This is a genomic window from Salirhabdus sp. Marseille-P4669 (assembly GCF_900240405.1).
Taxonomy (GTDB): Bacteria; Bacillota; Bacilli; order Bacillales; family Alkalibacillaceae; genus OEQK01.
On record NZ_OEQK01000003.1, the window covers coordinates 173,014 to 403,699 of the forward strand.

Annotated in this window: 254 protein-coding genes, 5 pseudogenes and 1 riboswitch (1 of these 260 cut by a window edge); of the genes and pseudogenes, 78 read left to right on the top strand and 181 right to left on the bottom strand. The window is 36.4% G+C overall.

The annotated features are described in order from the left end of the window. Window positions 1-107: 107 nt before the first annotated feature. A complete protein-coding gene (locus tag C1A05_RS07355; RefSeq protein WP_102027557.1) occupies window positions 108-779 on the top strand; it encodes a hypothetical protein in 672 nt (223 codons plus the stop codon). 337 nt (window positions 780-1,116) lie between these two features. Here C1A05_RS07355 and C1A05_RS07360 read toward each other — a convergent pair whose 3' ends face one another. The 5 genes from C1A05_RS07360 to C1A05_RS07380 all read right to left on the bottom strand — a co-directional run bounded on the left by C1A05_RS07360 (window position 1,117) and on the right by C1A05_RS07380 (window position 7,092). Beyond that, window positions 1,117-1,854 carry a hypothetical protein gene (locus tag C1A05_RS07360; RefSeq protein WP_102027558.1) on the bottom strand — a complete coding sequence of 246 codons (738 nt, stop codon included), beginning with the start codon at window positions 1,852-1,854 and terminating at the stop codon, window positions 1,117-1,119. Window positions 1,855-1,899: 45 nt separating this feature from the next. Continuing rightward, on the bottom strand, window positions 1,900-5,577 hold the full coding sequence (locus tag C1A05_RS07365) for a multicopper oxidase domain-containing protein (RefSeq protein WP_102027559.1): 3,678 nt from the start codon (window positions 5,575-5,577) through the stop codon (window positions 1,900-1,902). A 14-nt stretch (window positions 5,578-5,591) separates the two neighbouring features. After that, on the bottom strand, window positions 5,592-5,903 hold the full coding sequence (locus C1A05_RS07370) for a hypothetical protein (protein WP_234998402.1): 312 nt from the start codon (window positions 5,901-5,903) through the stop codon (window positions 5,592-5,594). Between the two features lie 16 nt (window positions 5,904-5,919). Next, window positions 5,920-6,216, bottom strand: a complete 297-nt coding sequence (locus C1A05_RS07375; protein WP_102027560.1) for a hypothetical protein — start codon at window positions 6,214-6,216, stop codon at window positions 5,920-5,922. Window positions 6,217-6,303: 87 nt separating this feature from the next. After that, a complete protein-coding gene (locus tag C1A05_RS07380; RefSeq protein ID WP_102027561.1) occupies window positions 6,304-7,092 on the bottom strand; it encodes a hypothetical protein in 789 nt (262 codons plus the stop codon). Window positions 7,093-7,288: 196 nt separating this feature from the next. Between C1A05_RS07380 and C1A05_RS07385 the strand changes: the two genes are divergently transcribed. Genes C1A05_RS07385 through C1A05_RS07395 form a run of 3 tightly spaced genes read left to right on the top strand, consistent with a single transcriptional unit; the run spans window position 7,289 to window position 9,323 of the window. Then, on the top strand, window positions 7,289-8,407 hold the full coding sequence (locus C1A05_RS07385; protein ID WP_102027562.1) for a hypothetical protein: 1,119 nt from the start codon (window positions 7,289-7,291) through the stop codon (window positions 8,405-8,407). A 19-nt stretch (window positions 8,408-8,426) separates the two neighbouring features. Further along, complete coding sequence (locus C1A05_RS07390) at window positions 8,427-8,846, top strand: hypothetical protein (protein ID WP_102027563.1); 420 nt, start codon at window positions 8,427-8,429, stop codon at window positions 8,844-8,846. Window positions 8,847-8,858: 12 nt separating this feature from the next. Beyond that, complete coding sequence (locus C1A05_RS07395) at window positions 8,859-9,323, top strand: hypothetical protein (RefSeq protein WP_102027564.1); 465 nt, start codon at window positions 8,859-8,861, stop codon at window positions 9,321-9,323. A 34-nt stretch (window positions 9,324-9,357) separates the two neighbouring features. Here C1A05_RS07395 and C1A05_RS07400 read toward each other — a convergent pair whose 3' ends face one another. The 3 genes from C1A05_RS07400 to C1A05_RS07410 form a co-directional block, all read right to left on the bottom strand. Further along, the gene (locus C1A05_RS07400; protein ID WP_102027565.1) at window positions 9,358-10,782 is read right to left on the bottom strand and encodes a hypothetical protein; all 1,425 of its coding nucleotides are present in this window, start codon (window positions 10,780-10,782) and stop codon (window positions 9,358-9,360) included. Between the two features lie 325 nt (window positions 10,783-11,107). Next, window positions 11,108-12,577 carry a peptidoglycan DD-metalloendopeptidase family protein gene (locus C1A05_RS07405; RefSeq protein WP_234998404.1) on the bottom strand — a complete coding sequence of 490 codons (1,470 nt, stop codon included), beginning with the start codon at window positions 12,575-12,577 and terminating at the stop codon, window positions 11,108-11,110. 312 nt (window positions 12,578-12,889) lie between these two features. After that, the gene (locus C1A05_RS07410) at window positions 12,890-14,191 is read right to left on the bottom strand and encodes an O-acetylhomoserine aminocarboxypropyltransferase/cysteine synthase family protein (RefSeq protein ID WP_102027566.1); all 1,302 of its coding nucleotides are present in this window, start codon (window positions 14,189-14,191) and stop codon (window positions 12,890-12,892) included. 122 nt (window positions 14,192-14,313) lie between these two features. After that, window positions 14,314-14,420, bottom strand: a riboswitch (SAM riboswitch). A gap of 198 nt (window positions 14,421-14,618) precedes the next feature. Here C1A05_RS07410 and C1A05_RS07415 point away from each other — a divergent pair. Further along, on the top strand, window positions 14,619-15,386 hold the full coding sequence (locus C1A05_RS07415) for a yteA family sporulation protein (protein ID WP_102027567.1): 768 nt from the start codon (window positions 14,619-14,621) through the stop codon (window positions 15,384-15,386). 23 nt (window positions 15,387-15,409) lie between these two features. On the opposite strand, the gene C1A05_RS07420 is transcribed toward C1A05_RS07415, so the two are convergent. The 4 genes from C1A05_RS07420 to C1A05_RS18165 all read right to left on the bottom strand — a co-directional run bounded on the left by C1A05_RS07420 (window position 15,410) and on the right by C1A05_RS18165 (window position 18,039). Beyond that, window positions 15,410-15,991 carry a class D sortase gene (locus tag C1A05_RS07420; RefSeq protein WP_102027568.1) on the bottom strand — a complete coding sequence of 194 codons (582 nt, stop codon included), beginning with the start codon at window positions 15,989-15,991 and terminating at the stop codon, window positions 15,410-15,412. A gap of 120 nt (window positions 15,992-16,111) precedes the next feature. Further along, the gene (locus C1A05_RS07425) at window positions 16,112-16,870 is read right to left on the bottom strand and encodes a sporulation protein (protein ID WP_102027569.1); all 759 of its coding nucleotides are present in this window, start codon (window positions 16,868-16,870) and stop codon (window positions 16,112-16,114) included. An 83-nt stretch (window positions 16,871-16,953) separates the two neighbouring features. Next, window positions 16,954-17,841, bottom strand: coding sequence for a DUF1028 domain-containing protein (locus tag C1A05_RS07430; protein WP_102027570.1), 888 nt, complete (start codon window positions 17,839-17,841; stop codon window positions 16,954-16,956). A 60-nt stretch (window positions 17,842-17,901) separates the two neighbouring features. Beyond that, entirely contained in the window at window positions 17,902-18,039 is a 138-nt protein-coding gene (locus C1A05_RS18165) for a hypothetical protein (RefSeq protein ID WP_200816479.1), read from the bottom strand. A gap of 154 nt (window positions 18,040-18,193) precedes the next feature. On the opposite strand from C1A05_RS18165, the gene C1A05_RS07435 reads away from it, so the two are divergent. Next, a complete protein-coding gene (locus tag C1A05_RS07435; protein ID WP_102027571.1) occupies window positions 18,194-18,721 on the top strand; it encodes a hypothetical protein in 528 nt (175 codons plus the stop codon). Between the two features lie 142 nt (window positions 18,722-18,863). Here the strand turns inward: C1A05_RS07435 and C1A05_RS07440 are convergent, their stop codons facing one another. After that, a complete protein-coding gene (locus tag C1A05_RS07440) occupies window positions 18,864-19,067 on the bottom strand; it encodes a CDGSH iron-sulfur domain-containing protein (protein WP_102027572.1) in 204 nt (67 codons plus the stop codon). A 405-nt stretch (window positions 19,068-19,472) separates the two neighbouring features. Between C1A05_RS07440 and C1A05_RS07445 the strand changes: the two genes are divergently transcribed. Then, window positions 19,473-20,912 carry a SulP family inorganic anion transporter gene (locus tag C1A05_RS07445; RefSeq protein WP_102027573.1) on the top strand — a complete coding sequence of 480 codons (1,440 nt, stop codon included), beginning with the start codon at window positions 19,473-19,475 and terminating at the stop codon, window positions 20,910-20,912. Between the two features lie 45 nt (window positions 20,913-20,957). On the opposite strand, the gene C1A05_RS17985 is transcribed toward C1A05_RS07445, so the two are convergent. Further along, window positions 20,958-21,122 carry a hypothetical protein gene (locus C1A05_RS17985; protein WP_159462019.1) on the bottom strand — a complete coding sequence of 55 codons (165 nt, stop codon included), beginning with the start codon at window positions 21,120-21,122 and terminating at the stop codon, window positions 20,958-20,960. Window positions 21,123-21,214: 92 nt separating this feature from the next. After that, window positions 21,215-21,745, bottom strand: a complete 531-nt coding sequence (locus C1A05_RS07450) for a D-glycero-alpha-D-manno-heptose-1,7-bisphosphate 7-phosphatase (protein WP_102027870.1) — start codon at window positions 21,743-21,745, stop codon at window positions 21,215-21,217. Window positions 21,746-21,894: 149 nt separating this feature from the next. On the opposite strand from C1A05_RS07450, the gene C1A05_RS07455 reads away from it, so the two are divergent. The 4 genes from C1A05_RS07455 (at window position 21,895) to C1A05_RS07470 (ending at window position 25,580) form a co-directional block, all read left to right on the top strand. After that, window positions 21,895-22,572 (top strand): SIMPL domain-containing protein, encoded by a 678-nt coding sequence (locus tag C1A05_RS07455; RefSeq protein WP_102027574.1) that lies wholly within the window; start codon window positions 21,895-21,897, stop codon window positions 22,570-22,572. 226 nt (window positions 22,573-22,798) lie between these two features. Continuing rightward, the gene (locus tag C1A05_RS07460) at window positions 22,799-23,707 is read left to right on the top strand and encodes a VanW family protein (protein WP_102027575.1); all 909 of its coding nucleotides are present in this window, start codon (window positions 22,799-22,801) and stop codon (window positions 23,705-23,707) included. Window positions 23,708-23,836: 129 nt separating this feature from the next. Beyond that, window positions 23,837-24,421 carry a sigma-70 family RNA polymerase sigma factor gene (locus C1A05_RS07465; RefSeq protein WP_102027576.1) on the top strand — a complete coding sequence of 195 codons (585 nt, stop codon included), beginning with the start codon at window positions 23,837-23,839 and terminating at the stop codon, window positions 24,419-24,421. Continuing rightward, window positions 24,414-25,580 (top strand): hypothetical protein, encoded by a 1,167-nt coding sequence (locus C1A05_RS07470; protein ID WP_102027577.1) that lies wholly within the window; start codon window positions 24,414-24,416, stop codon window positions 25,578-25,580. The genes C1A05_RS07465 and C1A05_RS07470 overlap by 8 nt, the downstream gene beginning before the upstream one ends. 175 nt (window positions 25,581-25,755) lie before the next feature. On the opposite strand, the gene C1A05_RS07475 is transcribed toward C1A05_RS07470, so the two are convergent. Next, window positions 25,756-26,478 carry a ZIP family metal transporter gene (locus C1A05_RS07475; protein ID WP_102027578.1) on the bottom strand — a complete coding sequence of 241 codons (723 nt, stop codon included), beginning with the start codon at window positions 26,476-26,478 and terminating at the stop codon, window positions 25,756-25,758. A 134-nt stretch (window positions 26,479-26,612) separates the two neighbouring features. Between C1A05_RS07475 and msrA the strand changes: the two genes are divergently transcribed. Next, window positions 26,613-27,149, top strand: a complete 537-nt coding sequence (msrA, locus tag C1A05_RS07480; protein WP_145997297.1) for a peptide-methionine (S)-S-oxide reductase MsrA — start codon at window positions 26,613-26,615, stop codon at window positions 27,147-27,149. Window positions 27,150-27,201: 52 nt separating this feature from the next. Here the strand turns inward: msrA and C1A05_RS07485 are convergent, their stop codons facing one another. The 5 genes from C1A05_RS07485 to C1A05_RS07505 all read right to left on the bottom strand — a co-directional run bounded on the left by C1A05_RS07485 (window position 27,202) and on the right by C1A05_RS07505 (window position 32,492). Further along, a complete protein-coding gene (locus C1A05_RS07485) occupies window positions 27,202-27,744 on the bottom strand; it encodes a flavodoxin domain-containing protein (RefSeq protein ID WP_102027579.1) in 543 nt (180 codons plus the stop codon). 66 nt (window positions 27,745-27,810) lie between these two features. Further along, window positions 27,811-28,212: a nucleoside 2-deoxyribosyltransferase gene (locus C1A05_RS07490; protein WP_102027580.1), complete on the bottom strand. Its 402-nt coding sequence runs from the start codon at window positions 28,210-28,212 to the stop codon at window positions 27,811-27,813. Window positions 28,213-28,450: 238 nt separating this feature from the next. Then, a complete protein-coding gene (locus C1A05_RS07495) occupies window positions 28,451-29,326 on the bottom strand; it encodes a manganese catalase family protein (protein ID WP_102027581.1) in 876 nt (291 codons plus the stop codon). A 120-nt stretch (window positions 29,327-29,446) separates the two neighbouring features. Continuing rightward, window positions 29,447-31,480 carry an iron ABC transporter permease gene (locus C1A05_RS07500; RefSeq protein ID WP_102027582.1) on the bottom strand — a complete coding sequence of 678 codons (2,034 nt, stop codon included), beginning with the start codon at window positions 31,478-31,480 and terminating at the stop codon, window positions 29,447-29,449. A 4-nt stretch (window positions 31,481-31,484) separates the two neighbouring features. Continuing rightward, window positions 31,485-32,492: an ABC transporter substrate-binding protein gene (locus tag C1A05_RS07505; protein ID WP_102027583.1), complete on the bottom strand. Its 1,008-nt coding sequence runs from the start codon at window positions 32,490-32,492 to the stop codon at window positions 31,485-31,487. A 345-nt stretch (window positions 32,493-32,837) separates the two neighbouring features. On the opposite strand from C1A05_RS07505, the gene C1A05_RS07510 reads away from it, so the two are divergent. Both C1A05_RS07510 and C1A05_RS07515 read left to right on the top strand, forming a co-directional pair. After that, on the top strand, window positions 32,838-33,677 hold the full coding sequence (locus C1A05_RS07510; RefSeq protein WP_102027584.1) for a transporter substrate-binding domain-containing protein: 840 nt from the start codon (window positions 32,838-32,840) through the stop codon (window positions 33,675-33,677). 9 nt (window positions 33,678-33,686) lie between these two features. After that, entirely contained in the window at window positions 33,687-34,364 is a 678-nt protein-coding gene (locus tag C1A05_RS07515) for an amino acid ABC transporter permease (protein WP_102027585.1), read from the top strand. A 23-nt stretch (window positions 34,365-34,387) separates the two neighbouring features. Here C1A05_RS07515 and C1A05_RS07520 read toward each other — a convergent pair whose 3' ends face one another. Further along, window positions 34,388-35,224, bottom strand: coding sequence for a patatin-like phospholipase family protein (locus C1A05_RS07520; RefSeq protein WP_102027586.1), 837 nt, complete (start codon window positions 35,222-35,224; stop codon window positions 34,388-34,390). Between the two features lie 130 nt (window positions 35,225-35,354). Here C1A05_RS07520 and C1A05_RS07525 point away from each other — a divergent pair, with 130 nt between their 5' ends. After that, window positions 35,355-35,726: a hypothetical protein gene (locus tag C1A05_RS07525; protein ID WP_102027587.1), complete on the top strand. Its 372-nt coding sequence runs from the start codon at window positions 35,355-35,357 to the stop codon at window positions 35,724-35,726. Window positions 35,727-36,172: 446 nt separating this feature from the next. Here the strand turns inward: C1A05_RS07525 and C1A05_RS07530 are convergent, their stop codons facing one another. From C1A05_RS07530 to C1A05_RS07570, 11 genes and pseudogenes are all read right to left on the bottom strand, one after another. After that, window positions 36,173-36,958 carry a Cof-type HAD-IIB family hydrolase gene (locus tag C1A05_RS07530; RefSeq protein WP_102027588.1) on the bottom strand — a complete coding sequence of 262 codons (786 nt, stop codon included), beginning with the start codon at window positions 36,956-36,958 and terminating at the stop codon, window positions 36,173-36,175. Between the two features lie 143 nt (window positions 36,959-37,101). Then, window positions 37,102-37,914, bottom strand: coding sequence for a thermonuclease family protein (locus C1A05_RS07535; protein ID WP_159462020.1), 813 nt, complete (start codon window positions 37,912-37,914; stop codon window positions 37,102-37,104). 64 nt (window positions 37,915-37,978) lie between these two features. Beyond that, entirely contained in the window at window positions 37,979-38,272 is a 294-nt protein-coding gene (locus C1A05_RS07540) for a DUF5658 family protein (RefSeq protein ID WP_102027589.1), read from the bottom strand. Window positions 38,273-38,471: 199 nt separating this feature from the next. Beyond that, on the bottom strand, window positions 38,472-39,332 hold the full coding sequence (locus C1A05_RS07545) for an MBL fold metallo-hydrolase (RefSeq protein ID WP_102027590.1): 861 nt from the start codon (window positions 39,330-39,332) through the stop codon (window positions 38,472-38,474). A gap of 50 nt (window positions 39,333-39,382) precedes the next feature. After that, window positions 39,383-39,529, bottom strand: coding sequence for a peptidoglycan-binding domain-containing protein (locus tag C1A05_RS18415; protein WP_255398296.1), 147 nt, complete (start codon window positions 39,527-39,529; stop codon window positions 39,383-39,385). A gap of 87 nt (window positions 39,530-39,616) precedes the next feature. Next, window positions 39,617-39,997, bottom strand: a pseudogene (locus tag C1A05_RS18265) (M23 family metallopeptidase); the annotation flags it as partial. Between the two features lie 119 nt (window positions 39,998-40,116). Beyond that, a complete protein-coding gene (locus C1A05_RS18420; protein WP_255398292.1) occupies window positions 40,117-40,251 on the bottom strand; it encodes a hypothetical protein in 135 nt (44 codons plus the stop codon). 50 nt (window positions 40,252-40,301) lie between these two features. Next, a complete protein-coding gene (locus C1A05_RS07555; protein WP_102027592.1) occupies window positions 40,302-42,350 on the bottom strand; it encodes a thioredoxin domain-containing protein in 2,049 nt (682 codons plus the stop codon). Window positions 42,351-42,660: 310 nt separating this feature from the next. Continuing rightward, window positions 42,661-43,527, bottom strand: a complete 867-nt coding sequence (locus C1A05_RS07560) for a CheR family methyltransferase (protein WP_102027593.1) — start codon at window positions 43,525-43,527, stop codon at window positions 42,661-42,663. Window positions 43,528-43,545: 18 nt separating this feature from the next. Beyond that, window positions 43,546-46,773, bottom strand: coding sequence for a response regulator (locus tag C1A05_RS07565; RefSeq protein WP_102027594.1), 3,228 nt, complete (start codon window positions 46,771-46,773; stop codon window positions 43,546-43,548). A 34-nt stretch (window positions 46,774-46,807) separates the two neighbouring features. Further along, complete coding sequence (locus C1A05_RS07570; RefSeq protein ID WP_102027595.1) at window positions 46,808-48,892, bottom strand: EAL domain-containing protein; 2,085 nt, start codon at window positions 48,890-48,892, stop codon at window positions 46,808-46,810. Between the two features lie 254 nt (window positions 48,893-49,146). On the opposite strand from C1A05_RS07570, the gene C1A05_RS07575 reads away from it, so the two are divergent. The 3 genes from C1A05_RS07575 to C1A05_RS07585 all read left to right on the top strand — a co-directional run bounded on the left by C1A05_RS07575 (window position 49,147) and on the right by C1A05_RS07585 (window position 51,739). After that, window positions 49,147-49,902 (top strand): acyl-[acyl-carrier-protein] thioesterase, encoded by a 756-nt coding sequence (locus C1A05_RS07575; protein WP_102027596.1) that lies wholly within the window; start codon window positions 49,147-49,149, stop codon window positions 49,900-49,902. 284 nt (window positions 49,903-50,186) lie between these two features. Further along, the gene (locus C1A05_RS07580; RefSeq protein WP_102027597.1) at window positions 50,187-51,251 is read left to right on the top strand and encodes an aromatic acid exporter family protein; all 1,065 of its coding nucleotides are present in this window, start codon (window positions 50,187-50,189) and stop codon (window positions 51,249-51,251) included. Between the two features lie 17 nt (window positions 51,252-51,268). After that, window positions 51,269-51,739 carry an NUDIX hydrolase gene (locus C1A05_RS07585; RefSeq protein WP_102027598.1) on the top strand — a complete coding sequence of 157 codons (471 nt, stop codon included), beginning with the start codon at window positions 51,269-51,271 and terminating at the stop codon, window positions 51,737-51,739. 112 nt (window positions 51,740-51,851) lie between these two features. Here C1A05_RS07585 and C1A05_RS07590 read toward each other — a convergent pair whose 3' ends face one another. Next, window positions 51,852-52,400, bottom strand: a complete 549-nt coding sequence (locus C1A05_RS07590) for a GNAT family N-acetyltransferase (protein ID WP_102027599.1) — start codon at window positions 52,398-52,400, stop codon at window positions 51,852-51,854. Between the two features lie 133 nt (window positions 52,401-52,533). Between C1A05_RS07590 and C1A05_RS07595 the strand changes: the two genes are divergently transcribed. Next, window positions 52,534-52,944, top strand: a complete 411-nt coding sequence (locus tag C1A05_RS07595) for a VOC family protein (RefSeq protein ID WP_102027600.1) — start codon at window positions 52,534-52,536, stop codon at window positions 52,942-52,944. Between the two features lie 22 nt (window positions 52,945-52,966). On the opposite strand, the gene C1A05_RS07600 is transcribed toward C1A05_RS07595, so the two are convergent. Both C1A05_RS07600 and C1A05_RS07605 read right to left on the bottom strand, forming a co-directional pair. Beyond that, window positions 52,967-53,539, bottom strand: a complete 573-nt coding sequence (locus C1A05_RS07600) for a 5' nucleotidase, NT5C type (RefSeq protein ID WP_102027873.1) — start codon at window positions 53,537-53,539, stop codon at window positions 52,967-52,969. A 21-nt stretch (window positions 53,540-53,560) separates the two neighbouring features. Next, window positions 53,561-54,319, bottom strand: a complete 759-nt coding sequence (locus C1A05_RS07605; protein WP_102027601.1) for a GTP cyclohydrolase II — start codon at window positions 54,317-54,319, stop codon at window positions 53,561-53,563. Window positions 54,320-54,476: 157 nt separating this feature from the next. Between C1A05_RS07605 and C1A05_RS07610 the strand changes: the two genes are divergently transcribed. After that, the gene (locus C1A05_RS07610; RefSeq protein WP_102027602.1) at window positions 54,477-55,478 is read left to right on the top strand and encodes a DUF3231 family protein; all 1,002 of its coding nucleotides are present in this window, start codon (window positions 54,477-54,479) and stop codon (window positions 55,476-55,478) included. Between the two features lie 48 nt (window positions 55,479-55,526). Here the strand turns inward: C1A05_RS07610 and C1A05_RS07615 are convergent, their stop codons facing one another. Beyond that, a complete protein-coding gene (locus C1A05_RS07615; RefSeq protein ID WP_234998405.1) occupies window positions 55,527-55,796 on the bottom strand; it encodes a hypothetical protein in 270 nt (89 codons plus the stop codon). A gap of 132 nt (window positions 55,797-55,928) precedes the next feature. On the opposite strand from C1A05_RS07615, the gene C1A05_RS07620 reads away from it, so the two are divergent. Then, the gene (locus tag C1A05_RS07620) at window positions 55,929-56,141 is read left to right on the top strand and encodes a methionine aminopeptidase (RefSeq protein WP_102027603.1); all 213 of its coding nucleotides are present in this window, start codon (window positions 55,929-55,931) and stop codon (window positions 56,139-56,141) included. Between the two features lie 104 nt (window positions 56,142-56,245). On the opposite strand, the gene C1A05_RS07625 is transcribed toward C1A05_RS07620, so the two are convergent. After that, window positions 56,246-56,353 (bottom strand): YjcZ family sporulation protein, encoded by a 108-nt coding sequence (locus C1A05_RS07625; protein ID WP_102027604.1) that lies wholly within the window; start codon window positions 56,351-56,353, stop codon window positions 56,246-56,248. A gap of 251 nt (window positions 56,354-56,604) precedes the next feature. Here C1A05_RS07625 and C1A05_RS07630 point away from each other — a divergent pair, with 251 nt between their 5' ends. Next, on the top strand, window positions 56,605-57,624 hold the full coding sequence (locus C1A05_RS07630; protein WP_102027605.1) for a DUF3231 family protein: 1,020 nt from the start codon (window positions 56,605-56,607) through the stop codon (window positions 57,622-57,624). Between the two features lie 55 nt (window positions 57,625-57,679). Here the strand turns inward: C1A05_RS07630 and C1A05_RS07635 are convergent, their stop codons facing one another. The 3 genes from C1A05_RS07635 to C1A05_RS07645 form a co-directional block, all read right to left on the bottom strand. Continuing rightward, on the bottom strand, window positions 57,680-57,775 hold the full coding sequence (locus C1A05_RS07635; RefSeq protein ID WP_102027606.1) for a YjcZ family sporulation protein: 96 nt from the start codon (window positions 57,773-57,775) through the stop codon (window positions 57,680-57,682). A 251-nt stretch (window positions 57,776-58,026) separates the two neighbouring features. Continuing rightward, complete coding sequence (locus C1A05_RS07640) at window positions 58,027-58,479, bottom strand: DUF2269 family protein (protein ID WP_102027607.1); 453 nt, start codon at window positions 58,477-58,479, stop codon at window positions 58,027-58,029. A gap of 102 nt (window positions 58,480-58,581) precedes the next feature. Further along, entirely contained in the window at window positions 58,582-59,274 is a 693-nt protein-coding gene (locus C1A05_RS07645) for a histidine phosphatase family protein (protein WP_234998406.1), read from the bottom strand. Between the two features lie 65 nt (window positions 59,275-59,339). Here C1A05_RS07645 and C1A05_RS07650 point away from each other — a divergent pair, with 65 nt between their 5' ends. The 4 genes from C1A05_RS07650 to C1A05_RS07670 all read left to right on the top strand — a co-directional run bounded on the left by C1A05_RS07650 (window position 59,340) and on the right by C1A05_RS07670 (window position 63,253). Then, window positions 59,340-59,903 carry an AAA family ATPase gene (locus tag C1A05_RS07650; protein ID WP_102027608.1) on the top strand — a complete coding sequence of 188 codons (564 nt, stop codon included), beginning with the start codon at window positions 59,340-59,342 and terminating at the stop codon, window positions 59,901-59,903. 1,098 nt (window positions 59,904-61,001) lie between these two features. Then, the gene (locus C1A05_RS07660) at window positions 61,002-61,784 is read left to right on the top strand and encodes a transporter substrate-binding domain-containing protein (RefSeq protein ID WP_102027610.1); all 783 of its coding nucleotides are present in this window, start codon (window positions 61,002-61,004) and stop codon (window positions 61,782-61,784) included. Between the two features lie 82 nt (window positions 61,785-61,866). Next, entirely contained in the window at window positions 61,867-62,529 is a 663-nt protein-coding gene (locus tag C1A05_RS07665; protein ID WP_102027611.1) for an amino acid ABC transporter permease, read from the top strand. Window position 62,530: 1 nt separating this feature from the next. Continuing rightward, window positions 62,531-63,253 carry an amino acid ABC transporter ATP-binding protein gene (locus C1A05_RS07670; RefSeq protein ID WP_102027876.1) on the top strand — a complete coding sequence of 241 codons (723 nt, stop codon included), beginning with the start codon at window positions 62,531-62,533 and terminating at the stop codon, window positions 63,251-63,253. Between the two features lie 352 nt (window positions 63,254-63,605). On the opposite strand, the gene C1A05_RS07675 is transcribed toward C1A05_RS07670, so the two are convergent. The 3 genes from C1A05_RS07675 to C1A05_RS07685 all read right to left on the bottom strand — a co-directional run bounded on the left by C1A05_RS07675 (window position 63,606) and on the right by C1A05_RS07685 (window position 68,375). After that, window positions 63,606-64,625 carry a TraB/GumN family protein gene (locus C1A05_RS07675; RefSeq protein WP_159462021.1) on the bottom strand — a complete coding sequence of 340 codons (1,020 nt, stop codon included), beginning with the start codon at window positions 64,623-64,625 and terminating at the stop codon, window positions 63,606-63,608. A 559-nt stretch (window positions 64,626-65,184) separates the two neighbouring features. Further along, window positions 65,185-66,624, bottom strand: a complete 1,440-nt coding sequence (locus C1A05_RS07680) for an amidase (protein WP_102027613.1) — start codon at window positions 66,622-66,624, stop codon at window positions 65,185-65,187. 206 nt (window positions 66,625-66,830) lie between these two features. Next, window positions 66,831-68,375 (bottom strand): DHA2 family efflux MFS transporter permease subunit, encoded by a 1,545-nt coding sequence (locus C1A05_RS07685; protein WP_102027614.1) that lies wholly within the window; start codon window positions 68,373-68,375, stop codon window positions 66,831-66,833. Between the two features lie 200 nt (window positions 68,376-68,575). Here C1A05_RS07685 and C1A05_RS07690 point away from each other — a divergent pair, with 200 nt between their 5' ends. Further along, window positions 68,576-69,514 (top strand): TetR/AcrR family transcriptional regulator, encoded by a 939-nt coding sequence (locus tag C1A05_RS07690; protein ID WP_159462022.1) that lies wholly within the window; start codon window positions 68,576-68,578, stop codon window positions 69,512-69,514. 198 nt (window positions 69,515-69,712) lie between these two features. Here C1A05_RS07690 and C1A05_RS07695 read toward each other — a convergent pair whose 3' ends face one another. The 16 genes from C1A05_RS07695 to C1A05_RS07770 form a co-directional block, all read right to left on the bottom strand. Further along, on the bottom strand, window positions 69,713-70,786 hold the full coding sequence (locus C1A05_RS07695; protein WP_102027616.1) for a Ger(x)C family spore germination protein: 1,074 nt from the start codon (window positions 70,784-70,786) through the stop codon (window positions 69,713-69,715). After that, window positions 70,783-71,874 carry a GerAB/ArcD/ProY family transporter gene (locus C1A05_RS07700; protein ID WP_102027617.1) on the bottom strand — a complete coding sequence of 364 codons (1,092 nt, stop codon included), beginning with the start codon at window positions 71,872-71,874 and terminating at the stop codon, window positions 70,783-70,785. Before C1A05_RS07700 ends, C1A05_RS07695 begins: the two co-directional genes overlap by 4 nt. Window positions 71,875-71,892: 18 nt before the next feature. Then, complete coding sequence (locus C1A05_RS07705) at window positions 71,893-73,416, bottom strand: spore germination protein (RefSeq protein ID WP_102027618.1); 1,524 nt, start codon at window positions 73,414-73,416, stop codon at window positions 71,893-71,895. A 136-nt stretch (window positions 73,417-73,552) separates the two neighbouring features. Beyond that, window positions 73,553-74,080, bottom strand: a complete 528-nt coding sequence (locus C1A05_RS07710; protein ID WP_102027619.1) for an aromatic-ring-hydroxylating dioxygenase subunit beta — start codon at window positions 74,078-74,080, stop codon at window positions 73,553-73,555. Further along, window positions 74,081-75,430, bottom strand: coding sequence for an aromatic ring-hydroxylating oxygenase subunit alpha (locus tag C1A05_RS07715; protein WP_200816480.1), 1,350 nt, complete (start codon window positions 75,428-75,430; stop codon window positions 74,081-74,083). 82 nt (window positions 75,431-75,512) lie between these two features. Further along, complete coding sequence (locus C1A05_RS07720; RefSeq protein ID WP_102027620.1) at window positions 75,513-76,817, bottom strand: TRAP transporter large permease; 1,305 nt, start codon at window positions 76,815-76,817, stop codon at window positions 75,513-75,515. Further along, window positions 76,814-77,368 (bottom strand): TRAP transporter small permease, encoded by a 555-nt coding sequence (locus tag C1A05_RS07725; protein WP_102027621.1) that lies wholly within the window; start codon window positions 77,366-77,368, stop codon window positions 76,814-76,816. Before C1A05_RS07725 ends, C1A05_RS07720 begins: the two co-directional genes overlap by 4 nt. A 29-nt stretch (window positions 77,369-77,397) precedes the next feature. After that, window positions 77,398-78,444, bottom strand: coding sequence for a TRAP transporter substrate-binding protein (locus C1A05_RS07730; protein WP_234998413.1), 1,047 nt, complete (start codon window positions 78,442-78,444; stop codon window positions 77,398-77,400). Window positions 78,445-78,664: 220 nt separating this feature from the next. Then, complete coding sequence (locus tag C1A05_RS07735; protein WP_102027623.1) at window positions 78,665-79,870, bottom strand: 4-hydroxybenzoate 3-monooxygenase; 1,206 nt, start codon at window positions 79,868-79,870, stop codon at window positions 78,665-78,667. A 63-nt stretch (window positions 79,871-79,933) separates the two neighbouring features. Beyond that, window positions 79,934-80,782 carry an extradiol ring-cleavage dioxygenase gene (locus C1A05_RS07740; protein WP_102027624.1) on the bottom strand — a complete coding sequence of 283 codons (849 nt, stop codon included), beginning with the start codon at window positions 80,780-80,782 and terminating at the stop codon, window positions 79,934-79,936. An 87-nt stretch (window positions 80,783-80,869) separates the two neighbouring features. After that, the gene (locus tag C1A05_RS07745) at window positions 80,870-81,055 is read right to left on the bottom strand and encodes a 4-oxalocrotonate tautomerase (RefSeq protein WP_102027625.1); all 186 of its coding nucleotides are present in this window, start codon (window positions 81,053-81,055) and stop codon (window positions 80,870-80,872) included. A 96-nt stretch (window positions 81,056-81,151) separates the two neighbouring features. Further along, window positions 81,152-81,940, bottom strand: a complete 789-nt coding sequence (locus tag C1A05_RS07750; protein WP_102027626.1) for a 2-keto-4-pentenoate hydratase — start codon at window positions 81,938-81,940, stop codon at window positions 81,152-81,154. Between the two features lie 9 nt (window positions 81,941-81,949). Beyond that, window positions 81,950-82,975 carry a 4-hydroxy-2-oxovalerate aldolase gene (gene dmpG / locus C1A05_RS07755; protein WP_102027627.1) on the bottom strand — a complete coding sequence of 342 codons (1,026 nt, stop codon included), beginning with the start codon at window positions 82,973-82,975 and terminating at the stop codon, window positions 81,950-81,952. Window positions 82,976-82,990: 15 nt separating this feature from the next. Continuing rightward, window positions 82,991-83,878, bottom strand: coding sequence for an acetaldehyde dehydrogenase (acetylating) (locus C1A05_RS07760; RefSeq protein ID WP_102027628.1), 888 nt, complete (start codon window positions 83,876-83,878; stop codon window positions 82,991-82,993). A gap of 15 nt (window positions 83,879-83,893) precedes the next feature. Next, complete coding sequence (locus C1A05_RS07765) at window positions 83,894-84,670, bottom strand: 2-keto-4-pentenoate hydratase (protein WP_102027629.1); 777 nt, start codon at window positions 84,668-84,670, stop codon at window positions 83,894-83,896. Window positions 84,671-84,686: 16 nt separating this feature from the next. Beyond that, window positions 84,687-86,150, bottom strand: coding sequence for an aldehyde dehydrogenase (locus C1A05_RS07770; protein ID WP_102027630.1), 1,464 nt, complete (start codon window positions 86,148-86,150; stop codon window positions 84,687-84,689). A 228-nt stretch (window positions 86,151-86,378) separates the two neighbouring features. On the opposite strand from C1A05_RS07770, the gene C1A05_RS07775 reads away from it, so the two are divergent. From C1A05_RS07775 to C1A05_RS07785, 3 genes are all read left to right on the top strand, one after another. Continuing rightward, a complete protein-coding gene (locus C1A05_RS07775) occupies window positions 86,379-87,149 on the top strand; it encodes an IclR family transcriptional regulator (protein WP_102027631.1) in 771 nt (256 codons plus the stop codon). Window positions 87,150-87,185: 36 nt separating this feature from the next. Further along, on the top strand, window positions 87,186-88,121 hold the full coding sequence (locus tag C1A05_RS07780) for an amidohydrolase family protein (protein ID WP_102027632.1): 936 nt from the start codon (window positions 87,186-87,188) through the stop codon (window positions 88,119-88,121). Between the two features lie 148 nt (window positions 88,122-88,269). After that, entirely contained in the window at window positions 88,270-89,739 is a 1,470-nt protein-coding gene (locus C1A05_RS07785; RefSeq protein ID WP_102027633.1) for an aldehyde dehydrogenase family protein, read from the top strand. Between the two features lie 124 nt (window positions 89,740-89,863). On the opposite strand, the gene C1A05_RS07790 is transcribed toward C1A05_RS07785, so the two are convergent. Next, a complete protein-coding gene (locus C1A05_RS07790; RefSeq protein ID WP_102027634.1) occupies window positions 89,864-90,940 on the bottom strand; it encodes a C45 family autoproteolytic acyltransferase/hydolase in 1,077 nt (358 codons plus the stop codon). 110 nt (window positions 90,941-91,050) lie between these two features. Further along, the gene (locus C1A05_RS07795) at window positions 91,051-91,923 is read right to left on the bottom strand and encodes a YitT family protein (RefSeq protein ID WP_102027635.1); all 873 of its coding nucleotides are present in this window, start codon (window positions 91,921-91,923) and stop codon (window positions 91,051-91,053) included. A gap of 243 nt (window positions 91,924-92,166) precedes the next feature. Here C1A05_RS07795 and C1A05_RS07800 point away from each other — a divergent pair, with 243 nt between their 5' ends. From C1A05_RS07800 to C1A05_RS07810, 3 genes are all read left to right on the top strand, one after another. Next, window positions 92,167-92,508, top strand: coding sequence for a PadR family transcriptional regulator (locus C1A05_RS07800; protein ID WP_102027636.1), 342 nt, complete (start codon window positions 92,167-92,169; stop codon window positions 92,506-92,508). Next, window positions 92,489-93,022 carry a DUF2812 domain-containing protein gene (locus tag C1A05_RS07805; RefSeq protein ID WP_159462023.1) on the top strand — a complete coding sequence of 178 codons (534 nt, stop codon included), beginning with the start codon at window positions 92,489-92,491 and terminating at the stop codon, window positions 93,020-93,022. Before C1A05_RS07800 ends, C1A05_RS07805 begins: the two co-directional genes overlap by 20 nt. A 465-nt stretch (window positions 93,023-93,487) precedes the next feature. Then, window positions 93,488-93,781, top strand: a complete 294-nt coding sequence (locus C1A05_RS07810; RefSeq protein WP_102027638.1) for a hypothetical protein — start codon at window positions 93,488-93,490, stop codon at window positions 93,779-93,781. A gap of 114 nt (window positions 93,782-93,895) precedes the next feature. Here the strand turns inward: C1A05_RS07810 and C1A05_RS07815 are convergent, their stop codons facing one another. The 7 genes from C1A05_RS07815 to C1A05_RS07845 all read right to left on the bottom strand — a co-directional run bounded on the left by C1A05_RS07815 (window position 93,896) and on the right by C1A05_RS07845 (window position 100,477). After that, window positions 93,896-94,447, bottom strand: a complete 552-nt coding sequence (locus C1A05_RS07815; RefSeq protein WP_102027639.1) for an NADPH-dependent FMN reductase — start codon at window positions 94,445-94,447, stop codon at window positions 93,896-93,898. 12 nt (window positions 94,448-94,459) lie between these two features. After that, on the bottom strand, window positions 94,460-95,395 hold the full coding sequence (locus C1A05_RS07820; RefSeq protein WP_102027640.1) for an aldo/keto reductase: 936 nt from the start codon (window positions 95,393-95,395) through the stop codon (window positions 94,460-94,462). Window positions 95,396-95,631: 236 nt separating this feature from the next. Beyond that, window positions 95,632-97,377 carry a C40 family peptidase gene (locus tag C1A05_RS07825; protein ID WP_159462024.1) on the bottom strand — a complete coding sequence of 582 codons (1,746 nt, stop codon included), beginning with the start codon at window positions 97,375-97,377 and terminating at the stop codon, window positions 95,632-95,634. 373 nt (window positions 97,378-97,750) lie between these two features. Then, complete coding sequence (locus C1A05_RS07830; RefSeq protein ID WP_102027642.1) at window positions 97,751-98,428, bottom strand: response regulator transcription factor; 678 nt, start codon at window positions 98,426-98,428, stop codon at window positions 97,751-97,753. Between the two features lie 38 nt (window positions 98,429-98,466). Continuing rightward, complete coding sequence (locus C1A05_RS07835) at window positions 98,467-99,063, bottom strand: peroxiredoxin family protein (protein ID WP_102027643.1); 597 nt, start codon at window positions 99,061-99,063, stop codon at window positions 98,467-98,469. Between the two features lie 14 nt (window positions 99,064-99,077). After that, window positions 99,078-99,821: a cytochrome c biogenesis CcdA family protein gene (locus C1A05_RS07840; RefSeq protein ID WP_102027644.1), complete on the bottom strand. Its 744-nt coding sequence runs from the start codon at window positions 99,819-99,821 to the stop codon at window positions 99,078-99,080. Next, entirely contained in the window at window positions 99,782-100,477 is a 696-nt protein-coding gene (locus C1A05_RS07845) for a hypothetical protein (RefSeq protein WP_102027645.1), read from the bottom strand. Before C1A05_RS07845 ends, C1A05_RS07840 begins: the two co-directional genes overlap by 40 nt. A 231-nt stretch (window positions 100,478-100,708) precedes the next feature. Between C1A05_RS07845 and C1A05_RS07850 the strand changes: the two genes are divergently transcribed. Together C1A05_RS07850 and C1A05_RS07855 are read left to right on the top strand one after the other, a co-directional pair. After that, window positions 100,709-101,446, top strand: a complete 738-nt coding sequence (locus C1A05_RS07850) for an ABC transporter ATP-binding protein (RefSeq protein ID WP_102027646.1) — start codon at window positions 100,709-100,711, stop codon at window positions 101,444-101,446. Continuing rightward, entirely contained in the window at window positions 101,443-102,210 is a 768-nt protein-coding gene (locus C1A05_RS07855) for an ABC transporter permease (RefSeq protein ID WP_102027647.1), read from the top strand. Before C1A05_RS07850 ends, C1A05_RS07855 begins: the two co-directional genes overlap by 4 nt. 64 nt (window positions 102,211-102,274) lie before the next feature. On the opposite strand, the gene C1A05_RS07860 is transcribed toward C1A05_RS07855, so the two are convergent. The 11 genes from C1A05_RS07860 to C1A05_RS07910 form a co-directional block, all read right to left on the bottom strand. Beyond that, window positions 102,275-102,661: a DUF302 domain-containing protein gene (locus tag C1A05_RS07860; protein WP_102027648.1), complete on the bottom strand. Its 387-nt coding sequence runs from the start codon at window positions 102,659-102,661 to the stop codon at window positions 102,275-102,277. A gap of 171 nt (window positions 102,662-102,832) precedes the next feature. Further along, window positions 102,833-103,129: a rhodanese-like domain-containing protein gene (locus C1A05_RS07865; RefSeq protein WP_102027649.1), complete on the bottom strand. Its 297-nt coding sequence runs from the start codon at window positions 103,127-103,129 to the stop codon at window positions 102,833-102,835. 53 nt (window positions 103,130-103,182) lie between these two features. Further along, complete coding sequence (locus C1A05_RS07870; RefSeq protein ID WP_102027650.1) at window positions 103,183-103,542, bottom strand: rhodanese-like domain-containing protein; 360 nt, start codon at window positions 103,540-103,542, stop codon at window positions 103,183-103,185. A 25-nt stretch (window positions 103,543-103,567) separates the two neighbouring features. After that, on the bottom strand, window positions 103,568-104,350 hold the full coding sequence (locus C1A05_RS07875) for a sulfite exporter TauE/SafE family protein (RefSeq protein WP_102027651.1): 783 nt from the start codon (window positions 104,348-104,350) through the stop codon (window positions 103,568-103,570). Window positions 104,351-104,399: 49 nt separating this feature from the next. Next, window positions 104,400-104,624, bottom strand: a complete 225-nt coding sequence (locus C1A05_RS07880) for a sulfurtransferase TusA family protein (protein ID WP_102027652.1) — start codon at window positions 104,622-104,624, stop codon at window positions 104,400-104,402. A 14-nt stretch (window positions 104,625-104,638) separates the two neighbouring features. Further along, on the bottom strand, window positions 104,639-105,769 hold the full coding sequence (locus C1A05_RS07885) for an MBL fold metallo-hydrolase (RefSeq protein WP_102027653.1): 1,131 nt from the start codon (window positions 105,767-105,769) through the stop codon (window positions 104,639-104,641). A 13-nt stretch (window positions 105,770-105,782) separates the two neighbouring features. Then, window positions 105,783-106,184, bottom strand: a complete 402-nt coding sequence (locus C1A05_RS07890; RefSeq protein WP_102027654.1) for a DsrE/DsrF/DrsH-like family protein — start codon at window positions 106,182-106,184, stop codon at window positions 105,783-105,785. A 22-nt stretch (window positions 106,185-106,206) separates the two neighbouring features. Beyond that, on the bottom strand, window positions 106,207-106,779 hold the full coding sequence (locus C1A05_RS07895; protein WP_102027655.1) for a sulfurtransferase TusA family protein: 573 nt from the start codon (window positions 106,777-106,779) through the stop codon (window positions 106,207-106,209). Window positions 106,780-106,801: 22 nt separating this feature from the next. Beyond that, on the bottom strand, window positions 106,802-107,098 hold the full coding sequence (locus tag C1A05_RS07900) for a rhodanese-like domain-containing protein (protein ID WP_102027656.1): 297 nt from the start codon (window positions 107,096-107,098) through the stop codon (window positions 106,802-106,804). Window positions 107,099-107,312: 214 nt separating this feature from the next. Beyond that, window positions 107,313-107,567 carry a metal-sensitive transcriptional regulator gene (locus C1A05_RS07905; protein ID WP_102027657.1) on the bottom strand — a complete coding sequence of 85 codons (255 nt, stop codon included), beginning with the start codon at window positions 107,565-107,567 and terminating at the stop codon, window positions 107,313-107,315. 14 nt (window positions 107,568-107,581) lie between these two features. Further along, the gene (locus tag C1A05_RS07910; protein WP_102027658.1) at window positions 107,582-107,935 is read right to left on the bottom strand and encodes a hypothetical protein; all 354 of its coding nucleotides are present in this window, start codon (window positions 107,933-107,935) and stop codon (window positions 107,582-107,584) included. A 208-nt stretch (window positions 107,936-108,143) separates the two neighbouring features. Here C1A05_RS07910 and C1A05_RS07915 point away from each other — a divergent pair, with 208 nt between their 5' ends. From C1A05_RS07915 to C1A05_RS07925, 3 genes are all read left to right on the top strand, one after another. Then, window positions 108,144-109,118 carry a proline dehydrogenase family protein gene (locus tag C1A05_RS07915; RefSeq protein WP_102027659.1) on the top strand — a complete coding sequence of 325 codons (975 nt, stop codon included), beginning with the start codon at window positions 108,144-108,146 and terminating at the stop codon, window positions 109,116-109,118. Window positions 109,119-109,302: 184 nt separating this feature from the next. Continuing rightward, window positions 109,303-109,851, top strand: coding sequence for a hypothetical protein (locus C1A05_RS07920; protein ID WP_102027660.1), 549 nt, complete (start codon window positions 109,303-109,305; stop codon window positions 109,849-109,851). Window positions 109,852-109,924: 73 nt separating this feature from the next. Beyond that, the gene (locus tag C1A05_RS07925) at window positions 109,925-110,335 is read left to right on the top strand and encodes a hypothetical protein (protein ID WP_102027661.1); all 411 of its coding nucleotides are present in this window, start codon (window positions 109,925-109,927) and stop codon (window positions 110,333-110,335) included. Between the two features lie 438 nt (window positions 110,336-110,773). Here C1A05_RS07925 and C1A05_RS07930 read toward each other — a convergent pair whose 3' ends face one another. From C1A05_RS07930 to C1A05_RS07940, 3 genes are read right to left on the bottom strand one after another with little or no spacing between them, the layout of a single operon-like run. Next, entirely contained in the window at window positions 110,774-111,964 is a 1,191-nt protein-coding gene (locus tag C1A05_RS07930; RefSeq protein WP_102027662.1) for a DHH family phosphoesterase, read from the bottom strand. Window positions 111,965-112,022: 58 nt separating this feature from the next. Further along, complete coding sequence (gene splB / locus C1A05_RS07935) at window positions 112,023-113,051, bottom strand: spore photoproduct lyase (RefSeq protein WP_102027663.1); 1,029 nt, start codon at window positions 113,049-113,051, stop codon at window positions 112,023-112,025. Continuing rightward, a complete protein-coding gene (locus C1A05_RS07940; RefSeq protein WP_102027664.1) occupies window positions 113,044-113,298 on the bottom strand; it encodes a transcriptional regulator SplA domain-containing protein in 255 nt (84 codons plus the stop codon). Before C1A05_RS07940 ends, splB begins: the two co-directional genes overlap by 8 nt. A 169-nt stretch (window positions 113,299-113,467) precedes the next feature. Between C1A05_RS07940 and C1A05_RS07945 the strand changes: the two genes are divergently transcribed. Then, window positions 113,468-113,677 (top strand): DUF378 domain-containing protein, encoded by a 210-nt coding sequence (locus C1A05_RS07945; RefSeq protein ID WP_102027665.1) that lies wholly within the window; start codon window positions 113,468-113,470, stop codon window positions 113,675-113,677. A 106-nt stretch (window positions 113,678-113,783) separates the two neighbouring features. On the opposite strand, the gene C1A05_RS07950 is transcribed toward C1A05_RS07945, so the two are convergent. The 3 genes from C1A05_RS07950 to trhA (C1A05_RS07960) all read right to left on the bottom strand — a co-directional run bounded on the left by C1A05_RS07950 (window position 113,784) and on the right by trhA (C1A05_RS07960) (window position 116,269). Next, window positions 113,784-114,926 (bottom strand): glycosyltransferase family 4 protein, encoded by a 1,143-nt coding sequence (locus C1A05_RS07950; protein ID WP_102027666.1) that lies wholly within the window; start codon window positions 114,924-114,926, stop codon window positions 113,784-113,786. Window positions 114,927-114,946: 20 nt separating this feature from the next. Further along, complete coding sequence (locus tag C1A05_RS07955) at window positions 114,947-115,474, bottom strand: phosphatase PAP2 family protein (protein WP_306373253.1); 528 nt, start codon at window positions 115,472-115,474, stop codon at window positions 114,947-114,949. A 147-nt stretch (window positions 115,475-115,621) separates the two neighbouring features. Beyond that, window positions 115,622-116,269: a PAQR family membrane homeostasis protein TrhA gene (trhA, locus tag C1A05_RS07960; RefSeq protein ID WP_102027668.1), complete on the bottom strand. Its 648-nt coding sequence runs from the start codon at window positions 116,267-116,269 to the stop codon at window positions 115,622-115,624. A 143-nt stretch (window positions 116,270-116,412) separates the two neighbouring features. Between trhA (C1A05_RS07960) and C1A05_RS17990 the strand changes: the two genes are divergently transcribed. Further along, on the top strand, window positions 116,413-116,580 hold the full coding sequence (locus C1A05_RS17990; RefSeq protein ID WP_159462025.1) for a hypothetical protein: 168 nt from the start codon (window positions 116,413-116,415) through the stop codon (window positions 116,578-116,580). 185 nt (window positions 116,581-116,765) lie between these two features. Beyond that, complete coding sequence (locus tag C1A05_RS07965) at window positions 116,766-118,193, top strand: alanine/glycine:cation symporter family protein (protein ID WP_102027669.1); 1,428 nt, start codon at window positions 116,766-116,768, stop codon at window positions 118,191-118,193. A gap of 248 nt (window positions 118,194-118,441) precedes the next feature. Here the strand turns inward: C1A05_RS07965 and C1A05_RS17995 are convergent, their stop codons facing one another. Then, on the bottom strand, window positions 118,442-118,597 hold the full coding sequence (locus C1A05_RS17995) for a hypothetical protein (protein ID WP_159462026.1): 156 nt from the start codon (window positions 118,595-118,597) through the stop codon (window positions 118,442-118,444). A gap of 175 nt (window positions 118,598-118,772) precedes the next feature. Here C1A05_RS17995 and C1A05_RS07970 point away from each other — a divergent pair, with 175 nt between their 5' ends. The 5 genes from C1A05_RS07970 to C1A05_RS07990 all read left to right on the top strand — a co-directional run bounded on the left by C1A05_RS07970 (window position 118,773) and on the right by C1A05_RS07990 (window position 124,906). After that, window positions 118,773-119,456 (top strand): response regulator transcription factor, encoded by a 684-nt coding sequence (locus tag C1A05_RS07970; RefSeq protein WP_102027670.1) that lies wholly within the window; start codon window positions 118,773-118,775, stop codon window positions 119,454-119,456. Continuing rightward, window positions 119,457-120,458, top strand: coding sequence for a sensor histidine kinase (locus C1A05_RS07975; protein WP_102027671.1), 1,002 nt, complete (start codon window positions 119,457-119,459; stop codon window positions 120,456-120,458). Between the two features lie 90 nt (window positions 120,459-120,548). Continuing rightward, window positions 120,549-121,232, top strand: coding sequence for an ABC transporter ATP-binding protein (locus C1A05_RS07980; protein ID WP_102027672.1), 684 nt, complete (start codon window positions 120,549-120,551; stop codon window positions 121,230-121,232). Continuing rightward, entirely contained in the window at window positions 121,229-123,853 is a 2,625-nt protein-coding gene (locus C1A05_RS07985; protein ID WP_102027673.1) for an ABC transporter permease, read from the top strand. Before C1A05_RS07980 ends, C1A05_RS07985 begins: the two co-directional genes overlap by 4 nt. A 210-nt stretch (window positions 123,854-124,063) precedes the next feature. Beyond that, a complete protein-coding gene (locus C1A05_RS07990) occupies window positions 124,064-124,906 on the top strand; it encodes a sulfurtransferase (RefSeq protein ID WP_102027674.1) in 843 nt (280 codons plus the stop codon). A 57-nt stretch (window positions 124,907-124,963) separates the two neighbouring features. Here C1A05_RS07990 and C1A05_RS07995 read toward each other — a convergent pair whose 3' ends face one another. From C1A05_RS07995 to C1A05_RS08010, 4 genes are all read right to left on the bottom strand, one after another. Continuing rightward, a complete protein-coding gene (locus C1A05_RS07995; RefSeq protein WP_102027675.1) occupies window positions 124,964-126,136 on the bottom strand; it encodes an anti-sigma-I factor RsgI family protein in 1,173 nt (390 codons plus the stop codon). Next, on the bottom strand, window positions 126,133-126,858 hold the full coding sequence (locus tag C1A05_RS08000) for a sigma factor (RefSeq protein ID WP_159462027.1): 726 nt from the start codon (window positions 126,856-126,858) through the stop codon (window positions 126,133-126,135). Before C1A05_RS08000 ends, C1A05_RS07995 begins: the two co-directional genes overlap by 4 nt. A gap of 128 nt (window positions 126,859-126,986) precedes the next feature. After that, window positions 126,987-127,808: a DUF5667 domain-containing protein gene (locus C1A05_RS08005; protein ID WP_102027677.1), complete on the bottom strand. Its 822-nt coding sequence runs from the start codon at window positions 127,806-127,808 to the stop codon at window positions 126,987-126,989. Between the two features lie 19 nt (window positions 127,809-127,827). Beyond that, a complete protein-coding gene (locus C1A05_RS08010; RefSeq protein ID WP_102027678.1) occupies window positions 127,828-128,325 on the bottom strand; it encodes a hypothetical protein in 498 nt (165 codons plus the stop codon). 285 nt (window positions 128,326-128,610) lie between these two features. Between C1A05_RS08010 and C1A05_RS08015 the strand changes: the two genes are divergently transcribed. Beyond that, the gene (locus tag C1A05_RS08015; RefSeq protein ID WP_102027679.1) at window positions 128,611-129,105 is read left to right on the top strand and encodes a L,D-transpeptidase family protein; all 495 of its coding nucleotides are present in this window, start codon (window positions 128,611-128,613) and stop codon (window positions 129,103-129,105) included. Between the two features lie 6 nt (window positions 129,106-129,111). On the opposite strand, the gene C1A05_RS08020 is transcribed toward C1A05_RS08015, so the two are convergent. From C1A05_RS08020 to C1A05_RS08035, 4 genes are all read right to left on the bottom strand, one after another. Then, complete coding sequence (locus tag C1A05_RS08020) at window positions 129,112-129,609, bottom strand: metallophosphoesterase family protein (protein ID WP_102027680.1); 498 nt, start codon at window positions 129,607-129,609, stop codon at window positions 129,112-129,114. Window positions 129,610-129,776: 167 nt separating this feature from the next. Next, on the bottom strand, window positions 129,777-130,763 hold the full coding sequence (locus tag C1A05_RS08025) for an LLM class flavin-dependent oxidoreductase (protein WP_102027681.1): 987 nt from the start codon (window positions 130,761-130,763) through the stop codon (window positions 129,777-129,779). A 43-nt stretch (window positions 130,764-130,806) separates the two neighbouring features. Continuing rightward, window positions 130,807-131,583, bottom strand: coding sequence for a hypothetical protein (locus C1A05_RS08030; RefSeq protein WP_102027682.1), 777 nt, complete (start codon window positions 131,581-131,583; stop codon window positions 130,807-130,809). 152 nt (window positions 131,584-131,735) lie between these two features. Further along, window positions 131,736-132,740 carry an LLM class flavin-dependent oxidoreductase gene (locus tag C1A05_RS08035; RefSeq protein ID WP_102027683.1) on the bottom strand — a complete coding sequence of 335 codons (1,005 nt, stop codon included), beginning with the start codon at window positions 132,738-132,740 and terminating at the stop codon, window positions 131,736-131,738. Window positions 132,741-133,000: 260 nt separating this feature from the next. Here C1A05_RS08035 and C1A05_RS08040 point away from each other — a divergent pair, with 260 nt between their 5' ends. Continuing rightward, window positions 133,001-133,558: a hypothetical protein gene (locus C1A05_RS08040; protein WP_102027684.1), complete on the top strand. Its 558-nt coding sequence runs from the start codon at window positions 133,001-133,003 to the stop codon at window positions 133,556-133,558. A 33-nt stretch (window positions 133,559-133,591) separates the two neighbouring features. Here C1A05_RS08040 and C1A05_RS08045 read toward each other — a convergent pair whose 3' ends face one another. The 3 genes from C1A05_RS08045 to C1A05_RS08055 all read right to left on the bottom strand — a co-directional run bounded on the left by C1A05_RS08045 (window position 133,592) and on the right by C1A05_RS08055 (window position 135,272). After that, window positions 133,592-134,017 carry a hypothetical protein gene (locus C1A05_RS08045; protein WP_102027685.1) on the bottom strand — a complete coding sequence of 142 codons (426 nt, stop codon included), beginning with the start codon at window positions 134,015-134,017 and terminating at the stop codon, window positions 133,592-133,594. A gap of 84 nt (window positions 134,018-134,101) precedes the next feature. Further along, window positions 134,102-134,605 carry a DNA topology modulation protein gene (locus C1A05_RS08050; RefSeq protein ID WP_102027686.1) on the bottom strand — a complete coding sequence of 168 codons (504 nt, stop codon included), beginning with the start codon at window positions 134,603-134,605 and terminating at the stop codon, window positions 134,102-134,104. Between the two features lie 49 nt (window positions 134,606-134,654). Continuing rightward, window positions 134,655-135,272, bottom strand: coding sequence for an NUDIX hydrolase (locus tag C1A05_RS08055; protein WP_102027687.1), 618 nt, complete (start codon window positions 135,270-135,272; stop codon window positions 134,655-134,657). Between the two features lie 107 nt (window positions 135,273-135,379). Here C1A05_RS08055 and C1A05_RS08060 point away from each other — a divergent pair, with 107 nt between their 5' ends. Further along, the gene (locus C1A05_RS08060; protein WP_102027688.1) at window positions 135,380-136,021 is read left to right on the top strand and encodes a phosphatase PAP2 family protein; all 642 of its coding nucleotides are present in this window, start codon (window positions 135,380-135,382) and stop codon (window positions 136,019-136,021) included. Window positions 136,022-136,025: 4 nt separating this feature from the next. Here C1A05_RS08060 and C1A05_RS08065 read toward each other — a convergent pair whose 3' ends face one another. Continuing rightward, entirely contained in the window at window positions 136,026-136,403 is a 378-nt protein-coding gene (locus C1A05_RS08065) for a hypothetical protein (RefSeq protein ID WP_102027689.1), read from the bottom strand. A gap of 155 nt (window positions 136,404-136,558) precedes the next feature. Between C1A05_RS08065 and C1A05_RS08070 the strand changes: the two genes are divergently transcribed. The 4 genes from C1A05_RS08070 (at window position 136,559) to C1A05_RS08085 (ending at window position 138,895) form a co-directional block, all read left to right on the top strand. Beyond that, the gene (locus C1A05_RS08070; RefSeq protein WP_102027690.1) at window positions 136,559-136,843 is read left to right on the top strand and encodes a hypothetical protein; all 285 of its coding nucleotides are present in this window, start codon (window positions 136,559-136,561) and stop codon (window positions 136,841-136,843) included. A 126-nt stretch (window positions 136,844-136,969) separates the two neighbouring features. After that, the gene (locus C1A05_RS08075) at window positions 136,970-137,161 is read left to right on the top strand and encodes a hypothetical protein (RefSeq protein WP_102027691.1); all 192 of its coding nucleotides are present in this window, start codon (window positions 136,970-136,972) and stop codon (window positions 137,159-137,161) included. A gap of 65 nt (window positions 137,162-137,226) precedes the next feature. Further along, on the top strand, window positions 137,227-137,868 hold the full coding sequence (trhA, locus tag C1A05_RS08080) for a PAQR family membrane homeostasis protein TrhA (protein ID WP_102027692.1): 642 nt from the start codon (window positions 137,227-137,229) through the stop codon (window positions 137,866-137,868). A 175-nt stretch (window positions 137,869-138,043) separates the two neighbouring features. Further along, window positions 138,044-138,895, top strand: a complete 852-nt coding sequence (locus C1A05_RS08085) for a hypothetical protein (RefSeq protein ID WP_102027693.1) — start codon at window positions 138,044-138,046, stop codon at window positions 138,893-138,895. 51 nt (window positions 138,896-138,946) lie between these two features. Here the strand turns inward: C1A05_RS08085 and C1A05_RS08090 are convergent, their stop codons facing one another. Together C1A05_RS08090 and C1A05_RS08095 are read right to left on the bottom strand one after the other, a co-directional pair. Next, window positions 138,947-139,453: a DUF2569 domain-containing protein gene (locus C1A05_RS08090; protein WP_159462028.1), complete on the bottom strand. Its 507-nt coding sequence runs from the start codon at window positions 139,451-139,453 to the stop codon at window positions 138,947-138,949. Then, window positions 139,440-139,796, bottom strand: a complete 357-nt coding sequence (locus tag C1A05_RS08095; RefSeq protein WP_102027695.1) for a hypothetical protein — start codon at window positions 139,794-139,796, stop codon at window positions 139,440-139,442. Before C1A05_RS08095 ends, C1A05_RS08090 begins: the two co-directional genes overlap by 14 nt. A 233-nt stretch (window positions 139,797-140,029) precedes the next feature. On the opposite strand from C1A05_RS08095, the gene C1A05_RS08100 reads away from it, so the two are divergent. The 5 genes and pseudogenes from C1A05_RS08100 (at window position 140,030) to C1A05_RS08120 (ending at window position 143,467) form a co-directional block, all read left to right on the top strand. Then, the gene (locus C1A05_RS08100) at window positions 140,030-140,539 is read left to right on the top strand and encodes a GNAT family N-acetyltransferase (RefSeq protein WP_102027696.1); all 510 of its coding nucleotides are present in this window, start codon (window positions 140,030-140,032) and stop codon (window positions 140,537-140,539) included. Between the two features lie 438 nt (window positions 140,540-140,977). Then, entirely contained in the window at window positions 140,978-141,445 is a 468-nt protein-coding gene (locus tag C1A05_RS08105; RefSeq protein ID WP_102027697.1) for a hypothetical protein, read from the top strand. A gap of 4 nt (window positions 141,446-141,449) precedes the next feature. Continuing rightward, window positions 141,450-141,626 carry a hypothetical protein gene (locus tag C1A05_RS18000; RefSeq protein ID WP_159462029.1) on the top strand — a complete coding sequence of 59 codons (177 nt, stop codon included), beginning with the start codon at window positions 141,450-141,452 and terminating at the stop codon, window positions 141,624-141,626. A 39-nt stretch (window positions 141,627-141,665) separates the two neighbouring features. Continuing rightward, window positions 141,666-141,839 (top strand): antitoxin VbhA family protein, encoded by a 174-nt coding sequence (locus C1A05_RS18005; protein ID WP_159462030.1) that lies wholly within the window; start codon window positions 141,666-141,668, stop codon window positions 141,837-141,839. Window positions 141,840-142,304: 465 nt separating this feature from the next. Continuing rightward, window positions 142,305-143,467 (top strand): annotated as a pseudogene (locus tag C1A05_RS08120) (IS3 family transposase). 121 nt (window positions 143,468-143,588) lie between these two features. Here the strand turns inward: C1A05_RS08120 and C1A05_RS08125 are convergent. Continuing rightward, window positions 143,589-144,362 (bottom strand): DUF6060 domain-containing protein, encoded by a 774-nt coding sequence (locus C1A05_RS08125; RefSeq protein WP_102027700.1) that lies wholly within the window; start codon window positions 144,360-144,362, stop codon window positions 143,589-143,591. Between the two features lie 219 nt (window positions 144,363-144,581). On the opposite strand from C1A05_RS08125, the gene C1A05_RS08130 reads away from it, so the two are divergent. Then, window positions 144,582-144,899, top strand: coding sequence for a DUF1795 domain-containing protein (locus tag C1A05_RS08130; protein ID WP_145997299.1), 318 nt, complete (start codon window positions 144,582-144,584; stop codon window positions 144,897-144,899). A gap of 50 nt (window positions 144,900-144,949) precedes the next feature. On the opposite strand, the gene C1A05_RS08135 is transcribed toward C1A05_RS08130, so the two are convergent. From C1A05_RS08135 to C1A05_RS08180, 9 genes are all read right to left on the bottom strand, one after another. Beyond that, window positions 144,950-145,282, bottom strand: coding sequence for a hypothetical protein (locus C1A05_RS08135; protein ID WP_102027702.1), 333 nt, complete (start codon window positions 145,280-145,282; stop codon window positions 144,950-144,952). Between the two features lie 296 nt (window positions 145,283-145,578). Next, the gene (locus tag C1A05_RS08140) at window positions 145,579-146,442 is read right to left on the bottom strand and encodes an AraC family transcriptional regulator (protein WP_102027703.1); all 864 of its coding nucleotides are present in this window, start codon (window positions 146,440-146,442) and stop codon (window positions 145,579-145,581) included. A gap of 234 nt (window positions 146,443-146,676) precedes the next feature. Continuing rightward, window positions 146,677-146,922, bottom strand: a complete 246-nt coding sequence (locus C1A05_RS08145) for a hypothetical protein (RefSeq protein ID WP_102027704.1) — start codon at window positions 146,920-146,922, stop codon at window positions 146,677-146,679. 392 nt (window positions 146,923-147,314) lie between these two features. After that, window positions 147,315-147,950 (bottom strand): hypothetical protein, encoded by a 636-nt coding sequence (locus C1A05_RS08155; RefSeq protein ID WP_102027706.1) that lies wholly within the window; start codon window positions 147,948-147,950, stop codon window positions 147,315-147,317. Further along, window positions 147,943-148,617 carry a TNT domain-containing protein gene (locus tag C1A05_RS18270; protein WP_159462031.1) on the bottom strand — a complete coding sequence of 225 codons (675 nt, stop codon included), beginning with the start codon at window positions 148,615-148,617 and terminating at the stop codon, window positions 147,943-147,945. The genes C1A05_RS08155 and C1A05_RS18270 overlap by 8 nt, the downstream gene beginning before the upstream one ends. Then, on the bottom strand, window positions 148,590-149,192 hold the full coding sequence (locus tag C1A05_RS08165; protein WP_102027708.1) for a hypothetical protein: 603 nt from the start codon (window positions 149,190-149,192) through the stop codon (window positions 148,590-148,592). Before C1A05_RS08165 ends, C1A05_RS18270 begins: the two co-directional genes overlap by 28 nt. Continuing rightward, window positions 149,189-149,497 carry a hypothetical protein gene (locus C1A05_RS08170; RefSeq protein ID WP_102027709.1) on the bottom strand — a complete coding sequence of 103 codons (309 nt, stop codon included), beginning with the start codon at window positions 149,495-149,497 and terminating at the stop codon, window positions 149,189-149,191. Before C1A05_RS08170 ends, C1A05_RS08165 begins: the two co-directional genes overlap by 4 nt. 27 nt (window positions 149,498-149,524) lie before the next feature. Further along, window positions 149,525-149,749: a hypothetical protein gene (locus tag C1A05_RS08175; protein ID WP_102027710.1), complete on the bottom strand. Its 225-nt coding sequence runs from the start codon at window positions 149,747-149,749 to the stop codon at window positions 149,525-149,527. Then, window positions 149,749-150,450 (bottom strand): DUF4176 domain-containing protein, encoded by a 702-nt coding sequence (locus C1A05_RS08180; RefSeq protein WP_159462032.1) that lies wholly within the window; start codon window positions 150,448-150,450, stop codon window positions 149,749-149,751. The genes C1A05_RS08175 and C1A05_RS08180 overlap by 1 nt, the downstream gene beginning before the upstream one ends. Before the next feature lie 372 nt (window positions 150,451-150,822). Between C1A05_RS08180 and C1A05_RS08185 the strand changes: the two genes are divergently transcribed. Next, complete coding sequence (locus tag C1A05_RS08185) at window positions 150,823-151,479, top strand: type 1 glutamine amidotransferase domain-containing protein (RefSeq protein WP_102027712.1); 657 nt, start codon at window positions 150,823-150,825, stop codon at window positions 151,477-151,479. Window positions 151,480-151,516: 37 nt separating this feature from the next. Here C1A05_RS08185 and C1A05_RS08190 read toward each other — a convergent pair whose 3' ends face one another. The 4 genes from C1A05_RS08190 to map form a co-directional block, all read right to left on the bottom strand. Further along, complete coding sequence (locus C1A05_RS08190; RefSeq protein WP_102027713.1) at window positions 151,517-152,296, bottom strand: tyrosine-protein phosphatase; 780 nt, start codon at window positions 152,294-152,296, stop codon at window positions 151,517-151,519. 126 nt (window positions 152,297-152,422) lie between these two features. After that, window positions 152,423-153,244 (bottom strand): multinuclear nonheme iron-dependent oxidase, encoded by an 822-nt coding sequence (locus C1A05_RS08195; RefSeq protein WP_102027714.1) that lies wholly within the window; start codon window positions 153,242-153,244, stop codon window positions 152,423-152,425. A gap of 37 nt (window positions 153,245-153,281) precedes the next feature. Continuing rightward, window positions 153,282-153,692 carry a flavoprotein gene (locus C1A05_RS08200; protein ID WP_102027715.1) on the bottom strand — a complete coding sequence of 137 codons (411 nt, stop codon included), beginning with the start codon at window positions 153,690-153,692 and terminating at the stop codon, window positions 153,282-153,284. A gap of 133 nt (window positions 153,693-153,825) precedes the next feature. Then, window positions 153,826-154,575, bottom strand: coding sequence for a type I methionyl aminopeptidase (gene map / locus C1A05_RS08205; protein WP_102027716.1), 750 nt, complete (start codon window positions 154,573-154,575; stop codon window positions 153,826-153,828). A gap of 287 nt (window positions 154,576-154,862) precedes the next feature. Here map and C1A05_RS08210 point away from each other — a divergent pair, with 287 nt between their 5' ends. Further along, the gene (locus C1A05_RS08210) at window positions 154,863-155,723 is read left to right on the top strand and encodes a dimethylarginine dimethylaminohydrolase family protein (protein WP_102027717.1); all 861 of its coding nucleotides are present in this window, start codon (window positions 154,863-154,865) and stop codon (window positions 155,721-155,723) included. Between the two features lie 102 nt (window positions 155,724-155,825). Here C1A05_RS08210 and C1A05_RS08215 read toward each other — a convergent pair whose 3' ends face one another. From C1A05_RS08215 to C1A05_RS08255, 9 genes are all read right to left on the bottom strand, one after another. After that, a complete protein-coding gene (locus C1A05_RS08215) occupies window positions 155,826-157,748 on the bottom strand; it encodes an endonuclease MutS2 (RefSeq protein WP_102027718.1) in 1,923 nt (640 codons plus the stop codon). A gap of 412 nt (window positions 157,749-158,160) precedes the next feature. Continuing rightward, window positions 158,161-160,302 (bottom strand): ATP-dependent helicase, encoded by a 2,142-nt coding sequence (locus C1A05_RS08220; protein WP_102027719.1) that lies wholly within the window; start codon window positions 160,300-160,302, stop codon window positions 158,161-158,163. Window positions 160,303-160,486: 184 nt separating this feature from the next. After that, complete coding sequence (locus tag C1A05_RS08225) at window positions 160,487-160,915, bottom strand: DUF2935 domain-containing protein (RefSeq protein ID WP_102027720.1); 429 nt, start codon at window positions 160,913-160,915, stop codon at window positions 160,487-160,489. A gap of 156 nt (window positions 160,916-161,071) precedes the next feature. Next, the gene (locus tag C1A05_RS08230) at window positions 161,072-161,692 is read right to left on the bottom strand and encodes a class I SAM-dependent methyltransferase (protein ID WP_102027721.1); all 621 of its coding nucleotides are present in this window, start codon (window positions 161,690-161,692) and stop codon (window positions 161,072-161,074) included. 161 nt (window positions 161,693-161,853) lie between these two features. Then, window positions 161,854-162,495 (bottom strand): hypothetical protein, encoded by a 642-nt coding sequence (locus tag C1A05_RS08235; protein ID WP_102027722.1) that lies wholly within the window; start codon window positions 162,493-162,495, stop codon window positions 161,854-161,856. A 109-nt stretch (window positions 162,496-162,604) separates the two neighbouring features. Beyond that, a complete protein-coding gene (locus C1A05_RS08240; protein ID WP_102027723.1) occupies window positions 162,605-163,111 on the bottom strand; it encodes a nucleoside deaminase in 507 nt (168 codons plus the stop codon). A gap of 117 nt (window positions 163,112-163,228) precedes the next feature. Continuing rightward, entirely contained in the window at window positions 163,229-163,633 is a 405-nt protein-coding gene (locus tag C1A05_RS08245; RefSeq protein WP_102027724.1) for a hypothetical protein, read from the bottom strand. Between the two features lie 121 nt (window positions 163,634-163,754). Next, the gene (locus C1A05_RS08250; RefSeq protein WP_102027725.1) at window positions 163,755-164,108 is read right to left on the bottom strand and encodes a VOC family protein; all 354 of its coding nucleotides are present in this window, start codon (window positions 164,106-164,108) and stop codon (window positions 163,755-163,757) included. A gap of 164 nt (window positions 164,109-164,272) precedes the next feature. Beyond that, window positions 164,273-164,746: a GNAT family N-acetyltransferase gene (locus tag C1A05_RS08255; protein ID WP_102027726.1), complete on the bottom strand. Its 474-nt coding sequence runs from the start codon at window positions 164,744-164,746 to the stop codon at window positions 164,273-164,275. A 247-nt stretch (window positions 164,747-164,993) separates the two neighbouring features. Between C1A05_RS08255 and C1A05_RS08260 the strand changes: the two genes are divergently transcribed. Continuing rightward, window positions 164,994-165,836, top strand: a complete 843-nt coding sequence (locus C1A05_RS08260) for a hypothetical protein (RefSeq protein ID WP_234998419.1) — start codon at window positions 164,994-164,996, stop codon at window positions 165,834-165,836. A 40-nt stretch (window positions 165,837-165,876) separates the two neighbouring features. Here C1A05_RS08260 and C1A05_RS08265 read toward each other — a convergent pair whose 3' ends face one another. The 6 genes from C1A05_RS08265 to C1A05_RS08290 all read right to left on the bottom strand — a co-directional run bounded on the left by C1A05_RS08265 (window position 165,877) and on the right by C1A05_RS08290 (window position 169,856). Beyond that, the gene (locus C1A05_RS08265; protein WP_102027727.1) at window positions 165,877-166,581 is read right to left on the bottom strand and encodes an SRPBCC domain-containing protein; all 705 of its coding nucleotides are present in this window, start codon (window positions 166,579-166,581) and stop codon (window positions 165,877-165,879) included. Next, window positions 166,562-166,894, bottom strand: coding sequence for an ArsR/SmtB family transcription factor (locus C1A05_RS08270; RefSeq protein ID WP_102027728.1), 333 nt, complete (start codon window positions 166,892-166,894; stop codon window positions 166,562-166,564). The genes C1A05_RS08265 and C1A05_RS08270 overlap by 20 nt, the downstream gene beginning before the upstream one ends. A gap of 325 nt (window positions 166,895-167,219) precedes the next feature. Continuing rightward, entirely contained in the window at window positions 167,220-167,510 is a 291-nt protein-coding gene (locus C1A05_RS08275) for a hypothetical protein (RefSeq protein ID WP_102027729.1), read from the bottom strand. A gap of 27 nt (window positions 167,511-167,537) precedes the next feature. Further along, complete coding sequence (locus C1A05_RS08280) at window positions 167,538-168,020, bottom strand: hypothetical protein (protein WP_102027730.1); 483 nt, start codon at window positions 168,018-168,020, stop codon at window positions 167,538-167,540. Next, on the bottom strand, window positions 168,010-168,531 hold the full coding sequence (locus tag C1A05_RS08285) for an RNA polymerase sigma factor (RefSeq protein WP_159462033.1): 522 nt from the start codon (window positions 168,529-168,531) through the stop codon (window positions 168,010-168,012). Before C1A05_RS08285 ends, C1A05_RS08280 begins: the two co-directional genes overlap by 11 nt. A 200-nt stretch (window positions 168,532-168,731) precedes the next feature. Beyond that, window positions 168,732-169,856 carry a serine hydrolase domain-containing protein gene (locus C1A05_RS08290; RefSeq protein ID WP_102027732.1) on the bottom strand — a complete coding sequence of 375 codons (1,125 nt, stop codon included), beginning with the start codon at window positions 169,854-169,856 and terminating at the stop codon, window positions 168,732-168,734. A 151-nt stretch (window positions 169,857-170,007) separates the two neighbouring features. Between C1A05_RS08290 and C1A05_RS08295 the strand changes: the two genes are divergently transcribed. Beyond that, window positions 170,008-170,892 (top strand): LysR family transcriptional regulator, encoded by an 885-nt coding sequence (locus C1A05_RS08295; protein ID WP_102027733.1) that lies wholly within the window; start codon window positions 170,008-170,010, stop codon window positions 170,890-170,892. 563 nt (window positions 170,893-171,455) lie between these two features. On the opposite strand, the gene C1A05_RS08300 is transcribed toward C1A05_RS08295, so the two are convergent. From C1A05_RS08300 to C1A05_RS08315, 5 genes are all read right to left on the bottom strand, one after another. Next, window positions 171,456-171,644, bottom strand: coding sequence for a hypothetical protein (locus C1A05_RS08300; protein ID WP_102027734.1), 189 nt, complete (start codon window positions 171,642-171,644; stop codon window positions 171,456-171,458). 92 nt (window positions 171,645-171,736) lie between these two features. Beyond that, window positions 171,737-171,907: a hypothetical protein gene (locus C1A05_RS18010; RefSeq protein ID WP_159462034.1), complete on the bottom strand. Its 171-nt coding sequence runs from the start codon at window positions 171,905-171,907 to the stop codon at window positions 171,737-171,739. Between the two features lies 1 nt (window position 171,908). Further along, the gene (locus C1A05_RS08305) at window positions 171,909-172,892 is read right to left on the bottom strand and encodes a hypothetical protein (protein ID WP_102027735.1); all 984 of its coding nucleotides are present in this window, start codon (window positions 172,890-172,892) and stop codon (window positions 171,909-171,911) included. A 515-nt stretch (window positions 172,893-173,407) separates the two neighbouring features. Then, entirely contained in the window at window positions 173,408-174,022 is a 615-nt protein-coding gene (locus C1A05_RS08310) for a hypothetical protein (RefSeq protein WP_102027736.1), read from the bottom strand. A 73-nt stretch (window positions 174,023-174,095) separates the two neighbouring features. Beyond that, complete coding sequence (locus tag C1A05_RS08315; RefSeq protein ID WP_102027737.1) at window positions 174,096-174,398, bottom strand: DUF5316 family protein; 303 nt, start codon at window positions 174,396-174,398, stop codon at window positions 174,096-174,098. A gap of 223 nt (window positions 174,399-174,621) precedes the next feature. Here C1A05_RS08315 and C1A05_RS08320 point away from each other — a divergent pair, with 223 nt between their 5' ends. Further along, window positions 174,622-175,062: a VOC family protein gene (locus C1A05_RS08320; protein ID WP_102027738.1), complete on the top strand. Its 441-nt coding sequence runs from the start codon at window positions 174,622-174,624 to the stop codon at window positions 175,060-175,062. Between the two features lie 150 nt (window positions 175,063-175,212). On the opposite strand, the gene C1A05_RS08325 is transcribed toward C1A05_RS08320, so the two are convergent. From C1A05_RS08325 to lepB, 7 genes are all read right to left on the bottom strand, one after another. After that, window positions 175,213-175,851, bottom strand: a complete 639-nt coding sequence (locus C1A05_RS08325; RefSeq protein WP_102027739.1) for an O-methyltransferase — start codon at window positions 175,849-175,851, stop codon at window positions 175,213-175,215. A gap of 30 nt (window positions 175,852-175,881) precedes the next feature. Next, window positions 175,882-176,628 carry a phosphotransferase family protein gene (locus C1A05_RS08330; RefSeq protein ID WP_102027740.1) on the bottom strand — a complete coding sequence of 249 codons (747 nt, stop codon included), beginning with the start codon at window positions 176,626-176,628 and terminating at the stop codon, window positions 175,882-175,884. A 102-nt stretch (window positions 176,629-176,730) separates the two neighbouring features. Beyond that, a complete protein-coding gene (locus C1A05_RS08335) occupies window positions 176,731-177,162 on the bottom strand; it encodes a VOC family protein (protein ID WP_102027741.1) in 432 nt (143 codons plus the stop codon). Between the two features lie 80 nt (window positions 177,163-177,242). Continuing rightward, window positions 177,243-177,644: a nucleotidyltransferase substrate binding protein gene (locus C1A05_RS08340; protein WP_159462035.1), complete on the bottom strand. Its 402-nt coding sequence runs from the start codon at window positions 177,642-177,644 to the stop codon at window positions 177,243-177,245. Between the two features lie 34 nt (window positions 177,645-177,678). After that, the gene (locus tag C1A05_RS08345; protein WP_102027743.1) at window positions 177,679-178,881 is read right to left on the bottom strand and encodes a YecA family protein; all 1,203 of its coding nucleotides are present in this window, start codon (window positions 178,879-178,881) and stop codon (window positions 177,679-177,681) included. Window positions 178,882-179,125: 244 nt separating this feature from the next. Further along, on the bottom strand, window positions 179,126-179,698 hold the full coding sequence (locus C1A05_RS08350) for a sporulation initiation factor Spo0A C-terminal domain-containing protein (RefSeq protein WP_102027744.1): 573 nt from the start codon (window positions 179,696-179,698) through the stop codon (window positions 179,126-179,128). A 42-nt stretch (window positions 179,699-179,740) separates the two neighbouring features. Beyond that, complete coding sequence (gene lepB / locus C1A05_RS08355; protein ID WP_102027745.1) at window positions 179,741-180,208, bottom strand: signal peptidase I; 468 nt, start codon at window positions 180,206-180,208, stop codon at window positions 179,741-179,743. Between the two features lie 311 nt (window positions 180,209-180,519). Here lepB and C1A05_RS08360 point away from each other — a divergent pair, with 311 nt between their 5' ends. Next, a complete protein-coding gene (locus tag C1A05_RS08360) occupies window positions 180,520-180,975 on the top strand; it encodes a hypothetical protein (RefSeq protein WP_102027746.1) in 456 nt (151 codons plus the stop codon). A 41-nt stretch (window positions 180,976-181,016) separates the two neighbouring features. Here the strand turns inward: C1A05_RS08360 and arr are convergent, their stop codons facing one another. Continuing rightward, window positions 181,017-181,433 (bottom strand): NAD(+)--rifampin ADP-ribosyltransferase, encoded by a 417-nt coding sequence (arr, locus tag C1A05_RS08365; protein ID WP_102027747.1) that lies wholly within the window; start codon window positions 181,431-181,433, stop codon window positions 181,017-181,019. 479 nt (window positions 181,434-181,912) lie between these two features. On the opposite strand from arr, the gene dptF reads away from it, so the two are divergent. From dptF to C1A05_RS08400, 7 genes and pseudogenes are all read left to right on the top strand, one after another. Then, window positions 181,913-184,210 carry a DNA phosphorothioation-dependent restriction protein DptF gene (dptF, locus tag C1A05_RS08370; RefSeq protein WP_102027748.1) on the top strand — a complete coding sequence of 766 codons (2,298 nt, stop codon included), beginning with the start codon at window positions 181,913-181,915 and terminating at the stop codon, window positions 184,208-184,210. A 5-nt stretch (window positions 184,211-184,215) separates the two neighbouring features. Further along, entirely contained in the window at window positions 184,216-185,586 is a 1,371-nt protein-coding gene (dptG, locus tag C1A05_RS08375; protein WP_102027749.1) for a DNA phosphorothioation-dependent restriction protein DptG, read from the top strand. Next, on the top strand, window positions 185,567-190,843 hold the full coding sequence (dptH, locus tag C1A05_RS18275; RefSeq protein ID WP_234998422.1) for a DNA phosphorothioation-dependent restriction protein DptH: 5,277 nt from the start codon (window positions 185,567-185,569) through the stop codon (window positions 190,841-190,843). Before dptG ends, dptH begins: the two co-directional genes overlap by 20 nt. 114 nt (window positions 190,844-190,957) lie before the next feature. Further along, on the top strand, window positions 190,958-191,356 hold the full coding sequence (locus C1A05_RS08385) for a (deoxy)nucleoside triphosphate pyrophosphohydrolase (protein ID WP_102027751.1): 399 nt from the start codon (window positions 190,958-190,960) through the stop codon (window positions 191,354-191,356). Between the two features lie 67 nt (window positions 191,357-191,423). Further along, window positions 191,424-192,179, top strand: coding sequence for a helix-turn-helix domain-containing protein (locus C1A05_RS08390; protein ID WP_102027752.1), 756 nt, complete (start codon window positions 191,424-191,426; stop codon window positions 192,177-192,179). A 23-nt stretch (window positions 192,180-192,202) separates the two neighbouring features. Further along, entirely contained in the window at window positions 192,203-192,520 is a 318-nt protein-coding gene (locus tag C1A05_RS08395; protein ID WP_159462036.1) for an IS3 family transposase, read from the top strand. Between the two features lie 18 nt (window positions 192,521-192,538). Continuing rightward, a pseudogene (locus C1A05_RS08400) lies at window positions 192,539-192,970 on the top strand (transposase); the annotation flags it as partial. A gap of 84 nt (window positions 192,971-193,054) precedes the next feature. Here the strand turns inward: C1A05_RS08400 and C1A05_RS08405 are convergent. From C1A05_RS08405 to C1A05_RS08450, 10 genes are all read right to left on the bottom strand, one after another. Further along, window positions 193,055-195,868, bottom strand: a complete 2,814-nt coding sequence (locus tag C1A05_RS08405; protein ID WP_102027755.1) for a DEAD/DEAH box helicase — start codon at window positions 195,866-195,868, stop codon at window positions 193,055-193,057. Between the two features lie 34 nt (window positions 195,869-195,902). After that, on the bottom strand, window positions 195,903-196,772 hold the full coding sequence (locus tag C1A05_RS08410; protein WP_102027756.1) for a phosphorothioated DNA-binding restriction endonuclease: 870 nt from the start codon (window positions 196,770-196,772) through the stop codon (window positions 195,903-195,905). Window positions 196,773-196,808: 36 nt separating this feature from the next. Then, the gene (locus C1A05_RS08415) at window positions 196,809-197,552 is read right to left on the bottom strand and encodes an NERD domain-containing protein (RefSeq protein ID WP_234998425.1); all 744 of its coding nucleotides are present in this window, start codon (window positions 197,550-197,552) and stop codon (window positions 196,809-196,811) included. 165 nt (window positions 197,553-197,717) lie between these two features. Continuing rightward, window positions 197,718-197,948, bottom strand: a complete 231-nt coding sequence (locus C1A05_RS08420; protein ID WP_102027757.1) for a hypothetical protein — start codon at window positions 197,946-197,948, stop codon at window positions 197,718-197,720. A gap of 16 nt (window positions 197,949-197,964) precedes the next feature. Continuing rightward, window positions 197,965-198,525 carry a DUF1643 domain-containing protein gene (locus tag C1A05_RS08425; protein WP_159462037.1) on the bottom strand — a complete coding sequence of 187 codons (561 nt, stop codon included), beginning with the start codon at window positions 198,523-198,525 and terminating at the stop codon, window positions 197,965-197,967. Between the two features lie 154 nt (window positions 198,526-198,679). After that, complete coding sequence (locus C1A05_RS08430; RefSeq protein ID WP_159462038.1) at window positions 198,680-200,989, bottom strand: HelD family protein; 2,310 nt, start codon at window positions 200,987-200,989, stop codon at window positions 198,680-198,682. Window positions 200,990-201,166: 177 nt separating this feature from the next. Further along, window positions 201,167-201,991, bottom strand: a complete 825-nt coding sequence (locus C1A05_RS08435) for a nuclease-related domain-containing protein (RefSeq protein ID WP_102027760.1) — start codon at window positions 201,989-201,991, stop codon at window positions 201,167-201,169. A 248-nt stretch (window positions 201,992-202,239) separates the two neighbouring features. Continuing rightward, the gene (locus tag C1A05_RS08440) at window positions 202,240-203,676 is read right to left on the bottom strand and encodes a VWA domain-containing protein (RefSeq protein ID WP_102027761.1); all 1,437 of its coding nucleotides are present in this window, start codon (window positions 203,674-203,676) and stop codon (window positions 202,240-202,242) included. A gap of 191 nt (window positions 203,677-203,867) precedes the next feature. Continuing rightward, window positions 203,868-205,271 carry a M20/M25/M40 family metallo-hydrolase gene (locus C1A05_RS08445; protein WP_102027762.1) on the bottom strand — a complete coding sequence of 468 codons (1,404 nt, stop codon included), beginning with the start codon at window positions 205,269-205,271 and terminating at the stop codon, window positions 203,868-203,870. 62 nt (window positions 205,272-205,333) lie between these two features. Continuing rightward, the gene (locus tag C1A05_RS08450; protein ID WP_102027763.1) at window positions 205,334-206,368 is read right to left on the bottom strand and encodes a hypothetical protein; all 1,035 of its coding nucleotides are present in this window, start codon (window positions 206,366-206,368) and stop codon (window positions 205,334-205,336) included. A 256-nt stretch (window positions 206,369-206,624) separates the two neighbouring features. On the opposite strand from C1A05_RS08450, the gene C1A05_RS08455 reads away from it, so the two are divergent. After that, a complete protein-coding gene (locus C1A05_RS08455) occupies window positions 206,625-207,032 on the top strand; it encodes a hypothetical protein (RefSeq protein WP_102027764.1) in 408 nt (135 codons plus the stop codon). A 55-nt stretch (window positions 207,033-207,087) separates the two neighbouring features. Here the strand turns inward: C1A05_RS08455 and C1A05_RS08460 are convergent, their stop codons facing one another. Both C1A05_RS08460 and C1A05_RS08465 read right to left on the bottom strand, forming a co-directional pair. Further along, window positions 207,088-208,086 (bottom strand): HAAS signaling domain-containing protein, encoded by a 999-nt coding sequence (locus C1A05_RS08460; RefSeq protein ID WP_102027765.1) that lies wholly within the window; start codon window positions 208,084-208,086, stop codon window positions 207,088-207,090. Then, entirely contained in the window at window positions 208,073-208,435 is a 363-nt protein-coding gene (locus C1A05_RS08465) for a PadR family transcriptional regulator (protein WP_102027766.1), read from the bottom strand. The genes C1A05_RS08460 and C1A05_RS08465 overlap by 14 nt, the downstream gene beginning before the upstream one ends. Window positions 208,436-208,679: 244 nt before the next feature. Here C1A05_RS08465 and C1A05_RS08470 point away from each other — a divergent pair, with 244 nt between their 5' ends. After that, window positions 208,680-209,309 (top strand): lysozyme inhibitor LprI family protein, encoded by a 630-nt coding sequence (locus tag C1A05_RS08470; RefSeq protein ID WP_102027767.1) that lies wholly within the window; start codon window positions 208,680-208,682, stop codon window positions 209,307-209,309. Window positions 209,310-209,435: 126 nt separating this feature from the next. Here C1A05_RS08470 and C1A05_RS08475 read toward each other — a convergent pair whose 3' ends face one another. Beyond that, window positions 209,436-210,197, bottom strand: a complete 762-nt coding sequence (locus C1A05_RS08475; RefSeq protein ID WP_102027768.1) for an MBL fold metallo-hydrolase — start codon at window positions 210,195-210,197, stop codon at window positions 209,436-209,438. Window positions 210,198-210,327: 130 nt separating this feature from the next. Here C1A05_RS08475 and C1A05_RS08480 point away from each other — a divergent pair, with 130 nt between their 5' ends. After that, the gene (locus tag C1A05_RS08480; RefSeq protein ID WP_102027769.1) at window positions 210,328-210,738 is read left to right on the top strand and encodes an Lrp/AsnC family transcriptional regulator; all 411 of its coding nucleotides are present in this window, start codon (window positions 210,328-210,330) and stop codon (window positions 210,736-210,738) included. A 92-nt stretch (window positions 210,739-210,830) separates the two neighbouring features. Here the strand turns inward: C1A05_RS08480 and C1A05_RS08485 are convergent, their stop codons facing one another. Then, complete coding sequence (locus C1A05_RS08485) at window positions 210,831-211,475, bottom strand: YczE/YyaS/YitT family protein (protein ID WP_102027770.1); 645 nt, start codon at window positions 211,473-211,475, stop codon at window positions 210,831-210,833. A gap of 187 nt (window positions 211,476-211,662) precedes the next feature. Here C1A05_RS08485 and C1A05_RS08490 point away from each other — a divergent pair, with 187 nt between their 5' ends. Beyond that, window positions 211,663-212,535, top strand: coding sequence for a DUF1259 domain-containing protein (locus tag C1A05_RS08490; protein WP_102027771.1), 873 nt, complete (start codon window positions 211,663-211,665; stop codon window positions 212,533-212,535). A gap of 89 nt (window positions 212,536-212,624) precedes the next feature. Here the strand turns inward: C1A05_RS08490 and C1A05_RS08495 are convergent, their stop codons facing one another. The 24 genes and pseudogenes from C1A05_RS08495 to C1A05_RS08605 form a co-directional block, all read right to left on the bottom strand. Next, window positions 212,625-213,671, bottom strand: coding sequence for a flavin-containing monooxygenase (locus C1A05_RS08495; protein WP_102027772.1), 1,047 nt, complete (start codon window positions 213,669-213,671; stop codon window positions 212,625-212,627). A gap of 251 nt (window positions 213,672-213,922) precedes the next feature. Beyond that, window positions 213,923-215,092 (bottom strand): FtsW/RodA/SpoVE family cell cycle protein, encoded by a 1,170-nt coding sequence (locus tag C1A05_RS08500; RefSeq protein WP_102027773.1) that lies wholly within the window; start codon window positions 215,090-215,092, stop codon window positions 213,923-213,925. Between the two features lie 66 nt (window positions 215,093-215,158). Next, window positions 215,159-215,566: a GNAT family N-acetyltransferase gene (locus C1A05_RS08505; RefSeq protein WP_102027774.1), complete on the bottom strand. Its 408-nt coding sequence runs from the start codon at window positions 215,564-215,566 to the stop codon at window positions 215,159-215,161. A gap of 113 nt (window positions 215,567-215,679) precedes the next feature. Then, window positions 215,680-216,426, bottom strand: coding sequence for a hypothetical protein (locus tag C1A05_RS08510; RefSeq protein ID WP_102027775.1), 747 nt, complete (start codon window positions 216,424-216,426; stop codon window positions 215,680-215,682). Between the two features lie 618 nt (window positions 216,427-217,044). Continuing rightward, window positions 217,045-217,689 (bottom strand): hypothetical protein, encoded by a 645-nt coding sequence (locus C1A05_RS08515; protein WP_102027776.1) that lies wholly within the window; start codon window positions 217,687-217,689, stop codon window positions 217,045-217,047. A 143-nt stretch (window positions 217,690-217,832) separates the two neighbouring features. Beyond that, a pseudogene (locus tag C1A05_RS18280) lies at window positions 217,833-217,991 on the bottom strand (cytidine deaminase); the annotation flags it as partial. 67 nt (window positions 217,992-218,058) lie between these two features. Continuing rightward, window positions 218,059-218,355 (bottom strand): hypothetical protein, encoded by a 297-nt coding sequence (locus C1A05_RS08525; protein ID WP_102027777.1) that lies wholly within the window; start codon window positions 218,353-218,355, stop codon window positions 218,059-218,061. Window positions 218,356-218,358: 3 nt separating this feature from the next. After that, entirely contained in the window at window positions 218,359-218,562 is a 204-nt protein-coding gene (locus tag C1A05_RS08530; protein WP_145997301.1) for a helix-turn-helix transcriptional regulator, read from the bottom strand. Window positions 218,563-218,808: 246 nt separating this feature from the next. Then, window positions 218,809-219,528 (bottom strand): dihydropteridine reductase, encoded by a 720-nt coding sequence (locus tag C1A05_RS08535; RefSeq protein ID WP_102027779.1) that lies wholly within the window; start codon window positions 219,526-219,528, stop codon window positions 218,809-218,811. A gap of 183 nt (window positions 219,529-219,711) precedes the next feature. Then, a complete protein-coding gene (locus C1A05_RS08540) occupies window positions 219,712-219,945 on the bottom strand; it encodes a helix-turn-helix domain-containing protein (RefSeq protein ID WP_102027780.1) in 234 nt (77 codons plus the stop codon). A gap of 153 nt (window positions 219,946-220,098) precedes the next feature. After that, a complete protein-coding gene (locus tag C1A05_RS08545; RefSeq protein ID WP_159462039.1) occupies window positions 220,099-221,034 on the bottom strand; it encodes a sigma-70 family RNA polymerase sigma factor in 936 nt (311 codons plus the stop codon). A 310-nt stretch (window positions 221,035-221,344) separates the two neighbouring features. Next, window positions 221,345-221,483: pseudogene (locus C1A05_RS18285) on the bottom strand (GNAT family N-acetyltransferase); the annotation flags it as partial. A gap of 19 nt (window positions 221,484-221,502) precedes the next feature. Further along, on the bottom strand, window positions 221,503-221,658 hold the full coding sequence (locus tag C1A05_RS18020) for a hypothetical protein (RefSeq protein WP_159462040.1): 156 nt from the start codon (window positions 221,656-221,658) through the stop codon (window positions 221,503-221,505). A 440-nt stretch (window positions 221,659-222,098) separates the two neighbouring features. Then, the gene (locus tag C1A05_RS08555) at window positions 222,099-222,512 is read right to left on the bottom strand and encodes a hypothetical protein (RefSeq protein WP_102027782.1); all 414 of its coding nucleotides are present in this window, start codon (window positions 222,510-222,512) and stop codon (window positions 222,099-222,101) included. Window positions 222,513-222,638: 126 nt separating this feature from the next. Next, on the bottom strand, window positions 222,639-222,989 hold the full coding sequence (locus C1A05_RS08560) for a HEAT repeat domain-containing protein (RefSeq protein ID WP_102027783.1): 351 nt from the start codon (window positions 222,987-222,989) through the stop codon (window positions 222,639-222,641). A gap of 48 nt (window positions 222,990-223,037) precedes the next feature. Next, window positions 223,038-223,667 (bottom strand): kinase, encoded by a 630-nt coding sequence (locus C1A05_RS08565; protein ID WP_234998449.1) that lies wholly within the window; start codon window positions 223,665-223,667, stop codon window positions 223,038-223,040. Window positions 223,668-223,723: 56 nt separating this feature from the next. Continuing rightward, the gene (locus tag C1A05_RS08570) at window positions 223,724-224,137 is read right to left on the bottom strand and encodes a YrvL family regulatory protein (RefSeq protein WP_102027784.1); all 414 of its coding nucleotides are present in this window, start codon (window positions 224,135-224,137) and stop codon (window positions 223,724-223,726) included. A gap of 60 nt (window positions 224,138-224,197) precedes the next feature. Continuing rightward, window positions 224,198-224,947 carry a class I SAM-dependent methyltransferase gene (locus C1A05_RS08575; RefSeq protein WP_102027785.1) on the bottom strand — a complete coding sequence of 250 codons (750 nt, stop codon included), beginning with the start codon at window positions 224,945-224,947 and terminating at the stop codon, window positions 224,198-224,200. A 110-nt stretch (window positions 224,948-225,057) separates the two neighbouring features. Then, the gene (locus C1A05_RS08580) at window positions 225,058-225,279 is read right to left on the bottom strand and encodes a hypothetical protein (RefSeq protein ID WP_145997303.1); all 222 of its coding nucleotides are present in this window, start codon (window positions 225,277-225,279) and stop codon (window positions 225,058-225,060) included. 28 nt (window positions 225,280-225,307) lie between these two features. Further along, the gene (locus C1A05_RS08585; protein ID WP_102027787.1) at window positions 225,308-225,508 is read right to left on the bottom strand and encodes a hypothetical protein; all 201 of its coding nucleotides are present in this window, start codon (window positions 225,506-225,508) and stop codon (window positions 225,308-225,310) included. 332 nt (window positions 225,509-225,840) lie between these two features. Then, on the bottom strand, window positions 225,841-226,779 hold the full coding sequence (locus tag C1A05_RS08590; protein WP_102027788.1) for a ring-cleaving dioxygenase: 939 nt from the start codon (window positions 226,777-226,779) through the stop codon (window positions 225,841-225,843). Window positions 226,780-226,811: 32 nt separating this feature from the next. Further along, complete coding sequence (locus C1A05_RS08595) at window positions 226,812-227,432, bottom strand: nitroreductase family protein (protein ID WP_102027789.1); 621 nt, start codon at window positions 227,430-227,432, stop codon at window positions 226,812-226,814. Between the two features lie 115 nt (window positions 227,433-227,547). Continuing rightward, window positions 227,548-228,075 (bottom strand): YceI family protein, encoded by a 528-nt coding sequence (locus C1A05_RS08600; RefSeq protein WP_102027790.1) that lies wholly within the window; start codon window positions 228,073-228,075, stop codon window positions 227,548-227,550. Window positions 228,076-228,328: 253 nt separating this feature from the next. Then, the gene (locus C1A05_RS08605; protein WP_102027881.1) at window positions 228,329-228,997 is read right to left on the bottom strand and encodes an HAD hydrolase-like protein; all 669 of its coding nucleotides are present in this window, start codon (window positions 228,995-228,997) and stop codon (window positions 228,329-228,331) included. 199 nt (window positions 228,998-229,196) lie between these two features. Between C1A05_RS08605 and C1A05_RS08610 the strand changes: the two genes are divergently transcribed. After that, on the top strand, window positions 229,197-230,108 hold the full coding sequence (locus C1A05_RS08610; protein ID WP_102027791.1) for a class I SAM-dependent methyltransferase: 912 nt from the start codon (window positions 229,197-229,199) through the stop codon (window positions 230,106-230,108). Between the two features lie 235 nt (window positions 230,109-230,343). Next, window positions 230,344-230,686: the 5' portion of a beta-propeller domain-containing protein gene (locus C1A05_RS08615; RefSeq protein ID WP_102027792.1), read on the top strand. Its footprint extends 1,598 nt past the window's final position; the window shows 343 of its 1,941 coding nt (coding positions 1-343); it begins with the start codon at window positions 230,344-230,346; its stop codon lies off the right edge, out of view.

The window sequence follows — 230,686 nt, forward strand, 5'->3', positions numbered from 1 at the left end:
CACAAATAAAAAAAGTAGTGCCCCATCCCCCCCATCAAACGTGTGGAAATGAAACGAAGAATATTTTCATTGTTTTATAGTTTTATGATAAAAGGAGGATCTAAATAATGAGCCAAAAGTATTGCTCCAGTTGTGGAAAACCAATTAGAGAACACTTCTACGATGACCACAAATTTGACCGACACCACCACGACCATCACAGTTTTGATGACCATCATGATCATTACCACCATGGATCACCACACTTCCATGATGACTGCATTTGCGAAAAATCCATTTGTGATGATCATTTCAAAGTAAGACTCGGTGGGTTAACACATGGTCTTAATTTTCGCTTAAGACAACTAATCGGATGTAAAGTTAAATTAAACGTGGACTGTGATGGCTGTGAGAAAATCCTAGCAGAAATATGCCATGTAGGTTCGAACTTTGTTGAGGTAAAGGTCTTAAAACATTTAGATGCTAGTGATAGTGAAGACCAGGCGGATGATGTAGCAGAATTAGAAGAAGAACTAGATGCGTTACTCGAAGAAATGGACGAATTAGAAGAGGAAATTGCCGAGTTACAGGAGGAACTGGAAGAATTAGAAGAGGAAGCAGAAGCAGAGGAAGACGAAGAGGAAGTAGAAGAAATGCTTGAGCGGATTCGAAAAAAGAGGAAACAGCTGCATAAACGAAAAAAGAAGAAAAAATTCCACAAGAGCAAGTTCGCTATCTTTCGACTTGACGCGATCAAGTGGTATGAATTAGATGACGACAGTGACTGTGATTGTCACTAATTCGTTCTTCCATTAGTTGAAAATACGCTTCTATTTTTAATCGATTGAAATAGTATTCGTCGTGAGAATCATACAAGCCGGAAACATAGGTTTCCGGCTTGTAGTAAATTTAAGGTCAGATACGGATTAAATAAAACATAAAACATTAATATACTCCTCTGATAGGGCTGATTACTCTCCAGTTCAAAGTTCATTTATAAAGATTGTATTATCGAAAACCGATAATTTTGGAAAACTAACGACAGTCGCCTGGAATTGTTATTATCTTCTCTTACCAATTTAAGACAAATAAAACAATAAAGGTATACAAGATTATAAACTTGTATACCTTCGTTTTTTATACATCTAGATCCTTAAAGATTACATACCAAATGTCTTCTGTAGAAAACGTTTTTTCTTTATCCTCTGTCAGAATCGTTAAGGAATCACGATCGATGCAGTGAATCTCACCGCTTATAACTTCATCATCTAATATAATTTTCACTTTCTTATTTACTAGACTTAGGAGTATTATTTGTAACGTCAATCCGTAGAAGATGTGAATCAAGTGCGGAGAGCTTGAAACAGTTGCTCCAAAGTTATACGTTAAACACCTTTTTAATCCATCATCCAAATCGGATAACGAGCTCTCCTCAAAAGGCTCAGCAAAGCGATTACTAAGCCTAATTTCACAAATACGACCAAAAGGGATTCCTAGTTTTTTCTTTCCTTGCTGAAGAATAACGACATTTCTCCCAGACAATAAAACCCTACCAGTTACAGAGGTGCGGCTTTCCTCATCGCGTATAAAAGCAGTAGTATCACCCTTTGTTTCGGTACCTAATTCTTCTTCCTCTTCATTTAGTGTCACATCAACCCTTTGCCCGATAAGCCCATTGAAAGCATTTCTTAATCCATTAAAAACATGAAGCTCTTGATTCTCATCCAATGCTAGACTTAATAAAAATTGGTTAGCAGCAGCTATTTTTAATTCCACTTCCTCAAGCACCTCTCTTGGTAAACAGCTATTCGGTGATGGAAATTGTTCTCGAGCTTTCTCATCAAAACAGCTACTATACCCCACACCATTTGCCAAATTCTTCACCTCGACTTTCCTAATACGGAGAAGGGAGCGAAACATTTAGTCCCTTTTTCCGTAATTTAGTGGTGGTAAATGCCTTTTCCTTTCAGAGTGAACTCGCATGATTCCCCACATTCCTTGTTCGATATCCCATCGAATATTTCCAGATCGGTATAAATAGTCACCAGGATATTCGTAAAATCCTCCTGCACCATAATGAAGTGGTAAATCTACAGCTTTACCTGCAACCATTTCTCCAACAAAGGATTTGACTTGTGACGTTATTTCGTTTTCATCGATGTTCCAATAATGATTGTGCAAATGGAATGTGTGTGATCTTCTCCGCTCGGATGGGTTGACTAAACGGATGATAATTGGATCCCCTGCGTAGGATTCAAAAACGGGTGTTGATGGGTCTCCATGTGTTTTCGAGCTAAATAGCTTTTCTAAATCAGCATTTTCGTATAGTCGATTGATGAGACGCTCCGTCCGATAATTGAATCCTCTTGAACCAAAGTCGTACGTATCAACTTCCGGATTTTCATCCCCTTCCTCATCTTCACCAGGTAACAAAAAGCCTGCAATTGGATCTACAATTAACTGCTCTTGTTTATCTACTAATCTGGCACCATCATACATAACGATGCCAAACTCTCGAATATCTGGTAGAAAAGGTTGTCGAATGATCACATGATTGCCAGTGGTAACCGGCTTTAACGTATACGGATCTAAAAATGTTGCACCTCTTGGCTCTGCAATAAACATACCGAATGTTCCTAATGAACGATGGTTGCGAATATCCGTCATATCCCATAAACCACAAGCGCCTAAAGGCAAATCAACAAACCATTTGTAATGAACTGTTTCTCCAGGGCCTGCGGATTGGTCAAAATTAAACCCTACCGTTTCCCCTGCGGACGTTTTCACATCATAGGAAATTAGTTGAGAATGAAGAGAAATTCGAACAGATGGCGGATAAAATGCTTGCTCCTTTACAGGCGGATATGGCCAAATACCGTCCTGGAATGGAAATTTCTCAAATTCCAAATAACTAGTTAGGCTTACCTCGACAATATCGCCTCGATTGGCACGGATGATTAATGGTTCAGGATTTTTTCTTCCAGATAGAATATCATCCATATCTTTTCTTAAGGCGAATACGATACCAAAAGGATCATGTTCCCCCCATTTGCTATACGTAATCGGCGTATGAAACGCTACTATATCAAACTTTTTAACGGGTGCATTAGCAGGTGCGTTCAGTGGTGGATTTACGACTTTTGCTTTTTCCGGCGGTTCACCAGTACAATTTGGTAATGGTTTCGTTCTTTTCGGCGGAGCTTCTTTATCTGGTAGTGGAATGAGAAAATCAACCTCTTCATCATAGGCTCGAATTAACCCCCATAGTCCGTTCCATAAATCCTCTTCTGTTTCAAAGGTCCATAAATAATCTCCTGATTGTGGTAAATGCGTTTCCAGTGTAAAAGATTCCGAAATACCAATATGCGTTTGGGATATAAATCTCGATTCGATATCAGGTCTCTGTTCCTTCCATTTTAATCCATGGAGATTAAAACTATGGGATTCTTCATGAGCACCTTGTAGCAGTCTTATACGTAACGTGTCTTCTTCATAGGCATGTAATATTGGGGTAACAGGGTCTCCATTCACATATGAGCTAAATGAATAAGCCGGGTCACAGTCGTGTTCTAGACGAAATTGAAGAGGCTCATTCCGATAATTAACACCAAATAGTCCTGGGTCATCCTCAGAGCCTGGAAATTGTGGGGGATTTAACGGTCTTCCCTCTTTATCATATATAAGCGAAAAGTCTTGAACCATAAGTGTAAAGTCACGATAATCTGGGATAAATGGATGCTGTCCAGTTAACTGGGTACCATGCAATTTTTGCTCCCCTGTTTTGGAATCAAAGAACTTTGAAAACCTGGAATGAATAACTCCAGCTCCAAACACACCATGCTGCTGGTGATAATTGGCAAATAAATGATCATGGAAAAACCATGCTTTTAATTCCGTATCTGCAAAATATTCATAACGAATCGTTTCACCCGGAAGAACACTTGAATCATAATTCCACCCTACATTCGCACCATCATTAACGAGAACATCGAATTTCACATAATGAATGTGCATCCCTACTTCATACGTTCTCGTCACAAGCTGGAATGCATCACCATCAGCGATGCTCGGAAGTCTATTCGTAAAATTAACTCGTAAACAAGAGCCTGCTGGAGCATGAATAACGAGCGGCTCTGGTTCTTTTTTGCCTGAGCAAATATCATCCAAATCTTCATCTAAAACATATATTCGCCCTTTTGGATCATGCCAACCCTGTCGATTGTAAATAATCGGAAGCTCTATCAAGGAAATGTTGTATTCCACAACCGGTGGGTTTTCAACATTACCACAAGGATCCGCAAATACGGCTCCAGGTCTAGGATTCGGAACAGCAGCATTCCGTTCTAGCTCCGTCATATTTCTCCCCCCAATAATTCCAAGGGGAGGCCGAGGTGCTTTAAAGCCTACTTTTCCAGGTATGAAATTGGGATAGCCTGGTTTTTCTTTCGTTGGCTTTGGGGGTACAGGACGATCGCGGAGTGGCTGTAGAGCTTTGATTGGTACCCCATTTGGGTAACATTGACTTCCATCCTGAAAGGTATTAAACACGCGATTAATCCCCCACATTCCAACCGCAAAATGTGGATATAAGTGACAGTGAATAATGGCATCTCCAATAGCACCGTGCAAGCTTCCAAGCCCATATAAAGGCTCCACGTCATACCAGCTTTGTGGGCTAATGGATTGAGAATCGATTATTTCGGATTCGGGGTTCGTATTATCACGGAACCATTGATGAACATGGTAGTGAAAGACATGTGTTTCCTTTACACCACCATGAACAACGCGTATTACAGCTGGGTCCCCAACATAGCCTCGTAGTATTGGTGTTGCTGGGTCTCCAAATACCCAGGAATCGTGGTGAACCTCCTCCCCATCACAATCTGGACAAACAACACCCTCTTCGATAAGTCGGACTCTGTTTTCCACTGGTTCATATCGATAGTTAACGGCATGCGTAGATTCTCCTGGTTGATTCGTTATAGGATTTAAAGGTGGATTTCCTGTTAAATCTAATGTTGGCATTTCATCATGGAAAATCCATGCATATTCCCGTCTATCTGGTAAAAATGGATGGTGAATATCTGCGAAAACTCCACTATTCATAGGCTTACCAGTGACTGGATCGGTCCACCAGGAGCCTCTCGGTTGCACAAATAAACAACCAAAAAGGCCATTTACATTAGAGCCTTTTTCCGTGCTAGATGGGTTCCCTAAATCCCCAAAATGAAAGGCGCCTTGGTGATGTGCTTGAAAACGGTATACTATTTTTTCTCCATAATCTACGAGTGTACTATCATTGAACCCAACATTGGCACCGTCCGAGTCCATTACATCATAATCCACATCTTGAAAATGCATCCCCGTTGCAAATGGGAGTTTATTTTCAAAAAGGATTTCAACTGTATCTCCCTCATTAGCTCGGATTACGAGTGGTTGAACAAGATCTACTGGTGTAAACGGATTTTTTCGGACTAGCTCCTTAACCTTACTTTCATTTTCTTTTAGAACATACATCATTCCATCCGGATTGTAGTTACCAAAGTTATTTAATACAATCCGGATGGGTATGGCGACAACGTGATAGTAGCGCTTCAAGTTTCCTCCCTCCTTTAAAATATTTCATCATTCAGTTCTGGAATTTTCGGTCCCTCCTCTCTTTCAATAAAGAATAGCTCTATATTATGAACGTGGATATACCAGCGTCGGTTTTCTAATTCTTGGTTTGGAACTGTTTCTACATCTACAACGACATGATCCTCAACGACATCTCTTATCTTCCCAATAAAGAAAAATGGGAACGATGGGGTAATTGCTAATAATTTGTGTCCCATTCCCGCTCGAAAATGCTCAATAAGTGCTTCATCATGGATATCGTTTGTCGTTGGAAATAGCATGTTTGGGTAAATCCCTTCATTTTTCACTACAAATACCTCCTTATTAAGTTAATGGGAACCTCGTATTCGGGTCAAAGTTTGGGGTGAAATGGTTTATTTTCTCGAGTGGAATACTTAAAGGGACTGGAAATTTAAAAAATGGTGCATTCACCATTTTAATTGTTATTGGTGATAACGTAAGATGACCATGCTCAACCTCGACAATTTCTCCTGAAAATATTGGCCGAAATGTTTGACCAAATAAATTGAGCTGGTCGGAGTTTGTAACAATTAAAATATTTTCCCCTTTTAAATTCAAAAGTTCACGAAAGAGACGATCCTCCCTTTCTTGTAATTCCATACCTTTCATCCTTTCTACATAAAAGTATTGTGGATACTTCATACTTTTACTCTATTCCAATATTTTGATTATAACTAGATAATATATCTATTTTTTGAAAAATCGGGCGATTCCCTTAATCGTACTTTTCCAAATGGTGAACAGGCGAATGGTTCGCACATATTGTATCGAGCCCATAGGAATTTCCTCCTCCTTTTTGATAGGAGCAAGAATCATGGTTTTGTTTGTTACAGATTTCATCTTCCCTATCTTTTTCTCATTGTTATCTAAGAAAAGCTCTACCCAGGTTTCACACCATGACTGAAGATTTGTATGAAAGGTTTCTTCAAAAAATTGTTGTTTTAATATGTCTCTTTTCGATACGGTTTCCCCGAAATGATAGATCAGTTTGTTTCGATAATTATTATCGTAAATAAAATGCTGATGGGTATTAGAGTAATTTGGTATTCCGAAGGGTATATTTGCTGATTCAATGGCGCGATATGGTATCCAAATTCGTGTTTTTAAATTGGAGAGCATTACGAAGTCCCTTCCAATCGCACTTACTTTACCTTCAGTATAAATTGGTTCCCTTCCCCATTTTGAATACACTTCCACTTGATGATTTCGTTTAAGTCGAAAAAAACGCCGAAGCTTTAAATCTTTTCCAACACTTTCCTTTCTATTGGAAATATTATATAGATTCGATCGATCCATATAATCCATTAATAAGCGTGTATCCTCTGTACTTGTTGCACTCGTTGGGGATGTGAGACCTTCCCCCCTTAGCAGATTCATTTGATTAATGACATCCACTTTTATTTCTTCCTTTTTTCTCTCTTCTAATAGTTTGTCTACATACTGATTAAATCGTACCGTTCTTTTTTCCTTATTCATTCTAATCACCTCCATTTACAACCTTCATTATTTAATAGCTTATGAACATTTCACGCACACGACATATATTTAACTGGAAATAGTTATATACACTAGTTTGATAGGTTTTCGCCTTTTTTGGAGGTAGATAGTACCCATTTTTCCTTCTGCTCATAAAGTAAACTAGGAAATGTTTTAAAGGGAGAGGATTGGGAAAATGGAGTGCATCAGTATATTAGAAGAAGTTCATCACTTTCAAATAAAAGCACAACACCCTCAAGCAATACCTTCCTTGAAAAGAGATAACAATTATTTATTTGCTTTCATTCTTTATAATCGAGACCTCGAACCTATATATCCATTTCGACAATCTCACTTTGATAAACCTCTACCTCTATTAGAACTTGTACACTTTAACAAGGTTGATCATTTTGCTATTTTTAAGCCGTTTGAGTTGTTCATGAACACCAAAGATCATGACTTGGACTCTTGTTTTACACTACATTTAAATTGCGTAAGTGCTTATCAAATCTTTTGTATTGAAAGTAATGTGAAAACGAAACTCATTGAGAAAGAAGCGACATTCCTAGAGGCAAAAAAACGGATGAAAGAGAAAAATGAGGCATTAAAAGCTCAAATGAAAACGTATTTATCCAAAACCTCTTATGATTCGCCATATGATCTTATGTATGAGGAGGAGAGCATCAGTAGTTCCTTAACAGGCACCATTCATAATTCTAATGTAGTGCAAAATCAATCCAAAGAGATAAGCATAAAACCATCACAACACGTTGTAGAGGATGTAGAGGATGTAAATGCATTTAATCGGAGTGCAGAAAATAATACTTCCATTACATCTAACCCTGTTGATTTTGGCAACAACTCTATGTTAGATTCCGATATTAACGATTCGGATCTGTTGCTGGATTGTACCAGTAAGAGTGAAATAAAACCGTCACATGTTGTCGAGGAGGAAAGTTCATCCATCGAGAGTATCGAAGTTCGTTCTTCATTTGAACATAATCCTATGGAGGAGAGTAGTATCAGAAACGTTTCCGATTCGATAATCCAGAGTTCCGATATGTTAACTGACCGCTATGTAAGGAAAAACGAAAGGGTCCAAGATGATGACCTTTATGAAAGTTCCGGAAGTATCTCTAGCGTTGAATGTGTAGAATCAAGTAGTCTACAGGAAAAATTGTTCGAAAGCTCTTCTCAAGAAACGCTAGAAGAACCATCAGCAAATAACGTTTCTGTACCTAAAGAACAAAATTATTATCGACTCATTCCAATGGAACAAATCCTTTCAGTTGAGTGGGATGAAGAAGAAGATTGATGGATCGGTGGGGATTAGAATGATTTCACAACTTATCGGTTACCTTTTATACGGAAATATGCTGCTTATGTTTGTAACCTATTTATTTCTGTATCGGATTCGTAAATTAATCGGTTTTCAATTAGGAATGAATATGTCAATGATTGCTGGAGGGTTTTTGGCCATTGTAACTGGGGTTATTTTAATTTATCAATACCCTTTTCATTTTGCTATAGTTACCATCGTTACTACCGTTATCGGTTTCACAGTAGGTGCCCTATTTGGTGCGTTATTTGATTATCAAACGATGTTAACTGGGTATGCAACTGGATTAATGATGGGAATCATGTCTCCAATGGTTGGTGCAGCAGCAAAAAATAGCATGCTATTTTTGTATTTTATCGAAATCATCTTTATCCTTTCCATAATCATGATGCTCTCCTCTTCCAGAACCAGCTAAGGTGGGATGAAGATGATTGGACTACTATTTAGTCTTTTCCTAGTAAATGTGTGTACTGGTGCAATTGGATTTATGATTTTATTTAGAAGAAGGAAAAACATTCAAGACCGTTTCGCTACTATTTTGGCTCAAACGATGAGTGGTACGATAAGTTTTAACCTGGCCCTAATTGTGTTTTTAATGATGGGAACGAGTCTTGTAACAATCTCTATCATTACGACAATGATAGGCTGTGTAATTGGTATATGTTTTGGGATGCTTGTAAAGTTTCACTCCGTACTCTCCGGTTTAACCCACGGAATTACAGGGGGATTGATGGGAAGTATGCTTGGTGCGGTCATTTTGGATCCAAGCTTATGTAGTTTGCCAGCGGCCTATATAGACAAAATCGCCCATAATACGATACTCTTTTCTTCCTTTGGTACTCTTATTACGTTTATTACAACAGCAATGGTCATCTATGCTTTACGAGTATAAAGAATCGGGACTGCTATAATACAGTCCCGATTCTTTATAACAGAAGTATTGCAATTATAGTTGATAGAAATAAACCAGCCATTACAGGTAAAAAGGTTTTCCGGACAAGCTCCATTACGGATATTCCACAAAATCCTGCTATCGCTATAATGGACGACCAAGCAATAATTGTTCCCCCACCGGTCCAAATGGAGCCCATTTGCCCAATAGCAGCTAAAGTGGATGTATCTAATCCTTGATTAGCAAATGCACCTGCTAGTGAGCCAGTTAGAGGTAGTCCGGAGAATCCAGATCCATCTAATCCAGTGATAATTCCTATAATTAAAATACTAAATGCAATCATGATGGAGTTATCAGGCAAGAAGCTTTGTGTAGCCTCAACTAAGTCAAACAAAAAGGCTGGGGCGCCTTCTTCTATAGATAAAATACTACCCGCAAAGTCAGAACTACCTAGGAAGAAAAAGCCAGCAATTGGGATGACAGGACCCATTGCACGGAATGCAAAGACAAATCCATCTGTAATATGCTCACTTATATGATCCAATGCCTTATGTTTACCAAATGCTAAGGAAGCAAGTAAAAGCAAGATGACTGCAACACCTCCGATAAAGGCTGCACCATCTCCTCCTTCAAGTCCACCCATGCGACCAGAATTTAATTTTGAATAAATCATGTATATCATTACAGCTAGCATAGATAACGGAACCAAAACTGCAAATACTTTACTCCATGTGGAGAGATTCGAAGTCTTGGCCTCTCTTGAACTTTTGTTCAACCCTTGCATAGCGGCAATTTCCAGCTCTATTTCCGGGTCGTTCTTACTACGAAAATACTTCAGACTAAAAACGTACGCTAAGCCAATTGCAGTAAAACCTGTTATTAAAGAGAGAATCATGGCTTTATCAGCAACAGCTGATGCCTGGATACCTGCAGCTTTTGCAGATAATTCAGGGGCAACTTGGATAACATAATCGGAAGAAAGTGCCATCCCTTGACCCGCCAAAGCAATCGCAACAGCCGCTACCATTACTGGTAATCCTGATCGAATTGCTGCAGGAACGAGCAACGCACAAATTAGCGGAACTGCTGGAGTTGGCCAGAAAAATAAAGAAATAATATAGGTCACCACTACTAATAAAAAATAAGATATGTGGCCGTTTGTCATAAACCTTTGAATAGGTTCAATCATACGCCGGTCTGCACCAAGATCTTTTAACGCATGCAGTAATGCAACCATGAAGGTAATAATTAAAAATATATTAAAAAGTTCCTTTGCAGCTACTAGGTTTGCATTAAACACAGCTGTGAACCCACTAACAATGCTTCCCTTATATATCCACGCTACAAGAAAAGTACCAAATAAAGTAGGTAAAACAACTCCCTTACGAAAAACCATCGTAAGAATAATGATGATGGTAATTAAACCATATAAAATATGACTTACTTCTAAGTCTCCCATGTAAACACACCCTTCTAGTCTTATCATCACTTAGAAATTAAAAAGTGATGCGTGTGATGTAATGTACAATATGCAAGAAAGCCTAGATTGGTGATGCAAATTACTGGGAATTATAGGGATGTGAGATAGAAAAACAAGGATTAAAGAGCATAAACGGCTAACAATCTAGATCAAAGGTATCTACTTATTTGTTTGCAGTTTATGTATGCAAGGAGGATTGAAGTATGTTGCGCTCTTTATACTTAGAGGCATACTACAAAAGATATAAGTGGAGCATAAATAGAAAAAAGAGGAAATCTACTAATGCTAGATTTCCTCTTTTCTATTAATAATAGGATGCAGGATTTTGCAATGCACCATTTTTATAAAGTTCAAAGTGTAAATGTACACCTGTTGAATTACCAGTTGACCCCATAACACCAATAACCTGGCCTTGTTGAACCGTTTGTCCAACATGTACATCTATACTAGATAAATGACTATATGTTGTTTTATATCCATTATTGTGGTTGATTACGATGCGATTACCGTAGCCACCATCCCAGCCAGCATAGGTTACGGTACCATTATCTGCTGCATATATAGAGCGATTACCTACTCCAGCAATATCTATTCCTTTATGGTAGGAGCCCCACCTATATCCAACATGGCTTGTAATAAATCCACCAGCTGCTGGCCATCGGAAGCTACCAGTACCACGAGATGGAATAACTTTTGTACCTTCTAAAATAATTTTATTTACTGGTTCTTTTGTTACTTCCGAATCGAGTACTTCACGATCCACAACTTGTCCATTTTTCTTTGTAATTTTATAATGAACTCTCTTTTTCCCTTCTTGACCATTTTGTTTTACACTCGTTTGGCCTTTGAAAAGAGAATCTGTTTGTTCATAAACGATTTCATAATCAATGGTTTCTTCCGTTAATTCTTCTTCTGTTACAACAACATCAACGATTGGTTCAAGCCCTGTAACCGTTACTTCTTGACCAATTTGAATAACAGAATCCTCATTTAAATCTGGATTTAGTGTGAGTAAGTCATCCATCGATAAATCATACTGAGCAGCGACTGTGCTTAACGCTTCACCTTCTTGAATGGTGTGAACTTTATCGGTTAATGCACCTTTTTCTAGCATCTTCAAACCTTGTTCAACCGTAAAAAGCTCATTCATTTTTACTTTTTCTGTTTTAAATGAAACTTCTTCTGATAGTTTTGCGTCTAATATAGTAGATTCACCTACAGAAAGTGGTTGATTGTCTTTTGGTTCACCTGGTTCATCAGATGGATTGATAAACTTTTCCACTTCGTCTTCAGGAAGATATTTTGCCAAATACGTTTTCAACACTTCCTGTGCTGTTTCTTTATTGTTAAAATATCCAATAACAACACCGTCTACTTCTAGTTTAACGGCTTCAACACTATATTGAATCTGCTCTTCCAAATTTTTCAAAACTTGTTCATTATCAAAAACAGGTGCAAATGCAACTTCAGGAACGTACGTAATATCCTGGCTAACTGTTAATTGCACACCATCTAACTGTTCTTCATTCTTTTTTTCTTGTAAAGATGCTTTTTCATCAATAAAGGATTCAATTACATCTTTACTACCAACTGTACCTAAATGTTCACCGTCAATGTATACATGATAGACACGTGGTAAACTATCGTTATTTGTATCAGCAGTAACCGAACCTACTGTAATCCCTAATCCTAAAATAGTTGTAATGACAACCTTAGGCATAAAAGGTTTGTTTCGAACTATCTTAGAATTTGATAAGTTATTGTGTTCCCCCACGTTCTTTCCTCCTACAATCTCTTTCGTTACATTTTATATATCGACATACTTTACTACATTAATCTACCACAAATCTACTAGTTGAATAAACCGATATAGGCATAATGTAACAAACTTGTATAATTACTGTCATATTTTTGAAAATAATGTAGTATTTACTGACGTAAACTTCTACAACCTTTTACATTTTAGTAGATAACTAGAAAAAATTCAAATTATCTTGTTAAAGTTAATGAATAATGGGTAACGATTAAGCATGAGACATAAAAAAAAACAGCATGACATAAAGTCATACTGTTATCTTAAATCATTTTATAAAACCGTTTGCTTTGTTGCAACAGTGATTGCTTCATCTAAAGCTTCAATTAAATCTTTTGTGGATTCTAATCCAACAGATAAACGAATTAATTCTTCTGTTACACCAGTTTGCTTCAGTTCTTCCGCACTTAATTGCTGATGAGTTGTGGAGGCTGGATGGATAATTAGCGATTTCGCATCCCCGACATTTGCTACGTGGGACCAAAGTTTTATGTTATCTACCACTTTTCTTCCATCTTCACGGTCTCCTTTAATTCCAAACACGACGATCGATCCAGCCCCCTTATCAAAATACTTCTTCGCCAAATCATAGGATGGATGACTTTGTAATCCAGGATAAGATACCCAGTCCACTGCATTATGGTTTTCTAAGTAATTTGCAATTTCTACTGCATTTTCATTATGCTTTTTAACTCTTAGGTGTAATGTTTCTAAGCCTTGTAATAAATGAAATGCACTTTCTGGGCTTAAGCATGGACCGAAATCTCGAAGCAACTGTACTCTAAGCTTCGTTCCAAAAGCAGCATTAGGGACATCAATGCCAAAACGAATACCATGGTAACTATCGTCGGGCTCTACAAAGCCTTTAAACTTTTCGTTATTCCAATCAAAGGAGCCACTATCGACAACAATTCCCCCAATCGTTGTACCATGTCCTCCTATCCATTTCGTAGCTGAATGTACAACGATATCCGCTCCCCATTCGATTGGACGACAATTATAAGGTGTTGCAAACGTATTATCAACAATTAATGGGATATGATATTCATGAGCAATTGTTGCAACCGACTCAATATCTAAAACATGTAGGCTAGGATTACCAATAGTCTCAGCAAATATTGCTTTTGTTTTATCCGTAATGGCATTTCTAAAGTTTTCTGGATTTTTCGGATCAACGAAATTTACTTTGATTCCATATTTAGGTAATGTATTTGCAAATAAGTTATATGTTCCACCATAAAGGTCTGTAGCTGCTAATATTTCATCACCTGCTTCAGCCAGGTTTAAGATGGAAAAGGAAATGGCAGCCATTCCAGATGATAAACCAACAGCATTCGTTCCACCTTCAAGCGCTGCTACTCTCTTTTCAAATACATCAACTGTCGGATTCATAATTCGTGAATAAATATTACCTGGCTCTTGTAATGCAAATAAATTTTTAGCATGCTCGGTATCACGAAAAACATAGGATGTTGTTTGATAAATTGGCACCGCTCTTGCACCTGTTGTTGGATCAGGTTCTTGACCTCCATGTAATAATAATGTTTCCCTTTCAAATTTAGCTTGATTACTCATTTCTCCACACTCCTCATTAATTTTATTGGTTTTCCTACCACAAATTACTAAAAGTGTAAGAGGAGTTTTTCGAATAAAAAACCCACTTCATAAGAAGAGGGCTTTGTCTATATCGATTCCTCCCCTTATCTTTCAGACTAATGTCTGCAGGACTTGGCACCTTTTCAAGAAGATTCTTGAAGGTTGCCGGGCTTCATAGGGCCTTTCCCTCCGCCGCTCTGGATAAGAGTTCAACCTATTCAATTATTTTGCACATAACATAATGTATTCAAATTATAAACGAAACCTATATTTTCTGTCAATTCATTTTTTTGCAAATTTTTAGTCAAACCCAACTACTTCCATACCTGTTTTCTTTTCTCACAAATGAAATGATGTCGATTATCAAACAATACACATATAGGATGTTAAGGAAGGAGACAAGATTATGCTCACAGAACAACAACTTAACACCTTCCGTTATCGGCTTGAGAAGGCGAAAAGTGATATCGAAAGAAGATTGAAGAACAATGATCATTTCAATTTAGACAGAGGGCATTATCACGAAGCATCTGGAGAATTATCCAGTTATGATAATCATCCTGGTGATGAAGCAACAGAGTTATATGAACGGGAAAAGGATATTGCATTACATGAACATGTAGAAAAGGAATTAGAAGATATAGAACAAGCATTAAAAGCAATTGAAAATGGCACATACGGGAAATGCGAAACGTGTGGAAAAGAAATTTCGTTTGAGCGTCTCGAAGCTATTCCTACTACAACGCACTGTATGGAACACAGTCCTGACCAAGTCGCATCGATAAATCGTCCTCTAGAAGAAGAGGTTCTACATCCTCCATTTGGACAATTTGAATATGATGATCAGGAAGTAGTTGCGTTTGATGCAGAAGATGCTTGGCAGGAAGTAGCACAATGGGGAACATCCAATACGCCATCTGATTTTGTCGTAGCACCGGATAGCTACAATGAGACTTATATTGAGGCGGATGACAGAGAAGGTTATGTAGAGGATTATGAAAACTTTATTGCCACAGATATTGAAGGAAAAAATATTATGGTTTATCCAAGTCAGCGACATGAACAATATGAAGAAGATTTAGATTCAGAAGGTTTTATGACCGTATTTGGTGACTTGAAGCCATATGAAGAAGAACCATATGTGGAAGAAGATGAACAGAAGGATAAAAAATAAGGTGCATACGAAGCACCTTATTTTTATTTTGCTGGTTTTGCATAAATAATATATCGATCAGGGGCATTGCCTAAATAACTAAACGGATAACAGGTGGAAAGGGTTAACACTTCTTCCGGATAAGTTGATTTTATAACCGAAGTATCATCGGCAGGAACAATCTCTGTGGATTCAATTTCATATGTAAACGTACCATACGGCAGCTCTACAATTAGCTCATCGCCAATTTCCATATCCCCCACACGTCTAAATACGGTATCCCTGTGTCCTGATAACAAAATTTGGTCTTGTTGTCCCGGGTAGACCGTATCACTATAATGCCCCACCCCTTCTTCCAGCTCTTCTTCACTTGTTCCTTCTACAATCGGTAACTCTCCTTCAATGGATGGAAGGTGCAGGATCCCGACTACATCCCCTTTTTCTGGTTTGAAGTCATCTATATTCATTAGCTGTTTTTCCTCGTTATTTTCCTTAGACTTTTCAATAATCTCCTTTGCCTCCACTAAATTCTGCTTTTCGTTGTGGTTCATTTCCCAAATACTATAACCACCGTAAATAAGTAATGCTGCACCAAAAATCATTAAAAGTAAGGATACTTTTTTCATCATATCCTCCCTTCTCTAATTGAATTAGACTATTTTAATTAATGCGAAAACCTAAGAAAAGCCCTAGCTTTCTATACATTTTATGAAAAAGATCTACCGTTTGGGCAGATCTTTCATCGCTCATGCATATTGTCTGATCGTATTTCTCAAAATATCTGCAACATATTGGATACCTTGGTTACAATCATCATTAGATATAGACAACCTTACAAAGCTCTCATCCATGTCTAATGCTTCTGCAAATAAACCACCTAATCCTTTTGCACGACGGTCTACTTGTATTCTTATATCAGCACTAGATGTATTCATAAAAAAGATAACTTCCAATTCATCTAAATCCCTTCTAAATTCACCACCAGGGTAAAATTCAAATTCTTGTACGTATCGATATCTTCGGGAATATTCCATTTCAACTTTTCTCAGCTGAAATCCTAAAACTTTTGTTAAAGCCTCTAAAACCGTATCAGCAATAGGATGCGGATCTACGGTAATGTAATCACGATCTGTTGGATCTATAGCACTTGGAACATCAAGACCTGTTTGTATCCACACCTTCGTTTTCCCTAAGGTTGGTGGCGTATCAATGGGAAGTTCGAATTGAAAATCAATTTCCTTCTCTTCACCAGGCTGTATTATAAAAGAACTTGCAATTTGAAATGAACCTATTGTTACTTTTTCATAGTATTTTTTGTCGTCTCTTTCTCGAACTGCTTCCGTCATGACAAATAAATGGATTCGATCCACTTGTTGTTCAACCTTACCACCTCGAATAACAACTTTACCACTCGTATTTTCTCCAGGAACAAGTCTTGTTTTATCTAACTGTGTATCCACTTTTGCACTTCCAATGCCTACACCTGCTAAAAATTTCTTGAACACTGTATTACCTCCCCTTTTTTCACAAAACTTTATAAGTATGACAATTAGAAATTGTTGATAACTATGAAAAACAATACGTTTTTCTATCCAACTACTTCCTTATTTCTCATAAAATCAAGAACTTCCTTGTCAATTTTACCTCTCTCTAGTTCCCGCTCTTCAAAATTTTCCATATGTAAAAAAGAAGTTAATTGGGTATAAAATATATCGTCATCATTATTTTGATCACTTTTTAAAAAGTTTAATCGATACAGATAGTGTTCGATTTCCTTTCGAATTTCCCCTTCAATCGAAAGAATATTTTCTTCTTTCGTTGTACCAAAATACAATTGATGTAAACGATAAATCCGAATAAGTTCTTGAATCGGGTCTGGATGATCATCGACTCGGAGATCGATATACCGATCGTTAGCACCTAAGTATCCACCTTTTTCCTTTACAATGTAAATCGCCGCTGATTGTCTTCCTCGACTATCTCCACCTGCATTTTGACCAGCATCAAGTGCTTTTAATAATCGCTCTGCTAATGTTCCTTGAGTAGCTTCAAAGGTTTCCGCCATCGCTATTATCGTTTCTTCACTAACCAAAATATTTCCTTGAGCGGCATAATGTTTACCAGCACGACCACCAGCCCAATCCATGCAGTTTTCCCCAGTGAATGTAGCAGAATTACCTTTTGCATCTACAATTCCCACTTGGCGCTCTCTTCGCCCTTCATCATGGGAAGTTAAAAAATCAATCGTCTCTTGAGCACTCTTCCCTTCTTCCATCAATCGAAGTCCATCAGGCCCGTATGCAGGATTCGCAAACGCTTGTGTTGCAACAGCTCCTACTCCGGCTTTTGCCCATGGAACAACGGAACCTACACCAATAAATTTAGATTGAACCGCAACTCCGAGTTCCCCTGTAATCGGATCAAATCCTACTATTGAAAATGTGGCAATTATTTCTTTCGGTATTTTTTGTTTCATCGCATTCTTTTTCTCCCATCCATATAGCCCTATAAAATAATAATACCATTCTTTTACATACTAGTCTTCCTTTTTATCTGAATCTTCTGCGCAATTAAAGCACTTTAGTTTTCCATGTTCATTTACTCCATCCAAAAACCCATCCATACAATACACGGTTTTACCACAAACTTGACAACTACCTACTACTTCTTCCAATTGAATCTCCCTCCTATCCGAAATATTCCATCTGTATAAAAAGAATCCCTTCTACTTCCTACATAAAATAACACCTATTATAAGTCACATGTATGAAATCTGTTATTTATCACAAAATATTCCAAGTAGTTATGGATAGGAAGAGAGGTTTTTTATGAAAACATGGATTACACTGACATTGTGTACTTTTGTATCAATCGCTACACTTTCAACTACTATTGAGGCAAAGGTCATAATCCCAAATAACTATGGATCCAAAGGTGCTCTGAGCGATCCACATATTACGTTAACAGAAGCCTTAACGTATGCTTTACAAGATGAGTGTTTAGCTAATACGCGATACGGTCTTATTCTAGAAAGCTTAGGCTATGACCTGCGTCCCTTTGTGGAAATGAAATATGATAATCGAGAAAATATCCAAAGTCTATATCAACTTTGTAAGAAGAATGGAATCCCTATACTTAAACATAACCATGAAGGGCTCGTTTACCTACATCAGCCGAAAGACGTGAAAACGTCCTTAAAACAGGAAATTAGCTTTGAAAACGAAAACATTAGTATGTATGATAAGCTAATTAACCAAACAAACTTTTCAAATAATGTAAAAAACGTATTTCGTAAATTACAAAAAGATTCCAGAGTTCATTTAAGAAAGCTTCGAACCGAATTTAACCGATACTAAAGACGAATGAACGAGGATGGGACAAAAGTTTTTACTGAAAAGGTAAACTCGAGCTTTGATTAGCGGAGAATACCTCTCCGCTAATTTAGTTCATTATTCACCTTTTGATTCAAACTGTTTCGTTATGTCCCAGCCCTGTATATTATTTAGCCCTTGGTGTACTTTCAAAACCTATCTTTCGGTGTGTTCCATCACAAAAAGGCTTATTTGATGAATGTCCACATCGACACAGAGAAAAACTCGGCTTCGTTTCAAACACATTTCCTGCTGCATCCACTAACTCAACATCACCAGTTACTCTTAAAGAACCATTGTCATTCACTTTAATCGTTACCTTTTCACCCATTCTGTTTTCCTCCTTTTCCTAGTTCCTTAGTTTATGCTATTCCATTATTTATGAAACGATTACTATAGAATCGGTTGCCATAAGGTGGTAACACATTATTCGAAACATGATTTTCGATAAAATTACAATCCCCTTCATTGAAAATTTTTCTACTAGGAATTTGTGACAAAACTGTGTATAATCAATACTTGTGACAAACGGCCCTGATTTTTGTGAGAGTCAAAAATCAATAAACTTTGCAAAAGGCTTTGCATGGTAGCTTCCTCATATTGAGTATGTAAAGATTGCAAAATGTGTACATCCATTTCATACGAAAGTAAGGGATTCCTAGCTTTTGCTTAAGCCCGTAGCGTATTAACGGAAGTGTAAAAGCTTTACGAAATTACAACATGTAGAGGTGAACAAATGACAAATTCATGGTTTGGAAACATTCGAGGTGACATTCTAGCTGGAATTACAGTAGCTTTTGCACTTATTCCTGAAGCGATTGCCTTTGCAATTATTGCTGGTGTCGATCCGATGGTAGGGTTATATGCATCCTTCTGTATTGCTGTTGTGATTGCATTCGTAGGTGGACGACCTGGAATGATTTCTGCTGCAACAGGTGCCATGGCGCTATTAATGGTTACTCTAGTAGCGGATCACGGTGTGGAATACTTATTTGCAGCTACGATTTTAACAGGTATTATTCAATTTATTTTAGGAGTTTTTAAGGTTGGTAGATTTATCACCTTTGTTCCACATTCTGTAATGCTAGGTTTTGTTAATGCCTTAGCAATTCTCATTTTTCTAGCACAGCTCCCACATTTTAAAGGAGCTTCCTGGATTATGTATGCTTTTGTTGCGGGAACATTAGCCATCATTTATCTATTACCTCGCATTACAAAAGCTGTACCATCTGCGCTTGTTGCAATAATAGTAATGACCGCAATCGCAGTATTTGGTGGTTTTACTGGTTTAAAAACAGTTGGTGATATGGGAACCATTACAAGTGAATTACCATTATTCCATATTCCAGATGTATTGTTTACATTTGAAACTTTCATGATTATCTTGCCATATTCGTTTACATTAGCGATTATTGGTCTACTTGAATCATTGCTTACTGCAACAATCGTTGATGAAATGACGGAAACAAAAAGCGATAAAAACCGGGAAGTGAAAGGACAAGGTATTGCAAATGTTGTTACAGGATTTTTTGGCGGTATGGCTGGTTGTGCGATGATTGGTCAATCAGTTATTAACGTTAAATCTGGAGGTAGAGGCCGACTTTCTACTCTTACAGCAGGCGTATTTTTACTGTTCCTTATTCTTGTTGCAGGCGATATTGTAGCAATGATTCCTATGGCAGCACTAGTCGGTGTTATGATTATGGTTTCGATTGGTACATTTGATTGGCAGTCTGTCCGTGAGCTCACAAAGGTTCCACGTAGCGATGCGTTGATTATGATTATAACAGTAGCCATTGTAGTATACACACACGATTTATCAAAAGGTGTACTAGCTGGTGTAGCATTAAGTGCAATCGTATTCGGGTGGAAAATGGCCCGCATTAAAGTATCATCGGATGTCAAAGGTGACACAATTACGTATCACATTTCAGGACAGCTATTTTTTGCCTCCAGTGCATCTTTTATGGATAGTTTTGATTATACAAATACGACTGACCACATTGTTCTCGATTTTACACACTCTCATGTATGGGATCAATCAGGGGTTAACGCAATTGCAAAAGTAAAACAAAAATACGAAAAACAAAATATTGCGGTGTCACTAATAGGATTAAATAAAGAAAGTCATCGAGTTATTGAAAAGATAGGTCTTTCAAATATATCTGGGCATTAAAATGGAAACACCAGTTGATTGATACAATCAACTGGTGTTTCTTTCTTATTGTGTAAACCATCCTACAATAACCATTATAAAATACGTAACTGGGTTCTTCGTCCGATTTTTCTCCATTTTAACCTGTGTACTTAACGTTTCTTTTAATTGTTTGTTTTCTTCCTGTAAGCGATTCATTGCTTGTCTTCTGTATGTAGATTCAAATAACATATCTATCACTCCATTCAACAGCCAGAAAATGAAAACGCTTTCTTAATGCATATATTATATCACTTTAGTAAAGATGGGAAGAGAAGATTTTGTTACAAGTTATATTCCGCTAACCAATTCGCTACAGATAATAAATCCGGGAAATACATATCGGCATCCGCTTCCTCTTCTCGTTTTCCGACTAAAATGGTTCTTGTACCTGCTTCCTTACCTGCAATAATATCTGGCTCTCTATCTCCTACCATAAAACTTTGTTCTAAATCAATTCCATGTTTTTCTGCTAAATCGATAATCATCTTCGGTTTTGGTTTTCGACAAGCACAATTTGCTTTTGGTTTATGAGGACAATAAGCGATTCCATCTATTTTTGCTCCAAATTTCGCTAGCTCATCCAGCATTTTTTTATGTACCTTATCCAGCTGCGTCTCTTTCATATACCCTAATCCAATACCACCTTGATTCGTCACTACAAATACTTTGAATCCTTCCTCATTAAATAGCTTAATTGCCTCTCCTACCCCGTCTAATAAATAGAAATCACTCGGTTTATTCACAAACTTTACACGACTACTTAACACCTCGTTAATAACACCGTCACGGTCTAAAAACATTCCAATATTCACCTTGTTTATCCCTCCAAGCTTGATTCGTTTATCGTCGCCATTCACAACTTCGCCCCTATTCTTATTATTACTAAAAGCAAGACAGTTAAAAAGGAATGGCTAAATAAATTTAAAAGAATACATTGGTAAAAAAGGAAAGGAAGTGTACGATGTATTCAACTTATCAATGGAATCGTTCTATACCAGTCAATCCAATTCGAACGAGTGCAAACATTGTGAAGGTGAGTGGTAAAGGGACGATTTCTGTTCAACCAAATCAAGCCTCCGTAATAGTAGGAGTTGTAACGGAGGGTGTTAACTTATCATCTATACAAAGAGAAAATGCTGAAAAAATGAATAACGTAATAGAAGCATTATTGCAAAATGGTATCCAAAGAGGAAACATTCAAACAAATGATTATCGTATTGAGCTGAATTATGATTATAAAGATGGGCAGCAGCTATTCCGGGGGTACCGAATCACCAATTTGATTCGTGTCGTAATAGAAGATATAAGTCATTTAGGTGAATTCGTTGACCTTGCAGTTGAGAACGGTGCAAATATAATACGAAATATTGAAATGCAAGTGAAAGAGGAACAACAATTTTATAATCAAGCTTTAACAAAGGCAATCGAGGAGGCAACACAAAAAGCTGTAACAATGGGAAACACTATTGGAGTAAATTTGAACCCTATCCCTATCAAGATAAAGGAAATAATAGAACAACAAGAACGGCCACGACAAGTTGTACTCGGTTTATCAACTGATAGCACAGCTGTTCCAACACCGATAGAACCAGGCTTAGTTGACATCACTGCTATTGTGGAGATGCAGTTTTCCTATTAGCAAAAGCGAAAAAGCAAGTTATCCATCCCCGAAAGATGTAAGTTTCTTTTTTTGGAGGAGTCACGTTGGCGTTTCACTTATGTCCTAGGGGTTCCTTTTGAATGAAGTATGGACAATCCCTAATATACGTCTTAGGATGAAATACTAGGTTAACCTCGCGTATAATTCGTTTTTTCCTTACATATTAACAATATATTTACACAAAATACCATTAGGGTGGTGTTTTATGGTACATTTATTCTTTTCACTTTTATTAGTTTGTAGTACTGCTACTTCACCAGAAACAATAGCCATTACCAATGAGGGCAAAATCGTTACCATTATACCGAAAAGTGAATTCCATTCCTCTATATTTGATGAAATCATAGTAGAAGATCAAGCTTATAAAGCCTTCTTAAATAATCTAGAAAATATAATCACAAAACAGCCCAGGAATGCTTACCTGGACAACTATCAAATAAATCCGGGTAAAAATGGATATAAGCTAGATAAATTTGAATTTCAAAGGCAGTTTTTAGCCTATTATTATAAATCTGGTTCGTATCGATTAGAAGCTCCAAAACTTACCCTATATCCAAGAATCGATAGTGAACTACTAGATTCTATACGTCAAAAATCGATTGGCTTATACATAACATATTTCAATTCCCGTAATAATCAACGTTCCCATAATATCCGTTTAGCTGCTGAGGCAATTAACAATCATGTTGTGTTTCCAGGTGAAACATTCTCCTTTAATAACGTAGTTGGAATGCGTACAACGGAAAGAGGATACTTGCCTGCACCAGTAATTGTAAAAGGCGAGCTCACGGAAGGAATTGGTGGAGGGATTTGCCAAGTCTCCTCCACCCTTTTCAATGCTGCAGATCAAGCTGGAATGACGATTGTTCAACGTTATTCCCACAGTAAACAAGTTCCCTATGTACCACCGGGACGGGATGCAACCGTAAGCTGGTATGGACCAGACTTTACCTTTGTTAATCCGTATAATCAGCCTATCCTCATTCAAGCACGTGCCAGTAACGGGAGTATGGTTGTGTCGATTTACTCATCGCCTGAAGTACATGCTAAACCTCGTACAATTCCAGATGCTCCAGAAGAATTACCGAAAGAGATTACTATTGGTTCTAGGTAAATGAATACCTAGAACCATTTTAAGTTCCATTTTTAGTATACTTAAAAAAATACGTAAATTTTGAATCATAAAACAACTTACTTTCGTCTTACTTACTACTGAAACAACATATAAGGAGGTTGTGGCAAAATGGGACATTCTGGAGCAGTTCCCTCACCCTTTGATGAGGAAAGCTTTCGTGTTATTCAATTAGATCGATCAGATGCTTTAGAATATATTATGGATACATATGGAGAAGAAATAAAACGGTTCATCTATACCTATGTCCGTAATTATGCAGATACAGATGATATTACCCAAGAAGTGTTTGTTGCGATACATAATAAAATACATACCTTTCAAGGAAAAGCATCCTTAAGAAGTTGGATTTATTCGATTGCGATAAATAAAAGTAAAGACCATTTAAGACGTTGGCATTCTCGTAATAGTAGATTAAAAGAAAAACTCAAGCGTAATTCCTCTTCCTCTAGCGTTAATGAAATGTCTCCTGAACAGAAACTAATCGACCATAATCAATCGAAGGAATTGTTACAGAAGGTTATGAATTTAACGGTCAAGTATCGGGAAATTATTATTTTATATTATTTTAAAGAGCTTTCCACTATGGAAATAGCAAACGCATTAGAAGTGAATGAAGCAACTGTTCGAACCAGGCTGAAACGAGGTCGAGAAAAATTAAAAGAGCTAGTAGAAAGGAGTGATCGAAATGGATGAGCAACTCAAGGCATTAAAATCAGAATATGAAAAAAGCATCTCTACTACATTTACACAAAAGGAAAAGCAAGATATTTTACAACTTGTAAATAAGAGGAAAACGAATCATTTCTTTATAGCTAATATACCAAGAGTGTTCACTATTTTAGGAACCGTTGCTATTTTTATTATCGGAGTAATGACGATCACGAAACAAATCCCTTTTCTCAACGAGACCGATACTAGTTCATCTTCCGCAAACAAACCAGAAGCAATCGTCACCTATGAAGAAGAGAAATATCATTTTAAAGCAAAAAAAGAATTGGAAAATGAATATAATACTTTTGATCCATTACATGTTCAGGTTGGGGATGTCATCGGTGATATGAAAGTAATCGATGTGGGGCAGTATGACAATCAAACGGTAATAGAATTAGAAGGTAAGCTCACTCTAACTGGGGACATATATAAAGATGGAAGGCTGCAATTTTTACCAAATCAAAGTTCTTCTTTTCGTATACCTATTGCATATGGGGATATCGGAAGAAAAATACACATCCATTTTAATGATAATGAAAAAGCGGAAACCATATTAGGCATTGATGATGGACAGTATCTAAAGGCCGATGTAATTAAAGATACAACCATTGAGGTTCATTCTATCCAATATAAATATTCAAAAGAGGAAACATGGATTGATTTAAGTATTGCTGGGGATTCTGATTCCTCCTCTTTGGATCAATCTTTTCCATCAAAACAATTTGAAACAGACATAGAGTTATCAGAACCCTTACTTGATATTTATGAGCAATATACGATAACTCATGATGATAACCTCCTTACAGATTTACAGCCACTAGATGTATTTCGATTATACTACCATGCACAGCATGTAGACGACCAAGAAACACTGTATGCTCTGTATAAGAAAGGAGAAAATATTGGAATACCAGATAAAGAGACCTTTTTAAATGAACAAGATGAAGTGACGAAAGAAAACGAAAAACAGCTTTACGAGAAATTAAAGGAAGTCAAGCATTTTCGTGAATTATATATATCCAATCACGAAACGGTTATTAATTTTGCATTTTCCAATGAACCAACAAGTGATTTCGGTTTTCGGTTAGTAAAGGATCTTACCACAAATGCATGGAAAGTTGCATGGTTACCGATGCAATAAGACTAGAAAAATACAAGCCGAAAATGAAAGGGAACCCTTCATTTTCGGCTTGTAGTAAATCAATATCTGAAACAGATTCATAAAATTAAGATGAAAACTCTCCATTATTCACATTTGTTTACAACAGGACAGTATTAAGAAATACAACTGTTCGGATTTATCCGAACTCTCCTTCTTAAATAAATGTTAAAACAAGTGACGTTAACAATCCTAATGAAGTAATTAGTCCTACAATTGGACCTCCGTCTTCGTATGCTTCAGGCATCATTGTAGAACTTACCATTGCAACTATTCCACCTGCTGCGAAGGTATTAATAAATGCAAGGATTCTTTCCGATGCTCCGTCTAATAAAACATACCCCAATAAGGAGCACAATGCCGTTAAACCAGATACTATGGTCCAAAGAAATAATATTTTCTTTTTCGAATAATGATCCTGCATTAACCCAATTGTACTAGATAAACCTTCTGGCAAATTACTTATAAAAATTGCAATAACTAAGACGAAGCTTACATTTGCTTCAATCATACTAATCCCAATTACAACTGCTTCCGGTAATGAGTCAATAATGGTTCCGATAAAGATGGCCAATCCAGAATGTCCCTCAGGATTTTGCCTAGAGCGTTTACGTTGACTAGCACCTTTAACCGCTAGCCAAAAGTTAAATAAGGTAAACAGTAATGCTCCACATAAAAAACCAATAGAGGTAGCTTTTAGCCCACCATGTTTTGCAGATTCAAAAAGCATCTCAAAGGTAGCTGCCCCCATTAAAACTCCTGTCCCAAATGACATAACATAAGAAAGAATGTGCTTCTTAATGTTTACGTAGAGACCAAGTATCGCCCCAATAAATAGGGCAGACCCTGCAATTCCACCCCACATTAATGCTAGATGCAATTACTATTCTCCTTTATTTATTTTTTCTTCCTTTTAGGTTTCCTATATATGATTGGAAAAATACAAATTCTTTTTATTGCACTATTTTTAGCACGAATGGTATAATTTTTACACTTCAAAAGAAAGATTGGTGTATGATTGTGAGTTCATTTGAAAAAGCAACATTTGCTGGTGGCTGTTTCTGGTGTATGGTAAAACCATTTGACCAATATGATGGGATTGAAAAGGTAGTATCTGGATATTCTGGAGGTCATGTTGAAAATCCAACGTATGAGCAAGTGAAAACTGGTGAAACAGGTCACTATGAGGTCGTTCAAATCACATTTGATCCAAGCATATTTCCATATGAAAAGTTATTACATATTTTTTGGCAGCAAATTGATCCAACTGACGATGGCGGACAATTTCAGGATCGAGGTAGTCAATATCGTACGGCTGTTTTTTATCATACAGATCAGCAAAAAAGGTTAGCGGAAGAAGCAAGAAAGCATCTTGCAGATAGTGGTAAATTTAAAGATCCTATTGTTACGAAAATACTTCCTGCTGCACCTTTTTACGAAGCAGAAGATTATCATCAAGATTTTTACAAAAAGAGTCCAGAAGAATATCAAGAAGATCGTGCTAAATCTGGGCGAGATGAATTCCTATCCAGCCATTGGAAAACGAAATAACAAGACTCTTAAAAAAGGTAAGCTACAAAAAATAGCTCACCTTTTTTTATGATTAACCATGCAGCTTTATTGCAGTTTCTGCTACTAATTTTCCGTATTCACGTGCGATTTGTAATTCTGATTCCGTTGGTTTATTCATAGGTGCATCTTTCGAAGACTCCACAGGGATGACTGCAGTTGCACCATATGGGTTTCCATACTTTGCACGTTCCTCATTAACAGGTCCAGTATTGGATACAATAATCATTCCATGGTGCTGCATTGGTGTTTGAAGCGAACGAACGATGTTTTCAACACCCCCATGCTGTGTAGAAGTAGTTGCAAATACTCCGCCTACCTTTCCTTGCAGCCCCCCAGTTGCCCATAATTGACCTAACTGAAAAAAGAAATCTGCCATCTTCTTGTTTGGCACACCGAAGACACCAGAACACCCCCAAATGATACCCACTGCATCCTTTAAGTCATCTGGTGCTACATCATCCACTGCCTTATAGACAACCTCTGCATTCTCCACTTGCTTCGCGCCTTCCGCTATTGCACTACCTAGCACTTCGGTATGCCCAAAAATGCTCGCATGTAATACATATATCTTCATAATGGAATCCCTCACTTTTCATGATGTCGAATTTATTTTGTCATGAAAAGTAATGTCTATTCATTTTTAGTGCAGTAATTTACTCTCGTATTTATCAATTTCTAAAATGAAATTCTCAATAAATCCAGCAAATTTATGTACTCCATTTACGTAATAAAAGGTGCATGTATTCGTTATGTCATAAATATCGTGATCTTGCGTATACAGATAGACTCGTTTCCCTAATCCAAGGGCAATACCAAGCTCGACATGACTTCCAACTCCTCCTGGCATTAACATGACAACAAAATCCGCTTCTTTCACACCCTTTATTTCCGCTTCTCCAATCGCCTTTAAATCCTCATAATTTTCCACTCGCTCGTTTTTAGTCCAATCATATGTTAGAACATGACCTTTGTTTTCTAATCGTCGCGCTACGTATCGAACGAGCTCTCGATTTTTTAAACTTGACGCTATATAAAATTTCATCGTCCCATCCGCCTTTTACCAGATTATATTAAACCTTGAACTAATTATCCTTATTCACTGCTACTATTTTTTCTAATTTTATCATATTAGAAAGCTTGTTTAGTACAAATTCTTTAAGTAAAAAAAGGAGTTACCTTAATTAACAATGTTGCTACTTAACATAAATTATCAAGTTTACAATACAAGTTAGCCATATGAAAACCCAACAGTATGAAAACTGTTGGGTTTCTTTCTTACATTATTGTACCGGACCGTCGTTATTCATATTTTGCTTATAATGAGCGTCGTTCGTCCCTGGTGGTAATTGTCCCGGCATTGGTGTTCCATGTATATAGTTTGGTGATGGGTTCAAGCTAGGAATTTGACCCATTGCTTCAGGATTGGATATATACTCAAAGTTCCCTTGACCATCAAAGCTTTCTCCTTTTGCCCATCTTCCCTCCTTACTCTCTTCTCCTTTTGAGAAATTCATAAAGGAATAGGATACTTCTTGCTTCTCTAAATCTTGAGGGAAGGTGCTTGGAACAATTGGTTTCTGCATTTGCTCTAGCTCTTCAATTGCAGCCATCCATTGATTTTGATGCATCGTATCGCGTGCAATTAGGAATGATAACATGTCTTTAACACCTGGGTCATTCGTCTGCTCATACAAACGAACAACTTGAAGACGACCTTGAGACTCCGCGTTTAAATTTGCACGGAAATCTGCTAGTAAATTCCCACTTGAAATTATATACCGAGAATTCCATGGATAGCCCACGCTATCTGTCGGAGTTGCCCCAAGACCCGATACAATTAAATGCTGTGGATTTTGACCACCCAACACTGCTTCAACGAGTGGGTCTTTTGCCGCCTCCTCCTGTTCCTTCGCAGGTGCCCCATCTAATAGCTGTGCAATCATTTCTACATGAGCAATCTCTTCCGTACCAATATCTAATAACATGTCACGATATTTTTGCTCGGCACGACAGTTAAATCCTTGAAATAAGTATTGCATCATGACCGAAATCTCACCAAATTGTCCACCAAGAATTTCTTGCAGTTTTTTAGCATATACAGGATCTGGACGCTCTGGCTTTGCATTATACTGCAATTCTTTTATGTGATAAAACAAGTCATCTTCCTCCTTAATATTATGAATATATATATTTTGCACGAATGATTGATAATTATTCTCAAATAACAACTCGGATTACAATGAAAAAAGCCAATCCCAAAATGGAATTGGCTACGTTTATTTTATTACTTTATTAGTTCGATGCATTAACCATAAAAAGTATGGCGTACCGATTAATGCAACCAAAACACCGGATGGTATCTCTTTTGGAACGAGCAACGTTCTACTCAAAATATCAGCTATCGTTAAAAAGATCGCACCTAAAATCGCTGTTAAAGGTAACAACTGTTTGTTATTCGGACCAATTAACATCCTTGCTAAATGCGGTGCAATTAAACCAACAAATCCTATTGTACCGACTGTTGCAACGGCAGACGCAGCGAGAATTGTGGCCAAAGCAGCGAGTTGAAACCGAGTTCTTTTAATCGTTAAACCTAAACCAGCTGCAGCTTCATCACCTAAAGATAGAACATCTAGCTTTTTAATATGAATATATAATATTGGTAAAATGATAAGTATTGGTACTAGTAAATATTGAAAGAGTTCCGCCCAACCACGTGCATACGTTGAACCAGATAGCCAAGTTAAAGCAGAAGCAACACCTAATTGCGCTTCCACTACAATAATTTGAATAATAGCAGAACCAAAAGCGGATATCCCGATTCCGAGTAACGCTACAATCGAGGGCTGAAAGTTCGAACGTAGTGATAAAAACATAATTATTAAAAAGGAAAGCAAAGCTCCAATAAAGGCACCGATTGGAATAAACAACGCTGGTAAACTGAATAGATATAGGCTTAACATTGCACCTACACCTGCACCAGAAGTAATTCCAATGACAGATGGATCAGCTAATGGATTGCGTAATATTCCTTGTAATACGAGGCCGCTAATTGCTAAAGCTGCACCACTTATGGCTGCTACAAGAATTCTTGGAAGTCGTAGGTCTAAAATTAAATTCTGCATAAATTCGTTTGTATCACCAAGTAATGCAGAAATAGACAGAGATAATTCAATACCATAATTTCCAGTAGAAATACCAAGTAAAATAGTTAAAAGTAAGAGAAGAAAGAGCATTGGAAATAGTACTTTCATCGAAATCGGAAATGCTATTTTTCCTGCTGAAATACCAGAGCTTTTTTCAATACTCGATTTCGCCTGTTTTCTTAAAACTAGTATAATTAACCAAGGTGCACCAATTAGCGCTGTAATAGCACCTACCGGTAATTCCGAGAAAGAATCATCAATAAATCGTGCTAACACATCGGCCCCTACTAACACATTAGCTCCCCATATAAACGCAGCTGGCGTAAGAAGTATATGGGTTTGATAGCCAATTAGCTTCACTAAATGGGGAGCAATTAATCCAACAAATCCGATTGGACCAACGATACTAACTGTAACAGCGGTTAAGAATACTGAACTGAGAAGGGATACGATTTTAACCCGATTGACGTTTTGACCTAACGAGGTAGAAACCTCATCCCCAAGTCGTAAGATATCAAGTTTTTTCGACATAAACAGTAAAATAACCAGACCAACAACAATTAAAGGAAATGCAAATTGCACTCCAGACCAATTGTTTTGCACAAGGGAGCCTGCCCCCCATAAAAACAGCCCACTCGTCTCGTATTCATAAAAAATTTGCAGTACCGAGGTAAAAGAGGAAAACATGATACTCACAACCATACCAGCTAACACCATTTTAACTGGTGTAGAGGATTTTGTTCCCCCTGATATTCCTAACACTAGGAAAGCAGTTATCAAACCGCCAATAAAAGCTACAAATAGACCATTTGCACCTAATGCCTGCGGGAAGAAGACGGTTGCAAAAACCACCGCAAAAAAAGTACCCGAATGAATTCCTAATGTGCTTGCTGAAGCCAGTGGATTTTTCGTGATCGTCTGCAAGATAACCCCCGAAACTGCTAAAGCACCACCAGCTAAAATGCCCATCACCACCCTCGGTAACCTTAAATATCGAACGGTATGGTGTTCTAACGTGTCCTCTGGGGCAAATATGGCATCCACAATTGTCTCAAGCGGAATTGTCACATTCCCTTGGTTAATATGTAATAATATCAAAACAAACAAAAGTGCGGTTCCACCTCCAAAGGTAAGAACCGCTTTTATCCAATTATTAGCTAACAAAAGATCACTTCTCTTCTAATATCACGTCACGAATTTGATTTGCAAACGTTATTGCAGATAATGGACCACCAAAAGTCCAAGTATTACCTGGCAATTGATACAATCGATCGTTTTTAACAAAATCTAAGTTTTCCCATGCTGGATTTCCTTTTAACTGATTTTCAAATACATTATCCTCCTCCTGAACAATGTAAAAGAAATGAGCATCCTGGAAATTCTGCAATGCTTCTATATCTGTTTGTTTATAGCCATATAGCTCCCAATCTGTTTCTTTATAAGCATTAGAGAGCCCTAGCTTTTCCATAATGATGGTTGCCATTCCATTATCCGTAAATAAGCGGATTGTTGGCGTATTTTGACTGCTGTAGGCTTGTGTTAATACGAATGGAATATTTTCCAAACCAGCATCCGCAATCTCAGATGATGAATCTGCAAAAGCGGTTTCCATTTGCGCTAACACTTCCTCTGCTTTATCTTCTTTATCCATTACTTTTGCGATTTTGGTAAAGGTATCAATCATTTCTTCGTATTGATTCCCCTTCCCTTCCTCTGGATAAGGGTTAAATGCAAGTGTTGGAGCAATTGAATTTAAATCATCCATAATAGCATCGTGACGGAAGCTTGCCGTAATAATAAGATCCGGATTTAATCTAGAAATTGCCTCTAGATTGGGCTCTTGACGAGTACCCACATCTTCTACTTCCTCTGAAAGCTCAGCATCAATATTTACCCAAGCTTTGTACCCTTCGATATCCGCCATTCCAACCGGTTGTACACCTAGTGCCAATAGGTCTTCTGCATACACCCATTCTAACACAACTACACGCTTAGGCGTACCCTCAATCGTTTGTTCACCGTATACATCCTCTATTGTAATCGCGTTGTTATTTTCTGTTTCCGATTTTTCATTTTCAGCTGTTTGGGAATCATTTGTTGAATCATCCTTCGAATCCCCACACGCAGCTACAAACACAAGTAATAAAGTAAATGAAAGCAAAAGCCATTTTTTCATATCATTACCTCCTCGATATATATGTATAATTTAGATTTAGCATTTCCTAACGAACACACGCTATTCCAAGATTGTATGTGGTCCTTCGAATACCCACATATAAATGATAAAGATTCTCAATTATCTCCATATCCATCATAAAGTCATACAAACAAGCTGTCAACGATAAATTTACCTAATCCTACTTATTGTAATAGCCTCTCAGAATGAAAAGAAGATGGAGATTTTCATTAAAATAGATAATTTTATTAATGTAAAGGTGGATTCTAACATTTTCGAATTGAAACATTTTTAGAAGATTGATATTGTTAATAGGGTCTATTTATAAAAAAAGGAGAGTACAACATGAAAAAACGATTAAGCTTATTTTTCGTATTGGTTATTTTTTTAGTAGCTTGTAATGGAAAAGAGGATCAAGGGTCCAACACATTGTGGGATGAGATTGAAGAACAAGGTGAAATTGTTGTAGGAACTTCAGGTACGTTATTCCCTACTTCCTATTACCCAGAGGATTCGGATGAGTTAACTGGCTATGATGTTGAAGTTATGAAGGAAATTGGCAAGCGTTTAAATCTAGAAGTTACATTTCAACAAATCGGGTTTGAAGGATTATTTGCTGCCATTAATAGTGGACGAATTGACATTGCGATAAATGATTTGGGTATTACCGAAGAACGGAAAGAGTCTTTTGCTTTTTCGGATCCATATAAATATTCGTTTACAACGATGATTGTCCGAAAAGATGATCTATCTGATATTAAGACACTTAAGGATTTAGAAGGAAAAAAAGCTGGAGGCGCAGCAAATACGACATATAGTCAAATCGCTGAACATTTCGGTGCCGAAGTTGTTACATATGGAAATGCAACCAATGATGCTTATTTACGAGATGTAGACAATGGTCGAACGGATACGGTCATTAATGACTATTACTTACAATCGCTAGCATTAACAGCTTTCCCGGACTTAAATATTACAATCCATCCGGACTTAAAATTCAATCCTACTAAACAAGGAATAGCGATGCCACTTGAAGCAACTACACTTCAAGAGAAAATCAATTCGGTGCTACAAGAAATGCGAGAAGATGGTACACTTACTAAGCTTTCCAAGCAATTCTTTGGTGGCCAAGATGCTTCTGCTGAACCTGAAGGAATTCAAGAAATTGAAGGTTTAACCTTTTAAGGATAAACAATGAACATACAGTGGGAAAAATTATTCAATCCAGAATTAGCTCTTGAAAGCTTACCGTTTGTTTTAGAAGGGTTACCCATGACGATTGCCGTCTCCTTTGTAAGCATGGGACTAGGACTTATACTTGGACTATTTCTAGCATTAGGTAGAGGATCCGATTCCATTTTGCTAAGATGGCCGTCTCGAATCTATATCTCTTTCATGCGCGGAACACCTATTTTAGTATTTTTATTTATTTTATATTATGGGTTTCCACTTATTGGTTGGACGTTGAATGCCTATACAGCGGCCGTATTGGGATTTGGATTAAATAGTGCGGCATATATTGCGGAGGTAAATCGTTCTGCTTTAAACAGTGTGCCAAAAGGACAGTGGGAAGCCTCTCAGGCATTGGGATTCTCATATTGGAGAACACTAAGAATGATTATATTACCCCAGGCGGCCCGAATTGCAATGCCCCCTTTAACAAACGTCTTTTTAGACATTGTAAAGGCAACATCCTTAGCTGCTGTTATTACCGTTCCGGAAATGTTCCAAAAGGCGCAAATTGTAGCTGGTCGAACCTTTGATTCTATGACCTTATATATATTGGTTGCACTTATCTATTGGCCATTATGTATTCTTATAGCCGCTTTCCAAGAAAGATTAGAACGGAAATATGACTATTATCGAAAATGAGAGATCCCTATGGTCTCTCATTTTTATTTATCTGCCACGGTTAAAATGTTTGCCATTTCTTTAAACGCAAATTGATACCCTAATTCGATACATTGAGCAATCTTATCATATTCAAATAATCCTACATTCCCAACAACTGGGTAAAGATTAAGATCCGCTTCTTGCTTTTCCTCCTCCATTTGGTTTTCTAATGTTAGAGACATAGAACGATTTAAGATGACTGAGATATCATGATACGGATCGTCCTCTTTAAAGTAGGTTAATGGATCAATACGTATCACTTTATTTGCTCCTAATTCACGTACTAAATGAACCGGACAATTATCAACAAGCCCCCCATCCACTAATACATAATCCTTCCAGCGAACAGGCTTATACATAACCGGTATTGCACTGCTAGCTCGAATCGCCTTACAAATTGGAATCTCCTTCTCAATCAGAAGATTTGGACTAGAAGGGTCTACATTTGTAAAGACTACTGGTTTTCCCTTCCTTAAGTCCGTTGCCATTAATCCACAGGGAATCTGAAAAGATGAAACCGATTCTGTTCCAACTAAACGTTTAATTAACGATTCGAGTCGGTCCCCTTTCACACAACCATCAACGTTTTTGCGCAAGAAACAAAAACGACGTAACACTCCATACCAATTGACATCTATATGTTTTTGCCCAAATGAGAGCAGTGCATATTTTATGTCTTCAACGGAATAACCATAGGCATACAATCCAGCAATGATTGCTCCAGAGCTTGTTCCAGCAATATGAGAGATTTCAATATGATGTTCTTCTAAAGCTTGCAGCACTCCAATGGCGGCAAACTTTGGTACTGCACCTCCTGCAAGGGCGATTCCTATTGCCATTTTCACAGCTCCATTTATCTTTTTATTTTCATTTTAGACGAAGTTCTTCTAAAACATTCTTTTTCCGATGATTTATGAATCCATCAAAAGTTGGTTATTCTAATAGTAAATATAGTTAGGAGGTTCAAAAATGGATTCTTTTTTGGACAATATTAAAAACTGGACAAGAGATAAAACAGAACACGTAAAAGAAACGATACATAACCTAACGACAACAACGAGTATTTCCATAGATGATTTAGCTACCATCATCTTGCTTCATCCTCATACGCAATATGAGAAAAAGGAATACTTAGGATTAATCTTTAACGAATGTACACTTAGTATAGACACCTATGAATACTATTTGGAAACAAAAGGGGATAAGCATGAACATATTTTAGAGCTGACAGTTAAGGAAGGGAATGAAGTGCTTTCCTCTTATCATTCCTATAAAGACAAAAAACATAAAATGAAGGTTCCAGAAAGCATTATGAAAATTAATGACATACAGATTCATTAATAAAGAGGATTAGATAATTCGAAAACACTTACTTTTTTACGATAGCGATGTTTGGGATATATTAACTTTATTCACATTTTAAGTAAACGCTACGTAGTTCTACTAGCATAAAATGGGTGGGTTGAAAAGAGCTTTGCACATTTATGTTTTATTAAAAGAGAAATATAAGGAGAAATACCAAAAATCGGTAAAAACTCGTCATTCTATCAAGATTATTCGTCATCTCTAAAATTTTACACGTCTGTTTCACGTACTTATTCGCCTAAATCCTGAATACGCGTCTATTGGCTAATTTATTCTTCAATCAAGGCAATTTACTCGTCTATTATCTAAAATACGAGTCTGCCTGAAAAATACTCGTCCATAAGCAAGATTTACGAGTCCAAACTTTAATAATACAAGCCGAAACCAGAAAATACTCGTCTGTTTTCGGCTTGTAAAATTACCTATTTTAACAATCCAACCATTTTTAAACCGTGAAGGATACCATCTTCCTCAACGGATTTTGTAACATGCTTGGCAGCCCTTTTTGCTTCTTCTACACCGTTCCCCATTGCCACACTATGATAAATCTCCGATAGCATTTCAATGTCATTTAGCCCATCACCAAAGGCATAAACACGTTCGTTTGGAATTTCCAGCTTTGCAACTACTCTTTGGATTCCGTTCGCCTTGGAGCCACCACTAGGTAAAATATCTGTTGAATAAGGGTGCCAACGAACAAAATCGAAATCCTGGAATTGTTCCACATAATAGTCTTCTTCTTCTTTCAAACAAAACAACAGAGCCTGATAGAGTTCTCGGTCTTCATAATAGCTTGGGTCATGTGTAGGGAAACGACCAATTTTCAACGTCTCTATACTTTCAGTAATGTATTGATGCTCTGGTACATTCGCTTTCATATCTTCATGATCCATGTAAACGACTGGATGGTTTCTCTCTACAGCTGTTTCCGTTAATTTTATGATAGAATTACGGTTTAAAGGATTTTTATATACTACTTCCCCATTCACAACAACATATTGTCCATTATAGCTTACATATGTATCAATCCCTAATTCTTCTCGCAGCTCCTCAAACATAAAAGGGGCTCTACCTGTTGCAATCGCTACTTCATGTCCAAGTTCTTTCAATTGCAGTACGGCATTTTTGGTGGAGATGGGCAGTTCTTTTTTGTGATTATAAAGTGTTCCATCAATATCAAAAAATACAATGCTACGATTTGGTGTCATAATAATCTCCTTTGTCATGTATATTCTTTTTCTTTTACTATTTACATTCTGCATCTAATATAACATAAGTTTTAAAGATTATTGCAGATGGGAAGCACTTGATTGAACGAGAGACAAAATCCATTAATCCTATCAAATGCTTTTTATTTTTGTGCTTTTCGATATCCTGCTTCTTCTGCAGCAGTTTCTGTTTTAAAACACATTTCTGCCTTTGTTCTATTATAATAAGATCCTTCTGGCACATGATAAATAAAATCGCCACTTGATGAATCATTCCCCTTAATATAGCCATTACAGTCACCATTGGCATCTGGTTCAAATGCATCCTTTGTCGGAATAGGGTTATCTACACTTTGTTCTGTTTCTAATGCTTCCGTATGATATCCATCTTCTTGTGCATAGTTTTCAACACTCCAAATTCCCACTCCATTTGCTTGTGCTTCTTTTTGGATCTCATAGTAGTCGTCCACATATTTCGTATTCGGCTCATAAATATACGCCACTCTGGCTAAGCCATTTTTTAATAGTTCCTCTTGCACAGACTTTCCATCTGCTGTGTACACATACATTAATAATCGACCGTATTTATCTCGCTCACTTATATCCTTTTCAAGTAAAACCGTTTTTCCTGATAATAGTTTTTTCGTAAACGCTTTTGCATCTTCCCCAAATGGCTGTTTTCCTAATTGTGGATGAGATGTTTCTGGTGTATCCACGAGTAAAAAGCGTACAGATTCTTCTTGACCATTGAACTCCACTTTGATTGTGTCTCCATCAATGACATAAAGAAGAGGCACTTCCATTAATCCCGCTTTATTAAGCGTTTCTTGATAATCATTACTCGCTGTTGTTTCTTTTACACTTTGTTGCTTATGTTCAATAGATGGTACTGTTGTTCCCCCACAAGCTGATAAAAACAACACGACACCCAGTAGAAGTAGGGTTAGATGTTTCAATTCATAAACCTCCAAAAATTTATTTCCATTATTATTATAGTGGAAATGTATTGTTGAAACTACATTAAACGATTTGGACTAACCATACACCATGCATTACCAATACACTTACATATAGTCCAATTGCAGTGCCAGTAAGTACTCTCCAGCTCTTTAACGTAGGGTTAGTTAAGTAATGCGCACAATAAATCAAAAGTAAAGAAAGAGATATTTTAACTCCAATAAATACAAAAGGATGTAACTTCCACAAGCCACTCATAAATGGATTTACTTCTTCTATTATATGAAACTGTAATCCTATCGTGGTTAACACTAAATCCAATACATTCAATAAAGCAATTAAATAAAGGACAAACACATTTAACACCCCATTTTTATTTCAGTATGGCTAGGTTAAATATGAGTAAACCTATTCCCTTAAATATATGTAATCCTTTTCCAAATATATATCGTTTCAAATAACATTGGACACAAGATTAGGGCAATGTTCCTCTTTCGTGCGTAACTTTCCCAAAACAAAAAACAGACCTACATGAAGGTAAGTCTGTTCCATAGGATTAATGTTCCCTTCTATCCACATATCGTCCAAAATCTGGTACCGCTATTTCTTGAAAATGATTCACTAAGTTCGCCAAGCTATCGGTTAACACATCCCCTGCCATTGGAATACCATGCCCAGTTACCGCAACAGCTGGTTTTAACGCTGCTAATTTCTTTACCGATTCCCAAGCTTCCTTCCAATCCGTTGTTAAATACCTTGGTGGACCACTTATCTCTTGTTCTTGCACCAAGACTTTGTATAAGTATTCTTGTTTCACCGTAACAAAGGCATCCCCAACAATTAACGCACGGTCACGCTCACGGAAGAAGGAAACATGACCCGGAGAATGTCCAGGTGTATGGATCCATTTCCATTCAGGCAAATTCGGGACAGTCCCATCCGCAGGTAAAGGTTTAACATGGTCACCTAATTGTATTGCCTCATTCGGAAAATAGGGAGACATTTTGGCAACCATTCCGCCTTCTACCGTTGGATCTGGCTCTGGATAGCTTTTTTTACCTGTTAAGAAAGGGAGTTCCTTTTCATGAGCATAGACAGGAACGTCCCAATGCTCAATTAAATCAATAATCGCACCGACATGATCAAAATGACCATGGGTTAAAAGAATTTCATTTGGTCGAGCATTAGGACCAAATCGCTTTTCAACCTCCTTCAAAATATCATCTGCTGACCTCGGCATTCCTGCATCCACTAATGTCCATTGCTCCGAATTGTCCGGATCTCCGATAAAGCAAACATTTACGACTTGAATGGGATAGCAATAGATATCTGAAGTAACTGCTTGTCCAATACCACTCATAATCGAGGTAACCGGAATAAAATGATGATCTTCACTATATTGCATATCGTCAGCCATATGTACAAGCCTCCTTTTTGTTGTTATATTTTCCTATCGTAGTAAAATTATTAAAACAGTACTTCCCATGTTAAAGGACCTACAATTCCATCCACGGTTAGTCCGTGTCTTCTTTGATAATTCTTTACTGCACTTTCTGTAATTGGGCCAAAAATACCATCTACTGTTACGTTTACGGCACGCTGAATTCGCTCCACATCTTTGCCACGGCTTCCTAATTTAATCAACTGATCTGGATAGGGTACAATAGACTTCCTATTTTCAACAGCATTTTTTTCATCCCGAATCCATTTTATTGGATCGACTGCATTTGACTTCTTCACATTCCATAAACCTTTATGAATTTCAAAATGTAAGTGCTGGCCAGTCGAATTACCTGTGTTCCCCATGTATCCAATTACTTGACCCTGTTGCACAATTTGATTTTCTTCAACTATACGTTTTTTTAAATGTGCGTAAACCGTTTCATAAAGGGCACCATTTAATTGATGTGCAATGAATAGAACATTTCCATAACTAGAGGAATAATACGACTTATGAACAACACCTCTTTCGGATGCTACTACAGGAACGTTCCCTCCTTTCGCAATATCAATGCCATGATGATTTGGACGTGACGCAGTTCGAAATCCACTTGTAATCGTTCCATTAGCTGGTTTCATAAAACTCATTTTCACTTCCCCTTTCGATAAATTCCTTTCACCTTTATAATCGATCGAAAGAGGATAAAAGTGTCTATAAAAGTAAAAAACAGGGCATTCTTTACGGAATGCCCTGTTGCAGCTTATTCTTCTACTAATTCGGCTATTTTACTAACAATCCATCTTTTTGCTAGCTCTTCATCGATTTCATAAATTTTATCTTTGCGTAATAGCTTTCCATGATAGGTAGTTTGTACATTCATTTTAACTTTAACCATTTTCGTACCCCTTCTTCACTAATCTAGTCTAACCCCTATCATATCAAATTTTAGTCATTTATTATACTTTTTAACGCTTCTTCTATATCGGTCGTAGGCTGTTTGCAAGCAAAATTTTCACATACATATACAGTTGTTTTCTTATCAATTTGTTTATATTGGGAAGCATAAGGTGCAACTTTTTCTAAATCTTCAGGTTGATCAGCAACTAAAAGTGTTACATTTGGCAGATAAGAATCGTTTATCTGCTTTATTATTTCGCTAGAATCTCCTAATATGACGACCTCTTTAGTAGAAAACTCCGTCAACAGTATACTTTGAACAAAGAAGGAACTAGCCGATGCTTGGCGTTGAATGTCATCGAAGAACGTATAATACATTTCCTCTAGACGTTCTAAATAAATTGGCTCCCCTGTAAGAAAGCCTACCTTCGCCAACATAACCGCGGCTACACTATTCCCTGATGGTAGTGCCCCATCATATATTTCCTTATCCTGGGCTATTAATTGCTCGCTATCCCTTCCGTTAAAAAAGAACCCACCATTTTCGGAATCCCAAAATAGCTCGATCATATTTTGTAACAGGTCTCTTCCTTTTTCAATATACCGAATATTTAAAGTTGCTTCATATAGCTCCACGTACGCCCATACAAAATAGGCATAATCATCGAGGTAGGCTTTATATTTCGTCTCGCCTTCTCGATATCGAGCCATCAAACGCCCATCAACAACTAATGTCTTTTCGATAAAGTCCAGTGCCTGCTCAGCTATATCGATATAGGAATTTTCTTGAAAGGTCTTGCCTGCCTTTGCTAAAGCAGCGATAACCATTGCATTCCATGCGGCTAAAACTTTATCATCTACATGTGGGTAAACTCGTTTTTCCCTTTCCTCTAATAGTTTTTGCCTTGCCAATTCAAGCCTTCCTTCAAGCTCCGAAACTTCCATTCGATGAGCTTCAGCTATTGATGGAATGCTTCGACCAATTAAGTTTGGAATATTTTTTCCTTCAAAATTACCATAGGGCGTAATTCCATACGTTGTAGCATACCACTCCCCGGACTCTTCTCCAAGAATGTCATATATCTCTTCATTATCCCATACGTAATATTTCCCTTCTTTCCCTTCCGAATCTGCATCAATAGCAGAATAAAATGCCCCATCTTCACTTTTCATTTCTCGATTTAAAAAGATTATAATCTGCTCTGCAATTTGTTTATAATAAGGATTTTTTGTAATTTGGTAACATTCCGTATATACCATTAAGAGTAAGGCATTATCGTAAAGCATTTTCTCAAAATGCGGGATAAGCCATTTCTCATCCGTAGAATACCGCGCAAAACCAAACCCTATATGGTCATAAATACCGCCATCAGCCATATGTTTCAGGGTGCCCTCTACCATCTGTAAAGCAGCTGTTTTACCTGTGAAATGGTAATATTTTAATAAAAATAGTAAGTTTTGTGGTTGCGGAAACTTTGGAGCATCTCCAAAGCCACCGTATGTATAATCATAATCCTTCCCCAGTTGATAAAAGGCTTGATCTGCTATTTCTTTTGTTAGACGATGGTTACTCTTTGATTGAATTGTCTTCTCTAATGCTTCTCTTACACTTTCCGTCACTTCTGCGATATGGTCTGGATCTTGTATGAATCTTTTATGTAGCTGAGTCAACACTTCAATCAACCCAGGACGTCCATATTTGCTTTCTTTCGGGAAATAGGTGCCCGCATAAAATGGAATCTTGTTCGGGGTCATAAAAATAGTTAATGGCCATCCCCCATGACCGGCCATCATTTGACAAATTTTCATGTAAATCGAATCTATATCTGGTCTTTCTTCACGGTCTACTTTGATCGCTATGTATTTTTCATTCAGAAGATTAGCAACCTCTTCGTCCTCAAAAGACTCATGAGCCATCACATGACACCAGTGGCAAGTAGAATACCCAATGGATAAAAAAATGGGTTTGTTTTCTTTTTCTACCTTTTGAAAGGCTTCTTCACCCCACGAATACCAATTCACTGGGTTGTACGCGTGCTGTAATAAATAAGGAGATTTTTCATCAACTAACTGATTTGGTTTCTTGTTATTGGACATCAAAAACCCTCTCTTCTAAATCAAGCCATTTCTTTTACATTACCACAATATGCATTAGAACATTCCAATAATAGGATAGTTCGAATACAAAAGTATGCGGAGGGGACATGCCTTTTATGAGAATTTCACTGGATTATCCCTGAATACCGAAACTAGAATAATACAAGCCGAAAAGGGAAGATACGTTTCCTTTTCGGCTTGTGACTAAATGTACTATTTGAAATAGTTTACCTATCACTTAATAGTGAGTAAATACTCTTTAAATATTAATAATCCGCTTCTCAAAATCGTAAATAAAACAGAAACATCATTACTTTACCTTTTTATACAGTTTATGTTGCTTACTAATAATCTCATAATGTTGATCATGATCTGTTTGCATAATCGTTTCTTTATCTCCGATCCCAAGTATTCCAAAAGCACCTAAACTTTCATAGAAGAGGTTGTGCACTTTCTTTTGTAAGTCCTTATTAAAGTAAATTAATACGTTGCGGCAAAGGATAACATGAAATTCATTAAAAGAGCTATCTGTTACAAGGTTATGCTGAGCAAACACCATATTTTTAGATAAATACGAATGGAATTTCACACCGTTATCCGTAACCGTATAATAGTCGGAAAATACCCCTTCTCCACCTGCTCTTAAATAATTGCTCGTATACTTTTTCATGCTCTCTAAAGGATAAATACCAGCCTTTGCGGTTTTAAGTGCACTGGAATTTATGTCTGTTGCATAAATCTTTGTTTTGTCATAAATTCCTTCTTCATGTAAGAGTATTGCCATGGAATACACTTCTTCTCCAGTTGCACAACCGGCATGCCATATTCGAATGGATGGATAGGTTTTTAGCATCGGAACTACTTGCTCCCGAAACGCTTTAAAGAATAAAGGATCTCGAAACATCTCCGTAACATTAATTGAAAAGCTCGCGATTAATCTTTGTAAACAATCAGGATTGTGTAAAGCTTTATTTAGCAAGGCAGAAATAGTCGTTAGCTTTTCCGCATCCACTCGGTGCCAGATTCTTCTTCGAATCGAGTTGTATGCGTAATTACGAAAATCATAGCCACACCACTCATAAATACCTTGTAGAAGTAGGTTTATTTCAATTTTTTCTAGTACTTCATCATACCCAGCGTGACGTATCTTCCTATCAAAAAATGTCTCATTGTCCATTCTGAACCATAACCCCTTCTATTGGTATAACCAAACCTTCATTAAGGAGATGAGCTGCTCTGGCTCCACTGGTTTTACAACATAATCAGATGCACCAACCTCCATGCATTTCTCCCTATCTTCTTTCATTGCTTTAGCAGTTAATGCAATAATAGGTAGGTTCGCAAATTCCGGCATCGACCTTATCCGCTTCATTGCTTCATAGCCATCCATTTCAGGCATCATAATATCCATTAACACTAAATCAATTGTGGAATCACTTGTTAATACATCAATGCTTTCATAACCATTTTCCGCAAAAACAATATCTAAACCTGTCTGTTCCAAAATACTCGTTAGCGCAAATACATTTCGCACATCATCATCGACTAGTAACACCCTCTTCCCTTCTAGTCCAGATGGAAGAGCCAAAGGTTCATTTCCATTATTGTCCTTCACTTCATGGTGACTTGTTGATTCTTTTAAATATAAATCCAATTCTGCCTTTAATCGCTCTGGTGAGTGTTCATTTTTAATAATGATTGTATGTGCATGTCGATTTAGTTGCATTTCTTCTTTAGAGGTAAGGTCACGACCAGTGTATACAATAACCTTTACATCACTGTTTTCATCATTTTCTTTTATTTTCTCAAGAAGTTCCATTCCATTTGTATCGGATAATCCTAAATCTAAAATGATACAATCCATTTTTTCTACTTTTAATTCTTCAATCGCCTCATGACCCGAAGATACAGCTTTAATGACAATATCCATATCCCCAATGAGCTCCATTAAGCTTGTTCGTTGATGGAGATCATCATCTACGATTAAGACTCGTTTTATTGGACTTATGTCTTGTTCTTTTGGAATTATTTCTGGCTCAGCACTCTTTCTTGGCTTCGGTCTTTCCATGGTTGGAGCAGCTTCTTCAACGATTGCTTGGGACTGATCCTTCGCCTTTATCGTTTCATTAGTTGATAGAGTCAAAGTAAATGTACTACCTTTACCTACTTCACTATCTACAGTTATCTCTCCATTTAATAGAGTAGCTAACTCTCTACTAATGGAAAGTCCTAGACCTGTACCACCAAATTTACGGCTCGTTGTTCCATCAGCCTGTTGGAACGCTTCAAAAATCTGCTTTTGTTTGTCTTTCGCAATCCCAACACCTGTATCCTTGACCACAAACATTATTTTTTTACCTTTTCCAGGGATTGTATGCTCACCAATTTCCAATGTTACATTACCTTTTTTAGTGAATTTAAAGGCATTGGATAATAAGTTATTTAAAATTTGCTGTAAGCGCGCCTCATCTGTATAAATGATTTTTGGTAGCTTTTCGCTTAAAGAAATATGAAAGTCTAGCTGCTTTTGGTCTGCAACTGGTGTAAATTTGCTTTTCACAATATCAATTAGTTCCGTAATGTTGACTTTGCCAATAGTTATTTCTGTTTTTCCAGACTCAATTTTAGCTAAATCTAAAATATCATTTATTAAGGTCAACAAATCCTTACCTGAAGAGTAAATGGTTTTCGCATATTCTACTTGTTTAGGAGATAAGTTATTGTTGCCATTGTCGGCTAAAAGCTTCGATAAGATTAATAAACTATTTAACGGTGTACGAAGCTCATGAGACATATTGGCAAGAAATTCGGATTTGTATTTTGAACTTAAAGCTAATTCTTCAGCCTTAACTTCTAATTCAGTTCTCGCAATCTCCAGTTCCATATTCGCACGTTCAAACTCTTGATTTTGTTCTTCTAATATATTGGTTTTCTCTTCTAGACTCCGATTGGTTTCTTCTAACTCTTCTTGCTGCATTTGTAGCTTTTCCTCAGATTCTCGTAAAGATTGGGTTTGTTCTTCAAGTTCTTCGTTTGCAGCTTTCAGTTCTTCTTGTTGATTTTGTAGTTCTTCAGCTTGTGCCTGTACTTCCTCCGTTAAGGCCTGAGATTCCTCTAACAGTCTTGCAAGTTTAATTCGGCTCATCACACTTTCTAAGATGATGCCCAAATCTTCAATAAGCTCCTCCAAAAATGCTTGATATGTCTCTGAATATGGTTTAAAGGACGCCATTTCAAATACAGCATTTACTTCACCCTCAAAACGGATCGGCAATACATATAACGTCATTGGGGTTGCTTCCCCAAGGCCTGAAGAGATGGTGACATAATCAGCAGGTACATCCGTTAAAATAATCGGCGACTTTTCCAGGATAGCTTGACCAATAATTCCCTCTCCTGCTTTAATTTGATTGGATATATGCTTGCGTTCCTTAAAAGCATAGGACGCAATTAATTTATAATGTTCCTCTTCTTCAACGGACGCATCGCTTTTCACGTAAAATACCCCATGACTCGATTCTACAAGCGGAACTACTTTGGATAGGAATATTCTCCCAAGGCTTTCTAAATCATTCGTCCCACTTAGGCTCGTAGAAATTTCAGCAATATTTGTTTTCATCCAGGCTTGTGTTTGATCCTTATCCATCTGCTCTTGTAACGTTTCCGTCATTTGATTAAACGATAAAGCCACTTGATCAATTTCATCATTATTGTTTAGTACTTCCGCTTTAGTAGTCAAGTCCTCTCTACCATACGCCACATCACCCATCACTTTGGAGATCGAATTTAAGCGAGTAGATAAGGACCAGATGTTTTTATAAAAGATGAAGATAATAAATAGAATACCAACAGCTAGTATTCCCACACTTAGTAAGACCTCTTGTTGGGAATTGTGAATCATTGACTCTAATGACGTTTGCATATTCGAACCAAAACGTTTCGAAATCTCTGTTATATTAGATAAGAATTGCTCATGGATAGTAGCAGATGATTCATCAATTAACGATAATGCCTCCCCTCTCTTATTATCCAACACGAGTGAGACAACTTCCTCTTTATACATGTTAAATTCATTATTCGTTTCCTTTAAGGAACGAATCAAATCAAGCTGCGCTTCCGTTTGCGCCTTCGTTTCTAATAAATTCATATTATACTGAACATTGTCACTATCGTTTTCAAGCCCAGCCACTTCTGTTTGAATGGCCGATTCATCGGAAAATATAACAATGTTTCGTAAGCGAATGGCTTCGTTTTTAAAATCCGTATGAATTTCTTCCGCCAATAAAGCTAGCTCGTAATTCACTTCTAAAGAATCTGCTGATTTATTTAGATGCGAGATTTGTAGAATACCTGTAATCGTTAAGATGATTAATAGAATAGGTAGCGTGCATAATGCTAATATGAGCTTTGTTTTTATTTTCATTAATATTTTCCCTTCTCTCCTATAAAAGTAGCGCTTACGAATAGAGAGACTTTCTTTCTTCTAACGACATCTCATAAACCATCGCTATAGCCTGAAGTCGGTCCGTAACATTCAGTTTCTGAAATATTTTCGTAATATGATTTTTCACCGTATGCTCACTTATATAAAGCATTTTAGAAATTTCCTTATTGGTTAAACCATCGATTAACAGACGAAACACTTCTGCTTCTCTCGCAGATATACTATACATTTCCTTTAATCGATAAAGGGAAACTTCAACGATTCCATTATTCACTTCTTCATTATCTACTTGAAAAACATTTGAGAATTCATCTTCCACCTTTGGTTTCTGTGGTTGGTCTAATATTAGCGCACGGTTATCTTCTTTATCGGCTACTAGTAAAGGCTCAAAGTCCGATACCGATAGCGGTGGACTAAAATAATAGCCTTGAACCTCTGTATATTGAAGCTCCTTCATAATCTTATACTGTTCTTCCGTCTCAACGCCTTCTGCAACAATAGATATACCTAATTGCTGTGCTAGTGTACTTATGGAACTCACAATTGCTAAGCTATTCTTTTTATTTGATGTAATATCTTGAATAAACGTTTTATCTACTTTAATTTTATCAATTGGAAAACGTCGTAAATAACCTAAGGAAGAATAGCCTGTACCAAAATCATCTAAACTAATCTTCATTCCCATATTTCGTAGTTTATTAAGTGATTCTACAATGATCTCTTCATTCCCTAGAAAAACCGATTCTGTTATTTCAATCTCTAAAAGTTCTGGGGCAATATTTAGAGCATTTATAATTTTGTTCATATGAAGAATCAAGTTTCGTTGTAAAAATTGCTGACTAGAAAAATTAACGGATATTGGAATCACAGAGTACCCTTTTTCTCTCCATTCATTTAGGTGCGAGCATACCTGCTTCAGTACCCACTCACCAATTGGAATAATTAACCCTGTTTCCTCTGCGATTGGAATAAAATCGTTAGGTAACAGCTTTCCCCACTTTGGATGATTCCATCTAATAAGTGCTTCTGCACAAGTAATTTTACCAGTTTCCACGTTTACTCTTGGTTGATAGACTAATTCGAATTCATTTGCTTCAATTGCTTTTCGTAAATCATTTTGGATCAGGAACGTTCGATAGGAATTAATGTTCATACCCGTATGAAAAACATTAAATCGGCCTTTCCCCTGTTCCTTTGCACGATGCAAGGCCGAGTCTGCACCTTTTATAAGTGTAAATGCGTCCTCTCCATCGAAAGGAAACACACTTAAGCCAATACAAGTGGTCATATGCAGCTCATATTGATCAATTAAATATGGCTTCGAGAATGCCTCTAAAATACGCTCTGCTACTTCTAAGGAACTTTCCCGGTTCGTATTTGGTAAAATGATTGTAAATTCGTCCCCATTTATTCTTGCAACAATGTCCTGTTCTCTAATCTGCTTAACAAGTCTTTTCGCTACTTCTTGGAGCAGTAAGTCCCCTATTGTATGTCCAAGTGCTTCATTTACATAATTAAAGCGATCCAAATCCAAATACATTAAACCTAAATGAGTATTGGACTTCCTTGCTTCGTTCACTTCAGATAAAAGCTTTTCATTAAAGAACCTTCTATTTGGCAGTTTTGTTAAACTATCATGATAGGCCATAAACTCAATTTTTTTATTTTGCTCGGCAAGTTCTTTTGCTTGCTCTGCTAGTCTTTTTTGCATTTTGTATAATTCCACAAAACGCTCCACTTTCGCTTTCAAAATAAGTGGATCTAAAGGCTTTAAAATATAGTCAACTGCACCTACAGAATAGCCCATAAAAATATGTTCATTTTCCATGTTGTTTGCCGTTATAAATAGAATGGGAATATGCTTCGTTTTTTCCCGGGCTCGAATAATTTTAGCGGTCGCAAATCCATCCATTCCAGGCATTTGTACGTCTAGTAGAATCGCCGCATAATGATCCTTTAATAAACACTTTAACGCTTCTTCCCCAGAATAAGCCTTTACTAATTCATACTGTTCACTTTCTATAATAGCTTCTAAGGATAGTACATTTTCTGGGCGATCATCAACTATTAGTATCTTTATTTTCTCATCAATATTCATATAAACGTTCTCCCGTCAGAGTAATAATTGATGTTGTATTGATAGATTATCATAAGTAATGACAAATTGTGACAAAAAAGAGAAATATTTATTACATTCTATATTGTATATCGTTTATTTTTTATGTTTATGAAGTTGAAAGCATAGGTAATTTATGGAGTATGTTGGATTATAACCCTCAAGCTAGATCAACAAATAATTCTCTATACTATGATAAAATGATAGTTGAATTTAAACGAGAAGGAGACCTCACGATGGAATCAACTACTCTATTTAAAAAGAACTATCACATCGATTTACGGGATGTTGATTTAAATAAATCATTAAAGCTAAGCTCTTTGTTTAGTTTTTTTCAAGATATCGCTAGTCTTGCTGCTGAAAATCTCGGATATGGAATAAATGAACTTGGAGAAAAGTTTGGGGTAGCTTGGATATTAATGCGACTACGGGTGGATATCCTTCGCCACCCAAGATTAGATGAAGAAATCACGATTGAAACGTGGCCACAAGTTCCAAAAAAACTCGAATTTGAGAGAGACTATATCGTTCGAGACCGAAACGGAAATATCATTATTCGTGCCGTATCCGCTTGGGTAATTATGGACATTCATGAGCGTAAGCTAAAACGAACAGATGTCATTAATATTCAATATCCTTCCATCATGGAAGAAAGGGCAATAGAATGCAAGCTGGGCAAAATAAAAGATTTTGGTTATTTGCAAAATGCCTATAAAAAAGTAATCGGCTATAGCGATATCGATTTTAATGGGCATTTAAACAATTCTAAATATGTTGACTATATTATGGATTGCTTTACAGTAGAGGAGCACCAAAAATATCATGTAACTTCAATAGAAGTAAATTTTAAAAATGAAGCATTACCAGGAGATATAATTCACCTTTTTAAAGACACGTCGAATATACAGTCCAATCAAATCTATATAGAAGGTAAAAAGGAAGAAACTGAAAAACTTGTCTTTAAAGCCCAGGTTACGATTAAGAAAATCTAACCCTATTTTGCCCTTACCCAAACCAATCTCGTATGTTTCAATCATATGTTTAATTGGTTTGGGTTTGTTTTGCTGTTTTAGCAGGGTGTTTTATCACCAATTAAAGTAGCGAGAGCAACACAATACGTTTTAGATATTTTTATCCAGTTTTCACTTAGAGTTTTATGAACCACTAATAATTAATATTCTTTACAATTGTATTTCAAATGCACAACCCGTGCATACGTATGTTGTCCAGCATTAAAATAAGAAAGATATTATCATCTAAGAAGAGTTGATCAAAAATGAGAAAGCAAAAATACTTTATTGGCGGAAGAATAGTAAAAACCGGTATTGCCGCCTTTATTACCGCTTTTATTTGTTATTTACTTAATTGGCCTGCAATGTTTGCTGTTATTACTGCTATTGTAACGATTGAGCCAACAGCAGCAGATTCGATTAGAAAAGCATTTGTCCGCTTTCCAGCATCCGCAATCGGAGCACTCTTTGCGGTTATTTTCACTTATTTTTTAGGGGACAGTCCATTATCTTATGGGTTTGTAACGTTATTTACCATTATTGTTTGTTCGAAACTAAAACTACATGACGGAATCTTAGTAGCAACATTGACAGGCGTAGCGATGATTTCAACCGTTCATGATGAATATTTAACATCTTTTTTTGTACGGCTTGGCACGACTAGTCTGGGATTGGTGGTTTCGACCATTGTTAATATTTTTCTAATGCCGCCGAAATATTCCCAAACAATAACAAACGGGATTCAAATTCTATATAAAAATGCTTTTACCATCTTAACTACACGAATAGAAGATTTTTTCAAGCAAAAGCATGTGGAAAAAGAATTGATCTTAGCCTTTCAAAACCTCAAAAAAGACTTAAATAAAATGGAAACGTTATGCAGATACCAATTCAAGGAATGGCACTTTCATCGTTATACTCGGGAGGAAATGCGAAGTGTACGTTACGAATTTAAGAAATTAAGTTTATTACGACAAATTGTTTTTCATATGGAAAATTTATTTCACCTTCACTCCAATGATTGCTTTTTGAGCACTAGTGAACAGAAGCTAGTCCAAGAAATTGTACAACTACAAAAAGATGCATTTTTAAAAGAACAATTTGAGTTTAACGAGTCCTATTATGATAAAATAAATGAACTGTCCAAATGGTTTATTAAGGAAAAATTAGACCAAACTGGAGAACACTTTCATCTCGGAAATGAAACATCTCTACTGTATGAAATTCTTTCTATTAATGATTTAATAGAAGAGCTGCACAAAATTCATAGCTTGGAATTACGACATGCACAGCTACTACACAACAATGTAGCAGAAAAAAATTCAAATTAATACTAGGAGGAATGGGAATGGACGCAACCTTTCACTTGGAGGAAGGGGTATTCAATTATCGTGTTGCCGGAATAATAATAAAAGATGACCACGTATTATTACATAAACAAACTACAGATGATTACTGGGCGTTACCAGGTGGTAGAGTTAAAATTCTCGAAGACTCGAATACTAGTTTAAGAAGAGAAATGGAAGAAGAATTAGGATACCACGTTGAGGTGGAAAGACTTCTATGGGTTACGGAAAACTTCTTTACTTATAAACAAAGACCTTTTCATGAATTAGGGTTTTACTATAAAATACAAGCCAGAAAGGATGCTCCTATCCTATCTTTAGAACCTTTTTTCGGGTTGGAAGGGGAGCGCTTAACTTATCAATGGTTCCCTATAAATAAATTGGAAACCATTTCTTTATACCCGACATTCTTAAAAACTGCCTTAACACAAATTCCACAACATACAGAACATCTTATTATTGAACAAAAGTAAAGTAACATCTCCAAGCACCTTTTATAGTAAAAGATACATACATCAATGTTGCTTCACAAGTTGTTAAACCATAAAAGAGCTCGTTATCTTAAACAAACGAGCTCTCTCCTTATTATCTTAGATAGATTGGATTATTCTCCCATTCCGTTCGTAGAAGACCCATTCGTATAGAATCATAATAGTAGCCATTATAATAACGAACCTGTCTTATTCTTGCTTCCATTTGCATTCCGAGCTTCTTTCCAACCTTTATCATACGTTTGTTACCAGACCAAGTGGTATAACCTACCCGTACTAACGGCATGGTATGAAATAGATGATTAATCCACAATCGAAAAGCTTTTGTTCCATAGCCACCGCTCCAGTAAATTGGTTTATAAATAATAATTCCCATTTCAAGCCATTTCGAAGGCTCATGCTCCCAATAGTAACCGACTGTTCCAATCACCTCTTCGTTAACAGTAATAATCCATCGATTATCTTGACTCACATAATTATCTTTATCCTTCATAAATGCTTCAAAAGGAATCTGTTTATGCTCATAATAGGGAGCATCCCATTTTTTCCATTCTGGCTGAGCCTCTTTATATATCAGTTCCCATAAAGCAGGAAGATCGTCTGCTGTAATGGGACGTATGGTAACCTCCTCATCTTGGTACACGTAATAGCCTCCCCTTCTTTTATCTATTACATTTTTCGATATTTCTTTCCTAATTCCTTCTTGTTTATTTTGTCGTTTTCTTATCACATGCTATAATCTACCAATATTGAACAAATAATAAGGAGGAAACGAAATGGCGATTGAAGTTTACATAAATTTTGATGGCAATTGTCGCGAGGCGGTTACCTATTATGCGGAAATATTTAAGACGGAAAAACCGAACATCATGACCTTTAGCGATGGTCCGCAAAATCCAGATTTCCCCATACCAGAAGAGGCAAAAAATCGTGTGATGCATACAGAATTAACGATTTTTGGAAGCAGGGTCATGTTTTCCGATACATTCCCTGGATGGAATTTTGTACAAGGGAACAATATTTCCATAACAATAATAAGTAACGATACAGAGGCCATAACAAATGCTTTTCACAAACTAAAGGAAGAAGGAAAAGTCGGAATGGACCTTCAAGAAACCTTTTGGAGTAAGTTATACGGAACTGTAACTGACAAATTCGGTATAAGTTGGCAATTTAGTCACGAATAAGAAAAAGAAGACACTAATACTTTTACTTAGTGTCTTCTTCCATTATTTCTTTTAGCTCTGTCCAATGTTCAATTCTAGGTAATGTTAGATGGCGATTATACGATTGATCTTTTATATATACATGAACCGATTCATTTAATAACGTTTCCAAAACAACTGGTTTATCATCAAAATAATAATCTAATTGAAGCTGTTGTATAATCTTAATTTTCTCTTCATCCTGCATACCATAAAAAAATCTCGCATCCTCTACAGGGAAGCCTCTTTCTTTCATCCACGCTTTTGTCCGCTCCCCGTATTGCTTTGGCCTTGATGTTATATAGTAAATCTCATGACCATCATTGTCCAGTTGTTGCAACGTATCAATAGCATCCGGAAAGGCAGGACATTCCGTAAAATATATTTCCTCAATTAATTGGTTCCACAATTGATTACCTTCTTCGTCGGATAGCCCAAATGGTTCATGAATTTCTAAACGTGGTAGCGAATTAAAAATATCGATAGATACTTGCTTTCCAAGCTTTTTATTATAGAGATGAAAGGCATGTTTTCGTAAGTTAATTAAGGTATCGTCAATGTCAAATCCAAGTTTCATCTCATGTTCCATTCCTTTTCCTTAATCATTTGGACATACACGCTCTTCTTCTTTAAGATGACCAGAACGATTTACTTTCGTTTCTAAATACTTTTTGTTGTATTCGGAAACATCTCCCCATAACGGTTTACGCTCGGAAACCTTCAAGCCCGCCTCCTTCAAAGCCGCCAATTTTTTCGGATTGTTTGTCATTACTGTAACCGGCTTCGTTCGTAATGCCTTTAGCACGAGCAGTGCATCACTGTAATCTCTTGCATCATCAACAAAGCCAAGCTGTTTATTGGCATCGACTGTATCGTAACCATTCTCTTGTAAAATATACGCCATAGCTTTACTGAATAATCCAATTCCTCTTCCCTCATGATTTGCTAAATAAAATAAAGCACCCGTTCCATGATCCGCGATAATTTTCATTGATTGTTTCAGCTGGTAGCCACAATCACAGCGCTTGCTTCCAAAAATATCTCCAGTATGGCAAATAGAGTGAAGACGAATGATAGCATCATCTCCATGAGCAAAGTCACCATAAACGAGGACACTAGACTGCTGCATTTCTGCCAAGTTAGCAGAGGAGAGCTTGTCAATTATTTGTACATAATCATCGATTACTTCTTTTCCATTTAACCAACAATACCATTGAAACACAACCGTTTCCCCATACAAATTAACAGGTAGGCGAATCGGCCCTACTAAATAAATCGCACCCTCGTCCGTCGTTATCCGTTGAATTTTATCCTCTAAAACAGCAAGACTGTTTCGATCTAATTTTGTTTTTGTCATCATGTAATCCCCTTTTATTTTTTTATAGTGTTTGTATAAACGACTCTTCTATGATATGAAAAATGAACCTAATTGTTCAAATGATACAATTTCATACCACATGAAAATACAAATAGTGGGAATATTAATTAGTAGTTACCTTGTTGGGAGGATCGTCATGGAAGATAAAAACAACATTCGACTTACTGCAGCAGAAAGTTCATTTCTTTGGACGCAATATATAAATGATTCCTTATCTGTCTGTGTAAATCGCTACTACTTAGAAACGGTAACCGATGAAGAAGTAAAGCCAATAGTAGAGAATGCCATAAAAGCTTCTCAACAGCATATTGAAATGATAAAAGAAATATTTAAGACTGAAAGGTTTCCGATTCCGGTTGGCTTTACGGAGAATGATGTAGACATAAAAGCGCCAAAACTATTTTCCGATACATTTATCTTGATTTACTTACAACAAATGTCCATGCTAGGCATGGCTGCTGGCACACTATCTTTAGGCTTATCAACACGCCCGGACGTTGTCGATTTATACAAAGTCGTTCTTGAGAATGCAATAAAACTTAAGGATCAAGCAAGAGACCTTTTATTAAAACAGGGAACCTATGTAAAACCCCCGTATGTAACGACTCCTAATCGAGTTGACTTTGTAAAGGATCAACAGTTTTTAACTGGTTTTATAGGTAAAAAGCGCCCATTAACCGTTCACGAGATTACTCACTTATTTATAAATGTTCAAACGAACGCGATTGGAAAAGCCCTAATAATGGGATTTGCACAAACAGCAAAAAATGAAGATGTTCGCCAATATTTATTACGTGGAAAGAAAATAGCTCAAAAGCACATAGATATCTTTAGTAAGATTTTAATAAAAGAGGATTTACCCTCGCCAATGAGCTGGGACTCGTCTGTTACAGATTCAACTGTTTCCGTGTTTTCTGACAAACTCATTATGTTTCACGTATCTGCCATGATTGCTGCTGGTATTGGGAATTATGGTGCGGCTATAGCAGCAAGTCCTAGAAGGGATTTAGGACTTAAATATGCTTCCTTAATTCCAGAAGTCACCCTTTATTCAGAGGACGGGGCAAATATTATGATTACATATGGATGGTTGGAAGAGCCTCCTACGGCAGATGACCGAGACTCCTTAACAAAATAAAAAAGCAAAACTAAGGGATCATCCTATACGGATCATCCCTTTATTTAATCATTCAATATGAAAATTACTTGTTTCTAATTGCTGTACAATGTGCGTTAACTGAATTTCTTCTTCATCAAACTCCACTTTTATTTCCCCATCATCCGTATCCACTAAAACACGTTCAATTCCAGGTAAATTCATGAGAAATGCTTCTAACATTTGAATGTTGTGGTGTCCATGTGCTTCTTTAATAAACAGCGTATTATGAGCCATTTTTTTCTTCCTTTCGTATGGTTCTATACCATCATGATTATCCAATATCCCAACTTTATGCAAGGATAATGTTCCCCTCTTCATAAGATTTGCATATTCTAATATCAAATACATAGAGATGCTTTTTTATATTTCTTGAATAAAAACCTATTTTTTCCACATACTAAGTAAAACTTTACTTGAGGTGAATGAAATATGGGTATATTTAACTCCATTAATGGCTGGAGGACTGGAAGAAGAGAAAAGAGGCGAGTACACATGGAATCACTTGGTTTCTGTCCGGATTGTGGAGGTAGAGGTTTTCAGCATATGCCATATACAGAGGCGTATTACATGGCACCTCTTGATTGTCCTGGATGTAATGGTACAGGTTCGTATGAGCACTGGGAAGAAAATAATTTAATGTAAACTAAGTCTACCGTTACGTGCGTAATAATCACTATATTTGGACGGCACCTAAAGTAAAACAGCTCTCTCCTTTTATAGAGAGAGCTGTTTTACGTGGTTAAAAATTAATACCAAGCTGCACCTACAATGATTAACAAGATGAATAGTACTACAATTAACGCGAAGCCTCCGCCGTAGCCATAGCCTCCGCCATATCCGTATCCATAGCCCATAATTAATAACCTCCTTTAAATCGACTTACAGTAATAACTTATGGAAATATGTTATTTTTGCATAGGTCAAAAATGGAGTTTTCATAAAAATAGCCAAATGTCTAGTAATGAACCGAATATCACTATGTAAAATGTAAAAGCTATATAAATAAAGTATTATTTCCAAGCAGCATTTCCAAAGAGATGTGATAATCAAGCTGAATAATTATCGAAAATAAACTAGTTAGTGTCACGACATAGGAGGCTTTCACGTGGAAAAAGAAAATCAACCCCCCGTTCAATTAACTGCACCGGAATTAGCGAGTATTTGGACTCAATATATGTTTGAAACCATGAACAAATGTTTCTTTGAATATGCTCTCAATCACTTAGAGGATCAAGAAATACAATCCACCTTAAAAACTGCTTTAGACACAACAAATAAGCATATCCTAGCGTTAAAACAATTTTTCCAAGATGAAAAACACCCCATACCACAAGGATTTACAGAAAAGGATGTCAATAAAGAAGCTCCACGTCTTTTTCAGGATGCTTTTTATTTAAACTATTTATATATCATGACCTTACACGGCTTAACAGCATATGGGCTAGCAGTGGGCAATTCCATTCGCCAAGATTTACGCACCTATTTTATTAATTGCAGCAAAGAAACAATGGAGATATTCGATGTTGTAACGAATTTGATGCTCGAAAAAGGCCTCTTTGTCCGCCCTCCTGTTTTAAGTCCTAAAGAATTCGTTACGTTGGCGGATAAGCAAAGTTTTTTATCAGGATGGTTTTGGGAGCGTCGACCAATGACTGCAATGGAGATTGGAGAAAGCTTTTTCAACATGAATAAAATGCATCTACATATTGCATTAAAAGTAGGATTTAGTCAGGTTACAGAATCAAAAGAGCTTAAAAAAATAATAAAACGAGGAGAACAAATATCTACGAAGCATGTAGAAATATTTGAATCTTTATTTCGAGAAGAAAAGTTACTCTCGCCAAAGAGCTGGCAATCATATATTACAGAATCAACTACCTCCCCTTTTTCCGATAAATTGATTATGTATATGATTCAATATTCCTCACAGGCAGCAATTGCATTTTATGGCACCGCTCTTAGTGTTACCGCTAGAAGGGATATTGGTTTACATTATACTCGTTTAATTACCGAACTAATGAAATATGCCGAGGACTGCTCGAATTATATGATCGAAAAAGGATGGTTAGAGGAGCCTCCTATGGCAACAGACCGGCAGGAATTATCTAAGAAAAAGAAAGAATAATTTTAAAAAGTGCCCCTTATAAAAAAGGGGCACCTGTAATTGGAGCAAATGAGCTTTAAAATCCCCAACTAGCACCTACAATGATTAACAAGACAAACAATACTACAATTAGCGCAAAGCTATCAAAGCCTCTACCTCCTGAATAGCTCATTCGATAACCTCCTTCCTATGTCAGAAAAGTACCTTACATTACTAATTTATGCTAGACTCTATTGAATGTATGGGATTCCTCTTAAAATGATGGTTAAGTTTAGCTTTTTACATAGAGTACACTTAATTAAGATTAATTCTATGTCTAACCATCACCAAACCTAAAAAACAAAAAATCCAAAGCGACGTAGACTCTTCTAGAAGAATCCACAATGTTTGGATTTTTTACTATGCTAGCGAAAGTATGCTGTTCTAAAATGGCTTTAAAATCATGAGTGCAATAATAATCAAGAACAACGTATTTTCAAATCGCTCTACTGCCACTAACTTTTTCTCCATAATATAGTATTCATCCGGTATTTCTTCTCCCTCATATTCGAGCACAAATTTCTTTATGGGTTTTGACTTTGGAGAAAGCAAAAGCGGCCCAAAAGATAAGGCAATGAGAAATAAAGTTAGGCTTACTATATACCATCCAGATTGAAATAATTTTGGGTTTAAAAAGCCCATAGCTAAGCCTGATAAAAGAAGCAATGTTCCACCGATCATCACAAAAATATGTAGGCTATTACGAAGGCGGTAGGCATGTTTTAATTCAGTCATATTTCTTGCCTTTTTTAATAGATGAATCATAAAAAAACCAGGTCCCATTCCTAGGATTGCAGAAAAAACATGTATCGTTACGAGAAACATATAGAATGTCATTGAAAGTTCCCCCACTTACTAATCTTGTTTATTTTATCTTAGTACATTTTGACAGGGAACATCTATACAAATAATGACAATTTCAAAAATCCTTTAAGGACTTTATTTATTCATGGTTTGTTCTAAATGCACGGAGCAATTTAATAATGTACATTCCCAATTATTATCCTGCTTCTCAAAAATAGATAAAGACGTATTGTGGAAACCTTTATCGAAGGTTTCATCCTTTAATAAAGTAATGAAGAGTTGTTTTAAAGTAGCCCCATGGCTTACAAATAAAATTCTTTTATTAGGGTATTGTAAACATGCTTCTTCTATAGCAGAAAGGCTTCTTTTACGTACATCTGTGGTGCTTTCCTCACCGAAGTCGATATCCTTCCATGAAGTTCCCCATTTTTCCACTCTTTCTGCTTCTGTTGTCCCTTCTAAAAGTCCAAACCCTCTTTCTTGTAATCGTTCGTCTTTATAAAGAGGAATATTAAGTTTATCTGCTATTGCTTTTGCAGTTGCATACGCTCTCGATAAGTGACTGGATATAATGAGATCCCAATTCTCACCAGTCAATCGGTTTGCAAGGGCAATTGCTTGGTCCTTTCCTACATGATTAAGAGGTATATCGGTCTGACCCTGTGCCCTTCTTTCTACATTCCAGTCCGTCATACCATGTCTAATCAAACCAATTTTCATTAAGTTTCTCTCCCCTATACCATTTTCTATTAGTTTATCATTTTTATGATTAGTAAACACCATAAGAAATTCAATAATTGCATAGTCTTTACTATATAAATCTTTCAAAAGCTCTTCTCCCCTGCTCTTATCTATGATAGAATTTACCAAATTGTTGAGCTAGGAGTGATGAAATGAGACTAGTATTACTATTTGGACCGCAAGCAGTTGGTAAAATGACCGTAGGACAGGAATTAGCAAAAATGACAGGATTAAAACTATTTCACAACCATATGACAATAGATTTAGTCTTGAATTTCTTTGAATACGGAACCCCACCTTTTAAGAGACTTGTGAATTCATTTCGCAATGAAATCCTAACGGAAGTAGCAAATAGTGATTTACCTGGTGTCATATTTACATATGTTTGGGCATTTGATATGAAGGAGGATTGGGAATCTGTAGACCGAATAACAAACATATTTGAAGCGAAAGGCAATGACGTATACTATGTTGAACTAGAAGCAGATGTGGAAGAACGTCTAAAGCGAAATGTAACTACAAACCGACTAGAAAATAAACCTACAAAGCGCAATATTGAAATGTCCGAAAAAGATTTACTTACGACTTACCAATCTCATCGATTAAATTCGAATGAAAACGAGATTAATCGAAAGAATTATCTAAAGATAAACAATACTAAACGGTCGGCAATTGATGTTGCTAAGGAAATAAAAGATCGTTTTCAATTACCGTAAAAAGATACAGATTTAGTTTTGTTATGATAACCACAGAGCTCCAACGACCTTCATAAGAGGCTAATATAGACGGGACGCGGACTGTTTTGATGGTTTATTGTAGCCATATCCTAAGAAAAAGCCCTATAAAACATAAATACTCGTCATTCGAAGTAGAATATTCTTCGACTTAATCCTTTTACAAGTCTATTTGAAGCATTTATTCGTCAAAATTCTTTGTACACGTCTAATGACCGTTTTTATTCGCCGATTTGATTGAAATACGCTTTCATTATGAAAAATACAAGTTAATTTAAAAAATTCGCGTTAATCTTCCTCATTTACGCGCCGAAACTAGTAATATACAAGCCGAAAACAAAAAATACGCGTCCCTCTTCAGGCTTGTAGTAAATCTAGCATTTGGTAATTATTCCACATCAGGTGCTAAATATCCCTTTCTTTATCCCTCATAGGTCGCAATTCCTAAAATCATACAAATCACCAAAAAAAGGATTAGATATTTTATAGAACGCCACCAAGCTATGACAAAGGATTGCTTTTCGATGACAATGTAATATACTACATTTCCTCCTATAATAGACGTAAATAATCCAACGCCAAAAGCAAGCCAGATGTGGTGCGTATAGAAGTAAATGAGTGGGATGCAAAAAAACAGTAAAGGTAAGAAGAATTTCCACCGATTTTGAAAATAATGCAACATTAGCCTTCAACCTCTTTTCCTTGTTTTCTTTCTTTTAAAAAAGAACAGGCCCCTCCTAACTATATTCGTTTTCACTATATCGTTTTATTATTTGTTTTGTATATGTTTTCTTATTTCCATTCTTTTCGTTTTTTAATGGAATGTATCATTACCATTTTGTACTTAAGAATCTTCATTGAAGAAAGAGCTAAATCCAAGAGAATAATCCCGATTTTTGTCTTGTCCAGAGTTTTTAGGATGATAGGCTCGTTATATTGCCTATAGCCCATATAAACTCCCCTTAAGGAACGATACAAGCATTAATTACAATATATTAAGTTTTTTGAATATTTCAATTTTATTCTACATTTGTGATAATTATTATGTACTAAATAATTTGTAGGGGGTCTCAAATAGAGATGAAAAGAAAATTATTATTATCTTTTGTACTAATAACGACACTAGCTTTAGTTGCAGCATGTGGTTCAAGTGAATCGAGTGGAGATGGAGATGGAGATGGTGGCAAAGTCTACTCTGTTGCAACAGATTCTAATTTCCAACCATTTGAATATATGAATCCAGAAACAAATGAATTAGAGGGATTCGATATTGATTTAATGAAAGCCATTGCGGAAGAAGCTGGATTCTCCGTTGATTTTGAAACAATGGAGTTTGATGGATTACTAGGCTCTATGAGAACAGGGAAGAACGACATCGGTATTGCTGGTATTTCCATTACAGAGGAGCGTAAAGAAGAAATCGATTTCTCAGATAAATACTATGACTCTGGTTTGATTTTGGCTGTACCCGTTGATTCTGACATAGAATCTGTAGAAGATCTAACAGCCGATCATAAAGTTGGTGCACGTCAAGGTTCTACAAGTGAAGATTACTTACTAAACAACACCGATGCAGAAGTATCGGCATTCCCAGAAATCGTAACAGCTTATATGGATCTTCAAGCAGGTAGACTAGATGCTGTATTATACGATTTACCAAATGTCCAGTACTACATTAAGGAAAACGCTCAAGACGAATTGAAAACGGTAGGAGAAGTATTGGAAGGGCAGCCTTATGGTATTGCTTTCCCGAAGGATTCCGATTTAGTAGAACCAGTAAATGAAGCATTGGCCACTTTAAAAGAGAATGGAACGTATGCCGAAATTTACGAGGAATGGTTTGGTACTCAACCACCACAATAAAAAACACATTATTTTCTAACTAGAATTCAAGCGTAACAAGTTATGTGCTTGTTACGCTCTTTTTAAAGGAGAGATTATTAGAATGATAGATGCATTAATGGATTCTGCCTATATAAAATCGATCCCCTTCTTATGGGAAGGTTTAAAAATAACAATTGGTATTACCGCAGTTGGACTTTTTTTTGGTATAATTATAGGAACTATTGTTGGGCTAGGAAAGCTTTCTAAGCTTAAAATAATTCGGGCTATTTGTACAGTATATATTGAGGTGATAAGAGGTACGCCTATTCTTGCGCAAGCCTTATTTCTGTACTTCGGTATTTCTGAGGATTTAATCGGGCTGAATCTTAATGCCTTTACAGCTGGGGTTATTGCCATTGCAGTAAATGCCGGTGCCTATATTGCCGAGATAGTTCGTGGCGCTGTATATTCGATTGAAAAAGGACAGCATGAAGCAGGACGTTCCTTAGGTTTAACGAAAGGACAAACGATGCGCTATATTATTTGGCCTCAAGCCTTTAAACGTATGATTCCTCCTCTTGGGAACCAATTCGTTATAAGCTTAAAAGATACCTCCGTATTCTCCGTTATAGCTGTTCAAGAATTAGTTTATAAGGCAAAACAATACTATAATGCGACATTTGATATTTTTGAAACGCTTGTAATGGTTTGTATTTTTTATTTAATTATTACCATTCCAATCGGGATCATTTTAAGAAGATTAGAAAGGAAGCTGGATGTATAATATGATTTCAGTAAAAGACTTACACAAAAGCTTTGGTGAATTAGAAGTATTAAAAGGAATAGATGCTGAAATAAAAGAAAGTGAAGTAGTATGTGTGATTGGACCATCTGGGTCTGGAAAGAGTACGTTTCTCCGTTGTTTAAATTTGCTTGAAGAAATTACTTCAGGCCAAGTCATTATTGATGGTGAAGAACTAACCGACCCAAAAACAAACATCAACAACCTACGTACAAAGGTTGGAATGGTGTTTCAGCATTTCAACTTATTTCCACATAAATCTGTGCTTGAAAACATAACTCTTGCACCGATGAAAGTGAAAAAAATGTCACAAGAAGAAGCAAAAGAAATTGCAGTACAGCTCCTAGATAAAGTTGGTCTTTCGGATAAAGCAGACGTTTACCCGGAAAGTTTGTCTGGGGGACAAAAACAGCGTGTTGCTATCGCTCGTGCACTCGCAATGAATCCAAAGGTTATGCTTTTTGACGAGCCAACCTCCGCATTAGACCCAGAGCTCGTCGGGGACGTGCTTCAAGTTATGAAGGATCTAGCTAAAGAAGGTATGACAATGGTTGTCGTAACGCATGAAATGGGATTTGCCCGCGAGGTTGGTGACCGTGTAATCTTTATGGATGAAGGGATTATTCAAGAGGAAGGCGATCCAGAACAAATTTTTACAAATCCTCAAAACCCAAGAACACAATCGTTCTTAAGTAAAATTTTATAAGCAAATAAAGAGGTTCATACATATGCTGGTAAATTCAGCATATGTATGGACCTCTTTTTCATATCCGGCTTTCGGTGTAACTGTTTTCGAACGATAGACCGATATGAAAGTCATCCTGCATACGGTTCATAAAATACCAATCCCTTACACTTACAGTGGTGAAACAAAAGAGGTGATTGGCATGCTGAACTTATACGAATTAGAAATGTTAAGAGAGACCGTCGTGTAAAATAAAACAATCATAGCCACACATACACACTTCAAACAAAAACAATCATAGGAGAAAAAATCAAGAAAAAACGAGGAAGTAAACCAAGACCCTTTCCATCATAATGAAAAGGGTCTTGGTTCGTTATAATTGTTTTTCTACAGTGTAGCCTCGTTCTTCCAATAGCTTTATTATGCCTTGTTCACCAAAGTAATGAGCCGCACCTACAATAACAAAGTATACCTCTCCTTCTCCTTCCGTTAAAAAGCCTTCGATTTTATCTGTCATCCCTACATTACGATCATCTAGCATGACTTTCATAAATTCTTCATCTTCAACTGTTTCCGCTTCTTCACTAAATAGATATTGTGACAAACCTTCTTCATCTCCACTCTTCCAAAGCTCTGTCATTTTTTTCATTTGCTCTTCATATTGATCCTGGTTTTCTACTGTGGACTGGAGTAAAGATTCCTGAATTTCTGGTGAAAAGCTATCCAACATATCCAACTGAAATTCTACACTTTCTAGCTCAATAATGTCCTTTTGTTCTTCTGTTGCAGCCTCTAAAAAGTGATAATCAATCCCAAGTGTAGAGTCATAGCCCAACAACATCACCTGCAAACTTTCCAAAACATTATATACATACCATGGTTCATAACCATTAACCGTGGCTAAAGGTATGCCAGTCTCTTCCAAATACTTTTTCACTTGTGCGTAAAGGTCTGCAGGGATATGGTCTTCTAATGTGGTGCCATCGGTGTATTGTGCGCGTTCATTTACTAACTGATTCATTTCAAAAACATTTACATTTACAATATCGGCCTCTACCGCTAAATAATCAGATTCATCAAAAGCTTTTTCAATCTTTTCATGTAATGGATAAAAGTCCGGAGTAGCCACATGAATGGAGCCCAACATATATACCGTGTTGTTATTATGCGTTGATTTCCAAAGAAAACCCCCACTTCCTTCTCCTGTTGCTTCTTCCTGATTCGCATTTTCTTCTGCGCCCTCTTCAACTACTTCCTCATCTTCATTCGGTTCTACAGTTTCTGTTTCCTTTTGATCAGAATCCTTTGCTTCGTTTTTGTCATCACTGTTACATGCCACCATAACAAGTAGCAGCATTGCTGTAAGTACGAACAGCAGCCATTTTTTTAGCATATTTTGCCTCATCTATTCTTCGTTCCTTTCCCTAGTACTTACCCAAATTTTCCAATTATTCATCATAATACCATACCATTCTTAGATTTGCTATCGTGATATTTTACTAAAACGAAATGGAGAATGAATATGTACAAACGTGAACAATGAGAAAGGTCGTAGATGCATATCCTCCTTAAGGCGGAAAAAAGTTCGTGCTTGCAACTGTTATGGAAAGTTTAGGATGTAGGTATACTGGAAATAAATAAGAAGGAGGTGATACAGATGATGAATATTTACGAAATGGAAAAGATTGCACAAGGATTACGCGTGAAATAAACCAAGAGCAAAATGACGAGAAAGGAGAGATAAAAAATGTTGATGCCAAATAGAGTCCAATTAAAAATCACTGCGGAGGGTGAGGTGATATAATATGTTCGAAAATTTATTTGTAATTGAATATGAAATAAAGAATAGGCGTGTGAAGTAATGATGAAAAAGATAAATAACATGCGCTCAATCAAAATATAAAGGACCCAATTTCAATTCGTATGGAAATGGGTCCTATTTTTAGGAAGCTTTACATTTTTTTCAGTAGCGAATGTTGTAATCGCTTATAATGATGCTGCCACGGATTTACCGCCTCAAGCTCCGCTGCAAGTTGTAACAGCTTTTTTTCATCTCCTAATCTACCTGTAAACATCGAGCCAATTGGCATTCCACTTTCCGTCCAATAAAGCGGCACACTCATTGAAGGTTGTCCGGAAACATTAGCAATAGCCGGAAAACTAACGTAATTCACCATATTATCCAGCATATCTCCAATTGGGTCCACTTGATTGTATATAGTCCCTAAAGGAATTTCACTTTTATTCAAAACTGGTGTAAGAAGTACATCAAATTGATCAAAGTAGGATAGAATTTTTTTAATCTCCCGTTGCAGTAGTATTCGTGCTTCCTCATATTGAAGAGCAGAAATTTCATATCCAGCCTTAAATAAGTTATACGATAACAGTTCCAAATTATCTCTACTTGGCTTTTCTCCTACCATTTCCGCAACATGTTTAATAATAACCGAACCACTTCCAGCCCAAACATTAATGAACTGCTCTGTATAGACATCAAAATTAAAAGTTGGTGATTCTATTACTACCTCATGCCCAAGCGCTTCTAATAAAGAAGCAGTATAGGTTACAGCTTGTCTCGTTTCTTCGTCAATCACGGTTTGGCCATTCCAATCATATGCTACGCCAATTCGTAGCTTCGTTGGTTTTTCTGATAATGCTTGAAGAAAGGAATCCGAAGACGTAATTTCTGGGAATGTGTCATATTTGCCCCCACCCTGCAAAACATCCAGGGCTAGGGCACTGTCACGAACGGATTTTGTTAAAACATGACTTGTACTTAATTGGTTAAAATAGTCCGAGTATGGAAGGCGTCCCCTAGATGGCTTTAATCCAAATACACCACAATAGGATGATGGGATTCGGATTGAGCCTCCTCCATCGCTACCTTGCGCAAGTGGTACCATACCAGTTGCTACTGCTGCAGCCGCTCCACCACTCGACCCTCCTGATGAAAGACTTGGATCCCACGGATTTTTTGTTGCACCGAAAAGCTCTGGCTCAGTGGTTGGTAAAAATCCAAACTCTGGAGAATTGGTTTTTCCTAGAAAAATAAGGCCGGATTGCTGTAGACGGTCAACCACAACATCATTTTTGGAAGCAATTTGATTTTTTAATAGTTTTGAGCCTTGTGTAGAAGGATGGCCCTTTATATCATTTAATTCTTTTATAAGGGTAGGTACACCGCTAAATGGCCCCGATGCATATTTCTCCTCCTTCGCGACTTTAAGTGCTTCTTCAAACATGGTATAAACAACGGCATTTAGTTCGTCGTTATATTGTTCTATTTTCGAAATCGAGTGCTGGACAACCTCTTCTGCTTTAATTTCTCGTCGATCTACTAATTCTTTTATTCCGATACCATCTAGCTCATTAAATTCCTTTATACCTGTCATCCACTACGTCCTCCAATTTTATTAATGTGTATTGTCCATTATAGGTACGTTTACTTTAAGTATTCCTGTTATGAAAATAATAGTCAACGTAAATACTCTCCCGGTTAAATTTATCAATAAAATGGTGAAACGAATCAAACAAAAAATCCAAATCAACGGGAGACACCTTCTAAAAGTGTGGTTGATTTGGATTTTTTCCATACGTATTATTCTACTACCGGCTCTGTACTTGTTGTTATTTTCTTATCCGGTTGGTTGTGCGCTACAAAACCTGGAGCATCTGTAGGTGGTGTTGCCCTCTTTATAAAGAATACTAGGATCAAAGAAACAACAAGCAATGCTACAGAAAAGATGAAGGAGAAGTTAATTCCATCTAGCATCGCTTTCGCACCTATTTGAGCTTCCATTTGCTCCAAAACTTCTGGTGTAGGTGGCGTTGTGAGCTGACTCATTGCATCAGCAGAAAGTTCCTCTCCCCTTTTTTCTGCGTGATTGGACATTACGGAAACTAAAATCGCAGAACCTATCGCACCTGATACTTGTTGTAATGTATTATTCATTGCAGTTCCATGTGGATAGTATCTTGCGGATAATTCGTTTAAACCATTCGTCATAACAGGCATCATAACCATTGACATTCCAAACATTCTTGCACTATACATAAGAATCAGCTGTGTGTAACTTGTTTCAAAGGTTAATTGGCTGAAGAAGTAAGTTGTTACAACCGTAATCGTAAGTCCAATAATTGCCAATACTCTAGCACCAAATTTATCAAATAGTTTCCCTGTAATGGGTGACATAATCCCCATGATAATCGCACCAGGTAGCATTAACAGTCCCGCATCCATTGGGGATATTCCACGTAAATCTTGCAAGTATACAGGTAAAAGAAGCATTGCCGAGAACATCGCCATCGTAATAATAATGGAGATAATCGATGATAAAGCGAACATTGGATATTTATAAATGGTGAAGTCTAGCATAGGGTCCTCCATCACCATTTGTCTCCAAATAAATAGAATTAGAGAAATAGCACCTACAATTAGAGTGCCATATACTTGAGGGTTATCCCAACCTTTATCTCCTGAGGTACTAAATCCATATAACAAGCCTCCAAATGCAAAGCTTGATAAGATTAAAGAAAGTTTATCAAGCTTCTCTGAAGACTTCTCTTTTACATCCTTCAATTTGAAAAAGCCGACTAAAAGAACAATAAACGCAATTGGAGATACAAGATTAAATAACAATCTCCAGGAATAATGCTCAACAATCCAACCAGATAAAGTTGGACCTACTGCAGGAGCAAAGATCATAACAAGACCAAATAATCCCATTGCTCCTCCCCGTTTTTCAACAGGAAAGCTTACTAAAATAACGTTCATTAATAGTGGCATCATAATTGCCGAACCTGCAGCCTGAATCATACGAGCGATTAACAGAACGGAAAAAGCATCTGCAAAGCCAGCAAGAACCGTACCTGCTGTAAATAATCCCATCGCTACTAAAAATAAATGACGTGCAGAGTATTTACGAATTAAAAATGCTGTCGTTGGAATTAAGATTCCATTCACTAACATATAACCATTTGTCATCCATTGTACGGTTGACATTTCAATATCTAGATCCTCCATAATAGAAGGCAAAGCAATGTTTAATAGCGTTTCATTTAACAATGCTATAAAAGCACCAATTAATAACACTGCTATAATTCCATATGGTGGTCGATTTTGATGTTCAATCGATGTATTCATCTTAATCCCCCTATCTATACCGCCGGTTCATTTTTTATACTGTTGTTTTAGAACTTTATTATGATATACCATTTCTTTTCATTGTGCAATAAAAAAATTCTCAGTAAAAATAGGACAGATTTTTGTAATACTTGGACGAAGAAAATTAGTTGCGTTACAATAAACATATAATATAAACAAAGAGTAAGGTGAAAATGATGTTGGATCGAAAAGAGCATGTCTTAAAACACGCCCATCAATTATTTATTAAAAAAGGATTTCGAGATACATCCATTCAAGATATTCTGGAGGAAAGTAATATTTCAAAGGGGACCTTTTATAATTACTTTTCATCAAAAAATGAATTGCTTATCTCTATTTTTGAGGCGTCTTACGAGAGATTAGAAAGAATGCGCAATGCCCTACTGGAGAAGAGTTCTCATGAAAATATGGAAACTTTTTTGGAGCAGCTTACTCTACAATTTGAATGGAATAAAGAAAACAAACTGTTCCTTTTATTTGAAGAAGTTTCGCTGTCAAAAAATCATGATTTAATGCAATGCGTGAAATCCATACAATTACGAGATATGGCGTGGTATAACCAACGTTTAATTCACTTATTTGGTGAGGAAAATCGACCCATTTTATTGGATTGTACTGTCATGTTCCGGGGGATTTTATATCAAAACATTAAATACCATTCCTTGGTACAAGACACAAACCTTAATATTCATAAGGTCGTTCAATATTGTTTAAATCGGCTCAAGAATATGGTGGAGCACCTTTCCAAAACACGGGAACAACTATTAGATCCAAACCTCCTCCTAAAATGGTTACAAGAGGATAATCAAGGTAGCACACAGACAAAATCCATAATCGTAAATACAGCTCATCAAATTGTGATGAATCTGTCTAAATATACAACTACGAATCAAAAAAACGAGGAATTGTCTGAGCTACTTCAATTTGTCATAGAAGAATTTTCCTCTGATAAAAAGATTCGAATGTATATGATTGCAAGTGCTATTACGTCATTAAAACAATATAATCAGCTCGATTGGAACCAGGAAATATTAAAATTAGAGGAAATGATCCAGCTTTATAGAGAAGAGGATGGGACAAAAGTTTTTTCTAAAAAGGAAAACCCGAACTTTGACTAGCGGGGAAATACCACGTCGGAAATACACTACGCGGACCTTAGGGCGCTGCTATTGCCTCCTCGTGCTGAAAGAACTTACGGGGTATTACCCAGGATTTCATCCCGCAGGAATCTCCGTGTATTACCTCTGCTAATTTATTTCTTCTTTAATTGCATTTTGATTCAAACATTGTCGTTATTGCCCCAGCCTCTTCTCTTTTTATTTCCGAATTCCTACTTCCATAATTTTCACATTGATTTTTGGTTTGATTTCTAAGTCTGGATACATCGCATCCCATTCTTTTTCGTTAAAGTTTCTTTCCTTACTCCGATAAAAACTACCTAATCCAATTGGATCGACGTTTAATTCCTGCAATTGTTTTATGATTTCTTCACATTGTTTTGTTAATGTTCTCTCAAATTTCTTTTCTAAGTCTGCAACTACTTTTGGTTTCGTGTCTTCACCTTTAAATTCTCGTAACGAGCTTTCTACATTTAGCTCAATTGTAATTTTCGGTTGTTGCTGGGTTCGATCCATTTTAATTTTTCGCTTTACCGTAACGTTTGCAATAGCGGCATAATAATCTTCTTCTTCTCGAAGGCTAAATTCGCCTCCATTAACCTCCCCTAATAATAGCTTAAAAGCAAAGACTAGATGTTCAGGGATTTTCCCTACATACCGATCTTCCTTAAATAGGGCAACCTTATTTGCTTTGACCATTTCCCCTACCGAAAGTAATGGTAAGTAAGGATCTTGGCCTCTGGAATATAAAGCATATGTAAATATATGAATATTGGCGTCTGGTAAATTACCGCGATCGACACCTTGTTCAATCATACTTGAAACATAAATTCCTGCATCCTGATCCCAATATTCCCGTGTTAACACATCATTTGAACTACCTTCTACAACTGCCATCTTAACCCTAGAACCTACACTTGGGTCACGTACAAATAAATCTTTAATATCTTTTATGCCTTTACTCGCTAATTCTTCATTAAATAGGATGACATCAATCTTTCCAATTGCCAAAGGTCGTTGTACCTGTGTTTCGATTTTCACAAAATTTCGTTGAATGGTGTGTGATTCCGCTTTAAACACATGGGTTTGTGTTTGCTGGTCCTTCGTAAAGCGTGGTACCGTTATCGTTCCCATAATAACCCCTTCTTCCCCAGCATCAAAACCAGTAGCTGATATAAGGGATATGTCATCAATGATTTGCTTTCTTAAGCCACATCCACTTATTCCAAATAGAAATATCAAAGCTGCAAGAAGCATAAAAATTCGTCTCATTTGGATTTCCTCACTTTTAAGACAATGGTGTAAATAATAAATAATAACGGAATATACCCATAGACAATACCGAATCCAATATAGGTGACAACTTGTGCATAAATGTCAATCATGTGGTACCCCTTTAAAAAAAGGACACCAATAATCGAGATAACTAATATAAGGACTAATGCAATTCTCTGTTTTAATCCAAATAGTCTTTTAATCGCTCGGGATGCTGCCCACGTTGATAAAGTCATGTTAGGAAGGATAACAAGAAGCCATGAACTAATCCCAATGTATTCAAAACGTTCAACAAAAGGCATCTCCATGATTTTCCATATGCCTAATGTAGGATAGATGACGGTTTTAATTTGCTCTTCATCATAGAAAACAAAGGTTACAAAAGCAACTGCTAAATAGAGAAACGTCGTAAAAGCTACACCAAAATGAGCATATTTATGGGACTTTTCTGGTTTCTTAATAAACGGATAATAAAACAACAGAGTGGAAAAGCCAATATAGCTGAATGTCATGGTTATGGATGCATTCATAATTTCTTTAATGGAATGAGTAAATATTGGCGTTAAATTTTCGTAATGGGCAAATTCCAATGGGAATAGTAATGTTAAGATTAGATACAATGGGATGACAAAACCTAAAAAGCATATACCTACAACTACTCGGAAACCACCATTTACAATATAAAATATTAAGATGGCAAGAATAGTCGTGATGACAAGCAGGTTTATTTCTGGGAACATCCACACTTGAATGACTTCAATATAAATACGTAAAACCGAAATCGTTAACAAAATAAAATAAAAGACAAAGAGAACACCAAACACCTTGCTAAGCCATTTCCCGAATATGGTTACATGAATGTCTAGAACATCTTTGTGTTCCTTCATTAGCATTTTGTATATTAACCAAATGATAATGTGCACGCTAATCCCCGCAATAATAATGGACATCCACGAATCATACCCGGCTTTTTCTACAATAGTCGTTTGAAAGGAAAGTATCCCAACTCCAACTTGAATGGAAGTGACAAGGAAAAACACTAAACCAGGAGAAACCTTTAACCGATCTGGAACTGAACTGCTCATCCTTTGCACCTCCACACTTTATTCATCTATATCCTTCTTTTTCCTAGCTTTTTTCTTGCTATATCGAACGGTATCTTGTGTTTGTAATTGAATTGGTCGTTTTGTATTCCAGGAAAAAGGAAAACGTATGATGGAGTCCTTTAAATCCTTGAGTCTCGGTGGATATAACGGCTCCAAAAATGGTCTTCCCAATGAGGTTAATCGTAATAAATGGGCTAACATAAAACAAAAACAAATGACAACACCAACCATTCCAAACATATAGGCCAAAATTAAAAACGGAAAGCGAATTAACCGAATGGTGTTACCCATTTGGTAAACTGGTGTTGTAAAGGAAGCAAGAGCAGCAAGTGCAATAATAATCAACAACACATTACTAGTTAGACCCGCTTCAACGGACGCTGTCCCAATTACGATACCTCCTACGATACCAATTGTTTGTCCGACCTTTGTTGGTAGTCTTGCCCCAGCCTCTCTCAATAGTTCAATCGTTAATTCCAAAATAATGGCCTCTAATATGGGTGGTAAGGGAACAACCTCTCTAGAGGAAATTAAGGTGCCAAATAAATCGCTAGGTATCAATTCGTAATGATACGTTAGTACTGCAACATAAATCGGCGTTACCAAAATTGAAAAAATAACGGCAAAAAAACGAATAATCCGAAATGCTGATGCTAAAATCGGATTCAAAAAATAATCTTCAAAAGCTCCAAAAAATTCAGTAAGATTTGTAGGTCCAATTAATACGTGTGGCGAGCCATTCACCATCACGACAACCTTCCCCTCCGCCAATACTGCCGCAGCACGGTCGGGACGTTCCGTGTCTAATAGCTGAGGGAATAAGGACTTCGGATTATCGGAAATAATTTGTGTTAAATAAGAGCTGTCGATGACTTGATCAATCTCTACTTCCTTCACACGTTGCTTAACAGTATTTACATTTTCCTCATTCGTTAGGCCTGCAATATAAATAATTGCTACTTTTGTTTTGGATAACTTGCCTATTGTAAATTCTTTAACCTTTAATTCTTTAATTGGTAATCGTACCCGTAGTAAATTTAAGTTTGTATCAATCGACTCTACAAATGCTTCTTTCGGACCAACTACTGAAAATTCTACTTCTGGGGGTGAAATACTCCTTTCCTTCTTCACAGGAGCATTTACGACTAAGCATTTCTTTTCCTGATCGTTCAACCGAATTATCATATGACCATTCAGTAAATTCTTCTCAATATCCTTCACATTACTTGTAATGATGGTTTTTTCTACAGGTATTAAGGATTGCACCTTTTCTAAGGAATTTAGGCTTTCCTTTTCCAAATAAGGAAAGACCGCTTTGTGTAAAACATCTGCATCCACAATGGATTTATAATAAGAGATCCATAGCGTATCGTTTTCAAATGTATGTTCATAATGGAAGAAATCATTTGATTCCTGACAAGCTTCTAACAATGCTTGTAAATCATCCATTTTTTTCGATTGTTTCATTAACTTTGAAACTTTTTTGTTCCATTTATCTTTTTTACTACGAAAAAGTTTCATGAAGCTGAAATCACATCTTTCTATAATTGGTAGGATTGGTTAAACAGTATTATTATGACAAATATCCTAAATCTTTATGTATTCACATTTCTTTCCTAATAAAGAAAAGACCTGGTATGTACCAGGTCCTTCATACTTAAAGAAACATGCTCATATTCATTGTTGTAATAACGGTTTGATCTGGGTATATAATACGTGAAGCAATTTTCCATTCACCATCTATGTTCCGAATAATATCATGACGTTCGCCAAATAATTCTTCTAATTCATGAGTAGATGCTCGACTTCTTTTAAATAAAAAATAGCTTTTCACCTTCCATTCATCAGGGCTTTCAGTAGGTTCCACGATAATATTACTTATAAAATGACGTTGTCGAGTTGTGGGGTTTTCAACCCAAGCTGACTTAGTGTATAGGCGGTTTACCCTCGTCTTAAGGGACACCTTCGTTTCTTCCAGATAGGAGGAATCAGTCGCTATTGTTTGCGCGGACAAACCGCCTTCCACCGTTTCTCGAAGGGGCATACGATAGTCCACATCATCGGTAAATAGCTCTAACCATTCTTTAAATTGTTTGTGATCCAAATAATAGCTTTCCTGATGCAAAAACGTTGTTATTTCAAAATAAATATCAGGTGTGACATGATTTCTTAGTGGAGTGCTCACTTACCTCTCCTCCCCTACTAAAAGATCTCTCGAAATATATTCAAGCCATTTTTCATGCATGCTTTTAGCTAATGCATCTAAATAAGTAGTAGGATATGCAGTGCCTGGACCTGGGAAGCTCGAATCTGGTTCTACTCGATTATGACCCATCAAATAATTACTTACATTATTGTAGCTCAGTTCTTTGTTTCGCATCATCGAGCCACCACTTACTTCTACGATACGAGCCCAAGTCTCCGTATCATCTTGCTCGAGTGTACCCGATGGACCAAAGGACCCCAAATAACCTTTGTACGCAGCTTTTTTATATTCTTCAGGAGCTAATTTATCAATAAAGAACCAGCACCATACTTCCACCTTTTCAGGTCCTACTGGTCGCCACAATCTAAAATTCAAGTAATTGTGTAAATGTCCTTCTGTTCCATGTATCGGGCTTACAAAGGATAAATTTGGATATACTCCACCTACAAAAACAGTAACCTTTGACATAATGTCATTTTGTTCAGGAGTTAGATTTTTCTCAAACATTGGCCACATTTCTTCCGGCATACTTTGATATTTTACCCGGGCTTTCCCTGTTTTCGAAGTGATTACATTTATGCCATGCCCGTTATCACAAACGACTTGGTGACCATATCCCGCATAAAAAGGATCCGATGGGCTAATCCCTAATTCAACTGTGGAGCGATGCGTAGTTTGTACGTGATAGGGATCCGCAGCAAAATTTTCAGTAGTAGATTTCCAATTTGCCTTTGCCACCCAGCGTTGAGGGAGTCCAATTACCTCCATCCCTCCGTCACTTCGACCTAGGAGCATGTCTAAATACCACTTCATATCCCCTAAATAATCGTCCAGACTTTCCGCATTTTCATCCAAACAACCGAAAATCATGCCTTGGTAGCTATCCACCTTCGGAATTGGACGAAGCCCCCAATCCGACTTATCCATTTCCCCACCAAATACTCGATTATCCGCTACTACACCGATCAAATCCCCATCATTATTATATGTCCACCCATGATATGGACAGGTAAATGCCTTTTTGTTTCCCCTGTCAGCTGTACAAAGTTGGGTTCCGCGATGAGAGCATGAGTTTAAAAAGGCTTTTATTTCCCCATTATTGTTCCGAACTAATAAGACCGGATCTCGTCCTAGCCACCTCGTTACGTAATCCCCATTATGTTTCAGTTCTGTTTCATGACCAAGAAACTGCCAGGTCCGCTCAAAAATATTTTCCATCTCTAATTGATAAATATCTGGGTCGGTAATAACCCATTGGGGTAATAGACCTTGAGACATTTTTTCCTTTAATTGTAGAAACAATTTTTCATCCAACGATCGTTTTAACAACACGTCATGATTCCTCCTTATATTAAATGATGTTTAAAAAGCCTACCTACCGGCTTACTATAAGGGAGGAAGGCCATTTATGCTAATCAATGAAACTAGGTAAAAATGTTGCAATGTCAGGGAAGACAATTAGTAGAATGGTAAAAATTACCATTGTAATAATCGCAGGTACGACCCCTTTGAAAATCTTTTCAATTGGTACATCCTTCACAACCCCACTGATGATATAAACACTTAAGCCTAATGGTGGTGTTAACACCCCAATGTTAAGAACCATTACCATTATGATTCCAAACCACAATCCATCAAAACCTAACTGCGTTATAAGCGGATAAACAATTGGAAGGGTGAGCACCATAATCGCAATCCCTTCTAAGAACATACCTAAAATGAAGTAAACAGCTAAAATTAACATTAGAATGATATATGGCGACACATTTAACGTTCCGACTACCTCTGTTAAGTATCGAGGAATTCCACTCAGCGCTAGAAATCTACCAAAAAGGTCAGCACCAATTAAAATTAAAAACAACATGACTGTTAGCCGAATCGATTCGTCTAACGATGCTAGCAAGCCTTTCCAAGTCAATCGACGCATAATTATGGTAATGACAAATGCGCCAAAAGCACCGATTGCACCCGCTTCTGTAGGTGTAAAATAGCCGAAATAGATTCCACCAATACTAATAAGAAAGATAACCATAAATGGCCAGACAACTTTCAAGGATTTAAATTTATCTAGTAATGATACTCGCTCTGTTTTTCTAGGAGCAATAGACGGATCCATTCGTACTTGTATGTTTATAAGAAGCATAAATAATAGTGTTAATATAACTCCCGGGATAATGCCGGCTATGAGTAAATGTCCTATTGGTTCATTCGTTAAAGCTCCATAAATTATTAATATGACACTAGGAGGTATGAGAATTCCTAATGTACCACCGGCGGCAACAGCTGCTGTTGAGAATGTTGTGCGATACTTATATTCATTCATTTCTGGAATCGCAATTTTTGCTAGAGTAGCAGTGGTGGCATTGGTAGAACCAGATATAGCAGCGAAAATGGAGCTTGCACCAATTGTTGCCATCGCCAACCCACCACGAAGATGCCCTATCCACTTATCAACTGCATTAAAGAGCTCTTTCCCTAATCCTGTATTGGACATAAACATTCCCATTAGGATAAAGAGTGGAATAACACTTAAACTAAAGTTATTGGCCGTTCCAAAAGAGGAAGAGCCTAATTGTGCTAGGCCTACTTGCCAATCTGTTAACATCGATACCCCGATGAAGCCGACTAGAAATAAAGATAGGCCAACAGAAACACCTAAAATAACAAAAACAAGCAACAAAATGATACCAATTACACCAATGAACTCCGGACTCACTTTTTTTGCACCACCTTTGCTAGAGATTTTATCGCATTTAGCAAATAGGTTAACATGAACAGGAATGCTCCAATCATTGCGAAAATAATAAAGATATAAAGTGGCCACCCTAAATAGCCTGTCGTTTCATTGTTTGTATGAACTCTCAAGGTATATTCATAAAGCTGCCAAGTGGTTAAGGCAAGAATCATGGTTAACACAAACGAAAATAGTGCATTAAGGAATGCAGAAAATCGAACTGGTAATTTTTTCGTTAAAAAGTCAATTTCGATGTGATCACCTTGTAAATGTGTCATACCTAAGCTAAAGAAGATAATGATAACGAGAAAAACCCCTGTCATTTCATACGCACCTGTAATTGGATTGTCAAAAAAATTCCTTCCAATTACATCAATTGTGGTTATACACATGAGGGCAAATAAGAAAAGGTATGAAATTTTATGAGCTACGTTATTTAAGGTATAAACGAACTTTTCAAACCTTTTTACAAAAGAAGACTCGTTGGGAGTCTCTGCTCCCAACGAAACATTTTTCTCTATTTCTTGTGACATTCTTCTCTCACCTCTTTACAAGAGTTTGCTTATTCGTTAATTAGCTCCAATGCTCTATCATAAATCTTTTGTCCGTCGATACCCATATCCTCCATTTTCTTAATCCAGTTTTCCGTAACTACCTCAGAAGCATCTTTAAACTTCTGAAGTTCTGCATCATCAAGCTCAATAAATTCTACACCAGCTTCTTTAGAGCCTTTTTCCGCTTCTTCTTTTTGAAAATCGAATGCAGCTCCGGATTTTGCAGCCCATGGCTCACCTAAAAATTCGTCTTCAATTAATTTTTGGTCCTCCTCTGAAATTTTGTTCCAGCTATCTTTATTCATCACGACATAGAATAAACTTGTATTAAAATTACCTAATGTCACGTAATCTACTGTATCTGTTAGGTTAAAATCATAGATTGCAGCTACCGGTAATACTCCACCATCAATAACTCCTTTTTGAAGTGCATCGTAAATTTCAGGAGCTGGAAGAGATACAGGTGTTGCCCCCCAGGATTCAATCATTTCCCCAGCTTCTACAGATGGCGTTCTAAGCTTTAGCCCTTTTACGTCTTCAAAGCTACGAACAGGCTTACCTTTCGTTATAATTGCATATGGATCGGCAGCATGAAACCATAGAGGTTTCACATCTTTGTATTCCTCTTGAATTTCAGGAAATTCCTCATATAGCTTTTGTGCCACAACACTTAATTCCTCACCTGTACCATTTGCTAGAAATGGTAATTGCAGAACCGAATGAACCTGAAACAAACCAGCATTATAGCCTTGTAGTCCCCATCCGCCGTCCATAACTCCAGTTACGATATTATCCCATGTTTCAGCAGGACCACCTAAAGCTCCACCTGGGAAAATTTCAAATTTTACTCTACCTTCCGTCAACTCTTCCGCCTGTTCTGCGAATGGACGCATAGACATGGAATCCTGTACGTGTTCCGTTGAATTCATATGACCTAATTTCAATTCAACGGAATCTCCACCTTCGCCACTCGATTCCTCTGAACAAGCAGCTAATAATAATGTGACGAAACTAAAAAATGCAATAAGAAAATACGTTTTTCTCTTCAATGCCATCCTGAATACCCCCATTTAATTAATTTGCTTAGATAATGTGAAAACCTCGATCCCTATAAAGCGCTTTCATTTTAAATTCCAACAATTAGACAGAGAACAGTTCGACACTTCTTATTTTCTTAATTTTCACAATTATAGAATAAATTCTCTTGCAGTATTGTACAACTTACTAGTTTCGCTATATGCAACGAAATAAAAAATTTTTAAATGTTTTTTAAGGCTAATGTACTATTATTTGGCTTTCATTCAACCATTCAATCGGCAATCCAGCATAATTTTCTGCCAAACTAGTAGATCCTGCTTTAGATGAAACAACATAGTCTAGTTCTGCTATTTGGATCCCATACTCAAAAGGGCTATGATTTTTGTTGCGATGTAGCATCATCGTCATCCAATTCGAAAAACGCAATGCTTTCCAAACACGCCTCAAGCAAATGTCACTGTAATGTGCTAGTATGTCTCCCTTTCCTTCGTTATAAAGTTCCTTTAAGCCCCGTGCTAATACTTGAATATCTCCTATTGCTAGATTCAGTCCCTTCGCACCAGTTGGTGGTACAATATGTGCTGCATCTCCAGCAAGAAACAACTGACCATAGCGCATTGTTTCGCATATAAAGCTCCGCATCGCAACAATATTCTTTTGAATAATGGGACCATCTACCAGCCTCCATCCATCCACGGTTTCCGTTCTTAAATGGAGTTCTGTCCATATTCGATCATCCGACCAATTTTTAATGTCATCATTTGGGTCTACTTGAATGTAGTGACGCTGAAGTTCTGGTGTTCTTGTGCTTAAAAGCGCAAAGCCACGTTCATGATTTGTGTAGATTAATTCTGGGTGAGCTAGAGGTGTTTCGGTCATAATACCGAGCCAACCAAAGGGATATTCGTGCTCCATTTCGACCCGCACATCCTCTGGGATTGCTTGGCGACTTGGACCATGATATCCATCACAGCCAGCAATGAAGTCACAGATTAATTCATTTTTCTCCCCTTTGTGCGTGTAGGTAATGCTTGGAGAGTTGGAAGTGACATTATGTAGTTCTACATCGCTTACACTAAAGAAAAGGTTTCCCGATGCTTCCATTCGTGCTTTTACTAGATCACGAATCACTTCATGTTGTGCATATAGCATGATTCGTTTTCCATTTGTCAATTCGTTGATATTAATCCGATGACGCTTGTTGTGAAACTGTAGCTCAATGCCATCGTGAATGATTCCTTCACGTTTCATTCTCTCACCTAAACCGGTAGCACTTAACAGATCAACTGTCCCCTGCTCCAATACACCAGCACGGATTGTATTTTCAATAGCATCCTTTGATTTTCTCTCCAGTACGACCGAATCGATACCATGTAAATAGAGTAAGTGGGAAAGCATCAAGCCCGCAGGACCAGCCCCGATAATTCCAACTTGTGTGCGCATTTATAAACTCCTTTCTAAAAAAGCTTGGGCTCTGAGCTGTAAGGATTTCCTTACAGCTCGAAACTATTTCACTAATTCACTAGTTTGTTGCCCCTCGCTTATGTGTACTTTTTTTGCTTCAAAGGAAATTAACGCATTCCAGCTACCTGAGGACTGACCATCTGCATAATAGGTAGGCTCCCAATCCGCCTCGATCATACTTAATAGCATGGCAATATGACGTCCTCCAGACTCCACTCTAGCAAACCTGGAATATTGCGGGAGCATCTCATATGCTGCTTTGTAATCCTTCTTCATAATAAACTCTACAAATTGCTTATCCATTGCATGTTCCGATACAGTAGGTTTGTTGTGTCTCCCGCGGACAAGATTATGAGAAAGTGCTCCACTTGATAAAAATACTGCTTTTTTATCACTTTTACGCAACACGTTAGCAATCACTTCTCCCCACTTATAGGTTTCCTCAAGGCTTGCTGCTAACGTTACCGATAAATTAATTACTGGAATATCTTCATTTGGAACCAAATAACGAAGTGGGACAACACTGCCATAATCCCATACATAATACGGGTCATTTACACCTTGGACGGCTAAGCCTGCCTCTTGCCCTGCTTTTACTAGCTCCTCTCCTAGTTCAGGGTCTCCAGGCCAATAATATGGAACATTTTTAATTAAATCTGGTGCCTCTGTTGACGTTAATTTCCCTTGATGTTCTGGAGTACAATCCACATAATGGAAAAAAGTTGACGGCCAATGACAGGAAACTAACACAATCACATCTGGATTGATATCTTTCACTTTTTCAGATAATTGCTCCATACAAACTGCCATATCTTGTTGAAATTCTGGCACCTGATCTCGATGGCATAAGCTCGGAACATGTGGAACTAACATACTTAATTCAATCGACATGTTATAACCTCCTAAAAATTTTTATTTTAGAAAAGACATAAATGCGAGGTAATATTCTTCAAAGCGGGAGATAACGCTTTCATTTTGCTATTGCTTTGACTTCGGTACTCCTCCTATCCCCCAATGGGTTTTTGGAATTTCCGTCACGAGTACTCTTACATTCTCTTTCGGTGCATGTAACGTTTCGCTAACGGTATTCGTAATATTTTGGATAACTTCTTCTATTTTTTCTACAGGTCTACCTTCCATCATCTGTACGTGAATAATAGGCAAGGAGAATCCCCCTATCAAGTTTTATTTGTTTATAAGATCCGTTCTACTTCGCTCTTTCCATTTAGTAGATTCTTATGACGGTTGCGACAAAGTCTATTAACCTACATGAAATGAAACCTCTCCAAATCCATCAAACTTACCCGAAACGACGTCCTCTTCTTCTAAACGAATAGCACTCGTAATACCACCAGATAAAATAACATCGCCTTTTCGGATTTTATCCCCTTTTTTTGCTAGCATATTTGCAAGCATCGCTAGGGAGTGAGCAGGATGACCTAATACAGCGGCACCAGCACCCAACTCTTTTAGTTCGCCATTAATCGAAAGGGTTACACCTATTAGATCTAAATCATATGCTTCTGGCCGGTACAGCTTTGAACCAAAAACAACTCTTGAAGTAGAAGCGTTATCGGCAATCACATCTGGTAAGGTAAAATGGAATTTTTCATAACGACTATCGATAATTTCTAGTGCGGGCACTACATAGTCGGTTTTCGCTAAAATTTGAACACCTGTTACCCCAGGGCCTTCCACATCCTCTGCCATTACAAAAGCAATCTCGGCCTCCACTTTCGGATGGATCACCTCATTTAAAGGTAGCTTCCCTCCATTCTCAATGACCATATAATCAAACACATAACCGTAAATAGGGTCTTCAATATTCATTTGCTTCATTTTTGCCTTGCTCGTTAAGCCCATTTTCGGCCCAATTATTCGATTGCCTTCCTTAATTTTCTTCTCTACAATTTCCTTTTGAACAAGATACGCTTCTTCAACAGTTAAATCTGCTTTATGTGTACTCGTCACTTTCTCTACTTCTCTTTTTTCCACCTCTGCTCTTACAAGATGCTCAGCGATTTCCTTAAGTAAATAGTTCGACATCATAATCCTCCTTTACACCTGTGCGTGAGCTTTTGACTTGGCAATATCAGCAGCAACATCTACGATCATGTCTTCTTGACCACCGACAACTTTTCTTTTACCTAACTCTAGTAAAATATCTCTTGAATCGATTCCAAACTTTTTCGCAGCCCGCTGCGCATGTAGTAGAAAGCTAGAGTAAACACCTGCATACCCCAACACTAGTCCATCCTTCGTGATCTCTTGAGGTTTTTCTAAAATGGGAGCTACTAAATCTTCTGCAATATCCATCATTTTGTATATATCAATCCCTGTTTTGATTCCTAGCTTATCTAACACCGCAACTAATACTTCGGTTTGTGTATTGCCTGCACCAGCTCCTAAGCAGCGAATACTACCATCTATTCTAGTAGCACCTTCTTCAATCGCAATCAGAGTGTTCGCCATCGCTAAGGATAAATTATTATGCCCGTGGAAACCTACATTTATTGTTAGTTCTTCTTTTAACGCACGAATCCGTTCTCGTACCTCTTCGGGTAATAATGCGCCTGCGGAATCTACTACGTATACGGTATCGGCCCCATAGCTCTCCATTAATTTAGCCTGCTCCACTAACTTATTCGGAGGAACCATATGCGACATCATAAGAAACCCTACCGTTTCCATTCCGAGCTCCTTTGCTAAAGCTATATGCTGTGGCGCAACATCCGCTTCTGTAACATGTGTTGCAACTCTTGCCATTTTTGCCCCAAGCTTTGCTGCCTGCTTTAATTCGTTCATTGTCCCAATGCCAGGTAGTAATAAGACCGCAATCTTTGCATTGGTTACAACAGATGCCGCCGCTTCAATCAATTCCATTTCATTGGTAAGTGACAGACCATATTGTAACGAGGACCCTCCTAGTCCATCCCCGTGAGAAACCTCTATATAAGGTACGTTTGCTTGATCAAGCGCCTTTGCTATATTTGTCACATGCTCGATTGTAAATTGGTGCGCAATGGCATGGCTTCCATCTCGCAATGCTACTTCTGTAATTCGGACATCTCTCTTATTTTCCAACTTTTTCACTCCTTTCTATGAAATAGATGTTTTCGCTAATTTATGTTTCGCCCACTCTTCCGCAACCTTTACCGAAGCAGCTGTCATAATATCAAGATTCCCAGAGTACTTCTGTAAATAATCGCCTGCGCCTTCTACTTCTAAGAATACAGTTACTTGATTCCCATCATAAATCGGATCCTGACGTAAACGATAGCCAGGTACATAAGATTGAACACGCTTTACCATTTCTTTAATGGATAACGTAATTTCCTCTTCTTCAACATTAGCTCCCTCAACAAATGCATAGACAGTGTCTCTCATAATAATTGGCGGCTCTGCCGGGTTTAAAATAATGATTGCTTTCCCTTTTTTGGCTCCACCAATTTTTTCAATTCCTTTCGCAGTTGTTTGAGTGAATTCATCAATATTAGCTCTTGTACCAGGTCCTGCACTACGACTGGAAATCGTAGCAACAATTTCAGCATATTCTACCTGTTGAACCCGTTGGATGGCATGCACAATTGGAATGGTTGCTTGCCCACCACATGTAATTAAATTAATATTGTCTGCATTTAAATGTTCTTCAATATTCACTGGTGGTACAACAAATGGACCTACTGCAGCAGGGGTTAAATCAAGTACTTGTTTACCAATAGCTTTTAATTTCTTGGCGTGCCGAATATGTGCCTTTGCACTCGTTGCATCAAATACAATATCCGCCAAGTCTGGGTGGTTGAGAAAATCTTCTATTCCATTTGTAAACGTCTGGTACCCTAACGCTTTCGCTCGTTTTAAGCCCTCTGATTCAGGGTCGATACCAATTACAGTGGTAAGCTCTAATGTTTCGGAACGCCCAAGCTTAATCATTAAGTCTGTCCCAATGTTCCCAGAGCCAAGAATCGCAACCTTCACTTTCTCCATTATTTCCCCTCCTTATTAAACGAATCTTACGGATACTTCACCTAAATGTGCAAATTTAACAGTAAATTGATCGCCTTTCTGTCCTTCAATGGCAGCAGATAGAGCACCAGATAAAATCACTTCTCCCGCGTGTAAGGCAATGTTAAATTCCGCCAATCGATTGGCAAGCCACGCAACACAGACAGCTGGGTTCCCTAATGCTGCGGCACCAACTCCTGTATTCGCTACCTCCCCGTTTTTCATTAAAACCATCCCGATAAGCTCCAGGTCGATATCACTTACTTTGGTAGGCTTTCCACCTAATACATACAATCCAGATGAGGCATTGTCTGCAATAGTATCTGGTAGCGTGATTTTCCAATCCTTTATTCGACTATCCACAATCTCTATAGCAGGAACAATATAATCCGTTGCCTTCAGAATATCCATCGCCGTCACATGCGGACCTTTCACATCCTCTTTTAATACAAACGCAATTTCCCCTTCTACTTTCGGTTGAAGCAATGTACTTACTTCTACATCTGCGCCATTTTCTAATGCCATGGAATCAAGTAAGTGTCCATAATCGGGTTCATTGACACCAAGCATACTTTGCATCGCTTTTGAAGTTAATCCAATCTTTTTTCCGACTATCCGGTGACCTAAGGAAAGCTTTCTCTTTACATTTTCTAACTGAATTTGATAGGCCTCTTTTACAGATAGGGATACAGATGCAGTAATTGGGGCAATACTAGATTTAGTAGTATCTGCCTCGAATAGCGCCTCTGCAATTGTCTTCGTTTCTCCGGTCATCTTCCTCTCCTCCTTATTACAGTTTGATTGTAATATTGGACTGCTCTGTATAGAAATCTAGACTATGCATTCCACCAGTTCGCCCAATCCCACTATGCTTCATTCCGCCAAATGGGGTACGTAGATCGCGAAGGAACCATGTATTTACCCAAATAATTCCTGCTTCCAATTGATGGGATACACGATGGGCACGTCTCAAATCATTTGTCCAAAGTGTGGCACTTAATCCGTAGTGGGTATCATTTGCTTGCATGATGACCTCTTCTTCCATATCAAATGGTGTAATGGTAACAACAGGCCCAAAAATCTCCTCTTTTATACAACGAGAATTCCGCTCTAATCCCGTAATAATAGTTGGTTCTAAATAGTAACCTTTTTCGATACCTTCTGGACGTTTTCCTCCTGTATGAATGGTTCCGCCATCTTCTTTCGCAATCTCCACATACCTGTTCACTCGGTCATAATGCTCTTTGCTTACTAAAGCACCGACATCGGTATTTGGGTTGTTAGGATCTCCCACCCTCAATTCCTTAGTGCGAGCTACAAATTTTTCGAGAAATTCTTGAAACGCATGGCGCTCCACGTAAATTCGAGAACCACATAAGCAAACTTCACCTTGATTAATAAAGCTCGATTTAATCGTTGTATCAATCACTTCATCTAAATCTGCATCACCAAAAATGATATTTGGATTTTTACCACCAAGCTCAAAGGAAAGCTTCTTTAAATTATCAGCTCCAGCTTTCATAATTGCAGCACCAGTACCAGGCTCACCTATAAAGGAAATAGCATCGACATCAGGGTGCTCGGAAATAGCAGACCCTGCAGAATTAGGTCCAAACCCGTGAACTAGATTGACAACCCCATCTGGAACACCTGCTTCTTTACAAATCTCCATTAATACAGTAGCCGTCATTGGCGTCCATTCAGCAGGTTTTATAACCGCCGTATTTCCCATTCCTAAACACGGAGCAAGCTTCCATGTTAATAGCAATAGTGGTAAATTCCATGGCTTAATAATACCAACTACCCCAACAGGGCGGCGATATGCATAATGGATTGCCTGATCATCCTGCTGATAAGCATCTGTTCCAACAGAAGTAATGTAATCTGCAAAGAAGTGGAAATTATAGGCTGCACGGGGGATATCAATTTTTTTTGCAAGTGCAACCGGTTTACCTGTATCCATTGATTCTAATTGTGCTAGCTCATCCACTCGCTCTACTATCAAATCCCCAATTCGACGCAATATTTTCGAACGTTCCTGTAGGGTTATCTTTTTCCACGGACCATCTAATGCTCTTCGTGCAGCTGCAACGGCATAATCAACTTCTGTTTTTCCTCCGAGTGCAACTTTACCTAATATCTCTTCTGTCGCAGGATTAACATTATCAAAGGTTTCCTTGTTTTGAGAATCAACATATTGTCCGTTAATAAAATGGGAACAATGAATTGCTTTTACTTTTGTATCAACTGTCATAATTAGTCCTCCTTCGTGAAATGAACTGTATTTAAAGGTTATGTTAACGACTATTTCCCGCAACAACAATGATGAAATTGCGCTATATGCAACACTTTCAAATTTTTATCTAAAATTCTGATTTTTCTAAAAAGTACTTTTCTTTCTTCAAGGATTCTGTTATATTTTCCCCTATAGAGCAACTATGTTTCTCATACAGAAACAATAGATTAAGGAGTGAGGTATAAGTTGGCAATAAAAAAAGAGGAGCATTATTTATCTTCGGTGAAAAACGCATTAAAAATTTTACGAAGCTTTACGATGGATGAGCCGGAGAAAAAAATTAGTGAGCTTTCCCAATCTTTGGGGGTAAACAAAAGCACCGTTAGTAGAACAATGGCTACGTTAGCTAGTGAAGGATTTGTTTATAAAGATCCGGAGACAAAAAAGTATCGTTTGGGCCTTTCCATCTTATCCTTAAGTGGTGTGGTCAATTATCAAATGGACATTTATCGAGAGTCCCAGCCTGTACTTACGAAACTAGTAGATTCCCTCGGCGAAACAGCTCACATTTCTGTATTAGACCACCTAGATGTTATTTATTTACAAAAGGTAGATTGCAATCATCCTGTCCGATATTTAACACACGTTGGAAAACGAAACCCAACCTATGCAACAAGCTCAGGAAAAGTACTACTTGCCCATGCGGATGAAAGTTTTGTAAACCAAGTCATTGACAATGGCCTTCAACAATTCACCAAAAACACCATAACAGACCCAGAACGTTTAAAAACAAAATTAGCAGAAGTACGAAAAAATGGCTATGCCTGTAGCATGGAAGAAATTTTGGAAGGGGTGAATTCCATCGGTGCTCCTATTTATGATTACCAAGGAAAAGTCATTGCAGCATTATCTGTTGTTGGACCGAAACAACGGATATTGCCTCACAAAATAGAAAGCATGTCTAAAAAAGTAGTAAGTGCAGCAATGGAGATTTCTAATCGGATGGGATACATTTAAGCATTTCAGAAAACGTTTACAAAAGGAGTGGAGGTTTTGTACGATTTTCATACACATTTTATTCCCTTTGAAGTGATGGATTGGTTAAAAGAAAACCAAAATCGAGTCAATGCCAGGTGGGAGATGCGAGATGCGAGCAAACATGAATTTTTAGTAGTGAATGGAAAATGGGGGTTTGAGTTAAAGACCGCATTTATCGACGAAAAACATTACTTAGAAGATCAACAATCCGCACTTGTTACCCATTCGGTTGTCTCTCCTATACCACAGCTGTTTATGTATGATTTTGAACCTAGTATTACAACAGAACTAGCACAAACATATAATCTAGCATTATCTCGATTTGCAAAGAAAAATTCAACAACCATTTCAGCTTTGGCAACCGTACCATTACACAGTCCAGAAAAAGCAGCCGAAACCTTAGCAAAAGCAATGAGCCTTGGCCTAAAAGGTGCGATTATTGGCCCTGGTGTTCAAGGGCATATGTTATCGGATGTATTTTTTGAACCATTTTTTGCAGAAGCGAACCGATTAGGAGCAATTGTTTTTATTCATCCTTTACTAAATGAAGATCCTAGATTAAAACGTCGTATGATGCCAAATTTAATTGGTGTCCCTTGGGAAACAACTATATGTGGAACCGATCTTTTGCTTAGTGGCTTTGTGGATCAATATCCGAATATTAAAGTCTTGTTCGCACACGGAGGCGGATTCATGCCCTATCAAATTGGTAGAATGGATAAAGGCTATGAACAATGGCAGATGGTATCAAAGCATTTGCAAGCGCCCCCATCTGAATACTTAAAGCGCTTTTGGTATGATTCGGTATTATGGAATGAGAATAGCTTATCCTTTTTAATCGAAGCTGTTGGCTCTGATCGTGTAGTCCCAGGCTCCGACTATCCATTTGATTTATCCGTATGGCCACCTGATGCGACACTAACAAAAGGTGCATCATCCTTATTAGAATAAAATTGAAGTTGTTGCTCATTATGCAACAAGTCTATATACGCATAAATAAGCACTTGATACAATTTTAGAAACGAATTATGAAAGCGCTATCAATAAAACCATTGGTATATAAGCTAGTGGACTTAAATAATAGAAAGGAGTTATCAAAATGAAGTCTGTTGTGGAAAAGTATGTCGACTTGAACAAAAGTTTTATTAATGGAGAATGGGTTGAAGGCGGTAGTAAGCGCACCTTTGAAATTGTAAATCCATACGATAAGTCTGTACTTACTACTGTAAAGCTAGCAACAAAAGAGCAAGTGGATGAAGCCTTCGAGGTTGCTAGAAGAGCTCAAGTAGATTGGGCCAAAACAACAGCAGATGAACGGAAAGCTATTTTAGAAAAAGCATGCCACTATTTAAAAGAACACCACAATGAGATTGTTGACATGCTTTCTCGTGAAACAGGTGGTTCCATATTAAAGTCTAATGTCGAACACCATTTAACAGTAGAGTTTTTAGAAGAAGCTATTAAATATGCGGATGAAATTTACAATGTTCGAGAGGTGCCTGGTGCCCCAGATAAAATCAACCATGTGTATCGCTTACCACTTGGGGTAGTATCGTCTATTTCTCCTTTTAATTTTCCTATGAATCTATCAATGCGTACCATTGCCCCTGCCATTGCACTAGGAAATAGTATTGTTCATAAACCAGATATTCAAGTTGGGTTGTCTGGTGGTTCTATTTTAGCAAAAGCATTTGAGCATGCTGGCCTACCAAAGGGCGTTTTCAATGTGGTATTAACCGATATTGCTGAAATAGAGGATGCCATGTTAACAAATCCAATCCCGAAGTTAATTAGTTTTACTGGTTCCTCAGCCGTTGGTCGTTATATCGGTGGTATTGCAGGACAGCATTTGAAGAAGGTTGCACTGGAACTCGGTGGAAATAGCCCATTTGTCGTGTTATCCGATGCAGACGTGGATCAAGCTGTAAATGCAGCAATCTTTGGAAAGTTTATTCATCAAGGACAAATTTGTATGATTACAAACCGCATCATTGTTCATCAAGATAAATACGAGGAATTTATTGAAAAATTTGTGGAGCGGGCTAAGTCCATTCCATATGGCGATCAAACAGACCCACAAACAATTATTGGCCCTATTATTAATGATCGTCAGTTAGACCGGGCAGAAAAGATTATACAAGAAGCAATCCAGTCTGGGGCAAAATTGGCTCTAGAAGGAAAACGTGTTGGCCAAGTGCTGACACCATATGTCTTTGTGGATGTTGATAATGCTAGTCCGTTAGCTCAAACAGAACTTTTTGCACCAATTGCTCCAATTATTAAAGCAGAAACAGATAATCATGCCATTGAGCTTGCAAATGATACAGAATATGGATTAAGCTCCGCTATATTCACAAGTGACCTGAAACGAGGCGAAGAATTTGCACTCCAAGTAGATGCCGGAATGACCCACATTAATGACCAAACGGTAAATGACGCACCTAATATTCCATTTGGCGGTACGAAAGCAAGTGGATTAGGTCGTTTTGGAAATCCATGGCTACTGGATGAATTTACGACAACGAAATGGGTATCTGTTCAAACAAAAGAGCGAAAATTCCCGTTTTAAATAACAAAGAAATCTAGACTATTGGGTACATAGTCTAGATTTCTTAATTAAGTATAGTCACTCATTTTAAGACAATACAAGAGCAGTACCCATGAAATCTCATATATTGCAAACGAAAAATTTATTATTTATTCGATTTCATCCCAAACCACCTTGCTGCTTCGTCCATATGAGCAAATGGTAAATCAGTATCTACTTCTCCTTCTATTCGGTTGAACTGAATATCCTCTCCAGTTAACCATTTTTTAAAGTCTATTTCTACCGGATTTTGATCTCCACCTAGGGCAAACCAGGTCGTTAATGTCTTCGGAAAATAGCCAGATGTGTGAATCGTACCAGCCCAGTTTCGATATTCCTTTGAAAATACTCCCTTTCCTGTATCATTCAACAGGCGATATGCTGCTTTTGCTCCTGTTACATGCTCTTCGCTTTGTTTTAATCGTTGCAAACGTTGCTCCGATTCGACTAAGTAATTTCGATTCTCTTCCTTTTTTATTTCAAAATGGTTTGTACACATGTTTGACTCACGTACAGCAACCCCACGCGATGAAGCTTCCACTACAAATGTTTTACCATTTGGATCGAATACAATATAACTGAAGGAGTGACGATGCGGGATTTCCTTTAGCATCGCAACCGCCTCCTCGACATTGGCACAATACTCTAATACCATTCTGCTAACGGTATGTGATACGAAACCATCTCCAGGTTTTTTTCGATGCATAAAATTGTATCCAAGCACTAATCCTTTTTCATTCATACCATCTGGTCTTCCAGTAATCCGTTGCGAAGGTCCAATCGTTGCATATCCACCATCTGTTGGTTGATATAAGGTAAATCTCCCCTCATATGTCTTCGGATGGAAATCATAATTTCGAATAAAATAATCATCCCCAGTTAGTACCGTACACCCAGACCGAACCTGTTCGATTCGATAGCCACCGAAGTTTTGTAAAACCTTCTCTAATGGCCACTCTAATCCATCTCTCAATCCTAAGAGCTCATCCCATAAATTAGGAGACCATTTTGTAATCATATCTTTCGCTTCCGCTTGATCAATAGAAAAACGTGGTTTTCTTACCTGCCATTGTTTTTCACGATTTTTAATAATAAGAGAATCCTTTAACTCTTTTCCTTGCTTATATCCATAATTATAATGAGTGCCTCGAAATTGAATGACATTGCTGTAGATAGACTTCATCGAATCCCTCTTTTTTTTAATATATATAACAATAGGGTACCGAATGAAAGGTTAAAAATAAAGTAAAAAAATTCGCACACCCTTTATGGTGTACGAATGTCCATCTAAAATTAATGTCCAGAGCTTGTCTCAAAATTACTACCAGTAACATCCGCCACATTTTCTATCGCAATTAAAGCATTTGGATCTATTTGATGAGCTTTTTCACGAACAATAGATAGCTCAATACGGGAGACAATCGTATAAATAATCTTTTTTGGTTCGTTGCTGTACACCCCTTCTCCTTTAATGAATGTTATTCCTCTTCCCAGGCTTTTACTTAACACATTTGCAAGCTCATCTGGTTTGCTAGAAATAATCGTTACAGATTTGTACTGCTCCAAACCTTCAGCTACAATATCAATCATTTTGAAAGCAATATAATAAGTAATAATGGAATACATCGCGGTTTCCCAGCTAAAAACTAATAATGCCGCCAAAATAAAAATGAACAAGTTCATAATCATAACGATTTGCCCAACTGATACCGGGCGCTTTTTACTCACAAATATAGCTAAAATCTCAGTTCCATCTAGTGCACCACCTGTACGAATAACAAGACCAACACCTGCACCTAAAATAACTGCACCGATTATTGTTGCTAAAAATAAGTCATCTGTAAAGGGTTCCACATGGTGGAATACAGAGGTGAATACAGATAGAATAATAACACCATACAGCGTATGTAACGTAAATTTCAAGCCCATTCTTCGATATCCAAATATTAAAAAAGGAATATTAAATAAGACAATAAATATACTCATTTGCATTCCCGTTATTTCACCTGCAATGATGGAAAGTCCTATCACTCCACCATCCATAATATCGTTCGGCACTAAAAACTGTTCCAAACCGATAGCTGCAATTACTGCCCCAATGGTAATTATGATGATTTGCTGTATCTCTCTTGCTACCTGCTTTTCCTTCGTAGTAATCAATTTCATCAAGCCTCTCTGTTAAATGTACGAATTTATTATATCAATATAATGACGTGTTGTCACAAAATTTAAATCCCATATTATTTTAATTATTTCCTCAAAATCATTTAACATTCTCTCTATTGACAATTGTTTCGCCTACCGATATAATCGGGTTATGATATATCGGTAGACGATATAAATAAAAAAGGTGTACAACAACTTTGAATTAAATGGTTAGTGCACTTGACTGAAGGAATGACGAACCTTATGCCATCAAATCAAGAACAGCTCCCCTTAACTGAATCTGTCTATTATATTCTTTTAGCATTACACACTCCTATGCACGGATATGGAATTATGCAATTCGTAAAGGAGATTAGTAAGGAGCGAGTTACATTAGGACCTGGCACTCTCTACGGGGCTATCAAAACATTACAAGAAAAAAAATGGATCACTCTAATAGATGAAAGTAGTCGTAAAAAAGAGTATGTTATTACCGATATAGGAAGGCAAGTTGTAAAAAGTGAACTCCAACGTCTCCAAGAGCTTATACAAAACGGAACAAACATAATAAATGGAGGTTGTCAGGATGAGAATAAAGAAGTATAAAATCTTTATGGATTTCGAAAAAGAAGAAGCATGGCTAAACAAGATGGCAGGATTAGGATTCCATTTTGTTGAATACAAGTTCGGTCGTTATTATTTTGAAAAAGGGGTACCCGGAGCTTATATATATCGTTTAGAAATGCTAGATGACTATCCTACTGATGAAAAAAGTGCGGAATATATCGCATTTTTGAAGGAGCAACATATTGAGATGGTAACGTCCTATCATACATGGGCTTATTTTCGAAAAAAGGCAGAGGATGGTTCTTTTGAAATTTATACAGACATCCCATCCAGAATGAAACATTACGAAAAAGTTGCTAGAATATTCGGGATCGTATTACTTATTAATTTCGCTATCGGTTGTATAAACGTAAATATCAATAATATCAATAATATCAATATATATTTATCTGTTGTTAACTTTCTTATCGCTATTATTCTATTTATCCCATATGTGAAAATTGGTTTAAAAGTGAAGCATTTAAAACAAGAAAAGGAACTGTTTGATCGATAAAAAGAAAGCAGTCTATGGGTTTATTCCACAGACTGCTTTACATCTTATACGGTAGCTTTTACAGGTTTTTTCACAATGACGGAGCACACCATTCTTTTCTCAATCAAAACATGTAACTCCTGGTGGATTGTTTTCTTCACTTTCCCGAAAAAAATCACAATAAAATGAATATATCCTTTCCAATAATCCATGCCCCTCTCAATGCCTAAAGATAAAACAATTACCTGTCCTTTTAGAGTACTTGGTACCGTTTTTTTGCTGTGACATCAAGTTCGTTTTATCATTTGGCAGGAAATGGACATGTTTTTATGGAATATTGTTGTAGAGTAAATTTTACAAATCCTCAGTTGAGCTATCATGTCACCGTAGCTAGTTTAATAAAATAGTTTAAGGAACTATTTTTTGCTTTATTTCTGATTCATTCATTTTAAATCTAAATAAATGTTAAGGAGAGTGATGTATATAATGCTAGAAAAATTGTTAAACGAGTTAGAAGAAGTTTGTCATCATTGTGAAGGGAATGGCTATACAGAAGTATATTCGGAGCAATTTTTAGATAAGGTAAGTGATCTGGAATTATTATATCCTTCTTATGAGCAGGCACTCATCATTGCTCGCGATAAATATGTAGATGAAATATCCCACAAAACTTGTCCATATTGTAATGGTTTAAAAGTGATTCCAAATCAAAACGGAAAAATTCTTATTTCCAACAAAGACAAAGTTGTACAATTTTTACGAAAACAAAACCTCCTATAATTTAACCTCTTCATTCTTCAATAAAAGATATCCAATATACTTTTTCTCCTAAATGACGGGAGATTTAATAAGAAAAAACATGGAGAAGACCTCCATGTTTTACTTATCTTTTCTTTATTTAGCCGCTTTCACAAAATCGATAAAGCGTTCCACAATACCATCGATATGCGCTAATGTATTTTCATCTACAAGGCGACCTGTAGCTTCATCAAATTTTTGACTTGCGAGATTGATTACAATTTCGTTTTGCGCTGGTGGCAGCAATCTTACTTGAAGTCCTGGACTTGTAAACACCTGACGCAATTGTAGCTGAGCACGAATGGTTCCCATTAGACCTGCAGATACACCTGCGGTCATAACTGGTTTATCTGTTAATACTTTATCAACACGAGACAGCCAATCTAACGCGTTCTTTAAAACTCCTGGAATCGACCAATTGTACTCTGGTGTTATAACGATTACACCGTCTGCTTCTTTTACAAGTTCTTTATAGTTTTTGACAACAGATGGAGGATCTAGCTCATCGTCTTGATTAAAATGAGGAAGTTCTCCTAGATTCGGAATGAGAAGCTCAAAATTCTCTTCATATCGTTCTTGTATCGTTTTAGCAAGCTGCATGTTATATGATTGTTCTCGTAAACTACCGACTAATGCTATAATTTTCATCTGCGAACACTCCTAGTTATTAAATATGTCATCAATTGCTTTTATATCTGAATCTTTTAATGTGATCTCAGCTGCCCGCTTGTTTATCTTCACTTGCTCCGGACGTTTTGCGCCTGGAATAATCGCATCAACGGACGACTGTGTTAAATACCAAGCTAAAACAATATTCGCTACTTCTTCCTCATACGGAATCGCAATATCCTTTAATTGCTGGACTTTCGCAATATTTTCTTTATATTTCTCCCCTTGAAAATTCGGACGTCTTGCACGAATATCCTGAAACGTACTATTTTCATCATACTTTCCCGCTAACAGTCCTGATTCTAACGGGAAATAGGGAATAAACGTAATATTATGCTCTGAAGTATAAGGGAAATAGGTATCCTCTGCCGAACGATTTAATAAGTTATACTCTGATTGAATAACATCTACATAGCCATCTTGATTGGCATCCTTTAGTTGCTCCAGTGAAAAATTGGATACACCAATTGCCCGAATCTTACCAGCATCCTTCAAGTCATTTAACACCCCAACTGCCTCCGCTTTTGGAGTATCTTCATCTGGAAAATGTATGTAAAACAAATCAATATAATCGGTTTGAAGACGTGTCAATGCTTCATCTACTGCCTGTCTCAAAAACGACGGGGAGTTATCCATTACTACCTTACCGTCAACGTTTTTTTGTGATGCTTTTGTTGCTAACACAATCTCATCTCGGCGAAATTCCTTCATCACTTCCCCAATTAATTCTTCGGAACGCTTGGGCCCATAACCATAGGCTGTGTCGATCATATGGATGCCATTATTTATGGCAGCACGAACAACCTCTTTCCCTACCTCTTCATCTAACATATTCGGGTAAATATTGTGTCCGCCAACCGCATTTGCTCCAAGACCAATTGGATATACAGATACATCCGATTTTCCTAGTTTTACATAACTTGTCAATATCTCAACTCCTTTACAATAAAACGTACTACTTAAATTATGCTGCCAAATACTATTTCCGTAAAGTAAATTGCACAATTATTCAAAAAACACTTTCATTTCATCTGGAACTTGTTTTACATTTACAAATTCATCATAAAACAAAATGACGCGAAACGTACGCGTCATTTCAACTACTTGCTCTTTATATTTTGTATTCGCCCAATTAATCGGAAATCCTCCCCTATTTATCGAGCTTAATATAACCGCTTTGCTCCTACATAATGCTTTGACCAATAAGAGTTGTCCATGGATACTGCTTTTATTCCACTTGAGCTTGTTGCGGAAATAAATTGATTGTCCCCCATATAAAAACCAACATGGGTGATGCCAGAACCACTCGTGGAAAAGAAGACAAGATCCCCTGGCATTAAATCCGAGTCCGCAATCGTCGTTCCTTGTTTATATAATCCACTTGAAGTGTTTCGTGACATCTCCACACCATGCTTTTGAAACATAAAGTATACAAAGCCTGAACAATCAAATCCAGTTGGAGTAGTTCCTCCCCATAAATAAGGGACTCCAGTATAATTTACGGAATCTTTTATAATCGCCTGTTTGACAACAGCATGATCAATTGCTGTCAAGGTTGCGGAATCGGCCTTGCCAGATGTTACTAATCCATAGTCACTTTGAAAATTTTTTAGCGCACTTGTGGTAGAAGTATCATAACTACCTGTCATGGTCGGTACATCATAATACCCTAACTTTTTAAGATTTTCCTGCACTTTTTCAATACTACTGTCCTCGTTTGTTGTTGCTTTAGCTGTTACTGGTTCTGTTTTGTTTACGGTTAACACTTGTCCGATTTGTAACGTATTATTCGTTAACTGGTTTTGTGTCTTTAATTGGTCGACTGTTACATTATACTTTCGCGCTATACTATAGAGCGTGTCGCCTGTCTTAACCGTATGTGTGGAATTAAAATTAGTTGCTGGAGTCAATGCTGGCGCAAGTACTGCTCCTTCTTCTTTCGGTATTACAAGTTTTTGACCTACTTGAAGAAGGTCGCTCTCTAAATTGTTGGAATTTCGTATATCGTTAACACTCACTTCAAATCGATTTGCAATTGCCCAGAGACTATCACCAGATACTACTGTATAGGAAACATTTTTTGTTGTGGGAATCGAGACAGTTGGTAAAGCATCCTCTTTTGTTGCTGGTATGCTTAAGGTTTGGCCAATTTGTAATAGATCAGATGTTAAATGATTTGCCTGCTTTATGGCACTCACCGATACACCAAAACGATTCGCAATTGTCCACAAGCTATCTCCAACATCAACTTTATAGGAACTCGTTTGTACTGGAGTAGTTACTTCCACCTCGGATGATGTTGAAACTGTTTCTGTTATGGAATTTGGAATTATTAACTGTTGTCCCATTGTAATGGTATTATTTGTTAATCCATTTACACGTTTCACCATGTCAACACTTGTCTTATAAGTAGAAGCAAGCGAATAGAGTGTATCTCCAGAAGCAACGGTATGAAAGGCTTTTGGTATCATTAAGGGTTGATTTACTTGTAAAGCATTCGAAGTCAGATTGTTTGCCTTTTTGATGCTATCAACAGACGTATTAAACTTCTTCGCAATACTATACAGCGTATCTCCAGAGGATACATAATACGAATAGCTGCTTTCCTGGGATACCTGTGATGTTGGTGCTTCTAGCTCTGCAGCTTCTGTCTTATGATCACCTGCACCCATTAACGGTATCGATGTGATCGCCATTCCACCAATCATTACTTTAATTACGGAAACCTTTAAATTTGGATAACGCTCCTTTACTATCTGTCGCACGGTTTGCACTAAATCCTTTCGTTTACTTGTTTCTCGACCTAACTCATCAGCGAACTCAGTAGAATAGTTGTTTAAATATACAACGAGCATATAATCATTATCGTTGGAACCTGTTCTTTTGAGTTCGTATCTTTGATAAGTCATGTGTTTCATACTCCTTTATAAAAATGGAATATAAATAGTATTTAACAAATGAGGAAGTTCATGCATTTCCTGTAAAAACGTAGAAAATAGTGCATGTAATCGAGGTTGGATTAATAGGTGAAATTACTTTTGAAGAAGTAAATCTGAGAGTTATTTTTCTAACTCAAAAAGGGGACAGATATAAAATGCGACATACTGTTCGGGCCTATTAACATGATGATGAGTGCTAAAAGCGCTGAGGCAAAATATTTTTTTTCTTGGGACAGGACCTCAGCCTCCTAGCTTCTGCTTTATTATCCATTGCTATCCCGTACAATAGTAGAGCTATCGCACCATACCTGGAACGTTACTTTATAAGCCTTCTCTCCATCTCTTATCCAATAAACTTATACCCCATCCCTCTTACGGTTAAAATTCGTTTCGGTGATGTAGGATCGTCTTCAATTTTTTCTCGTAACTTCTTTATATGCGCATCAATGGTCCGATCCATTATATATTTATCCTCATATGGATATAATTGATGCATTAAGTCTTTCCTAGACAGAACAACATTTGGATTTTCCATAAAATGATACAACAAATTAAATTCATGCTTTGTAAGCTTTACTTGCTCATTGAAGAGTAATACTTCTCCTTTACGTGGCTTGATACATAAACCACCGTATGCAATTTTTTGACAAAATTGTCCGGACCTACGTAGGACGGCAATAATATGGGCCTCTAATTCTTCAGGCTCCATATTTTTATCTATATAGGCATCTGCACTTGATTTTAAGCTTAGGATTTTCTCTTCTACGTTGTTTTCTTTTGATAAGAGAATAATAGATACTTCATTCCGTTCCTGTGACAACACCCATTTACAAAGCTCCATTGCCTTCATATCTGAAAGTACCGTATCCACCAGTAACAAACAAGGATGGTCTTCATAAAAACGTTTCTTTGCATCCTCCCCATTCTCGGATACAATGATGTGATAACCTTTTTCTTTTAGATACTGTATATAATTTGCTCTCGTATTTTCTTCATCTACTACTAGTAGGGTTTGCTTCATACATACCACCTCTTTCTTATTCTACAAAGAAAAGAGGACTATTGCATCTTTTCAAACTCTGCAACCATCAAATCATAATTTAAAGCTCCTAATGCTTCAAATTGTATAATCCCTTGAGAATCAACCATATAAGAGGTCGGGATTGGACGGATTCGATATTCTGTTGCTACTGTTAAGTCTTCGTCTAAAAGAATTGGAAAGGTTAAGCCGAACTCTTCCTTAAATGCTTCCACATCGCTCGTATTCGCTTCCGTTTGTGTTAAATTGACAGCTAATATTTCCACATCCTGCTTTTCATAGAATTCCTGCATGTCTGGCATTTCCGCGCGACAAGGTGGACACCACGTAGCCCAAAAGTTAATCATCACTTTCTTTCCACGATAGTCAGACAATCGAACCGTTTCTCCACTTAAGGTTGTTAGCTCAAAATCTGGGGCTAAATTGCCTACCTCTAAGCCAACTGGTACATTGGGGGTTTCCATCTCCTTTTCATCTGCTTCAGAACGATTTGTTTCCGTCTCTTCTTGACTGACAAAGGAATCGGATTTTGTTTCTTCCTCCGGCTTTTGAACAAGATCATATATTGCCCAACCAAACATTGCAACAAGAATAACAACAATAATACCTTTTTTCATTTTCGAACCTCCTATTATCCAAGATTCCCAAACCAACTATCTTGTACCATTCGTAATAGATAGTTTGATATTTTCGAAAGTTGACCTGTATATAATAGAACACCTACAAAAACCATAACGGTGCCCCCTGCTTTCATGATCTTCTCACTGTAACGCACCAAAACTTTTGCTCCTCCGATGAAGAACGTTAAAATAAGAAATGGAATAGCAAAACCTATGACATACATAATGGTATAAATAGCTCCTTGAGCAGGATTGCTGCCTGCAATGAGTAGAATGGAAGCGAATATTGGTCCAATACACGGTGTCCATCCTGCTGCAAAACCCATTCCCACTAAAAAAGTCCCTATATGTCCTACAGGCTTATTATTAACCCGGAATCGTTTCTCCTTCATGAATCCCTTAATATTCAACCACCCTGCCACAAAAAGTCCCATGATAATAATAAATATTCCGGATATACGTTGGAAAAAGAGTCCTAATTCACCGGTTAAAAGTTCTTGTACCCATTTTCCAATAAAGGAAACTCCAATACCAAGACTAATAAATACCATCGATACACCCAATAAGAAGAAAATAGAATGGATAATCAATCGACTTCTCATTTTTACATTTTGTTCGTTTTGTAACTCTTTTACACTCATTCCCGTTATGTAGGACAAATAAAGCGGAAAAATAGGTAACGTACATGGAGATAGAAAAGATAATACCCCCGCTCCTAATGCAAGCCAGATAGTGAGATCGACCGCTGCAGACATACAAGCACCTTCCTTCTATATAGTAGTAGCATAATTCCAATCAAGAGATTTAAACCATAAAAAATGGGACTTACATAAAACTGAAAAATGGATGTTTGGTCGAAAATACGGAACAGCAACTGCCCCAGACTCCATAACACCATCCCTAGTATTGCTAATAAACCAATAGCAACTTTTTCATACAGTAAGAGAAAGCCAATCAGAAGAACAAATGGAATAACCATTGAAATGCCATTTCCTGTTCCGTTGCCAAACACACTAATAACAAACTCATAAAGAAAGGAAGCAGCAAAAAAGACAAACATCCAACTAAAAAATAGTTCTTCAAAATGGTCATAGCTTCGGATCACTCTCCATTTCACGTATACAACCACGAATAGTAAACCAATATAGAAAGCTTTAGAATCACTTGGATAAGCTAAAATCGCGATTGGATCCGTTATGAATACCGATACGTTCAATAGAATTTTTCCAATTATGATGGACACAGCAATTCCAATGAAAATGGTTCCAATTTCATCCACATATTGTTTTCCCTTTCGCTCATTAAATGGATGCAGAAAACGAAATAAGAGCATCGACACAAGTATACTTATAACAAGCACAACGAACGATGATTTGATAACTACTGAACCAATAACCCATGCTGATGGCATATTTATACTCCTTTAAATGAGATTATGTACATCCAGTTTATCAACTAGTATAAACGGCAAATGTGAAAATTTGATGAATCGCTTTCGAATTGTTATTTCTTTTTGAGCAAATTTACTTGGGAATACTAGAAATATAAGAAATACATTTATTTACTTGGCGCATACTAACTCCATAAACATTCTATTTGAGCAACGACTCTACATCGTGATATCCTTTCTTGGTTAAAGGAGATGAATGAATTGGCAGACTTTAAAAATGCGATTGAATTAAAAAACGTAAATTTTTCCACGGATGATTTACATATTATTAAAAATGTTTCTGGTGCCTTTCCAGAGGGTAAGATTACCACTTTAGTTGGACCTTCTGGGGCTGGGAAATCAACGCTATTCAAATTACTTAACGGCTTAAGAACAGTAGATTCAGGGGAAATTATCATCCACGGTAAAAACATAAATACCTATCCACCTGTTGATTTACGACGACATGTCGGACTTGCGTTACAAAGTGCACCAATGATTAATGGTACTGTTTATAAAAACATAGCATTACCGTTAACTTTAAACGGCAAAGAATTAACAGAAGAAACAGCAAAAGAATTGCTTCATTTGGTCGGTCTCGAAGAAGAGCTCATCCAACGAAAAACGAAAGATTTGTCAGGCGGTCAACGCCAAAAGCTCTCGATTGCCAGGACCCTTGTGAATCGTCCTAAGATCCTTCTATTAGATGAAATTACATCGTCTTTGGATCGTATTTCTCAGCAGGATATTGAAGAGCTAATCGTTCGTATTAATGAGAAATATGAAACTACAATCATTTGGATTACCCACAATCTGGAGCAAGCCTTGAACCTTGGTCATTATACGTGGTTTTTAAAAGCGGGCGAACTGATAGAATCTGGTCCAATTGATGTTTTAAAAAATCCAACAAACGAAGAAATCATTCAATTTGTAAAGGGGGAAGCGCAATGAGTTACTTTACGTTAGCTCTCACCCTTATATTTGTCATCATACCAATTCTTTTATCTAGAACCTTACAGTTAGGGTTAGAAAAGGACACGATTATTGCTGCAATCCGGTCTATTATTCAATTACTAGCTGTTGGCTATGTTCTTCAGTTTGTGTTCGACTCTGAAAACTATATCTATATTATCTTAATGCTACTCTTGATGATTGGTGCCGCGACGCAAAATGCTCGAAAGAAAGGCGCCTCCATTGTCGGTATTACGTGGAAATTGATTGTAGCCTTTGTGTTTATTGAAGTATTAACGCAAAGTATTTTGCTTGGTTTGCAAATTATACCACCTACAGCACAATATATAATCCCGATTAGTGGTATGGTGATTGGAAATTCCATGGTCCTATCTATCCTGTTTTTAAACCGGTTCACAGCCGAGTTAAATAATAACCGGGAGCAAACAGAGTTGATTCTTTCTTTAGGTGGGACACCAAAACAAGCCATTCATCGGCAGCTTATTACATCAATCCGAGCGAGTACGATTCCGACAATTGAAAGTCAAAAAACCATTGGACTTGTTCAATTACCAGGAATGATGAGTGGTCAAATTATTGCAGGAGCCGATCCCGTAGAGGCCGTTTTATTCCAGTTGTTGGTTCTCTTTTTACTACTAACTACTGCTGTCGTAACGAGTATCATTCTTGGATTTTTATCCTACCCAACTTTATTTAACGACCGTATGCAGTTTTTAGAGGACCATTTAGAAAATGTGGATTGAAAGTAAAATAGCATGTAAATGTCAAAAAGGTGCTTCACAAGTTTAGTGGGGCACCTTGTTGGCTTTATTCGACACTTTTATCTATACATGCAATTAAACGCTTCTCGATATCTTCCGCAATTCCTTTGAGTGCTTCATCATCTACCATTTGAATTAAAGTAGTTGGTTTTGGTAAACCAATTTTCGTCCTATGATTGTCTTCATATACAACAATTTTACAAGGCAAAAAGTATCCAACCATTGGGTTTTGCGACAATACTCGTTGTGCTTCTTTCGGATTACATACCTCTAGCACTCGAAATGGATGATCTAACTCAAAACCCTTCTTCTCCAATGTTTCTTTAATATCAAATTGCCATAGGACACCGAATTTTTCTTCCTTTAATTGCTCTTCAAGGGTCTGAACCGCTTCTTCTAATGATTTATTCGTTTCAACCGTGTAATGAAACACGAAAATCAACTCCTTGTGTGATCGTCAAATTTCATTCCAACCAAAACGTACCAATTGCCATCAGTATTCCTACCAGGAACATTAATTTTTGAGAAAGTCATAACGACTTCCATAAATTTTTAACTGTTTTCATTTTTTCATCCCCAGATTTTTAGATTGGTCTTGAATACGCTATTCTATCGCTCCCTTCCACTCATTCATTCCACCAACTAGATTTTCTACTTCATATCCTAATGCTTCCAATATGCCACAGCCCGCTTTACTGCGATTACCCGATTGGCATACCACGACGTAGGAACGATCTTTATCTAGTTCATTCTTACGCATGGCAAGATGTCCAAGTGGAATATGCTTTGCCCCGGGAATGTTGCCCGCTGCTACTTCGTTGTTTTCCCGAACATCTAGGATATGAACGTCCTCCTTGTTGTTTAAGCGCTTCTGAAGCTCTTCTGAAGTAATGTTTTTCATGTCATTCACCCTCTCTTATGTAGTGTCCTGCAGATATAGCAAGACACGAATTCTTAATTCCAGGCATTCATACCGCCCTTTACATTTGTTACTTTTTCAAAGCCTTGTTTCTTCAACAATTTGGCTGCTTGCATACTTCTCATCCCACTCTGGCAAATCACGACTACTTCTTTTTCTTTGTCTAATTCACTAGTACGTCCTGCCAATTGCTGAAGAGGAATGTTTTTAAAGATTTTGCTACTTCTAGCCTTATATTCCCCAGGAGTGCGAACATCTACAAATTGAACATTTTTTTCTTTTGATTTCGCTTTTGCCTCTTGGGTTGTAATATGTGTAATCCCTTTTACTGGTTTAAAGCGAAATACTAGAAATACTAAGATCAAGCCGATAAAAATCCATTGCATCATATCCATTGTTTCCTCTCTCCAAATAAAATAATTAAAAGAAGTCCATCCAAATTTTAATTGCTGTACCTAGGATTAGAACAGCCAAAATACTTTGTAATACCTTTGTATTTACTTTTTGTCCAACCTTTGCACCTAGTGGCGATGCTATTAAACTAGCTACTATCATAATAACAGCAGGTAAATATAAAATTTGTCCTGTTAATACCTTTCCAGTAGTAGAACCAATGGACGAAATAAAGGTAATGGCAAGCGATGTTGCAATGGTCATTCTTGTTGGGATTTTTAAAACAACAAGCATGATTGGCACTAAGATAAAAGCACCAGCCGCCCCAACGATACCTGCACCAATTCCAACAACAAATGCAAATACGGCAGCAAGCCATTTATTAAATGTCACTTGATCCAAAGGAATATCGTCAATTCCTTTTTTCGGAATAAACATCATAATTGCAGCGATTGTAGCTAATATGCCATAAATAAAGTTGATTCCATTAGCTGTCATAAATTGGGAACCATATCCTCCGATAAAGCTTCCAATTAATATCGCGAAACCCATGTAAATAATTAAGGATTTGTTTAAATAACCGCCTTTGCGATAAGCCCAAACCCCACCGATCGTAGCAAATAGTACTTGGATCGCACTAATACCAGATACTTCATGAGCTGAAAAGGAAGCAAACCCTAATAATACTGGAATATATAGGAGCATCGGATATTTAATGATGGAACCACCAATACCAACCATTCCAGAAATAAACGAGCCAATAAAACCAATGAGAAAAATAACGATCATAAACCCTATTGTGTATTCCATTTGATAATCCCCCTAAAAATAAAGAGGGGACCCAGTTGGGCCTCTCCCTTTACCCTTTTTTAATCCAAAACTTTAATACGTCCCCTTCTTCCATGTCCAAAAGCTCGTGACCACCTGATTTAGCCCAAGCCGTTAAATCACTTTTCGCACCCTTATCCGTTGCATGAATTTCTAAAACATCACCAGTGCTTAATTCGTCCATTGCCTTTTTTGTTCTTACAATTGGCATCGGACATGCAAGTCCTTTTGCGTCTAATACTTTTGTTGCTTTCATTTTTTCTCCTCCTATTACCCTTCTACCGCACAACGGTTAGGGCCTGTTTCCATTTCTTTTTGCTTCTCTATTTCAGGGGTAATTTTTCCCATGTTTGTTTCACGAATCTCTTGATATGCATTTGGTTGTGGTGGTAGGTTTTCCGTTACCATTTTACGGAATACCGCTTCATCTTCTACTTGAAGACCAGAATTACGATTGTATAAGTCTCCTAAGCGAGCAGAAACAAGACCACCTTTACCAAGTTCTTCAGCAAAGGAATAGTGAGCTGGCAACACGATTAAATCATCAGATAACTCTTTATAACGGTTATAGAGGGTATTTCGTAAATCACCAACCCAATCCTCTGCTAATCCTGCTAAGTCAGGTCGTCCGATAGATTTTACAAATAGAATATCACCTGTTACTAAATAGTTGTCATCAATAATGAAGGAAGTACTACCAATTGTATGACCTGGTGAATAGATTGGCTGTACTTTAACAGCTGTATTCCCAACCATAATGTCATTTCCTTCTTCTAAAGGTGTATAATCAAATGTGACTTCCGTTGCATCTTTAGGAGGTAGGTAATACGTTCCTCCGACCTTTTGTGCTAAATGACGACCACCAGAAATATGGTCAGCATGCAAGTGGGTATCTATTAAATGCTTAATCTGTACTTCCTTTTGATTTGCAAATTCTTCATAGGTTTCAATCATTCTTGCTGTATCAATAATCGCAGCTTCTCCATTAGATTCAATAAAATAGGATAAGCATCCTTTTCCGAGACGTACGAATTGGTATAGCGCTCCACCATCAGCTAGATCGCCAACTTTAACCGGTTCCAAATGCTCACTCCAGGCTTTCATTCCGCCTTCTAGACTGTACACATTAGAGAATCCTGCTTCTTCAAGTAAATCCGCTACGAATTCAGATGAACCACCTTTTGCACAAACAACAATGATTTCTTTATCTTTTGCTAGCTTACTTTCTACAGGTTCAATACCATCTAGAAGGTTGAAGTAGGGTTCGTTTACAACCTCTACTTTTCCTCCTTCAATTTTCCAGTTATCAAATTCGTCTGTGTTACGAACATCTAATATCAATGTTTCCTCATGATTAATGACTTTCTGTGCTAATTGCTTTGGTGCAATGGTTTTAGCCAATTCCTTCTCCCCCTTAAAAACTTAGTGTAATATTTGCATCCTTTGCATAATCAATGAACGTTGCCGCTCCACCAACTTCTATACCTTCTACAAATTGATCCTTATCTAAGCTCATTACATCCATTGTCATTTGACATGCAATCATTTTTACGCCCATTTCTGTAGCTACCTCTACTAACTCCTCAATGGAAGGTACATTTGCTTTTTGGAAGCCCTCTTGGAAATGTTCTTTCCCTTCTGGTAGTGGAAGGTTTTTGTGTGCTTCCTTGTGAATAAGATTTAATCCTTCAAACGTAAAGAAAATACCTACTTCTGCGTCACTTGCCGCTGCTGCTGACGCAATGTTGAACACCTTATATGCGTCGAAAAGACCTCCATTTGCTGCAATAATCGCTACTTTTGTTTTGTTTGACATTTTACATTCCTCCAAATTTTAATTAATTGTCTTTTTCCGTTTTACCTTCCCAGCTTGACATGCCAGGAACGACATTTTTTACGTTTTTGAATCCGTTATTTGCTAACTTTTGTGCCGCAAAGTCACTACGGCTTCCAGTTCGACAAATAACATATAGTCCTTTGTCTTTGTTTAACTCTTCAAAGCGCTCCTCCAGTTCATTAAGAGGAATATTTACTGCCCCAGGTATGTGCCCGAAAGCATATTCTGCTGGTTCTCTTACATCAAGGATAGACACTTCCTCATCGCCTTCGATAACCTTACGCAATTCATCTAGGTCTACAATATCCTCGTGTTTTCGTTCCTCTTTTGTTTCTTCATCTGTTGCCTTTCTTAAGTAATGCTTTAATACGTCTCCATCTTCAATCGTACCTAGATAATGGTGACCAGTATTTTGAGCCCAGGCCTTAATATCTGCAGTGGAACCTTTATCGGTTGCTTGCACCTCGATTACTTGACCTGGTTCTAGATTTGTAATTGCCTTTTTCGTTTTAACAATAGGCATTGGGCAAGCTAATCCCTTTGCATCCAAAACCTCATTGGCTTTAATATCCATGAAGATCCTCCTTTACGATTTCTTACTCTGTTTCGTCTTCCCAAGCTAACATGCCGCCAGCCATGTTTGTTACATCATAGCCTTGTGATTCAAGAAATTGGCAAGCACTTCCGCTTCTACCACCAGAGCGGCAAACCATGTAATAATGCTCTTTCTTATCTAATTGATCTAAGCTTTCTGGAATATCGCCTAAGCGGATATGACGAGCACCTGGAATCATTCCTTGTGCTACTTCCTCATCTTCGCGGACGTCGATAATATTTACCTTATCTCCTGCTTTAATCTTTTCCGCTAACTCTTTTGGTGTAATTTCCTTCATGTTAAGAACCTCCTGTTTGTTTCTGTTTTTTATAATTCCCAAAGGACAGGTTGTTATAATCCCATATACCTATTGGGGTATTAAACAAAATAAAAAAATATACATATACATGTAGGGGTATTATTTTGTTTTTAAAAAATAGGGTCAACGTTTGAATACCGTCACCCGTATTTTCCATACTAAAGGGGTGAATCTTAAATGTCAAGGATAAATTTTAACGACTTTTAACCAATAAATTCACAGCCTCTTTTATTAAGTCTTCTGAGTTTTCCCCTTTATCTTCACGTATGCATTGTTCTAAATTCATACTTACAATTAACGCTGCAGTCCGGTCAATCGCACTTCGAACGGCTGACATTTGCGTAACAACGTCTCTACATTCTTTATCTTCTTCCATCATTTTGAGAATACCACGAATCTGACCTTCAATACGCTTCATTCTGTTTTTTACTTTTGCGTCGTAATTCAACTGGCACACCCCTTTCACATATCTTTCATTAAATAATACCCTATAACACGATGTCCATGCTTGCGTAAAATGCGAGCACTTAAATTTTTTTCTACATGATCTGCTGCAATGATGACAATATCTTTATGCGGTAGATCATGAAAATGTCTATTTAAATAAGGTAGTGGTAAACAATATGCTTTTTCCAAAGTATGTCGAGTAGATGTTTGATAATCTCTCGTATCCACTAGTATAATATCATCCTTTGGTTTGGATTCATAATGTAAATCACATTTATTTATCCCATACACCGGAAAATATCGTTTATATAAAAAAACGAAGCCAAGCAAAGATACCATTCCGATGATGATTATCATGGTTGCACTCATTGTTTGCTCCTTTTTTCAACAAGATGATTACATAATATACCCTACTAGGTATAAAGTCAATAGTGAAACACCTAAATTTCACGGTCCACTTTTTGGAAACAATATCTTTTTTATCTTTTTTGTTAAAATATTTTTAATTTTTCCCCTTTTTGTGATACTCTAGTCCTATAAAGTTTAAGAAAAATTCTAATAATTGAGGGATGCTATAATGATGTTGAAAAATTTCTTTATCGGATTATCTCAAAATCAACTATTAAACACACTAGCACAAAAATATGGCCTCAAATTAGGTGCCCAATCGGTTGTTGCAGGTACCAACATTGAAGAAATGATCCAAAGCGTTAAAGAACTAAATGTACACGGAATTGCTTGTACAATCGATAATTTAGGGGAATTCGTTTCAGAAAAAGAAGCTGCATTAGAAGCAAAGAATCAGATTTTGGAAGTGATTGAAGCGATCAACGGCAATAATGTGGACGCTCACATTTCACTTAAACCAACCCAGCTTGGTTTGGATATCGACTATGATTTTTGTTTAAATAATTTAAGGGAAATTGTAGACAAAGCGAGTAAATATGATATATTTATCAATTTTGATATGGAAGATTACGGTCACCTACAACCATCCTTTGAATTAATTGATCAGCTATCTGCGGACTATGACAATATTGGTACTGTAATTCAATCCTACTTCTATCGTGCAGTTGACGATATTAAAAAATATAAAGACTACCGTTTACGTATTGTAAAAGGGGCTTATAAAGAACCAGAAGATGTGGCCTATCAAGATAAAAAGGAAATTGACGATAATTTCATTAAATTAATTGAATATCATTTATTACATGGTAAATTCACATCCATAGCAACCCATGACCATAACATCATTAACCATGTCAAGAAATTTGTGAAGACCCATAATATCTCAAAAGATAAGTTTGAATTTCAAATGCTATACGGATTTCGAAAGGATATGCAATTCGAGCTTGCCAAAGAGGGCTATAACTTCTGTACGTATGTCCCTTTTGGAACCGATTGGTATGGGTACTTCATGCGTCGCTTAGCAGAACGACCTCAAAACGTAAATCTCATAACGCGACAAGTGTTTAATAAAAAAACAAATACAGTACTTGGCGTTGCTGCTGGTGCCTTTATATTAGGTAGATTAAGTAAGCGAAAAAAATAGATTACAAGACTCGTGCACACTTTCCTAGAGTGTGCACTTTTTACAACCTTTTGCCCGAAACCTCTTGAATGTATCTTTCGCACTCCCCCATTTGATTCATTTTAAATTTATGGAGCACGTTGTATAGGAATGCAATGTAACAGAGGCGAATATAGTAATATCTCAATACATGAGGAGGTAGGGTATGAATTTTTATGAGCTTATTGCTTCAATTATTGGTTCCTTGATCTGGCCCATTACCATTCTCGTCATACTGTTATTATTTCGTGATGTCGTTCGAGAAAGGTTAAAGCATGTAAAACGAATCCATTACAAAGGGTTTGAAATGGAATTTAAAGAACGATTAAGTGATATCGAAACGAAGATCAGCCTTGTTGATATACCTGTAGCAGTATTCAGTCAAGAGCAGAAAAGCCCCATCCACGAACCCCAACTATGGGAAGCAATTGATACTTCGCCGATATCCGGTATATTGCTTTCCTGGTCTAACGTGGAGAAAGAACTATATACCATGTGGACTACTATAGCAGCAAATTCTCAGTATACGATATCCAAAATGGTATTTCATTTAAAAGAAAAAGGAAATATAGATGCTCAACTAGCAGACATTGTCATGGAATTATACGAATTAAAACGGAACGCACAGAAATATTCAAGGAATATTTCTGAATGGAGTGCTTTGCGATATTACGAGATTGCAAAGAAAATAATCGCTATATTGCGAAATGCTTAGCTATAATGATCGCTTTTTCAGATGAAGCATTCAGCAAAGTTGAATAAAAGTATGGAAGAAAGGAGAGAGGCAAATGGAGTTTACTGACTTGGTTAAAGAAATTGGGTATACCATCTCTTTTGAGTCGATATCTGAGCCAAGAAGGGAAGGTGTAGCATTAAGAGTTATCGTAAATAGAAGCAAGGAGGCAACTGATTTACTTATTTATCCTCATCCTGATTGTAAAGTAACAACCTTTCAAATTGATTTTCCAAATTACATTACCTATTCAGTAGTCTATGATGATTACACTGTTTGGAATGATGAACAAATATTTGAAGGTGATTCATTTCGCATCTATAAAAAATCTAGTTATCTTGATTATGTCCAAAAGGAGTTTAGGTTGCCTGATAAGAATATTAAACATTATTCTTTAGCTTGTTTTGAACATCATATTGACATAATTTCTGAATATGAACCTGTTATTAATCGAATTTTTTTATGACATTTTAAGGACTATGTTTATTGTAGACGTAACATTTAATTAAAGTAATGGGGGCATTTATTTTATTTTATCTTTTTCGACTTTCCAAATAAACCAATGGCAACAGCTACTGCAATACCAATTGCAATCCAAGAACCTATACCCATCATTATCCCTCCTACTATTCCAAGATTTCTTATTAGTCTTTACGTTTTATAGGATTATAAAGTTTCCCTAAATTGCCCCTTTAATAAACGAAGTTCAAAAAAGAGCATGTACTTCCTGCAGATATGCCCCTGTACTTCATCGTAAAAAAGAGTAAATCTCCTTCCTAAAGTAAACGGCTTCGATTGCGGTTAGCCTTAAAGTTACTCATATAAAAATAGTAGTTCCATTAATGGTACAAATTGCAAGTCTGCACCCCAAAACGGAACTACTACTTATTCTCCTTCTTCCCTTTTACTTATCTTCTCGCAACTCTTTCACTTTCTCCATTAAGTCCTTCACAAATAGATCATCCCGAACCAGCCAAGCTTGATGATGACGTTTTAAAAATCTTTCTGCATCCTCAAAGTGTTCAAATTGTTCATCAATGTGCATTCCATTCCGTTCAATCACCCATTTATCCGCTTCTGTTGGATGAACAAAGAAAAGTTCATCTAATTGGGATTGATACATCGTGCCGAATGAGGAGCCTTTTACGTTAAACTTGTTATATTTCGCATCTTCCCGTAATGGTTCTAAATAGAATGTTTCTGCAACAAATAAATTATAAGCTTCTACAGTCATAGAGCATCCAGATGCCTTTGCATGACCTCCCCCACCATATTCTGATGCCACTTCTGAAACATCCACATCATCATGAATGGTGCGAAAGCTGATTTTTTTACTGCCCATGTTTAAGATAACAATATAGTCTAAATGGGAATATTCTTTACCAAGCTCATTCCCTAGTTCCGAATGATAAGATTCTGCATACACAATTCCCGCAAACTTCTTATCTACCTCTAATTGAACGAGTTCCCGCTTTTTGCGGCGTATGTAGCGTTCTATTTTATTATCTTCCATTGCTAATATTCTTTTCTCGAACTCATCAAAGTCAAAATGATCACTGGATTGCAAACGTTCTAGCATCTTTTCTTCAAATTCTTCAATGGACACTAAAAAGAATAGGGCATTTAATTGATGTGCTTGTTGGTTATCATTTTTCTCCCATTCCCAAGTATCGTATTGACGAACGAGCTCAACAAATTCAGCAATAGACTCTTTCTTTTCTAAATGGCCCGCTTCTACGAGATAATCGTATAGTAGAGAGGTTGCAGATGTTAATTTTCCATCCTCATTTTCTACTACAACGTGTCCCCAATGATAATTGTTGAAGTGAAGTGCTGTTTTATGATGGTCAATCAACTGCACTTTGCCAACCGCCTCGTAGTGCTCATTTAACTTTTTCTCATTTTCTTCATTTACAGACAAGTCCGTTATGATTAAAAAGGTATCCTTATCATCCTTCTCTAAAAACTTGCTCACTTCTCGATCCAAGCTGGAAATGGAATTATATCGTACATGTACATCATTACCAAAAGCCAGTTTTGCAAGTATGCCACAACCAACCCCATCTAAATCGTTATGGGATAACAATTTATACATAAATCAACCACCTCATTAACAATTTCAAACACTACGATTATACCTCATTCCCTAGTTCTTACGTAAAGTACTCGATTTTTGCTTCTGGAAAATAGTGATGGATATAGCTACCAAGCGTATCTTTTATATCTTCTTGCTCTTCGCTTGTATACACGTATTTTCCAATCCCATATTTGCCCCATTTCCATTTACGTTTGGATTCATCTAACTCAAGCTTTGTCATGGGGTAGTTTTCTTGAATGACCCGTTTCGCAGGCTTCGTAAAACGATGTTGTATCATTTCAAACGTCAAGTCTTTCCGAGCATGGGCGGGAAGAGTGGCTTCTAGCTTTTCAAACATTTCTTTATAGCCTTCCTTCCATCCTTCATGTAAATAAATTGGAGCTACAATAAACCCTAATGGGTATTCAGATTCAGCTACCTTTTTCGCGGCTTCAATTCGGTCATCTAGACGAGAGGTCCCAGGCTCAAAATATTTAATCACATAGGAATCATTGATACTAAAGCGAAAACGAGTTCTTCCGTTGTGATTAGCATCCAATAAATGATCCACATGTGCAAATTTAGTAACAAAGCGAAGCTGTCCCAATTCAGACTGCCCAAAATATTCAATCGCCCGTTTTAATGTGTGTGTAAGATGGTCTACCCCCACAATATCAGAAGTACAAGATGCCTCAAAACGGGTCATCTCAGGCGCACGTTCCTTCATATATTCTTCAGCAGCATCAAAGATTTCATCAACATTTACATAGGTTCGTATGTATGGCTTACTCCCCATTGTTGTTTGTAAATAACAATAATGACAATGTCCCATACAGCCTGTAGCAAAAGGAATTGCATATTCTGCAGATGGCTTAGAGGTATCAAACTTTAACGTTTTTCGAATACCGACTACTAACGTAGATTTGGCAATCCGGTACTTTTGGAAATGGTTCTCTCCTGGCAAATTCCGGATTTGATTATGGGATGTCGTTTCTCTAATTTCAATACCCATATCTTCAAATTTTGCAACTAACTGTTTTCCCAAATCGTATTCCAACGCACGCGGCTCAACATATACGAGCTGAGGAACAAAAGGCTTAACCATAAAATTCATCCTCAACGTCTGGAGCACCAAAGGCTTCCATATAAGCTTCTTCCGCCTCTTCCTCCGATTTAAAAATCGCAAATTCCTCAGATAAAGGAAAATAATTTTCATGTGCAAATAGTGCTAATTCACCAGGGTGCTCTGGATTCTCTACTACAGCGGCCTGCTGAACTTGTGCAACATCTTGAGCATGTGGATTGCGAATAATAATATAGACGACTTCACCTGGATTTAACGAGTTTGACATAATTAATCACCTATCTTTGCTACGTTTTTCTCATTATTCCTCAGGCAGCTCTTTTTTATGATGCAAATACAAATACAATTGGATCACGGATTTTAAAATCAATTTTTTTGCATAATCACTTCCAAAAAAATACATATTAAAGGTAAATAAATGTAAGGAGGAAGGTTTCATGGGTGGTTTTCATCGATTTGCATTGTTAATCGTTATTATTGGAGCAATTAACTGGGGATTAATCGGTTTCTTTCTATATGATTTAGTTGCAGGTGTTTTTGGAGGCGGTGAACAGGACGAGCTCATCCCAAGAATTATTTATTCCATCGTTGGTTTGTGTGGATTAGCTTTACTTCCTCTGCTTTTCAAGTCGAATAGAGAAGATTAGATTGGATACTTTTTACTAAAAAAGGCTTGCATGTGAGAATGCAAGCCTTTTTCGTTTTTCCTATTCAAGTTAACTCCCACAGACATTTTAATGAACACAACATCACTTATGCATAAGAGAGAAATTCCTCTTTTTGCAAAACTTGTTCATATTGGTTGAGTAAATCATCAAACGCTTTATCCCAAGAACGTTTTAATGCATCATTTCGTCCTTCTAGCCCCATCCATTTAAGCTTACGATTGTCTTGGAGTAAATTGGTAATGGCATTTATAAACGATTGTACATCTTTGGCTTCGCATAATATTCCATTTTTTTGATCTTTTACAATCTCCTGCACTCCTCCAGATTTTGCACAAATAACAGGTGTCCCACACGCTAAGGATTCAAGTACCACATTTCCAAAGGTTTCTGTTGTAGAGGGAAAAACGAACACAGTGGTTCCTGCATATATGTCGGCAAGTTCCTTTCCTTTTATGTAACCAGTAAAAGTCATATTTTCTGGGGCTATTTGTTGAAGCTTTTCTTTCATTGGTCCATCTCCTACAACCAACCAATGAACATTCTTTTTTATTTGTGAAGGTACTTTATTGGCAATCTCCATTAAGACATCTAAATCTTTTTCTGGGGCTAATCTCCCAACATAAGTCAAAATATTTTTTTCCTTTATCTGAAATTTTGAACGCAATTCCTGTGCGCTATTAGAGGGTTGAAACAATTCACAATCCACACCTCTTGACCATATCCCTATGTTTTGCAATCCCTTATTTAGAAGTGTCTGTTTCGTGTCATTGGAAGGCACAAATGTACGTAACATTGGTTGATGAAACCAGCGTAAATATTTCCATAATGCCTTCGACATAAACTGTACATTATAATAGCCCAAATAACGATCAAAGTTAGTATGATAGGAGGCTACGGTTGGTATGTTAAGCTTATTCCCATAGTATAAACCACTTAAGCCCATATTTATTGGAGTTGCAATATGGATAAGATCTGGTTGAAATTTCTTCAATTCTTTTTTGATTTGATATACATTTGGAAACGTAAAGCGACACTCAGGATAGAGAAAAAACGGCATACTAGCAAATTTAAGAACTTGCTCATTATAAGAGCCTTCCCGTTTCGTCTCGGGTACAAACAGACGATATTCAATCCCCTTTTTATCCAAAAAATCTACAAATCGTTGGAAAGTCATAGACACACCATTCACCTGAGGGGTGAATGTATCCGTGAAGATTGCTAGTTTCATAAGATTGCCTCCCTTTGATATTAAAGTGCAAGTAATAGTACCGATAAATAACCCACAAGACTTCCTATACAAGCACCTGCAACAATATCACTAGGATAATGCAATCCTAAAATAACGCGTGATACCGCTACAGAACATGCAACGGTATACAAAAGAAAATCCATAAAACTATACATAACAAAAGGAGTGATAACGGCAAAGATAGCTGTCGTGTGTCCAGATGGAAAGGAATGATCTTCGAGTGGTGAATTTGTAACTTTTGTTTCCGATAAAACAATATAGGGACGTCTTCTAGGGTATATTTTTTTTAGAAGTTGAACGGGAATATGACTAATCAAGAGTGCAAGTAATGAAGCGAAGCCATAATCACGAAGAGGGACATCTGTAAAGAGTATAATACATAGTGTTACGGAAATGGTAAAGGTTGCCCCTCCTGCGTATGTTATCAAAGAGAAAAAGCTTTTCATAAGACGATAATCAAAAAACTTATTTACAGAAAGAAATAAGGAACACTCCAATTGATAGAAGCCTTTTGACCATCTAATCACAACCACCTCCACTCTATTTGCCTTCATTATAAAAATGAAATATTACTTCTGTATCAAGAGAGTGTAAAAATTTGTGTAGATATTTTTAATGATTCGTTAAATGTAAAAAGACAGATGTTTGCTTCATCTGTCTTTTGCTTGTGCACTTTATTCTGTTCCAAGGATGTAATGTAAGATGGTAAAAAAGTGGAGTCCACTTCCTAGTATTACAAACAAATGCCAAACCGCATGATTGTACGGTAAGGAGCGCCATAGGAAAAAGATGGTGCCAACGGAGTAGCATAATCCTCCTAATACAAGCAGCCGCAATCCTTGAGTGGCAAGAGTCGTTGCAATTGGTTGCCAGGCAATAACAACAAACCAACCTAGCAATAAATAAATAAGTGTTGTTAAAATCATAAATTTTTTCAAGAAGATGATTTTAAACAAAATACCGAATAGAGCACAACCCCAAACAGTAATTAATATAGTTTTACCTAAAGTGCCTTTAATAAGCAGCATTGATACTGGTGTATAGGAGCCAGCAATAAATAAAAAGATCGAGCTGTGGTCCAGCATATGAAAAAAATCTTTCCACTTTCCTTCTGGCAGGCTGTGCAACAAAGTGGAGGACATATACATCATAAACATCGTAATACCATAGACAAGTACAGAAATAAGTGCCCAAGGTTGCTCGTTTGCATTTGCTTCTCTTATTAATAGGACGATAGCAACTAGACTAAGAATTGCGCCTATACCGTGTGTAATCGCATTCCACTGTTCTTCTTTTTGGGTAGAACGATGAACGCTCAAAATACATACATCCCCTCTCGTTTTTTCTTATTTTGAACGAATTGGAAAGAATTATGATTATCTGTTTCAAGAGAAATACTTGTGAAGTTCATCCAATAGGCATTATAATGAAATGTAAAAAAATTTAGAGACAAAGGTGTTTTATCATGGATGTTTTATACTTACTTGTTGCTCTCGCCATACTTGTATTAGTTATTCTGTACGATCGAAATAACAAAAAAGAAATCCGTGAGCTCAAAAATATTATTCAATCCCAAGCAGCACTCATCGAAGTATTAGGAGAAAAAATAAAAGAATACGAAGAGGAAGAATAGTTGAGGGTGCCTGTCACTCCCCGATATATGTCGAATTAAGTCGAAATAAACGCTTCTAATAAGCGTAAGCCATTAGCATAGGTATCTATGCTAATGGCTTTTTTGCTGAACAAAATTTGATATTTCCTGATTTCCCTGCTCATACTACAAACAGAATCAACTTTGATAAAAGAAAGGAACATATGATGCAAAGGATAGAAGAATTTTTAACGAAAATCGTAGGACTTGGGAATACGATTTTTTGGGACTACATTTTAATATATCTATTAATCGGTGCAGGAATATACTTTACGCTCCGAAGCAATTTTGTTCAATTACGACTGTTTCCAGATATGTTTCGCGTGTTAAGAGATGAAGCAGATGAGATGAGCGGAAAACGCGGAACCAATTCCTTTCAAGCTTTTAGTATAAGTATTGCATCCCGAGTTGGAACCGGTAACTTAACGGGAGTTGCACTTGCGGTTGCGGTTGGTGGACCTGGTGCGGTTTTTTGGATGTGGGTTATTGCTTTTATTGGGATGGCAACTGCGTTTATTGAAAGCACCTTGGCTCAAGTGTACAAAATTCCAGATAAAGATGGCTTTCGTGGTGGCCCAGCTTATTATATTGAAAAAGCACTTGGACAGAAATGGATGGCAATTTTATTTTCCCTATTAATCATGATTTCATTTGGCCTTATATTTAATGCAGTTCAAGCAAATACCATCTCCATGGCTATGGAAGAAGCCTTCGATTTGGATCCAGTATGGACTGGCATTGTGTTAGTTATCCTTACCTCCCTCATTATTTTCGGTGGGATAAATCGAATCGCCGTCGTATCCGGGACATTAGTACCCATTATGGCGATCGTCTATATTCTTGTTGCCCTTTATGTTGTTGCTATAAACATTGGCGAAGTACCAGGAATATTTTTAACGATTTTAACCCATGCATTTGGCATTGAACAAGTGATCGGTGGTTCTGTTGGAGTAGCGATTATGCAAGGGATCAAGCGCGGTCTCTTCTCCAATGAAGCAGGTATGGGGAGCGCCCCAAATGCTGCAGCAACTGCTGGTGTAAATCATCCAGCTAAACAGGGACTTGTCCAATCGTTGGCGGTCTTTTTTGACACGATTGTCATATGTAGTTGTACTGCCTTTTCCATCTTATTGTTTGAAGAGTATCGAGAGGTAGCCGAAGACGGTATCCAATTGACCCAAGCTGCCTTTAGTGCTCACATTGGGGCATGGGCATCTATTTATATTGCTATAGTGATTTTCTTATTGGCCTTTAGCTCTGTAATTGGGAATTACTATTATGGTGAATCCAATGTGGACTATTTAAAAAGTCGAGGACCTTGGAAAACAATATATCGCCTTGCAGTATTAGGAATGGTCATGTTTGGGTCCCTTGCCTCCATTGACATTGTGTGGAGTATGGCTGACTTATTTATGGCATTAATGGCAGTTGTCAATTTAATCGCCATCCTTTTAATTGGAAATGTTGCCTTTGCCGTATTGAAGGACTACACACGTCAACGAAAACAAGGTGTCGACCCAACGTTTCATATTTCCAATGTACCTGGTTTGAAAAATGTGGAATGGTGGGGAGCTCAGGATAAGCGGAAGGAATGAGCTCTGTTGTTTGGGTTGAAATTGGACGGGTCTGGAACATAAAGCCACTTGTATGAATCACAAACTCAATTTTGTGGTTGATAAGCCGATCCAAAAATGAAACACTTCTCTTAAATCATGGAACATACATCTCAGAATATGAAACATAAAGTTTTAAAAAAATCAGGCTGTATCCATCATTTTCAGAATTCATAATAAAGCGCATGTTATCCGGTTGATGCACCTGATGACATGCGCTCTTTACAATACTATATGTTCCTTCCAGTAGCTCCTACACTTTTATCCGTATTTCCTTGATGATTCGTTTCCGGGTCAAGATTTCTCACTTTTTTAGCACCCTTTAAATACAGTCTTTGTTCGTGCTCCTGCACCATACGAAAACGACTAAAATCCCGATTTACCATATGCCTTCCCTCCTTGTATGTTATAGTTATAGATTGCGCAAACTCTGTTGATTTAATCTGAACTTATTGCACTGGCACGGCCAGTACGAGACACTTGTAATTCGACACATTTCGGGAAGTGACAGGCACCCCCACCTCGGGCTATAATTGGGAATTAGAGAGAGGAGTGTTTGGGATGCGTATTTTACTTGTGGAGGATGACCGGACGATTGCTTCTGGTTTGGAGTATTCTTTACAGCAGGACCAATATTCAACGATTTTGTGCTATGATTTTGAATCTGCTAGAAATGTGATAGAGCACCAGTTAGATTCCATATCCTTATGTATTTTTGATCTTTCTCTGCCTGATGGAAGTGGTTATGATCTGTGTAAGCTCGTCAAGGAACGTAGTGATATACCGGTTCTATTTTTAACTGCAATCGACGATGAAGTAAATGTTGTTATGGGACTTGATATGGGGGCGGACGATTATATAACGAAGCCTTTTCGTATTCGCGAGCTTTTATCTCGGATAAAATCTGTGTTACGTCGATACCACAAACAAGCGAATACAAACAGTGGAATGGAAATCAAAAATATCCGAATTCTACCTCAGGAAGGGAAAGTATATAAAAACGGAGCCGAAATTCCCCTTACAGCAATGGAATACCGTTTGTTCCTAATCTTTGCGAACCATCAAGGACACATATTATCCCGTAGTCAACTCCTAGAACAAATTTGGGATGTTGCAGGTGATTTCGTGAATGACAATACATTGACCGTATACATAAAACGACTTAGAGAAAAGCTTGAAGATGACCCTCAAAAGCCAACCCTTATTAAAACGGTGCGTGGCTTAGGCTATAAGGTTGGTGATTAAATGTTTCGCAATAAAGAAATTCGTCAATTCCTTTTCTTCTCGTCTCTGTTCAGCATTTTCGCAATCGGAATCGGATTTCTATCCTCAACCACAACAGGCATCTTTTTGTTGGTGACGTGTGCTGTCCTCACCACGATTTTCACCGCTTATACACTGTATCGATATCAACAGCTGGAAAAGCTCTCCGAATATTTGCGAAGCATAACAGCCGGAAACTACTCCTTAGATATTCGGGATAATAGCGAGGGAGAACTTAGTATTTTAAAGAATGATATTTATAAGGTGACGTTAATGCTCTCGGAAAGCAGCGACAGTCTAAAAGAAGACAAGCAATCTTTAACCGATGCTATTTCAGATATATCCCATCAGTTAAAAACACCACTTACCTCAATGATGGTAATGGCAGATCTCCTACGTGACAAATCGCTATCAGCAGAAAAAAGGAACGAATTTACTCATAATATTCAAGTCCAGTTAGAACGTATGGAGTGGCTTGTCTCTTCCTTACTAAAACTTTCAAAAATCGATGCTGGAACCGTTCAATTTAAAAAGGAAAAGGTAAACGTTCAAAAGTTAATTAACCAAACCATTCAGCCCCTTATCATACCGATGGAGCTAAAAGAGCAGACATTAGAAGTAATTGGCGAAGTGGATGTAGCGTTTATTGGGGATGAAAACTGGACGGCAGAAGCTATTTTAAACATATTGAAAAATTGTGTGGAGCACACAGACAAACATGGAAAGCTTACCATTTCATTTTCAGAAAATACATTGTTCACTGAAATAATTATTCAAGATAATGGGAAAGGCATTCGAAAAGAAGATCTCCCTTACATTTTCAAACGATTCTTTAAAGGAACAAATGCAAGTGAAGGCAGTGTAGGTATTGGGCTTGCCATGGCCCAACGCATTATAACGAGTCAAAACGGAGACATTGAAGTAAAGAGTGAACCTTCTATTGGTACAACCTTCTCCATTAAGTTTTATAAGCAGGTTATTTAGTAATGTGACGAAATTGTCATGTTACATGTCACTTCATCGTCATTTTAGACAGATATAATGACCTCAGGATGAAAAATTGGAGGGAATAGAATGGAAATATTAAGAATTGAAAATCTGTCTAAAGTTTATGGGAAAGGAGAAACAGCTGTAAAGGCCTTAGACAATGTCTCCTTTACCGTGAACAAAGGAGAATTCGTCGCAATTATTGGGCCATCAGGATCAGGTAAATCCACACTTCTACATTTGTTAGGTGGTGTAGATCGACCGTCAAGTGGAAAGGTATTAGTAGATAATACCGATATTTATAGCTTAAATGAAACACAGCTTGCGATTTTCAGAAGAAGACAAATCGGATTAATCTATCAATTTTATAATTTAATTCCGATTTTATCTGTGGAAGAAAATATTACCCTTCCCCTACTATTAGATGGGCATAAAGTAGATACGAAGCAGTTTCAGGAAATTGTTTCGATCTTAGGTTTAGAGGAGCGACTGCCTCATCTACCAAACCAGCTTTCTGGTGGACAGCAGCAGAGGGTATCAATTGGTCGTGCTTTAATTAGCAATCCTGCTATTATGCTAGCGGATGAACCAACTGGGAACCTAGATAGTAAAAATAGTAAAGAGATTATTGACCTATTAAAAATGTTTAACAAAACATATAACCAAACACTAATTGTCATTACCCATGACGAACAAATTGCCCTACAGGCAGATCGCATTATTTCTATTGAAGATGGAAAAATTGCGAAGGACGAGGTGATTCGTCCATGAACATTGTGAACAAACTAACATTGCGCCATTTAAAACGAAACAAAAAGCGCACACTTGTTACCATCATTGGAACGATTGTATCTGTTGCGATGATCACAGCAGTTGCAACGTTGTCTGTATCCTTTCTCGACTTAATGCAACGTCAGCTAATTGCGGATGAAGGAGAATGGCACGTTACGTATCATGACGTAGATAAGGAGCAGGCAGCAGCGATTGGTGAGGACGAAGAAACGAAAAAACTACTGCTCTCCAAGGATAAAGGATATGCCTATTTGGAAGGTAGTCAAAATGTAAACAAACCTTATTTGTTTATAAAAGCTTACAATGAGACGGCTATGGAGCAATATCCAATCCATTTAAAAGAAGGTCGTTTACCACAGGCTAAAAATGAAGTTCTCATTTCCGAGGAAATTGACTCCAATGCGGGAGTGACATATAAAATAGGAGATACATTAACTCTTGATGTCGGAGAAAGATATCAGACTGAATTCCCGAGTCAAGGTGAAGTCCGAAATCAAAACTCTGCTCTTCTTCGTAATAATAATGGGGATGTCATTGAATCTCTGTCAAATACAGAGGAAGTAACCTTTACCGTTGTTGGGGTGATGGAAAGACCTAATTGGGAGCCTACATGGGCACCAGGATATACAGTCATCACCTATATTGATGAAAATGACCTAGCAGTAGACGAAAAGATTAATGCAACGACCGTAGTAAAAGAAATTAATAACGACATATTTGATCACTCCTTAGGCTTGGCAGACGAGCTACAAATCAAGGCCGAAAATGTACAGTTTAACAATGAACTTTTGCGATATTCTGGGGTAACCGATAATGATGCCTTTAAGTCTACGATGTATTCCTTGTCTGGGATAATTATGGCGATTATTATGATAGGTTCTATTTCCCTCATTTACAACGCATTCGGAATTTCTGTTTCAGAACGTTCTCGTCATTTGGGAATGCTTGCTAGCGTTGGTGCAACAAAGCGACAAAAACGCAACTCTGTTTATTTTGAAGGTGCTGTAATTGGTGCAATTAGTATACCTTTAGGATTTTTAGCTGGACTAGCTGGGATTGGAATAACGTTTATTTTTATTAACAAAATCATTCAGGGAGCACTTGGAATCACTGAGAAATTACAGTTGGTTGTAACGCCTTGGACGATTGTTGTTGCATCTGTTGTTTCCATCGTGACAATCTTTATATCAACATATATCCCAGCAAGAAGAGCATCTAAAATCTCTGCCATTGATGCAATTCGACAATCCCAGGATATTAAATTGACAGGTAAGAGAGTAAAAACATCAAAGCTTGTTCGTAAGATTTTTGGTATTGAAGCAGAAATTGGATTAAAAAATTTAAAACGGAACAAAAAGCGTTATCGTGTAACGGTCTTCTCCCTTGTTATAAGTATCTTTCTTTTCTTAACAGTTAGTTACTTTACCAACAATCTAAATTCTCAACTAGATATGACGCAACAGGACATTAACTTTGATATCGAGCTTTCTAGTGATCATGGTGAAATGATGGATAATCAGTTCATGTCGGCCGTTTCCAATTTAAGTGAAGTAACATCCATGCACGAAGCCTATCAAACAAATGCAAGTATTACGAGTTGGATTGATAAGGATAAAATATCTGAACAAATCCAAGAAGACCTAGACGAAGGAACGTTAGACTCTAGTATATTGGAAAATGGTAAATTTCAATATAACGTTCGATTAATTAGCCTTGATGACGACTATTTAGAAACGTATGCAAAGCATGCTGGGATTGATATGAAGAAGCTGACCGATGTAGAAAACCCTGCAGGTATATTGATTAATAAAACCTCTTATTACAATCCAATGAAAAACAAATTTATAGAAACAGAGATTTACAACGGGAAAATTGGTGACTCTGTAGCTTTAAATGAAATGGATTGGGAGACGGAGACAGAATCTTATCTAGAGCACATCGAGATTGCTGCAAAAACAGATAAGTATCCAGTCGGTATGTTAAATACAAGTAGTGATCAAATGCAATTGATTGTTTCCAAATCTGTTTTAATGAACATTATGGACTCTGTAGAAGAAGGAACGATTGGCCATTCGATTTATATTAGTTCAAATGATTCATTAAAGACACAAGAGGATATTGAAAAAATCAAAGAAGCACATGTAAGTCTTTATAACGTTTATCAGCAACGTCAACAAGCGGAGCAATTATTGCTTATGATGAACGTGTTTACCTACGGGTTTATTAGCTTAATTACGATTATCTCGATTGCAAATATTTTCAACACCATTTCAACAAGTATTGCACTTCGCAAGCGCGAATTTGCCATGTTGAAATCAGTCGGTATGACACCAAAAGCATTTAATAAAATGATTAACTATGAAAGTATTTTTTATGGAGTGAAAGCATTACTATATGGTCTTCCATTAAGTCTTGCGTTTATCTTTTTAATGTATTTATCCGCTACAAATTCCTTTGATTATGGATTCGTATTACCATGGAATAGTATTATCGTAGCAATAATCGCTGTCTTCATCATTGTAGGAGCAGCCATGCTATACTCAACCGCAAAAGTCCGAAAAGAAAACATAATCGAAACATTGAAGCAGGAAAATATTTAGCTAGAGCTCGAGCTAAATTAAGTGCATGTGCGGGGTTTTTGGGTGCCTGTGGGGTTTTTGGGTGCCTGTCACTCCCCGAAATTTGTCGAACAGCCTTCATCTTAGGATGAGGGCTTTTCTCTTTATTCTACCCAACAAAAAATGCTTCATGCCCTTTAAGGTTCCGATAACATGGATTAAAATAAGATAAATAGTAAAGGAGGAATGGTCATGTCTTTTGTAATGAGTGTGGATGAATTAAAGGATAAATTAGCAGAAAATTCAAATGATACGGTCATTGTTGATGTACGCTTTGAACTAACCAATCCTGAAGCTGGACGCAAAGCTTATGAAGAAAATCATATTCCAGGGGCATTTTACTTAAGTTTGGATGAAGACTTATCAGGAGAAATTCAGGAGCATGGTGGAAATCATCCTTTACCAGATGTAGAGGAATTTGCAAAAAAACTTGGTAACATTGGGATAGATTCTAATACGACAGTGGTTGTGTATGACCAATCGAATGACATGTTTGCTGCTCGCCTGTGGTGGATGTTACATTATTTGGGACATGACCATGTGTATGTATTAGATGGTGGCTTCGAGCATTGGCTCGCAAACGGGAATGCAGCCACTGCTGATATCCCAACACCAACCAAAAAGGCATTCAAGCCCCAGCCTCGCTCCAATGAAGTAATCCATATACAAGAAGTAAAAGAAAAACTAAAAACAAAATCTGCTGTTTTAATCGATTCCAGAGCACGGGAGCGTTATTTAGGTCAAGTGGAGCCGCTTTACAAGAAAGCTGGTCACATTCCCGGTGCTAAAAATTATTTTTGGAAAAATGTTTTCGATCATAATGGACGTTGGAAAAGCAAAGAAACATTAGAAAAGCAGTTCTCCTCTCTATCAAAAGACGACGAAATCATTGTATCTTGTGGCTCTGGAGTTTCCGCGACCCCAAACATTATAGCTTTAAAAATGGCTGGTTACCAAAATATAAAGCTATATCCTGGAAGCTTCAGTGATTGGATTTCCTATGAAAAAAATGACGTGGCGACAGAGGAAGAGTAATAGGTGTATTCCATAAAAATGCCTGGGATTACTTGATTTTAAGTAACCCCAGGTCTTTTATTCCCTTTCTAACGGATCCGGCTTTGCGCCTTCTTCGTGTATATTCAGTCTTTCTTTGTCAGATTTGGATTCATCATCTACTTCCTTTGGCTTCCCTTTATCTGTTTTTGGTTGACCAGTCACATCTGGCTTTCCTCCATTAGTCTTTCCATTTGTTTCTGGAGATCGTTCATCTGATTCTTCGTTGGTGTTTGCTTCTGGTTGATTCCCTTGTTTTTCCGGCTCATTTTGCCTTTTTTCAGGGCTTGGTTCCTGTTTATTTTGGTTCTTTTTGTTCTTCTGCTCTTTGTTCGTAGCATTTTGGTTATTCGGCTTATTTTTTTGCTGGTTTTGATCCGGCTCTTCTCGATGTGAGGTAGCTGCATCTGGAAGCTCGGGTGTGGATGCATTAGAATTTTCACCTGATTTAGTTTCCACGTTTGTTTGATCCTGCTGCTTCTCCTCTTCATCCAAAATCGATTTTTCTTCCATCACTTGCTTCTCTTCCACGAACCCATTATCAGCCATATCCTGGAACTTTCGAAATTGATTTACAGACAAATTTTCCTTTTTAGCTATTTCATAATAGTCTTTTGATTCTTGGAAAATTTCTACAGTAGCCGCGATATCATGTTGTACTAATTCCTCGGAAATGACTTTTTGTAATTGTGTTTCTGAAGGCATTTGTTTCGTATTTTCGAGATCAATTATAGTCGTATTCACTGCTCCAGACTCATTGGAGGTTAAATACCCTTGATTAATAGACTCGGAAATAATGGATTTCGTAATCCGATATAGATCACCTTCTACATTTATCAAAGCTACAATTTTTTCGCCATCCTCATTTAATGGCACCACTTCCACTACCTCAAAATCTTCATCTAAATGAAGCTCGATGCTCGGATTAATATCAATTGCTACTACATAGGCATATTCGGCTCGGCTTTTCGTAACTCCACTTAAAAGAACAGCAATAAATAGGACAGCAGCCATCGCGAGTACCGATATTCCTTTAAGTGAAGTAGCAAAGACACCTGTCCTTTTTTGCTCCTTGTACGATAACGAGTTCCCCAACAAAGGCACTTCTCCCTTTTGTCTCGGAACATTCTTAAACGTCCCATCTTCGCATAATAGGACACAATAATCTTTTGTAACCTTTACAACGACACCTTCTATTATTTTCTCACTCATTTTTTCACACTCCTAGGCCCGAGTTGTACATAGGATGATAAATGTGTCCACTCTGGATGTAATTTAATCAAAATTAATGTAACCAAGTACTTACGGTGCCTTTCCACAGTTTTCAGTCGATAAGACGTTCGTTTTGTAAACTTCGTTGCAGGAAAATAATGCTTTTTCCGCAACTGCTCCACTAGGTCCTCCTGTTTCAAAAATGCATCAGCCATTTCGAAAACCAACAAGCGGCTATCATTATGTTTTGGACTATATTTTTCAAGCTCGTCAAAAGAAATTTTAAAATGACTCAGAATTCCGTCTAGCTCTAAAATTTCGCTTACAAGGTTCGATGTTGCATTGTTTTGCTCATACATTTCTATCGATTTTACGGCATCCATGCTCGTATGGGAATCTTTTTCTTTAGCCGTCACAGAATGAATGGAAAGGTGGTGCTCCTGCTTTTCTTTCCGAAAATAATCAATTAAATCACGTTTAATTAAAAGAAAAACATAATTCAAAAAGGTTCTTCCTCGACCAAATTGAAATGTATCGAGGGCACGATTAAAAGCAATTAATCCAATACTAGTCTCATCGCTACTCCAAGAAACATAACGTTTACATATATGACCAACTACGTTTATGATGTATGGTTTATAATGTCGAATTAAGCGCTCCCGGACAACTTCATTGCCTCGTTTTACTTCTAGTAGAGCCTCTTCTAGTTTTTCTTTATCCATGATGGCCCCCTTATATAGTACTCTTTCTATATTCATTAGAGTACTCTATCTTTTTTTGAGGGTAAATATATTTTTTGAAAAAGGATAGCAAGCGTTCATGTTTCGCATTGCTATCCTTCCTTTAGAAATTATTCAGCCTTTGGTCCTTTTCCAGGATGACTAGCTGGTTTTCCATTTTGCTTATTATCTTCATCAGCTTCTATTTCTGTTTCATCATCATCATCTACTTCTACTTCTTGCTCTTCTTCCTCTATTTCTACTTCTTCCTCTTCCTCTTCTTCTTTTACTTTATTCTTTTTCTTTTCTTTGTTTTTTTGCTTCGCTTCTTCAGATTTTTGTTTTCCAGGTGCTACTTTCTCTTCTTTAACTGTTTCTTCAGTCGTATTTTCTTCTACTTCAGTTTCCTCTTCTTCCACAGTTTCCTCATCTTCAGATTTATGTTTATTTTTGTTCTTTGCTGCTAGATAATTTTGTTCAGCTCTTGCTTGGTTTTCCAGTGCTTTTGCAATACCAGCTTTAGCTGTTTCTGGAAGATTTTCACGCTCTAACAAAGCAGTTAATTTTTCTGTGCGTTTTTTTGTATTTGCTACTAAAGTTTCTTCTACTTCTTCAGCATCTACCTCGCCCGCTTCTTTCGCCTCTTCTAAATCTTCCGTTGCTTGTTCCACATGATTATCATAGTCTTCTAATAGTTCTTCTGCAGCTTCCTCGTCTCCATTTTCTAGAACTACTTCAACCTCTTCCAGACGCTCTTCTGCATATTCATCCTGAAGTAATGCTTTTTCTGTAGCATCTTCGGTTAACTCATATTCTACTTCTTCAATTAAAAGAGAAGTATCATATAATTCGGAATCTGGTACAATAATTTCAAGTTCCTCTTCAGCAAAAACGGATGTTCCTGCAAATAAAATTCCCATTCCTAATGTAGATCCAACAATAAATTTCTTCATAAAAAGTCATCCTTCCCCTTTAAAAGTATTGTACATTTCCTTGAAATTCTTCCATAATGTCTTTCTTTTCTTCAAATTGCTGCGCTGGAGTCATGAAGATTAATATACCCGTATTCTGTTCACCGCGAGTTAAATAAATGTCAGCTCGGAGACTTTCTTTTCGGTTTGTTAGAAAGGATATGAACGTGTCTGTTTCTTCCATTATCTCAATTTGTCCATAGGATGCTTTAATTTCTTGCTTGATTTCATCTAAGGATTTGTCATTTGAAACAACAGAAACAATCGCATTCAGTTTTCCATTCTCAAATACCACATTTACTTTCTCCTCAGTGGTAGAGTCTGTTTTTAGATTCCATCCAGATGTTTCAGTGACCTTAACGGATTCTGAATCATATAAGTATTTTTCAATCGTGGGCGATTTTTTCGTTTCCTGTTCAGAAGTCTTTGGTTCTTCTCCGCAAGCACTTAAAACAAGAAGAACTGCCAGAACTAGAACTGGGAAAAGTTTTTTTCTCAAGCCTTCACCTCATTTGTCCATTTCATTACCTAAGCTTCCTCCTCATCCTTCGCAACAATCAATTAACCATACGGAAGCTTGTCCTATTTTGGAGGGGGGATTTTATTTTTTTTTTGGTGCCTGTCACTCCCCGAAATTTGCCGAATTTTGTACATCGATCTCACTTCCTGCTTTTATCCTAAACCATGAGATGCACAACTTAGTCTAGTATTCTAAATAAAATAAAATAACTTTTTCCATTCAGTTGAATAGGATAATTACAAAAAAAGAATGGAGCTAAATTACATGATTCATTTCGTAAAGCAAGGCGAGACATTATATCAAATATCTAAAGATTACCGGGTATCACTCTCATCTCTCATTCGTGCCAACCCGACAATTCAACCGAATCAATTATTCATTGGTCAGCAAATTATCATTCCAGGTTTTCCAGATCCAAGTACCATACCTTATGAAATAGAGGTCTCGATAAATAGCCGCTGGTTACGATTAAAGCATAATGGTATCATTCAGAAACAATATCCCATTGCTGTAGGAAGAATGCTTCACGGAACCCCTATCGGAAGCTTTATTATCGTAAATAAAGCACCCAATCCTGGTGGACCCTATGGCACTATGTGGATGAGCTTATCGAAGGAACATTACGGAATTCACGGAACGAACAATCCAAGTTCTATCGGGAAGGCAGTCTCGCTAGGCTGTATTCGGATGTATAATCAGGATGTGGAAGCACTAGCAAGCATCGTACCAGTAGGAACCCGTGTTTTCATACATGCCTAAGAACCTTTACTCCTTCTCCTTAAAAAAGACAATCTCTCCCTTAATGCAATCACCAATGGTCAGGATTCCATAAGAATAATACGGGAGCGCTCGCTTATCTGTTGGAGAACCTGGATTAAATAGTAACACTTTTTTTAAATATCGCATCATTGGAATATGAGAGTGTCCGAAAATAATTGCATCAACCTCTTTTCCTTCAAATGCCTCCAGTGCCCTTTTTTCCGTTGTTTTCTTATCCCCATGTCCATGGAAAAGTCCAAGCTTATAACCCTCTACCTCCACAATTTCTCGTGCTTGAAAAAGCTTTTGGACATCCTCTCCATCTACATTTCCATAAACTCCGATTACGTTCGCATAGGCAGCTAGTGTTTCGTACACATCTAGCGACTGCCAATCTCCGGTATGTAAAATCAAATCAGCTGTTTCACACTCTTTCAACAGTACACTTGGTAATGGTTTCGACTTTTTTGGTATGTGCGTATCTCCTGTAACTACGATTTTCATCGAATTACCCCTTCTCATCTTTGTCTACGTATACTATACCAACAATAAAAAAAGACCAAACCTCTATATGAAGCTTGACCATTGTGAAACATTTTGTGAAACAAGATTTTTCGGGGCGTGCCAGGCACCTCAGCACAGCAGGCACCTCAGCACACCAGCCACCCACCCTACCTCGCCAAGAGCTGGATGACTTTCTTCCGGTTTTCAATCCCTGCTACATTTGGCACGATCATAATTTCATCGGTTTCGTATGCTTCTGCTATTTTTTTAATTTCTGCTTTTACTTGAGGTGCTGTTCCTACAAGCATTCGCTTGCGATTCATTCTTACCTTTTGTGCTTCTACGGAACTAAACCCACGACTTTTGGCTGTTTCAATAGAAGGATAGTAAGGTGGTTGATTGTTCGATTCTACAAAATATAGCCACAAATCAAATGCCTTAGCTAGATCTTCAGCTTCCTCCTCCGTTTCCCCTACAACAGCAAATACAGCCACAATCGTTTTCGGCTCTTTTCGTAATACAGACGGCTGAAACTTGTCTCGGTACTCCTTAACGATTTGCACCCCTTTTGTCCCTGGTCTTGTGAAGTGGGCAAATACATAGCCAATACCAAGGCTTGCGGCAACCTCTGCTCCCTTTTCCCCTGTTCCAAGCATCCACATTTCAGGTTTTGATGCTATTTGTGGAGTGGCGATTAAGTTTTGAAAGCGATGTGCATCTTCCGTATTGTCTGTAAAATATTTGATTAAGTCCTTCACTTGTTGATCATAGGAGACCCGCTCGGTTTTCCCTTCATTTAATGCATGGTTGACCACACGATAACTTGGCGACCTTCCTATACCTAGATCTATTCGATTTGGATGGAGTGCTTCCATCATCCGAAAATTTTCCGCAACCTTATAACTGCTATAATGTGGAAGCATGACGCCACCTGAACCTATGCGAATGTTACTCGTTGATGTTGCCAAATGCATCATCAGCATTTCTGGGCTGCTGTTTGCAACTGAATGGACAAAATGATGTTCCGATACCCAGAATCGTTCATAACCGAGTTTATCTGCCTCTTTGGCTAACGCTGTCGTCTGCCACAATGCCTCGTTTGCATTGGATCCTTCATCAATTGGAGAATAATCTAGTATACTAAAACGAATCATGAGTTCACTCCTTTTCTATCTATCTTCATCAGAGATATGACTGCTATTCTATTACCCAATTCACTGTGAAACACCCTTGTAAATGCTCTCCGCTTACCACAAATAAAACTTCCTCTGTTTCTTCCGCTCTAAATTTATATTGATAATCTTCATGTTCAATTAAACCAATAAAATCACCATTTTCATCCGTTACCTTATATCCAAATCCACCATCATTCGATCTCACAAAATGAAATGTTACAGACACCGTCTGGCCTTTTTCTACTTTTAATGGAATCTCGTGTTCCCCATGGAAATAGTCAAAGGTAGCCTTATATGAGGTTTCCTCTCGAATCTCATTCCATCCTTCCTTTTCTGTAAAGTCTATAGGAATAACGATTAATAGCAGAATTGGCAACAAAAAGGCAAAAACATAAGCAAAACCTTTCGAGTGATTGGCTATTAATGAGGCCCCATAAAATAGGAGTGCACATATTGCCCCAACAGTTCCTGCAATGATTCCATATATGTTAAATTCGAATACAAGAAAAATAGGATACCCAGCAATCATGTAAAGCAAACAGATTTTGGAGTACTTCGAAATAGAAAACTTCAACACGATACTATCTATAATAATAGAACAAATAACACCATAGACAAACGCAATAATCCATAAGAAACCTGCTGAGATGGCTTTATGAGTCTCATACAAATCCATATGGGAAACAACAAATGTAAAGGTTGTAAAAAGAACCATCAAAAACCCAGCACCAGCTAATTTCGTTATAAAATAAAAAATAAATTGCTGTACGTATTCTTTACGATCCTGCAACTGCACCATAAAACGCCCCTTTAACTAGATTAGTACCAGATTACCATAAATGATGAATTTTAACAGAAGCAACCGTTTATATACCACACGTAATAAAAGTAAAACAAATAAAAAAGCAAGACTCTCACCAAATCAAGAGTCTTACTTTCCAAATTCCTAATTTATCCTTCATCGACAATTTCTTTAAAGATTTCATAAGAGCGTTTTTGCCTATCTGGATCAAAAATATACGACACAACCATAATTTCGTCTACATTATAGTTGTTTTGGAATTCCTGTAATTGCGCACGCACCGTATCCTTGCTCCCCATAAATGTAACGCTGCTCATATTGGATGCAGCCGCTTTTTCCTGCTCGGTCCAAACAGCATCCATATTTTCAATCGGTGGACTTAGCTTTCGTTGTGTTCCACGGACAATATTTAAGAAAAATTGCTGCATTGTAGAGGATTCTAATTTAGCTTGTTCATCTGTTTCCGCAGCAATCACGTTTAAACAAACCATCATATACGGTTTGTCTAAATATGTAGAGGGTTGAAACTCGTCGCGATAAATGCGTATCGCCTCTTCCATCCATCTTGGTGCAAAGTGCGAAGCGAAGACATAGGGCAATCCTAATTTGGCCGCAAGATGCGCGGAATCTGTTGATGAACCGAGAATGTAAATCGGGATATTCGTTCCAACGCCAGGATGAGCTTTAACAAAACCTTGCTTGTCCTCTGGTCCAAAATACGTTAATAATTCCTCTACATCCTTAGGAAAAGTATAGACGGATTCATTATTTTTGGAACGTCTTAATGCACTGGCTGTAAGCATATCCGTTCCTGGAGCTCGCCCTAATCCTAAATCAACACGGTTGGGATATATGGTAGCCATTGTGCCAAACTGCTCTGCTACAACAAGAGGTGCGTGATTTGGAAGCATGACACCCCCAGACCCTACACGAATCGTATCGGTATGCTCCAACGTATGCTTGATTAAAATGGAGGTTGCTGAACTAACAAGCGTTGGAGAGTTGTGATGTTCTGCAATCCAATATCGTGTATAACCCATTTTTTCTGTAGCTTGGGCTAAATCCACCATTGCATCAATCGCTTCTTTTGTTCCTTGCCCTTGTCGTATTGGTGCTAAATTCAATACAGAAACTGGAATTTGTATATTTGACATCTATTATTGTCCTTTCCTAATAAAAAATTAAAAGACAGAGGTTTCATTTTGGAATCCTCTTATCTCTCTAATAGTAACAAGGCTTCGTTCGAAAACAAACTTAAATGCTTACAATGCATCAAGTCATTATGTGTAATTTTCCAATAAAACGGAACGCCTATTCTCGAGTAAACAAGAAAAACTAGTCTTTCGCTCGTATATTATCCTTTCCATTACGACATATTAAGGGCAAATTAGTCAGAAAATGGGTTGATGAAAAAATGGATTTCCAGCAATATTGGGAGAATATTTACGATACGAGCGAAAAACTGAACTCGCTTTTATTGGATTATTGGAGAGAATATTCTTATTTTGATGATTGGCAATTTTGGGTAGCTGTAGGCTTTCTCGTTGTGCCTTTGATTCTTTTATTTTTTTTCGTAGATCGGAAACGAATTTTTGAGGTTTTGTTCTATGGATATTCCGTACATATATTATGGAACTATACCGACACGTTGCTTGGGTCGAGTAATTATTTTGTACACAAGTATTTTGCATTTCCACTTTTACCGTATGCTTTAAGCTTAACAAGTTCGTTTCTTCCTGTAGGATTCCTACTCGTTTATCAATTCAGTACAAATCACAATAAAAATGTTTATTTCTATACAATTCTTTTTGCAGCAATCTTTGCATTTATTTTAGCACCATTAGAAAGCGTATTCGGATTAATTGATTTACATTACGGGATGAATTATTTTTACATCTTTTTAATAGATATTGTTATTGCATTTCTAGCACTATGGTTAACGAAATTTATTTTATCTTTAAGACATAACTAAATAGGAGCTGAAGAAATCCTTCAACTCCTATATTTAACTGGATTCTTTTCCTTTTAGACAATCCAATAGAAGATACCCGAGGACAAGTCCAGAAATCGTGATTACGGATTCTGTAGAAACCATTGTCATGATTTCCTTCGCTAATGGTAGCTTCATTCCAAAAGAGGTTAGATAAGTAAGAATTGGGAGGATTGTTACATAAAATGCAGGCAAACCAATTGTTAATGCTTTTACCCAATCGTAATGCCATTTTCCCCCTGCTTTAAGTTCCCTTATCAATGATGGCAATTTTAGCAGTATCCCGACGAAGACTGGAAAAAAGCATGTAAAGAATAAGAATGGTCGCATATCAAAGGTTATAGTTGATTCTTGTTTCAGTAGATTTTGATAGCTCAGCCCAAAATAGAGGACAAGTCCAATAAATACAATCCAACCAGCGTAATAAACGAACCGTTGCATTCCAAACCTCCCTTCCCACAAAATAAAACGCTTAGAATGTGGAGCAAAATAATGTCTCAAGGTTGCTTATGCTTAACGTCAAGCTCAACATGACTGTAAAAACCTCTTTACATCCTTAGAACTTTTAAATATGATAACTTTTTTCTCCTTTGATAAACGCTCAAGCTTGCGTAGTAAATTAGGTCTTTTCGACTTCGGAAAATTCCATATCCATTTCAGAAAATGAAAATCTAGTTTTTCCCTACAACCTTCAGCCATATCTGGTCTAGTTTGGTTTCGATATTTGATCATTCGCTTTAACACACGATAGACACAAACTGTTCTCGGAAGGTCGAAAAAAAGAATCGTGTCTGCCGCTTCTAATCGGATATCCAAGGTACTATTGTAGTTACCATCAATGATCCATTCCTCTTCCTTCACAAGCTCCTTTTGAATTTGAATTTGTTCTTCTCTACTCGTTGGTGTCCAATTGGATTTCCATAATAATTGATCCAAATGCCACACTTTTATGTGAAACTTTGCCCCAAGTTGTTTAGAAAAAGTGGATTTGCCAGAACCACCTGAGCCAATTAACGCAATTTTTTTCATGTGACACCTCGATTTTTTTCAAATTTTCTTTTTGTAGTTGAATATTTGCCTAATCAAAAATTGCTTCCTTTTCGGGATTCCGTAAAAATTCAAATAGCATGCTAATTTGCTCCTTTGTATTTCTAGCTGTTGATAGATTTGGGAGCTCCTCTTCTTTAAAGAATTGGACATCGTTTGTTTCCACACCAGCTTCTGCCCGACCACCTATTAACTCACATTGAATGAAAATTTTATAGTAGTGATAAAGTTGCGGTGGATGATCATGTTTGTTCATATCTAGTAATGCTAGTAATTTTTTCGCACGGACTCTAAATCCAGACTCCTCTTTCATTTCTTTCACAATGTTTTCCGATGGCGATATTCCAATGTCACAAAAACCACCTGGAAGTGACCATTTATCGTCTATTATTTCTCGAACCAGTAGGATTTTGTTGTCCTTGAACACCACGCCACGTACGTCTACTTTGGGCGTTTGATAGCCTGTTTCGTTTGCAAAAAGCTCCGTGATTTTCTCCATTTCCAAATCGGTATAACCATTCATAATCTCGACACTTAACGCTCGTAATTCTTCATATCGTTCCAAATCGTATATATTTTTGGAAAAAGAAATTCCAGATTGAGCAATAGACTGAATTCTCTTTGCCCATTCCAACCATTGATAGCTCATTTGTCACAGCCCCTATATCTTATTACATTTCATTTTTTGTCTATTTTCTTGGATAAAGTCACATTCAGGATGGAAAAGTAAGAAAAAAGTGGAATTGAGGAATATTCATGTTGCACATTTCAAAATCAAGGTCCATCCTTATCGTTGGGATTCTTTTTGGTGGTCTTTTTTTTCTAATCGCAATGTTGCTTGGTACAAATAGGTTGGTTGCGTTCGATCAGCAGCTCATTCAATTGGTTCAAGGTTCAATTACTTCAAATCGAACCACCATTATGAAGGGCATTTCATTCTTTGGTAGCTTTCATTGGATCATTGCCCCGTTACTAATCCTCGCTAGTTTGTTAGTACTCATGAAAAGAACACGATTTGCGGTTTTTCTAGTTTTGTCATATTTTTCCGGGAGGTTGTTAAATCGATTGCTGAAGTCATGGTTTCAAGTAGATCGGCCACAACTTCATCAACTCGTATCTGCAAGTGGATTTAGTTTTCCGAGTGGGCATAGTATGAATTCGATGATTTTCTACGGTGTACTCTCTATCATAATAGCGAAATTAATCAAGCAACCACTCATGAGATGGAGTATGATCATTGTCTTAGGCTGTCTTGTACTTGCTGTTGGTATGAGCAGAGTATATTTAGGCGTCCATTATCCAAGTGACGTTCTAGCTGGTTTTGCTGCCGGTGTCTTTTGGGTATGTTTATGTAGTGCCTGCCTACAATATTATGAGAAAAAGAAAGAGTTAACGTAATCGTTTAAAAAATATTATCTCTCTCCTCTAGCACCTTATATTTTCCGAGTGATCCTTTTACTTTTATATGAAGGAAATACATTGCTCCCGGTTCACTAAAATAATGTTTTTCTATCTTTACAGAGGTTGATTTTGTTGAATGAGAACCACTATGGTTATACATAAGCACCCGCTGCTTTTGGCCATCTCTTTCTATTTCCACTTCAAAAGAAGTACATTCCATGTTAGAGCAATCAATGCCATATCGTTCTTCCATAAAGGTTACAAAGTCGTGCATCGTTGGTTTTTGTGATACGACCCACTGGTAAAATCCAACACCTATGATCACCAATAGCCCAAGAAGTAGAATTGCATATTTCCGTTTCTGTTTATCGATATGCATTTGTTCCCCCCTTGCCTTTATGTGTTTCCCCTTATATCTTAGCATAATATTCCAAATCATTTGATACTATTATATAAGATTGTACGTCTTGTTATAGATTGAGAGAATGATATGGAGGTGATTTCCTGCAAGAATGGAAAGTCCTATTCTATCGCATGCTCGAGTGGTTCGTAATAGTTACAATTGGGTTGTATAGTACCATTGAAATTGTAAAGCCAACATACGAGTATTTCGGCGTTCCTTTTCTTGGGAATGTATGGGTTAATTGGTTTGGAGTATCCTATTTAATTTTTGCCATTTATACACTTCTGTTTCGGATACTAATGAAAGAGCAGCTTCTCTACCAACGCCGTTTAGCATCTACACGTTTTTGGCTTTTCTCTGTCATTGCTACTTTGATCGTAGTTGGACCAATTATTAATGGAAAAAATCTGTTTTAATCAAGCGTTTTATTCATGGAGGAAAATAATCCCTTTTGTAGAAGTAGGAATATGGATTATATATTCCAATATTACATCATTGTTTTTCATTGTAAAAACAATTATGATTTAAGAAGGTGAAAACTTTTGAAAATTCCTTTTAAATCGTTATTTCTTCTATTTCTTGGGAGTTTGATTGGCTTTACGATTGTAGCGGTTATAGATGGCATTCCCAACAATGACTTTGATTGGATGAATTGGGTCCAGTGGATGATCGGTGCAACAATCGCATTTTTAGTATTCTGGCTCTTTCTTGTTTACCAGAATAGGAAAAACTAAAAACATACGATTAAGGTCTGTTAAATGTTCAAGCACTATGTTTTCACGAGAAGGAGCGAAACATCATGGCAAATACTCACACTTTTAATAAAGGAGAGGAAATTGCCAATTCCATAACCCATGGCATTGGATTTCTTCTTAGTATCGCAGCATTAGTTTATTTAATTGTATATTCTTCCCTTTACGGTAATGCTTGGCATATCGTAAGTTTTACTATTTTCGGCGTCACCATGCTTCTTATGTATACATCCTCAACCCTTTTACACGCTTTTCCTGAAGGTAGTCGAGTGAAAGATATCTTTGAAGTATTCGACCATTCCTCCATTTACTTTTTTATTGCTGGGACGTATACGCCTTTTATGTTTATCGCTGTGGAAGGTTGGTTAGGTTGGACCATTTTTGGCATCGTTTGGGGAATAGCTATTGGTGGAACGGTTTTCAAATCCTTTTTTGTGAAAAAGTATTTATTCACCTCAACCTTTCTTTACGTTCTGATGGGATGGTTCATCGTTTTTGCCTGGGGACCTTTAACAGATAATCTACCTTCCTCCGGCATAACTTATCTCATTGTAGGTGGATTGCTGTATACAGTAGGATCCGTATTTTATATTTGGAGAGGATTCCAATATCACCATGCAGTATGGCATCTGTTTGTCCTTGGGGGTAGTGTTTTTCACTTTTTCAGCGTATTGACGCTGGTTCATTAGATTGTTATGGCGGTGTAATTCGGAAACGAATTACACCTTTTTTGTACAAATTACTTCTGTGAAACATTTTGTGAAACAAGATTATTCGGGAAGTGACAGGCACCAAAAACCCAAATAATTTCTCACACTTTAGTACATGATATTAATACAGGCTTACGACAAGTTGGTGAGGAATGTGCAAAATATACATAGGTTGTTTAATAAGAATTCGATTCCTTTTTTTATTTTAACGCTTTTTCATTTTGGTATCGTGTTGCTTATGTTAAAAAAGCGGAAAAAGAAAGGCTTTTGGGGCTTGCTTTTTACGAATATTGGATTTGCTTATTTATTTGAATATCCAACGTTCAACTTATTTCACGGATATCGTTATATCCCGCATATTTTAAAAAAACGACCATTTGATAACGTCTTCGGTGCTATATTATCTCAAGGAATATATGTTCCTATCGTCGCAACCTTTTTAACGATTTTCCAAAAAAATTGGCGTTGGAAGATCAGCTTTAGTTTTTTTTATTTTCTAATTGAACATTTGTTTCTTCGTATTAAAATTTACAAAGTGTACTGGTGGAAGCCACGTTACACATTAATTTTCATCAGCCTTTATTTTTTTGTAAGTGACTTTATTTATAAAATGCTAGCAGCACCAAAAAAGTGGGCATATGTACTTGCAAACTTCCAAGCAACGCAAGTGACCTGGGTCAATATTATGTTTGTCTATGCTTTGTTCCGGCAAATTCGGTTTGGGCGAGGCCGCTATCACACTTGGACAGAACACTTTAATTTGATTCCATTATATAGCTTGGTTCTGTCTTTGATTGCAAGTATTACTTCTAAAAAAGCAATTATAAATAGGTTCCTTTTAATTGGAAGTCACTATATTCTAGATAAGTTCCTAATTAAAAAGGGCATTCTAAAATTGAAATTTAAGCATGTCTTCTACCATCTTGGTTGGTATACAATCATGCCATTTATGACACGATTGCTAAAGAGAGTTATTAATGGACAACCTAAAGAATCCACATTTTAAAAAAAGACAAGAAACTCCTTTAATAGAGCTTCTTGTCTTTTCGCGTTATCCTTATTTTTCTAAGAACGTCGCTTTCACCCGCTTCGACTTTAAGAAATATGGTATCCAAATCCCCATAAAAATGAATGTTCGAGCTATGCTCTGATAGATCTCATTATTTACTTCTTCTCCAACACCATAATCATTAAATACATATAACGCAGCGCCTGCATCAATCAGATTTAAGATAAGAGCTGTAACTAAGTAAATAATCATGAATTTTGGAAACTTCCTACTTTTCTTAAACATCATAAAGAGCAGTAATAATGGAACGATTATTAACAGAGAATTAATAATTAATTCAAAATATAGTAGTGGTTCTAAAAGGGCTGTTCGATCTGCAGCTTTTATAAGCGTCCAATTATAAGAGTCTAGAATCGGAATAATCGACTCCACTATGTATAAAAGCGATAATAACGGTGTAAGGATTAAACTAATAATGACAAGAATAAGCCAGCCACCAATGCCTTTGTATGTTTTCTCCTTTATAACTGGTTTAATAGGATTATTTTCCAACATTCTCATTCCCCCTTCTTTTTACCCAAGCTACTGTTACGAAGTGGACCACTAACACGATAAATGGTAGGGAAACAATGGCCATAAAGGTTAACGCATGATAAAAAAGAGCGCTAAACAACCATTCCATGAATCCAAAAAAGAATATACCATTTTCTAACGCTTCTTTCTGGTCCTCCATCTTTGCCGACAGCAGAAATCCCATAATTAAGATTGGTACTACGATCGTGATAAGCCATTGAACGAATGTCCAGCTTGTGAAATATTTTCCATCCATTTTCGCAAAAGCAAACTGAACACCTGCTGCCAATAAAATAATCACGAAAAAAATAATTTCAAGCCCCACTATCTCTCCTCCCCTTTAGAGTATCCACAGCTGTTCTTAACTTATTTCTCTAATCAAGAACAAATGACTCTTATTGGATGAATTTTTTAACATGTATGATTCTTCTATTATAAAAAGCAATGGTACATACTTATCTGCGTCTAACCATTAATTTATTGTTACGTGTTACTATACTATTAACTCTAACTCTATGTTAGGATATATTCAACAAAATTTTCCAGTAGGTGATTCTAATGCAAATACGTCAAACAAAAGATTACGAGATCATTACGAAGCTAAGTAAACATGTACATGATATACATACAGACCATTATCCCGAGTATTTTAAGGAATATGACTATGATGGAATACTAGCTTTTTTTAAAAGCGTCATAAACAAAGAGAATACGATTTTCCTCCTTGCAGAGCAAGAAAACCAACCAATTGGTTACGCATATATTGAAATTCGTAATTATGCTGAAAACGTATTTAAAAAAGCTTATCAATCGATTTATGTACATCAGTTTTGTATTACAAACACAAAGCGAAATCAAGGATATGGCACAAGGTTAATGAATGAAATCGGTAGAATTGCAAAAGAAAAAGGAATCCACAAGATTGAGTTAGATTATTGGGCGAACAATGAAAATGCGAAACACTTTTATAAGAAAAACGGGTTTACTCTTTATCGGGAGTTTGTGTATAAGGATATCCATAAAAAAAAGAATGATATTACTAGATTACAGATTAATTTATTATTTTAGGATTTACCACGTTAACAGGATGTTCAGAAGATTCACCAACTAAAAATCTAAGCTTGTCCAGGTAAAACTTGAACAAGCTTTTCTAATTCCTATGAGCCAAACCTTTCAATCAAGCTCCGAACAACATCGGTGTTGAATAGGTCCGGTAATACAGGAAAAAGGGACTGAATTTCCCATAAGCCCAAATACCTATTCACTGGAAACAAATGCAAAGAAACCTATATTAGGGAACAACAAACAAAACAAACGGAACCGAAGCAAAAAGAAACGATCCTTTCTCATTCAGATCTTAAAGCTCTTAACGAAGCAAAGGATATTCTCAAAGGGGATAACGTTACTTTTAGCTCCATCAATAAGAGATTAGAACAAATTGACCGTTGGGAAAAAAGTGTTCGAACTAAACAACAAGAGTATAACATTAAAGAGCCTGTTGTCAGAATGCTTTCAGGCGATTTAAAGAACTTACAACATGCTCAATCGGATTTAAAAGTAAAAGAAAAGGCCCTAGAAAACTTACCGGTTAACCCGTTTAAACGAAAAGAAATCAAAAAACAGATTACAGAGGAAATCAAAGAAATTAAAAGTAGGATTCAATACATTGAATCTCGTATAAAACCTCAATTTAAGCAGTTAAATATTCAAACAACTAGTGAATTGGAAGCTCTTCAAACGAAACTAAATGGATTCCATAAAGAAGTTATTCAAGGTAAGCCAATAAAAGCCATTAACTATCAACGTGATAAGCTAAATGAAGCTAAAGAAATACTAGGAAAGCCATACATAGATAAACTCAAACAGCAATATCCAAACGAAAAAGTGGTGGATTATTTGAAGCCTGAAATAGCTGAAGGTTTGGCTAAACTTAATGATAATGCTAAAAAGTATTGCTCCTATAAAAGCGTTTGATCAAGTGGTTAAACATTTTGAAAATCATGCTGAACAAACGCAAAAACCGATAGATCAACAAATGGCTGGGATTTTAGGAAACATATTAACAGGGCTTCAACAAGCTCAACAACAGATGAATAAAGACAATAAGCAAAAGGCACTTTCACCGAAGAAGAGAAAAACAAAAACAAAAGTATAAAGAAAGTGAGCTTGAATTATAGAACGAGGGTGTATTGACATGGAAGATAAAAAGTTTGAAGAAAGTTGGAACAAAACAAGATACCAGTTAGAGTTAGAGGGATTTACGGTTACTGAAGAAGATAAAAAAGACGTTCAACGAGTTATTCAAGGACAAATGAGTCGAGAACAACTTATTGAACGTCTCAAGAAGGAATTATCTTCAGAAAAATGAATTTGAAAATAAAGGAGGAATAAATGATGAACTGGATGGAGTGGGCTACGACAGGATTATCAGTTAGTGCAATAGTAATAAATTCTATCGCATTGGCACTTATCATACGTTTTAGGAGGGAAGTTCAGGAATGAACCTTTATGAGAGCCATGAAGTTTTAGGAACAGACTTACCCATCTTCCGAGAGAAAACAAATAATCATTACACCCTAGAAGATATACTCAACACTTTTCAAACCCCTGAAGATTTTCACTGTTGTGGTTTTGTACAGATAAAAAAATATAATCGCAAATTGTACAAATCAATTTATAGGACTCTCTAGCCTTACAATCCCAACAGAAATTCGAAAATCGAACTTCAAAAAAAGCCCTTGAGAAAATGTGAAGAGACCCAATAATATGAGACAGGAAAAAACACCCCTAAAGTCGTATATACAATTATCGACATTTTGGAGGTGTTTTTCTTATGGGGCATAAAAATCATTATCCTGAAGAAATCAAAAGAGAAGTGATCCGTTTAAAATTACTAGGAGAGTTATCGAATAAGGAAATTATGGACAGGTATGGAATTAAAAATGTCTCTCAAATCAAGACGTGGCTAAAATGGTTTCGTGAGGGGGAAGAACATCGGTTGGCCCAGCCAATCGGGAAACAGTATACTTTTGGAAAAGGTCCGGAAGATGATAGTGAATTAGGTCGGCTTAGAAAGAAAGTAAAGTACTATGAAATGAGAGACGAGATGTTGGGAAAGTACCGGGAGATCGAAAGGAAGTGGTTCCGGAAGTATTCGTCGAAGTAGTAGAGGCGTATAAAGAGAAATATTCAGTTATAACTATTTGTGAATGTTTGGGAATTCCAAAATCAACATACTATCGTTGGAAGAAAAAGAGTTCATTAGAGTTACCAGCCCTCCATCAGTTAATTATCAAGATTTGTAAAGAGCATTTTTACCGATTAGGACATCGAAACGTAAGGGGCATTCTTAAGAATGATCACAGTATTAAGGTTAATCGAAAAACCGTTCAAAAAATCATGCAGAAGTATCACCTTCAATGTCAGATTAAAGAAAAGAGAAAGGCATATATTGCTGGAGAGAGTAAGTTTATTGTGCCAAATCTTCTTAGCCAAAATTTCAAGGCGGAACGGCCTAATCAGAAGTGGGTCACCGATATTACCTACTTGCCTTAAGGGGAGAAAATGCTTTATTTATCAACCATTATGGACTTATTTAATAACGAGATTATCGCTTACAAAATAAGTGATACACAAGAAGTTAGTCTTGTATTAGACACTTTGGAAGCTGCCTGTAGAGGAAGAGAAACCAACGAAGTGATTTTACACAGCGATCAAGGGGCTCAGTACACATCTTATGCATTCCAGGAGTTAGCTAAAGAAAAAGGCATTACCACAAGCATGTCCCGAAAAGGAAACTGCTATGATAATGCCGTAATCGAATCCTTCCACTCCTCGCTAAAGTCGGAAGAATTCAACACCCGATATAGGGTGAACCTTACAAATTCAATTGTACTAGAAAAAGTAGAATCGTACATGTATTATTACAACTATATACGACCTTTTGCAAAATTAAATTACCACAGTCCTGTAGAATTCAGGACTGTGGTAGCATAGGTGTTTTTTCTAGTCTCATTTTTCTGGGCCAGTTCAAATGTTCTCTTGGGCTTTTTTGAAAAAGAAATCATATTGAAGATCAAACCTTATATTTAAGTTGTGTTAAAAGAATCTAGAAACATTATCTATAGACAAGATAAAATTCACCTTCTGCAGTTCCATTATATTTTTCTATAGGATATTCTACGGAAGAATACTCTCTAGGTGAACTTTCCCATTTTGAACCACCATCTTCAATATAATGATATAAGTAACCATAACTTCTTCTTAAATGTGGCCTAAAAGCTACATAGGCTGTTTCCCCACGCTTTATTTCCCAGTTATATCCATTCTTCAAACTATTTTCAGCTTCTTTAGTATATGAAAAGGAAACACCTGCTGAAACAGTATTACGTTCATAGGTAGAATTCAGATTCGTTGAAAATGCGGATCTTATAGTGCGTGACATTTCTACGTATACATTACATTTTACTGCATTACAAATCAAGTCATCACTAACCCGTACAGCACTACCATTCTTCTGGTAGTTACCCGATTCATCGTATTGGTCATAAATGTATGCCATAATTCCAATGTCACTTTGGGGTTGAGTAGTTTTTGGACTTTGATAGATTAAAGATTTTTTGAACATTTCTTCTTTGAATGTATTCGCCTGTTCTATTTTTTGTTCTTCTACCCATTGACTAAGAGGTACTTGATATAGTTTTCCATCTTCGTCTGTCCTATAAACAGCTCCAATGGTCCCACCTAGTTCTGGATCATAGTACCCGTTTGGATATTTTTCATCTGGTGTAACGGACATTGTTTTTATATCATTCGTATCGGAAGCACTTACAGTTGATGTAAAAGTTAAAACTAAAACAGCAGCAATTAAAATACTTTTAAACTTTAACAAATAATCACCTCGCCCTTAAAATATTCACAATTTTTTTACAATTACTATTATACTAGAATAAGTATTCGTTTCAACCATTTTAATCCATTTATTACTAATTACCGAGCAGATGATACCCAATGGGTAAGTAGCCAACTACCTGAAGGTATTTCCTTTAATGTACCAGCTCAAGCACAAAACGTTGAAATTGGCGACATCGGTTATCCCGTTGTCATGTATATGCTAGATGAAGTAGATCGCACTAATTTCAATGTCCTGGTAGAATCTTTACCAGAGGAAATGACTTTAGATGAATATATTTCACTAGCAACATCTAATACCGGCTTTGAATACTTGAGCAATGAGAATTATACCGTTGACGGCCAAGAATGGAACGAGGTTGTTAGCTTAAATCACCAAGAAGGAACGAAGCTAAACCAGCGTACTTTCATGATCGGTACGGATGTATATATTTTCTCCTATGCTAGTTTACCAGAAAACTATGACAAACATATTGAAGTTTTTGAATCCATTACAGACTCCGTAGCCATTCAATAAATGACTACAACAAAACGGCTATTTATAGTCGTTTTTGTTTTGCCTAAGGACTACTCTTTTGTCCCAAGTCTCTCCTCATCTGACTTATGTAATTGAATGGAATATATACTAATCATTCTTTTTAAACTGTCCAAATGAAGCTGTTTGTTCTTATATGTCATTTCGAATTGGGCTCCATTGTCTATTAGTTCTATTAGGGTTTGATAAAGTTTAATCAATTCCTTTTGACTATGTTCATAAGGACAGGTGATTACCGGTTCCTGATTTTCAATCTTATACTTAATAATATCAATCGACGTGTGCTTATATCTCCTAATAATCGGAATGTACTTGAACATGTTTTCATCATGCATAACCTTAACAGCTATTTCATCCAGACTCACTACCTGTCCCCCTTGTAAAAAACTTTTGATTTTCAGTTTATATATACTACGGAGTACATTTAACATTTATGGTGATAATATCCAATTCTTTTTCTAAAATTTTTTACCTTTATCTAAATTAGGAAAAATCTTGTTTCTATTATAATCTTTATCCATTCCAAAAATAAACTAGACCGAATGACTAATTTCCATTTGAAATAAAAATAAGTGTCAGTCACTATGTTTAGACTATTGTCCATCCGTAGTGACTGACACTTTTTAATGGCAGTATGATTTCTTTAAAACCTAAACAACTTTTACCCTTTTTTCTTCACTGGCATCCAAATCTCACTATATACATTTTCTGTGGAACCAGTGTGCTCTATAAATGAAATTCCAGGTAAATCCGTTACTTCATAATCAGCAGATGGCAACCATTCCGCGTAAATTTTTGCATGTGTATCTTGATATGTTTTCGGAAATGGACCTTGATTAGGGAAAATCGCCCACAAGCTTTCCTCAATGGAAAGCTGCTCTAGGTCATTGTATGGATTTTCCTTTGTTGTTCCGAATCCGATCATATGTGTTAAGAACCCTGTTTCTTCCAAGTATCCATCATCAACGTCATAGGAAACATTTAAGACTTTATGTGGATAAAGGTTTGCTAATTCGTGCATTTCCTTTCTTTGCTGCTTTGTAATGGACTGAGCTAATTCTTCAATTGCACTATTTACCCCTTCAAATTGAATGGGTACCCTTTTCGATACTCCTACAATATTGAACTTCGCTTTCTTTTCAATTTTGAATTCCATGGATACTCCTCCCTTAATATCGATAAAGAATGTTAATTTAGGAAATGATTTTTGTACTTTGTTTTGGATTACTTCCGAAGGCAAATAGCCAGACCATTCACGAAAAGCTCTTGAAAATCCATCGATTGACTGATAACCATATTCATAAGCAACATCTGTTACCCTCGCTCCATGAATTAGTTCCTCATTCGCACGAGCCAATCTTCTATTTTTTATATATTCACTCAAGGACATTCCAGCGATATACGAAAACATTCGTTTGAAATGATAATCAGACATTCCTACAATTTTGGATATTTCCTTATTCGGTATCTCTTCTGTTAGATGTTCTTCAATGTAATCCATTAACTTATTGAATTCCTGTAACATTCATTTCCCTCCTTTATGAGTACATCTTACCGTTCAAATTAATCCTCAACTCGATATTTTATATACGGGTTATATCGGACGTTCCAAGCATAAAAAAGAACTTGGTATTCCCAAGCTCTAATGTCATATTATCTTTCTTCCATTAGTGTATAAAATGCTATCTTTCTCCACTTCTCTCAGGTGACTGCCATCTGTTCTTCTTTACACGTTCAAATTATGTATTTCAAAAAGTCATTACTTTTTCAACGCTTTTTTTATGTCTCGATTTGCTCGAAAAATACCAAAAACCTTTACTGAAGAGATCGTCTTCCTTGCTAACTCTACATCAATATTCTTTTTAAGAACCAAAATCCCTACAACTTTAATGTCCAGCATTTTATTTTGATCTAGAAGTTGCTCCAGTGTTTTACGATTATAAGAATTTACACCTATTTCATAGGATTTTACCGGAATCACATTTTCCACTTCGTTATCAATCATTCGCAAATCTTCCAATCTATGTCATTTTGTATTCTATTCCATGAATCAAGCAATTCAGTTGCTAATTTTAGTTTCATAGAATAATTATACAGAACTACAAACACATTTGGAGCTTCTCGCTTTGCAACAATATGGATTTTATCGTTAGTTGGAGTAAGGTAAAAGATATTGTAGAAGCCTTCTTGATTATTGACCATTTCTATATTTATAGCTAATTGTTTATCTAGAAAAAGAGAAAAATATTTATCTCCCACTTCTTAATCTAATATATTCTTCTTCGATGAGTTCTTGTTCCAAAGGAGTGATCGATTATCTTATAAAATAAAATTGTCATAATTACTAAGAAGTGAAAGAGCCCTGGAATAACACTGTTTCTTTAAAATTATATAGAACTATTTCCCCAAAAATAAACGTCTAACTCTTTCCTCAGTATTCATATCAGGCTGGACATCTACTTTCCATTTGTTACATAATTCGGTAAAATTCTTTAAGTCCTCAGAGAAATTGTACAAAACTAAAAATGCACTTGGAGCTTCTCTATTTGAAACAAGATTGACCTTTTCTAAGTTTGGAGTTAGATAGAAAATATTGTAGAGGTCATTCTCCCCAGTTACCCTTGCTAGATTTATTACCTTCCTCTTGTTTTGGAAAATAGAAAAATATTGACTACCCACTTTTGAACTTATTAAATTACTTAATAAGCTTGTATCTTGTGGATCAATCTTTAAAATTTGTCTTTGCGTTTGCAAATCATATTTTTCGGAACCCAAAATCGCTTCCGCATATAAAGCAAGTGCAAATACGCCATCACTCTTCGTCATGAAACTACCCCTAGAAAATTCTTTATCTCTTTCCATTAGTAGCAGCTGATAGTTACTTTGCTCCTCGTTGTACTGTAGTTCCACATATACATCTTGAGAAATATCGTTTTTTGTTTTCCGATAAACTCGAATTTTATATTGTTCCTCTTCTATGTCTTCATGAACATAAAAATCTGAACCTAAATTTCTTTTCAATAAGTTAATCAACATCTACACCTACTTCATTAACTGATATTTTTATTATATAACCTTCTCTTTCTAGCTCTATTATTTTATAAACGCTACCATCCGGATGATATTTTATATACTGAATTCCACCACCTGGTCGATCAAACCAAGGAAGAACCTCGCCTCCCTTAACTTCCAATGTTTTTATTACTTCATATACATAATAGTCTGCAACGTCACTATGAAGTGCAAGTGCTCTTTTTTCATATGGAGTACCTTCTGGAGAGAAGAAGCCACCATCTGGTCCACCATACCTATCGATTCGTGTTCCGACGTCTAGAGTAATATCTCTTGGTTCACCAGCAAACCCATTATTTGGTGGCCAATTAACATGTCCGTTTTCTTGGTTGTAATAATCTGAGTTATCATATACTTCTTTATACTTTAAGTACATATCATCATTTGGTGCATAATCCCAGCCTTCTAGCTTTTGCCTATCTTCTTCACTAATCTTATTAATCTCCCTATCTGAATTATTTCGATCCCTCCGAGCTAGTTTCGTAACTTTCGCGTGCCCCACAACAGGGATCAAAGAACTCGCCGCTCCACCAACAACATACATAACCCCTTCCTCTTCCACCGCATCGGAAATGGATTGGGCTATGTTTTCCACTACACTCATCGGATCTTCAATAATATGCTCCAATGTTTCGGTAAACGCATCGAATCTGTTCTTTTAACCTTGGAGTTGTATAGATCCCACAATTGATCCATCTTGCTATCAAGACGACTTTTCGTACTTTGAATATCAGCACGTATATTTTCAATTCTACCTTCATTATATCTACTATTTGCTTTTTCTTCATCTGTTGGGTCATCAAACCATTCCCGCCCCGGACTTTTATACGTTTTGCTAATTGCTTTAGGTATATTATTTGAAATGCCATTTTCCAATTGTTTTAAATTATGATAGATGTCATTACGATCTACTCTCATTATGGCATTACGTGCAATTGGGGAGATAATAGAAGTGGTGTCGTTGACGTAGTCTTCAAAGAGGGTGAGTAGATCGTTGATTTGCGTTTCATATTCTTTAATATTTAATTCCGAGTTTTTAATCTTATCTCTCCATGCATCAATACTTTCGCCATGGTTCGTTTGTACGAAAGAATCGATATTCAGAAGGGCAGATCGCATATCCTCTAATGACCCTTGATACTTATGGAGCTGCGCTATAATATCATCCAAGATACCATAATTGATTTGTAAATCCCGTTTCAAGAAGAAGCCCCCTTGATCACGCTACTGATTTCTTCGTCGCTACGCCTCATTTCATCTAAAATGCTTTGTCCAGATTGATGGATCCAATTTAATTTATCCACTAAATCCGTATTCATGTCATTCTTCATGTTATCCAACAACGCATCTACTTTATCGATAAAGTCCGATTTAAAGCTACCTAATTGATCTCTCGTATTGTCTCTAAATGATGTCGTATAGCTTTTAAATTCATCGATACTATTCTTTAAAAGGTCCAAAGTAGATTGAAAGCTGTCCATATCTATTTTAATATCTGGCTTCGACAAATGTTTGCACGTCCTTTCTTTACTCTCTTATCGGAAAGAAACGGATTGAATTCTATTAATCAACCGATCTATTTCCGATACCATATCATCTACAATATCCCGCATTTCCTCTTGGACAGAGGCATTGTCCAAGTCCATTTGGTTAAAGTTTTGAAGGATTTCATGGCGAGCGTCTTCTAAATTATCAATAACTCCACTATCTAAGTTCGCATACAATATCCCTTGGCAAAAGCTATATGTGTATAATCCCATTACGAATCACCTACTTTTTGTTCTTCCAATTCTCGCTGAAGTTTTCTCATTTCGCTCCCAGAAAACTCAATTGATTTCATATCCTTTTCCACAATAAATTCTTCCTTAATTAACAGCTCAAACGCTTCTTCCATATCATCTTTATATCCTTGGTGAACAATCTTTTTAATTAAAGGGGCAGTAAAATAAATTTGCGTTCCAGGCTTCATTTCCCCAATTGGGTAAACCACTCCTGCATATGGGAAATAACTAGTATAGTTTTGAGGGGCTATGTATCTGCCGGTGATGACAATCTTGGAGGAACTGGATGTGTCTCGACCTGGTTTAAAATACGTCGGGTCTAATTCCACGACAGAGCCCAATGGTAATACTTCTCTCATAATTTCAATACAGCTCGTTAACAACCGAACATACGTCTCTTCGTCTAAGGAAAACTGTTTATCAAAAAAAGTAATGGTGTGTAATGTATCGTGCGTGTAGGAGATAGTGGTTTGATGACTATTCAAATTGACCTTGGAGACTTTTTTCTTATAGGCTTTATACAAATCTTCTAATAATACGTGGTCCGTTATAAACTGGGTAAAAAATTCCCTAATCCGATGTCCTACTTCTAACTGCTTTTGCTTTTCTAACGAGTGCACAATTTGCTCTACTTTATGGAGAGCTAATGTCTTTAGCTTTTCTTTATATTCGATATTCATCGTATATTCCTCCCCCATCTATTTTTCATACTCCGAACCTATGCTATAAGTAAATAGTAATTCCAAAAATATGCAATTACAATATTACTATATGGCTATTTTGGATGTGGTAGGAACGTACTAGGGAACATTCTGAACCAAATGTTATAGAATTAACCTCCGATTTTGCTGAATTTTTACCCTGAATTGCATAAATATTTTTTTAAATTGAAGGAATTTCACCATAAACCTTTGAAAAATGCTCACAACCAAGAGAAAAGCCGGTTATCTTATAAGAATTAAGATTTCACCAGAAAGCGAATACCTTTTCCGAATGACTTTTTACAGACCGGTTAAACTAGCAAAGATGTATTTGGTAAAGGAGGACATAATATGAGCAAGAAAATTTTAATGGTCGTTACCAATCACACAACAATTACGGACGATCATAAGACCGGACTATGGCTCGAGGAATTTGCCGTTCCTTATTTAGTCTTTAAAGAAAAAGGATACGATGTATTGGTGACAAGTATTGCTGGTGGAGAAGTGGCACTAGACCCGAATAGTATTGAGGAAAAAGCGGAATGGAAGCAGGCTGAAGAGGAGCTTAAAAATACAGTTCCATTATCGAAGGAACACGCACAAGGCTTTGACGCAATCTTCTTACCTGGTGGACATGGGACGATGTTTGATTTCCCAAACAGTGAAACCCTGCAATACGTCCTCCAGCAATTTGCCGAGGAAGGAAAAGTCATTTCTGCTGTTTGCCATGGTCCAGCTGGCTTGGTCAATGCTACATATAAGGATGGTACTCCAATTGTAAAAGGAAAGAACATAACTGCATTTACCGATTCTGAAGAAAAGGAAATGCAGCTTGATCAACATATGCCCTTTTTACTAGAAACGATCCTACGAGAAAAAGGCGGCGAATTTCATTCCAAAGAAAATTGGACAGTGCACGCTATCCGTGACGGAAACTTGGTAACAGGTCAAAATCCACAATCTAGTGAGGCGACAGCTCTTAAAGTAGTGGAAGCATTAGAGTCATAACATATGAGAAGGTCCTCCTTTTTTCAGGAGGACCTTCTCATTCATCTTCTAATAAATGCTCTCTTAAAACTCGAATATCTTCATCAGATAAGCCTAAGGCATGCTTAACAAATCGTTCCATGCTTTCGTAATGTGCTTCTACTTCATCTAAAAAGGTATTGATGTATTCAGCTCTTGCTTCAAACAACGCATCCAATACATCTTGTTCAATACCTGGCAAATGATTATAACCAATATCATCAAAGTGTTGATTCATTTGCTCCAGCGTATGGTTTGTGTATAAGTAATCTTCCACTATTTGCTCTCGAGGCACTCCGAGTATTCCTAAGAGGATTGCCGCAACTGCTCCTGTACGATCTTTTCCTGCCATACAATGAAACAATAATGGCTGCCGAGGCTCGGAAAGTACAACCTTCATTACATGTTGAAAAGCACTTTTAAATGTGACCATGTTTTTATTTAAATCAAGCAACATCTCTCCTGGTTTCGTCTCGCGCAACGCATCGATAAAACTCGTTTCATCTCCAACCTGACCCATCATTTTTTCATCCGATAGAACCGGTGTATGATACCAAGTAGCGCCTTCCAATTCTGGGTCTGGATAGCGAGTCACTTCACCATCTCCACGCAAATCACAAATCTTTCGAATCCCCAAGGAACGAAGCTTTTCAACATCATTTTCCGTTAATTGACTTAAGTTTCCAGAACGATAAAGCATGCCGACCTTCACTCTTTGACCACTTTCGGTACGATATCCACCTAAATCACGGAAATTAAAACAACCTTCTAAGGTAATCTCTCGCAACGTGTTTTTCATCTTTTCGCCACTCCTATGTATCCATTAACTAGATTATAATAGAAAAATGATAGAAAACGATAGTTCTATAACGTTTTACAGTCATAATACATGATCCATGCCATAACCAGCGTGACCCCGAAACCCCTACGAAGGAACCGATTTAACCAAATCATAAAGCGTTGGTAGTTGCTTCGCTAATATCTCTTTCTCCGAACGCCATTCAAACGCAGGACCAACTCCTCCATATTCTAATGCAACCACCCAAGGCTCTGGAATATCTCCATCCTTAATTTTATTCATAACCCATGCTGCAATCTCCCAATCTTCCCTTGTCATTGGCATACTATCCCGTAAACGTCCCTTTTCGTCAGGTTGAATCCCCGTAACATGCAGTTCCTTTAGATGCTCGAGAGGCAATTTGGTTATATAATCATAGACATCATAACCAAGGGACATCGATGTCATTCGAGCATGTGCAGTATCTAATAAAAATCCACACCCTGTCTGCGTTACAATTTCACTTAGAATATCCGGGTCAATAATAGGCTGCATCATGTTTTCGCCTTCTCCCCTGCATATTACATTTTCTACTATTATCTTTTCCGCACCTACTTTTTCCGAAGCAACCTCTATATCCTCAATGGCTGCCTTTACCATTTGCTTTCTATCAGCTGGATTTCTTGTTAGAACATCCATATTTGGATAGTCTTTAGCAAATGCTACCGCATGAATATTCACAAAAGGGGTTTCCGTACGCTCTCTTAAATCCTGAATAAGCTCCCAATCCACCTCTGCCATTTTTTTATTACCGGCGTTTAATGCAAAATGTATGTAACAAGGCTTTGTAGCTTCTGCTCGTTCTATTAATTCCTTACTAAAATCAGGACATTTAAAGATATCGATTGCAACAGAATCATCCTTCACCAATTGCTCCGCTTCTTTCGAAAAATTAACAGCGAATTTCATGTACTCACCTCATTTTTGCCTAACTTCCATTAATCCTCTACACCCTACTCAAGTTCTCTTTATTAATCCCTGCTTCAATATAGCTCCGAACTAGCTTCCATTCTCCATAAGCATTCTTTTTAAACGTATCAAAAAAGACATTGGCTGTTTCCAGGCTATTGCCATCGATTATCATTGATGCGGACAGTATGACGAGTATTTCATCATCTCGTAATGGTAAAATTGACAATTCCTCTAGTTCCCACTCCGCATTATTATCCATTGCAAAAGTAAATCCTTGCTCCCATCCTTGTATCGACTCTTCATAGCCAAAATCTGAAATTTCTCCACTTGAGACAACTTCTCTTGCTTGATAATCCTTTGAAATAATTTCCTTTAATTTATGAATAGCGGAATTTCTCCAAGTCGTAAAAAACGAATCTAGGAACGTGCGAAATGAAGTATCCATTGTGACCTCCTAAAAAATGTTTATCTAATACTTTCGTTAGTTCTTCGAAAATTCCTCTATTTCCATCTTGATCAAACAACATTCCAATCCCATAAAAAATGACTACAATCGTAGTCATTTTCATTCCATCCATTTATTCTGTTACAGTTATAAGTAGTGGGCCATCCTTCGTTACAACAACGGTATGTTCAATTTGTGCTACAAAGCTTTTTTCTTCTGTAGAAAAGGTCCATCCATCATCTTCTTGATAAACGAATTCGGCTTCTGTTGAAATAAATGGTTCAAATGCAAGAACCATTCCTTCCTCCAAAATTTCTTTATCCATCGCATCATAGAAGTTCAAAATATGTGCAGGGTCTTCATGCAACGCACGACCTACACCATGCCCTGTAAGATTTTTAATTACAGTAAGTCCGTTCGCACGTGCAGTTTGGAAGACCATCTTTCCTATTGCATTTTTACGTGTACCTGGCTTTATTTTTGTAAGCCCAGCATCAAACGCCTTTTTTGCCACATCGCAAATTTTAGTAAGAATGGGATCTCCTTCTCCAACAACAAAGGATAAGCCTGTATCCGCAAAGTAACCATTTTTCGACCCCGAAACATCAATATTTACTAGGTCACCCTCATGAATTACTCGGTCACTTGGGATTCCATGGGCAACCTCGTCGTTCACGCTGATACACGTAAATCCAGGGAAATCATATTCTCCCTTTGGTCCAGAGATAGCACCATGCCTTTCAAATAACTCCCCAGCATAATCATCCAATTCCTTCGTAGTGACACCTGGTTTTGTCATTTTAATTAATTCATCCCGAATCGTACCACATATGTTACCAATTTCTTTTAACGCTTGAAGTTCTTCATCTGTTTTGACAATCATTGTATTCCTCTTTTCTAAGGACAGTATATGTCGTCTCCTGTCCCAAAGTTAATTTTTCATAAACCTACTTTATACTTTATCGTATTCTGCTTGCTACTTAAACCATAGTATAGGATTTTTTTGCGTTTCATGTCCTAACCTATTGTACTATTTTTAAGGATAATTATGTAGGAATTTAATATTGATAAACTGTTTAAAAGAAAAAATTTTAAAGGAAACGGTTTTATGAAGCCAATAGTAACACATACTTTTTCTAGAAGGACCTTAAAAATTAGGAGGAACAAACCATGTCATCCGATTCCAATTATATATACGAGAAAACCCATTGCTTTACCGAATATGACACGTTAAAAAGGGTTATTTTATGCCAACCGCAATATATGACCATACGAGACGTGATCAATGATACACAAAAGAAATTTAAAGACGAGGGAATACATATTGAAAAAGCGTTGGAGCAGCACCGAGAATTTGTTCATCAGTTAAACGAGCACGGGGTTGAGACGATTTTACTTCCTTATCACAAAAAATACCCTGAACAGGTTTTCACACGGGATATTGGCTTTACACTTGGTCAAACGCTATTTGTTGCTCAAATGGCCCACGATGTACGACAAGGAGAAGAAAAAGTGTTGAAGGTTTGGTTGGAGGATGAAGAGATTTCATACTACGACCTAATTGGAGATAAAATAGAAGGCGGCGATGTCATTATCGATCGGGATACCATTTATATCGGCCTAAGTAATCGGACCAATGAGGATGCAGTGCGCCATGTCGAAAGCCTGCTAACGAATTTCGACGTGAAGGCGATACCGTTTAAAGAGACATACCTTCATTTAGACTGCGTATTTAACGTGCTTTCACCAGAGGTCGCCCTCATATACCCAGAAGCCTTAACGAAGGAAGATATCGAGTACTTCTCTTCCAAATATGAACTCATCGAGGTTTCCAAAGAGGAGCAATTTACATTAGGTACGAATGTATTAAGTATTGGGAACAACAAGGTTTTCAGTCTCCCGAACAACAAGAAGGTGAATGAGCAAATGCGTGCGAAGGACTTTGAAGTATTAGAAGTGGAGTATGACGAAATCATTAAATCCGGTGGCTCCTTCCGCTGTAGTACGTTACCGATTTTACGAGAAAGATGAATAATTGTCAGAGCTATCCTAAGCATAACAAAAGGAATCCTAAAAAATATAGAGTAGGACCAGGAGGCTTCTCCTGGTCCTACAAACCGTTTATTCATCGCGCTATTCAATCTCAATTGTTAATCCCTCAACATGTCTTTTTTCCATTATCCGACTTTTCTTTCGTTCCTCCTTTGATTTGAAAATTTGATCAAAATCATAACCGGCCGGATATAGTTCACTTGCTTTAATATGCAGCTTCAGAAATTTATGATTGATTGTCTTTTTCTCACCCTTCATTTGAATCACATAATTACCTCTACTGTCAGGTCCTGTGTAAACTATACCAGTTTCATCATTTGGGGAAACCTTCACATTATCACCCTGATCAAACTGAGGCACTACACCCTGTTTTTTCTCCTTTTTCACTGGTCTCGCATATCGATTCACTGCGATTTGTTTTTGATAGCTACGCTTGAAAGCTTCCTTACCTTCAAAATGAATGTGCTCTCGCTTCTCCTTGTAAATCAGCTCATATGCCCGTTCCACAAGCTCTGGATGCATTCCTAGCTTTATTGCAATTGGGAACGCTTGACTATTTCCTGCTTCCCCTACTAATAATTTGTATGTTGGCTGCAATGTATTTATATCGAACTCCATGGAACCATTGATAAATCCAGCCTTCTTCTGTGCTAAGGTTTTTAATTCACTATAATGGGTAGTAGCAAGTAAGGTTGCTCCTTTATCTACGAGCTGCTCCAATATTACCTGGGCAAGGGCCATCCCTTCATTTGGATCGGTTCCGGAGCCTAATTCATCTAATAACACAAGGGTATTATCATTGGTTTCCTCTAGAACCTGAATCATATTTTTCAACCTATAACTAAACGTACTTAAATTTTCATCAATGCTTTGACCATCTCCCATATCAACGAAAATGTTGGCAAATAGATGGATTGTACTACCCTCTTCAGCCGGAATGAGCAGGCCTGTCTGTGCCATCATACAAAGGAGGCCAACTGTTTTTAATGTTACTGTTTTCCCTCCTGTATTAGGACCAGTAATAACTAATGCTCGATCTATTCGGTCCAAATGGATGGAAAGTGGCACAACATTTCCTTTCAGCATTGGGTGTCGCGCCTTTATTAAGTGAATTTCATACTCTTCATTTAATTGAGGCAGGACACCATCTATGGACAATCCATGCTTCGCCTTCGCAAATAGCACATCATAATGAAGCATTGTATCCATGGCAATGTTTATTTCCTGCTCCTTTTCCAAAATCATATTGGTTAAGGTGTACAGAATTTGCTGTACTTCATGCTCTTCTGTCATTTTTAATAATTCCACTTCTCCCTGAATGTCTGCCACCGCCCTTGGGGTAATAAAGACCGTAGCACCTGAGGAGGACACATCCACAACCAAACCATCAACCTTATTTTTAAATTGCCTTTTCACTTGTAAGGCATAGCTACCATTTTTTCGCACGATATGCTTTTCCTGTAAATAGTCCGCGATGCGCTTCGAACGAGCTGCAGCCTCTGCCTTCTCTTTTCCTTCCTTTTCCCGTTGGTCAATTAGCCTTCTCACCTTGGCAAGTTCTGGTGTAGCATAATCATCGATTTGACCAAATTTCAGACAACGTGTTAATTCATCTTCCACCTCTTGAAGGTTTTCAATCGACCTTACATACGATGAAATCGTAGGAGCCACATTTTCCTTATCTCGCATAAATTGCTTCAGCTTTCGGCAATGGTCCAAAAAGGATTGAACCTTTGTTAGCTGTTCTGGTTTTAACGGTAGTCCCTTGTGTCCTTGCTCCAAATAAAGCTCTACATCGTCCAAGGAGTAAATCGGTACATTAGAGCTAATTTTTACAATTTCAATCGCTTCCTTTACCTCTTCCTGCATCCTTTCCAGCTGCGTTTTGTTTTGAATAAGCGGGCTAGATTTAATCTTCGCCTTTCCCTGTAGTGTTAATGCAAATTGTGAAACTTCCTTTAAAATGCGTTCGTATTCAAGCTTTTCTATTGTATTTCTATTCAATGTAATATCCTCCTTTTATATGTAAACATAAAAAAAAACGCCTCAAGCCTCTGCTTAAGACGGTAGTCATTGTCCCTTCACTTTTGGGTTTTGATAAAATGCTCTTAGGAATGAAATCCCAGCCCTAGAACAAATGCCTCTTATCAAAAAAAGCTATAGCAAACAACGCCATAGCTTTACGTATATACCTATACTTATCCGCTTCGTAGCTTGTTCTTAATTGTCCTGAAAAAGGCATTACAAATAAACTAGCTAAATCACTAGTTTTTCAACCTTTTACAAGCTATCCAATTATGGATTAATTAAGAACTGCCACACTCATAAAACAAACTCCTTTAAGTGAAGGGTTATAATTTAAGCTTAAGTATAATCATAACATCCAAATTTGTAAATATGTTGTACATATCATTCTTTACACTGCTTCAATCAATCCGCGCTCTAAACAAGCGGAAACAGATAGCTGCTTCGTTTCCTTCGAGAACTGTATTTCCATCTGATCCTCATCCAAATTCGTAATGATTCCTTGACCAAACGCCCGATGCTCGATTTTTAGTCCAACCTTGATGACTGCCTCATCTTTAATTGCATTGGGATTTACCGGAGCTTTTCGCTTTTTTACTTTGAATGTCTCCGGTTTATGAAGAACGTCTTCATTCGGATGTAAAATATTTTGCACATTCAAAACAAACATAGAGGGCTTCACTGCCTTCCCATATTTTTCACGGTATGCTAGCAGCTCCAAATGGTATCTCGCTCTTGTCATGCCAACGTAAAAAAGACGCACTTCTTCCTCTTGATCCTGTGCTTCCTTTGCTGGAATCACGCCTTGAACTAAGTCCACCATAAATACCGTATCAAACTCCAATCCCTTCGAACTGTGGAGAGTGGACAAGGTTACTGCATTCTCACCCTTGTTAAACCGAGAAGCTTTCATTAAGGCATCTAAGTGTTTGATTCGATTTGCAAACTCGATCAAGTTGTTCGTTGATTCCCCAATTTGTTCAAGGGAATACAGAGTCTCAAGAAACGTTTCCATCTTAAATCCGAGCTCTTTACACATCTTCTTTAATACCTTTTCATACCCAAAATCATCACGAATCGTTCGAATCACATGTCGCGGCGTGCGAAGTGTCATTTTACGATAAATGTCTTTAATCTTCTTGATTTTAGTAAGTTGCCAATCCTTCAATTCATCCATTTCCATCAAATGATCAAATACAGAAAGCTCTCGAGGTCCATTCCGTAGTTTCCCGACCTGGTGCTTCGTTAAATACAGATCAAACTTCGCGTACACCCGTTCAAAAATATCTACTCGTGTATTATCAAAGGCAAGGCGCATAAAGTTTAGGATGTCCTGCACTATCCAATGACTGAAAAAGCGGTTATTGGAATCCTTGATGTAAAAAGGTATTTTAGCCCGATCAAATGCATCCACTAATAGAATGGAAGAGGAATGATTCCGGAACAAAATGGCAACCTCTTTGTAACGCTCCAGCCTCTGTATCTTTTCTACCAAATAATTCGCCTGATATTGGTAGTCTGCGAGCATTTTTATTTCGATCGGCTTATGGGATACGTTTTTCGTAAACATATTTTTATCATAACGATTTTTATTTTGCTTTATAAATTGATTGGCTGCATTCACAATGTCTGATGACGAGCGATAATTTTGTTCCATTTTTAAAACTTGTGCTGTTGGATATGCGTTTTTAAAATCCATTAAATACTGGGGCTCAGCTGCTCGCCAACCATATATAGACTGATCATCATCCGCAACGACACATAGGTTTTGATGCTTTTCTACAAGCTTCTTTACAATATAATGCTGCACCAGCGATGTATCCTGACTCTCATCTGTTAAGACATAGTCATATCGGCTCTGATAGGATGCCAGAATATCTTCATCTCCTTGGAGAGCATGATATGCGATGGTGAGCATATCGTCATAGTCTACTAGAAGATTGCTTGTCCCATGCTTTTTATATTTTTCATATTCCTGTAGGATTTCCAACGCCTTTGGAACCTCACACTTTACCGTTCCCCATTTGTTATCTGGTATGAGCTTATTTTTCACAAAGCTAATATAGGTCGTTAACTCGTCCAATTGATCGTCAGTAATTGGCTCTTGATTCAAAGATTTATATAAATTTCGCAATAAAATCTTCTTGTTTATTCCGCTTGGATTGTCCCCTTCAATAATTTGATAAGAAACACCCTTACGTCTAAAATACTTCCGAACGACTTCAAATGCTAGACTATGAATCGTTGAAAAATCAACAGATGGAAGTTCTGGAAAAAAGCGCTGAAACCTTTCCTTCATATCATTTGCTGATGCATTACTAAAGGTAACAGCTTTGATTCGAGCAGGTTCTACACCCTTTACCTCGATCAAATAGCCAATTCTCATAATGATTGTAGTCGTCTTCCCTGATCCAGGTGAAGCTAATAGTAGCAATGGCCCTTCTGTATGTAGCACCGCTTTTTTCTGTATGGTATTAAGGGAAACCCCAATCTCTTGTTTTTTTCTCTTAAAGAAGCTTTTTCCTGTCTGCACAAAAACTAATCCTCTCTACCTTTAACTAATTTAATGGTAGCACGGATTTTAGAGGTTGTATATTACGTATGATGGATTACTAGAAAATGTTATATTTGGAGAATTCGGACTAGCCCGAGTTCCAAATAATTTCCCCAAAAGGAAACGGGACAAGAGACGCAATCGCACTCTTATCCCGTAATGATTATTGTCTTTGATATAAAATCGTTTGAGCAACTCCAATAAAGTATTCCGACTCTACAATAATATGATTCATGACAACCTTAGCTGTTGGATTAGTTTTTATTGGTTCACTCTTTTCCAAAAGAGACCTGCAAAAGTTAATAAACTGTTCACTCTGCTTCAAGCAAAAGGTTGTAAGCTGCAAAACATCCTGATACAGAGATGGGGATACTTGCCCATTTGTGCGGTTAACCGTTTCAATATAACGGATAACGCGCTGGTGTGCTTTGGCAAACTCCTTCTCCCATTCTTTTAAAGCTTTTACATATTCATCCTCAAGGTTTGTAACTAATTCCCGAATGACAACCGTATGCTCCTCCTCTTGGTGCTTCCAAAACTCTGCCTCATCCAAAACCCGGAGTGGCATCTGGTTTCCATAATAATATTGCACGCTTTAGCTCCTCCAATCTATGTAGTATTAGTACCAACATATTCGAAGGATGTAGCAGTAGAACCTTATCGAAAGGTTTGATTAAACAATTGTAGTTACATAGGTTTCAAACAAACGAATGACACCTTTATTAATGTCCACAACCGTGCTGCTCCTCTACTTATTCCTCAAAATAACAGATTGAAAGTTAAATTTCCCACCAACTATTTCTTTCGGTACTACTTCAAAATATTCGATATGGAAGAATTCTACCAATAATTCTTTTAGAGATTCATCTTCATAAAAGGAAAAGAATCTCTTTGGGCTATAATGATCCTCCTCCCATACCCCTTCCCAATTTTCTCCACCATACACGCCTAAATAAAATAACCCAGACGGTTTTAACACCCTTTTTATCTCTTGTAAAACATCCTTAATATCTTCCTTTGGAGTGTGAAGTAGACAATTAAGAGCCCAAATGGAATCAAAGTGGTGATTGGGAAAAACAAGATTGTAGAAGCTCATAACCTCTGCATCTAAGCCCTTTTCCTTGCACAGTTTAATCATATCAGGTGAAATATCGGTACTGAAGGTCCTTAAGCCTTGCTCTTTAAAATAAAGACTATCTTTCCCTGGTCCCGCTCCAATTTCTAGTAGACTGTTACAATTATATTGTCGAATGTAGCTCAAAAAGTTGTCTCTTTCTTTAACCTTCCAGTCCTGTACATTTGAAGTATTCCTTTCCAAGGCTTTTTTGTTATAGGATTCTATAATATTTTTATCGAATGTGCTTGTCATTTTTATTCTCCTTACTATAGCCAGTTTATTTCCCTTCCTTACATCACATCTTCATCACGAAACTATATATTAGCACAAAATTAAACAAATTCAGAATAATATATAAAATAAATTAGCTCCGACCCTAATTGGATTCGAAGCTAAGATTATTTTATCGGTTTTTAATTATGTAAACTCTTCACTCTTTCATCCACATACTGCAAATCAAATTGCATCCGATCATTTACTCTAAATGCAGATAAGTATTGATCAGAGCCACGGTAATAATACATAACATTTGTCTCATTATCTACCGCTGTTGGTTCTCCTAAGCCAAGATCTGACTTTTCACTCACAAGATGCAACGGAACACTTCCTACAATATGATTAATCTTTGAATCCATAACAAACGCAACTACATAAGAACCATCAACAAAACTCCAATTTGCTTGACCTGTCATATCATCGATACTGTCAGGTTTTCCAAATTCTAGTGATGCCTCTTCAATGGACATTCCTAGACGAATCAAATTAATTCGAAATTCGGTAGTGCCATAGTCTTCACTAACATTCAGGAATCCTGCAGAATACACCGAATGGAATTCTTTTTCACTTTCACTACTAATCTTACTTTCATTCTCTGAATCCACTTCCGTTTCATCATTAGTAGTGTTGTCTACTTTCTCTATTTCCCCATTTGGTGATATATCTTGAGCTGTTTTTACGGATTCATTAAACTCGCTATTAGCTGACTCACTTCCTTTATTATCATTTGTACAACCAACTAAAAATAGAATAATAAGTAAAATGATTGCTTTTTTCATAATGTACTCCTTTGTACGGACTAAATATTATAATAGAACTTTTTACCTATTATATTGGTGGCACGTGGAATACACAATAGTTTTTGGTAAAGTCATCATGAATCCTTTGTCAAGTTAAGGCATTTCGTAAATTTACAATATTGTTCGGATTACCAGTCCACTTACTCATCAGTTCCTGTTGTCTAATTTTTAAATCCCCATATGGTTCTTCCATTATGTCAACTTCATCGAACCTTTCATTTAATACATTTGCTGCTCGAATCTTTCGATAACCACCAAACCCTGTATCATCATTTAGCAACCAAACTACTCTTTTAATATTTGCAAATAAAATCCCACCTGTACACATAGGACAAGGCTCCAAAGAAGTATAGATAGTAAATTTCTGACGATTCACTTTCGCAGTCAATATGGCTTGTCCTGAATTTCGTATTGCATTGATTTCTGCGTGAGCCGTTGCATCTTGATGTGGATGTACTTGGTTTCGTCCTTTAGCTATTAAATTACCATCTTCATCTACAATTACAGCTCCTATTGGATATGTATTTTCATTAAGGGCTTTTTCAGCCTCTTTTAACGCTATTTCCGAAAAATATCTATCCTTATCAAAACTCATTATTCTTTCCTCTCTAATTATCGTTTTCAGCATTTATTCTTCTATTGTTCCTAAACCGCTGTCGTACTTCACCCTTAGAATATATCCTTCAATTTGATATACCTATTCGTTCAACAATCAGCTAATCCGCTCTTCCGTTTCCCTAACAATCATCCACTTCTCATTCATACGCATCCAATTTTCAATCGTAAATAACCTTGCTAAAATCTCCTCATTCTTAACAATCAATTGTTCATAAAACACAACAGCATTTTTACTATTTCGTAATCGAATCACTCTATTCTCAAATCTTTTTTGTGTACCCATATAATGCTTGACGGATTGTTCCATTCCACTTATCGCGTCTAGTTTGGAGAAGAAAATCGGTTTTTCCTGTGCGCTATTGAAAAAAGAAACATAATAATCACTAGTCATTCGATCCACTAAGGATGTATCTCCTGTAAGCATTGCATTGCTCCAGTCGTTAATAAACTGATTATGCATATTTGTAAATTCCTTTAAGGATTCCTGTACATCTAGCATTGCGAGCCCTCCCGTACGATATTATCTGTTTATAATTCAACAGGATGGATTGTATTCCCTTCTTTATCCAAAACGGAATAAAAAAAGAGTTGAAGGTAAAACCTTAACTCCCTTTAATAAGCTATTTAGCTTCTTGAACAAATCCTAGTTCATTGCCATCTAAATCACGGATTGTGAATTTTTTAGAACCCCAAGGTGTTGAAAAAAGTTCTTCCACTACTGATACTTTATCTTTTATTTCATCCCATAATTCTTCAACATTAGCAACGTTAAAATTAAATCTTCCATGTGATGGATAGTTTTCATCTTCCATAATAGCAAATGTAGCACCTCCGTCTGCTTCAAAGTGTGCATAGTTAGGCTTTTCAGGTGGCCAAGTTCCAGCGACTTGCAAACCCAAAATAGTCATATACCATTGCAACGCCTCATCAAAATTTTTAACATTTACTCTAACATGCGTTAATTTCGTATTCATTTTATCCTCCCATATACATTCCTGATATAAAAATAATTTCCCATGAAATGTTGATACTCTTCCCTAACTATACTCTGGCTCATTTCAGGTCTCCTTGTAAATCGAATCGATTCTCTAGAAAGTACTCATTTAAGAGTTTCCTTTTATCCTTAATGTTTCGTAATCTACAAAACTTTTTCCATTATATATTCATCATAAGGAAGGTAATCTAGTACTCTTTCACCTACAATCTGATAACCCTTATTCTCATACATTTTAGGTAAGTATGGATGGGTTTGAGCAACTGTTAATCTTATTCTCATTTCGTTCCTTTCCAAAAGAAAAGATTCTACGTAGTTCATTAATTTTGTCGCAATACCCTTACCCTTGTAAGCTGATTTAACAGCTAATCTACCTAACACATAACATTGCCAGTCCTCTCGATATTTTAATCTAACAGCGGCTATTATGGTATTAGTTATTTTTTCTCTCACTATCATTAAGATTGTGTTCTGGATCCAGTCCTGCACCTCTGTAACTTTCACCTTAGATGCACTTGTAGGAAACCCTAATTCTTCATTTTCTGAATAGCTATCATGATATAATCTCACTAATGACTCTGCATCATGACAATTTGCCTTCTCTATGATTACATCCATTTTCGCTCAATCCTCACTCGACCTATTTAATCCTTCTTTTGAAACTATCCAATTACTTACTTCCACTTAAAAAGCGATTCTCCTTCTTGAAGAAGTAATGTCTCAAATATTATTTTTACATATTTTAACTATTTATAATAGTCCGATTAATCATAAACATCTATAATATAGTTAAACAACTTTCTGCGAATACAATTCTTAAAACAAAGAAAAGACCTTGAAAAGATAATTTTGGAGGAAAAATAGATTGGAAATTCAAAGAACAATCAAAATTCGACCACCGATAAGGAATGCCATTATGCTCGTTTTCGTGCTGATGATTTTGATCTATGGATACAGTCATTACAAGAAAAGTGTTACATACCCTCCTATTCAAGTGGAATTGGAAGCCGATTTTTTATCTGATACATACTTTTTAGAACTATCGGAGCAATACGATATAATTCGGTCCGAGCATCGAAAGTGGTATATTTTAGACCATTCCAAAGCAATAGCTTCACATGCGATACTTACACGTATGATGGATGATTTGGTGGAAAATCAAGAGCTTTTGCATGGACATAAGCATTTTCACATCTTCTTCGCCACATTTGATCAACATGTTAAACAGCTTCCTTATATTACAAAGGAAATCCATTATTTTCGTAATGAATTAAATAAATATAGTGGTGCACCTGAAAAACTAGAAGATATGATAGAACTAGCAGCATGTGGGAAATGGCAACTATTTAGCGCCAAGTATCACAGGTATGAAGTAGACGAATACGACGCTGCCCATAATGTAAAATTCATATCATCCGATGGTCGCTTTGAGGTGGTCTACAATTATGAAACTGGTGAGATGATCACAGATCCAATAAACATGGGAACCTACAATTATGCCCCTGGAAGTATACTTATATGGAAGTATTATAAGCACCATAATTATGATAAGGTTCCTTGGAAGGAATGGGGCAATACGGATGAAGTTTCATATGAGGAGATTAAACAAAGAGTGACGAGACATGGATCAACAGAGCAAAAGAATAGCTCTGATGCACTTGAAGAGTTGATAGAAAACAAAAACTTGGAATCCCTGTCGTGTTCATAAAAAAAGATGCTATCCTTGTAGCATCTTTTTTTAAAACAATTTAATATGGCACTGGATAAACATCAACCGGGCAGTTTATTTGTAGCTTTTCATCTTTTCTTCCTACGGTTAAGGTAACCGCTTCATGATCGGCTTTACTGTTCAAAACTCGTTCAAAGGATTCATAGCCATTAATTTCCTCACTATCAATTTCCATAATAATATCTTCCGGCTTAATTCCTGCAGTTTCAGCTACAGAGCCTTCTTTAACCTTTATGACTTTTGTCCCTTTCACCCCATCGTTTGTCGTATGTACAATTCCAATAGAAGCCTTCCAAAACTTGGAGCGATTATCTGTATTTGTTTCATATACACTTTTTAGATTTTCTAAAAATTGACCTGTTCCAAAAAGCATATTTTCGATGGAAGCTTGATCCATTTGACTTATAAAGGAAGACTTGTATTCAATACTCACTCGAATTCCATCCTCTACATTCTCTAAAGTTGTAATTGTAGTAAAATCACCATTATTGCTTTGCAAAACAAAACGCTTCATTGGATCAATTTCGGAATAGATCCCCTCCGTTGTCGCTCCCCAACCATGATTCATAAAGCCTCTACCACCTACACGGAAATCAATCTCTGCATTTTTGGTATACCAACGATTTAAATGCTCAGGCTTTGTCAACGCATCCCACACCTTCTCCAACGATGCATTCACAACAATTTCTCTTTTTACCGAATCCTTAACCTTCATCTTGTTCATCCCGAAACTCTCCTTTTTCTACATAAGTTTTTAAATTTACGAGCTGCTCATCAAGTAATTCTCCGGTGTACTGAAGCATTTCCTGAAAAGCCATTTGGAGGTGGGTGAGGTTTAAGGAATAGAGACGATACTTCCCCTTCATGGTTACGGAAATAAATCCTTCCTCCAAAAGAACATGTAAATGCTTCTTAATAGCTGGTTGAGAGATGTCAAATGCATCAACGATTTCCTTTTGCGTTTTGTGACTAGATTTAAGCATTTGTAAAATACGCCGTCGCGTTAAATCACCCAATGCTCGATAAATATCTGGCATTATCAATCCCTCACTTTATACGTATAACCAATTGGTTATATATAATATAATTTTATTCCATAGCATTGTCAAGATTTTTCTGAAAATACATGAAATAATTTTTTCGTAATCCGTATCGTGACAGTTATTCCATAAAAAACAGACCATCAATACTTGAAGGTCTGTATCAACATTGCTATCGATTACTTCTCTTCGACGAGATAATCTCCTTACAATTGTTTCTCTATAAATTTACAAATAATATCTGTTTCGTAATATGACTGTACCACTTCAATCTTATATATATAGACAGTAAGTAGCCAAACGATTAAAACCATATATTCATTTATTTACTTTTAATTAAAAGAACTAATGAAATAACTGTTAATAAAGATGGTAAAATATAAAAATAGGAGATGGCAATAATTCCCGTCACACATGAAAGGAAAAGTAAGAATGAAGCATACTTTTTATTTCGTTTCATTAAATTAGCACCTATAATCGCTATTATGCCACTAATTACACCTAAAAAACCTATGTTTCCAAATGTATATGAATCATCGATAATAGCAAACAACTGACAAAATAACGATATTACAATACCTACAACCCCACCTACTATTGCTAATGTTTTCATAAAAACACTCCTTTTCAATTAATCTCACTAAAAGTACATTAATAGATTGTCAAAAAATAATAATATGAAAATATCGAATGAAATAACAAACCAGAATACTTTATTTTTAAAGAAAACATAATGAATGGCATTTGTTAAACATACAAAAGGAAAATAAAATAATATTAAACTGCTCGTAATTAAGGGCGCCTTCCCTAAATAGGATTGAGCAAAATAAATGATCATTCCTAATATTAAGAACCTTGCCATAATAATTAGTGCGAATAAGCTCCTCTTAAAAAGAATTAGTTTTTTAAATGGAGAAGGCTTGGCTGTTTCGATACTATGTACTTGTTCATTAATAGATTCTTCATGAGGGTCAAATGTATCTCGAACATTATTCAGTTGATCTTTACAAACATCACACTCTTTAGCATGTTCATTGATGATTTTTTGAATATTGTCATCTAAGTCCTGATATAAGGGCATTAATTCATAAACTAAGGCATGAATTATTTCGCTATTTCTCATTCTGACCCCTCCTCTTATTGTCTAAAAGCAATGTTTTCTTCAATCTGAATATCTTTGATTTAACCGTATTAACCGGAACATCTAAGAGCTGAGCTATTTCATCATACTTGTATCCGTAATACTCCTTTGCAAGGAAAATAGAGCGGTCTAGTTCGGAAAAATCTTTTAAAGCTTGTTTTATACTGTCCTTGACCACGAAGGTAATTTCTGGATTATCGGTATTACCTATTAGTTTGACCATGACATTTTCATCTTGGAAAAGTGAAGGATTTTTCTTCCGTTTATGATCAATAAATAGATTTCTTGCGCAAGTGATTAGCCAGCTACGAAAATATGTAACCGTTATAACTTGTTCCGGGTTTTTCAGAACTTTTAGAAATGTTTCCTGTATTAGATCTTCCGTTATTTGTTCATCATTTGTTAGTTTAAAAATAAAGTTCTTTAAATAGAGATAATGCTCTTTATACTCTCTCTCAATTAAAACAAACAAACTGTCGCGACTGTTGCTCATTGAACCTCTTTCCCCCCCACTTTCCATAAATGAAACGAATTGAAACATTAAAAAGTTGCATTAAACAAAAAATTTGAATCTGCACGCAAAAAGAAAAAGGAAACCTATAACAGAAAAGGTTTCCTTAAAATGTAAAATATAGGTGGTTTATTGTCGTTTGTCAATGGTAGTCTGTTTTATTTGCTATAAACACACCTCAACTATTTCTGAATCGAAGGAATAATATATTCTTCTAACAACGGATCCACATCCATCCCACTTGACGTTTGTACAACAACTAAATTTAAGTCTGGCACAATCACCATATACTGCCCGTATAAGCCCATTCCTCTGTAGGTGTTATAACCATTTATTTTCTTTAACCAAAAGAAATATCCATACTTATCTCCATCAAAATTACCGCCTGTATCTGAGTGTGGTTTAGTACTTTCTTCCACCCAACCTTCAGGGAAAAGTTGCTCACCATCCCATACACCGTCCTGTAAATACAGATAGCCAATTTTCGCAATGTCTCTTGGCTTCATCAACACCCCAGTACCACCGAATGATGTACCAGATCGATCGGACGGCCATTCAACATCATCCGCTTGTATTCCAAGTGGTTTAAAAAGGTGCTCTTGTGCATATTCTGACAAACTCCTATCTGATGCTTCCTGAATAATTCTTGAGATCACTCTTGCATCACCCGTACTATAATTCCAAGTACCCGGATTATCTCGTACAGGTAGATTTAAGAGAAAATAGGTTGGATCACTACCTTCCATGAATTCCTTCCACGTGCTAGATTCATAGAAATTTTCTTTAGTTTGCTCAGGAAAGTCAAGACCAGACTGCATGGTCAATAGTTGTTTTATCGATATGTCCTTTTTCCAATCATCCATATTGTCTATTTTGCTAGGATCTAAGTAATCAAATACATTATCCTCTACACTATTTATTATTCCTTTTTTAATGGAAATACCAACTAAAGCGGATGTTACACTTTTGGTTACAGAATAGATAGGATGCGGCGTTTCCACCGTATAATCACCACCATATTTTTCAGCTACAATATAACCATCCTTAACAACTACAAAGCCCTCCATGGGAATATTCTCTTCCTCAATATGTTGAAACATCTCGGATAATAACGTAGGATCCATACCGACGCTTTCGGGTATTGCTTCCTTCCATGATTCGGTTGGCCAGTAAGATCCAGAATCCGCATCTGCCTGGTCTGTTTCATCCCCTAACTCTTGATTTTTATATTCCTTGTTACTACATGCCACGCCCATCATAACGAAGAAGATTAATAGAATAATCAATAAATTATACCTACCCCTCATTTCCGTAATCCCCTTTCACCCGTATACATTTGATATTTGTTTATTATCATTTTTTTACTATTCTAAATATTGAACTTATATATGTAAAATATATATAATTAATAAACAATATAAATTTCGAGTATAAGGAGGGATTATTATTTTCGATTTATTGGAAACCTTCGTTGCTGTTGTCGAATGCGGCTCTTTATCTGATGCTGCAAAACGATTGCATGCTAATCAGCCTAATTTAACAGTCCGAATTCAAAAACTAGAAAGTCAGCTTGGAGTTGATCTTTTTGATCGGGAAGGGAAAAAATTAATTTTAAATCCGATTGGGAAGAGATTTTATGAGCAAACCAAGTCTCTACTACAAATGTACTCCGATATAAGAGGTGAGGTTGAATTATACAAACATCCGAATTTTGGTCATATCCGAATTGGTGGAGGCTTCCAAATTCTGTTGACTACTATGCCGCAGTTTTTAGTAAATTTCAGTCAATCTTATCCAAACATTACCTATGAAATAAACGAAATCGGCCCCTCCAAGGAAATTTATCAGCTCGTTGACCAATATGAACTTGACTTTGGATTGGTAGATACAAAGCATTTATTTGAAAAGATTGAAAGTATAAAATTAGGCATTCATACATCAATATGTTTAGTCGTCCCCATAAATAGTGTTTATGCAAAGCACACGGAAATAAATGCAGAGGATTTAAGTCAGCTAGATTTTATTGCCTTTAAAAAAGATACACCTATTCGAAAATATATCGAATCTGAGTTAGAAAATAATGATATATCCCTTTCTATTAAAATGGAAATAAATCATATTGAATTAATGATCAAAATGATTGAAATGGGAATTGGAGCAGCACTATTACCAATCTCAACAGGGACGAAAATTTTCGACAATAAAGAAGTGAAAGTATTACCTGTTAACGGCCTAGAATTTACCCCAAGACCTATCTACTTCATCTACAGAAAAAACAGGTTTTATCCGCCTTATCTATTACAATTTATGACGGAGATTCGAAGTTATTTCAATAATTTTTAACAATACGAAATACTATGGTGCAAGCAATTAGTTTTGTTTAACTCCTTAAAATATTTATTTAAGTTACCATCTCTAAATAATAAACTCATATTAAAGGTGAATTTATATCTTGTTTCCACCTTTTAAATGTCTTTGATACTCGATACTCTTTGTTACCCCTCCATACCAGAGGTTTCCATGATTCGCAAACACTCTTCTAAGCCTTGTTTAGCTGGTTGTTTATCACTCTCTTTGAACCAGCCAATTAGCTGCTTAAATATTTTAGACCAAAGTTTGGTGTTCAGTACATTTTATGTCTTATCTTTCAAGCCTTGATAAGACTGGGGGCACACCACATTTAGTATAGAGCCAGTTTATTAAATTTGAAGCAAAATAAAAAAGCGAACTTTGTAACAAACTGTAAGATAAAAAAATGTATCTTAAAAGCAGTTTGCTCCAAAGAGCACTTTGTTTGTAAAACACTGTAGAACGTATTAATAGGTCAGAAAATGTTATAAAGAAAATGATTTATAAGAATATTGTTCACATAAACAATTGCACGCGCAACATCTTTAAATTATACCTTATCTCTTTTCTTTGAAGTCATTCGGCCAATTTGGGATGTTTAATATGATTTCATTTTGCAAATGACCTACTATTGCTGAATAACGTCCATTTTTGGGACTTGGTTTCCCTTCACGAATTTCAATACCAGCTTTTTGAAGCTTTTCAATGATTTCTTTCTTATGACTGTTCTTATCTGTTCTTCCCATTAGAAATCACCTCATATTTCTTCTCCCCATATATAAGTATGTTTATGCAAAAAAGAGGACCATATTAACGGCCCCCCTTTAAATATTTATAATTAAATTTTTAATACTCTCTCTTCCTCTAAACTTCCAACTACAGCTGAATAACGTCCGTTTTTAGGTGTTTTCTTTCCATTGTGAATTGTTATGCCTGCCGCTTTAAGCCTATTAATTACTAAAGCTTTATTAGAATCCTGTTTTGTTATAACATTACTCTTTTTTGACATATCAATCACCCACCCTCTCTTTAGCTATATTATACACGTTTTCTAATTCATTTAAAAGTCCTTCCAAATTATCCTTTATGGCAGTTAAATTTTCATCCGCATCAGCATCTAGAACACTTGAATCTAACGCGATCAAGAAAATCCTTTTCTCATCACGAATTGTTACCATTTGTGTCATGTACTGGCGATCTAACTTTGCATTTTCCTTTGTATGTGTAAAAGTATAAGTAGTCCCTTTCAGAATTGCACCTCTAAAAATCCCTGTACGATAATGATCAAGTAATTTCCGCAACTCCTCTTCTTTATCACCTAATACCATATTTACACCAAATTCATTTTCTAGCATTTCAAGAGAAAGGTACATTAATGAACACAAAACAGCATCTTCTTGATCTAAATCATCAATTGTTCCCTTGCATAATTGATCATAAGCCGATAATATAAAATCCACTAATAATGTACCATCACCATCCTGTTCGAATAACTCCTTCGCTTGTCTAAACTGACGAACAATGGATGATTTACATTGATAATTATGTTGATGAATGGCGTTTATATTCTCACCCACAGTAACATCTCCGTCAATATATTTAGCGGTAAGTATCGTATTACCTCTCAAATTCTTCTCCGTAAATTGATACATCTGAATAGCAATTACATAAGGATTATTTTGTACAAACTTACTAAACACCATAGAAATGTTATCATCTAAACGATATTTACTTAACTGACTATTAGCTTGTATTAAAATTTCCATCTCTGATGCTAGTTTCGTCTCTAGGTTATCAATTTCTTCGTTTTTACCTTTGTTATAGTTTACTGAAAGATAGATAACAAAAGCAATTCCAGCAATCAACCAAAAAATTGAGATTCTACGATCATCTATTATAGGTTTTACCAAACTATTATATAATGCCTGGGCATTACTCGAGTTTTCAACCCATAGCTCATAATAAGCACAGAAATCGCAACAATACCGACCCAAATAAGTTTCCTCAACATCATCGTCCCCCCCGTTTATATCAATAAATATCTAATTATTTTCCATATCTCCCCAAAAAAAAAAGAAATATTATAGTCCTCCTTAGACTTATTTAAATCGAGGACTATAACAAATTATTCTTAAAGCAGCAAAGTTTATATCCGTTGATAAAGGTACTTATGCAACTAACACGGTACAAATTCAATCATTTACTAAACTTCTTTATCCATACCTTGGACCTTGGTAACAAATGATAATAATATAACCAAAATCATTTAAAGCATTGTGGATTGCTAAGGTCATATAAGAGTTTGTTGGGTCTGCTGGTAGTATAGTTAACTAGTTACTGTATGAATTAACTGGTTCAAAGGAATGGATGGGAGCATTATCCATAGTGCTCATATAGTCTGATAATTGACCTGTATGAACAGATTCATGATAAGCAATACGCAATAGCATATCTCCCTACAATCGAATCTTTCTATTTTGGAGTGTTAAATCAAAAAACAAATCTATATCTAATCAATAATCAACTCAATAAACGTTGCAAAATCTGAGGAATGACTCTCGGCTAGATATGTAGAAGTATAATCATTGAAAATAGCATGGATGATTTTAGATTCTCCACTGGACAATTCTACTCCGACTGCTTCTTTAAACACGTCCTCATTTTTAATTTTAAAGGAGATTGTCCCATTCTTAACATCTTCCATTGTGTGAGGTACGAAGGTAAAATGTTCATTGTTTACCGTAAAAACATATCCACCATGAGCCTCATCCAAGCTAACGGAACCAATTAATTCTAATTCGCCATTGAAAGCAATAATATACGATTGTATGTCCTCTCCCTGTTTCTCAATGTTAACGTTCTCCACTGTTAAACCGCTAACTTGGGTTCCTTCCATAACACTTCCCGGATTATATACACCTAATATTCTTGAGTCTTCTTGTTCTCCCATTTCTTCTATGGGCTTTTCCGCTTTATCCTGATATTTTTCCGTTGAAGATTGTTGTTGCACTTTTGGTTCACCTTCAAGTTCATTCCTAACTTTCTCTGATGAACTACTACTTTCCTTGCATCCTATTAATACAATGAGTATGCTTACACACAACAACATAAAAATGCGTTTCACATAAATAACCCCCAAAATTGAAAATGAAGTCAATAATTTATAATCAAAACACCAATAACCATGAGTAAATTAATCATCTTGACATGAAGCCGATTCCTAATAAAACGATTAATAAAATTAGATTTGGTGTGCTTATAAGCAAAAGCCGAATAACCCATTTGTTTTTGCTTTGTCGATCTACTTTAGTTTCTGTATGGTAATTTGCTCTATTACGATCTCCATCCACCATGGCTCCTGATAACAAGCCTGATAGTAGCAAAGGAATAAGTGCTGCAATCCCTATCAGTTTCAAAAATAAAACCCAGTCACCTGTCGTAGTACCAATAACGAGTGCAACAAGCGTAATAATCACACCAACACCAAGAGAATAAAGCAAAATATTTCCTCCTAATTTTGTAACATACATCATATACGAATTAGTGTGTATATTTGTTTCAATATTCAGCAAATTCCCTTACTCATTTACATCTTATATTTTGGTACAACAAAAGGTAACAATAAACAATGAATTTGAGTAATTTACCAAGTTTAAAAACAATCTCTATTTGCTTAAACTTAATGATAAAATCAATTTAAAAGGAGTCTAAGGAGGAAAAAAAATGAACTCAAAACCCAATCTCTTACCAAGAGGTCATCACACGGTTGCGCCATACATGATTATTAAGGATGCAAACAATGCTATTGCGTTTTACAAAAAAGCATTTGGAGCAGAGGAAATGTTACGCTTAACATCCCCAGACGGAAAGGTTCGACACGCCGAAATCAAGATTGGAGATTCCATCATCATGCTTGTGGATGAGTATCCGGAGCACTCGATTATGCGAAGCCCGGTAACCCTTGGGGGAGCATCAATGCATCTTTTTCTTTATGTGGAGGATGTAGACGCCCTTTTCGCACAAGCGATTGATGCTGGAGCAAAAGAACTAATGCCTGTAGAAAATCAATCTGATGGTGATCGCCGCGGAGGAGTTACCGATCCATACGGACACATTTGGTGGATTGCAACACATATAAAGGATGTGCCGCTGACTGAAATGTGAGCACGATGTATTTCACACCAATTTGCTAATCAAAAAAGTGAAAATCAAACAGTCGCACTAATAAAATCTATTTGAAGAGGACAAACAAAATTGTACTTTTTCATATAAACCGCACCATTTATCCATCCTCCATCTTTCTACTTGCTTATCTTACTTTCTCACTCTCGAAATAGTCAGCCCATCTCCAATTGGCATAAGAACCGATTCTAATTGGGGATGATTCGCAACTGTTTGATTAAACCTTTTCATGAATTCCGTATGTTTTGTGGGTTCTGCTGAATCATCTGCAACAGTACCTCGCGCTAGTACGTTATCACAAACGATGAGGGCCCCATTTTGCGCTAGTTTAACACAATAGTTCAAATAGCTTTCGTAATTTTCTTTGTCAGCATCAATGAAGAAAAAGTCGAATTGCTTCTCTTCACCTACAAGCTGTTCTAAACTTTCCAAAGCCGGTCCCACCATATAGGAAACTTGGTCACCAAAACCGGCTTTAGCTAAATTGTTATGGGCCAAGTCTGCGTATCTCTCCACTAATTCCAGAGAGGTTAATTTCCCATCTCTACCTAATCCTCTCGCAAGGCAAATTCCACTATAGCCCCCAAGCGCCCCTATTTCAAGCACATGTTTTGCTCCTGAAATAGATACAAGCATGGATAAAAGCTTCCCAGTTGATGGGGATACTGAAATGGAGCGCATTCCATTTTCTTTAATTGAACGAAGAACTTCCTCTAAAATTGGATCTTGGTTATAAAATACGGAATCAATATATTTGTTTATTTCCTTCATTCCGTTCACTCCTTTCAAGCTTAATTGACTTTATTCCAGACTGCTATTCACAATCTCCATTAGTTGCTCCGCATTATCAGAGGATACCTGTTCCGATAACCTTGCCGCTGCTATAATGGGAGCCCACTGCATTACATCCGACTCCAATACTCCACTCCTTTCACAATAGAGTCGTAAATATGTTTCGGCTAGTTCAGTTGAAAATTGGTAATATAGTAGATACGTTCGATAAATATCCCCACGAATATCTCCGCTACTTGCATCAACCCAATCCAAAATAACTACACGATTATCACATTTAATCAAATTAAATAAATGAAAGTCCCCATGGCAGAGCCTTTTCTCATAGGACATGGATGTTAATTTGTTCAACAGAGATGCTTTTTGCCTCGGATTGATGCACGTTAGCGACTCAATTTGTCGGGTTAGTTTATCTTGCATTGATTCGATGCTATCTGGAATAACGCTATGTATTTTACGTTGCATATCGATAGAAAGATTTAGGTAGAATTCTAACCTTTCCTTATCACGAAAAAACAAATCTCCTAAAGTCTCACCCTTAATATATTCCATCATAATCGCTTGTTTTCCATTTATTTTCGTAACTTCTAAAATCTTCGGTACAGGAAGTCCGCAAGAGTAGGCATATTCTTGCTTCGTTGCTTCTTTCATAGATTCCGTATTTGGTAAAGCATCGTGAAAAACTTTTACAATTTTGTTCTCCACCAAATAAATTTCCGCCGTATTCCCTGTAGCTATTGGATACCCTAAATGCACTGGATTCTCCCTCCCCACTATTACAAACGTCCACTCACTTCAATTAATCACGAAAAAATGGAGCTTTTCTCCATCTTGAAGAAAAGCTCCGTTTTGAAAAAGTTAGTAGGAAATCATTGCACCACGTTCATCAAATACTGATGATGGGTTCCAAGCAACCTCCCACAGGTTATTTTCTGGGTCAGCAAAATATGCTGTTCTTCCTCCCCAGAAAGCATCACTTGGTTCTCTTACAATTTTCCCACCTGCTTTTCGGATTTCTTCCATAGTGTCATCTACTTCTTGAGGCTCATTTACATTAATTGCAAACGTAACACCACGATAGGTATCGGTAGCAAGACTCATATCAATTCCTGCGTCCTTTGCTAGTTCTTCGATTGGGAAAATAGAAAGCATCACACCAGCTGTTTTAAAAGATGCATAGTCATCTGAACTAAATTCTGTTTCCTCCCAACCAAGGCCTTTATAAAAGGCACGAAGCGTAGGCACATGAACTGCTCCTATTGTAATTAAACTAACACGTTGCATGACCATATTGGATATCCTCCGATACGTGTATTTTATCCATTATGTATTTCGATATCATCTGTTCGTATTCCTGCTTTAACGAGGGCTTAACGTATCTCCTTCAATCTCTCCCAAAAATACGTAAACTCAGGTATATAGGTTTCCGTAATGTCATAAATCAATTCATCAAACAACATTTCATTTTTATGAAGAAATAAAGGCAACTTCTTACGGTTTTCTACTTTATACCATGTATGCGAATCGCGAATAATCCCTTCCCCTGCCAATTCCTTAACAGCTAGGTGATAATCCTCTGTAAATCTCTCTTTTGCTTCTAAGTAAGCAAACATCACCCGATTCGCGAGATTAAATGCAATCTCAAAATAATGAATATACCCTGCCTTCTCTAGGTTGTTTTCAAATATCCGATCCTTAACATGATTTAACTCTATGAATGCTTTATCGTAGTTATCAAAAATCTGTCTCCAGCGAATTTCGTTGTCATTCATCATTATTCTCCTTTACCGGCCAGTTCTATGATTTCTATTTTCCGCAGCATTTCTTATATTTCTTTCCACTCCCGCATGGACAAGGATCATTCCGTCCAATCTTCTTACGACTAGCAAAATCGATAACATTCGAGTCCTTAGATTCTTGTAGCTCCCGCTTCTTCCTTACCTCAATAGGTGTATATCCCTTTAACATCCACATACGTGTGTTATTATGGAGTACGGCTACTTTATCAACTAACTCTTGCAAAAATTCCATCGTTGGACTTTCAAATATAATTTGTAAAAATTCGATTCCCTCATTTAAATTTTCGCCATTCTTCACTATACAAATAAGCTCCGCTGTTATTCCATCCAGATCCTTTTGAGAAATCTCATAATAGTCATGAATGAATTCCATAAATGCTTTAACTTCAGGTGTTTTCTCGATAAAATTTGGTGCACTCGCTTTCCGTAACTGCTGCTTCGTAAAAGGATAATAATCGATTTCATCTCGTTGTAACTGTGCATCTAGTAAAGCTCTTCCATCGTCAACATCTAAATGAATATATCCCGCGGTTTGATTTTCAATCCATCCATAATAATCGATAGACGATGATAGAACCTGATGAAAATGGATATTATCTTCTACCTCTATCCCGTAGCGTCCAAGCAAGAGTTTTAGTTGCGTTCTAGCTAATATTCCGTAATAAAATAGCATCCCGTACGACAATTGAATCCATTCGGTATTGCGTTTTATTACTTTTTGAACATCTTGATTGTCTACCTTTAAAAAACGCTCCTGTAACTCCGTTGGCATAACAAGGACTTTACGTCCCGCGTGTATAGCAGGAAATAGTATTCCACGTTTCCAAAATGACTCCACTTTCTCTAAGGAAAACGTATCTTCTATTGGTACAACACCCTGATTATGTGCAGCCTTTTTTAGTAACCTATACCGTTCCTCGTCTAGGAGGAATAATGTATCGAATAGCTTTTCTGGTATTATCTCCGTAAGTTTCTTGATCAACTGTCCCTTGTTTAAACTGCTTAACCCTACAAGGTTTAGTTTCCTTCGAATATCATTCAAGTCATCCTTTGTTAGTCGTTCCAATCCATTCTGTAAACCAAAAGGCAAGGTTATCTCTTGCCAATATTTCTTTTCCTTATAAGCACGCATTCTTTCCTCTTCCGCTTCTAAACCTATGAAGATGTCTTCAATCGCTTCTCTTAATTCTCTATCCTGCTTATCATCCATTAGCTTTCACTTCCTTCTATTTGTATTCCGCAACAGCATTCAATCTTTATTTCTAGTATAAACAAAACCGTAATAGATAGAAACAGTAGCCAATAAAAAAGAACTAGCCGAAATCAACTAGTTCTAGCAACGTGAAAGTTTGAATAGAAAAATCTATTATTGATAATAAGCTTATCAAAGTAATCGGAAAGAAACATTTGCTTCGGCCATAGAGCATATCAGAAACGGCACCATATAACACAAATCACGCTTCCTCATCCATGACCTCCTCCCTATTTCGAAACGATCCAAGTTCCTCATCCATCCTAATCTTCTCTGCAATCATTGCGATAAAATCAGAGTTGTTCGGTTTTTCATTTTTCATATTGATCGCGTAACCATATAGCTTGGAGAACCCTTCCGCACTCCCCCTGCTCCATGCGACTTCGATAGAGTGCCGAATCGCACGCTCCACACGACTTGAGGTGGTATTGTATTTCTTTGCAATTGTAGGATATAACACCTTCGTGATTCCCCCAAGTAATTCCCGATCCTCATAAACCATATAAACGGCATCCTTTAGATAATTGAATCCTTTAATATGAGCTGGTACCCCAATCTCATGAATGATGCTCGTAATTCTTACTTTTACATCGTTCGGTTTAGGTGCATTTTGTGACGTTGTGTCTATTTGTAAAGTTTTCAACAAAAGCTCTTTTAATTCCTTTACTTCTCCGCGCAGCATCCTAAGCTCCGATTGATAGTTTAAATCAAGCCCACAAATGTGGCAGAAGTTCGCTTGCTCTATTACTTTCGTTAGGCATTTTGGACAATGCATTTTTTTCCCTCCCTAGTAAACGTATTCTATCTTTTTAAGAGATTAATCATTCATAACTTTCCCCTCAATTTGATCCGAGGTTATAAACCCTAATCCGTTACGGCTATCCTTACTAATCATTGCATTATCCCCAATGACAAAATAAGAGTCCTCGGGTATGATGACTTCTCCAAAATCACTTATTTCCTCACTTATATACTCAGCCTCGATCGGTTTCCCATCTATATAAATCTCGCCATTTTCAACGAGAATCGTCTCGTTAGGTAATCCAATTACCCTTTTCATATAAGTTGATTCCGCATTCTTAAAAACGATAATATCTCCCCGTTTTACCTCGTTTTTCTTATAGTAAGATTGGTCTACATGTAACACATCCCCGTTTTCAAATGTCGGATACATGGACTCCCCTTCCGCTTGATACCTAACTGTTTCACTTTTCCCATTGTCAGAAGCTTCCGCATTGCATCCGATTAAGAATAGAATTGTTATAAGACAAATTAACTTTTTCAAATCTAGTACCTCCAATAGTAGAATAGATAATGATTATTGCTAAATTTAGAGAATATTTTGCTAAAACTTTTTAAATAATACTAATATATCATAAGTTTTATATTTTTGAGATAACGGGAAGGATTAACTGTTCTTGGTAAACAGAAGAATGTAAAGAAAACAAAACTACTATTTTAATAAAAATAGTAGTTCAAAATGAAATCCTTTCTACATTCCAAATGGAAAAGAATTTTGGGAAAATTAACTTATATATGGTAAAATAAGTTAATTGTGTTTTTTGATCTAACAGAGATAAGGGAGAACGTTAGTTAATGTTTATATTGTTATCCGTGTTGAGTCCAATTATATACTTTATTTTAAAAAAGAAGAAGACAGGTTTTGTTAACCTATTAGCAGTTATTTTACTACTTTTTAACAGCGTAAATCTTCTAAAGTACATCGGATCAGGAATGGATGTTAGCCTTGAATACGCAATATGGATAGGCTCTATTTATTTTTCTGCTGGATTTACTCTAGTAAGTTTAACTTTACTTTACATAAAAATCACACGCTTAAAAACGTATTCTATTATACTATTTAACAATTTATTTAGTTTAGCAGCTAGCCTTTTCCTTGAATATTTAGATGCCAAATTTAAGGATTTTGATATAACGTTATTCGTTATAGACCGTTTCCTACCAACCTATTTCATTATCTTCATAATAGTTGGTCTTGTACATCTATTGTTCAGTTATAATAAGGTAAATAATAAAGAAAAGGAGCGTTGAATTGTTACTCAACGCTCCTTTTCTTTGTTCGCTTTTAAGGATTAATCATATATCACATTTTTCCCTTGTTCACTTAACTTTTTTAAAGAGGTACGCATTTGATTTATTTCTTCATCAGAATGTCGTTCCCATGAGCCTAATTCAGCTACTATTTTCAAAGGAGATTTAGATCGATAAGAACGAGTTGGGTTTCCAGGAAATCTCTTGTCCGTTACGTTCGGATCATTTTCAAACTCTCCTAATGGCTCCACAATATATATCCGTTCACTTGCATTAGACCTTGCTAATTCAGCCCCCCATTTAGCGGCATTTAATGTTGCAGTAAAATATATATAATTCGATTTTTTATCTTGATAATTGGATAAGTGTTGAGGTTCTAATAAATCTCCAATTTTCAGTTCGGCTTTCGTACCATGAAAAAAAGGTCCTTTATCGAGGACATCTGTTTTGTTATTCATACCCATACACTCCTTATATTTTAATTTGTGCATTACATTAACAGTATATTATGGAAATATAAAAAGAGTAGTCTATAAATAGCTTGTGAGACGTGGTAAAATGGAAGTAGAGAGAAGGATAACAAGAGAAAACAACAAAAATGCGCAGAAATTTTCTGCGCATTTTTTGTTTAATCGTTAATATTGATGTTTATTAAAAGATGGAAATTGCCTTTCATTTACAAACGAAACACAAGATTTTTATTACATTGTAAAAATGTCCTCTTAATATCTCTACTATTTCTCTCCAATCCGAATAATTCCCATCTAATATGTCTAAGATAAGTTAATAGACTTAATATCCTTCAAATCTACTATAACCACTGAATTCCTATAGGGAAATATGTTATAATTAATTAGCATTATTTGTATTTTCCTTCTATTTACATTGCAGACTAAATTATTAATATAAAAGTTTTAAAATTAAACGGAGGTCAGTTATGGGAAAGCAAGAATACGCATTTGCATTTGTTCAAGATGTAAATGACGAATGGGCAAAAATTGCTAGAGACTTTGAAAAATTGTTATTCACCGATATGGAAGCCGCTTTAATGAAAGCGAGAAAACTAACTGAGTACCTAATCAAGGAAGTCTTTCAAAAGGAAGATATGGACTATCCCGAGTTTGAAAAGCATGCTGTACGAGTGATGCTCCTAAAGGAATCAGGAGTTATTAATGAAGAATTGTTTAAGGCTTTTGATCGAATAAGAAGAATGGGAAATACAGCCGTGCATGATAAAAAAACAATCCCTTTCTCCGACGGATTGAAAGTCCATTTTAATTTATATACGTTATTTAAGTGGTATGCAGAATCTTATATAAGCTATGATTTTGTCGTACCTGAATATCAAGATCCAAAACCAGAAAATATGGAAGCGCAAGTAGATAAGCGAATTAAAGAAATTTTGAAACAATATCTACCAAACTACTTAGAACAAATTAATATCACTGCTGCCTCCAATGATGAAAGTAGCTCTCAAGAAGAAAATGTCTACGATGCTACACAGGACAGTGATATGCCAAAACTACATGGTTCTCGATTACTTTATCAATTAAATAAGCTTCGAGAATCTTCTCAGGATGCGGTTGAAGGATACAAGGGTCTAAGTGCCTTTAAAAAGTACCTTCATGTTAAGCGACCAATTGAAGAAAAGTTAGAAAACCATGTACACAATAGTGTAAACGAAAGTGGCAGTAAGTTAATATTCCTTTGTGGTAGTGTTGGTGATGGAAAATCCCATCTCCTAGCTCATTTATCCTCTACCATGCCGGATATAATGGACCAATTTAAAATACATAATGATGCAACGGAAAGCTTTGATCCCAAAAAGAATTCATTAGATACACTAGCCGAAGTACTATCTGCCTTCTCGGACGAAAATATTGACTCAAGTAATGAAAAGAGGATCTTAGCGATTAATTTAGGTGTATTACACAATTTTATTGAATCACCATACGCAGATGAACAATACCGTAAGCTTAAGGAATATGTTATGAACGCCAATGTCTTTGATGTAAATGCCATTACTACACCAGATGATAGTCAGCATTTTGCATTGGTGAACTTTGGAGATTATAAGTCCTTTGAGCTTACTCCTGAAGGCCCGAAATCGGATTATCTTTCTGAGCTATTCCAACGTATTACAGAGCAAACTGAAGAGAATCCTTTTTATAAAGCCTATCTAAAGGATAAGGAAGAGTTAAAAGTAAACCCATTACTCGTAAATTACGAGATGTTTTCTAGTAAATCCGTACAGGAGCAAATCATTCAACTTATTATAAAAATGGTTATTCAAGATAAAGTGATTGTTTCTTCTCGGGCACTATTAAACTTTATTTATGACATTCTCGTTCCTACATCTTTAGATGAGATTCGAACTTCCGACTTTGTAGACATGCTAGAAAGTCTTTTACCTAATCTCTTATTTGAAGGAAAGGAGAAATCTCATTTTCTACGTATGATTGCGAATCATGACCCTATACATACTCGGGTTAAAGAAATCGACGAAAAGCTGATTAGTCTGCACAATACAGGCAGCTATTATATTTTCTTTAGAGATGTCATTTATGATCAAGCTGCTCAAAACTGGATTAATTTACTAGAACCTATTGAAGAAGTAGGCTTGTTAGATAAAGATACGAAAAGAGAATTAAGTGAGCTATTCATCCGCTCTACTTTTCTTTATGAATCTCATTTGCAACAAGCATTTCGAGATAATGTGTATGAAAACTATGTGAAATATTTATTTGCCTATAATACAGACAAAAAACCAATGCTACAGGATTTGTATTATGAAATTGAAAGAGCCATTTATCTTTGGAAAGGAAGTCCAAAGGCGAATTACCTATACATTGATAAAGAAGGAAATGGCATTCGTATCGCAGAGCCATTACAGCTAAGAAAAGCACCGCTTACGATAAAGACAGAGAGTGATGAAATTGTAGAACGATTTACAACAACCCTATTCTTAGGATTTAGCTGTGTACCGATTACTGAGATTCATAAAGTGGAGATTGACTTGCCTCTCTACCAGTTAGTGGTTCGGGTTCTAAATGGCTATCGATTAAACAAGAAGGATAGAGAAAATTCTATCCAATTTATTGATTTCATTGATAAATTGCTTCCTTATGGTGGCCAACAAAATGAAGTACTAATAAAAGACTTAGAACATAAACTATCTTTCCATTTAAGATATGATCCTGACTTTGAAGCCTACTCATTTAGTAAGGAGGTTTAAACTTCATGAGTACTCTACAAGAATTACGAAACGCATTAAATATTAAAGAAAAAAATGGAAAACGAATCTTAAAGCATAACATCAATAAACGGGTACAGCTCTTACCCTTTCAAACAAGAAATCCAGAAAGGGCAAAATTTAAAAACGGCTTCCAACCTGTTCTAGGGCAATTTTTCCGCAATATTGAAAAGGTAAAATATGACCTAGAGATGGATAAGGAAGAAATTATTCGCAACATGGTTTCCGAAGTACAACTGGATAAACAAGACCAAAAGCATTTAGAGCGTATTTTGGAGGACTATTTATTTAAGGGCAATTCTATAAGACTCTTCCATCCTATCATGTTTAAATATATCCCTTTAACTAATACCAAGGAGTTACAAGGTGAAGAAGAGATTGCTCAATATATTTACGACGCCCTATTAAATCGGGATTCTAGTAAGTTTGAGGAAATTTTGAAGCTTCAAGACAATGATCATGTGTTAGCAAGGCTCATCCATGATCAAATGCCGAAGCTAGCAAAAAATGAGAATAATAAAAAATTTAATCCAACATTGCCGTTTATACAGGAGCTATTTCAGAAGGATTTAGAAACATTATTATCTAACCGAGATTTCTTTATGAATCATATTAATCTATTTCTAGCTTATTATTATTTTTATTCAATAACTCAATTAACATTGAAAATGAATAAGTTTGAGGAAATGGATGTCACCTCCACTACCCCAATTTATTACAATTTGGATTGGGAATCGACAAATCGAAATCGTCAAGCTGTTACTACTGGTTTCAAGATCATTACAGACAATGCGAGGAAGCTTTTGGATCATGCGAATACATTAGAGCACTTGAATTTTATTTTGGATACAGAAAATTTATCTTATCCAGAACTAGTGGAACGGTTTGAAAAATTAGATTCGGATGAACAAGCTAAAATTTTGAATGACCTGTATGACTGGACATTAGAATATACCGAAATCGTTTTAGGGAATCAAAATGAGATTGAGAAGAAGAATACACTACCAGAAGCATATCGACAGCTACATCAACAATTAACTCGTGGGTTATCAAAAGAAACCAAATACCGTTACGCTCTAGCAATCAATGAAATTGGAAGAGTGTACTTTTTGAAAACAAGAGGTTCTCTTGGAAATACGTTAAACGTAACCCAAGACTTCTTAATTCTTTTAACTGCGTTAGCCGTTAACAAGGAAGAGAAGATTTCTTTAAAACAACTATTTGTAGAATATGAAAAACGTGGTGTTTTCTTTGATCGATATTCGAAGGAAGAAATTATTGAATTATTTAACAAGTTGAATCTTATTGAGAAAAAAAGTGATAGTGGTGATGCACAGTATGTTAAACGAATTTTATAACTATATGGCCAAAAAATTAATCACGTTCCTTAAGGATCAGAACGTTCAACGCGGGGAACGATTCTATCTCCAATTTGATGAAGAAAAGCATGTACAGGATTTTTATGCAACGTTAATGGACATGCCAGAGGCGGAAATATTTGAATATCAGCACGAAAAAGGATCTCCATACAAAACGTTTGCCATCAAGGTTGGCAAGGTGAAGGTTGTAGTTGGAGCTACCATTAATGACATTACACCAGATTTTCTTGTTACCATTCGTAATCTTGTTAGTGAACAAGAGGGCAAATGGGAGCGTACTGCCTTAATCGTTATTTCCCATCTATCTCTTGATAGTATTCAAGGCGGTAGTAAAAACCTGCAGCAAAAGGGTATGCCTTTTAATATTCAAAGTATTACAGATTATATTAAAGAGGAACTTGATTATAATGAGGTCCTTTCTACCGCAGAAAAGGAAATCATAAAGTTTCACCTTGATCGAAAGCTTGAGGAATTCGTTATTCAAACCTCTATCTGGGATTATGCCGAGGTCATTTCTCTAATAAACAAAGGAACTATTGAAGAAAAGGACTTTAAAGAGCTTTACCTTTTCCCTGATAAAGAATTAGGTAAGGACTCCTATATTAAGCCGTCTGATATAAGAGCTCGATTGCAGGAGAATAATCGTTTATTCGAGCAAGTGAAACGGATACACGACTACGAGACCTTTGATACAGAATTCGAAGGAAAATTTGATGAAAAAATGATACCAAAACTAAAAAGAGATGACTGGTATCAGAATCAATTCGCTCCAGTTCGGGAAGCACACAACAATGTAAAAAAAGCACTAGGTTATATAAGCAGTGAAACCAAAAAGCTTAATAAACATGTAGCTTACTGGGAGCGCCCGCATGCGGACACAAAAGCAGGAAATAGAAAAAGACATATTATTGTCTTTAATGATAAGCAAGCAGATTCGATTGAAATGCAATTCGAGTTTGATGATTTCTTAAGAAAACAGTTTGTGAATCAATTAAGTGAGAAGTATACAGTAGCTAGTGGTAAAAAATTAAAGGTTACCCTTCCTACTACGGAAGAGATTGATTTTTATCAAATTAAATATAAGCATAACAAGGAAAATCAGTCTGCTTATGAATTTAACTTCTGTATTGTACCTTTTTCCATGGACATGCTGGAAGGCATTGAACCATTCTTTGAGGTGCGCGCAAGAGGCTCTGAAAAAGGATTATTCTTAAAATACCAGGGTGAAAAAATCTCTATTGGTTCTGGTGAGAATGTCGTTGAACATACAATCAATGAAGCATATGAAACCATTCATAAGGAAGAGAACCAGCAGCTATTACTTGATGTAGAGGCCGGTGCTTGGGATGATGATTCCTTATCCTTTACAATTGAAATCCATGATTTATACCTTCAGTTTCAATTAAAAGATACGGATACAAAGGCTTATCCTATTCAGCCAAAACGTGTTTGGAAATTAAAAAGAGAACGACAAGAGCATTTTTATTTAGAAAATGATCGCTTACGTGCAGGCACGAATACATATTATCTATATGAAGATTACAAAGCATTCCTTCTATTGGAACAGGATTGGGTAGAAAAGAACTACTATTATATGAATCATGACGAGATTGTGGAAGACTTCCAACTGCCGGATGCGGTTCGAGAGACGTACGATGCTTATTTGGATTATTTCCGTAAACAGAAACGAATTCCTAGCTTAAGCTATATGGATAAGGAGCTAATGCCACTAGCGCGAGATTATGTAGAAGCGGTAAAGAATGAAATTCAAGCAATTGAGGAACACTCCCTGCTTCGACAAGAACAAAAGAATTTATTTAAGCTCGGTACTATTGTATCAAACGGAAAGATTTGGTTATCTCCCCTTCACCCATTAAATGTTGCATATCAACTTAATTTGACAAGCACCATTCAGGATGAAGAATTAGATAACCCCATTCTCGATCGATTGCATCCACAGAATCTATTACCGTTTCTTTATTCACAGCAGGACGAGCTCTATCGTCCAAGTATGGATGCACAGTACGCAGAATGGTATAAATATGAGCCTGAAAAACTAATTACAGTTGGGACAGCAAATGAATTTTTAGCGAACGTTGTAGAAGAGAAAATAAAACAATATATCTCGCACTTTGATTATCTATTTTTAGAAAGTGCCAACTCCCCTCTTCTATTAAATATTATAGAAATTCATAATGATAAAGAAGTGGTCCGAGGCATTTTTAGCTTTTTAAAGAAACGTTTAGAAGCGAACGGCCGAAATGGGTTAATTCCTATCGAGGTTGCCTTATACCGAGATAATGTGGAATCCATCAGCTCGTTTGAACTATTATCTACCTTACAGACTCCAGCTGAAATCGAAGCAGAATTCAATATTAATTTAAGCTCGAAGGAATTCGATTCAGTCGATGTCTTAAGGATGATCAGAGAAAACATTCACTATTTTAAAAATGACCTGACACCAGATACAGAATTCCAATATGCACATATTTCGTTTTTCAAGCTGCCGAATCAGGACATCGACGCATCACACGAGGTTCATAAAATGGAAACAGGAATTGCATTAAATGGATTGCTCTCCTCTGTTGTTTCCATTTCAAGTGGCTCTGATTATCGGTCTGGTTTTGGTTTACTAAATGCACCAACAGATTCTACTAATTCATTAGTAGATATTGCTGCATGCTACAACGAATTGTCTTATAACATGCAAAACGAAGGAAAGAATTCCTATAGCAAAAACAAATCTATTGTAATGAGCACATCAACAGAGGCAAAAAGCTTGCTAGAAAGATTATATCAAGCTTCTTCCTGGGTTACCTTTATTGATCCTGGTGTAGATTTGGACTTTTTCCAAAAATCAAGTCAAAATTTATTGGTTATTCATTATAACGACCAGCACACTTCATCAGATCGCTATGATGCCATAACGGTGACAAACAAATCCAATCAATATAAGAAAGTCATTACCGATTATATTAAGGAAAAAGTTAGTGTAACACCGAAAAATATTGATTTGGCTATTAAGTCGTTTAACTCTATTAATGGGGAATGGCTACTAAGCATTATCGGAAGCAAAGGACATCTAGCAAGAGAAAAAATTAGTCTTGTAGCTGCTATGAAGTTTCTTGAGAATTACTTATACCATCCGAATATTACTTGGATTCCTGTATCACTAGAGGAAATTCTTCGTGTCGCTTCCGCTATTAAGCTAACCAAAAGCGAAGGTATCTTCTCTACGAAGAACTTGAGCTCTAGTGGAAAGCATAGTGATGATATATTAATGATGGGCGTGGAGAAAATAGAAGAGCAGCTATTTCTTCACTTCTATCCAGTAGAAGTGAAAATAGGCAGACTTCAAACGAAGAAAGCAAACATACAAATTAAGAAAACAACGAAGCTATTCAAGACATTTTTAGTAGATGAGCCTGGTGAGGCGAGCTTTAAGAAAAGCTTCTACCGAAATTTCTTTGCGCAAATTTTGTTATCGAATGCTAAGAAGCTTCATTCCAATGGTCTTTGGTCAGATGAAAAGTACGAGGGAATTCATGCACTAAAACCAAAGCTGTTAAACGATGACTTCTATATTGGCCAGCATTTAGAAGGCATTATCGGACAAAGCGCGGTATTAACATTCCGTAAAGATCATGGCTTCCGATCCGCCCATATTGAGGATAATACATTAAAGCTTACTTTCATTGAAGAAGATGCATATGTCGGTTTAGCAACAGATATGGAAGAAATTCTGGATAAAATGCAAAAAGGATACATGGACTTTGTACCAGAAAAAATGCTATTCACAATGTATGAACCCGCAAATTGGGAGGCTTTATCTGAGCAGATCGATCATAATGAGGAAATACTAGATCAGACATCTAATGAAGCTACGATTTTAGATGAAGAAAACGATGAGTTCATAGAGGAAGACAGTGTTAATGGGGTACAGTATCAAATAGAGGAAGAACATGAGATTGCAGCAGAGGATACTACTAATTATGTAACAGGAAGCACTACAGATACCGAAGAAACTCAAACCAATTCAGAGCCTAAAGTGATAGAGGCAATGGAAAACGATACGAATTACGAATCTGACTCTAGCACACAAGGAATAGAGCTTGAGAATATTCGTATTCCAATCGGTAAGCTTCATGGTTCCAACCATATGATTAATTGGGAATTTGGCAACCCTGGCTTACCAAATCGACACTTATTTATTACAGGACGTTCTGGTCAAGGGAAAACATATTTTATCCAATGCCTACTTGCTGAGCTTGCACAGCATGGTATATCGAGTATGATTATTGATTATACAGATGGTTTTAAAAGTTCTCAGCTTGAGGATGAGTTTAAAGAGAACCTAGGGGACAACTTAGAGCAATTTATCGTATTGGCGAAAAAGTTCCCAGTAAACCCATTTAAACGAAATCTAAAAGAGCTAGATGTTGGTGTTACTGTTAAGGAAGATGATTCAGATGTGGCGGAGCGGATAAAGAATGTCATAAGCTCCATATACACAACACTTGGACCACAGCAATTAAATTCTATTTATCAGGCTGTTATGAAAGGAATGTCCCTTCACGATGAACAAATGAACTTAAGACTACTTCGTGATTACTTAGAGGAAGATGGATCTGGTCCTGCCAAAACAGCATTATCTCAGATGAATTTATTGATTGATAAAAATCCATTTGAATATAAGGAAAACTTTGACTGGTCCTTCCTAGAAAAAGAAAAAGGAAAAGTGTTTATTGTTCAATTAACTGGATATACACCAGATGTTCAGAAGATGATTACAGAGTTCATTCTATGGGATTTATGGTATTACAAATTACAGCATGGTAATAAAAACTTACCATTCCCTGTCATCCTTGATGAATCTCAACGTCTTGATTTTAGCGGCGATTCTCCAAGCTCTAAAATACTTGTAGAAGGAAGAAAATTTGGTTGGTCCGGATGGTTTGCAACCCAATTCTTAAAAGGCGGATTTTCAACCGATCAAGTAAACCGTCTACAAAATGCAGCCATGAAAATATACTTCGCACCAATGGAGAATGAAGTATCTTCTATCGCATCCAACATTACTCAGGATGCATCTGAACGAAAAGAATGGGAAGCTCGGTTAAATAATCTGAAGAAAGGACAATGTATTGTATATGGTCCTGTCTTAGATAAAAATGGAGACCTCTTACCTTCTAAGCCGTATTTGGTAGATATTGTGCCTTTTGGGGATAGAGATTAATTTAAAAAAGACTCTGCTTTTAGAATAATACCCCAAGAGTGATAGTAATTCATACTCTTGGGGTTGAATTTACTCAACTTGCTGTTAGAGATAAATGACAAGATGGAGGTTAATATGAAAAAGACTGTAAAAGTAGTTGCAGCTATCATCGAAAATGAGGAAAAAGAAATACTTTGTGCACTTCGATCACCAAAAATGTCGATACCAAACTTGTGGGAGTTTCCTGGTGGGAAGGTAAAACAAGAAGAAGATATATTTACTGCTCTTATAAGAGAAATAGATGAAGAATTAGACTGTAAAATACAAACTATAGAATTACATAATAACATTACACATGAATATGAAAAGTTTATCATTAACTTAATTGCAATCAAAGCAAAAATTATTAGTGGACAACCCAAAGCAAATGAGCATTCTAAATTAATCTGGCTCAAGAGAGAGAATCTAAATTCTTTGAAATGGGCACCTGCGGATATTCCTGCTGTTGAATTATTAATTAAAGAAAAAGTATAAGCTATATTGATATGCTCCCCCTAAAGTAGACACTTAAAAAACAAAACTACTTTAGGGGGATATTTTTATGCGTTCTAATAGTAAACATACAGTTAACGAACTTGAAAGATTTATCCAAATGTATCTTAATGAGGGACTTAGTTTTAATGAATTAAGGGAAGAAAATGGTTTGTTATTAAGTGAATCGGCATTTAATAATAAAGTACTGAGATACCAGAAACATGGTCTTGCAGGCATTCAAACGAAGACGGTTAATAATCAATATAGTAAAGAGTTTAAGCTCTCTGTTGTTAAAGAGTACATGGGAAAAGAGACCTCTATCAGCCAATTAGCTCGTAAATATAATATTCCAGCTTATGAAACTGTGAGGAAATGGATAATCAAGTATACTGAGGGGGAGGAATTAAGAAATTATTCTCCAAAACCCGAGGTGTATACAATGAAAAGTAGAAAAACAACACGTGAAGAAAAAATGGAGATTGTCAAAGATTGTTTAGCTAATTATCTATCTTATAAAGAGACTGCTGAAAAATATCACGTCTCCTATAATAATGTTTATGCATGGACTAAAAAATACAAAAGATATGGTCCAGATGGACTTGTTGATGGACGTGGACAAGGAAAGCCAACCTCTATCCAAACAGAAGAAGAAAAGTTACGAACTGAAATCGCTGCCCTAAAAGCCCGTAATGAATACTTAGAAACAGAGAATATTGCATTAAAAAAGTTAGAAGAAACGGAAAGAGAGTTGATGTTACGCAGACAAGGTATGAAGCAGAATTCCAAACAATCAAAAAGCTCGAAAAAAAGGGGTTCAAAATAAGCTTACTGTGTGAAGCTTTGGATGTGAGTCGCTCGGGTTATTATAAGTGGTTAAATCGCAAACCAACGGAAACAGAGAAGCGTTTAAGACACTTGATCAACTTAATTCAAAGAGTTTATGAAGAACATAAAGGGATTTATGGTTATCGCCGAATCACGATTTATCTCAATCATTTCCTTAACGCTCAAGTGAACCATAAATGTGTTTATCGCTTGATGAAGTTATTAGAAATAAAAGCCGTTATCCGCCGGAAACGTTACAACTATAAGCCACATAAACCGCAACATGTAGCTGAAAATGTCCTAAATAGAGAATTTCAAGCAGACTATAACACAATGTAAGTCTTATTAACAGATGTCACTGAATTTAAGTACGGAGGTCATTCAAAAGCTTATTTAAGTGCAATCTTGGATTACGGTGAAAATAAAATTGTAGCCTATCAATTATCCAGACATAATAATAATGCCTTAGTTCATGATACTGTCAATCAGATTGAAGAGATCATCATACCAACGAAAACTTTATTACATAGTGATCGCGGCTTTCAGTACACTTCACATAGCTTTAAGAACTTTGTAGAAAAACACCAAATTACACAAAGTATGTCACGTGTTGGTAAATGTATTGATAACGGTCCAATGGAGAACTTTTGGGGAATTATCAAGGAAGAAATGTATCGGTTAAGCAGCTATGAAACATTTGAAGAATTAAAGAATGATATTAAACAATATATAGAATTCTTTAATACAAAGCGCGTGACGTTGAAAATGGGGCTAAAAATTCCAGCATAAAAATGCCATGCATGAGAATCATACATGGCATAATATTTTGTTTTTTTACCTGTCTACTTGACAGGGGGCAGTTCATATAGAAGCTTATACTTTTTTTGTAAACTCTGTATATAAGTTTGCAGGAACTTCATTTTCAAGCTCAATAATACAAGTAATCGGGCGTTCTCCTTCATATTTAATGGTGTTTCCTTTTCCAATATAAATATAAGGCTCTGTTTTCCCGTCTATTTCTTTATATTTTCTTACAAAAAGATGAAGGTTAATTCCTCTATCTCTGTTAAATATTATGTTTTTACCTCTTTCTGACTGTTGTGTTGTACTATTTTGGGATTCCCACTGAAAATAACGTTCATTTATAAACTTATCTTTATAATTTATACTCTCTTTAATATCCTCTTCTTTATGTAAATCGATGTACAAAAAGTAATCCTTTCCATTAGCTAAAACCCCAGACCCTCGAAAAGCACTATGAGTTTTTCTGAAGTTAGATAGTAATGCCGCATCTACCATCTGATATTGTTCATATAGTTTGAAGTGAGGGTATCCGTAATACTTTCTCTTAAACTCTTTCTCATAACGAAAAATCCCATATGTTAGGATATCATCTATATATGAACGGTAATCCTCATTTTTTAATAACATCTCAAAAGATTTAGTTTTTACTAACCTATCGCTTTCAAAATGAACTAATTTTTCTTTGTTTTTTATTTGTAAGCTATCGTAAAAATTCTGGTTTAAATATTCAAAAGAATGAAGAACACTATCATCATCCACATAATCAACCATTTTATTGATTTCTGATTTTGCTGTATTTAGAGTAATTACTTCTTCTACCATTAGATATTTCAATATAACAAATTCATTGATTCTTTTTAGTGGTAATTTACTTGAAAGCTCCTTTAAAGTACTATCAAAAACATCATTTACCAAAAGACTTTTCAATGTATCATCTTTCTCTACTTTAGCAACAAACTGCAGATATGTTTTTTCCTTATTAATAAACTTGACTGGATCAGGAGCTCCATCATATTTTATATAATCCATTAAATAAATCGGAATTCTACCCTGATTCAGCTTCTTAAACTCATAATATTCTTCCTTTAAGTATTTCATTGAGTTAAAATTCTCTTTATCAATTTGCTGAAGGATACGCTCCTGTGATATTTCATCCATCTGTATATGTGTTGCACCAGGAATATTAGCAAATCCAGTAGCAATTGCAACCTTCAAACTTTCTTTATCATAATATCGACTTCCATTTAGCGCAATTGCAATCAAAAATACTTTACTATGGTTTCCAATAAAGTCCAGTACTGTTAAGAAACTTTTATCTTCCCACTTTCTTAATCCTCTTCCTAACTGTTGAATAAATATGATTGGAGAATTAGTTGGTCGTAACATTAACACTAAATTTACAGAAGGAATATCCACTCCTTCATTAAAAATATCTACTGTAAAGATAAACTCTAAATCATCTTGATCATTTTCCAGTTTTCGAATGTATCGATCACGAGTTTCAACAGTATGATCACCATGTAAACTAACACTTTTGTATCCTCGTTTATTAAATTCATTTGCCATATATTCAGCATGTTCAATACTTGCACAGAAACCTAAGCATTTTCGCTTTTCCCCATCATGACTGTAAAATTCCATTTTTTCAATAATGAAATCAACTCGTTCATTTACCTTAAGTCTTTTGGTAACTTCAGCAATATCATCAATCGAAACATCACTTAAATCAATTCCCTCTATATCTGTAATTCCAAAATAATGAAAAGGGATAATCAAATCGTCAGCTAAAGCATCATGAAGACGCACTTCTATTGCTACATTATTATCAAACAAATCAAAAACATTATTGTGATCACTTCTTTCAGGAGTAGCTGTCATACCTAAAGTAAACTTTGGATCGAAATATTTCATCACTACTTGATAAGAAGGGCTTGTTGCATGGTGAGCTTCATCAAAAATGATATACTCAAACTCATCGGGTTTAAACTCTTTATAACATTTAGATAATGTTTGGATTGTAGTAAATACATAATCCGCATTTTTTTCTTTACTATTACCAGTTAATAAACCAAATGAAATATTCTGATTAACTATTAGAGTTTCGAAAGTTTCTTTTGCTTTCTTTAGGATTTCCTCTCTATGTACAATGAACAAAAGTCTTTTTGGTTTAAAACTTTTAACATCAAATGCAGACATATATGTTTTACCTGTACCAGTAGCGGATATTACTAATGCCTTTTTTTGGTCAAACATTCTTAATCGTTCTAAATTTTCCATAGCTTGTTTTTGCATCCTATTTGGAACAATATACTTGCTATTCTCATAAATAACGTTTTTATATGTTGGTATGTTTTGCTTAATGTTTTCTATAAATTCCTTATAATCATTGATAAACTCTTCATCTGCTATATCACTCTGTTTCCATAGGGTATCAAATTCTCTAAAAACATCATTAATAAAGATGCTATTATCTTTTTCTATTAATTGAACATTCCATTCAATATTACTCTTTAAGGCACTTTGAGTAATATTAGAAGATCCAATTATTACTTTATAATGATCCTCATTTTCAAAGATGTAAACTTTTGTATGAAACCCAATTTCTCTATCCGTTACAAATACTTTCAGATCTATATTGTTAAACTCTCTTATCTTTTCTAATGCCTTTACATCTGTAAAATTCAGATACGTTGAGGTTAAAATTTTCCCCATTTTCCCTTGATCTTCTGCCTCTTTAAATGTATCAAGTAATAATTGAAACCCACTAAAATTAATAAATGCAACACTAAAGTAAAACTTCTTACACTCCTTAATTGACCTTATTAATTCATTAAGTAAATTACCTTTATCCGAGTTAACGATTAACTTTTTCTTATTATCCATAAATATTTCTCCTATTTTATTAGCCAAGTACTTATTAACTAATTATATATCTCTCAGGTCCCTTAAACACTTCTTTAACATGCCAATGAATATACGATTCACTTGGTTGATAAAGATGTTCAATTGGTTCTCTAATAACTTCCCCATGATAACGCATTAACCACTCTTCAAATCCATGTGTTCCATGTGCATCTTGAGAAACAATCATTCTTCTATCATTATTGATTGTAAAGACACCTCTATCAAATAGCTTATGATGTAATGAGCAAAGAGCCAAACCATTTCCTTCAATATCCGGGCCGCCAGCTTGATGCCACTTTATATGTGCCGCTTCAATTCCAACCAGCTTATGAGCGAGTCTTACATTAAAACCACAAATAGCACAACTATAACCGTATGCTCTTAAAACCTTATCTCGAAATTTGGAGTCTCTCTTATTCTTTATCGAGTGATTAAAGTCAAGACCAACAGCTTCCAAGATATCATCATGAAAAGTACTTGGAAAATGTTGCTCTAAAATAATTTGAGCTATTTCAGGTATGTATTTTAAATTTTGTTTCAACAAATTAAATACTTCAATTGTAAATCCACCGCTAATTTCTTTATCTAATAAAAGCCTGTGTCTTGGATCCGAAAAATTTACTTCTGCATCAAGTTCCCAAATCCCATCACGTGTTAATCTAACAAATGGCTCTTCAGGGTGATATGATTTTCTTAATGGTCCGAATTCTATTAACAATTGCTTTAGGTCTTTTCCCACTTCTTTATAAGGTAATAATCTTACATCACTTTTTAGTTTTCCCAATGCATACAAAATAAGTAGTGGCTTATGAGGGGCTCTTTGGTTCCCCTTTTTCCATATGGTTAAATTTTTTATCGATTGTTTTAATTCTTCTATATCCATATAAAACACTCCAAAAACTCTTTATCCAGAAACTTTTTAAGACGAAACAAACCTACACTTCGGAAAATTACTACATCCCGCAAAACTCCCATACTTCCCTTTTCTCTGAACTAAGCCTCCACCACATCTAGGGCAAATGTTAGATTTCACTTTGTTTTTAATTTGTTTTTGAGTCTCTTTAATTTGCTTGACATGACGTTTAGCTGATTCTTTGTTATTACCTAAATTATTTAAATGATTTACAACATTTTGAACATCACTATTAGACAAGACTTTTTTCTGATAATTTTTAATTGTCTTTACCACTTGAATACTGTTAATTATATGGACATATGGAGAGCTTACTGAAATTTTCTTCAGCGTTGCCTTTCCACTAAATGTAACGATAGAATAAATTGAATTACTAAATTCACCTAAAATAGTTTCCAATGATTTTATATGCCCAAAATTTTGCCATACTGGATTATAGAATCGTTCTTTTCTTTGATATATTTGTTGAGTCCAATATTTGTTTTTCTCGTTACCAAAGATCCAACCTTTATAATTCTTGGTTTCTATTACAAATATACCATACACAGATATTACAACATGATCTATCTGTGTCGTTTTTCCATTTGCCTTAGGAACTAATAAATCATTAAATACAATGTATGTATTCTTATCCAATCTTTCTAACAAAAAAGCTACCTTTGCTTCTCCAATTTTGCCTTTCACAGAAGGCATTGTCAGGAAAACACTAATTATCACAATAATTACTATAAACACATTTAAAGCATTCAAATTGACACTCCTATTTAGTAAATTACTTTCTCTCTAATAAGCATTCAACAAAATTAGTGATTTTCCTCCATATTTTAACATTTGATGAATTCTATTTAAATAATCAAAAGCCATCTTTCATGTACGAGTACATAGAAAAATGGCTAAACAGTAATTTACATTTAGTTATCCACAATGGCTAGTTACACTATAATCCTCAAACTTTTGATTATGGCATTTTATAGCTGCATCCTTGCTCTTAAAGCTTACCCATCCCCCGTCTCTTTTTAATCTCTCAATACCTTTATACTCCGTTTCCTTCATATTTTTTGTATAAGTACATTCCGTATGAATTGTGAACTTCCTAGTTGGGATATCAATATTAACCCACACTTCTTTTTTTCTTCTACCGATCATACCAGTTCAACTCCTTTTAAAAAGGTGGTTTCCACACATGCATATTTATCCCACTATTTGTACTCCATACCTGCGCATGTTTAGGATACCAACTACATTTACTAACCTTTTCTACATAAAATAGATTCTTTCCTTCTAATAGTTTAGTAACATCCTTAATCCGTTTTTTGTATTTAGAAGTACATCCAAAGGTATTACTTCCCCAAGCAACAATAATGTCATCTACATGCTTTGATAGTTCCAACAATAAGGAATCGTTTTCACAGCCAATCGCCAAATGTTCTTGATTATTATGTATTAATTTTGCAATGCCTTTAGGATCTGTAGAATAGTAAGCATAGAGATTCATCACAAAAACCTTACTATATCCCTTTGTATAGCAGAACTTTAGAACACGATTAATTGTGTGATCGGATTTGTTTTTATTTGCAAGACTTGGATTTTTCATAATAACCAAAACCATTTGTTCTTTTCTAGTTTTAAGTGGGATTTCCAATAGATATCGTAAGTTATTTGCTTGATCACCTTGATATTTAATTTTCTCCGTTACTACATAATCCTTATATGTATGCCCCATTTCTTCACCTCCATATATACTTCTAATTACATATGTAGTAGTTTTGTCCGTTATTCGAGCAATAAAAAAGAAGCACTCGGCACTCGAGTACTTCTTGATCGTGATTATTAAGTTTATCCATTTTTCTAGACGAAATACTTTTATTTTTAAGATATTAAAGAATATCATCAAACGTAGAAACCAGCTTAGGCTTTCTCTCCACAACACCATCTAACAATAAGGAAGGCGTATCCTGATAGAATATCTTCACCTGCTGCTGTGCTCTTGTTAACAATACATATAGTAACCTAGCGTGTAAGTCATCATTAGGGAAAGAGTCTTCATTCACATTAACGAGTATAACTGCGTCAAATTCCATCCCTTTGCTGTTATACGAAGCAAGCACGGAAACAAATCCTTCCTGAATTGTTGAATCAGGTTGTACATAAACAATATCATTTTCATAGTTTTTCTTTAGATATTCGCTTAACTTCTTCGCTCTTCCCTCATCCTTGTGAATGATAGCAATCCGCTTATATTTACTTTTCCACTCATTAATTAGCGAATCAATGTTTTGTAGGAGATCCTGACCATTCCGAACCTCCTCAACCTCTAATGCTGGGCCGCTTCTATTAATCGGCGTAATCAGCTGATGATCTGAAAATTGATTGAGTAATACTTGATTCGCTACTTCAATTATTTCTTTAGTGGAGCGATAGCTTGTTGACATATTTAGTAGCATATCATCCTTATTTTTGAATAGGAGACGCTTCACTCGATTCCAGTCCGTTTGACCATAATTCATGAAGATAGCCTGATCTGTATCCCCTAGGATAGTCATTGTTTTCGTGAACATTTTCAATACGGCAAAATGTACATAACTAAAGTCCTGTGCTTCATCAATGACGATATGAGAGAACCTCTTTGGCTCATCATATAGCGTAAAATAAATATATAGAAGTGGTGGTAAATCGAAATAATTAAGGTTCTTATTTTTGTTATATTTGAAACTATTAATGACATCCGTACCAACCTCATGCTGGAATGATGTAAGAACTTCAGGTGTTAGGACTTGCTGGTACATCGTAACTGGATCAGGAACCTTCATCTTTCGCTTCCACTCGCTAAGTCCTTGCTTTATTTCATCATTATATTTTCGAATTTTATAGTCTCGAATCTCCTCCATCTTTTGCTTCATTTGGAGTAATTCGCCCTTTGTTAAGCCTCCATTTGATAGAAAGGTATCTGTAACAAATCGATACTGCTCCTCGACCACTTTTACCTTTTCCTTTAAATAATCGAGAAAACTATTTTCTACATGCGACATAAATTTCTCTACACGCTGAGCAAATGGCAAATAGGCATAGCCCCCGTAAATTTTCATCAATTCATCTGCCGTTAACACATGATCCGAAATGGTAAGTGTGCGGAAATGGCTTGAGTAATTCGCTTTGTATTCTCTCAAATAAATGTCCATTACAACAATGAATTCTTCAGAGCCTTTGAATTCAATAATTTGCTCCTCTACCTTGTTCTTGGAATTAAAGACGGTCTTCTCGAAGAATTCTTGGTAACTATCAAACACTTTCGTTCCAATATATTTCTGTAAATGCTGTAGGGCAAAATCCTGAAAAGTAGACTGATTTATCCCAGTCACATTAAGATTAGGAAGAAGCTCCTTAAACGAACTAATAAACATTTTCGAAGGACCCAAGATTAAAATATCCCTAGGTTCTAATTTTTTATTGTTATACAACAAATAGGAGATGCGGTGTAGTGCAATGGATGATTTCCCTGAACCTGCAACCCCTTGAATAATGAGGTTTTGGTTTAATGGCTTACGTATTGCGATATTTTGTTCCTTCTGAATTGTTGCGATGATTTCTTTTAAATATCCAGTTGTCTCGTTTTTCTCAATAAGGTCCTTCAAGAAGTCATCCGTGACCGTTAGCTCTTCTCCCTTATCGGAATACGTTTTGTTTTCAGAACTGTTTTCATTTGCAACAAGCTGGTTGATTTTCTTAATTTTCTTGTTTTCTATCGTATATTCTCGCTTTTGTAATACATCGGCTTCGTATTTATAGAAGTTATTCGAGTTTTCATCTTCTACGATGTATTCCTGTCTAGGAAATCCCGGTGTAAAATTATAATAGAGCGATGCGAGAGGCTTACGCCAATCGACAACAATTACATCATCATTACTATCCTTTACCCCTTGCTTTCCAATGTAAAATACTTCTTTGCCAAAATCCTTTGAATCAATATCAATTCGACCAAAATACGGTTCCTTTATCGCTTTATCCAGTAGGCTTAATTCCTTTTTACCAGCTTCAAGGGCGACCTCATCACCAGTTACATTTGTATTTTGTTGGAATTGCTTTTTCTTTTTATTAATGAGTTCACCGACAAAATAGGTGCGATCCTCAATGCGTCTAATGGTTTCATCCAGTATCTCTTGTTCTATTTGAAATTCTCTCTTATCCATTATGTATCGTTCCCCCTGGTACATGAATCATCTAATTCTATTTATCTAGGTAAATTATATCAAATATTAGAAAAATTATTTGTTTTATATGCAAACAAAATTTTCCATTATGAAAAAGGAACATTCGGTTAGGAATGTTCCTGATTATTTATCATTATCTATTACAGAATTCCTCATTTAAATACCTTTTTGGTGCTCATAACAATAAACTTTCCCATCAAATCGCTTATTAGCCAGACAGTACGCCTTTACTTTATCAGATACGGATTTATTACATACCACACATTTATCTTTTGGAACTTCAACCGATTTCTTTTTAAGCTCTTTCACATGCAGTTCTCTTGTTTGGGCATCTTTAATATTTACATTGGAAAGTGCATCATAAATATTTGCGATATCTTCTTCTGTAAATAATGGAATGTTGTTGTATAACCTTTTCTGACTTCTAACCTTCCTATTAATAAATTCAGATAACTCTAAATCATAGATTATTAGTTCATTAGAAGTAATCTTTCTTAAATCTACTTCTACTTTAAAAGTACATCTCCTAGTAAAGGACACTAACGATATAAAATAGTCATGAAAACGTGCATCAACATACTTCTTAAGCGCTTGTATATGTCCGTAGTTTTGATGGAACGGATTCATCATGTTAAACTTTCCATTCACTGACCACGTTTTTCTATCCTTTCCACCATAAACTGTTCCTTGATAATTTTTTGTTTCGATAACAAAGATGCCATATGGGGACAATACAATATGATCTATCTGTGAATATCCTGTTTTAGCTTTCGGATTTTCTATCATAACATCACTAAGGTACTTATAATCTTTAGGAAGCTGATCAAGCTCTATATTAATCTTATATTCTCCTAATTCTCCTTTTCTCGAGGCGATTCTTTCATTGTTGATTTTCTTTCTGCTATTACTAGCATGATTAGATTTTTTGCTGTCTTTACTGCTTGGTTTGTCTTTTTTAAATAGTTTTTGAAGAAATGACATGAAATACCCCTTTTTTTCTGTTGGAAACTTTTGTATTTATAAATTTAGTATAAAGGAAAATATTTACTATGTCCAAGTGGCCTCGTCAAATAAGAATTTTGTTGATATCATTGATCGATTCCTAATATTCTAACTCTAGTTATGATTTTAAAAGGAGATCTCGCTTAGTTTAGAGATCTCCTTTTCTGAAATATGGATAACAATTATATGGTTAGTAGCAGCAGCTGTCCACTACACGACACCAACTATCACTCCTCAACCCCACTCTCAAACCGCTCCTCAATAGTCCGCTTCGCCTCTTCAATCGTTTGTTTACTAATCTCCTCAAGCGTCCTTTCCAATTCATCCACAGTATAATCAATCTCATCAAAGGTCTGTCGTCTAAGTTTGCGAATTTCATCAATTTGATTATAGGTTAAGATATCAAGTTCCTCTAAGACATACTCTAAACTGGCCATGTTATTGCTAGTACCTAATGTTGTAAAGGACCATTCGTTATGGACATGCATAATATCAAAGCTCTGATCCACTCTCATCGCATCTACATCCGATAATGCATCATCCTTCCATTCCTGCCAAGCTTCTAAAACCTCTTCAGCTCTAGCAAATTCCGCTTCAAGCTCATCCTTATTCTTAGCTGAAGCAAAGATTCCACCTGATACCTCTGCCATTTCCTCCAATTGGCGTTGTGCCTCGGCGTCGGTTTGAAATCCGATAATATTAATAATTGGTTTGGCATGAGAATCTGCTAGGGACTTGGCTACGGCAACAGGATCTCCGTCGCACGTTTCGATTCCATCACTTACTAGATAGATTAGGTTTGTATTGTTTTCCGCATCGAATGGCTTTAGTGCCTTCTCCGATTCCTTTAAAGCATCTGCAATTGGTGTCCATCCGCTTGGTTGGAATTGATTCAATGCTTTTTGAAACTCCTGATCGTTATAGGAGGAAAATCCATAAACCTGCTCAATCGCACCACATGATAATTCTTTGTCACTGTCAGCTCCAGTTCCCTTATGTCCATATACACGAAGGGATACATGTGCTTCTTCCGGTACATTAGCTAAAAACTCTTGGATTGCTTCCTTAGCCAGCTCCATTCTTGTTTTTCCGCCAGCATCCGCAGCCATACTTCCACTTGCATCGAGAATGATTTCGACATTGTAGTTTTCTTTAAAGTGAAACTTCGCATCTGGTAGATCTGGATTACCAAAGGACGCAAATTCCCACTTCTTGATGGTATCTTCCGGATTGATGTAATCTTCTGCTACTAACCAATACATATAGCGAAAATAAAGCTCGTATTCTTCTGGAGTTGGATTGTCACTCATTGGTCCTAACACCTTAAATTCTTCTGCTATCTCTGCCTCTAAATCATAGATATTTTTAGCTGCAGCAAATGGGCCAGGTGTTTGTCTAGCTAATCCTTCGACATCTGTCGGCACGGGTGGTACGTCATGAAGGGTTAATTTCTGGGTTGTTTGGTCTTCTTGGTCTTCTTCGTCTTCTTCAGGAATTTGTGATTCCTCATCAGGCTCTTCTTCTGGCTTAACCTCTACTTCTTCAGGAGCCGTTACTTCCTCCTCCTTCGTTTCCTCAGGCTTATTCGTCTCCTTGTCATCACAAGCTACTAACAAAATAAGTAATATCATTCCGAGATAGGCATATATCCATTTCGACTTCAACTTTATACTCTCCCTTTACTAAAGTTTTCATTATGGATATACGCAGTACCCAGGTTTCCGTTTCAATTTATCTATAAATAGGGTCTTTCGTTATATAGAATAATGGTGCACGCGACCTCTTGTAGGTATTTTAACCCATTTCATTATGCCTTATTTCTAGTATTAAAGAGGAGCATTCATAGGAGGGCACCTTAAATGATAGATTTTAATTTTTTCCGAGAATGCTCCCCACGTCTTATTTGCTGCAAAACGCTTCTTATCTCTTTTCCATTTTCAAACACACCTTTTAACAGCTTCAACGTTCCATAACACGCCTCAACATCAAGGTATTCCTTATCTGTATGTTCATTCTGATATCCTGCTGACAAATTAACACTCTGAATATGATGACTAGCCCAAACTCTTGTATCACTGCTACCACCAGCTGTCACCTTCCAATTATCCATTCCTTGTTCCGTTGCAATTCGTTCGAAAAAGCGGCCATATTCAGCATGACAAAATGGTAGATATTTTCCACAGGAAGTCACGATATCTCCCTTGCCACGGCGATCTACTACAATTGCAGCATCCACATCCCATAGAAAATACTCCCTCACCTCCATTGCCCCTACTAAACCACATTCCTCTTCTACGGTGAAAATAAATTTTACTTTCCCATTAAATGTAGAATGATGCTTAAGGTGCTCTGCAAGGTGAAGTAGGACTGCGACACCTGCCCGGTCATCCGCTCCAAGAATTCCTTTACTACTCGACCAAAGGCTACCGTCCTTGATAATGCTTCTATCCTTTTCTATTTCATAAACGGTATCAAGATGTGCATTTACTAGAATCGTTGGTCCTTGCCCGTTTCGATAGGTTTTCTCAGCTAGAATATTTCCAGCATGATCTACAGTTAGGTGGTCTACAAGGGGCTTCAGCCTGCTCATAACTGCCTCTCGAATTTTCTCTTCCTTCCCACTCTCACCAGGGATGGTAAGTAGGTCTTCTAATTGCTGCTGGAAGACTTTTTTAGAAATAAAATCGAATCCTTTTTCAATCCAGGCTTCCTCTATGAAACTTAGCTTCTCCGTCATTTGTAACAAGTCTTGTCGTTTTACATGAATGTGAACATTGTAGCCCCTGCTATTTTCCCTATGGCGCATTCGGAGCTTATGGAATCCCAAAGCTTTACATAGCATTTCGAGATCTTCCATGCTTCGATTTTTCGTTAGCATGACATGTGGACTTCTTCTGTCATGTCCATCACAGGAGCCCATTGTATGAAATCCCAACCGATTTAACTGCCTAACAAAACCTGCAATATACGTATCTAGCTCTTTTATCTTTGGCTCCTCTTTCTCAGGATGGAACCAAACATTTCCAGCTTGCCCTCGTTCTTCAAAATCTAAAGCCTGTAGCCATTTATCCTCTGGGTGAGCTATAGTTGGTAATGTCAATTCTCCTCGCACATATTCGAATTTCACCTGTGCCTTTTCCAGACATTCCAATAGAAAATGGAGATTTTCTTCTCTTTCCTTTGTGCAATCAAATACATTTTCCTGCTTTTTCGTTAACAACCATCCATAACGTACAAACAATTCATTCCAAGCTTTCATCGTATCCTCTCCCTTTTGTTTTGGTAAATCTAGTATCTCAAAAGGGGATGACACACCTGTCATTAGCTCAGAATAAAGGTTTCATCACTACGATGTATTAGACAAAATGGCAGTTGACCATTGTAGTAATAGCCAGAAGTATCCCCACGTTGTTCATTTTCGATAACCGGGGTGTCTATTCCAATAGAGGTTAATTTACGTTTCAGTCTAGAAATGTTTTGCACATATGTATTCGTAGGGATTTCATTCTGTTCATACCCAGGGAATAGATCGAGAACATCATACTTTGTCATAAGGTTCACGTTACTACTATTTAGGAACAAGTAGCGGAGCAACTCCACATGGTTTTGGGATAAAGTGGTTTCCTTACCATTGAACTGCAATCGATTTTCCCTGCTCGTTAAATCGACAAGGATGGTGTTCTTATCATCTAGGTGATTCTCGTACTCGTCGAAGCCACAATACTGCTGCTTGTCATTGGTTATCTTTATATAAGCATTTTGCTCCAAATACCATTCATTTTCATCGATTACATGATACAAAGGAGACAGGTCATAGTCCGGAATCCTCTGAACATCAACCGTTGCTTTCAATTGTTCCAGAGACTCATGCGCTGCTTTCGCGACAAACAATCCACAGTTGGCTAAATATAAATTACAATTGTACAGTTGCTGTGTGTTTAGCTGATATGTTTTGTTGCCATCCTCATTTTGAAAATGGATTGCGTTTTGAAAATAAGTGAGCGCTCTGGCATAATGTTTCTTTTTATAATGCAGAAAACCTAATCGATAATGTGCAATAGGTAAAGCCCGTTCATAGCGCAAGGCTTTCGTTAAGCTATGCTCAGCAGCACGATCATCTTTTTGATAAACGGTTTTTAAATACGTCCCATGCTGTATGAGGTGGAAAATCAGTGTCTCTTTAATTTTTGGTAAGCTTGGTGCATAGTCACTATCTCGATCAGTAGCAATCTTTTTATATAATGTTTCATAGATTGATAGGAGAACATGATAGTTTTCAAGCTCTCTCCCACTCCCCACTCGAAAGTCTGCTTCTAAATCTAGTAACTCTTCAATCGTTTTGTTCCGTAATGTCATGAGTAATCCTCTCTTTTAATAGGCGTTTTATATAATCATACATTAATTTTACTTTTATGGAGACAATTCATGTAGTGGTGGAGCATAATTCAACAATAGGTGCTTTGAATCATTCAAGATGTGGTAATAATCATTCAAGAACACCAAGAATTTCAATAAAAATGAAAAGAATTCCCATTCATGGCAGCATATTGGTTTTGTTATAATGAGGAAAATGGGAATGCATTCCGATATTTCTAGAAAATAGGTGTTTTTTATGAAGCTCACATTATATTGGTTGATTCAACTTACATGGGGCATTTGCCTAACAGTGGTTGGCGGGATCCTCACCCTTGTGTTCCTGCTTTTTGGTAATAAGCCGCAAAGGTTTGGCTATTCGATTTATGTGGAGATTGGAAAACATTGGGGTGGTTTGAATCTTGGTGGGTTCTTTTTTGTTCAAGAAGGAGCAACCACCGCGCTTAAAAGTCATGAATATGGACATAGCTTTCAAAATCTGTGGTTAGGACCTCTCATGCCTTTTCTTGTCACCATTCCCTCTGCCATTCGTTATCATTATCGGAACCTTCAACATGCCAAAGGTAAACCATTGAAGCCTTATGATGCGTTCTGGTGCGAGAAGTGGGCAACGAATCTAGGTAAGAAATATTACAAAGTATTATGATTTCATATAAAAAGGTGTCGTGCACGTGAGCACAGACACCCTTGTTTGAAACCTTTTACTTTTTCCTAGCTCTTCTAAATCCATCCACAGCATCCCACACTAAACCGATTAGTAGCAGAATGAGCATCCAGAAGGTTGTTTGCTCCCATATTTTCGCGACGACATCGTACGCTTCAGTTCCAGCTTCCACCACACCCGCATTCACTAACTCACTCATAAACGTCGGGTTCCAAAATTCCGGACCATTGATCATAAATAGAATGGCCACCATGGAAACAACATTAACAATTGTCGTATTGATCGCTAATTTATACGTCCATTTGCCAGAAACGAGCTTTAGGCATTCTTTTATAATTCCAAATCCAAATACAAGAAAAATAAGCAACAAATATTTTCCATACGTATCTTCATTCAAAAACGGTACAACCCCAGTAAATCCATTCTTGAATACCCATACTCCAATATACTCACTCGAGAACGCAAGGAATACGAGAACAATTGCATAAAAGGTAATCCCTACAATTGGTTCACTGCGCTTAATCCGTCTTTTTTCATCCGGAATTGGTGGTAGGTCAGATGGGTTCCATTCCTTTCCAAGTAAATCCTTTTGCTTGATTCCCCCAGCTAGTTCCCCCATTGCAAAACCAAATGTCGTCCAGCCAAAAGCCATCGGAAGTCCAATGACTAGTGATACGATAAAATCAATAAAATAGTCCAAAATGGCAAATGGCTCTAAAATCGATTGGACAATAAAGCTAATTCCCTCAGAAGCAGCAACTACGACAAGAACTATTTTCAAAATCAACATATACGAATCAAATAGTTCAGGTCCAATTAAATATCTTTTGCTGCCTCTATATTTCTCTGCTAGCTCCCGTGGATTACCAAGCTCCAATAAAACTGCTTCGACTTCGCTTTCTTTACGAGGATATCCACCTGTGCGCTCCTCCAGCATATCTTCTATTAACCCACGAAGCTCATCCGCAATATCCTTGCGCTGTGCTTGTGGTAGCTTCTGGGTAACGGCATAAATATACCGTTCAATCATCTCCATATCCTTCATCTCCTTCATTCCCAATGACATGATCCAAGCTTGCGACAATGTTCTTCCATTCCACAACGAGAAGATCAAAAACTTCTTTCCCTGTTTTACTCAACAAATAATATTTCCGTGGTCGGGTTTCGTTCGTGTCCCATTCACTATCCAAAAGCCCTTGTTTTTCTAGCCTTCTTAGCAATGGATATAATGTGCCAGGCTCCACATGTATTCCCTTTTCCCCTAGCAGAGTCACGAGCGAATAGCCATATTGTGGTTCTGAAAGCTGGCTAAGAACACCAATGGTAATGGTTCCCCTTCTTAATTCCTGCATTAATTTATCTAAATGTTCCCTTGCATCCGTCATATGATCAACTCCTGTTTATATAATACTGTATGACACACACTATTGTAAAGTGTATATTATTATATAAAATAAAATATTTGTATTAATATATCCAATTTCATAACGTTTCTTACAATTCAGGAAACGAGATCTTTATACTCTTCCAAAAACGGATAATTATGGTAAAGTATTTCTTGGCGGCTGATTCTATTTATTCATAGCAAACATTGAAGCAAGGGATTTTATAATAAGAGGAGGATTTATAATGGAAAAGAATAAAAAAATAATGCTCGCAATTGTTATGTTCGTATTCATGCTGGTCTTAGCAGCATGTGGAAGTTCATCGGATAAATCAAACGATGCAGTGGACGGCGAGTCTAAAAAGAACGTTTCATCAGAGGAGAACACGGACAATACTTCAAATACCGACCCAACAAATGGTGCCTCTAACACCACAGAAAACACTCAAACAGAAAACACTGAAGAGGATGCAGCCAACGATACTACACCAGAAGAAGATACACCGACCACTGATGCGGTAGAAAGTCTGAAGGATGAATTCTCACTAAAATTACAGGATGCAAAGAATCGAGCTGAAGCACTAGAAGCAACAGATTCATCTACATACGCATTAAAAAAGGTAGAAAACGATCGCTGGGAAATTTGGGATAACCTATTAAATGAAATCTACGGGGTGTTACAGGAGCAGCTCTCACCAGAAGAAATGGAACAACTAAGAGAAGAACAACGAAGCTGGCTAACCTATCGAGACGATACCGCATTAGAGGCATCAAACAAATACAAAGGTGGCACACAGGAGCACTTAGAATATGTAGCTGTGCTCGCTAACGTTACGGAGGAAAGATGTTATGAATTGGTTGAGGCGTATATGTAATCCTACTTTTCTAACAATAGCTGTCCACCGGTCTTGTATGATGTAAAAAATGGATAAGAAGTGACGTTGAATGATGAAAGGCATTGCTGGATAGCAATGCCTTTTCTAATTTACGGTTTTTTTATCTTAAAATGAGTAAGCCTCACCGTCATCCGGTACAAGAATATTAGACAAGAATCCTTTTTCATCCGCAAAGCTTTTTAATTCTTCCCTTGATAAAGTCCAATGGTTTACAGCTTCCATATGGACGGCAATAATTTTTGCATTTGGTGCCGCCTTGTACACTTCATAAACATCATCCTTGCCCATAACTAGAGAGCCACCTTGATTGAATTGATTATCTCCAGCATTTAAGACAATTACTTCTGGTTGATGTATGTCAATTACTCCCTGAACTGCGTCATACCAAACTGTATCACCAGCAATATATAATGTTTTCTCTGATTCATGTGTGAAGACTACTCCACATACTTGACCAGCCATTTTAAGGACTTCCCCTCTTCCATGCTCACCTTTTGTTTTCTTTAATTGAATTCCATCAAAAACTGTATCCTCTGTTAGAATATCGACATTTTGAAAACCAGCGTTTCTTATTTCTGTCGCATCTTCTTCATTTTGAGAGAAGATTTTTATTTCTTTTGGTAAAACTTCTTTAGCAGCTTCATCCCAATGATCATAATGCAGATGAGTAACAATTACTGCATCTATATTTTGAATAATTGAATCAATAGTTGTTGGCAGGCTTACTAAAGGATTGTTCTGATCCTCTCGAGGTGCATTTGGAAACGGCGGATACGACCCTTTTTCCGCTAACATTGGATCGACTAAAAATCGTTTCCCTGCATACTCCACAACTAATGTTGCATTTCGAATTTGTTGTATATACATTTTCACAAACTCCTTTTCTTTTAAATTACCAGCTAACAATGTATATTCTATAATATGAGCCTATGGACGATACATAGATGAAATAAAGTATTTTAGCGGTTTTACTTTATTTATGAAAGGAGTTTACAAAATGTTAGATAATACGGATTTTCTTATATTAGATGAACTGTCCAAAAATAGCCGGATTACCATGAAAGAATTAGGTGAGAAAGTCCATCTTACTGGACCAGCTGCATCAGCAAGAGTAGTTAAATTAGAGGAGAATCATGTTATTGAGGGGTACACTATTAAAATAAATCAAGAGGAAATAGGATTTTTGGTTCATGCAATGATTCACATTTATACGAAAAACACAAATCATCAACCCTATTTGTCTTTTATTGAAAAACAAAACCCATATGTTATGAACAATTACAAGGTTAGTGGCGAAAGCTGTTATCTCCTCGAATGCAAATTTCCATCCAATGAAGTCTTAGATGAATTCTTAACTAACTTAAGTAAATATGTTAGTTATAAATTATCTATTGTGATAAATAAATAGTGCTAAGAGCAAGAGAGCAGCATGGAGCTAATCTCTTGCTCTGCACCCGGATTGGTGGGGAAATCCCGCCCCATCACCTCTTAAAATATCCCCTAAACACTAACCTCCGTACTCTGCTTCACCTCAACCTTTCGTTCAATCAAAGCTAAAATTCCTTTAAACTTTTCAAACGTATATGCAAACACTGGGCTTTGAATGAAGGTAAAGATAAAGGTAAACCAAAAGACAGGGCCACCTAGTATTAAACCAAGCACTAACACAAGGCTTTCTACAATAATACGAATCCGACCAATTGGCGCTCCTAGCTTATCAGAAATGGATAGCATGAAACCATCCCTAGGACCAGCTCCGACTTCTGCGGAATTGTACAAGCCACCGCCAATTCCCATCGTAATGATTCCAACAATCATTACGACCATATCGGTCCATGTATGACTCGCTTCTGGTAGAAAATCAATCCATAAAAACAAATCCACAAACGCGCCAACACCAACTCCATTTATAAAAGTACCTAATTTAATATAACTTTTATCCAAAATCCATGAAACGATGATTAGCAAAACGGAGATGATTATTGCCCATGAGCCAATGGATAAACCTAGCTTTTCAAATAAAGCAACATTCAACACATCCCAAGGGTGTACCCCTAAATGCTGCATTTGCAGTGAAATACAAATACCATAACTAAAAACAATGAGTCCAGTCATATAAAATAACCAGCGAATTGTAAGAACCATATAATCCCTTCTTTCTGTATTACCCATATCATAATATGTCTTGCGAAAATAGAAAAGAATGTTGTCTTATTAGGACAAAACCTACTACCAGAAAATTTACAAATCTAGTCAATCGCCTTATCCTCCATAGATATTCAGCCATAGGATAGAGCATCTGGTATTGCAATTCCTAAAGGAGGTAATTATTTTGGGTAAAGGTGAACAGGATGTAACAAAGCTTTGTGAGGAATTTGGTAAGATATTAGATTCTACTTCCAGCTTTGAAAATGGAGTTTGTTTAGCCACACGGTCTAGGACCAATCTAAAGCCTACTGTGTTAGGTAGAAGAGCCGATTCATTTATGTATATTCCACAGGCGTTTTCGTTTGAAAACCTTGATAGTCAAGGGAGAGCACTATGCTTGGGGGAAACCGTAATTCTGGAGAGTGAAATTAATCCTTTCCTTACTAGACTTCGAAAGCACGGCATTATCGTTACTGCTATTCATAATCACTGGCTTTTTGATGAGCCTCGCCTAATGTATATGCACTTTGAGTCTATTGATCAGCCGTTGTCTTTTGCTAAAAAGGTGAGAGATGCTCTTCGGGTGTTAACAAGTAGAGAAATCGTCGTCCCACGTAAAACAAAGCATACGAATAAAAACCAATCCAAGCTATGTGATACCTTTAGCGAGATTTTGGATGGAGATATGCACACATTCGAAAATGGTCAATGTATCGTCATGCGGGCTCGTAACAACATTCGTCCCGTTGTGCTAGGAAGACGGGGGCAATCCTTCCTTTTGGTGCCTCAAATGTTTACCTTTGAATCCATGACGAAGGATGGAAAGGCTTTATGTGCTGGTGAGACTGTAATTCTTGAAGATGAGATTAATCCTTTTATATCAAAACTAAGAGAGCATAACATTATCGTAACTGCTGTGCACAATCATTGGCTATTTGACGATCCACGTCTGATGTATATGCATTTTGTAAAGATTGATGAGCCATTACATTTTGCGGAGGATGTTAGCGATGCCCTGAAGGTGTTAACAGATGCAATAGTTCAGGGATCTAAGTAACGACAAAAAGGTCAAGAGCGAACCTATTCCTCCTGACCTTTACATAATTGTGATTCCCGAGTTCGTTCCTGATATTATGTAGCCCTGCTTTATAACAAATCCCCATCCGTTATTTTACGTACAATATAACTTGCGTCCTCTCCAACACCTTGTAATAATGCAGAACCACGTCGATATTGCCAAGGTAAACCGATAAAATATAATCCTTTTATTTTCGTTTCTCCCCGATTATGTATTACTTTTCCTTCCTGATTTAAAACCCCATCGATTTTTAACCAAGGATAAGTACTTTTAAAGCCAGTAGCCCATATGATATTACGAACTTTTAATGAGGGGTCAGCTTCAAAAAATATCTCACTCATTTTTGCACCAATTACCCTTTGCTTCATAATTATTTCTTTATTCTTGATGGCCTGTTTTAATTCTAGACCAAAAATAGGGTCTCCCTTTTTTTGAATGATCTTTCCTAATAACGAATGTCTGTTCACTTTTAAAACACCTAACTTATCAAACCACCAAAAAATACTTTTATGATTTATTTCTAATGGTAAATACACGGGCTTCTTGCTAACGGCTAAATAGGTTTCTTTGACTTTAGAAAGTTCAACTGCAATTTGTGCACCACTATTACCTCCACCTACTACTAAAACATTGCCCTCTACTAATTGATTGGAATTCTTATACTGAGATGAATGAAGCTGTAGAACATTAGTAGACAGCTCTTTTGAGAAGTTCGGGATTTTCGGCGTTTGGAATGGACCCGTTGCAACGATTACATTCTTCGCTTTGTATTCCCTTTGATTCGTTTCAATAAGGAATTCATCATTTTCTTTAGCAACATTTATTACCTCTTCATTAAGGTGAATTGGAAATGTATATGTTTCTACATATTTCTTTAAATAATCTACAACTTCATCTTTCGTAGGACAGCCTTGTCCATCGCCCTCAATTGGTAATCCTGGTAACGAGCTATACATTCTTGGTGTAAATAAAAGTAAGGAGTCGTATCGATCCTTCCATGACTCTCCGATTTCCCGAGCTTTATCAATAAGTAAAAATTCCTGATTTTCCTGTTGTAGGTAGTAAGCAATAGCCAAACCAGCTTGACCCGCACCAATAATAATGGAATCGTACATATACTCACCCTTTACATATATGAATAGATAATCATATATTCATATTAGTGGATGTTTGGTGCTATTACAATATCGGGTAGATATAATTTACAAATAAATAATATTAAATTTCTTTCCCACTACTTTCCTTGCCACCTAAATGACATTCATCCTAAAAAAAATAGTGAAAAGAAGAACAGCAAATAGTATTACAATCACACTAAAAATTACCTTTATCTTTTTTTGCAAATTATCATTCCGCATTTTTTCACCTACTTAAATAAATAACTCTTTTGTTTTATGTATTCACGTTTAACTAAGTAAATAAGAGAGAAGCCGAATAAGGAAGCTAAAACGGAGCTACCACCATAACTAACCATCAGTAAAGGAATTCCTGTAATCGGCATTAGCCCTACAGTCATTCCGATATTCTGAAATGTATGGATGAAAATTAGGGCACCAAAACCAATACATAATAGTGCACCAAAGATATTTGATTTATGTATCTCAATAGCTAATAGAATAACTTTATATATTAATAAAAAATAAAGAACGATCACAAACGACGCTCCAACAAAACCAAATGATTCACCAATAACTGAAAAAATAAAGTCCGTTTGTGCTTCAGGAATATAAACCTCATTCTCCTTAAGTCCTTTTCCATATATCTGTCCAGACCCGATTGCTAATAATGATTTTGTAATATGATATTCTTCATCAGAAGAATCTTGCGAAGGTTCCATCCAAGTGGTTATACGATCCATTTGATAATCTTCAATATGGAAGATTGATTGTGCTTTATCAGGATAAAAAAAGAATAAAGAAAAAATACTTACAAGAATAATAATTGTTGAAAAAATAATTATAAATAGTAATCTCCAGTTTATACCAGAAATTAAAATAAATATTCCAGTTATAAACAGAAAAACCATAGAGGAGCCAAAATCGGGTTGCTGTAATATTAAGGCGATAGGTAATAAACCAATTAATAATAACTTTAACAAAAGAAAAATATCGCTTTTTACAGTTGGTATTTCATACTTATTATTGTGCTTAGAGACTACAGATGCACAATACAATATGGTTGTAACTTTCGTGAATTCTGATGGCTGAATGGTAACACTACCAAACTTAAACCAACTTTTTGCATTGTTTATGACTGGAGCGAATGATTCTGGGGTGATTATTAGTATAAGCAATGATAGTAATCCAATGATGTAGAACATCATGCTCATTGATTGAAGTTGTCTTAAATCAAAGAATTGAAAAACGATTAATATAAATATACCTAATAGAAACCAAATAGCTTGCTTAACAACAAAATTGCTTCCAGCATATTGCCCAAATTGTTGCGCATTATAAATAGCTATTAAGCTAATAAACATAAACAGTAGTAGTATCATTATTAAATCGAATTGTATGAAATTTTTATGTTTTTTCATATGAACATCTACCCAATCTTTATGTTTATTCTTGTAATAAGAAAATAAATAAAAAAGGATTTTCTTTTAACTCTTATATATACATTGAAAACGTTCCACGCCTGGATACTTTTCACCTAAACTCGTTATTTTGAATCCAATTTTTTTATAAAAGTTTACAGCATCTTTATCGGTTTCAGCAGTCATTATTGATAATGAATACTCTTCCATAATAAATCGAATCATTTTACTTCCTATACCTTTACCTCTAAGGTTAGGAGACACTGCTATATGTTTAATTTCACAATAACTTGGACTAATAAACTCTATTCCAATACATCCAACAACCTGATCTTCAAACTCATATCCATACAACTTCCTAGCTGACGATTGGATATATAGTTCGCATTCTTGCTCCACATACTTTTCTGAGGTAGCAAAGGATAAAAGTTTCTTTATATTAGCTGGAATAGAATTTAATTTAATTTCTAGCATAAGCAATCCACTCCTTGTATCAACCTCTAAGAGCCACACTTCAACAAAATTGCCAAATCCGTGTAAAAGGAAAAAAACACAATTATTAGCTCATACTAGTCACCGTTACTCCGTTACTTAAATAATGTTTCTACTTCAAAAAACTCCGTCAAAGATTTCTTTCTACCTTCGTTATGCCAAATATGATACTCCTTGAAAATATGTCCAATGTCATAAGCTTTTTCTTCAACTAAGTATTTTACGGTAAGAAAACTCCTCCAATAATCAAACATTATACTAGTTAAAGAACCTTGGTAACTTGCATTCCCAAAATCATCCAAAGAATGGCTCCCATATTTGTCTTTAAACAAATCTACCAATTCTATTTCTACATTTGCTATCTCATTAAACTCTCGTTCACTCAAAATGAATTTTCTTGATAAATAATCACACATACCCTCTTCAAACCAAATACTATCTTCCCTTTCATCATCAAATTCATCAACGAATAGTTCTGAATGGTGAGTAATTTCGTGTCCTACTATAGTAAATAATTGATTCTCGGACATATTTGCATAAAACTTCTCTATTTTATCGTTCTTTATTCCGTCTAACTGTTTGATAAACAAGCTCCTCCATTTTGATAAATCAGGAGAAAAGTAAATAATATCTTTATTTGTAAAAGCCGGAATAGGAATATTCGAAAAAACGGTTGTGGCTAACTCTTCTGATGTCCAAACAATTGCTTTAGGTAAATTTTTAAGTTCAAAATTTTTCTCCAATATAAGCTGATATTCCTTTATTCTCTCATTAAATCTTTCAATCAAGTTCTGATACTTTTCATATTCCTCCTTGGTTTCGAAGGCATATATCTGTTTCATTAGAAAACACCCTTTATCCTTTAGTAACTAAACTACTCTACTGTCTCTCTTCTCAACAAATAGCAAGATTAGAGTTGCCAGTGGACCTAGTACGAGGGAAAGCAAAAACCAGTTCAAACCCGTTCTGTTCTTCCCTTATGCAAGTGCAGCATTAATCAACGCCAGTGTACCCCAACCTACAAAATAATGGTTTTCCATCAACTTCCTCCATTTGTAAAAAACCTCACAAATAAATACTAACATAATATTCCAAATATAATGTAAAAAAGTTGGCAAAACAAAAAAAAACGATCTAACATGATCGCACAGTTTATTTAAAGCTAAAGTATTTTCTAAAACTTTTCCCAAAGCCGCCCTTAAATAACCAAAGACATAGTAGACTTTCGCAAGGACAATGGCGACTTCACACCTTTCACATACTAAATAGGTATTCAATATTCTTGCTCGATAACTGTATTTCAACACTTATATACTTAATTCTCTTTATAAACTGAATTCTCATAAATAGAATCACTATTTGCACTTAAAGGGCAGTTGCAATTAATTTGTTAATAGAAAAAAAGCATCGTACAAATACGATACCCGTCAATCAAATGCTAGAAAAATAATAACCTATACTTAACCCTCTCTTTCTACAAAAATAGCAAGGTCCATTTCCGTATGTTTCGAAACGATCTTAGAAACAACATATTTTATATCGAATTTATCTTTTTCAAAGTGTTCCCCATCCCCAATTATTTCAATTTCGATATGTGGAAAAGAACCAGAAGGATGCAAGCTAATGGAAGACAGTTTATATCCCTTATCTTCTACTGTTTCTTTTGTAACTTCTGATAGCTCCTTGCTAAGCTCTGTCCACTTGTTTTCCACTTCTGTATTTAAATGTGGCAAAACTTCAAAATTCACTTCTACTTTCCCAAAATTCTCTTCCACTGCAAGACTTGTGATTAGCTCTGTTATGCCATCACCGTGTTTGTTTATAACCTTCTCATCTTCTACCATAATTCGAAATACATTTTTCCGATGATCAAATGAAAAGTTCTGCTTATAACCTTGATGAAGGAGTTCCTTTTTCACATTAAGCAAAAAAGATTCAATCTTTTTCTGTTCCTCTACCGAAAAACGTGGCTTTTCTTGTGCTTTTTCGGTAGCTGCTTTTGCTGATGTTTCTTCCTCCTTATTCAAATGACCATTTAATAAAGTATAAGTGAAAATACCACAAATAAAGATAAGCCCCAGCATCATAACAATACGTTTATTCATACCAATCCCCCCAATTTATGGAATTAGTTATTGGTATGCTTGTTTAAATTTGATTAGAACGTTTGTCGTAAAATAAGAACTCAAGTTCCAAAGCGCAATCATGCCACCAAAAAAGACTTATCCTTTTTGAAGAATGGTAAAAACTATTTGTCATAGGCTTTTAACCAATGATATGGTTGTAATTCTTTCAGTGTTTTGTAATCTAGTTTACCATTTGGATTAGTTACAGCTGCTTTTACATTCTCTCCCCAGTAAAAAAGTCTTTCTTGACATACACCACAAGGCGTTAAAACAGGAAATTCAGCATTTCCGTCTTCCCTTTATAAGTAGTACATAAGAAAAGACCCCTTTTCGAAGGTAAAATAAGATTCAATAATTTTTGCTGTTTTTAAAGACATAAGTGAATATACTTCCCAGAACACTTAAAGAAAGTACAAACCATAATAAAATATTAGGCAGATACTCAACAGGGATTATTTCAAATAAGTCCACAAGAATATATAGTAAAATAACTCCTATATATAAAACCCCGTACAATAAATTATTTCTTTTATATTGAATCTCTTTACCCCTTTCATCTTTTCCTTCCTCACTATCATTGAATTTTAAGATATACATTTGACTAATAAAAATTGTAATTAGAATTAAACCAGACAACCACAACATTTATCATTCCTCCTCTCCATAATCGAAAACGTCGGTAATTGATTTCTCAAATGCATTTGCAATTTTGAAGGCAAGAATTAGTGAAGGATTATATTTATTTTTTTCAAGAGTTGCAATGGTTTGGCGACTAACACCAACCTTCTTTGCCAATTGTACTTGTGTCCAACCTTTTTCCGCCCGATATATTACTAATCTATTGCGTAACACTAACACCACCTCTAATTATCATTGTAAAGTATTTCTTACATATTGTAAAATATTTCTTACAATAAACGAAAGCTATGATTATTCATCAAAAGAAACAATCCTTTAGAAGACAGCTTAAAATGAAAAAGGTGCTTTTCCCACTTAACGGAAAGCACCAATTCATAACGAAACCTTTTTGAAAAGTCTATTATTCTACTCATTTATTATTGTCTATCTATTTTTATCCATTTGGTAGTTACCTAATTATTACTTTGCAATATAAACAGAGGATATAAATTCATCCCGCACATCTTTACGCTTGTCGAGCATAATCTGTTCTGGCTCAATGCCCTGCTCCCGTAAAATCTCCATGTTTTGTGTCAGGAATTCGTCGCTACCTACAATATAGAAGATTCCACTTTTATCTGTAGCAAGATTTTTCACTTTCTCATAGTAGTCCTTACGATTGTCTACAAACTGAGATATGAACTTTTTGTCAGGAACAGATTCAAAAATATTACTAAATAAGAAGTCTTGTGATGAATCAATGTTTAGGGAATGAATTTTCTCCACGTTATCCGCACGTTCGAAATAATCAAGCACAAGCGGTCTGAAGGTTGCTAGACCGACGCCTGATGAAAGCAGATAAATATTTTTGTTCTCTCTTTTAAGCGGTACATTTGTATGCGTTTTAAAAATTGCAACTTTACTGCCAACCTCAAGACTTCTTAAAATGGTTTTAAACTCCGAGCATTGCTCTCTAATACGTGTCGTAATACCGATTGCATTTTCGTGTGGTAATGTACAAATTGACATATGACGAATCAGACTACGATTTGGTTTATCGCCAGCATTGAAGCCTTCCAGTGCAAAGTGGGTATGCGATCCTTCTTCCCAAGTAAAGTCTTCCGGACGGTCAAGCAGAAACGTTTTAACCTCAGGTGTTTCATCAATAATCTTATTTATTTTAGTCCAGTATATTTGCATTATTATTTCTCCTTAATCGTTGTTATCTTTATAATCTAATATATACTAGTTGAAAACGATTCTCAATTAAAATGATTGTCCGTTTTATAAGAAATCTCGGATAGCTTCGTGCAATCAAAAAAGCAGTTCCTCTTTACGTACATTTTCATATTATGTACATCAAAAAGAACTACTTCCTCAATGTTAATCCTCATCCTTAATATCAATGTCTTCTGGAATAGGCTCCTTCGCCCATTCTTCAACCAATACTTTATATTTTTCTAGCTGTTCGAAATGTGTTTTGAATTGTTCCTTAAAAATTAGAACCTCACCATTTTCATCGTGAATAACCCTTATCTTTCCTTGAACGATTAAATTTTTCAATCGATTTATCGAGATATTTAAATACTCCGCAGCTTCATCTATTGTTAAATACACTTGTTTCACTCCTACTACTAGATCGTTTTAAACTTCTAGCTCGTTATCTACACCAAATAGTTTAAGCGTATTTTATCATACATACTTACTTTTAGGATTATTTTCTCAAGGGTGAACTCACTAATTATAAGAAAGGTTTGTACTACATCCCTTTTATTCTCCATAAATATATCCGTTACGATGAACAGGCACTTCTAATTCATTTGCTACCGCTTCTAGTAAATCTTGACAGAAATAGTAGGTGCGTTTATTAACGATAACACTGGCGTCAATTTCCAGCTCAATCAAGCTATATACTGCATCTTTTTTACCTAGCTTCGTCATAACCACAACGACCGGTTTACCCCAGAGTATTTGGTATGTTGCTGTCATAGGCATTGGATCTTGTGCCCACCCTTCTAGAGAATGCTTTCGGATTGTTTCTTTACCATATTCATAAGACGTATGGACAATGTCATTAACAGCATTTTCATCAAGTAGACTAGCAATTGCATCCGGATCTCGCCGATTAAATGCATCCAGATAAATTTCGATAACAGGATCTGGTATCGAATTATCCCCAGACTTTAATGAAGACTGAAGTTTCTTTTCTTGATTAATCTTTTTCAAGTTCGCTCGAGCCCGATGTAGTAATGCCTTCACACTCCCCTCCGTTAACCCCATCATTTCAGCAACTTCATTTCCACGAAATTGAAATATGTCAAAAAGCAAAAGAACAGCTCGTTGTTTAGGCGTTAAATGTTTAACCAATTTCTCCATGGCTTCCCGAATTTCAAATGGATCGAGATCCTCATATTCTTCTTCAGCATTCTCTTCTAACGTAATAGGTTTTTGTTTTCGCTGATGATTCAACCACGTATTTGTAGCGATTCGAAATAGATATCTTTTTGGTAGCAACGGTTGAAAGATCCTTGGCAAAGCACTGTATGCCTTTATTAACGTATCCTGGACCAAATCCTCTGCATCCCAAGGCGAACCAGTAATCATCTTACAATATTTCCATAAGGCAGGCCGATGAGGTTTAATCAATTGATCAAATTTCATTTTCAAATCACGCATTTCTTCCGATACATTATCTAGATTATTCAATGACATTTCCTCCTTTATTTCTAGTTCATTATATAAACACAGTTAGGAGTAAAAAAGATACGGGGTAAATTAAAATTTCTCTATTTCAATTTATTTGTTCACTGTAATAGCGAGAAGGATGAATTAGTATAAGTTAACTTTTCACTTAATACGTTACTTCCATAAAAAAGAGCTGATCTCCTTCTCGAGAACAGCTAGTTTAATATAGCACTGAGAGTTCATTATTCAACCATTACTAAATGTTACATTTAAACCAAATCACGTAAAAGCAGATGAACTCTTTTCATGATTTAAAACAACTGGTTAATCATTTAGTATTTATCCAATAACCAATTTCACACTTTAAAACGTCCCAGATACTCCCGTGAAGGCTTGAAGTTTCAAAAGTCATTACCACCTTCATCAAAGATAAGAAAACGAAAACTATCTCTTTTTAAAAAATTGATATACCCCGCTGTTGTTGTACTATTAAATCCATTTTTCTAAAGTCCATCCTTCAACTAATTTCTTTTTAAGTTTCGTGTCATTCCAAGTTCCCCAAGGTGAAAGTCGCTCTTGTTCATGCGTTAACACTTCCACTTTATCTCTTTTCCATGTCTCATAATCAACAATATGCCAACACATAAATTCACCGTTAACTATACACCTATCCCTATACTTTTGAGGTAAAACAAATTCATTAGGTATAGGATAGTTCCCAACCTTTCTAACAATTCCTCTACTTAATGCTCTAGCTAAAGGAAAATGAATAAAGTATAACTCTTTCTGTTTTACTATATGATTTAATAAATCATATTTAATTTCCCCATGAGAACTTGGGTAATATACGGATTAGTGATCCAATTATCTTATCATGATGAACATATTGAAAAAACGCTAACCCATTTGAAGTTTCAATCTCAAAGACATCCCCAATGTTCAAACGTACCATTTTTTTTACTCTCCTCTATCTAAAAACACCTTTGCAATTATTCTACCAAATTGTTTAATCAACTCTCCTACTCCTTTACCTCCAAAGAATGAGATTTATTACTTTTTGAAAATATTTTATGTCCTTGAACAATTTAGATTAATTTACGATAAGTGTAACTGTCTATGAAAGTATAAATAAAACTAATACCAATGAAAACAAAAACTGAGGTTAATTCATATAAATTGTAATCTTGAACGTGCTCACTATAAAAAATTATTCCGAAAAGAAGTTTTCCAAAAGAATACCCAACCGCTAAAAAAATAATCATTTTAATCAGCAACTTATTAAAAAACTTCTCAATGATTAGGGTAAGAGGAAACATTATAACTCCAAAAACAAAACTCCCAACAATAAAACCATAAAAAATCAACGCAACACCAAAATCAATGTGTTCGGTTGAAGAGATTTTACTTCCTTCTAATAATTCTACCAGCCACGTTCCGAAACCATATAGGAATGAAAAAGTACTAAATAGTATCCAATGGCGAATGTATTTTAACTGCAAAAAAAACACCCCAATATTTCATCATTAAATAAGGATAATCCGCTTCTGCATAACATACTAAATTACACTTCTATTAATCTATTGCTTCCCACGAACTAATTTACTCCTTAATTCAACAATGCTAACTTAAATATTCTTTAAATTTCCCTTATCCCACTCTCTTAAAAGCATTTCAACCGAGAAACCAAATAGCTGAGGTTTATTAACTAACTTTTTTAATACCTCTTTTGCTTTGTCTTCCTTTACTGACAACAAATGTGTTGCGGAGCTATATTTAACATAATCACTAGGATGTTCAAGTAATTTTTCTAACTCAACAATCCCTTTATTTCCAAACTGTTTTAGCATTTTATAATTTTTAAAATTTTTATCATACAGATGATTGGTTTTTCTTGAATCCTGTATAACCTCGTAAGCAGCTATTCCATATGCATTGGCTGATTCAATGCATTTCTCTACCACTTTGTTTACTTCCATATAGGCACACTCCATTTTATTTGTGCTTTGTTATTAATAAAGCCTTTTCTAATGATCATTTGAGCTATATATTACATCTGCTTTCTTTAAAGGATCATCCACTTCAATGTATTTGTCTTCCGCAATCCAATATCTCTTTTGATATTTAGTTAATCTATTTTGATAGTCACCAATATACAAGTCTCGTTTTAGTACCCTATCGGCTCTCTCTTTATGAGGACAGTCAATAAATATAACAAAATCAAAATACTCTCTCCATTCCCGTCTTTGAATAAATATTCCTTCTATAAGAATGATGGAGGTAGGTTTTATGTATCGTTTTTGGGTGGATATAGTGTCAGTTGTTTTATCATATAGGGGCAAGTTTATTAATTTGTCGCCATCGGATAGCGCTTGGAATAATTCTGTTTGTAACAATTGAATATCCCATTGAAGAGAATAGTACTCATACCACTCTTCATGTCCTGTGTTATACCTTTTGTTTAACTCAACGATATAATCATCAATATGTATGGTTATTACATGATATCCTTTCTCTTTTAACTCTTCTCCAAGTTTATTTGCAAATGTAGTCTTTCCAGCTCCACCTAACCCATCCACTCCTACAATGAAAGTATGGTGATTCTTGCGGTCTTTGTATTGAGTTAATAGGGTATCCAATATACTGTTTACAGACACCAAACATTAACCTCACTTTCATAAACTATTTCCTTCAACACTTCCCTTTGTTTTCTTCATGAGTTATCTTCTTTATCAAAAATACGCTCTACCACTGCAAGGAGCAACGCAATCATTACTTCTGTTTTCCAGGAAAGTGTGATTCCTTTCATCAATTCATCCACAGTAAACAGAACAAGCCAATTCGATAGGAATTCAAGGCTTAATCGGATCATAAGTACGTATGCTTTATCTCTTGTATTTCGAGTGGAAAGAACAAAGATCACTTTTGTAATCAATTCCACAAATATTCCTAGAATAAAGAAACCCATTACAAAAACAAACAAGGACCAAACCGAATTATACTGTACTCCAAGTAGCTCGAAGACACCTGCTAGTCCGAAAAAATAACCACCAAATACAATGCCCATTGCCATAATGATAAGGATCATTACTCCAATCATTATCAAAAGCTTTTCTTTTATTTTCATATCACGAATCTGTTAACCTCCATATTATTCATTTCTTTCAAACCAGAATCATGTGCACTCTTATTTCTTAGCTATGAGGAGAATCCTTTTCGAATTTGTTCGAATTCCTTTATCGTTTTGATTGTTTTGAATGAAATCCTTCAATATTTCAAAATCCTGTTTATCTTGACCAAAATCTGGAATAATTGGAGTATGCTTAAGTAAAAATATTAGATCCTCAGGCCTCTCAAAATATTCTGCTGCATCATATTCAAAGGATTGAATGTGTCTAAAACCAGCTTCCTTAAGTTCCCTAATATACTTTTCCTTCAATGTACCATCTTGTTGACCATACGACTGTCCCCTGCCAAATGCTTCTTTTATATTTAATTTATCTGCTTCACTAACTTGTTGTGTCAGAAAGACTCCGCCACTTTTCAACACTTTTTCTACTTCCGCTGCTGAAAACGGTGCTTGACAACAAGAAACTACATCAAAGAAGCCTTTTGGAAATTGCAGATCATAAGAAGACATTTGGAAGAACTTCACGTTCGAAGCTTTTGATTGTTCCAAATTGACCTTAGCGGTTTCCACCATACCCTCGGATAAATCAATACCAATCAAGAAAAATAGTTCCTGCGCAATTCTTAATATATGCTCTCCACCGCCAGTGCCAACATCTAAAAGCACATCTGTTTTTTTACATCGCTTCCGTACCTCTTCATAAAAATCCCAAGTAACCCCTTCCAAAAAGGAACGGATACTACTAAAATCCCAGCCATTTTGTGTTCCTACCTCATCGTAGAAACTATCATAATCAAATTTTTTCATATGTATCACCTATAAAATTTATTAATACAACAACGGCCGATTCCTAATTTGAGAAACGCCCCAATTGGTGAATAGAAAATGATCGTTATCCTTATGTAAGATACATAAAACTAATAATATGCAACAACCTTCTTAATGGAACAAAAAAGTTTTTCCTCTAATTTATTCATGCAATGGTTTATATTTTCGCTAGATGGATTTAGTATTTCTATTGAAAAACGAGCAAAACCGGCGCACCAATCATATTGTAGATCGTTCAAAGAAGTTTCACCATCACAGCAAGGAACCTTTACATGAAGTTCAGTAAATTGATGCTCTGATGCTTTATCCATCTTTTCGCTCCACCAATCCATATTGATTTCACCGGAACAAAGAGGGCAAATAAATAATGCGTTGAAAATTAACACCTTGGTCAATAAAACGTATCTCATCAGTGAGAGTTATTGATATATCATCACTTGAAATATTAGTCTTCATCCAATTTCCCACTTCCTTAACGGCTTCTTTTTTAGGGACAAAAGATGGGGTAGTAGGGATAAATTTGATAACAGTATCCGACATTTATTTGTTCCTCCGATTTATACATACAAAAGATATCTATTTTCTGTTCCTACTTAATTTAACTGCTTCGTCAGTTGGATAAGCATATTTATTCTCAAGTTAATCATCATATTAACACAAAATTACAAATTTTTCTTTAATTACAATTCTAACCCTAAATACCAAAATATTAATTATGTAATTGAGTAAACCTGTTCCTAATAAATAAAGTAGTCCATATTGAAGCACATTTTAATAATGTACTCCAAAACTGAACTACTTAGTAGATTACATTTGCTTATTAATAGTACATTTCTGCTCCTGACATCCACGGAGAAATACCAAAGCATAACTCAATCTATAGGCTTTAAGTTTTTTTCAATTTCAACTCTACGACCTTCTAAAAATGGAGGTAAATCTAATCTTTCACCTAATGTTTCCATATCTCCATCGATGGTGAATCCTGGTCCATCGGTTGCAATTTCAAATAAAATACCATTTGACTCACGGAAATATAGACTCTTAAAGTAGAATCGATCTACTATTCCTGACGATTGGAATCCACGTGCTTGCACTTGCTCTTCCCAATGAATAAGCTCTTTTTCATTTTTTACTCGAATTGCTAAATGATGAATACTGCCACGACCGGGTCTTTCTGTCACGCCTTCTAAATACTTCACCACGATTTCCCCAAATACCTCACCTTTAATGGATTGAAAAATCGCTTCTTCATCTGTTCGACGTATCTCTGTATAGCCGAAGATATCAACAAGCGTGCTTGCTAGATTATCCATTCTTCGTACCGTCATTTCCACAGAGCCCATACCTTGAATTTGATGTGCTGCAGGAACTTCTGATTTCTCCCATACTTCCCAGTGCTTCACTTTTTCTCCATTTGATACAAGTAGCACTAAACGAAGCCCTTCTGGATCCTCAAATTTCAAGGCAGGTCGATTGGCGTAGGTTGTAATATCGCCATGAAAAACCCCAAACTCTTTCAATCGCGCTTTCCAATATTGTAGACTTTCCTCTGAAGGAACCAACAAACCAATTCTAGTAATTGCATTTGTACCACGATACGTTCTTCCTACTGCTGGAATTTCAAAAAAGGATAATTCGGTACCAGGGCTACCTGTTTTATCACCATAAAACAAGTGATACATCGAAGGATCATCTTGATTCACTGTTACTTTTACCCGACGTAACCCAAGTACATGTCGATAAAAGTGATTATTTTGACTTGCGTTTTTAGTAATCATAGAAATGTGATGATGTCCTGCAATATTCCCCATACCTTTTCCCTCCATCTTTAATTAAAGTGCAACTAAATAATTGTAACAAATTCACTAACTGGTTTACGATAGCCCCTTGGTTTTCTACTTTCTATTTTTTCTTTACCAAGCGTAATCATTAACGCAATCTCATATTGATCATTAATATTTAATATTTCTTTAACCCGATCCGAATCAAATCCAATCATGGGACAAGTATCCCAACCTTGTTGTTTTGCAGCTAGCATAAACAGCATTGCGGACAAGGATGCATTTCTTATCGCTTCATCTCTTTGGAAGGTTGGTCCTCTCGTTTCATAAAGATCCACCGTGTCCTTCACTGTAAAATCATACTCTTGTTTATTTAATATTCCCAGCATAAGCAATCCCTCATTAATTTCAGGTGCTTTTTTATAGGCTTCTTTATCACCTAATACTAGGATAACTGCAGAGGCAGTATGAACCTTATATTGTCCATATGCAGCGTTTCTAATTTCTTCTTTTATTTCTGGATCTGTAACTACAAGATACTTTGTGTGTTGAAGGTTAAACGCAGATGGTCCAAGCTTCACCAATTCAAAAATATCATTTAGCTCATCTTCTAATATGGGATGGTCAGGTAAAAAGTTACTTGCTGACCGCCTATCTTTTAGTAATTGAACAAAATCGGACATAATTTAAATCGCCTCAAATCCAAGAATCTTTATTTCGAGATATATTTCATAAAAAAGAACAAACTTATTGGTTTCCACATATTTGCAACACGGTTTATCCTTTGGTAAAAAAATATTACGCTTCTGGATTCAATTCTAATTCTACTTTTATTTTAATATCTTTACCTACTAGAACACCGCCTGTTTCAAGTGCTGCGTTCCAAGTTAATCCAAATTCTTCACGGTTGATCTTTGCTTCAGCTTCAAAGCCGTACACTTCAACTCCCCATGGGTTTGTAGCCTTACCACCAAATTCAACATCAAACGTTATGTCCTTCGTAACATTTTTTATGGTTAAGTCACCAGCTACTTTATAATCATCGCCATCTTTTGTTATTGAAGTGGATTTAAAATCGATTGTTGGGTATTTTTCAACCTCAAAGAAATCCCCTGATTTTAAGTGATTGTCACGATCTTCGTTACGTGTGTTTATACTTGAAACATCAAATTTAAATGCGATGTTCGCATTTGTTAAATCTGTTAAATCCTCCGCTTCAACTTCTGCAGTGTACGAATCGAACTGCCCTTTGACTTTAGATACCATCATATGTTTAATTTCAAATCCAATTGCTGAGTGTGATTGATCAACTATCCATTTTGACATTGTACATTCCTCCAATTTGTTTTTATCTCTAATTCGAGATATTAGTTTAAAAAAATAAGAATCAGGGACATAAAATGATTCGGAATCATATATCTCTAATTTGAGATAAATTTATCACGTTCCTTTCTAATTGTCAACATTATATTAAAAATTTATTTCAACTCTTATATCTTAATTTCCAAAAATGTAGAAATATAGCGAATTGAGCATCATACTGCTACTATTTTGTAGGATTATAGTACTTCTGTTCACCTTAAGCATCATAATTGAATATGTTAGGCAAAATTGTTTGTAGCTCCATCAAATCATCAATCACCATATCTGCCTGTGAAAGCTCATCTTCACTAGCAAAGTCAAAATGACATCCAATTGAAACCAACCCATTATCCTTAGCAGCATTAATATCCGATAGACGATCGCCAACTACCGCTCCAGCTGTGACACCGTATTTTTTCATAATATGCTTTACCAAATCTGATTTATGTAACGATGTAATTTGTTGAATACTAAATGTTTCCGTAACCCATTTATCCAACTGATAGTAATGAACAATTGCTTGTAAATATTCCGTCAGGCCATTTCTCGCGATGAAGATGGAATAATCATTCTCCTTCAAATAATGAAAGATTTCTTTTACATTAGGATATAAGGCGCCTTTTCCACTTTCTATATTTTCTATTAATCGCTTTAAAAAATAAGAATCAGTCAGATCTCGTTCCTCAGCAGAATGATTAGGCATCAACGTCTCCCATACTTTCGGTAAGGGCACACCCATAATTTCGCGGTATTTATCAATAGGTGTATCCGTATTCCATTTATGTAAGGTTCGTAAATAGTTAAACGTATCTTCTAGTGATATTTCTAAAATTTTATTATTTTGAAATAAAGTACCGTCCATATCGAATATTAGTGACTTAGACATTTTTTCTGCCTTATAATAGTGTTCTCCATTAAAGTTTAACAAAGTTTATCTATAATGGTAATTAGTTATTTCCTTCCGAAACCTAAAAACTTGACAAAAAAATTTATTTATGCTATAATTTACATTTGCTATTTTGTTGTTTATAATAAGGTTCTCCTGGCCAGGGGAACCTTATTTTTTTATATGGGAGGAAAATGGTATGAAGCAAAATGAGTCCAGTTTAACTTCCTTGGTGTCTGCATTCGGTCGCGCGTATCACAGTAAGTATGATACGCCTAAAATTTTTGATGACTTTGTAGCAAACAAGCTGCTTACAGAAGAAGAATTTTCCACAATCAGCAAGAACATGGTAAACGGTATTTCCTTTTTCAATCAAGATATTGGGAGAAAGTTCCAAGATGATCCACAAGAAATACTAAAATGGATAACACAGGTCCAGCTTTCTCCAACACCACTAGCACGTTCCGCCTACTGTGAGAAAGTACTGCTTCACGAGATTACGTTAGGACTACAACAATACGTTATACTAGGAGCCGGACTAGACACGTTTTCTTTCCGCTATCCTGAGTTAACTAATCTAGAAGTATTTGAACTCGATCACCCAGCCACACAACAGTTAAAGAAGAAAAAGCTAGAGAATGCGAATCTAGACATACCAGATCATCTTCATTTTGTTCCAATGGACTTTACGAAAACATTTTCTTATCAGGATCTAGCAAATGAAGGATTTAATGATAAAAAAACCTTCTTTAGTCTCTTAGGTGTTTCCTACTATTTGACGAAATATGAAATTACAGCATTACTTCATAATTTATTTGCTAACGTCCCACCTGGTAGCTCTATTGTTTTTGATTATGCGGATGAACATCTCTTTACAGAAAAAGGAATGTCGAACAGAGTTCAGCATATGGTCCAAATGGCTGCAGCAAGTGGTGAACCGATGAAATCCAATTTCTCGTATAATGAGATGGAGAAACTTTTAGAAAAGTCAGGTTTACTCATTTATGAACACTTATCCCCAGCTAGCATCAATGAGTTGTTCTTTAAAAATAGAACGGATTATTTGTCTGCATTTGAGACCATTCATTTTATACACGCTGTAAAGAAATGACCTATTAATGTCTATTGATTTTACACTGATCTTAAATGATTCATTTTTCTCAAGTCGAAGATGGAGTCCTATTTTCGGCTTGAGGTGTCTTTTTCCTCTAAATGAAAAAATTTTCAACCTAAACACGCTTCAAGTTCCTCCTTATAGAAAATCGTTCTTTACTTTCGAGAAGCTGTAACAAAATCCCCCCTTCATACGTCTATTTAAAAAACAGAAACAAATGGGGTGACATTTCGTGAAAAAGTTCGTTTTGTGGATGGCTTTGATTAGCGTGATGGTAGGTGGTGTTTACCTATATAGCATTTCTACACAAGATGCTTCATCGAATACTCGTTCAACTACTCCCCCTTTAGATAGGACTCCAACAGAAGAATTGCCAAACATAAAGAACGAGGATCACTTAAAGCGTTTGATAAAGGAAAGAATGAAAGAACAAGAGAATTTTATTGTTTATGACGCAACCGAGGAAGCAGCATCTGCTGATACATCAAACAAAGATAGCGCCATGAGTGATACCTCCACATCCGAAACAAACGTACAAGTACAAGGAATCGATGAAGGAGATATAGTGAAAACCG

What these genes read in the sequence shown, in the direction of transcription:
- C1A05_RS08325 (WP_102027739.1), bottom strand. Translation starts at nt 175,851, where the DNA reads ATGAAGGAAATAAACAAATATATTGATTCCGTATTTTATAACCAAGAT.
- C1A05_RS17995 (WP_159462026.1), bottom strand. Translation starts at nt 118,597, where the DNA reads ATGGTAAATCGGGATTTTAGTCGTTTTCGTATGGTGCAGGAGCACGAA.
- C1A05_RS08180 (WP_159462032.1), bottom strand. Translation starts at nt 150,450, where the DNA reads ATGAATATCGAATATAAAGAAAAGCTAAAGACATTAGCTCTCCATAAA.
- C1A05_RS07605 (WP_102027601.1), bottom strand. Translation starts at nt 54,319, where the DNA reads ATGACAAAAACAAAATTAGATCGAAACAGTCTTGCTGTTTTAGAGGAT.
- C1A05_RS08320 (WP_102027738.1), top strand. Translation starts at nt 174,622, where the DNA reads ATGAACTCAAAACCCAATCTCTTACCAAGAGGTCATCACACGGTTGCG.
- C1A05_RS08050 (WP_102027686.1), bottom strand. Translation starts at nt 134,605, where the DNA reads ATGAAAAAAATTGCGTTAATTGGCTCAGGTGGTTCTGGCAAATCCACT.
- dptF (WP_102027748.1), top strand. Translation starts at nt 181,913, where the DNA reads ATGGGAAAGCAAGAATACGCATTTGCATTTGTTCAAGATGTAAATGAC.
- C1A05_RS08235 (WP_102027722.1), bottom strand. Translation starts at nt 162,495, where the DNA reads ATGAAAAAAGCAATCATTTTACTTATTATTCTATTTTTAGTTGGTTGT.
- C1A05_RS07810 (WP_102027638.1), top strand. Translation starts at nt 93,488, where the DNA reads ATGCTAGAAAAATTGTTAAACGAGTTAGAAGAAGTTTGTCATCATTGT.
- C1A05_RS07925 (WP_102027661.1), top strand. Translation starts at nt 109,925, where the DNA reads ATGGAGTTTACTGACTTGGTTAAAGAAATTGGGTATACCATCTCTTTT.
- C1A05_RS08140 (WP_102027703.1), bottom strand. Translation starts at nt 146,442, where the DNA reads ATGTTACAGGAATTCAATAAGTTAATGGATTACATTGAAGAACATCTA.
- C1A05_RS08345 (WP_102027743.1), bottom strand. Translation starts at nt 178,881, where the DNA reads ATGGATGATAAGCAGGATAGAGAATTAAGAGAAGCGATTGAAGACATC.
- C1A05_RS07415 (WP_102027567.1), top strand. Translation starts at nt 14,619, where the DNA reads ATGCTCACAGAACAACAACTTAACACCTTCCGTTATCGGCTTGAGAAG.
- C1A05_RS08245 (WP_102027724.1), bottom strand. Translation starts at nt 163,633, where the DNA reads ATGCTAGATGTACAGGAATCCTTAAAGGAATTTACAAATATGCATAAT.
- C1A05_RS07525 (WP_102027587.1), top strand. Translation starts at nt 35,355, where the DNA reads ATGGATTCTTTTTTGGACAATATTAAAAACTGGACAAGAGATAAAACA.
- C1A05_RS07440 (WP_102027572.1), bottom strand. Translation starts at nt 19,067, where the DNA reads ATGGGTGAAAAGGTAACGATTAAAGTGAATGACAATGGTTCTTTAAGA.
- C1A05_RS08090 (WP_159462028.1), bottom strand. Translation starts at nt 139,453, where the DNA reads ATGTTGGAAAATAATCCTATTAAACCAGTTATAAAGGAGAAAACATAC.
- C1A05_RS07390 (WP_102027563.1), top strand. Translation starts at nt 8,427, where the DNA reads ATGATTTCACAACTTATCGGTTACCTTTTATACGGAAATATGCTGCTT.
- C1A05_RS08535 (WP_102027779.1), bottom strand. Translation starts at nt 219,528, where the DNA reads ATGCAAATATACTGGACTAAAATAAATAAGATTATTGATGAAACACCT.
- C1A05_RS18010 (WP_159462034.1), bottom strand. Translation starts at nt 171,907, where the DNA reads ATGTCAAAAAAGAGTAATGTTATAACAAAACAGGATTCTAATAAAGCT.
- C1A05_RS07735 (WP_102027623.1), bottom strand. Translation starts at nt 79,870, where the DNA reads ATGCGCACACAAGTTGGAATTATCGGGGCTGGTCCTGCGGGCTTGATG.
- C1A05_RS07805 (WP_159462023.1), top strand. Translation starts at nt 92,489, where the DNA reads ATGAGAATAAAGAAGTATAAAATCTTTATGGATTTCGAAAAAGAAGAA.
- C1A05_RS07830 (WP_102027642.1), bottom strand. Translation starts at nt 98,428, where the DNA reads ATGAAGCAAACCCTACTAGTAGTAGATGAAGAAAATACGAGAGCAAAT.
- C1A05_RS18420 (WP_255398292.1), bottom strand. Translation starts at nt 40,251, where the DNA reads ATGGTTAAAGTTAAAATGAATGTACAAACTACCTATCATGGAAAGCTA.
- C1A05_RS07815 (WP_102027639.1), bottom strand. Translation starts at nt 94,447, where the DNA reads ATGAAAATTATAGCATTAGTCGGTAGTTTACGAGAACAATCATATAAC.
- C1A05_RS08420 (WP_102027757.1), bottom strand. Translation starts at nt 197,948, where the DNA reads ATGATCGGTAGAAGAAAAAAAGAAGTGTGGGTTAATATTGATATCCCA.
- C1A05_RS08065 (WP_102027689.1), bottom strand. Translation starts at nt 136,403, where the DNA reads ATGCATATCGATAAACAGAAACGGAAATATGCAATTCTACTTCTTGGG.
- C1A05_RS07700 (WP_102027617.1), bottom strand. Translation starts at nt 71,874, where the DNA reads ATGAGCAGTTCAGTTCCAGATCGGTTAAAGGTTTCTCCTGGTTTAGTG.
- C1A05_RS08190 (WP_102027713.1), bottom strand. Translation starts at nt 152,296, where the DNA reads ATGAAAAACACGTTGCGAGAGATTACCTTAGAAGGTTGTTTTAATTTC.
- C1A05_RS07995 (WP_102027675.1), bottom strand. Translation starts at nt 126,136, where the DNA reads ATGAGTGAGAAAATAATAGAAGGTGTCGTTGTAAAGGTTACAAAAGAT.
- C1A05_RS08270 (WP_102027728.1), bottom strand. Translation starts at nt 166,894, where the DNA reads ATGCCAGATATTTATCGAGCATTGGGTGATTTAACGCGACGGCGTATT.
- C1A05_RS08300 (WP_102027734.1), bottom strand. Translation starts at nt 171,644, where the DNA reads ATGGGAAGAACAGATAAGAACAGTCATAAGAAAGAAATCATTGAAAAG.
- C1A05_RS07865 (WP_102027649.1), bottom strand. Translation starts at nt 103,129, where the DNA reads ATGAAAAACATTACTTCAGAAGAGCTTCAGAAGCGCTTAAACAACAAG.
- C1A05_RS07570 (WP_102027595.1), bottom strand. Translation starts at nt 48,892, where the DNA reads ATGAATATTGATGAGAAAATAAAGATACTAATAGTTGATGATCGCCCA.
- C1A05_RS08255 (WP_102027726.1), bottom strand. Translation starts at nt 164,746, where the DNA reads ATGGATGTAATCATAGAGAAGGCAAATTGTCATGATGCAGAGTCATTA.
- msrA (WP_145997297.1), top strand. Translation starts at nt 26,613, where the DNA reads ATGATTGTGAGTTCATTTGAAAAAGCAACATTTGCTGGTGGCTGTTTC.
- C1A05_RS07915 (WP_102027659.1), top strand. Translation starts at nt 108,144, where the DNA reads ATGATGTTGAAAAATTTCTTTATCGGATTATCTCAAAATCAACTATTA.
- C1A05_RS07625 (WP_102027604.1), bottom strand. Translation starts at nt 56,353, where the DNA reads ATGGGCTATGGATACGGATATGGCGGAGGCTATGGCTACGGCGGAGGC.
- C1A05_RS08605 (WP_102027881.1), bottom strand. Translation starts at nt 228,997, where the DNA reads ATGTCTAAGTCACTAATATTCGATATGGACGGTACTTTATTTCAAAAT.
- C1A05_RS07530 (WP_102027588.1), bottom strand. Translation starts at nt 36,958, where the DNA reads ATGACACCAAATCGTAGCATTGTATTTTTTGATATTGATGGAACACTT.
- C1A05_RS07465 (WP_102027576.1), top strand. Translation starts at nt 23,837, where the DNA reads ATGGGACATTCTGGAGCAGTTCCCTCACCCTTTGATGAGGAAAGCTTT.
- splB (WP_102027663.1), bottom strand. Translation starts at nt 113,051, where the DNA reads ATGGTTAAGCCTTTTGTTCCTCAGCTCGTATATGTTGAGCCGCGTGCG.
- C1A05_RS08580 (WP_145997303.1), bottom strand. Translation starts at nt 225,279, where the DNA reads ATGGATAAAGCATCAGAGCATCAATTTACTGAACTTCATGTAAAGGTT.
- C1A05_RS08495 (WP_102027772.1), bottom strand. Translation starts at nt 213,671, where the DNA reads ATGTACGATTCCATTATTATTGGTGCGGGTCAAGCTGGTTTGGCTATT.
- C1A05_RS08410 (WP_102027756.1), bottom strand. Translation starts at nt 196,772, where the DNA reads ATGGATATAGAAGAATTAAAACAATCGATAAAAAATTTAACCATATGG.
- C1A05_RS07520 (WP_102027586.1), bottom strand. Translation starts at nt 35,224, where the DNA reads ATGGCAATAGGAATCGCCCTTGCAGGAGGTGCAGTACCAAAGTTTGCC.
- C1A05_RS07555 (WP_102027592.1), bottom strand. Translation starts at nt 42,350, where the DNA reads ATGTCCAATAACAAGAAACCAAATCAGTTAGTTGATGAAAAATCTCCT.
- C1A05_RS07575 (WP_102027596.1), top strand. Translation starts at nt 49,147, where the DNA reads ATGGAATCAACTACTCTATTTAAAAAGAACTATCACATCGATTTACGG.
- C1A05_RS08340 (WP_159462035.1), bottom strand. Translation starts at nt 177,644, where the DNA reads ATGAATGACAACGAAATTCGCTGGAGACAGATTTTTGATAACTACGAT.
- C1A05_RS07445 (WP_102027573.1), top strand. Translation starts at nt 19,473, where the DNA reads ATGACAAATTCATGGTTTGGAAACATTCGAGGTGACATTCTAGCTGGA.
- C1A05_RS07585 (WP_102027598.1), top strand. Translation starts at nt 51,269, where the DNA reads ATGGACGCAACCTTTCACTTGGAGGAAGGGGTATTCAATTATCGTGTT.
- C1A05_RS08130 (WP_145997299.1), top strand. Translation starts at nt 144,582, where the DNA reads ATGCTAGATGAAGTAGATCGCACTAATTTCAATGTCCTGGTAGAATCT.
- C1A05_RS07930 (WP_102027662.1), bottom strand. Translation starts at nt 111,964, where the DNA reads ATGTATAAATTGTTATCCCATAACGATTTAGATGGGGTTGGTTGTGGC.
- C1A05_RS07420 (WP_102027568.1), bottom strand. Translation starts at nt 15,991, where the DNA reads ATGAAAAAAGTATCCTTACTTTTAATGATTTTTGGTGCAGCATTACTT.
- C1A05_RS07490 (WP_102027580.1), bottom strand. Translation starts at nt 28,212, where the DNA reads ATGAAATTTTATATAGCGTCAAGTTTAAAAAATCGAGAGCTCGTTCGA.
- dptG (WP_102027749.1), top strand. Translation starts at nt 184,216, where the DNA reads ATGAGTACTCTACAAGAATTACGAAACGCATTAAATATTAAAGAAAAA.
- C1A05_RS07795 (WP_102027635.1), bottom strand. Translation starts at nt 91,923, where the DNA reads ATGAAATTGATTACTACGAAGGAAAAGCAGGTAGCAAGAGAGATACAG.
- C1A05_RS07685 (WP_102027614.1), bottom strand. Translation starts at nt 68,375, where the DNA reads ATGAATACATCGATTGAACATCAAAATCGACCACCATATGGAATTATA.
- C1A05_RS07975 (WP_102027671.1), top strand. Translation starts at nt 119,457, where the DNA reads ATGTTTCGCAATAAAGAAATTCGTCAATTCCTTTTCTTCTCGTCTCTG.
- C1A05_RS08445 (WP_102027762.1), bottom strand. Translation starts at nt 205,271, where the DNA reads ATGAAAGCTTGGAATGAATTGTTTGTACGTTATGGATGGTTGTTAACG.
- C1A05_RS08005 (WP_102027677.1), bottom strand. Translation starts at nt 127,808, where the DNA reads ATGAAGAAATTTATTGTTGGATCTACATTAGGAATGGGAATTTTATTT.
- C1A05_RS07730 (WP_234998413.1), bottom strand. Translation starts at nt 78,444, where the DNA reads ATGGCATTGAAGAGAAAAACGTATTTTCTTATTGCATTTTTTAGTTTC.
- C1A05_RS08250 (WP_102027725.1), bottom strand. Translation starts at nt 164,108, where the DNA reads ATGAATACGAAATTAACGCATGTTAGAGTAAATGTTAAAAATTTTGAT.
- C1A05_RS07800 (WP_102027636.1), top strand. Translation starts at nt 92,167, where the DNA reads ATGCCATCAAATCAAGAACAGCTCCCCTTAACTGAATCTGTCTATTAT.
- C1A05_RS07620 (WP_102027603.1), top strand. Translation starts at nt 55,929, where the DNA reads ATGGGTATATTTAACTCCATTAATGGCTGGAGGACTGGAAGAAGAGAA.
- C1A05_RS07670 (WP_102027876.1), top strand. Translation starts at nt 62,531, where the DNA reads ATGATTTCAGTAAAAGACTTACACAAAAGCTTTGGTGAATTAGAAGTA.
- C1A05_RS08055 (WP_102027687.1), bottom strand. Translation starts at nt 135,272, where the DNA reads ATGAGCTATCAATGGTTGGAATGGGCAAAGAGAATTCAGTCTATTGCT.
- C1A05_RS07695 (WP_102027616.1), bottom strand. Translation starts at nt 70,786, where the DNA reads ATGAGACGAATTTTTATGCTTCTTGCAGCTTTGATATTTCTATTTGGA.
- C1A05_RS08450 (WP_102027763.1), bottom strand. Translation starts at nt 206,368, where the DNA reads ATGACATTACGGAACAAAACGATTGAAGAGTTACTAGATTTAGAAGCA.
- C1A05_RS08040 (WP_102027684.1), top strand. Translation starts at nt 133,001, where the DNA reads ATGGATTTCCAGCAATATTGGGAGAATATTTACGATACGAGCGAAAAA.
- C1A05_RS08275 (WP_102027729.1), bottom strand. Translation starts at nt 167,510, where the DNA reads ATGAAAACATTAGCAATAGTAGGTGGGGTTGTAGGTATTGTAATATCG.
- C1A05_RS07410 (WP_102027566.1), bottom strand. Translation starts at nt 14,191, where the DNA reads ATGAGTAATCAAGCTAAATTTGAAAGGGAAACATTATTATTACATGGA.
- C1A05_RS07980 (WP_102027672.1), top strand. Translation starts at nt 120,549, where the DNA reads ATGGAAATATTAAGAATTGAAAATCTGTCTAAAGTTTATGGGAAAGGA.
- C1A05_RS07455 (WP_102027574.1), top strand. Translation starts at nt 21,895, where the DNA reads ATGTATTCAACTTATCAATGGAATCGTTCTATACCAGTCAATCCAATT.
- C1A05_RS08525 (WP_102027777.1), bottom strand. Translation starts at nt 218,355, where the DNA reads ATGTTGTGGTTGTCTGGTTTAATTCTAATTACAATTTTTATTAGTCAA.
- C1A05_RS18005 (WP_159462030.1), top strand. Translation starts at nt 141,666, where the DNA reads ATGGAAGATAAAAAGTTTGAAGAAAGTTGGAACAAAACAAGATACCAG.
- C1A05_RS07985 (WP_102027673.1), top strand. Translation starts at nt 121,229, where the DNA reads ATGAACATTGTGAACAAACTAACATTGCGCCATTTAAAACGAAACAAA.
- C1A05_RS07640 (WP_102027607.1), bottom strand. Translation starts at nt 58,479, where the DNA reads ATGACATTCTATATGTTTCTCGTAACGATACATGTTTTTTCTGCAATC.
- C1A05_RS07990 (WP_102027674.1), top strand. Translation starts at nt 124,064, where the DNA reads ATGTCTTTTGTAATGAGTGTGGATGAATTAAAGGATAAATTAGCAGAA.
- C1A05_RS08465 (WP_102027766.1), bottom strand. Translation starts at nt 208,435, where the DNA reads ATGACGGATGCAAGGGAACATTTAGATAAATTAATGCAGGAATTAAGA.
- C1A05_RS08460 (WP_102027765.1), bottom strand. Translation starts at nt 208,086, where the DNA reads ATGGAGATGATTGAACGGTATATTTATGCCGTTACCCAGAAGCTACCA.
- C1A05_RS08230 (WP_102027721.1), bottom strand. Translation starts at nt 161,692, where the DNA reads ATGACAAGCACATTCGATAAAAATATTATAGAATCCTATAACAAAAAA.
- C1A05_RS08610 (WP_102027791.1), top strand. Translation starts at nt 229,197, where the DNA reads ATGAAGCAAAATGAGTCCAGTTTAACTTCCTTGGTGTCTGCATTCGGT.
- C1A05_RS08020 (WP_102027680.1), bottom strand. Translation starts at nt 129,609, where the DNA reads ATGAAAATCGTAGTTACAGGAGATACGCACATACCAAAAAAGTCGAAA.
- C1A05_RS08385 (WP_102027751.1), top strand. Translation starts at nt 190,958, where the DNA reads ATGAAAAAGACTGTAAAAGTAGTTGCAGCTATCATCGAAAATGAGGAA.
- C1A05_RS07705 (WP_102027618.1), bottom strand. Translation starts at nt 73,416, where the DNA reads ATGAAACTTTTTCGTAGTAAAAAAGATAAATGGAACAAAAAAGTTTCA.
- C1A05_RS08350 (WP_102027744.1), bottom strand. Translation starts at nt 179,698, where the DNA reads ATGCATTGTCCAAAATGCCTAACGAAAGTAATAGAGCAAGCGAACTTC.
- C1A05_RS08025 (WP_102027681.1), bottom strand. Translation starts at nt 130,763, where the DNA reads ATGATTCGTTTTAGTATACTAGATTATTCTCCAATTGATGAAGGATCC.
- C1A05_RS07675 (WP_159462021.1), bottom strand. Translation starts at nt 64,625, where the DNA reads ATGCTAAAAAAATGGCTGCTGTTCGTACTTACAGCAATGCTGCTACTT.
- C1A05_RS08505 (WP_102027774.1), bottom strand. Translation starts at nt 215,566, where the DNA reads ATGCTAGAAATTAAATTAAATTCTATTCCAGCTAATATAAAGAAACTT.
- C1A05_RS07680 (WP_102027613.1), bottom strand. Translation starts at nt 66,624, where the DNA reads ATGACAGGTATAAAGGAATTTAATGAGCTAGATGGTATCGGAATAAAA.
- C1A05_RS07940 (WP_102027664.1), bottom strand. Translation starts at nt 113,298, where the DNA reads ATGTCAAACTCGTTAAATCCAGGTGAAGTCGTCTATATTATTATTCGC.
- C1A05_RS08265 (WP_102027727.1), bottom strand. Translation starts at nt 166,581, where the DNA reads ATGAACAAGATGAAGGTTAAGGATTCGGTAAAAAGAGAAATTGTTGTG.
- C1A05_RS07785 (WP_102027633.1), top strand. Translation starts at nt 88,270, where the DNA reads ATGAAGTCTGTTGTGGAAAAGTATGTCGACTTGAACAAAAGTTTTATT.
- C1A05_RS07760 (WP_102027628.1), bottom strand. Translation starts at nt 83,878, where the DNA reads ATGGAGAAAGTGAAGGTTGCGATTCTTGGCTCTGGGAACATTGGGACA.
- C1A05_RS08105 (WP_102027697.1), top strand. Translation starts at nt 140,978, where the DNA reads ATGCTTTCAGGCGATTTAAAGAACTTACAACATGCTCAATCGGATTTA.
- C1A05_RS08485 (WP_102027770.1), bottom strand. Translation starts at nt 211,475, where the DNA reads ATGGTTCTTACAATTCGCTGGTTATTTTATATGACTGGACTCATTGTT.
- C1A05_RS07950 (WP_102027666.1), bottom strand. Translation starts at nt 114,926, where the DNA reads ATGAAACTAGCAATCTTCACGGATACATTCACCCCTCAGGTGAATGGT.
- C1A05_RS08455 (WP_102027764.1), top strand. Translation starts at nt 206,625, where the DNA reads ATGAAGCTCACATTATATTGGTTGATTCAACTTACATGGGGCATTTGC.
- C1A05_RS07790 (WP_102027634.1), bottom strand. Translation starts at nt 90,940, where the DNA reads ATGAAGTCTATCTACAGCAATGTCATTCAATTTCGAGGCACTCATTAT.
- C1A05_RS08600 (WP_102027790.1), bottom strand. Translation starts at nt 228,075, where the DNA reads ATGTCAAAATGGATAGTTGATCAATCACACTCAGCAATTGGATTTGAA.
- C1A05_RS07840 (WP_102027644.1), bottom strand. Translation starts at nt 99,821, where the DNA reads ATGTCTGCAGCGGTCGATCTCACTATCTGGCTTGCATTAGGAGCGGGG.
- C1A05_RS07740 (WP_102027624.1), bottom strand. Translation starts at nt 80,782, where the DNA reads ATGTCGATTGAATTAAGTATGTTAGTTCCACATGTTCCGAGCTTATGC.
- C1A05_RS08390 (WP_102027752.1), top strand. Translation starts at nt 191,424, where the DNA reads ATGCGTTCTAATAGTAAACATACAGTTAACGAACTTGAAAGATTTATC.
- arr (WP_102027747.1), bottom strand. Translation starts at nt 181,433, where the DNA reads ATGAATAACAAAACAGATGTCCTCGATAAAGGACCTTTTTTTCATGGT.
- C1A05_RS08035 (WP_102027683.1), bottom strand. Translation starts at nt 132,740, where the DNA reads ATGTCAAATATACAAATTCCAGTTTCTGTATTGAATTTAGCACCAATA.
- C1A05_RS07460 (WP_102027575.1), top strand. Translation starts at nt 22,799, where the DNA reads ATGGTACATTTATTCTTTTCACTTTTATTAGTTTGTAGTACTGCTACT.
- C1A05_RS08510 (WP_102027775.1), bottom strand. Translation starts at nt 216,426, where the DNA reads ATGAAACAGATATATGCCTTCGAAACCAAGGAGGAATATGAAAAGTAT.
- C1A05_RS08575 (WP_102027785.1), bottom strand. Translation starts at nt 224,947, where the DNA reads ATGAAAAAATTTGATTATGATAGTTTCTACGATGAGGTAGGAACACAA.
- C1A05_RS08000 (WP_159462027.1), bottom strand. Translation starts at nt 126,858, where the DNA reads ATGGATAAAGAAAAACTAGAAGAGGCTCTACTAGAAGTAAAACGAGGC.
- C1A05_RS07435 (WP_102027571.1), top strand. Translation starts at nt 18,194, where the DNA reads ATGAAAACATGGATTACACTGACATTGTGTACTTTTGTATCAATCGCT.
- dptH (WP_234998422.1), top strand. Translation starts at nt 185,567, where the DNA reads ATGTTAAACGAATTTTATAACTATATGGCCAAAAAATTAATCACGTTC.
- C1A05_RS08045 (WP_102027685.1), bottom strand. Translation starts at nt 134,017, where the DNA reads ATGCAACGGTTCGTTTATTACGCTGGTTGGATTGTATTTATTGGACTT.
- C1A05_RS18020 (WP_159462040.1), bottom strand. Translation starts at nt 221,658, where the DNA reads ATGTGTTGGCATATTGTTGATTATGAGACATGGAAAAGAGATAAAGTG.
- trhA (WP_102027692.1), top strand. Translation starts at nt 137,227, where the DNA reads ATGGCAAATACTCACACTTTTAATAAAGGAGAGGAAATTGCCAATTCC.
- C1A05_RS08515 (WP_102027776.1), bottom strand. Translation starts at nt 217,689, where the DNA reads ATGAATAAACGTATTGTTATGATGCTGGGGCTTATCTTTATTTGTGGT.
- C1A05_RS07875 (WP_102027651.1), bottom strand. Translation starts at nt 104,350, where the DNA reads ATGGAATACACAATAGGGTTTATGATCGTTATTTTTCTCATTGGTTTT.
- C1A05_RS07895 (WP_102027655.1), bottom strand. Translation starts at nt 106,779, where the DNA reads ATGGATATTAAAGCCAATGAGGTTTTGGATGCAAAGGGATTAGCTTGC.
- C1A05_RS07825 (WP_159462024.1), bottom strand. Translation starts at nt 97,377, where the DNA reads ATGACTTATCAAAGATACGAACTCAAAAGAACAGGTTCCAACGATAAT.
- C1A05_RS08470 (WP_102027767.1), top strand. Translation starts at nt 208,680, where the DNA reads ATGGAAAAGAATAAAAAAATAATGCTCGCAATTGTTATGTTCGTATTC.
- C1A05_RS07510 (WP_102027584.1), top strand. Translation starts at nt 32,838, where the DNA reads ATGAAAAAACGATTAAGCTTATTTTTCGTATTGGTTATTTTTTTAGTA.
- C1A05_RS07400 (WP_102027565.1), bottom strand. Translation starts at nt 10,782, where the DNA reads ATGGGAGACTTAGAAGTAAGTCATATTTTATATGGTTTAATTACCATC.
- C1A05_RS07900 (WP_102027656.1), bottom strand. Translation starts at nt 107,098, where the DNA reads ATGAAGGAAATTACACCAAAAGAGTTAGCGGAAAAGATTAAAGCAGGA.
- C1A05_RS07880 (WP_102027652.1), bottom strand. Translation starts at nt 104,624, where the DNA reads ATGAAAGCAACAAAAGTATTAGACGCAAAAGGACTTGCATGTCCGATG.
- C1A05_RS07485 (WP_102027579.1), bottom strand. Translation starts at nt 27,744, where the DNA reads ATGAAGATATATGTATTACATGCGAGCATTTTTGGGCATACCGAAGTG.
- C1A05_RS08480 (WP_102027769.1), top strand. Translation starts at nt 210,328, where the DNA reads ATGTTAGATAATACGGATTTTCTTATATTAGATGAACTGTCCAAAAAT.
- C1A05_RS07560 (WP_102027593.1), bottom strand. Translation starts at nt 43,527, where the DNA reads ATGGACAATGAGACATTTTTTGATAGGAAGATACGTCACGCTGGGTAT.
- C1A05_RS17985 (WP_159462019.1), bottom strand. Translation starts at nt 21,122, where the DNA reads ATGTTATTTGAATCTACATACAGAAGACAAGCAATGAATCGCTTACAG.
- C1A05_RS07600 (WP_102027873.1), bottom strand. Translation starts at nt 53,539, where the DNA reads ATGAAACTTGGATTTGACATTGACGATACCTTAATTAACTTACGAAAA.
- C1A05_RS07385 (WP_102027562.1), top strand. Translation starts at nt 7,289, where the DNA reads ATGGAGTGCATCAGTATATTAGAAGAAGTTCATCACTTTCAAATAAAA.
- C1A05_RS17990 (WP_159462025.1), top strand. Translation starts at nt 116,413, where the DNA reads ATGGATGTTTTATACTTACTTGTTGCTCTCGCCATACTTGTATTAGTT.
- C1A05_RS07910 (WP_102027658.1), bottom strand. Translation starts at nt 107,935, where the DNA reads ATGAGTGCAACCATGATAATCATCATCGGAATGGTATCTTTGCTTGGC.
- C1A05_RS07835 (WP_102027643.1), bottom strand. Translation starts at nt 99,063, where the DNA reads ATGAAAAAAGGTATTATTGTTGTTATTCTTGTTGCAATGTTTGGTTGG.
- C1A05_RS07380 (WP_102027561.1), bottom strand. Translation starts at nt 7,092, where the DNA reads ATGAATAAGGAAAAAAGAACGGTACGATTTAATCAGTATGTAGACAAA.
- C1A05_RS08590 (WP_102027788.1), bottom strand. Translation starts at nt 226,779, where the DNA reads ATGGGGAATATTGCAGGACATCATCACATTTCTATGATTACTAAAAAC.
- C1A05_RS08290 (WP_102027732.1), bottom strand. Translation starts at nt 169,856, where the DNA reads ATGAGGGGTAGGTATAATTTATTGATTATTCTATTAATCTTCTTCGTT.
- C1A05_RS07375 (WP_102027560.1), bottom strand. Translation starts at nt 6,216, where the DNA reads ATGGAATTACAAGAAAGGGAGGATCGTCTCTTTCGTGAACTTTTGAAT.
- C1A05_RS08195 (WP_102027714.1), bottom strand. Translation starts at nt 153,244, where the DNA reads ATGAAATTCGCTGTTAATTTTTCGAAAGAAGCGGAGCAATTGGTGAAG.
- C1A05_RS07595 (WP_102027600.1), top strand. Translation starts at nt 52,534, where the DNA reads ATGGCGATTGAAGTTTACATAAATTTTGATGGCAATTGTCGCGAGGCG.
- C1A05_RS07970 (WP_102027670.1), top strand. Translation starts at nt 118,773, where the DNA reads ATGCGTATTTTACTTGTGGAGGATGACCGGACGATTGCTTCTGGTTTG.
- map (WP_102027716.1), bottom strand. Translation starts at nt 154,575, where the DNA reads ATGATTGTCAAAACAGATGAAGAACTTCAAGCGTTAAAAGAAATTGGT.
- C1A05_RS07770 (WP_102027630.1), bottom strand. Translation starts at nt 86,150, where the DNA reads ATGACAGTTGATACAAAAGTAAAAGCAATTCATTGTTCCCATTTTATT.
- C1A05_RS07580 (WP_102027597.1), top strand. Translation starts at nt 50,187, where the DNA reads ATGAGAAAGCAAAAATACTTTATTGGCGGAAGAATAGTAAAAACCGGT.
- C1A05_RS08280 (WP_102027730.1), bottom strand. Translation starts at nt 168,020, where the DNA reads ATGAGAAATAGCGAAATAATTCATGCCTTAGTTTATGAATTAATGCCC.
- C1A05_RS08475 (WP_102027768.1), bottom strand. Translation starts at nt 210,197, where the DNA reads ATGTATATACAACAAATTCGAAATGCAACATTAGTTGTGGAGTATGCA.
- C1A05_RS07870 (WP_102027650.1), bottom strand. Translation starts at nt 103,542, where the DNA reads ATGGATATGATGCAATGGATTTTTATCGGCTTGATCTTAGTATTTCTA.
- C1A05_RS07920 (WP_102027660.1), top strand. Translation starts at nt 109,303, where the DNA reads ATGAATTTTTATGAGCTTATTGCTTCAATTATTGGTTCCTTGATCTGG.
- C1A05_RS07850 (WP_102027646.1), top strand. Translation starts at nt 100,709, where the DNA reads ATGAATGAATTGGCAGACTTTAAAAATGCGATTGAATTAAAAAACGTA.
- C1A05_RS07660 (WP_102027610.1), top strand. Translation starts at nt 61,002, where the DNA reads ATGAAAAGAAAATTATTATTATCTTTTGTACTAATAACGACACTAGCT.
- C1A05_RS08145 (WP_102027704.1), bottom strand. Translation starts at nt 146,922, where the DNA reads ATGATTGATAACGAAGTGGAAAATGTGATTCCGGTAAAATCCTATGAA.
- C1A05_RS07750 (WP_102027626.1), bottom strand. Translation starts at nt 81,940, where the DNA reads ATGATGTCGAACTATTTACTTAAGGAAATCGCTGAGCATCTTGTAAGA.
- C1A05_RS08360 (WP_102027746.1), top strand. Translation starts at nt 180,520, where the DNA reads ATGTTTATATTGTTATCCGTGTTGAGTCCAATTATATACTTTATTTTA.
- C1A05_RS08335 (WP_102027741.1), bottom strand. Translation starts at nt 177,162, where the DNA reads ATGGTCATGCAACGTGTTAGTTTAATTACAATAGGAGCAGTTCATGTG.
- C1A05_RS07765 (WP_102027629.1), bottom strand. Translation starts at nt 84,670, where the DNA reads ATGACCGGAGAAACGAAGACAATTGCAGAGGCGCTATTCGAGGCAGAT.
- C1A05_RS08240 (WP_102027723.1), bottom strand. Translation starts at nt 163,111, where the DNA reads ATGAGTTTTGATAAGGATAGATATTTTTCGGAAATAGCGTTAAAAGAG.
- C1A05_RS08585 (WP_102027787.1), bottom strand. Translation starts at nt 225,508, where the DNA reads ATGTCGGATACTGTTATCAAATTTATCCCTACTACCCCATCTTTTGTC.
- C1A05_RS08070 (WP_102027690.1), top strand. Translation starts at nt 136,559, where the DNA reads ATGCTCGAGTGGTTCGTAATAGTTACAATTGGGTTGTATAGTACCATT.
- C1A05_RS08430 (WP_159462038.1), bottom strand. Translation starts at nt 200,989, where the DNA reads ATGGATAAGAGAGAATTTCAAATAGAACAAGAGATACTGGATGAAACC.
- C1A05_RS08500 (WP_102027773.1), bottom strand. Translation starts at nt 215,092, where the DNA reads ATGAAAAAACATAAAAATTTCATACAATTCGATTTAATAATGATACTA.
- C1A05_RS07650 (WP_102027608.1), top strand. Translation starts at nt 59,340, where the DNA reads ATGAGACTAGTATTACTATTTGGACCGCAAGCAGTTGGTAAAATGACC.
- C1A05_RS07610 (WP_102027602.1), top strand. Translation starts at nt 54,477, where the DNA reads ATGGAAGATAAAAACAACATTCGACTTACTGCAGCAGAAAGTTCATTT.
- C1A05_RS07635 (WP_102027606.1), bottom strand. Translation starts at nt 57,775, where the DNA reads ATGAGCTATTCAGGAGGTAGAGGCTTTGATAGCTTTGCGCTAATTGTA.
- C1A05_RS08060 (WP_102027688.1), top strand. Translation starts at nt 135,380, where the DNA reads ATGTTGCACATTTCAAAATCAAGGTCCATCCTTATCGTTGGGATTCTT.
- C1A05_RS08100 (WP_102027696.1), top strand. Translation starts at nt 140,030, where the DNA reads ATGCAAATACGTCAAACAAAAGATTACGAGATCATTACGAAGCTAAGT.
- C1A05_RS07395 (WP_102027564.1), top strand. Translation starts at nt 8,859, where the DNA reads ATGATTGGACTACTATTTAGTCTTTTCCTAGTAAATGTGTGTACTGGT.
- C1A05_RS08185 (WP_102027712.1), top strand. Translation starts at nt 150,823, where the DNA reads ATGAGCAAGAAAATTTTAATGGTCGTTACCAATCACACAACAATTACG.
- C1A05_RS08285 (WP_159462033.1), bottom strand. Translation starts at nt 168,531, where the DNA reads ATGAGCAACAGTCGCGACAGTTTGTTTGTTTTAATTGAGAGAGAGTAT.
- C1A05_RS07505 (WP_102027583.1), bottom strand. Translation starts at nt 32,492, where the DNA reads ATGAAAAAATGGCTTTTGCTTTCATTTACTTTATTACTTGTGTTTGTA.
- C1A05_RS08425 (WP_159462037.1), bottom strand. Translation starts at nt 198,525, where the DNA reads ATGGGGCATACATATAAGGATTATGTAGTAACGGAGAAAATTAAATAT.
- C1A05_RS08175 (WP_102027710.1), bottom strand. Translation starts at nt 149,749, where the DNA reads ATGGGATTATACACATATAGCTTTTGCCAAGGGATATTGTATGCGAAC.
- C1A05_RS07565 (WP_102027594.1), bottom strand. Translation starts at nt 46,773, where the DNA reads ATGAAAATAAAAACAAAGCTCATATTAGCATTATGCACGCTACCTATT.
- C1A05_RS08435 (WP_102027760.1), bottom strand. Translation starts at nt 201,991, where the DNA reads ATGTCATTTCTTCAAAAACTATTTAAAAAAGACAAACCAAGCAGTAAA.
- C1A05_RS07470 (WP_102027577.1), top strand. Translation starts at nt 24,414, where the DNA reads ATGGATGAGCAACTCAAGGCATTAAAATCAGAATATGAAAAAAGCATC.
- C1A05_RS08560 (WP_102027783.1), bottom strand. Translation starts at nt 222,989, where the DNA reads ATGGAAGTAAACAAAGTGGTAGAGAAATGCATTGAATCAGCCAATGCA.
- C1A05_RS07855 (WP_102027647.1), top strand. Translation starts at nt 101,443, where the DNA reads ATGAGTTACTTTACGTTAGCTCTCACCCTTATATTTGTCATCATACCA.
- C1A05_RS07725 (WP_102027621.1), bottom strand. Translation starts at nt 77,368, where the DNA reads ATGTCACAAGAAATAGAGAAAAATGTTTCGTTGGGAGCAGAGACTCCC.
- C1A05_RS08570 (WP_102027784.1), bottom strand. Translation starts at nt 224,137, where the DNA reads ATGAAAATAAAAGAAAAGCTTTTGATAATGATTGGAGTAATGATCCTT.
- C1A05_RS08405 (WP_102027755.1), bottom strand. Translation starts at nt 195,868, where the DNA reads ATGGATAATAAGAAAAAGTTAATCGTTAACTCGGATAAAGGTAATTTA.
- C1A05_RS07355 (WP_102027557.1), top strand. Translation starts at nt 108, where the DNA reads ATGAGCCAAAAGTATTGCTCCAGTTGTGGAAAACCAATTAGAGAACAC.
- C1A05_RS07890 (WP_102027654.1), bottom strand. Translation starts at nt 106,184, where the DNA reads ATGTCAAACAAAACAAAAGTAGCGATTATTGCAGCAAATGGAGGTCTT.
- C1A05_RS08210 (WP_102027717.1), top strand. Translation starts at nt 154,863, where the DNA reads ATGTCATCCGATTCCAATTATATATACGAGAAAACCCATTGCTTTACC.
- C1A05_RS07515 (WP_102027585.1), top strand. Translation starts at nt 33,687, where the DNA reads ATGAACATACAGTGGGAAAAATTATTCAATCCAGAATTAGCTCTTGAA.
- C1A05_RS07945 (WP_102027665.1), top strand. Translation starts at nt 113,468, where the DNA reads ATGGGTGGTTTTCATCGATTTGCATTGTTAATCGTTATTATTGGAGCA.
- C1A05_RS07845 (WP_102027645.1), bottom strand. Translation starts at nt 100,477, where the DNA reads ATGCCATCAGCATGGGTTATTGGTTCAGTAGTTATCAAATCATCGTTC.
- C1A05_RS08015 (WP_102027679.1), top strand. Translation starts at nt 128,611, where the DNA reads ATGATTCATTTCGTAAAGCAAGGCGAGACATTATATCAAATATCTAAA.
- C1A05_RS07545 (WP_102027590.1), bottom strand. Translation starts at nt 39,332, where the DNA reads ATGGCTGACGATATGCAATATAGTGAAGATCATCATTTTATTCCGGTT.
- C1A05_RS08200 (WP_102027715.1), bottom strand. Translation starts at nt 153,692, where the DNA reads ATGGATACTTCATTTCGCACGTTCCTAGATTCGTTTTTTACGACTTGG.
- C1A05_RS08030 (WP_102027682.1), bottom strand. Translation starts at nt 131,583, where the DNA reads ATGGTGCAGTTGCAGGATCGTAAAGAATACGTACAGCAATTTATTTTT.
- C1A05_RS07665 (WP_102027611.1), top strand. Translation starts at nt 61,867, where the DNA reads ATGATAGATGCATTAATGGATTCTGCCTATATAAAATCGATCCCCTTC.
- C1A05_RS07430 (WP_102027570.1), bottom strand. Translation starts at nt 17,841, where the DNA reads ATGAAACAAAAAATACCGAAAGAAATAATTGCCACATTTTCAATAGTA.
- C1A05_RS08595 (WP_102027789.1), bottom strand. Translation starts at nt 227,432, where the DNA reads ATGTCCGATTTTGTTCAATTACTAAAAGATAGGCGGTCAGCAAGTAAC.
- C1A05_RS07965 (WP_102027669.1), top strand. Translation starts at nt 116,766, where the DNA reads ATGCAAAGGATAGAAGAATTTTTAACGAAAATCGTAGGACTTGGGAAT.